Below are 195,706 nucleotides of genomic sequence, written 5' to 3'. Positions count from 1 at the left end.
CTGCGCGTGATGTGGTGGGGCGGGGTACGCATCGAATATCTCGGCGACGCCGCGCCCAGCCCCTCCGCCTACAGACCAGTTGAGGCCACACGAAAGCCGTGGAGCGATCCCTGCTGGTCAAGCGCCGTTCCGGCGATCTTCAACGCTGATGAGCCGCACACCCTTTTCTTCCCCCGCATTTGCAGGGGCTTCGAGGGAAAAGCGTTTGCACTGCAAACGCCCCGAGAAGGAATGAAGGGGGCCTGCGCCCGCGCCGCACGCCCCGACACGTCCTAGCTATTCCCGCAACTTCGAACTCAGCCCAAATCCCCCGGCCAGCCCCCCGCTGCGTCCGGCCCTTCGTGCTGCCTGAAACCAAAGCGCCCGTCCGGCCGCCGCTTTCAGCAGATGTCAGGGATCAAGCCGCACGGCCCCCTGAGCCGCGTTACCCACATGCGCCGCATAGACCTTCAGCGCACGGCTCACCTTGCGGGGGCGGTCTTCCACCGGCTTCCAGGCCTGGGCGCCCTTGGCCTCCATGGCGGCGCGGCGGCGCGCAAACTCTTCGGCGGAAACCTTCGCATGGATCGTGCGGTTGGGGATGTCGATCTCGATGAGGTCGCCTTCCTCGATCAGGCCGATGGCGCCACCTTCGGCTGCTTCCGGGCTGACATGGCCGATGGAGAGGCCGGATGTGCCGCCGGAGAAACGCCCGTCCGTGATCAGAGCGCAGGCTTTGCCCAGCCGCATCGATTTCAGATACGAGGTCGGATACAGCATTTCCTGCATGCCGGGGCCGCCGCGCGGGCCTTCATAGCGCACGATGACAACATCGCCGGCTTTCACCTGCTTGCCGAGAATGCGCTTGCAGGCTTCTTCCTGGCTTTCGCACACGATGGCCGGGCCGGAGAATTTCAGGATACTGTCATCCACGCCGGCCGTTTTCACCACGCAGCCCTGCTCGGCAATATTGCCGAACAGAACGGCGAGCCCGCCATCCTTGGAGAAGGCATGTTCCGCCGAGCGGATGACGCCTTTTTCACGATCCGTATCCAGAGCTTTATAGCGGCGCGACTGGCTGAACGCCTGCGTCGTGCGCACGCCGCCCGGCGCGGCCAGGAACAGCTCCTGCACTTCAGGATCATTGGTGACGGCAATGTCCCATTTGTTCAGCGCTTCGGCCATCGTGGGCGAGTGGATCGTGCGCACGGACGTGTCGAGCTTTCCGGCACGCGCCAGTTCGCCCAGGATGCCAAAGATGCCCCCGGCACGGTGAACGTCTTCCATATGCACATTATGCACCGCCGGGGCGACCTTGCAGAGGCAGGGCGTCACGCGGCTGAGCCGGTCGATATCGTCGAGGGTGAAGTCCACCTCGCCCTCGCGGGCCATGGCCAGCAGGTGGAGGATGGTGTTGGTCGATCCGCCCATCGCAATGTCGAGCGTGATGGCATTCTCGAAGGCCGCCTTGGTGGCGATGCCGCGCGCGGAGACGCCGGTGTCGCCTTGCTCGTAATACATCTTCGTCAGCTCGACGATGCGGCGTCCGGCGCGGCGGAACAGCATCTCGCGGTCGGCATGCGTCGCCAGCGTCGAGCCATTGCCCGGCAAAGCAAGGCCGAGCGCTTCGGCGAGGCAGTTCATCGAGTTCGCCGTGAACATGCCCGAGCAGGAGCCACAGGTGGGGCAGGCGTTCTTTTCGAACTCGTCAACTTCGGCGTCGGAGCGTTCCGGATTGGCCGCCTCGATCATCGCGTCGATCAGGTCCACCGCGCGCAGCTCGCCGTCGATGTTCACCTTGCCGGCCTCCATCGGCCCGCCGGAAACGAACACGACCGGAATATCCAGGCGCAGCGCGGCCATCATCATGCCGGGCGTGATCTTGTCGCAATTGGAGATGCAGACCATCGCATCGGCGCAATGGGCGTTGACCATGTATTCCACGCTGTCGGCGATCACCTCGCGCGAGGGCAGGGAATAGAGCATCCCGTCATGGCCCATGGCGATGCCGTCATCGACGGCGATGGTGTTGAACTCCTTGGCCACGCCGCCCGCCGCGACGATCTCCCCGGCCACCAGCTGGCCCAGATCCTTCAGGTGCACATGCCCCGGCACGAACTGGGTGAACGAGTTTACCACCGCAATGATCGGCTTGCCGAAATCGCTGTCCGTCATGCCCGTTGCGCGCCAGAGGCCGCGGGCACCGGCCATGTTGCGGCCGTGGGTGGAGGTGCGTGAACGGTAGGGGATCATTGGCTCAGGTCTCGATACATACGCAAAATTTTGCCCTCCGGGGCGAAATTGAAGCCGGAAAGCGGTGAATTCACCCGCTCTTTAGCATCTGCGGGAAAGATTGGAATGGGCCAGATGGCGGATTGCCTGCGGTTACACACCGGAAGCGCGAGAGCGTATCCGGAAAGGCTCTGATAGCTGGGCGCTCATTTGTTCCTTCAACTGAGTGGCAATGTGCTCATAGTATTGTCGAGGAAGGGCCACATCGTAGTTCGGTTCAAATGAGGGCTTCCCGAATACAAAGTTCTCGGAGCTGTGCGCGGGGTTGCGAAGACTTGTCCGCTCGGAAAGAATATTGAACGCGGTAACCTTCTCGGGCGGCACGAGTTTGCCACTATGGTATCTGAAGCCATCAACAGGACAGATCGCGAGTTCCGCGGAGAACTCCCCGCCAAAGCGGGAAAAGCTGAAAGACAGCAGATCGATTTGCTCGTTCTGCATTCTCCGAAAGTGAGGATAGCTTCCTTGAAATCCCAAGGTGCGGAGCAACGGGACGACGAGCTGCTTTAATGCTTTGTCCATCTCAATTCTTGGTGAGGTCTTTGCCATTTAAAGCGCTCGTCAGCTCTGAAATTAGTGCGCCGCCGCCCAGTTGCTGGCCGCCTTGGCCTCCACCACCAGCGGCACGGAAAGCTTGAGGGCGGGGCCATCAGCGGCCGCCATCGTCTTCTGCACCAGGGCGATCAGCTTCCCGGCCTCCTTCTCCGGGCATTCGAACACAAGCTCGTCATGCACCTGCAGCAGCATCTTTGCTTTAAGGCCGGCCTCGCCCAGCGCTTCGGGCATCCGGATCATCGCGCGCTTGATGATGTCGGCGGCGGAGCCCTGGATCGGCGCGTTGATGGCCTGCCGTTCGGCGAAGGACCGGGCCGGGCCCTTGGCTTTCATGTCCGGCAGGTTGATCTTACGGCCGAAGGCGGTGCGCACAAAGCCGGTCTCGCGGGCGAACTCCTTGGTTTCGTCCATATACTGACGGATGCCGGGGAAGCGCTCGAAATAGGTCTTGATATACTGGTTCGCCTCGCCCGCAGGAATGCCGAGCTGGCGGCCAAGGCCGAAGCCCGAGATGCCATAGATGATGCCGAAGTTGATCGCCTTGGCCTGCCGGCGCACCATCGGGTCCATGCCTTCGATCGGCACGCCGAACATCTCGCTCGCTGTCATCGCGTGAATGTCCAGCCCCTGCCGGAACGCATCCTTCAGCGCCGGAATGTCCGCCATATGCGCGAGGATGCGCAGCTCGATCTGCGAATAGTCCGCCGAGACCAGCACATTGCCGTCTTCGGCGATGAACGCCTCCCGGATCTTGCGGCCTTCTTCGGTCCGCACAGGGATGTTCTGAAGGTTGGGGTCGGTTGAGGAAAGCCGGCCGGTCTGCGCGCCGGCCATCATGAAGCTGGTATGCACGCGGCCGGTCTTCTTGTTAATCGCCGCCTGCAGGGCTTCGGTATAGGTCGAGCGCAGCTTCGACAGCATCCGCCAGTCCACAATCGTGCGGGGCAGGGCATGGCCCTCTGCGGCGAGCCCTTCGAGCACATCGCCATCGGTGACCCAGGCGCCGGTCTTGGTCTTCTTGCCGCCCGGCAGGTTCATCTCGTCGAACAGGATTTCGCCGAGCTGTTTGGGAGAGCCGATATTGAAGCTGCGGCCGGCCTGCTCATGCGCCTGCGCTTCCAGGCCTGCCATGCGCTGGTTGAAGTCTGCCGACAGGCGCGACAGCATCTGCCGGTCCACCTTGATGCCCGCCCGCTCCATCTCCGCCAGCACCGGTACCAGCGGACGCTCCAGCGTCTCGTATACCGCCGTCATATGCTCCGTACGCAGACGCGGTTTCAGCGCCAGCCAGAGGCGCAGGGTCACATCGGCGTCTTCGGCGGCATATTCCGTGGCCTTGTCGAGGGCGACCTGCGCAAAGGTTTTCTGGCTTTTGCCGCTGCCGGCCACATCCTTGAAGGTGATCGGCGTATGGCCGAGATAGCGCTCGGACAGCTCGTCCATCCCATGCCCGTGAATGCCGGCATTCAGCGCGAAGGAGATCAGCATCGTGTCGTCGATGGGCGCCACGCGAATGCCATGCTGCGCGAACACGCAGAGATCATATTTGATGTTCTGGCCGATCTTCAGCGTGGCCGGGTCTTCCAGCATCGGCTTCAGAGCTTTCAGCGCGTCGGCCATGCGGATCTGGCGCGGCGGGTCGGCGCCAAACATGTCGCCATCGCCTTTGGCTTCGGGGTCCACATGCGCCAGCGGAATGTAGCACGCCTCGCCGGGGCTGAGCGCCAGTGACACGCCGACGAGGCCGCCGGAGACCGAGTCCAGACTGTCCGTCTCCGTATCAACGGCGACGTGGCCCTGCGTCATCGCGCGAGATACCCAGTCTTCCAGGGTCTTCAGATCACGGATGCAGGTATAGGCGGACAGGTCAAAGGGCTGGCCTTCGGGTGTGGGCGCTTCGAGGGCGCCTTCCATCTCCATCTGCTCGCGCACGCGGCGGGTGATGGTGCGGAACTCCATCTCCTCCAGGAAGCCGATCAGCTCTTTGGGGTCGGGGTCCTGAACGGCGAGGTCTTCCAGCGGCACCTTCACCGGCACATTTTCTTCCAGCTGCACCAGCCGTTTGGAAATGCGGATCTGGTCTGCAAAGCCGATGAGCGTTTCCCGGCGCTTGGGCTGTTTGATCTCTTCGGCGCGCGCCAGCAGGGTTTCAAGGTCGCCGAACTCATTGATCAGCTGGGCGGCGGTCTTGATGCCGATGCCAGGAGCGCCGGGCACGTTGTCCACGCTGTCGCCGGCGAGGGACTGCACGTCCACCACGCCTTCGGGGCCAACGCCGAACTTCTCGATCACATCCTCGCGGCCCAGCAGCTTGTTCTTCATCGGGTCCATCATCAGCACCTTGTCGGAAACAAGCTGCATCAGGTCCTTGTCCGACGAGACGATGGTGACGCGGGCGCCCTTGGCTTCGGCCTGTCTGGCATAGGTAGCGATCAGGTCGTCTGCCTCGAACCCGCCCTGTTCGATGGCATGGGCGGCGAAGGCGACCGCGGCGCGGCGGACCAGCGGGAATTGCGGCACGAGCTCCTCCGGCGGGTCGGAGCGGTTGGCCTTGTATTCGGGATAGATCTCGTTCCGGAAGGTGACTTCGGAGGCATCGAAGATGCAAGCAAAATGGGTGGGACGCTGGCCGCCTTTCAGCTCCTCCAGCAGCTTGAACAGCATGTTGCAGAAACCCGCGACGGCGCCGACGGGCAGGCCATCGGAGGAGCGCGTCAGCGGGGGCAGGGCATGAAACGCGCGGAACACATAGGCGCTCGCATCGATGAGGTAGAGGTGGCTGTCCTGGGTGATGGGCGCCGTGGCCATGAGCGATTCCTTTATTTGTTCCCGGTTTAGCCCGCATGATCGGCCACGTCACCCGCTGGCCCGGAAATCAGGCGCATTGCCTGTCGATTCGCCACCTTTCGTCTAAGTAATGCGCCGGGGCCAATTTTGTCTTTTCCGTGGCAGTCGGGGTGTGCTAATTATGCAACATGGACCGTGATCTGGACTTCGAAGAAGCGACGGCCCTTATTCCGGCTGTGCAGAAGCATGTGCCGAAGGCGCCGTGGCATCTCCCCGTTATAGGGGCCATCGCCGTGTTGTGGAGCCTCCTGGGCGTCTTCGACCTTCTGGCGATGATCACCCGCTTTGCGCCCTATATGAACCAGATGCCGGAGCTGACACGAGAGTTCATCTACGAGCTTCCGCCGGCAGTGATCATCCTGCGCGCGGTGGCAGTTTTCGCTACCCTTGCCGGCGCGGTCTACCTTATCCGCAAGCGGCTCACCGCCGTCCGGATCCTCGCCCTCGGCGCCACGGCGACCATTCTGGGCATCGGCTTTACCTTCGCCAATGGCGCGCCCGATGATGGCACCATCCACGCCGTCTCCATGTTCACGATCGTGGTCTCTGTCCTGCTGCTCTATTACGCGCAGACCTGGGCGAAGTTCGGCGTGCTGAAGTAGGCCTCCGGCCGCCCAGATTGCGCTCCCCCGAAATCGTCGTACACTTCCCCTACGTCAGGGAGGGCGCGCATATGACCGAAGATACATCCGTAATCGCACCGAAAGCAGGTTGGCATATCTGGCTCGTGGGCATTCTCGCGCTCTTCTGGAACGCCTTTGGCTGTTTCGATTTCGTGATGACGGCCACGCGCAACGAAGCCTATCTGAAGCCCTATCCGCAGGAGATGCTGGACTACTGGTTTGCCATGCCCTGGTGGGTCTGGGCGGTCTGGGCGCTCGGTGTATTTGGCGGCTTTTTCGGCGCGGCCGCCTTGCTGCTGCGCAGCGTCTGGGCGGTGAGGCTCTTTGCCCTTTCGCTGCTCGGCGCCGTCATCAGCCTCGCCATCGGCATCATGGCCACCGACGCGCCGAAGATGGAGGGCGCAGAGTTCTTCCCCTATGTCATCATCGCGATCGCGCTGGTCCAGCTCGGATATGCCTGGTGGCAGATGAAGCGCGGCGTCTTGCGCTGAACGCAATTCGCTCTAGCCTCCCGGCGAGAAGTTCAGGGAGGAACAACATGGTCAACGAAAAGAACCAGACATGGGTGCTGCGCAATCGTCCTGTGGGCGATCTGAAAGAGGGGGATCTGGAGCTGGTCGAAACGCCGCTCGCCCCGCTCGAAGAAGGACAGGTGCGCGCCAAGACGATCTATCTTTCGCTCGATCCGACCAACCGTATCTGGATGAGCGATATGGACGCTTATCTTCCGCCCGTGCAGATCGGCGACCCGATGCGCGGCGGCGGGCTCAGCGTGATCACCGAAAGCCGGTTTGAGGGCCTCGCGCCCGGCGACATCGTCAACACCGGCCTGGCTGGCTGGGCGATCTACAACACGCTGCCTGGCGCCGCGCTCACCAAGCTGCCCAAGCTGCCGGACGTGCCGCTGACGGCCTTCATGGGGCCCCTCGGCGCCACGGGGATGACGGCCTATTTCGGCCTGATGGACATCGGCAAGCCCAAGGCGGGCGAGACGGTGGTTGTGTCCGCTGCCGCCGGCGCCGTCGGCTCGATGGTCGGTCAGATCGCCAAGATCCAGGGCTGCCGCGTCGTCGGCATCGCGGGCGGGGCCGAGAAGTGCCGCTGGCTCACAGAAGTCGCCGGTTTTGACGCCGCCATCGACTACAAGAATGAAGATGTCGGCGCCGCGCTGGACAAGCATTGCCCGAAGGGCATCGACATCAACTTCGAGAATGTCGGCGGCAAGATCATGGATGAGGTGATCGCGCGCCTGAACGACTTCTCGCGAATGCCGCTCTGCGGGCTGATCTCCACCTACAACGCCACAACGCCGGTGCCCGGCCCCTACAACTTTGCCAACCTGCTGATGCGGCGGACGCTGGTGAAGGGCTTTATCGTCATCGACTATTTCCCCCGCTTCCCGGAAGGCATGCAGCAGATGGCGCAGTGGCTGATGGAGGGGAAGCTCAAATTCGAGACCGATATCGTCGAGGGCTTCGAGAAGGCGCCGGCAAGCCTCTCGCGCCTGTTTGAAGGCAAAAATCTCGGAAAACTCGTAGTTCAGGTCAGTCCGGAGCCGGTTTGAGGCTCAGGTTCAGCTTGCGTTCATGCGCCCCATTACCAGAATGTCATTCATGAAGTCTGGGAGTGGGAAATGGGACGGCATGCGGGACTGGGGACACGGGGATGGATGGCAGCCGCAGCGCTGATCGGCGTTGCTGGCTGCAGCCATTCTGACTGGGAGGCGGTTGCCATGGGCCTCAATATTGCGGCTGACGAAATGGCCGTCACGCTGACCCAGACCCCTCGCTATGGATGCGATTACAATGCTCAGGGGTATGCCGTGTGCGACGACACTGGCGATGGCTTTGCCGACCGCTACGCAGATCCGGCCTGGGATTATGTGCCCGGCTACTATGTCACCCCCGCCACCCGCATCAACGATTATGGCGAAGCCTTCCAGTACAATGCCAGCTGCGACTGCTGGCATCGCGAGCCATCGCTCGACACCTATCCCAAATAGCCGCCGCAATTCCGGGCGCAGGAGCGGAAGGAAACAAAGGCGGCTGCCTGCGCGCTTGCGCTTCGCCCTGTGCGCTGCTCATATGGCCGGAGAACACACTCACCGTGGGGAGAAACGCGGTTGAAGTTGCGCCGTCTGTTTGCTGTGGCTCTGTTCCTGGCTGCGTGCTGGGCGGGGCCTGCTTTTGCCAAACCCGGCGTCGAAGATGCTCCGCTCAAGGACTGGGCCGTCGGTATCCTGGCGGCTGACTGGCGCGACAGTGAAGGCGCCCCCATCGATGCTTTCGAGAATGCGCGGCGCGATCTTGCCCGCGGCTTTGCCGATGTGGGGTTCAACCCGGATAACATCAGCCACATGTCGCTGCGCCCAAGAGAGCTGGGCGGCTTTTCGCTGCGTTCGGAGGAGGTGTTTTCTGCCTTCGGAGAGCTGGCAGCCAAGGCGCCAGCGGGCTGCCTCTTCTATTTCACCTCGCATGGTGTTCCCGAAGGCATGGTGCTGGGCACGGAAGGGCTGATCAGCCCCAGGAAACTCAACGGCCTGATCAGCCAGTGGTGCGGGCAGCGCCCGACGGTGGTGGTCGTCTCGGCCTGCTTCTCCGGCGTCTTCGTGCCGGAACTGGCCGCGCCAAACCGGCTGGTGATGACAGCGGCCCGGCCGGACCGCTCCTCCTTCGGCTGCGGCGCGGGGATGATCTATCCGGTGTTTGACCAGTGCGTTCTGGATTCCCTGCCGGGCGCGGACGATTTCGTCCACCTTTCAAACATGACGCGCCGCTGTGTTGCGATGGAGGAGCGCCAGCAGCGCCTCTGGCCTCCGTCCGAGCCGCAGTCCGATCTGGGCGCCGATGTGGAAGACCTGCTCGTCTTCCTGGATTTTGAACGGTCCGCGCCCTAGGCCGCGTTCAGCGCCGCAAAACCCGCCTCAAGATCTGCCTTGAGATCGCTCACCGCTTCCAGCCCCACATGCACCCGCATCAACTCGCCGGGCTTCTGCCTCGTCCAGCATGTGCCGCTGCGTGTCAGCTGGTCATCGCATGGAATGATCAGGCTCTCGAAACCGCCCCATGAAAAGCCCATGCCGAACAGGCTGAGGGCCTCGAAGAAACGCTTCTTCGCCTCTGCCGGATAGTCCTTCAGCACGAATGCGAAGAGGCCATTGGCGCCCGTGAAATCCCGTTTCCACAGGGCGTGATCGGGGTGGGAGGGCAGGGCCGGATGGATGACGCTGGCCACTTCCGGCCGTGTCTCCAGCCATCTGGCCAGTTCCAGCCCGGCAGCCTCATGGGCTTTCAGGCGCGTCTTCAGGCTGCGAATGCCGCGAATGGCCAGATAGGCATCATCCGGAGCAAGGCCGATGCCCCAGTCTTCCGAACAATTGGCCACCTTGTTGGCAAGGCTGAGCTCATTCGTCATCACCGCGCCGCCAAACGCATCCGAATGGCCCACCACATATTTGGTCAGCGCCTGCACGGAAATATCGGCGCCCAGAGCCAGCGGCTGATAGTGCAGGCCCGCGCCCCAGGTATTGTCGCAGACGATCCGTATGCCGCGCTTCTTCGCCACCTCGGCAATGGCCGGCAGATCGGAAATCTCGAAGGTCAGGGAGCCGGGGGATTCCAGCAGGATCGCCTGCGTGTTCTCCCGGAACAGGCGTTCAATGCCCGCGCCGATGCGCGGATTAAAGCGCTCCGCCTCCACGCCCATCGTTTTCAGGCGCTTTTCGCAGAAGCGCGCCGTCGGCCCATAGGCGCTGTCGGTGAACAGAAGATGCCCACCGGCTTCCACCACGCTGGCAATCCCCAGCGCGCAGGCCTGCAGGCCATTCGAGGCCAGCCGCGTATGCCTGGCGCCCTCAAGAATGCACAGGGCCGCTTCCAGTTCACGGTGAACCGTCAGCCCCATCCGGCCATAGGTCGGCTTGGGCCCATAGAGCGCTGCCTCGGTGCGGAAAAGAACGGTCGACGCCCGCTCGACTGGCGGGTTCACCGTCACGCGGCCAAGGCGCTCGGCGCGCGTATGGATCAGGCGTGTTTCGGGGGCTGCGTCATCGTTTGCGCTCATGGCGCGCCCCGCACGATCGGCCGGGAGGGATCAGACGCCCATTCCGTCCACGAACCATCGTAGACAGCCACATCCCAGTTTCCGAGGCGGGCGAGTGCCAGCGCCGTGATCGCCGCCGTTACGCCGGAGCCACAGGTGGCCACGGTCGGCGCGCCCGGATCGGGCATCAGGCGGCGCAACTCTTCGGCCGATTTCATGCGGCCATCTTCGGAGACGAGCAGGCTGCCCGGCACATTGATGCTGCCGGGGATATGGCCCGAGGGCAGCTCGGCGCGCGGCTCGGGATCTCGCCCGAAGAAGCGTCCATCCGGGCGGGCATCGATGATCTTGACGCGGGCAGAGCCGACGAGCTGCTCCATATCCCGCGCATCCATGATCAGGTCGCTGCGTACGCGCGGGGTGAAGTGGCGCTCGCCCGGCGGGGTGGGCAGGTCGTCCAGCGCGCCGCCTTCGGACACCCAGGCGTGCAGCCCGCCATCGAGCACATACACATCCTTGTGCCCCATCACGCGCAGCATCCACCAGGCGCGGGCGGAGGCAAAGAACCGGTTCTGATCGTACACCACAATGCGGCTGCCATCGCCGAGGCCCAGCTTGCGCGCCCGCGAGGAAAACTTCACGGCATCGGGCATCATATGCGGGTAGGGGGAGGCGGTGTCGGCGATCTCGTCAATGTCGAAATAGACCGCCTTCGGAATATGTCCGCGCTTCCAGGCCTCGCGCCCGGTTTCCACCGGATTGGTCCAGGAGGCAAACCAGGTTGCGTCCACGATGCGCACATCCGGCGCCGTTATGTTGGTCATCAGCCAGTCTGCGCTGACCAGCGGGTCGCCTTGCTCGCTCATCATTTCGTCTCCATCCATGGCGGAACCGGCAGGCCCTTGGAGCGCAGGAATTCCGGATTGTAGAGCTTGGTCTGGTAACGGTTGCCGTAGTCACACAGGATCGTGACGATGGTGTGCCCCGGCCCCAGCTCCCTTGCCAGGCGGGCCGCCCCGGCTACGTTGACGCCGCTTGAGCCGCCAAGGCACAGCCCTTCATATTCCACCAGATCGAACAGATAGCGTAGCGCCTCATCGTCATGGATGCGCCAGGCCTTGTCGACTGGGATGCCCTCGAGGTTTGCCGTGATGCGCCCCTGGCCGATGCCCTCGGTGATGGAGGTGCCCTCGGCTTTCAGTTCGCCGGTGGTGTAATAGGAAAAGAGCGCTGCGCCGCCGGGATCGGCCAGGCCGATGGTGATCTTCGGATTGCGCTCCTTCAGGCCAAGGGCAATGCCGCCCAGCGTCCCGCCGGAACCGACTGCGCAGATGAAGCCGTTCACCTGACCCTGCGTCTGATCCCAGATTTCCCGCGCTGTGGTGTTGTAATGGGCGCGGCGGTTGGCCTGGTTGTCGAACTGGTTGGCCCAGATCGCGCCGTTCGGTTCGCTCGCGGCCAGCTCCTCGGCAAGGCGCCCGGAATAGCGCACATAATTGTTCGGGTTGGCATAGGGCACCGCGTCCACCTCGATCAGCTCGGCGCCGAGCAGGCGGATGGCGTCCTTCTTCTCCTGGCTCTGTGTGCGCGGCATCACGATCACCACCCGGTAACCGAGCGCCTTGCCCACCAGCGCAAGCCCGATGCCGGTATTGCCGGCGGTGCCTTCCACGATCGTCCCGCCAGGCTTCAGCGCGCCGGAAGCTTCCGCTTCCCGGACGATGCCCAGGGCAGGGCGATCCTTCACGGATTGGCCGGGATTGAGGAATTCGCACTTGCCGAGAATTTCACAGCCCGTCTCATCCGATACACGGTTGAGCCGGAGCAGCGGCGTGTTGCCTATGAGGTCGATGACAGACCTGTGGATGGTCATGGGGCGTTACTCGATTCTGACACTGGGTTGCTTGAATGCAGGCTACGCGCCGCCGTCAGCGCGTTCAATCCGCAAGGGCTGCGAAACTGCCGCGGCGTATGCCCGGTTTGCGGGTGAAAAGGGGCTGGTGGTACCCGCCGTCAACTCACATGTCCCTTAAGCGGGCGTGGAACCATCTCGCCGCAGCGGGGTTAATTCCCTGAACGCGGCCGCAGGTTGGCCGCCCCTGCATTTCCGGTCAGACAGCTCAGATTGATCTATTTCGCCTGGCTGGCCGTACAGAGGTCAAACAAGCGAAAGGATAACTCACATGCTCGTCAAGCGACTGGTTTTGTCCGCATCTGTCCTGATTTTTCCGTTCAGCGGCGCGGCGACGGCGGATAACGCCCCCGTTCCGCAGCCCGCAGGCATCACGCAGGCTTGGCAACCCGCGCCGGGTGACGTGATCCGCTTCGATGTTCTGCGCAAGGGCAGCCCGTTCGGGTCCCACCTCGTTACCTTCGATGAGGGCCCCGATGGCGCCCTTGTGGCAAAGACGAAGATCAACCTGAAGGCCGGCCTCGGCCCGATTACGGTGTTCCGTTATGATCACACCGCCAGCGAAGTCTGGCGGGAAGGCCAACTCGTCGAGGTGGCCGGCGAGGTCAATGACGATGGCAAGAGGGCTTCGATGGAAGCTGTCCGGAATGGCAACGCATTGGCCGTGCAAGGCACGCTGTTTTCCGGCGAGGTGCCCACCAATGTGATCCCGGCCAGCCACTGGAATTTTGCCCAGACACAGACGCGGAACCTGCTCTCGACCGAAGATGGCGAAATCTACGACATCAAGGTCACGCCGAAAGGCCGCGAAACGATTACCGCCGCCGGGCGCGAGATCGAGGCCAATCGCTACCTTCTGGAGTCCGATCTGGACGTTGATCTCTGGTATGATGATCAGGGCCGGTGGGTGAAGCTCGCCTTCGAGGCGCGCGGCCAGCAGATCGAGTACGTCCTCAACCAGATGTATTGATGCGCCGGGAGCCTGGGGGTGGGGACATTAAGGCTCGTGCTCGGCGACCAGCTGTCGCCGGACCTCTCGTCCCTGAGGGATGCCGACAAATCATGTGACGTTATCCTCATCGCGGAAGTGAGGGAGGAGGCGACCTATGTGCGCCATCACAAGAAGAAGATTGCCTTCCTTTTCGCGGCAATGCGCCATTTTGCGAAGGAATTGACGGCCTCGGGATACACGGTGCGGTACATCCGCCTGGATGATCCTGACAATCAGGGCTCGCTCAGGGCTGAAGCCGCCCGCGCGCTGGAAGAGGTGCAAGGTCTCGACAGGCTGGTGATCACAAAGCCCGGAGAGTGGCGTCTGCTGCAGGATATGGAGCAATGGGGCACGCTGTTGCCTGTGCCTGTGGAGCTGCGGGACGACACCCGCTTCATCATGCCGCTGACGGAGTTTGAAGCCTGGGCAAAGGGGCGCAAACAGTTGCGGATGGAGTATTTCTACCGCGAGGTTCGCCGCAAGACGGGTCTGCTGATGGAGGGAGACCAACCTGAAGGCGGCCAGTGGAATTACGACGCCGAAAACCGCAAGCGCCTTCCCAAATCCATGGTGACGCCCCCGCGTTTCTTGCCCGAGGCCGATGCGCTGACGCGCGAGGTCATGGCGCTGGTTGCCGAGCGCGTTCCGGACCATTTCGGCGATCTCGAGCCCTGGGTGTTTGCGACGACGCGCGCGGGAGCCGAGGCGGCGCGGGACCATTTCATCGCCGAAATCCTGCCGGGTTTTGGCGACTGGCAGGACGCCATGGCGCGCGGCGAGCCGTGGATGTGGCACTCGCTGCTTTCGGTCTACATCAATTGCGGCCTGCTGGACCCGCTGGATGTCTGCCGCCGCGCAGAAGCGGAATGGAAAGCGGGCAGGGCGCCGCTCAACGCTGTTGAGGGTTTCATCCGGCAGATTATCGGCTGGCGGGAATATGTGCGCGGCATCTACTGGCTCAAGATGCCTGGCTATGCGGAGATGAACGCTCTGGACGCGCATCATCCGCTGCCGGAATTCTATTGGACCGGAAAGACCCCCATGCGCTGCATGGCCGAGGCCATCGGCCAGACCAGGCGCTATGCCTATGCCCATCATATCCAGCGGCTGATGATTACCGGCAATTTCGCCCTGCTTGCCGGGCTGTCGCCGGCGCAGGTTAATGAATGGTATCTGCTGGTCTATGCAGACGCCTATGAATGGGTGGAACTGCCCAACACGCATGGCATGGCGCTGCACGCCGATGGCGGCCTTATGGCGTCCAAGCCCTATGCGGCCAGCGGCAACTATATTTCGAAGATGTCGGACTATTGCGAAGGGTGCTCCTACGATGTGAAGCGCCGGACCGGCGAAAAAGCGTGCCCTTTTAATTTTCTCTATTGGGATTTTGTCGACCGCCATGAAGCGCGCTTCAAAAACAACCCACGGATGGCCGTGATCTGTAAATCCTTAAACAGGATGAGCGTTTCGGAACGCGCTGAGATACGCTCCGAAGCGGCTGGTTTCCTTCGTGAGATCGGCCTGAATTCCCCGTAACAATCGCATTTCCACAGGGAGATAGATCAAATTTCATCGATCCCGGTCGGCAGTGGCTAACCCGCTTGCGGTAACAATGTTCAGTAGAAGGCGGGACACTTAAAGCGTGCGGGAGATGGGGTAATGCCACATGGCCAGGATGGCTCGGCGACGCTTTGGTCGCTGAGGAAACTTTTGCAGGGTGTGGAGGTGCCGGAAAAGCACGTGCCCGCGTTGCGTGCTCAGCAGATGAATTCGATGAGCCGGATCACCAATGTGATCATCCTGTCGAATGTTCTGAACATCATCGCCATTCTTGGCATTTTCCTGAACTATGGCCAGATCCACTTCCTGGCGGCGTGGTCTGTCTGTGGACTGATCATTAACATCGGCGCCTGGTTCAAATATCGCCATTTCCTCCGGATCGATCCGCAACAGCGCAGCAACCGCCGCGCCATCGCTGACTTCACCCGTGTTGCCATTTGCAACGGGGTGCTCTGGGGGCTGGCGCCCATCGTTGTGCTTGGAACGGCTGATGTTCAGGGCCAGATGGTGATGGGCATCATCACGGCCGGCATGATGTTCGCGGGCGGTTTCCTGCTGTCCCGCATCCCCGTTGCAGCGATCTACTATATCGTTCCCACGGGCCTCGGCCTGGCGACGGCGCTGATGCTTCAGACCGGGCCGAAATATGCCATCCTTTCCATTTTGATGGTGTATTATCTGATCGTTCTGCTGGTCGCCGTGGCATGGACCCACCGGCAGTTCGTGGAACAGTTCCTCGGCCGGGCAGCCATTCAGGACCAGTCACAGCTGATTGGCCTTCTCCTGCGCGATTTTGAGGAAAGCACGTCCGATACGCTCTGGCAGACGGATGCGAATGGTGTGCTGCAGGAAATTCCGATTGTCAGCGAGGCAGGCGATGCGGCCTGGAGCAAGAGTGACATGTTGCGCCGCGGCGCGGTGTTTACGGAAGTCTTTCATTCGGGTGACGCCCGCAGGGCGCTGGAAAAGGCAGTCAATGCCCGCCAGCCGTTCCGCGATAGGGTCGTTCCGATCAAAGGTGCGGACGGAGACCTGCGTTGGTGGTCGGTGACCGGCAAGCCTGTCGTCGAACACGGACAATTCATTGGCTATCGCGGCGTTGCGGCAGACGTGACTCAATCCAAGAAGATCGAAGACCGCATTGCGCACATGGCGCATTTCGATGGCCTTACCGGTCTGCCCAATCGCATCACGATGCAGGATCAGCTGGAAAACCTGCTGCGCCGCCCACCTGTCGCGCCGGCCTGCCGGGCACTGATGATGATGGACCTCGACAGCTTCAAATGGGTAAACGACACGCTCGGCCACCCGGCAGGAGACGAGCTGCTGCGCCAGGTTGCCTCGCGTATCCGCGCGCTGTCGGAGCCCGGAGACCTCGTTGCGCGGCTTGGCGGCGATGAATTTGCAATGGTCGTAGAGCGGCCAAGCATTGACGCGCTCCGCAGCTTCCTTGACCAGTTCGCCTCCGAAATGAGCGCGCTTTATGATGTCTGGGGATCAACCGCTAATTCCTCCGCCTCGATTGGTGTACGGTTGTTTGATCCGTCGATCCGCGACAGCCGGGCCATGTTTCGCCAGGCAGACCTTGCGCTCTATCAGGCCAAGCATCTGGGCAAGGCCAAGTGGTGCATGTTCGAGGACGAACTCGAGCAACGGGCTCAGGCCAGGCTGGATATTCAGGAAGAGTTGCAGCGCGCCATGGAGCGCAACGAGCTGCGGATCCACTTCCAGCCCATCGTTGACGCGCAGACGCACGAAACGGTTGCCTGTGAAACGCTTCTCCGTTGGGAGCATCCTGAACGCGGGCTGGTCTATCCCGGCGAGTTCATCGAGCATGCAGAAGAAAACGGCCTGATAACCCGTATGGGAGAATGGGTGATCCGGGCTGCGCTGACTGAGGCCGCCCGCCTGCCGGAGCATGTCCGCATCTGCGTAAACATCTCACCCCTGCAGGTTCACTCCGCCTCGCTCACCACCACAATTGTCAGCGCAATTGCCGCCAGCAAGCTGGACCCCAGCCGGCTGGAACTCGAGATCACCGAGACGGCCCTGATGAGCAATACCGAGTTCACGCTGCGCCGCCTGCACCAGCTTCGCTCGCTGGGTGTACGCATCGCGCTGGACGATTTCGGGACCGGGTTCTCGTCCCTGAGCTATCTGCGGTCGTTCCCGTTTGACCGGATCAAGATTGACCGCACATTCGTCAGGGACATCGAAACCCGCTCCGACAGCCAGGCGATCACCCAGTCCATGGTAAGCCTTGCGCGGTCGCTGGGTATGCAGTGTACCGCAGAAGGGGTGGAGACCACGCTTCAGGCGGAATATCTGCGCGAACTCGGTTGTGAGGAATTGCAGGGCTTCTTCTTCAGCCGTGCCCACCCGCTGGAGCAGCTCGCTCATATCGTGCCGCTGCGACAGGCGGTCGAGGTCACGTCACCGCCGCACGCGCTGGAAGCGGCCGTGCAAAGCCGGGCCAGCTGAGCGCCCTTTTGGGGGCTCAGCCAGCACGCCTTATTCTCCGTTCTCGTCCTGCTTGGGGTCTTCTGCGGGTTTGGGCGCGGCGCGGCGGCCGAAGAGGTTACCGATCGCGTCACGCGCCGCTTTCTCCGCTGCGTCTTCCAGCTGTTGTTCAACGGTAGGAGCAGGGGCCTGGGCCGCAGGTGTTTCGTCATCTGCCTGGCCAGCAGGGGGTGTCGTCTGCGGCGTTCCGGCAGGCTGCTTTCCGCCAATGATATTGCCGATGATCGATCCGGCAACGTCGCCCGCCCGGTCGTTCACTTCCTGTTGCAGGCGCCCGGTCAATTCTGCCTGCAGGGCCGATTGAACGCCTGAGAAGTCCGGCGTTACCTTCAGCGCGTCCCAGCTGCCTGACAGGCGCACGGGCACCGGAATGCCGTTGAGTTGCACTACCGCCCCCTGGCCTTGACCGCTTTTGTCGATGGCCGTTGCCAGGCGCACGTCCAAGGACTGCCCGCCAATGTCGATCTTGCCGCTGCCGTCGATGCCGAGCACCGGGCTCAGCAGTTTAAGGACATCCACAGTGGCGACGCCATTCTGCACACTGAGCACTGTGTTAAATGTGGTGAACTCGGTTTCGGCGGCTGGCGAAAGAACGCCGCGGAAGTCCAGATTGTTCAAGCTGCCGGTAGTGAACGCCTGTTGCAGCGACTGTGCGCTGCGCACGATCTGGGTGACGTTCAGACCCTTGAGCGCGCCTTCATTCAGATTTGTCGAGAGCTCTCCGTTCAGCCCGCGCATGATCTCGTCGATCGAGGTGCCGCGTGCAGAAGCATTGACCTTGAACGCGCCTGTGCCGGTTAGTTTGTCAAACCCTGCCAGGGTTCCCAGCAGGCTGGAAATGGCGACGCTGTTGCCTTCCATTGCAAGGTTCACCGCCGGGATCTGGCCGCCCGCATCTACCACCATCTGACCTTTCCAGTTTCCGCCAAAGGCCTTGAACTGGGAAAGATCGGTTGTCAGCTTGCCGGCGTTCAGATTGGCGGCCAGCGCCGCATCAGTCAGAACGACACTTCCCAGGGTCAGCTTGCTTGTCTTGATGTTCAGATCCGCATCGGCGGCCTGCAATCCGGCAAGGTCAAGCTTGTCCTTGCTCCAGGCTTCCAGCGGCTGTTGTCGCTGCGGCTTCTGGTCGGCGGGCGCGAGGAAGGGGGACAGGTCAAGCGCGCCCATGTCGAGATTGCCGGTCAGGCGGGGGCGTTCGCCCGTGAGGTCGATGCCCGCGGTGCCATTGGCAGTAATGTCATCAAGTTTGAGGTCGAGGCCCGTCAGCGCAATTTTCGTAAATGTTCCGCTGGCCAGTCCCTTGGCGCTGAAGCTGCGAAGGGTAGAGCCTGGCACCATCTCCACCTCGGCGGCTGCCAGCAGGTCTCGCAAGCGCTCGCTTTCCGCCGAAAGCTGGCCCTTCAGGCTGCCATCGCCGCCCAGGCCCACATCCCCCTTATAGGAAGCGGTCAGGATGTCGCTCTGCTGGGTGAGTTCCAGCCCGGTCAGGACAAGCTCGTCCACGGGCCCGCTGATCGCAGAGGACAGCTCCACTTTGCCAAGCGCGGTCGAGGCCGGAAGATCAAACTCCAACTGGCGCGCCAGCTCTCCCGCATTGGAAGAGCGAAGGTCCAGCCTGCCATTCAGCGACGGCACTTCGCCCAGCTGAATGGTGCCGGTATAGTTGGCGTTGATGAGGGCGCCCTTGATGCCCAGCTTCTCGAAGCTGAGATCAGGCTGCAGCAGGGACCCGCTGACATTGCCCTTGATATCGGCCCCGCCCAGCGGGGCGAGGTTGAGAGGCATCTCCACAGCAGCAAACCGGGCAAGCTCCGCCAGGCTTGGCGCGTCGAGGCTCAACTCACCGGAGATGGTCAGCGCTTCGGAGAGATTGAGCTGTCCGGAGAAGCTCGTCTTGGCGAGGTTTGATGTCTGGGTGAGTTTGTCGATATCGACTACCAGGGCGTCGGCAGGGCCTTTCAGGCGGCCTTCCAGATTGATTTTGCCCAGCTTGGAAAGGTCGAAGGGAACCTCTGCCCCGGTGAGCGCGGCAAGGGCCGGAAGCGCGTCCGAAGACGCCCGGAATTGTCCCTCGATGTCCGGTATTGTCCCAAGCTTGACCGATCCTGTGTAATGGACCTTGCCGAACGGCGTCTCCAGGTCGGCCTTGATATCTGCCGGCCTTTCCTTGGTCAGGGCGTCGATGGTATCAATCGTCGAATTGATCTCGAAGGGATGGGCCTGAAAGAACCCCTTCGCTTTCAGCCGGAAGGGCTCGTCCGTCGACGCCATCGAGGCCAGCAGATCAAGGTCGCGCAGCTCATAATATTCGCCGGTGCCCGCGTCCCGGTAAGTCAGTGACGCATTCTGCAGTCGGGCCTGTTCTACCCCGCCATTGAATCCCTTCTGCTCTGCCGGCGGCCGCGTTGGGGCGGGCTGGGGCTGTTCAGCCGGGGTGAAGACCCAGTTGGTCTGTCCATCTGCAAGTTTCTGCAGGGACACCTTCGCGTCTACAAAGGCCAGTTCCTTTACCTCAACCCGGCGGGAGAGTAGCGGCATCAACCGCACCGAGCCGCGAAGTTCACCGGCTTCGACCATGTAGGGGCCATCAAATCCAGGCGGATTGGCCACCGTTACCCCGCCCACGCTGGCGGCAATCGACGGAAATATCGAAATTTTTACATCACCGGTCAGGGAGATCTGGCGTTGCAGCGCCTGTGTGGCCGCGCGTTCGATCTGGGCCCGGTAAACCTCCTTGGGCACAAGGAAGGGCACCGTCACGAGGGCGATCAGGAGCAGGGCGATAACGCCGCCAGCAATCAGGCCGATGCGTTTGATATTCATGGGGCGAATCCCGACTTTTGCGTAATTCTGTATCACATGGGTTCGGAATGTGTCGTGTGAATGGCAAAGCGGGCATAAAAGGGGGGAAAGGCACCTGCGCAGGGGCCCAACACATGCTTGTGAATTGCGTGAAGAAGTGTGCTTGACCCATCCGCCATGCTTGATTAGAGAGGCGCTTCGCTTCCGGAAAGGGGCGCCAGAAAAATGCGCGGGTGTAGCTCAGTCGGTTAGAGTGCCGGCCTGTCACGCCGGAGGTCGCGGGTTCGAGCCCCGTCACTCGCGCCATTTATTCAATGATTACAAGGCGGTATATCCTTACTCGCCTTGCTTTCAAATGGCCCGAACCATCCCGCTCTCTCATTTTTAAGATCCCCCCAGCACGCGGGTCCCTCCGGAGACACAGCGGTAACGAAGTCGCTGAGCGCGAGCCTTTAACAACGGGCATTCGCTATTAAAGGTTCGCATGTTCTCCGTTTTTCGAGACCCGGGTGTTGCAGGTTCTTTGCGCAAGCGTTTCAGTCCAGCTTCAGGAAGTACCGGGTGGATTTAAGTTCCCCCTCGCGGACGAGCGCGCCTTTGGCGACCATGTCGGCAAGGTCGCGGGTTGCGGTTGCTGTCGGGGCGCCTGTGATCGTCATGTAATTCTTCGCGCTTAGCCCGCCCTTGAAGCCGTCAATGCCTTCGGCGAACATACGCAGCAACGCTTTCTCCTGCCGTGGATTCAGCTGCCCTGCGAGCCGGTCGAAGAGGCGGGTCTTGGACAGCATGAATTCTACCTGCCTCAGGCTCCTGCCCTGTGCCTCGAGCGCAATATCCGCAAACCAGTTGAGCCACCTGTCTGCATTCAGGGTTGCGCTCGCGAACTCCAGTTCACAGTAGTAGTCCTTGCGGTGGCGCAGCAGGGCGCCAGCCAGTGAGGTGAAGACCGGCCGCTGCCGACCTTGAGCAAGCGCCTTTTCCGAGATGGCGCGGCCGATGCGGCCATTACCATCTTCATACGGATGGATGCACTCAAACCAGAGATGCGCAAGTCCGGCCCGCTCGATTGGAAGCAGTGGTGCCTCGCCGGTTGGCGCGGTCTGGTTAAACCAGGCAATGAACGCCGCCATATGGCTGGGAACGTCACGTGAAGGCGGCGCTTCATAGTGGACTTTCGGGGCATAGGAAGCGCCCGATATGATCTGCATCGGTTCCTCATGCTCTCGGTAGCCGCCGAGGCTTTTTAGGTCGGTGCGACCGCTCAACATTTTCCTGTGCCAGCGATGAAGCATCGCGTCCGAAAGCGGATCACCTGATGTCTGCAGAAGGTCGACCAACATGTCCGCGATCCCGCTTTCGGCGGGGCGCGCCGATGTCCGGGCGGCCTTCAGACCGAGGGCGCGTTGGATAGAGGACTGCACACTTGCCCGGTCCAGTGTTTCCCCTTCAATCTGAGATGTATCGATCGCTTCCAGGCTCATGACCGATATGCTGAGCTCGATCCTGTCTTCATCAGAAATATGACGCGACGTGCCGATCAGGACGCCGGCCTGCTCCAGAAAACGAGCCTCGCGAGTGGCGAGTTTCTGCCGGTCCCGGATGAAATCCGGCCAGTCGCGAAGTTCCCAGTTCCAAGCCATGATCGAAAAAATCCTGTTATTTCGATCACATTATGCGGAAAAAGTGATTAATAAAAGGGTATTTTATCGATCATGGCGCCTATAGGCCGTCCTCGCATGAACCTCAGTGGTCCCAAAAATTTGATCGGAAGATAGGAAGAACCGACTCTGGTGTGCGCAAAGGTTTGCTTGGGCCGTTTTTGCAGTATCGCACAAATGAGTGGGATACAAACTGGATACCTAGTGGGGATACAATTTGCCAACCAGCAAAGTCTAGTGCGTTGATATATAAAGAATTAATAGAGTGCTCCGAAGCGCGTCACTCGCGCCATTTCTCACGAAATGAACTCCAATAAAATCGATGACTTGGGCCGATCTTTCGGTTCGATTTCCATTGTCCCCCCCAGAACTGCGATACAAACTGGGATACAAAGGCGCTGTCTGACGTCTCGTGGATCACAATCCAAGTGTGTGCCCAAGAACTTCCCGATCAGTAAGAATTCATAGGATTTACATGCGAAATCGGCGTGATCTTCCCGATCGGTAAGATTCAGTGTTGTCTGAGGACTTTGGTCCTAGTATCTTCCCGATCGGGAAGATTTGATATGATCAGCAATGCCAGAGATTTCGGTCAGATGGTCGCCCGGGCCCGCAAGGCGCTGGGCATAACACAGCGCGAACTGGCGCTCGCCATCAATGCCGGAGAGCGCTTCATCGTCGACCTGGAAGCCGGCAAGCCAACGACCCAGCTGGGAAAGGCGCTCGCCGCCGCGCGGGCGGTCGGTGTGCGCCTTGAAGACGCCTCCGGGAACAGCACTGAGACGCCCCGGAAATGAAATTATCCGTTCTTGCAGATGGCGCTCGGGTCGGCGAATTTCTGACTGGTGAAGAGGGGCCTTCCTTCCGGTATGCTGCTGCATGGCAGGATCGAGCGGACGCGTTTCCGGTCTCCCTTGCCATGCCGCTCAGCCATGAGACCGCAGGTCCTGACATCGCCGCGCCCTGGCTCATGAATCTCCTGCCGGAGGGCGAACCGCTGCGGGCGATGACCCGCGCGCTTGGTCTTGGGACGGAAGATATTCCAGGGCTTGTGTCTGCGTCCGGGCGGGATCTGGCTGGTGCGCTGTCCTTCCAGGAGGTGGGACCGGACGCGGGTTACATTCCGATAGAGGATGGCGAAGCCCTTGAGCGGATCATAGAGGAACTGCCCGCCCGGCCTTTTCTGGTTGGGGATGAGGGGGTCGCCATGAGCCTTGCCGGCGCGCAGGACAAGCTGCCGCTGAGATTTGTCGATGGAAGCTTCTTTATTCCGGTCAACGGGGCGGCTTCGACCCATATTCTCAAACCTGACAATCCCCGCCTGCCGGGCAGCGTTCAGAACGAGGCGCTCTGCATGGTTCTGGCCCGCCATTGCGGCTTGCCGACAGCAGAGGTCACGACAGGGCAGGCGGGGGCGCGCAGCTATCTGCTGGTGACCCGCTATGACCGTGTCGTTCGCCGAAATGTCGGGCGACTTCACCAGGAAGACTTCTGCCAGGCTCTGGGGCGCCCGCCTGTGGCCAAGTACCAGCATAATGGAACAGGCCGGCAGGGGGTGACACTGGCCGACATGTTCACGCTGATCCGTGAGCAGATGACAGCGCGCGATACCAACCGGTTTCTAGAGGCCGTGATCTTCAACACCGCCATTGGCAATGTCGATGCACATGCCAAGAATTATTCGATCCTGCTGCGTCCGGAAGGTCCTTCGCTTGCGCCCCTCTATGACCTCATGTCGGGACTGGCCTGGGCGGGCATTACTGAAAATCAGGCCCAGGATATCGGTGGACAGCGGCGGGGGCAGTACATCTTTGGCCGCCATTGGCGGCGTATGGCGCAGGCCGCTGGTATTTCCGAGACAGCCACACTCCGCCGCGTGGAAATGATAACGGCGCAAATTCTGGAAGCGCTTCCTCTGGCGCGCGCCGAAGTGGCTGCGATGCCTGCCGGAGATGGCGTTCTTCTTGCTGAGTTTGAAGCGCAGATAGCTGCGCTTGCCCGTACTGTCGCCCTTAACCTCCGACAGGAGGATGGGCCTGATCCGGCTGATGAGTTGCCAGGTCCTGGAGCACGCTACGACAGATAGACCTGCGATCTGGCAAGCTGCCTGACGTCCTTACGCATTCTTCGGGCGAGCGCCCGGAAAATGCGCCCTTGGCAATTAAGGGTGGAAATTGATATGCAGAATGGATACAAGGAACGATCGCTGAGCTCCCGCGATCCTGACAGGTTTCTCCTAAGACGAGGCAGCCGATGGCAGGGTGAGATCGAACGGGATGTGGCCCTGTTATTGGAGACGCTCGCCCCCGATCCCGGAGGGGGAGCGCGAGATCGCGCATGCTTTGGGGCGGAGGCGATTTGAGTATTTCATTGAGCAGGTTGCCCGGAAGCTGACACGGGGAAATGTCTTGTTCACAAGACTGACGCTGGCGTTCGCAGGCAGCGAAGGGGTTTGAGCATAAGCAATCAGGAAAGCACTTGCTGACCGCACGTTTGCTCACTTCAGGCCAATAGAAACCTTCACCCGCTTTTTATAATCCGCACAAGGAATAACTTCTGATTGCTGGATTAGATTCTGGCGCGACGCTCAAAGGGCGGCTCAATCTGCAGGTCCGGGGATCGCCCGGCCGCCGGCCTGAACCGCAACGCCAGGCTTTAGGGCCCCGCCAGAGAAGCGAATATCTGAACGGCTGCCGGGAGCGCCAGCAGACACAAAATCTTAAGGTAGAATTTCTCTGCTATTTAAGATAACGTGCCTGCATGGTGAGACGGCGGCGGATCGAGGGTGTGAGGCTGCCTTTAAGGCCGCTCGTTGGCTCGCTCGATCGGCGGAGCCTCGGGGCGCTGATTCTGGCAATTCTGTGCATCATTGTGGGCGCTGGCCTGTCAGCTGCCGCGCCGCTGCTGCTGGCGCGCCTGGTCGATCTCCTGCCGGAAGGGGCAACGTCCGCTGCGGTGCTGGTTTGCCTCTATGCCGGCACTCAGGGGCTTGTGCGTATTGCTGCTGAGGGGCGCGCATTCTTCTTTGGCCGGGCAGAGCAGGATATTGTGCGGACGTTCAGCCTTTCGGTCGCCCGTCACACACTGTTGCTGCCGCTGGCTTTTGTACAGGCGCGATCTCCCGGCGCGATGGTGCAGATCCTCGAGAATGGCCTGCAAGGCTACCGTTTGTTGCTGCAGCACGGCGTGTTCACACTGCTACCGGGCATCCTGGAAATCACCCTGATTGGCGTCATTATTGCCACCCAACTGGATCTTGACTTCCTGGCGGTCTTTATGCTTTGCGGGCTCCTCTACGCTGTGGTTTTCGGTGGCGGGGCGGCACGGGTGCTCCTGGCGAGCCGGGAGGTGTCGGCTGCGCGGATCGAGGTGACTGCCCGTCTGGCAGACAGCTTTCTCAACATCGAGACCGTCAAGGCGCTTTCAGGTGAGCGAACGATCCTGGCCCGGATGGATCACGCCCTCGAGGAGGCGCGACAGAGCTGGCGGCACTTCTATTCGGTACGGCTCCGCAACGGAATACTGGTGACCCTGATCTTCTCTGCGGGGATGCTCACAGTCCTCTGGATGGGCATAGACCGGGTCGGGACCGGTGAGATGACGCCCGGCGCTTTCCTGCTCATCAGCGCCTACATGATCCAAATCGTCCGGCCCATCGAGATGCTCGGTTATGCGGCCCGCGATATCGGGCAGGGCGCAGCCTTTATCGAACGTCTCGGAGATATTCTCCGTGAGCTGCCCGAAGAAGGCACGGCGGGTCCCGGCGTCTGCCTGCCCGCAAGCGGGGGCATGGCTGTATCGTTGGTATCTGTCAGCTATCGCCCGGGGACGAGCGACGCCGTCCTGCAGGACATCTCGCTCGACATCCGGCCGGGGATGCGGGTAGGTCTCGTTGGCGCGTCGGGCAGCGGAAAGTCGACGCTGCTGCGGCTCGTACCAGGATTGCTGACACCCTCCGGCGGCGGAGTGCGGATCGATGGAGTGCCGGTCGGAGAGCTTTCTCTGTCGTCCCTGCGTAAGCAGGTTGCCTTTATCCCCCAGCAGGCGGGATTGTTCCAGGAAAGTCTCGCCTTTAATCTCGGTTTTCCGGATACGGATGTTCCAGACGACGTGGCAAGGGAGATGCTGGAGCGGATGCGCCTTGGCACCTTGGTCGCGGGGGCGCCCGCAGCGGGACTTTCTGGAGGCGAACGGCAGAGGTTGGCGATTGGGCGGGCCCTGCTGCGGCCCTGCCGGTTGGTCCTGGCGGATGAGCCGACATCCGCCCTCGATCCAATGACCGAATCTGCCATCCTGGCAGAATTGTTCAGGGGGATCGGCGAGGCGACCCTGATCCTTGCCTCGCACCGGCTGACGGCAGTGAGAGGTATGGATTTGATCGTGGTGCTTGATCGTGGACAGGTGGCGGAGACAGGCACCCATGTAAGCCTGATGGAAAAAAACGGGTTATATGCCGGGATGTGGAAGGCACAGGAGGAGTAAGGATGCAGCGGTTGGAACAGGGTCTGAGGCGCGTTGCAGCTTCAGGAAGGAAGCCTGCAGATTGGTCATTTTCAGATGCAGCTGGACATTTCGAGGTATGACAATCCCTACTAACTTGTCGTCTGGTGCATCTGAGGTTGGGCACGCGAACTGATTGAGGCGCAAAACTTCTCAGTAGCCGTAATGCTTCGCCACGAAGCCAATATTCGGCTCTATGAACAGCTGCGCCTTCGCGAGCGAGTTGCCAGCGAATAGCCCAGTTGGGCTTTCAGCATCTTTCCGGGCGCAAGTTGTCTAACGTCCAATTGACAGGCATAATTGTCGGCTGGGTCGGCGCAGCGATAAGACCCCGGTCAAAACCTGCGCCCCGTTGCTCATGCTTCGCGGTTTTCCGACGGCCCATACCTTTCCTTTCAGGGTTGCGCTTGCGATCAACTTTTGTCAAAATCTCTTCAGCATCTCTCCGGAGGGGCTCGGGGCGTCGGAAATCCCGTCAGAGCATGAAATCAGCCCTACGCGCACTGGTTTTCGCGAATGGCAACGCTATGGCTGATATCTGACGCTGCGGTCCTTTCTTCGGAACAGGATGCGCAGGGCGTCGGAAACCCTGGAGAAGCATGAGATTTTCTGGCGAGCCCCTTTGCGCGCCTTCTCCCTCTGTTTGTCCGCAGGTCCGGCGTTGGAGCAGGCAATGAGGACAGGTCATGGAGTCACCAGGAGCGCTGAAACAGACCGTACCCGGACCGCCGGAGCTATCCGCAGCAGCGAGCCTGGCCGCAGTTCGGTTGGACATATCGATCTCTCCCCTCACACTGCTCTTCCGAAGCCAGTACCGGCAGTTGGTGCGGTTTTGCAGGATCAGGGTGCGTGACCAGGCCGATGCCGAGGACATTGTGCAGGCGGCGTTCCTGAATGCGCGGCGGGCTTATCCGGACAAGGGGATCGAGGAACTGAGGCCCTTGTTGTTTACGCTGGTGCGCAACGGAGCGCTGGATTTCCTGAGGTCAGCGGACCATCGGAGGCGGCAGGCCTCGGTGGAGATCGGAGAGGCGGCTCACCTCATTGCCTGCGACCGGTCTCCCACACCGGAGCAACAGCTCATGGATGCTGACAGGCTGAAGGCCGCGCAGAAGATTATCGATGGCATGGCCCTGCACCGGCGCGACGCCCTGCTGCTCCACCGCATCGAGGGACTGACTTACGCCGAGATTGAAAAGCGCTTGTCTATGTCCCGGACGGGAGTCATTGTCGCGATTGCCGAAGCCGTGGCCGAACTGGCCGAGGGACTCGCGCGCGCAGAAGGCCGGCGCATTCCGCCCGGCCGGTAACCGGCAGGACATAAGAGAAACCGGATGTCCAAGGAGACGCCTCAGAGCCCGCTCCAGCAGGCAGCACGTTGGTATGCCGAGCTCTCCGACGAGTCCGCCGGTCCTGAGCTCTGGCGGCGTTTCCTGGTCTGGGAGCGCCAACCGCAAAACGCCGACGCGTTTCGAGAGGTCGAGCGCGCCATGGAGACGCTGGACCGCTCACGCTTTGAAACGCGGCGACCTTCCCGTTGGTGGGGTGCGGCGGGGATCGCCGCGGCAGTATTGCTGGGCGCGGTTCTAATCTTTCCGCGGTCTGGCGATGTGCCGGGCGTTCCGGCAGCTATAGCGCCGGATGTCCATGCCACGGTCGTGGGCGAGCAGCGGACGGTGGCGCTCGCAGATGGCAGCAAGGTGCGACTCAATACGGCCAGCCGGATTGAAGTACTGTATTCTGAAAGCGTGCGGCAGGTGACCGTGTCTGAAGGGCAGGCTTTGTTTGACGTGGCGCGGGGCCCAAGGCCTTTCGTCGTGTCAGCTGGCGGGTCGGAGACGAAAGCGCTCGGGACATCGTTTGAAGTCTACCTGCCAGGAGAGGGTGTGCGGGTGACCCTGGTGGAGGGGCTGGTGCAGGTCGCCGCTGGCGGAGCCGGGCCCGTATTGTTGTCACCCGGCGAGCAGCTCTCGATGCAGGGCGGTGCTGTGACCGTGGCCCGGGTAGACGCCAGGCAGGTGACCGCCTGGCAGGGCGGCATGATCTCGTTCACCGATGTAACACTCGAAGAGGCGGCTGCCGAAATGAACCGCTACTCCGAAATCAAGTTGCGGATTGATGAACGCCTGGCAGGCGAACGCCTCAGCGGGTCTTTCCGGGCCGGAGATCAGGAAGGCTTCGCTGCGGCGATGGAAGTGTTCCTCCCGGTCAGGGCTGAGCGCGCAGACGCAGAAATCCGGATCGTTCCTGCAGGCGGGTAAGGGTAATCCGTAAGCAGACGGTTCGTCAGGATGCGAGCCTGCGATGTTTTTCCGATGAAGAAAGATAGCGCTCCGTTGTTGATGTGAGGGCAGCGCAGGGGCTGCCCGGGGTCAGCCGCGGTTTCAGCGGCGGTGAACAGCCGGGCGAGGCGGACAAGCTGATGCGGGTCTCGCTCCCGCTCCCTGACGACAAGGTGAGTGCGGACGGTATCAAAGAGGGCGGCAATGCCCCCTGCATGGATGGCCACATATCGCAGCGCGCCTCCGCTGAACCAGGGCTCACGCGCGTAATCGCCGGGCGCGCCAATCCTCGTCAGTGCATGTGCCGGAACGGCAGACCAGCTGACCCTGTGCGTCTGGGAAGCCTGCATACCAACGACCTGCCACCAGTCCCGATCAATATGCGGCGGCGTTTTCTGGAGATCCACGAGCCAGAGCTGGACGCGGGCCGGATCATTCGCGGCCGTCGTCACCAGCGCGTGCGTCAGACTGCCTGCGCCACTGGCAAAGGATTTTCCACCGCGCACGACGCCGCTCTCGATCCGCAGCGGGGCGCCGGGAAGATCAGCATTCCACACGCCACACCAGCTGGCTTTTGCAAGGGTGTCAGCCAGACCCGGCATTCCGGAATATCGCCGGATGATCTGGATAGCATCGACGTGTCCTTCAAGAAGCCGCGCATAGGGAAGATCCTGGCGGCCTGCCGCGTGAAGCTGGCTCAGCAGGCATTTCATCTCCTTCGGCGTCTGAGGATCGGTACAGGATATCCCGTGTTCCGGGAGGCCCGCGGGGACGGAGGATGCGGAGAACTGGACGGTGAGCGGGCTCATGCGGCTTCCGCTTTCGGCAAGAGCGCGGCTTCCAGTTGGGCGAGCCGCTGTTCGGCCCGATCAAGGGAAAGCTCGGGCAGTTTGTAAGTTTCAAAGATGACGGCTTCGACAAAGGCATCAGAGTTCGGGGCGGCCTTTCTGAGTTCTGAAAGCCGGGCAGGGCTGATGGCGAGATTAAATTCTGCTGGCAGCGTGAGCGGGCCCACACCCATAACCTGACGCCTGAGCCAGTTGTGCCACTGGTAGTGAATGACGGCCGCGTCCGGATCGGGGACCAGGATTGCTTCGGCGGTGGCAGGAAAGGCTGCCAGTTCACAGGAAAGGCCGGCTTGGGCCCGGCCGAGCGTCCGGGCGGAAGTGAGAACATGGACGCTCCGGTCATGGCGAACCCGCCAGCCCTGGAGGCGTGCCTCGGCCACAAGTGCCGTATCCTCGCCTGTCGAGATTGCGGGAAATCCGCCCAGGGCCTCGTATGTTTTCCGCCGGAAGGCCAGGCTGGCGCCGCCGAGGGAGGGGTGAGAGGGATAAGGGTCATGTGCGACCGGGTCCAGAAACCTGCGCAGGCCGTGCAGGCGCTCCAGATAGGTTTCCTGGCGGCAACGCAGCGGCAGGTCGGCGGCATTCTCGCGGCAGATCCGTCCTGCCACGACATCGGTCTCTTCCAGCGCTGCCAGATTTCTGCGTATCCAGTCGGGAGACGGGGCCGTGTCAGCGTCGGTGGTCAAAAGAAACTGCGCTTCAGGAACTGATTGGAGCGCGTGCCGGCAGGCCGCGCGGCGAGCCCCTCCGGCATTTGGAGGACCGTCGGGCAGGTGCGCCTGCATCATCCGGAAGCCGCATGTTTCCTGAGCAGCGCTGGCCACGGAGACGCTTTCGTCATGACAGCTATCGAAAAGAAACAGGACTGCAAATACGGACGGGCAGATGTCCTGACCGGCCAGCGCGTCGATCAGGCGGGGAAGCAGTTCTGCTTCGTTTCGGACAGGGATGGAGATGACAACGCCTGGAGCGTGCATGGAAGCTCGTTACCAAATTAGGAAAAAATGAAGGACGGCAACCCGCGGCAGCGGCCAATAATCTGTATAAGGAGATCCATCAGCCCGTCCCGGGTCCGGATCGGGGAAAGGGATCTCCCCCGAATCGATTTCGGGGCTGAGACCAGCCGCCGAGGATAGCGGTCTTTTAAGGGCTGGCCTGTCTACCATGCGCGCGCTCCTGTGAAGTGTGCCGAACGACGTCTGACATTCTCCAAGGTTGCATTAAACTAAGTTAAGCGGGGCGGAAGGCGACGCTGAGACAATCGTAAAAAAGGGAAATCCACCGGGAACTCTGCCCGCGAAGCTGCGTTGGGGCAGCGGGAGGACAGACAGGCATTATGCCGCTCATTTCGCGAGGCCCTTTCATGAATTCGTTTCTATTAAACGCGTCAAGGCCTGTGATCTTGGTGAGCGTTTCTTTCAACCGAGAAGCAGCCTGGAGGACGCGCCGCAGGGATGGCGCATGCGTTGAGGGCAACGCAAAAGTCTTCGAGTAAAGAACGTATACAGATCAAAGAAAGGCTGTCTTTACAATTCCGTTTGACGCCGTTCGTGGCGGTATAAGACGCCTGCCAAAACAAACAGCAAAAAAGGTTTCGTTATGAAAGACAAAGATCAATCCGGCCTCGATGCTGCTGGTGTTCTTCATCAGACAGCAGACGAAAGCGGGGAAAAATTGACGACCCGGCAGGGGGTTCCGGTCTCGGACAATCAGAATCATCTCAAGGCCGGCGCCCGCGGGCCCATGCTCATGGATGACTTCGTGTTCCGTGAGAAATTGTTTCATTTCGATCACGAGCGTATCCCCGAGCGTGTGGTGCACGCGAGGGGTTACGGGGCCCATGGATTCTTCGAGACGCTTGATCCGCTGACGGATGTGACCTCTGCAGAAATATTCCGCAAGGCGGGTGAGAAGACCCCGGTCTTTGTCCGGTTCTCGACGGTGGCCGGGAATAAGGGCTCAATGGATCTCGCGCGGGATGTCCGCGGATTTGCCGTGAAATTTTATACCAAGGAAGGCAACTGGGATCTTGTGGGTAACAATATTCCTGTGTTCTTCATCCAGGACGCCATCAAATTTCCTGATCTGATCCATGCGGCGAAAGCTGAGCCGGACCGCGGGTTCCCTCAGGCGCAGACAGCGCACGACAATTTCTGGGACTTCATTTCCCTGACACCGGAAAGCATGCACATGGTTATGTGGATCATGTCCGACAGAACCATTCCGCGCTCCTACAGGTTCATGGAGGGGTTTGGCGTTCACACATTCAGGTTCGTTAACCGGGCGGGCCAGTCGACCTTTGTCAAGTTTCACTGGAAGCCCGCGGGCGGGCTTCAATCCGTCCTCTGGAATGAAGCCGTCAAGATAAACGGAGCGGATCCCGATTATCACCGCCGCGATCTGTGGGATGCTATCGGCGCTGGAGATTTTCCGGAATGGCATCTGGGCGTACAGTTGTTTGATGAAGCCTTCGCGGATGAATTCGAGTTCGACATTCTTGATGCGACCAAGATTATTCCCGAGGAGCTGGTCCCGGTGCGGATTGTCGGTAGGCTTGTGCTCGACCGCGTCGTCGACAATTTTTTCGCCGAGACCGAACAGGTCGCCTTTCATACCGCAAACATTGTGCCCGGTATCGACTTTACCGATGACCCCTTGTTGCAGGGGCGAAACTTTTCCTATCTCGATACCCAGCTTAAACGCCTCGGTAGTCCCAACTTCACCCATATCCCAATCAATCAGCCGCATTGCCCCGTCAGCCATTTCCATCAGGATGGACATATGGCCATGCGCAACCCCAAAGGGCGGGTCAATTATGAGCCCAATAGCTGGGGGGCGGAGAAGGGCGGGCCGCGAGAGGATCCGGCGCGTGGGTTCCGTTCCTGGCCGGCGGCAGCGTCCGGAGAGCGCGGGCGGGAACGCTCCGAGACTTTTGCCGATCATTACAGTCAGGCTGCCCAATTCTACCGCAGCCAGACACCGATTGAACAGGCTCATATAGCTTCGGCGCTGGTGTTCGAGTTGGGGAAGTGCGAGCGGGAGGAAATCCGTAGCAGGATGGTGTCTCATCTCCTGAACATTGATCAGGATCTTGCCCGGCAGGTGGCCGATGGGCTGAATCTCGGTCTGCCCGAGCCGGCGCCCTGCGCGCGGGAACCGATTACTGACCTGCCGGCTTCACCGGCCTTGAGCATCCTTTCGAACGGGCCGGAGAGTTTTTCCGGCCGCAAGCTGGGCCTGGTGCTTACTGAGGGCGCTGATGCCGGGATGGTTTCAGGCATTCTGGACGCGGTCATGGATGCAGGCGGCGTCCCGGTATTGATCTGCCCGCGGGTGGGCGGGGTGACGGACTCAGATGGCACCCTGCGCCCTGCAGATGAGGCTCTGGAAGGCGCGCCCTCCGTACTGTTCGATGCGGTCGCCATCCTGGCATCCAAGGAAGGAGCGGAAGAACTTGCCGGCAATCCGGCCATGAGAGATTTCCTTGCGGACGCCCATTCGCACAAGAAATTTATCGCGTTTTCGCCAGACGCCTCGGTTCTGTGGCAGGCGGCAGGTTTGCCCGCGGACTTGGATTCAGGTTGCGTTCAACTCAATGGGACGGACGACATTGATCAATTTGTCTCTCAGCTTCCCAAACTTCGATACTGGGAGCGCCCCTGATCGCCGGCACGTCGGCAAGACATCTCGATTACGTGCATGGGCACTCTTCAGGCCGTCGAAGCTGCAGAGCCGTCCTGACCTGAAGAACAGCCTATGTCTGCGGGCAGCTTCTGACCCCTGAGCTGCCCGCAGATTCTTTTCGCCAGATAGGATTTGGACATCCGGGCACGGACAGTATCATCGCCATGGGCCCGGCTAACAGGAATGGGGGGGGTAGGAAACCGGTCTCCGCATGGCACTTTGAAGCGGCTTATGCGTTGGCGGGAAGGGTGTGGAAAGCGGGGTTTGGAGGAAGGAAGTGCGCGCAGATATCAACAATGTGCAAGTCTCTCTGGAGGGGGCGAATCTGGCGGGGAGCCAGATTTTCGTTCTGGCAGGTATCGGAGTGTTTCTGGTTGTGGCAGCCGGCCTGACCGGCCTGATCGCCTTGAGTTATCTGAAAGGCCGGCGATCAGTCGGACGGTACCGGAAGAACCCGCCTCAGCGCTAAGGGCCCCCATCAACCTGTCCGCCCGAGCACCATGCAGAGAAACGCTGCCCGGCTTCCCGGGCGGCGTTCAATTTGCAGCTCTATCAGGTACTAGTTCTGCTTCTGCTTCCGGGACGAGCCGTCATTTTTATTTTCGGCGCTCTGTCGTTCGCTGCTCTGGAAATTTTCATTCCGAGCAACACGAAGATTATTCTGGCAATGACGCACGCCCGAGACGCTTTCGACGCAATCTTCTGCGGCCCGTTTGGATCTTCTGGAATCAACATGTCCAGCCAAGGTCACTTCACCTTTTTCGACACGGACTGTGATGTCCGACGCATCGAGGGCCCCATCGTCCGCAAGCCGGTCGCAGACGTCTTCGCGAATTCGGTCATCCGATCGCTGATAGTCTTTGGGGCCCTTTCCTCTATGGCGCTGGTCCCCGTTGCTGCGTTCGTGCAGATAGGCCGAAGGACCTGTAGGCAGGACAACGCCATCGCTGCCGCGGCCATCCCAGTCACTTCCGCGGCTTTCCTGGTCAAACCTGCCCGGTGCGGGCCGCCCCTGGTAGGTATCGTCATAGGTCATGTCGGGCCGGTCTGCGCGGTCCCGGTTGCGACCGTTCTCGCGGTAGGACCGGGGGCGGTCTCTTCCGGAGCGGTCAAAGTAGTTAGACTGGGCGTCCTCGAAGCGGCCGCTGGCTTCATTTTCTTCCCACAGATCACTGTCTTCGTATCTTTCATTGGTGTCGGGGTTACGGGACTCATGTGCCTGCCTCGACTCATATGAGCCATGGTCCCGGCGCCGTTCCTGATAAGGGGCGTGTCTGCTATGTTTTGACATGAGAAGGTCCTCCTTGACTTCTTGGGTGACGGTCTGTGCCGCCACCACCTTCTTGGAAGGTGGTCCCAAGCAACCAGACGACCGCTGCCTGGTTGCATTAAATAATATTAGGGACGCTATCTTTCCCTGCGCCTTGTCAACTAATAATCTCTATACGGATAAAATCTCAGGCGAGGCGGTTTAGGAAAACGCCGCAGAAAGCCCAAAATGCGTCGGAGACATGGTCGCTGGAACAGGCAGTCAGATGGCCTGCAGTCTGTTTGCCCTTTTGAGACTTCATCGGAATCGCTCGTCCTGGCAGTGTAACCCGATCAGATGGAGCTGGGATTGGCATGACCGAGATCCTTTATTCGAAGGAACAGCCGTTGTTTGAACAGAATATTACTGGATCGTAAGAAACAGTGAATGTAGTTTATGCTAATATTTTTTTTGATATCAGGTCAGTGATCGCGACCGGTAACAGAAAAGAGTCCGGCGATGACAAAATTCCGTCTCCCTCATGAATACGTAATGCGGCTCAATGCTGAGCTGCGGTCACGCAATGCGACCTGGATTGAAGGTGAGCCGCCGGAGAAAATTTCGAGGGCTTTTGTCGCGGCTGCTTCCATGGCGGATCTTTTCGAGATGAGGGTCGCCGAACTGGCGCTTGCGCAGGGCGGAGAGAAGGTTCGGACACTCGCCCGGTCGCTTCTGCAGGAACGCCGCCAGCAGGCCCAGCGCCTGCGGTCTACCCTCAAAATTGCATCGCTGGGGGACGTTGATCATTTCGTACCCTACCAGCTTGATCCACGGCGCGAACATCTTTTTGGGCGGTTGAGAGGAACAAGCGATAAAGATGACTTCGGTGCCTTGTTTATTAATCAGCAGAGAGCGTCGCATGAAGAGGCGGTAAGCATCTTTTGTTATTATGCGGTGTATGGCGAGAACGAGGCGTTGAGGGCTTTTGCCCGTATTACCTTGCCGTTCCTGGAGCGGCGGCTTGATCAGATGGCGCAGCTGGCCTGATCCTCCTGGCAGGCATTTGGCGCCAGATCCCCGTTCTTCTTGCTTCCGCCGGGCGATTGTCCGAGTCCGCCAGCAGGCATGCGCAGCGTGGTTCTTGCGGACCCGAGTTGTGTACGGATGAGTTTGGATGGGAAGAACGTTCTGGTGTCCCGCTATGCAACATCTGAAGTATTTACGTTTATCTAGTGTTCGCTTTGGGGTTGACCTGACAGGCAGATGAGCGCCTCATGCAGGAATGTTAGTCAGCTTTTTATCCGGCTCGCCGGTACTTGCCGTCAGCGCCATCAACAAATCTCTTGCGGAGGCAGTGAAACTCCCGCGCGGCGCGGGTGTGCCGTCGGAAACCCCTGTGGGGATTGATGAAGATGCGCTCGTTATCCGCAAGGGAGCAGAGGGGACCGGGATGGAGTTTATGCGCTGGGGCTTTCCGCCGCGCAGCCTGACCAACCGGAACGGCTGGAATCCTCCGATCTCCCAGGTGCATGATCTCGAGGATCGGTGGTGGCAGGAGTTGAACCGGTCCTATCTGCTTGAGGCGCGTCATCGCTGCCTGGTTCCGGTTTCTGCATTTGCTATCACGCAGGGCAGGCGCCAGAGGTGGTTTTTCCCGGAGGGTGGTCTGGGATTTTTGGCGGGTTTCTGGCGTTCCTGGGAGGGTGACACGCGGCTTGTATCCCTTCCGGGCGAGACAGAACGGCGCCGGGTATACAGTCGGCTGAAGCTGTTCGTTATTCTCGCTGTCCAGCCAGTGGAGGGAGGCCGACTTCGCTCAGATGCCTTACCCTCTGTTCTTACCGATCCTGCCGATATAGCCGACTGGATGGCGGGGGGCGAAGAAAGCCTGTTGAATAATCCGGACAGGGAAAGAAATACCGTTAAGGCAGGTGATTTGGTTTAGGTGTTCGAAACTGCCGAAAATCTAGGCCTCGCGCTCTAACCTGACTTCGGCGCTCTTGTCGTAGTTGAGGATTAATGGGAACCGTCCGCTACCAATGACGAGTTCCCAGTATGGACGGATTGCTTTGCCTGCAAGGTATTGGTCGGATGTGTTTTTGTTTGCAGACGCAAAGTCTTGAGCGCGCCAGCGGCCATGCCCTTGAATTTTGGATCGTCCGCAAGAGGCGCCACGAGAAGTCTTTCAGGATGATGCGCCGCTTTAAGTCTATGATAAAGGCGCGATCGGGAGAGGCCGGTATAATAGATGTAAAGCCCGCCGCCGAGAGCGATGCACTGCTCTGCGAAAGCTGATAAATCGGGATCAGGGTCGAGGAAAACCAGGTGTCGCAGCGCGCCGTGGTCAGGCATTGTGGCCGCGCACGATAAGACCCGTCACAATCGCGAGTACCAGCAGAAACGCCAGGACGACGACCTTTGCCGACCTTTCCCCCAAGTTTTCCCGGATCCAGTTCCGCTGGTTGTAAGCAGGGCTGGCGCCGACCATGTCCATTTCCTTGTTGGTCAGTGCAGGTGTGGTTCCGGCCGCTTCATCATCTGTCCCGAGAGGCGCTGCGGCCAGATCGGGATAGTTGGCCTTTTCTCCAGTGTTTCCGGAGTCGATGGCATGCTTCAAGCGTGTTGCTGCCGATGTCGGGCTGGGAGGGGGCTGCTTGTCTGGCATGCAGTTGCTCCTGTTCAACACGGTGACTTACGCCTGCGGTTCGCCAAGGTTGCATTACACATGCGCAACAAGGATGTTTCGCGCTCGCAGTATGGAACTCTCTGGTCTCATACGCGTCGATGATGGCCTTTGTGCAAAAGGCCTTGTCTCGCCGGACAGGAGGAAGATGCGCGCATGATCTCTGGAAAAAAGCGGCGGCTCTGGCCAATGTCCTGGCCGGTCTTGTTGGCATTGTCCGGAGCCGGTCTGATCGGTTTGTCGACCTTGGTGCCGGAGGCAGATTCCCGCGGGCTTCATGGATGGGCGGAATACGCGGGTCGTGTATTGATGGTGTGCGCCGTTGGATGGGCCGTTGCGCTTCTGACCGACTGGCGGCTTGCAGCTGCAATTGACCGCGCCGATATCAGTGTGGCGGATAATTTATCAGCCAGAAAATTCCGTACACGAATGCTCGTCCTCAGGCGGGTTGCCGGTGTACTCCTGGGCGTTATTACCCTTTCTGTGGCGCTGATGTCGATTCCGGTAGCCCGGGAAGTCGGCTTGTCCCTGTTTGCTTCCGCCGGAGTAGCGGGGATTGTGGTCGGGATTGCGGCTCAGCCGGTCCTCGCAAATCTTATTGCCGGGTTGCAGATTGCCATCACCCAACCCATCCGCATCGATGACGCCGTGGTCGTTGAGGGCGAGTGGGGCTGGATTGAGGAAATCGGGCTGTTCCACGTCATTATCAGGCTATGGGATGAACGCCGCCTCGTCACCCCTCTGACCTATTTCAACCAGAATCCCTTTCAGAACTGGACCAAGCAAAACGCGTCCATCATCGGGTCGATCTTCTGGTCTCTCGATTACAGAGCCCCTCTGGAAGAGATGCGGGCGCACCTGAAGCAGTGCTGCGAGGACCATCCGCTGTGGGACGGCAGAGTTTGTGTGCTGCAGGTCACCGAAGCCCGGCAGGACCGGATTGAGCTGAGGGCTCTGACGAGCGCCCGCTCGTCGCCCGACGCCTGGGATCTGCGCTGTGACCTGCGGGAAAAGATGATTGTATGGTTGCGGGCCCAGGCTCCTTATGCGTTGCCGGTTCAGCGGCTGGAAGGGCGCTTCTACAGGGAAGGGGATGAGGGTGCCAATCGCAGCGATCACGACGAAACCCACGAGAGGACCGATCCCCCGGACACTGACGATGCCGCCCCGCGCTCAGCTACCTGACCTGCTCGCCGCGCACGCTCAGCATCGGTGCCTTCTCCGGGGAAGACGCAAATACGCCGGAGTATACGATGGCTGATGAGTTGGCAGAGCTGTTTGCAACCCGGACCCCGGGCTGGAGCATTCTCCTCCGGCTGGGATGTGCCTGTCTCCTCGGATTTCTCATAGGGATCGACCGCGAAATACGCGGGAGGCCGGCCGGTCTCCGGACCCATATGTTGGTTTCCCTCGCCGCTGCCACCTTCACGCTCACGGCGATAGAGATCACCGCACTGTTCGGGACGCTGGAAGGCGTCCAGATTGATCCGCTGCGGGTTGTGGAGGCCATCACCTCCGGCGTCGCTTTCCTTGCGGCGGGAATGATCATCCAGGCACGCGGGAAGGTGATCGGGCTGACCACCGGGGCCGGTATGTGGCTTGCGGGCGCTATCGGTCTGGCCTGCGGCGCTGGCATGCTCACCCTCGCATTGGCGGCTACCTTCCTGGTACTGCTCATTCTCAGGCCGATGCGCCGCGTTGAACGCATGCTTGATTTGGCAGACAGGCACAAACATGACCACAGAGACCAGAAACCATCCGTCCCTCCAGGCGTTGAAGGAAGACAGGAGGATACGTGATGAAAAAGACTCCCCTCGATCGGCTGGCCATGCCGCGCACTTCTCTCAGTTTTGCGCTCCAGTCACTGGCTTCGGCGCGGCGGCGCTGGCGGCAGATGATCCCTGGCGCTGAGCCAGTCGGGCCTCCCGGAGAAGAAGTCAGTCATTACAGTGGCCGGCCGGAAGATGCGGTTCTCGGCGGCGGCCCGGAGAGCCCAGTCGGAAAGATATCGGACAAATAACCTTCAGAAAGTACAGGCACATTGGGCATCCTGGCGTTAGGGGCAGACGCTCAGTTCAAACGTCAGCTTAAATGATGGGGCCAGCGTGGAACCGGCGAAAAGCTGACGCATTGTGAGGGGACATTAATATAAAGTTTGAAGAGCAATCATGATCCTGCAATATTTCCAGCCGGTATTCCGATGAAGGAGTTTCTCGGATATGCGGCCATGCTGACAGGAACGGTCGCCGCGATCATGGTGTCTGCCAATGTTGGGCGCAGGCTAACGGGTTATGGATTCGTGATCTTCACGATCTCTTCTATAACTTGGATCACGTATGCATTTCAGGATGGCGAAACGCCGTTGATCCTGCAGAATGCAGTGCTGACACTTATTAATGTCGCTGGCATTTACCGGTGGCTGATCGCCAAGAAGAAGCCGTCTCAATAGCCGCCCGGTGGATCGCTCGCCGGAAAGGATTCGTCCATTGCTTCGTCAATTTCATCCCATTCGGCAGGCGGATCTTTCATGGCTTCGGGGCCAGCATCCCGAACAGGCTGCGGCCCTGCTGTTTTGTTCTCTGTACGATTTGTTTGTCTGAATCCAGATAAAGCAGAGTGTAGACGCAAGAGCATGGTCTTATCCTCCAGAGTGAGGTGGTCAGTAGTCTGCATGGCCCGGCAGAATATACCGGAAAAGGACGAAGGCGATGATCAAACCAAAGCCGACCAGAAACACCAGAAGTGTAAGCATCGGTGGTGGGCGGACGGGTTTCCGCTCGGTTGTCTCGGCTGAACCTTCCTGGCGATCAGGCGGCGAGGTGGAAGAAGATGGCCGGTGGGGATCCTCTGGGGGCGGTGTATAGGACATATCATGCTCCTGAGCTGTGTGGCCGGAACGGATGCGCCGCCGTTTTGTTGCGTTAAATATCTGTAGTAGGTGGATGCAGCCCTTTAGCCCAAACCCGTAGGCTGAAGCGCCCGCGTTGGAAAGAATTTGTAGGCCTTGGGGAACAAGGCTCTTGTTTCATCGTTTATCGGGGCGACCAGGTAACTCTTCTGAGGGCGTTCATTTTCGCAGGAAGGGCCATGAGGATGGCGCGGATACTGAAATGGGACAAGACCTATGAGTATCGTGCCTGGCCGGGCCCGGAGGATACTCTGGCGGCAACTATCCGGCGGGATTTCCAGTCTCAGCAAATGGAAGATAGAACGGATGACTATCTATTGCCGGTAGGGCTTTCAGCTTTGACCTTTCTTCCAAAAATCCGGGCGGGGAAGAAATTCGAGATAAAGCAAAGGATCCGAACCGACGCCGCCGTCGAAATCTGGCGGCGGATCTTCAGCGAAAAATTCCCGCTCAACCTGAATGTTCAGCCTGTACTTGAAGCAGTTTATCCGAGTGCCACGCTTACCGAAGGCGCGCTGGACACCCCTGGGCGGCTAGTCCGGATGCTGATGCCGCACGCCTTTTTCTGTAGAGTGCGCAAAACACGCCTGTCTCTCCGGAAGGGCGCCTGCAAGGCCGAGATTACGGAGATCGAAGCCCTTGGAAAAGAAACCATGACGGTCGCTCTGGAGTGTAGAAAGCTTTCGCCGGTGGCGGACTATCTTCTCGCGCAAGGCAGCCCACTACTTCCCAATATCGATTATGGGACCTGGCTAAGGGCGCAGATCAAACGCCGTTCCTCGATAGGGCTTGTGGACGACCGGAGATGGCCGCCTTGAGAGGTGCTGTCCGAGTTGGAGGCCTCGCCTGCGTTGCCCCTTTAGCCAGAGGCTCCGGCGGTCCGGGGCGGGGCTTAAATATTATCGGCTTTCCCTTTTCGATGTCAGAAATACCATCCGGTATCGGATGGTTATTTGCGCGCAGCGTGAGCCTGATCGGAACTGGATTGGAAGTCAGGCATTTAAGAGAAGCGATGGGTAACCGCCTGTATTGAGGGGTCTTATGTCTAGTTCTGAACCTGAACCGCCGCTTTCCCGGCATCAAGTCTCGGCAGAGATGGCTGGTCTGAATGCCTCCGATCTTTCCGCGCCAGGCTGGCGGCGCATTCGATGCGGCAAGGGGTGGCGCTATCTCGGCACTCACGCAAAGCCGCTTCTCGGACGAAGCCGGGAAAGATGCCGGAGCCTGATCATTCCGCCTGCCTGGACAGATGTGTGGATCAACCCCGATCTGCGCGGGCATATTCAGGCGGCTGGAACGGATGCGGCTGGGCGCCGTCAATACCTCTACCACCCGCTTTGGCAGAAAGCGATGGCCACGGCGAAGTTTGAGGACCTGCCGGAGTTTGCACGACGACTGCCAAGGCTCAGGGCAGCATTGCGCAGACAGCTGAGATCGCCCGCTGACGATCGTGAGTTTGCTCTTGCCGTCATTGTCGGTCTTCTGGATTGTGCGGGCCTCAGGATCGGCCACCGGCGTCACCGGCAACGAACAGGGGCTGTCGGCGCGACGACTCTGCAGTCGCGGCATCTCAGGAAAAAGCCCGATGGGTTGTTGCTGACTTTTCCCGGGAAGAGTGGCCAGAAGCAGACGGTAAACGTAGAAGATCCAGAGATTGCAGCCGCCCTGATTGATCTTACCAGGATGCCGGGACCGGATCTGTTCGTTCTGGAAGAGGGACGGATAACCGCCAGCATGGTGAACCAGTTTATCGCTGAACTGATGGGCGCGGGCTTCACGTCCAAGGACTTCCGAACCTGGGGCGGTAGCGTAGCGGCGACCAGAGCTTTGCTCGCCGCTCCGCCTCCTTCCATTCCTGAAGTGGCGCGGGCGGCGGCGGATTGGCTGGGCAACACGCCGGCGGTTGCGCGAAGTGCATATATCCACCCGGCGATCCTTGAGGCGGCTGCGCGGAATATAACCCCAACTGCCAAGGGCGGCCCTGTGCGTCTGCGTGCAGACGAGCGGCTTTGCTACGCTCTGATTTCGGGCTGAGACCGGACAGGCAGGTCCGCAGGTACGTTAGAACTCCGAAAAGACGGTAATCATCGAACTGGTCAACGCCTGTCGATGACCGGCGATATCCTTCCACGGATCTTCTTTAAGCCTCGAGGGCGCCAGTTCAGGTGTGAAAACATCTGACGCCGGCAGAGTGGCCAGTTCCTTCCAGGTTACCGGCGCGGCAATCGCTGCGCTGGTTCGGGCCCGGAGCGAATAGGGCACGATGGCCGTTGCTCCGCGGCGATTGCGCAGCCAGTCGATAAAAATGCGTCCTTTGCGCTTTTCAAGCGAAGCGGTGGCAATGAAGCGTTCCGGCGCCGCTTGAGCGAGGCTGCGCGCAATACCCCTCGATACAGAGCCTACATCGTCCCAGCCATGGCGGCGCATCAGCGGGACCATAACATGTACGCCCTTTCCGCCTGTTACCATCGGAAAAGAGGCGAGCCCCACCTGATCCAGAAGTTGCCGGATATCCTCTGCGGCCCCCTTGACCTGATCGAAGGATACGGATGGGTCGGGATCCAGATCGAAGATCATTCGGTCAGGCCTGTCCAGGCGATCTGCGCGAGCCGCCCAGCCGTGAAGTTCGATCATTCCCATCTGTGCCGCCTGAAGCAGTCCGGCTTTGTCATTGATCAGAAGATAGTCTGCCTTGCTCCCCGATTTTTCGCGGATTGACACCCGGCGGATTTTATCGGGAAGATGGCCGGCATGTTTCTGGAAAAAACACTCCCCTGAAATTCCGTCGGGACAGCGGAACAGGCTGACGGGGCGATTGCTCAGCCAAGGGATAATACGCGGCGCGGCGAGATCGTACCAGCGGGCCACCTCACCCTTTGTAAGTCCGGCATTGGGAAAAACGATGCGAGTGGCATGTGTGACGGAGACACCTTCTATCTCCAGGGTATCCTTTGCCGTGGCGCCGGGAAGAGGGGCCTTCTTGCTTCTGGGCGCAGGCTGACGTCCAACTTCCTTCGCCATCTTGTCTTCTCGCAGCCCCATGAAAGATGAGTGTCGCAACAGGCCAGCAGCGGTCTGCTCCGGATATGTTACCTCGGCGACAAGACGAGGTTCAAGCCACACAGCATCGCGGCGCGCTTCGCTGGGGATGTTGCTGAAGGGAGATTTCGTCCGTCTCAAACCTTCCATTCGCCCGGCGAGCTGTTCCATAGCCGTGTCTGTAAAACCGGTGCCGACCCGTCCGCGATAGATCAGTTGATCGCCCTCGTATTCTCCCAGAAGAAGGGAGGCAAAGGGCCGGCCCTTCTTGTCTGATCGCCGATAGCCCCCAATCACGAATTCGTCGCGGCCAATGCATTTGGACTTCTGCCAGCTGGAATGACGTCCCGGCCGGTAGAGCGCGCCGCGGCGTTTAGAGACAATACCCTCCAGGTCCATGCGGCACGCGGCGCGGGCAATCTGTGCGCCGTCGCCCTGCAGGTCCTCGCTGAAGCGGACGGTGACGCCGTCAGATGGCAGGATGGCGCGAAGTTTTTTCTTTCGGACGTGAAGGGGCTTCTCCCTCAGAGACGCGCCGTCAAACTCTAGTAGATCAAAAACGAAATAGGTCAGGCGTTCTGCGGCGCCGTTCGAGAGCTGCGAGAAATCGCTGCGCCCTGCATCGTTCAAGGCCACCAGTTCGCCATCCAGAACCGCGGAGGGAAGTCCGAGCGCGCTCAGAGCGCGGGCAACCGGTGGGTAGCGCTGGGTCCAGTCGTGGCCATTGCGGGTCATCAACCGAACGGTTTTGCCCTGAATGAGAGCCTGGATCCGGTATCCGTCGTGTTTGATTTCGTGAACCCAGTCTGGACCTTCAGGGGGCGTATCGACGGCCACTGCGAGCTGCGGCGGAATGAACTCCGGTAGCGCATGGGATTTTCCTTTCGCAATTCCTTCAAGGTCGAGGCCGCTGGCAACACTCTCGGACCAGATGGCCACCGGATCTTTGTCGGTGCTGGCTTCAGCGTCTTTTTCCTTGATCAGCAGCCAGTTCTCACGATCAGACCGGCGCTTGGGTTTCATCCGCACCAGAGCCCATCCGCCGCGAAGGCGCTGGCCCTGAATCTGAAACTTCAGCACACCCTTTTTTACCGCTTCATCTACATCGCCATCCGGGATCCAGCTTCCTTCATCCCAGAGCAGGACGGTTCCCGCGCCGTATCCTGACGGAATTACACCTTCAAAAGTGCCATAGGCCACCGGGTGGTCCTCGGTTCGCACCGCAAGGCGTTTGTCCGCAGGATCAAGGCTTGGACCGCGGGTGACGGCCCAACTCAGGAGCACCCCTTCATGCTCCAGCCTGAAATCGAAATGCAGCCTCCGCGCGGCATGCTTTTGCACGACATATCGTCGTCCCGGAGACGCTGGCTGCTCTGCGCCCGCAGGCTCCGGAGTTTCGGAAAAATTCCGTTTACTGATATATTCTTCAAGAGATCGCTGCCCGGCCATGTCAGGCTGCCTTTTTGCTCCGGCGCGGTTTTTTCTTGCCAGATTTCTGTTTTTCGGCGTCAAGACTGCGCCGCAGCGTTTCCATCAGGTCAACAATCTTGGCGTCGGAATCGCGATCATCATCGGATGGTGCGGATATGGTGCCCTTCGATTGCTTTTCCTTGATGAGGTCGAGCAGGGCAGCGCGGTATCCAGACTTGAAATCTTCTGGTCTGAATGGCTCTGACCGCCGCTCTATAAGTTCGCCTGCCAGTGCAGCCATGTCCGGGTCTATCTTGATTTTTTCTATCACATCGAAAACCTCTTCGGAGGCGCGTACTTCGTCGGCATACCGCAGTGTCTCTCCCAAAAGACCCCGGCCACAGGGCCGTATGGCAATGATGTGATCGCGGCCCCGCACGGACAATTGCCCCAGCGCGGTTTTCCCTGTCTTGCGCAGGGCGTCTGCGATAACGGCATACCCCTCCTGAGCAATCTCGTTTCCGGCGGGCACCACATAATAGGGCTTCTCGAAATATCGGGGATCTATCTCTCCCTGATCTACGAACTGGATCAAATTGATCGTGCGCTTGCTCTCTAGCTTTATCTTATCGAGTTCTTCGTCAGAGAGCAGAACATATTCATTGTCTTCTATTTCATACCCCTTCACGATATCATCGGTATCCACTGGCCCCACGCCTTCGGCCACTTTCTGATATCGGATTCGCTTTCCAGAAGGTTGGTGGATCATGTTCAGGCGGATGTGGTGGCCTGATGATGTGGCGGAGTAGAGTTCAACAGCAATGTTGACGAGCGAAAGCTTGAGATAGCCTTTCCAATAAGGTCGTCTGGCTGCCATGAGGTATCTGTCCTTCCATGCTCACAAGCCAGCAGCTGGCAGGAAGTTCCTTGATGACGAAAACTTCACTTCGTAGCGCGCAACCCTCGCGGGCTGCACGCATTGGCACCCTAGTTGGTTTCAACACTGAAGGAGGTCCCGATGGCACTGCAACATGAAAAGATGAAAGAAGGAAAGCTCCCCGGAAATGAACGTTCGCTTGATCCGAAACCGGACTGGGAACCCCGGTATCGTGGATCTGAGCGGCTGCAGAACAAGGTCGCTCTGATAACTGGCGCCGATAGCGGAATTGGGCGGGCGGTGGCCGTGCTCTTCGCGCGGGAAGGTGCAGACGTTGCCGTTGCCTATCTTTGTGAAACAGAAGACGCAGAGAAGACGAAGCAACTGGTTGAAGCGGAAGGGCGCCGCTGCCGGCTTTTTGAGGGGGATCTGGGCGACCCGGAATTCTGCGCAGATATTGTGTCGGAAGTGATTTCCGAGTTCGGGCAGCTAGATATTCTCGTGAACAATGCCGGAGAACAACATCCTGACAGGGATATAACGGATATTTCGGATCACCAGCTGCACCGCACTTTCCAGACAAATATCTATTCCATGTTTTATCTGACCCGCGCGGCGCGACCGCATTTGGGAGAAGGCGCGTGCATCATCAATTGCACGTCCGTTACCGGCTACGCAGGCAGCAGTGATCTTCTGGATTACTCTGCCACGAAAGGTGCCATCACCGCTTTTACCCGGTCATTGTCGGAGAGCCTGGTGGGCGACGGTATTCGCGTCAATGCGGTGGCGCCGGGCCCGATCTGGACCCCGCTTAACCCCTGCGGAGGAGCGTTGCCCGAAAAGCTTGAGGATTTCGGGGAGAGCACGCCCATGGGCCGCCCCGGCCAGCCCAATGAGGTGGCGCCCTGCTTCCTGTTCCTCGCTTGCGCCGATTCCAGCTATATGAGTGGGCAGGTTCTTCACCCCAACGGGGGTATCATCGTCGCATCGTAACAACTGACCAGGAGCCCCGGGGGTGGGGCTCCTGGTCAGTGGCTGTGTCTCTGCTCCAATGTGCGCTCAAAGCTTGCCTGGAAATGCAGTCAGGGGACTGGTCATCGGTCCAAGGCTACCTTGGCCGAGCGAAGCCAGGTTGCTGATCCGGATAACTGCAGATGCCTCCAAAGCGCGGAGATAGCTATCGGCCCACCAGTCTCCATTGCTCTGACGGAGGATGTCATACATCTGTTCATGACGTTGCCTCCGTTCCCCGACAGGCATTCTGGCAGCCTTTCGGATACCGTCTGCCACCGATGCTGGATCGTGAGGATTGATCAACACCGCGCCGCCCTCTAACTGTTCTGCGGCTCCTGCGAACTTCGACAACACGAGCACGCCGGGATCTTCTGGATCCTGAGCAGCGACAAATTCCTTGGCCACCAGGTTCATACCGTCATTGAGCGGAGTAATCAGCGCGATGTCCGCCCGCCGGAGCAAGCCGGATATCGCTGATCGGGCCACCGCCCGGTGTATATATTGAACCGGTACGTATCCAATGTCTGAAAACTCGCCATTTACCTCGCCAGAAAGTTGCTCGAGTTCCCGGCGCACATCCATATAGGCACCGACATCTTCCCGGGTTGGCGGAGCAATCTGAACAAATGCTATCCGATCCTCTTCCGCCGGGTGATCCCGAAGGTAGGTCTGAAACCCCCGCAGGCGGTTAGGTATGCCCTTGGTGTAGTCAAGCCGGTCCACGCCGATCATCAGCCGGTGTGAAGACAGAGGAGGGGTTTGCGTGCGAATGGCATCTTCTGCCATGTCGCGGAATCCATCTGCGTCAATGCCTATTGGAAAGCTTCCGACACGGATGATCTCATCCTGCCATCTTATACAGCGTCCGGAGATCAGCTGCGCGGCGCCCGCGCTGCGGAAAGCGTCCAGGAAGCGGGCCACGTCGCGTGAGGTCTGCAGGCCGACCAGATCATAGGCCGCAAACCACCGGAGAAATGAATCGCTATGGGAAAGAGCCTGAACACTCCCCGCGTCAGGAAAAGGTGTATGGAGAAAAAATCCAATGGGGTTGGTAACCCCAAGTTCGCGGAGAGCCGCAGCGAGGGGTATCAGGTGATAATCGTGAATCCATAGAATGTCAGTATCCCGCAAATGGGGGCGGGCGAGTTTGGCCAGCCTTCTGTTGACAGCTTCATAGGTCGCTCGTTGACCGGAGCTGACATCAAGAAGATCAACCCGGCCATGCAGCATGGGCCAAAGGACGGAGTTTGCGTAACCGAGATAATAGTCCTCATGTTCCGCCCGGCTAAGCGGCATCGTCAATCGATCGAACGTTTCTCCCGGTCTGGGAATTAGAGTATCAGGCGGCTCTTCATCTCCCGGCTCCGTGCCGATCCATAATCCGCCGCGATTGTCCATGGTGGATTGGAGAGCGACGACGAGGCCACCGCTCGGAGGACCATCTGCCGGAACGCGGTTTGAAAATATCACAAGTCTCGACATGAAGTTCTCCGGCGGACCAACTTGTCAGATCCGTTCTTTTTTACGGATGAGCACTGGTGGGGTTGCATGATCGCAGGTTTAATTTTTGGAAAATATTTCAGTGTGCTGAAAAATGAGGCACATTCCGAAGCGAGTGGCCTTTAGCGCGGCGGCAAAACGCGGCGCATTTCTAATCCTGCGCTGTGATTTTCTTTGGGAACCTCTCGGCGCGTGAAACGCTTTATTTCCTTTTAGCAAAGCGCTTATGTGAAACCGGCCCCACGATCCGCTCGCCCCCTTTGCCAGCTGCCTCGCAACTGGTGGAAAGTTGGAAGTAGACTTGCTCAGGAATTGACAGGAACGAATGCACTTTCCACGCTTATCACCTGACATGGCGCTTTTTCTGGATTTCGATGGCACGCTGGCCCCCATCCGTGAGGAGCCAGATTGTGTTTATCTGCCGCCGGAAGGCGCCGAGATCCTTCTGGCGGTTTCTGCTCGGCTGGAGGAGCGGCTTGTCATTCTCAGCGGACGGGATGTGCGCGATCTGACGCGCCGTGTTCCACAGGAACTTTGGAGAGCGGGCGGGCATGGGGCACAGATATGCGCGCCGGGCACAGCCCCCTCCGATGTTCTTACAGCGGCGCCTCCAGAACTGGTGCAGCGGCTTCAGCAGATCGCCAGCCCATACCCCGGCGTGGTTATGGAAAGAAAGGGCGAAGTGCTGGCCCTGCATTATCGAGGCGCGGCCGAAGCCGGCCCGCAACTGAAGGCGCAGATGTCGGCTGCAGTTGCCGGTTTCAGAGGATATTCCCTGCAAACCGGGAAGATGGTCATCGAAGCGCGCCCGGACCATGCCGATAAGGGCAAGTCTGTCGCTGCCTTCATGCGGCGCAGGGAGTTTTCAGGGCGAGTGCCTCTGATGATCGGCGACGACACCACTGATGAAGCGGCGATGCAGGCCTGCCTGCAGGCGGGCGGCGCGGCGATTAAGGTGGGTGCGGGTGCTTCGGTTGCTCCTTTCCGGCTCGATGGTCCGGAGGACGTTTGGAATTGGCTCCGGGAGGGACTGAATTGAACAATCTCGAACTGGGAATTATCGGCAACGGCACAATTGCCGCCCTGATCAATGCCGCTGGCGAAATAGGATGGTTTTGTCTTCCCCGGCTGGATGGCGAGCCCGTTTTCAATACTCTTTTGGGGGGGCGCGGCCGGTTCTCAGTCGATCTGGCGGGAAAAAAGTCATGCCGGCAGATCTACGAGCGAAACACCGCGATTCTCGAAACGATAATCGAGGCTGAAGATGGATCGGTCATCAAGATAACCGATTTTGCGCCGAGATTTACCGACCGGAGCCGCATGTTTCGGCCGGCATCGATCGTGCGCCGAATAGAGCCTTTGCGTGGCCAGCCGCGCATCTGTATAAGGATCGATGCAGAGACGGGGCGCGGCAAGTCTCTGATGCCGACGCGCCGCGGCGTGTCCCACATTTCATTCCTGGACGATGCAGCCGCATTCCGCATTACAACTGATGCGCCGCTTGCCTATGTCGCTCAGCAGACGGAATTTGTACTGGATCGCACAGTAAGCCTCGTGCTCGGGCCCGATGATCCGGTATCTGAGTCGCCGGGAAATCTTGCGCTCGACTGGCTCGCCCGGACGAGGGAACAATGGCAGGACTGGTCCCGCCGTCTTGCCACGCCGCCCAAATGGCAGGCGGCTGTAATCAGAGCGGCCATAACCCTGAAACTTTGCGTATATGAAGAAACCGGGGGCATCGTCGCGGCTCTGACGACGAGCATCCCGGAGCATGCAGGATCATCAAGAAACTGGGATTACCGGTATTGTTGGCTCAGGGACGCCTATTTCACCGTCACCGCGCTCAACCGCCTGTCGGCGATGGGCACGCTGGAGCGCTACCTTGCCTATATAAGAAACATCGTTGCCCGGACGCGCGGAGGGCATATCCAGCCCGTGTATGGCATTGCGCTCGAAGAGGCGCTGACGGAGGAAATTCCCGGCCATCTGCCCGGTTATCGCGGTATGGGTCCCGTGCGATTCGGAAACCAGGCGGCAGAGCATGTTCAGCACGACGTTTATGGACATGTGGTTCTGGGCGCCGCGCAGGCCTTCCTCGACGAGCGCCTCCTGACAAAGGCGGGGCGGATGGAGTTCGAGCATTTTGAAGCCGTTGGGCAGCGCGCCTATGAGGTCTATAACACGCCGGACGCCGGTATCTGGGAGTATAGGGGGCGTGAGGCGGTCCACACTTCATCTGCAATAATGTGCTGGGCAGCCTGTGACAGGCTGGCTCGCATTGCCCGGGCGCTCGGCCTGATGGATCGCAGCGCATTCTGGAAAGCCCGCGCGAAGGAAATACACGCGGCCGTCATGCAGCAGGCCTGGAACGAGCAACGCCAGGCTTTTACCGGAGCTTTTGGAGGAGAGGCGCTGGATGCTTCGGTCCTGCTGATGGCCGAGATCGGATTTTTGCCGCCTATGGATCCGAAGTTCCGGGCCACGGTGGCCCGGATCGATGAGGAACTTCGCGTCGGCACACATGTCTTCCGATACCGGGTTGCCGACGATTTCGGCCTTCCGCAGACGGCGTTCACCGCCTGCACCTTCTGGCATATTGATGCGCTCGCCAGAAGCGGGGAACTTGAAAAGGCGCAGGAAATCTTTGAGGCGGTTCTTGCTCACCGTACGCAGCTGGGGCTCCTGTCAGAGGATGTGGATCCTTCGACAGGTGAGCTGTGGGGGAACTTTCCTCAGACCTATTCCATGGTCGGAATCATCAACGCCGCCGCACGGCTCAGCCCGGAATGGGACGATGTGATCTGAGCGGTTTGTCGCCGCCAACGGGCAGCTGAGACAGCTGGAGACAGAGGAAAGGGGGCGGGGTCTGCAGGTATTTCACCCTGCATTCGGAACCTAAGCGCGCTTGGGCCGTTAAGATCGAAGCACGAGACGCAGGCACCTCCAACCGGGGTGACCTGCTGCGCACGTCTCGGCCAATGCCCGGCGGCAAGAGGGGACTCTGATGAGCTTGGTTCAATCGGTAAAGGCGCGGGCATCAATCGTTGCCGCTTGCCTCTGCAAGAAGCTGATCCTGTCGCGTCCTCAGGAACATGGTCACTGGAATGAGTGAATTCATTCCATATTGCGGCCCGCCGCCGGAGGCGAGCACACTACTGGCCAACTGGAATCTTGATCCGTTCGCGATCAGCCTCGTGCTGATCGTCTTGGCTGGGGGGCTCTATGCCCGCGGGTCCGTCCGCATGACCGGCCACGAGCCAGCTTATGCAGCAACAGCTTCACTGGGTCTGGTGATTGCGTTCATTTCACCTCTTTGCGCGCTAACGGTTGCTCTTTTCTCCGCGCGCAGCCTGCACCATCTGATATTGCTTTGTATGGTTGCCCCAGCGCTCGCAATGGCCTTCCGGCGGGTTCGCCTTCCTGACGGCGCTGGCGCCGCCGCTTTCGCAGCAGTGTCGCTCGTTCTCTGGAGCTGGCATGTCCCGGCGATCTATTCGGCGGCGTGGAACAGCAACTTCATCTACTGGATCATGCAGTTTCTGCTGATCGGTAGTGGCTTTGCATTCTGGGTGTCGATTTTCAGGTCGGAATGTGGCGCCGGCCAGGTCCGCGCAGCGCTTCTGCTTGCCGCCTTGGCGGGTCAGATGGGCCTGATTGGCGCGATCCTGACCTTCTCCGAAAATATTCTTTATACTGAACATATATTGCTGACCGATGCATTTGGCCTCTCCGCCCTCGGGGATCAGCAACTCGCCGGACTGGTTATGTGGGTGCCGGGCATGATCCCGCTGGCATGGATAGCCGCCATGATACTGCGCCGGGGCTGGCGGGAGGTCTCGGCCGTATGATTGCGCTGTTGAAAGCCGGGCATATCGCCTCCTTGTCGGTGTGGTGTGCGGGCCTTCTGGCCTTGCCGGTAATCCTCCAGATCTACGGCCGCCGCCGGGAAATCAGCACCCAGGCCGGGTTCACGGAATTCCGTATCCTGCTTCACGCCGGTTATACCCGCGTGGCAACCCCTGCAGCGGTTCTAACCATCACCTTCGGCGCGGCTCTGATCATTTTGCTGGAGCTGCGAGATGCCTGGATGATGGCAAAGCTCGTTGTCGTGGCGCTCATGGTTTTGCTGCACGTATGGCTTGGACACCTGATCCTCAAAACCGCCGAGGGCAGGGGCAGCTATAAGATGCCATCGCCGGTGCTGGCCGTACCGTTCGGGCTTGCGCTGATCGCGGGCGTTCTGCTGCTTGTGCTTGCCAAGCCCAATCTGACACCCCTGCTTTATCAATTGCCGGAGTTTCTGCAGCAGCCTCAGGACCGCGAACTGCCCCCTGATCTTGTCCCGATATGATAGTCAAAGACGAGCTTGCCGCCATGCCACCCCGTCACCGCTGTCATCCCAGCAGCCAGTATGGACACCAGAAGCCCGACCGGGAGCACTGCGCTTTCGGGCGCGCCAATGCGGATGATCCAGTTCGCGCTGAGAATGGCAAGCAGCATCACTGCCAGAATGAAATGGCTCCAACTCGCGGTGCGATTGCGGATGCCGCGCACCAGCAGCAACTCCGCGGTGCCGGTTATGCCCGCCGCGACACCCATGAAGAACGCGCCGAACGCGGCATATCCTGCGGCGCGGGCCCAGAAATCGTCGCCCGTCCAGAGGAACAGAATGTCGGCCCCAAGAACACACATTGTCAGGGCAATCGGAAAGGCCACCAGCATGGCGTGCAAAGGGTGGCCCGAAACAGCAATGCGCGTTTCCGTCTCGTGCAGTCCGCGATGCTCCTCAATTGGATCGCTGAGCTGTTTTTCAAGATCGTTCATGGCGCGCCCCTGTCGGATAGGATGATGTCGATACTCAAGCGCATAGGGGCGCTATCGGTTCCCCTGTTTGCGGCGCAGGCATGCACAGCGCCTCTCTCGACGCTGGATCCTGCCGGTCCATCCGCAGAGGCGATCTCCTGGTTGTGGTGGGTGTTTCTTGCCGGCGCGGCGGGCCTGACAGTCTTCGTCATGGCGCTGCTGGCGCTATCCTTCGGGCGGCCCCGCGCCGTGTCAGAGCGCCGCTGGACATGGGGTCTCGGCGTCTGGTTCTCCCTTGCCATCCTCAGCGGCATGCTGGTGGCCGGCGTAGCTGTTGGAGAGCGGCTTGTGCCGCGAGACGCGGCTATTGAAGTTCACGCCCACGCTCAGCAATGGAGCTGGACTTTCACGCATCCGGGCCCGGATGGGGCGATGGTGGAGGCTGGGCGTGATCTTCATATCCCTGCGGGCCAACCCGTCGATGTACGGATAACCTCGGCAGACGTTATTCATTCCTTCTGGGTGCCGCGTCTTGCCGGAAAGATGGACGCCATCCCCGGCCGGGAGAATGTCTTGCGCATCCAGGCGGCAAGCCCCGGCATCTATGAAGGCCGGTGTGCGGAGTTCTGTGGGATCGGCTATGCGACACATCGCTTCCGCGTTATCGCGCACGACCCGGCCGAGTGGCCAGCAGACGTGCCTGCGCCGGCGGAGGAGGCTTCGGAATGATCGAAAACCCAACGTCTTCCACAGAGCGTCTGGAAAACCCTCCGCAGCCGGCCCTCCGCCTGCACCGCGAGCTCACCCGCGTCTGGAGCAACGCGCCGGGGATGCGCGGCGTGTTCACAGCCGTGAACCATTCCACCATCGGCCTGCGCTTCATGTGTACGGCACTTGTCTTCTTCGGCATCGGCGGCATTCTCGCCATGCTCATCCGTACACAGCTTGCCACCCGCAAGGGCGCGTTCCTCGACACCGAAATCTATAACCAGATATTCACGATGCATGGCAGCATCATGATGTTCCTGTTCGCCATCCCGATGCTGGAAGGGCTGGCCATGTACCTCCTGCCCAAGATGCTGGGAACCCGGGACATGGCGTTTCCGCGCCTGTCTGCCTTCGGCTACTGGTGTTACCTGTTCGGTGGAATGATCCTTATCGGCGCGCTGCTGGTTGGCGTCGCGCCGCGCGACGGATGGTTCATGTACACCCCACTCTCGGGCAGCACATATTCTCCCGGCATCAATGCCGATGTCTGGCTGCTGGGCGTAACCTTTGTCGAGATTTCGGCGCTCGCGGCTGCGGTTGAAATCACGGTGACCATCCTGCGCATGCGGGCGCCCGGCATGAAGCTCACCCAGATGCCGCTGTTTGCCTGGTACATACTGGGCGCAGCCGTCATGATGCTGGCGGGTTTTCCGCCGCTGATCCTCGGTTCGGTCCTGCTGGAGATAGAGCGGGCGTTCGGCTGGCCATTTTTTGACCCCGAGCGAGGGGGAGATCCCTTGCTCTGGCAGCATCTGTTCTGGCTGTTCGGGCATCCCGAGGTCTACATCATTTTCCTTCCTGCCGCGGGCGTATTGTCCACAGTTATTCCGGTCCTCAGCCGTACACGGATACTCGGATATGGCGCCATCGTCGCCTCCATCCTGGGCCTGGTATTCCTCAGCTTCGGTCTCTGGGTACACCATATGTTTGCCGTCGGAATTCCGCATATGGCGCTCGCCTTCTTCTCGGCCGCCTCATTGTTGGTGGCTGTGCCGACGGCAGTGCAGATCTTTGCCTGGATCGGCACCATGTGGAAAGGCAGGCCTCAGCTCAAGCTGCCGATGCTTTATATTCTGGGCTTCTTCTTCACCTTCGTCATGGGCGGCCTGACGGGGGTGATGCTCGCCATCGTGCCGTTCAACTGGCAGGCTCATGACACGGCATTTGTCACAGCGCATCTCCACTATGTTCTGATCGGCGGATTTGTGTTCCCGATGATGGCGGGGCTTACCTACTGGCTGCCCATGATCACCGGACGCCGCCGCATCAAGGGCCTCGGCGAACTGGCATTCTGGACCATTCTGGTCGGCTTTCATGGCACCTTCTTCATAATGCACCTGACGGGACTGGTCGGTATGCCCCGCCGGATTGATATCTATCCGAACCATCCGGAATGGGAGGTGCTGAACCTTATCTCCTCCGTGTTCGGCTTCATCATGACGTTCGGTTTTGCGCTTTTCGCGCTGGATTGCATTTTTCAGGCATGGCTCGGAAAGCGCTCACGCAGGGATCCCTGGAAGGCGCCGACACTTGACTGGGCAATGGCCTTGCCGCCGCCGGTCTACAATTTCGCTTCCCTTCCGCGCCCGGATATGACGGGTAATGAATATGCGGGCGGTCCGGCGGTTGCCCTGGCGCTCGCGCGGGGGGAAGGCGTGCTGCCGGGTGCCCCGCGCGGACAGCGGGAAGTTCTGGTGACGGGCATAGGCCATGCGACGCCGCAGCATGTCGGCATCCTCCCCACCAATACGGCTTTGCCCATAAAGCTTGCGGCTTCCATTGGCGTTTTTGTGCTGATGATGTTGTTCAGCTTCTACTATGCGGCGGTGGCAGCCTTGCTTCCGGTGCTCTGGTTTGTGTGGCGCTGGGGGCGCGCCCTTGTGCCTGCCGGCAATACTCCGGCAGTGGAAGTAGCGCCGGGTATACATTTGCCAACGCATTACGACAGCCCCTCCACCCTTGCCGCCAGCGGTCTGGCGTGCTTTCTGTTCGCTAACGGAACATTTTTTGCTTCGTTGATCTTCGGTCTCGCTTTCATCACGCTCGTGTCGCCGGGGCCGCCGGCTCCGCCCGTGGAGGGAGAGGTGGCTGTATCCGCGATGTTGATCGCAGGCGGTCTGCTGGCCTCGGCTCTGGCAACCCTTGTTCCCGGGCGCGCTGTGAAAGAGGTCTCGCGGGCGAAAAGCCCATTGCGGCTTATTGCCTTCGGGCTCGCCGCGAATCTGGCCACTTTGGCCGCGCTCTCCTGTCTCGCCATCTGGCAGCTTGGTGATCCCCGGGCTCATGCCCAGCATGCAGTTCGCGCCGCTCTGCTTGGTTACGTGGCGCTCCAGATTTTCATTGCCGCCGTCTTTGCCGCGTTCGCCCTGGATCAGGCGCGGCGGGGAGAACTTGCCGCAGGCCCTCTCGGCGCGCTCCGCAACTGGAACCTCTGGCAAAGCTATACGCTCGCCGTCGCAGCGATCTCCGCAGCCGTGATCTGGGCGCAGGGGCTCAGCCAATGAAGGGAGGAGGGCTTCGCTGGCTTGGTCTCGTGGCGCTCGGCCCCGCAATCTGGGCGGCGACCTTCACCCTTGTATACGCCCTGCATGGCGCCGGGTGCGCCTCAGGCTGGAGCGGCATCCAGGCCGGGCCCGTCAGCCTTCACCGCCTGCTGATGCTGCTGGGCTGGCTGGCCGGTATCGCGGCGGGAGGCTGGCTTCTGTTACGTCTGCCCGCTGGCAAAGACCGTGAAACATGGCTTCCCCGTGCTGGAGCGCTGGTCGGCCTCTTCGCAAGCCTGTTCACTCTCGTGCCAGTCTTGTTCGCCAGCAGCTGCTGATGTGCTCTGGAGGTGCCTCCTTCGGACGGCGCGCGTTGTCCATTTGGGAGCATTGTTTTGACAGGGAATTGTCCGGCTTTTTCCGAAGTTGTCCGGATTTGTCCATCGCCTGACCATGCCGGGAACCAAAAGAAATCCCGCCAGCGGGGGCTGGCGGGATAGGTGTCCGTCCGCATGGGTCTGCCTTCAATTTCAGGAAGGCAGACCCATTTGCGGCTGGTTATTCGGAAAGAACCCGCAGCCTCACGCCCAGCGTGCGCGGCGTTGGGCCGGAACCGGACAGGGGGCCATTGGTGCCCAGAAATGTCGGGCCACGTTCATCCCCAAGGTTGTTTCCAACAATCGCAAATTCATACCGTTCAAACCGCAGACCCAGAGTCATGTTGACGATGTCATAGGGATTTGCGGTCAAACCGTTCGCCTGCAGGCGATCGCCCGAATGGCTGAACCCGATATTGCCAAAGCCGGTAATATCGTTGCCGAGGTCGCGGTTGTAGTTGATGTCGAAGCGGTAGTTCTGATCCAGCGTGTTCACGAGACGCGAACCAGGCCGGAACATCGGCAGGGCTGTCTGCACCACCGGGTCTACCGTATCGTATTTGCTGTCGTTGAAGTTGCCCACAGCACCCAAGCTCAGACCCTCGATCGGCGTATCCCAACGGATTTCCAGGTCCACACCCTTCGTGGTGGCGTCGCCGAAATTGGTGAAGCCGTTCACATCGGCAATTGCGCCGGGCGTGTTGGTCTGGAGGTTGGTATACTCCAGCTGATACAGGTTCAGACCAAAATTGAGACCAAGTTCACGGTGACGCCATTTGAGGCCGAACTCGTAGTTCTTGGATGATTCCGGGTCCAGAGCCACATCCGTCGGGATGCCTGCATCCTCGAGGGATTGTACCTGTACGCGCGATTGCACGATACCCGGACGGAAGCCCGTTGCTGCCGATACGAACATCGTCAGATCGTCAGTAGGAAGATAGGAAATATTGACCCGCCAGGTGGTCACTTCCTCTTCGGTCGGAAGCGATGCGGTGGCGTCTTCAAACGTACGGGTGTCATAGTATTGCCGCAGACCCACCAGAGGCACAACTTTGCCCCCGAACAGTTCATAGCTGACCTCACCGAACACGGCGAAGTTCTCCGTCAGCGTATTGTTGTCCGCATTGATCACAACAACGGGCAGCGTCAGCGTGTTGAACTGCGGGCCTTCGCCATCCTGATAGGCGGCGCCCACCAGCCAGTGGAGGGGGCCGTCACCGTTGGAGTTTGCACGAACTTCCTGCGAGAACAGTTTCGGGCCGAACTGGCTGGAGAATGATCCGGCCGGTGAAAGCGGGATGTTGATCCCGAAATCGCCTTCCAGATGGCTGGTTGCGCTGGTGACAGAGAATTTGTCGAAATCCACCGTGCCGGTAAAGCTCATCAGGGTGAAATCCCCGTTGCTGAAGCCTTTTTGTCCGGCAGTATTCTGGAAGTAGGGAGGGTTCACTGACGCCGTAAAGCCGGTGAAGTCCTGTCTCGGCTGGAAGTTCCAGTATTGTGCGCGAAGCGTGACGTTGTCGGCGGGCTTGTACATCGCAACGATACGATAATCGTCGTTCTTCGCGCCGTTCACGTCTTCTTCGTCCGGGGTGCCATCATACGGGCCGTAATAGGCGTCCGCCCAACCCGGATTGCGTGAATGGCCGCCGCTGACGCGGATGGCGAGCTTGTCCTTGATGATCGGGACGGAGAGCGCGCCGGCGAGGCCATAATTGTAGTCTTCGGCGCCTCTCGTCCGCGAGGTTTCTGCTTCGGCAGAATACTCAACCCTCTCGAGGTTGGGATCGCGGGTGTGGAAAATGAAGACGCCGCCGGAAGAACCCTGGCCGTAAAGCGTGCCCTGCGGGCCACGCAGAACTTCAACGCGTTCCATGTCCAGGAAGCGCACCGGCGGGGCAATACCGAAATTCGGCACCACAAAAGGAACGTCGTCGAGATAATAGCCGATCGGCGAATCGCCGTTGCTGCTCACGGCGCCGCGGAGATTGTAGATTCGGGAACTGACGGACTGACGGAAACCTTCAGATGCACCCGGAACCGTCGATACAAGATCGTCGACCGTGGTGATGTTGCGTACCTTCATCTCCTCCCCGGAGAATGCCTGGATGGCCAAGGGGACGGATTGCAGTTCCTGTGCCCCGGTTTTGGAGGCTGTGACGGTAACTGTGCCCAGTTCGTATTCTTTGTCTGTGGATGTGGACTCGTCCGTTTGTGCGTTGGCAGTGCCGGCGGCCACGGAAAGAGCGAGAATCAGCGAGATCGCTGAAGCGTTGCGGAAACGATGCATTACTTCCTCCCAGAAGTCATTTTCTCAGAACTATACAAACGTTTGCATAGCGCGCTCGTCAAGCTATTCCAAGATGGAACAGCAAATAAACTGACCCGAGTGTTGCATTTGCAACTGTTGTTCGGTGGCGGGCTGTGCTCGCCGGTTTCTGCGTACCCGAGGAATGCCCAAGCCAAGCCTTAGCTGCAGATATAATGGCGCAGCGCAGCATTGAGCGCCTCATCGGGCGCAGAATCAGGGGACGGATCATTCCCGGCAACGGGCCAAAACCGGATTGCGGCACCGTCTCTGACTTGCGTTGTCCGTGTAACGCCCTTACGCGTTTTGCAAACGGTTGTAATAAATCCGCTCAGGGAGGCTCACTTGACCAAAATATCTTCAAGCGTTTTCGCGCTGCGCAGCGCAGTTGCCGCAATATCTATCGTTGCAGGATTCTCGCCACTATCGGCGTCTCTTGCGCAGGAAGCCGTATTGAAAGCGGGTGCGTCCAAGGTCGATATCACGCCATCAGGCGATAAGCTGCCCGGGATATTCACAGGCATTCTGGATCCCATTCATGTCCGGGCAATTGTGCTGGAGAACGGCGCGCAAAGAGCGGCGCTGGTGACAGTGGATGCCGGCGCCATACCGAATGAGATCTGGCAGAGGCTTACCACCAAGGCTGAAGCAGAATTGGGTATTCCGGCAAATCAGGTCATTCTGACGGCGACCCATACACACAGCGTCCCCTTCGGCTGGAGCGTGGGCTATGAGGAGCAGTTGTATCAGGCTGTTGAAGAGGCTGCGGCCGCGCTTCAGCCCGCAAAAATGGCTTCGGGCACGGGTGTCTCCTACATCAACGTAAATAGAAACATCATCGATCCGGCGACCGGCCGTTGGTGGGAAGGGCCAAACTATCAGGGACCGTCTGACAAGACTGTCGCTGTGCTGAGCTTCCAATCCCTCGATGGAGCCCCCATCGCGGTATACTACAATTACGCGGTACATCCGGTGATCACGGGCAACCTTGATCTGATCAGCGGTGATATTCCCGGCGCGGCATCCGGTTACATTGAGGAGTCCCTTGGGGAAGACGCGGTTGCGGTATTTTCCTATGGTGCCGCTGGCGACCAGAACCCGATCTTTTTCCAGCAGACTTATGATCTCAGGGAAATCCGAATTGCCGACTTCGCCGCGCGCGGAGAGGATATCAGCAACGCAATGCCTCCCGGTGGGCAAGGGATGGACAGGTCAAATCCCAAAGTGGCGATGCTGATGGAGCAACAAAAGCAGATGAATGCCACGCTGGGCCAGATGCTCGGTGAAGAGGTGCTTCATGTTCTGCGTTCCGGGTTGGCGCGGCCGGTGACGCAGGCTTCGATTTCCGGGGCGCAGATGACGGTCAGTTGCCCTGGGCGGAACCGGCTTGATAAAGGGCGCGCCGGTTACGCGGGTGTTTACGAGGACGCCGACTCCGTACCGATGAAGCTCAGCCTCCTGAGAATCGGTGACACCGTGATCGGGGGAATCGATGCGGAAATCTTCACAATGATTGCCCAGCGGTTCAAAGCGGAGTCCCCCATCAAGAACTCAATCGTTGCGACATTGACCAATGGCATGTCCCGCTCGGGGTACATTCCCAATGATGCGGCATTCGCTCAGAACACCTTTGAGGTTGTTTCTTCCCGGGTAAAACCAGGCTGTGCTGAAACGGCAATCGTCAATGGATTCCTTGACCTGATCGAAGATACTGGGACGTCGGCCGACTGATCTACATCACTCTGTTCAGGAAGCCGGATAGGGTCACGCCCTGATCCTGTCCGGCGGGCCTGGAAACTGGCAGTATGTGGTAGCTTGCCAGCATTCTGCTTCATATACCGAGTGCGGAGTGAGCCAGCGCAACCGCGCCCAGAGGTCCCGCCAGGCTGCCAAGTCCTGCTTGCCGGACGATTGGAAACAAATCTTCCGTTTGCGGAATGGGAAGATATCCAGCCAGGAGCTCATGGGCGCGTTTCTGTACCAAGGGAAGCAGAAAGGGCCGGGAGGTGCTGACGCCGCCACCAAACAATACGCGCTCTGCTGATGTGGTCAGCAGCAGCAGGGAAACCAGTTCTGCGATGTCGTTGGCGACAAGCATCCAGAGCGGATCTGCGTCGTTCACTTCGCTCATCGGCCGCCCAAAACGCGCTGCCAGGGCAGGGCCGGAAACGAGCCCTTCGATACAATCTCCATGGAAGGGGCAGGCGCCCGCGAACGCGTCATTGGGAGATCGGCGTGTGCGGACATGCCCGACTTCCGGATGCATGAAGCCATGTACTGGTTGCCCATTGATAACCATACCGCCGCCGACGCCAGTGCCAATTGTGATGTAACAAATGCTGGTGCAGCCTTGTCCCGCGCCCCAGCGATACTCGGCAAGTGCCGCACCGTTCACGTCGGTATCGATGGCCCAGGGGCAGTCGAAAGGGCTCGTAAGTTCCCCCGCGACATCGGCATTTGTCCAGAATGGTTTGGGGGTTTTCAGTATGCTGCCGAAGTTCTCCGCTTGTCGTCGAAGCTGGACGGGGCCAAAGGATGCAATCCCAATTGCCGAGAAGGGCTTTTCGGCGTGCCAGCTTTTCAGTTGGTCGCGCAGGTGGGGCAGCGTTTCTTCCGGAGTGGTAGTGGGAACCGATACCTGATCGACCACGGTGTTACCCTCCGCCAAAATCGCGATGGATTTTGTTCCGCCAAGTTCAATTGCGGCCACGCGTGTTTCTGCGACCATGCTGTATCATCCCGTCCAAGGTGGAGAGCTCGTGGTGTATGTCATAGGGTGATGTTTGAGGGGGCCCAGGTCCATAAAGCCGGCGGGATTCTCTCAAACTCGACCCGGCAACTAATTTCCGAGGTGCTCGTCGAAGAAGTCGACCATCACCTTGTAGGCGTCCTGGGATTCGGGAACGTCCGGATTGCTGTAAAAGCCGTGAAACATGCCTTCCCAGACATGCAGATCTGCCTTCACGCCCAGCTTCACCAGCCTGCTGTGGGTGTAGACAGCTGAGCTGAGTTCAAATCCCCGGGTGCCGGTGATGATCTGTGTTGGAGGGAAGGCCGCCAGAATCTCGTCATGGTGAGCGGGCGCAACGAGCGGGTCGTACGGGTCAACCTCTGAAAGATAGGGCATCATTGAACGCTTTGGAGCATCCGAAGCGCTGGCGGTTGGGCGCAGCGGGGCGATGAAGCGTGCCTCGCCAATGGCCGTGGCCGTATAGTTTGCGTCGCCGCCAAAGCCGTTGACCGGCGCGGCCGATCCGGCGCAGTAGATACCGGCCGCGCCGGGCGTCGGCAGGTTATGCTTCTGAAACCAGGCCAGCGACATGCCGGTCAGCATTCCGCCCGCCGAGCAGCCAAAGATACCGATGTTTTCTGCCGGATAGGTTTTCAGGAGTTCTGTGTAGACGGCCGCGACATCTTCGCTGGCGGCAGGGAACTTGTATTCGGGTGCCTGGCGGTAGTTGACCGCGACAACCCTGTAGCCTCCCAGCGCGGAGACAGGCATCGATTCCACCTCGGCGCAGGCGGGCCAGCAAGTTATGAACCCGCCCCCATGCAAATTGATCAGCACACGGTTCTGATTTTCTGGCTTGATGCCCTCTGAGGGCGTGTAATCGTAAACCTGAACACCGCCAATTTCGGTTTCGGACTTCTGGACGGCGAAGAGCTCTCTCTGCCGGTCAATATATCCCTTGAGGAATGCCGGGCCGCCGATGCCCTCAACTTCCTTCAGCAGTTCGGGATTCTTCATCGTGAGCAGGTGATCAATGAGATATGCCTTGCCCTCCGGACTGAGATATTCGGACACCGGAACCAACATGGCCGGGACATGCACCAGCCCGTCTGGATCCACACTTACCTGAGTGCTGGTTTCCGGGGGCGGCGGGAGAGGCTGGTGCGTACACGCTGCGAGCAGGCCAGCGCATGATGCCACAAGTGGGCGCAGAAGGCGCCACGCTGGCATGTGGCGTTCCAGGAACAGGACTTTCATTCGACCCTCCGATGTTATCTTTGAGCGGATGGAAAACAGGCTCAGTTTATATCTCTTGCGGCTGGCCAAATGCCCGGCGCAAAGCGTTTACCTTCGCCTTGGTGAAGCGTTTGGCGATGGTTGTGTCTGCGGCAATTCTGTCAAAGCCATGGAAAGCGCCGGGAACGACGACCAGTTCAACGGGTACACCAGACTCAATCAGCCTGTGCCCATACTCGATGTCTTCGCTGACAAACAGGTCAATCCCGCCTACGCCGATAAAGGCGGGCGGAAGTCCCGTCAGGTTTTCAATGCGGGCTGGAACACCCCCAGCCGGCACACTTCCGCCGCCGGGTGGATGGCCCAGGAACGCCTCCCATCCGAACCGGTTGGAGGGCGCATCCCAGCCGAAGGCGCCAATAAATGGCGGCGGCATGCGTGTACTGCCCGTGCGATCATCCAGCATGGGGTAGACGAGCGCCTGGAAGGCAACAGGAACTTCTCCCCGGTCGCGCGCAGTGATCGCCAGCAGGGCTGAATGGCCTCCTCCAGCGCTTTCGCCAAGCAGAGCGATGCGGGTGGGATCGGCGCCGATTGGCTCCGCATTTTTGTAGAGCCACAGGAGGCCGGCATAGTTGTCCTCGATCGAGCCCTGATAGCGTGTTTCCGGGGCGAGCCTGTATTCGACGCTGACGATCACGCAGTCGAGGTCGCGTGCGAGCGCCTGCAGATGCCCGACCTCCCATGCGGCCTTTCCAAGTATGTACCCGCCGCCATGTGAGTGCAAAATAGCGGGGCGAGCGGCTCCTGGCTTGGCATTGACGACGAAGAGCTTCACATCCGGCTCGCCGCCCGGAAGGGGGGCAAACACTTCCGAGACAGGAATGTCCGGCAGGCGGGGTGGCGCGAATGCTGCTCCGAAATCGCGCGCCGATTTGAGACTTTCAGCCGAGTAGCTTGGCGGCGGCCCATTCTCCATCATGCGCGCAGCAATCCCGCGTAATTCTGGATCCACATGACTGAGAGGATCTCGCGCCAGCAGTGGGGAAGGGACGGCAGGTTTTGGGTCGAGGGCTGCGCAGGACGCTGTCCCCAAAGTGAGGGCACCAGCGGCGCCAATACCTGCGATTCCAAACTGCCTTCTTGTCAAACGTGCGGCCATGTTTCCTCCCTCCCAGCCGGTTTGCCAGCCTATGTTGTTTTGTCTCTGTTTGCCTGCGTCCGGTTGATTGCCACGTGAGGTCTTCCGGGGCGCCCATTCAAATGCTGGTAAAAACTACAATCAGAATTTCATTTGTGCAAACGTTTGTATTGGTGATTTCATAGTGTTCACCCCTGCTTTTTGGGGTCCGCCGGGAGTGTTCTTGAGCCTATCGACCCTTGGCCATTCACTGGGATCGTGTCTAAATTCGAAATGGACTGAGCGGAATATCCTATGCGGACGGCGGGCGTCAGGGTTTAACGCAAATGGCATCAACCGCTTATGCATCTGTTGCGGATGCAGGGAGGTTTGGCACCGTGGCACATGGCAGGTTCATTGCATATCTTGGTTTTCAGGGACCCGAAATGAACAAAAAGATCACAATGATAGAACTCGCGAAGATTGCGCGCGTCGATATTTCGACCGTTTCGCGCGCATTGAGCGACAGTCCGGTGGTCAAGGAAAGCACTCGCAAGCGGATTCAGAGGATTGCCAGCGAAGTCGGGTATGCTGTCAACGCTCCGGCAAGCAGCCTGCGGCGCAAGTCGGCTCGCGCCCTGGGAATGGTTATCCCGCTAAATCCGGAAACGGATCAGACGATGTCCGATCCCTTCTTTCTGGAAATGGTGGGCGGTGTCTCGCAGGCCGCTGCGGAACTCGATTACGATCTGGTGGTGAGTGTTCCGCGCGAAGCGAGCCACGCCGCCGAACAGCGCCTGCTCAATACTGGCCGGGCCGACGGGATTATCGTTATTGGCCAGGCAGCAAGAGCCGCCCACCTCAACGATCTCGCCGCGCGAAATGCCAACTTTGTTGTCTGGGGCGCACGGATGAAGGGCGCCAAGTACACAACGGTCGGCAGTGATAACGCCAAAGGCGGGTATATCGCAGCGGCTCATCTTTTCAGCCGGGGGGCCAGAAACATTCTCTTTCTCGGCGATCCCGGGCTGCCTGAAGTTAAGCTCCGCTATGATGGGTTCAAGAAGGCGCACCAGGAGTCGGGGGTGGCTCATGACCTTTCCTATCTGCTGCGCATGAACTTCGGCGGGCGCACCACCTATGATCAGGTTCTGGAATTTCTGCGTGCGGGTAACCGGATAGACGGCATCTTTGCCAGTTCGGACATTCTCGCAAATTCCGCCATGCATGCTCTGGTGGCTGAGGGGCTCAGCATTCCCGAGGATGTGAAGGTCGTGGGCTATGACAATATCGGGCAGTCATCCATGATGACACCGCCTCTTACGACTGTTTCTCAGAACATTGCCGAGGGCGGGCGTATGTTGGTGGAACTCCTGCTGGCAAAGCTGGAGGGCGGAACCGCCAATTCCTGCTTCACCAAGACAGAACTGATCATTCGTCATTCCACCTGATCGCGCATATCAGTGCGAATCCTGTTCTGAGGATTCCCGAGATGTCTGGCGGGCTTCGCCGATATTGATCGACACCGGAGGGGCAAAGGTCAGCTGCCGGTCCGGTGAAGCATATTCCGTATAGGGTGCAATCAGGGTAATGCTATTGCTGGAACAGGCGCTGGGCAGGAAGCTGGCGCCAAAGAGATGTTCTGTTCCAGGGACGAGAGAGTCTTCACGGCCAAACGCGCTGACCCATGGGCCTCTCATCGAGGTGGACTTGTACAGGCGCAGAACTTTTGTAACTTCTTCTGCGGGCTGGCTCTCATTGATCCGATCGCATGCAGAAATCACCATGAACCAGGTTGAGCTCGTCTGATCGTAATAAAGTTTGGGCACTTCGGCCTGCGTGAAAGAGTCTGCATCGGGCAGGAGGATCGGCGGGTGAAGCTTCTCAATCTGAAAGCCGTTACCTTTCTGTGTCACGGTCGCGTGGGCTACAGTGCCTTGGACTGATGACACTTTTGCAGACCAGAAAACTTCCAGGGTGTCGGCGGGGCCAGCAACAATGAAGGGATCGCGCCAGGCGAGAATGGGGCCGCCCTCTTCGCCATCCTTATGGCCCAACATATCCTTCGTAGGCAGATAATATCCTGCAGACCGGATGCTGTCATAGTCGCGCACCGGGCAGGATAGGGCTGTTGTCGGCGGTGTATCCAGCCGGAACCCGCTATGTGAGTGACCAAGGCATATCGTTTGCAGGAAGGGTCTGTCCTTCCCCGCTTCCCGCAATCCGGTGAAGCCGCACAGCCAATCATCTTCTGCGCGCGCAAGCATTCCACCGCTCCAGACGTTGCGGGCGAATGCGCCATCTCCGATTGTCTGTGGGGATAGATAGGCCCCGTGATCCTGCCAGGTGCGGCCTGCATCAGTGGATGAAAAATGGCGTATATGGAAGGGATAGTCATTGCGGTCTTCGTGAAGAACCGGCCTTCCTTCAATGTCTTTGCGGCTGAGGGCAAGGCAATAAAGATGAGTTATGCCGCCCGTTTCCGCTGTCCACGAGTCCCAGAGCCAGAGGTCTGGATGCGAAATACCATTTTCAAAGAGAAGGGAGGACGGCGGAGGAACCGGAACCGGCTTTTGAAGAGTCATTCTGATACTCAGTAGTCGCTGGAGTCAGCGTTGGCCAATGCGCCGCCAGCTGGATCTGCGATCAAATTGTAGAGCGCCAAGGCAAAGAGAAGCGCCGCGAATACGGTAGCCAGGTGAAAGCCAACCGCCATGTCGCCATTTCCGGCAACGTCACTCACATATCCCATGAGAAGAGGGGCGAAGGCAGCGGAGACGGCGGTGAAGAAAAGGATGAGGCCGGCGGCCGCACCATGCTTGGCTTTAGGCAGGCAGCTGATGCCTTTCGAATTGAAGGTGGGGTAGATCATCGACATGAAAAGCCCCGAGAGCGGCAGAGCGAAAACAGCCACATCTCTTCCGAACAGTGTGCTGAGCAGGAAGCAGATAAAGATGGCGCCGGTGAACGTCGACATGACGACTTTCCAGTCAAAAATCCGAAGAATCCACAGCGCGAGAAAGCGGCCCACAGCCCGTAGGACAAAGAAAATCATGACCGCATAGGCTGCAACTGCCATCGCCAGTGGCGTGCCCGTGTAGCCGGAAAACAATGTTGGTGCCCAGACGAAGATGGCGACCTCGCACGCGACATACAAGGCGATAGCAAGGGAGAAGCCCATGGCGTGGCGGTTACCCATCAATCGAACCGCGCTCAGCATATCCGCCTTTGGGGTTTCCACCTGGCGGACAGGGGCGGGAAAGCGGGTTCGCAGGGAGGCGAGGATCATGACCCCGCACATGGCGGCAGCGAGCAGATAGAGCCAACGCCAGGACAGGCCTGCAGAATCAAGCGTAACGACGGTCAGTGGGCCAACAATCGCGCCGATGGCAAAAAAACCTTCGCACGCATTCATGCGGCGGGTGTGGTCGCTTGTGGAGGTGGATATGTCGCCGATAAGGGCGAGGATGGCTGTTTTGAAGATACCGATCGCCAGGCCACCTGCAAACAGCAGCGCCAAATAGAACGAGAAGGAGCTGGAGCTGAAAAAAACGGCGGACGAAATTCCGTAGATGGCGAGCCCCAGAACAATCGCATTCTTCCGGCCCAGAAAATCTGCGAGAAATCCCAGCAAAATGCCGCTGAGCGCAATGCCCACCATCGTCGCCCAATGAAACAGGCTCGCCTCAGTATTCGACAGGCTTAGTTCCACTTTGGCTATGCTGATGATTTCGCCAACTGCATCGGTTGTCATCGCGAACATGAAGAACATGGCGTAGGTCAGGCCAGTGACCAACCCGTAGCGGCTTGCCGGCCGGTCTATGGCTGCTGCAGAGCTGTTGGAGACAGTCATTCTTGGATCCTCGCCTTCATCTGATGGTAGACGCAGTGCAATCGATTGCAAATTTTTTTCCGGACTTGGCTGTCCATATTCTGCAGCCCCATTCTTCAAAGTTACGCTTTTTCCCGGCGGCGTGGGGAGGGGCTTTGATACCCCTGGGCCCAAGGCTCTAACGAAAGAGATCAAGGTCTATTGCGGCCGCCATGGCTTTGTAGCCTGCATCAGAGGGGTGAATGCGGTCTCCTGCGTCATAGGCCTTCAACAGATAAGCAGGGTTCTCAGGATCGCGCACCGCAGTGTCGAAGTCGATAATGGCGTCAAAAGCGCCGCTATTGCGGATCCATTCATTGATCTCATTACGGATCACATCCTTTTCCTCTGTTGCGTAGCCGGGAAAGGGGGAGCCGAGGTCCGGCGTCAGGGTGGCTCCGATTACCCGAATTCCCCTGGTGTGGGCGCGCTGGATAATCTGCGTGTAAGCCGCGATGATGTCTTTAGCTTCCACCGCAGGAAAGGGCTCGCTCATTCCCGGCAGCGTGAGGCCGCTCAGTCCAAGATCGTTGATGCCTTCCAGAAGAATCAGGTCCGTGACGCCTGGCATCGCCAGAACATCGCGATCAAGTCTTGCAAGGGCGCTCTGGCCGACGCTGTCTTGGAGAAGGCGGTTTCCGCCGATGCCGTGGTTGATGATGGCGACGTTCTTCATACCCTCAGCCCGCGTACGCTCGGCCAGGTAATCCGGCCAGCCGCGCATGAGAGGATCCCGGCTTCCGGTTCCATCGGTGATCGAGTCGCCGAAAGCGACAATGACGCGGTCCACCTCAGGATTATCCACATGGATCGTGGTCAACAGCGGCCGGGCCACCACGCGTCTGCTGTCTGTCAACTCGGCAGCGGCCGTCTGGTCGCCGCCCGGCGCCACTTCAACGATCAATTGCGGGTCCGCCTGAGGAACCTGAATAGGCTCCAGAAGATACAAACTGACCGAGACGACGCCGCCATCCGGAATGGAAAGCGCCACCGGATCGCTCCAGAGTGGCGCGCCTGCGGCGAGGATAAGCCCATCCGGAGCTCCGGAGAAGGTAAGGTGTTGCAGGCTTGCAGTGTCTATCCGGCCTTCTTTGACCAGGGCAATGGTCGCGGCGCCGATGGACACCCGGGAGACACTCGCGCCCCCATCCAGAACGATACGGACACGCTCGCCGCCAGCGCTAACCCTCATTTCTTGGCGAACGGTTCCCTCCAGAAGTACCGGGGTCATCCCGGGCGGTGCAGCTTCAGCAGCGAGAGGAAGCGAGGGACTGCTGGCCCACGTTGCCACCCAGTTTTGCTCTGAGTGCTGGTTCTCGGTGGTCATGTGCGGGTGTGGCGCAGTCTGGCATGCCGCCAGCAAAAGCGCGGCGCCCGCCAGCAGGCCTGACAACCAGTGAGGAGCACTTCCGGGGCGTATAACAAGGGCGGACATTTGCTTCTCCGAGATGGGACGTGAACGGATGGGTAATCGGCTTTCCAGGCGATGGCAGAGTTTACTTCTGCGCTTTGGCAATCGCCTGTAGGGCGGCTTCGTGCATGCGGGCATATCCCTCCCGATGCGGGTGGACCCCATCGTGTGTGAGGTTTTCTGACATTTTCGCGCCATCGTCCGTCAGCAGGCTATGGTAATCCACAAAAACCAGGCCGTTTTGTGCAGAGTACTCTTCAATCCATTGATTCAGAGCTGAAATTCTTTCGGGTGGATTGAGGTCCGGGCGCCAGCCGAAGGATCCTGCGGGCGGAATGCTTGCCAGGATCACGCCAATTCCATGGCTGCGCGCCAGAGTGACCATTGCCTCGATGTTGCCCTTGAAAGCCTCATCGCTGACATATCCGGTGTTCTCTGCCAGATCATTGGTGCCGGCCATGATGTGGACCACTTCAGGCTGCAATCGGATGACATCCTGCCAGAACCGTACCAGCATCTGTGAGGAAGTCTGGCCGCTAATGCCGCGATTGATGAAGCCTTGCTCAAACAGATCCGGATCGCCGATGCTCCAGAATTCGGTAATCGAATCCCCAAGGAAGACGACCTTCGGTGCGGGCCCCGTCATGAGGATCATATTATCATCTCTGTACTGACAGAGATTACCCCAGTCACTCTTCCGGCGGTCCATGTCCAGAGACTGAATCTCCTTCATTTCAGGCTCGCCGAGATAATTAAGGTGGCTGAAATCACTTTCGGGATCGAGCATGTCAAGGATCAGCTCATCCAGGAATGCGCGGGCACCGGAATTCAGCTGTGCACATATCTGCTGACCCTCTGGGGGCTGCGCGTTCGGCGCACTTTCGCAGATGCCAGCCAACCCCGTAAGGGCGGCGAAAGAGGCGAGGAGGGCAAGACTGCGTCCAGCGACCTTTGAGGCGCGTGGGTCAGCATCCAGATTGCGGAACGGCGAAAGGTGTTTTTGTCTGGCAACCAATTCCAGTTCCTCCCGGTATGCGCTGCGTTGCGCAGCTTATTTTATTCAGAGTGCCCGGAAGATGGGGGCGCCGAACCGAGACACCCCAAAAAACCGCCTGACCTCATTATTACGCAAACGTTTGTATTCTGGTCGTGGCGAAGTTTCAATACCTTCATACGCCAACGGTGTGCTTGGCGTAATCAGGCGTGATTCCGGGGCGGGGTGCCGTTGGGGCAGTCTTGGGATGACGTGGAGGTCCTTTGCTCGCGATGACCGCGAACCCGTCAGGGAACCAATGCCCAACGCCCCAGAAATTCGTATCGGGATTGACCGACATGGCTGTGGACAAGCGCGATTTCCGTGACCGGTGTTGTGATGGGATCAATCGCCTGCGAGGGGATAATCTTCCTGTCCCATACCAGCGTAATGTGAGGGCTGATCCTGCTGGCAGCGCGGGGAGGCCCTCCTGAAAGGACGGCAAAAGTTTCAACCATGAGCCTGACAAGACGGTCTATATGCATCGACGGTTGCTGCGCGCATACGACGAACGGTTTCTTTCGTCTCTTGTTCTGATAACTCATGACCCTGTCGAGTTTGAGTTCGAATTGTTCGAAGCGCAGCGCTTCGCCAATCATCGTTGATGACGCGATCACCTCGGGCGGAAGGTGCGGTCCCCTGAAGACAGGGTACAGCGAGATATGCCAGCGGTCAGGCGTGATCGGCGCGCCTTGTATTGCATACCGGTCTCGGAATTGGGCGCTTTTCTCTGCCAGCAACGGATGTACGCATGTGGGCGCCATGACCGCGAAGAAAAGATTATGCTCAGGAACTACGCCATCCGGCGGGGGGTGAAAGTATGAGGCGCCTGACATGCTGCTTTTCCCGTGGACCGGCTGAATTTCAGGCGGCCCTCTCAACATCAATGAAAATCGCGGCTGCGCGGGATTACACGAACATCGCGCGGATGAACGCCTGCTGTTCTTTGGAGCGGCCCTTTGCGTTCCGCGATCGGGCGGACGACTTCATCCGACCGCGCGAGCACACCCTTCAGCGGATCGCGTAAGGTATCTTCCGAGAGGAGATTCAGTTCACCTGTGCAATCGATCAACTGCTCGGCAACAATATGGGTTACATTGTCGGCTGTCTGAACCCGGCCTTTCACATGGATAATCCGTGAGCGCATGACCACTGCGCGAAACCGTTCCATCACCCGTGGCCAGACAACCAGATTGGCAATTCCGGTTTCGTCCTCCAGGGTAACAAACACAACGCCGCTGGCAGTGCCCGGCCGTTGACGCACCAGGACGATACCGGATGTTTCCACCCGGCGCCCGCTGGGAAGAGAAGTCGCGGCCTTTGTGCTAAGGAGGCCCCGCTGCTGATGCAGAGGGCGCAAGAAGTGCATTGGATGATTTTTCAGAGACAACCGGGTGGTCTGATAATCCTGAAGAACATGCACTGAAGATGGCATTCGGGGGAGTTCCGCCGCCACTTCGGGACCTTGTTCGGCAAGATGCGCGGCGGCGAAGAGGGGAAGGCCATGCTGGGAAGGTTCACCCCGCACTTTCCATAAGGCCGCGCGGCGGGAGAGCCCCATTGAGCCAAAAGTATCTGCTGCCGCCAGCCGCTCTGCAACTGATCTGGGCAGGCGGGCGCGCCGCATCAGTTCCTCAGGCGTTGTATAGCCCGCCCCCCGGCCCATCATCAGGCGCTCCATATCAGCCTGGGTGAGCCCGTCCACCTGACGGAAACCGAGGCGCATAGCAAAAACGCCGCTGCAGTCTTCCATGGGCTCAAGGGTGTTGTCCCAATCGGAATAATTCACATCGACAGGGCGTACCTCAACCCCATGTTCCTGCGCGTCTCGAACGATCTGCGCCGGCGCATAGAATCCCATCGGCTGACTATTGAGCAGGGCGGCGCAGAAAACGTCCGGGTGGTGACATTTTATCCAGGAGGAAACATAGACCAGCAAGGCGAATGAGGCCGCATGGCTTTCCGGGAAGCCATATTCCCCAAACCCCTTGATCTGCTCGAAGCATGACTTCGCGAAAACAGGGTCATATCCCCGGTCAATGAGTTTGGAGACCAGCTTTTCCTCATACTGATGTATGGTTCCAACATTCCGGAAAGTTGCCATCGCCCGCCGCAATCCATTGGCTTCATCTGGCGTGAACTTCGCCGCATCAATGGCGATTTGCATCGCCTGCTCCTGGAACAGGGGGACCCCCAGTGTCCGGCTGAGGATCGACTGAAGTTCATCCGCCGGTCCTTTGTCCGGGGCGGGACTTGGATAGGTGACGGTTTCAATTCCCTTGCGGCGGCGCAGATAGGGATGAACCATGTTGCCCTGTATGGGCCCCGGCCGCACGATGGCGACCTCGATTACCAGATCATAGTAGGTGCGCGGTTTCAATCGCGGAAGCATCGCCATCTGAGCGCGGCTTTCCACCTGGAACACGCCTATGCTGTCTCCCTTGCACAGCATGTCATAAGTCGCCTCGTCGCCCTGTTCTATACTGGCGAGCGAGTGCGTGATGCCCTTGTGCGTTTCCAGAAGGCCGAATGCCTTCCGAATACAGGTCAACATGCCGAGGGCGAGCACATCCACCTTCATGATCCCGAGAGCGTCGATATCGTCCTTGTTCCATTCGATGAAGGTACGGTCTTTCATGGCCGCATTGCCAATCGGGACGGTTTCGATCAAAGGGCCGCGTGTCAGAACAAATCCGCCAACATGCTGGGAGAGGTGCCGGGGAAAACCGAGCAGCTGACGCGCCAGTTGAACCGCGCGCCGGATCAGAGGGTTGCCTGGATCCAGTCCGGCCTCGGCAATGCGCTTGTCGGGCAGGGTATCACTCCAACTGCCCCAAACGCCATTTGCAAGGGCCGATGAAATATCATCGCTAAGCCCCAGAGCCTTGCAGACTTCCCGGATGGCGGATCGCGAACGATAGGAAATGACGGTGGCGGTCAGTGCCGCGCGATGACGGCCATATCGTTCGTAGACATACTGAATGACTTCCTCCCTGCGTTCATGCTCGAAGTCCACATCAATGTCCGGTGGTTCCTTCCTTTCGGGAGAAAGAAAGCGCTCGAAGAGAAGCTTGGTCATTGTGGGATCAACACTTGTAATGCCCAGGCAGTAACAGACGGCAGAATTGGCTGCCGAGCCGCGTCCCTGACAGAGGATTCCCTGATTGCGTGCCCAGCGGACGATATCGTTTACGGTCAGGAAATATGGTGCATAGGAAAGTTGGCTGATGGTCTTCAGCTCGCTGTGGATCTGACTCGTAACTTTTTCCGGAACACCCTCTGGATAGCGCACCCTGGCGCCTTCCCAGGTGAGGCGTTCCAAGTGTTCCTGCGGTGAGGAGCCGGACGGAACGGGCTCATCAGGATATTCATAGGAAAGCTCGTCCAGGCTGAACCGGCAGCGCTCAAGAACTTCGATTGAGCGGGCAATTGCATGCTCAAATCCCTTGAACAGACGAACCATCTCCGCCGCGTCCTTGAGATGCCGCTCTCCGTTCGCTTCGAGCAGAAAGCCAGCCGTTTCGACCGTGTGGTGTTCCCGAATACAGGTCAGGACATCCTGCAGGGGGCGTCTCTCCGGCACATGATAAAGCACATCATTTGTGGCGATCATCATTGCGCCGGTCTGGTTTGCAATTTGTGCCAGACGAGAGAGGCGCTCATGATTGCGGCCGGTATAAGTGTAGCGCGCTGCCAGATATGTTCGCCCCGGTGCGGATTTGGCAATTTTTCCCAGCATGAGCAGAAAATCTGCAGAGGGAATATCTGGCGGCATGACAATCAGGATCATCCCTTCGCTGGCCTTCAGGATATCCGCAACCGTGATGTGGCACTCTCCCTTCGGTGCCCGAAATTTACCCTCCGACAGCAGGCGAGAAAGACAGCCATAGGCCGCTCTGTCCATTGGGTAAGCCAGGATTTCCGGGCCATCTTCCGGCACCAGGCGCGCCCCCACCACGATCCGCAGCCCCACTTCCTGCGCCGCCACATGGGCACGAACCACCCCGGCTAAGGTATTCCTGTCGGCCACGCCCACTGCGGCAAGCTTCAGTTCAGCCGCGCGCGCTATCAATTCATGTGCGTGGCTGGCGCCCCGCAGAAAGGAGAAGTTCGTTGTCACGGCCAGTTCGGCATAATCGCTCATGCAAATAGTCCCTGAACGAACCAGTCTGGCGTTTCGCCGCGGCCATCACCATAAAGCCCATTCCGGTAGACCCAGTATCGCCGGCCGTCTTCATCCTCCACACGGTAATAGTCCCGGGTTCGCGGCAGGGCGGAAGCGGTGCCGGCCTGTGCCGGTAAATAGGCCCACCATTCCGGCGCAATACGTTCTGGCCCATCGGCGCGGACAACCCGCCGGACCTTGCGTCGCCAGACAAAGCGAAGAGGGGGCCCATCCGGCACTTCCGCAATCACCTCTACTCGTTCAGGCTGCGCAAACAGGCGTGCCGGGCGCAGGCCGGGCAGGTTATCAGGCGGTAAAGCCCCCTCCATACCCTGTCCCGCAAAGGGCACGGTCTTTTCCGCCATCAGAACGGGATGCCGCGCTTCTGGCAGTGTGATGGTGACAGTCCCTTCGCCAATACGGGCGTTGATGCGATCGGCAAGCGCCGAGAGCGCTTCCTCGTCAAGGTCGGTCCCGGAAAGGTCGCCCGAGAGTGGGCGGCTACCTGCGGTCATTGGGCCTGTTCTGGAAGCTTCCAGAAGCAGAAGATCAATTCCAAATCCAGGATCAATCTGGCAGATTTTTTCGCCGAAAAGCCGCAAAATATGTTCCACCGAGCGAACGGGACGGGCCGCGTTGACCCGTATGGAGCTCATTTCTCCGTCGGAGCGGAATGCCTGAAACAGAAAGGTTTGTGCGCCAAGTCCATCGGCGGACAAGTCGCTGCAAAGCTCTTCGGTGAGCTTTATCAGGCCGGCATCTATCCCCGCAGCATCTGTCAGCGGCTCGGGGCAGGCAAGTCTTGCAAAATGATCCGGCGGCGGACGAAATGGCATGAAAGGTTCTGATCGGAGACCAAGCGCCTGATCCAGACGGAGCGTAACTGCATCTGCCGCCTGCCGCGAATTGAAACGGCGCGTGAGTGCCTTGCGGTCGATATCATAGAGCTGCCCGATGCGTGTCAGACCAAACCGGCGGAGCAGTGTAATCGCAGTTCCGGAAATGCGCAGGGCACTTGTAGGGAGCGGGGCAAGCCCTTCGCGTTCCGCGCCGCTGGAAAGAAGGGCCGGCTGTCCCTCTTCGGCGGCGGCATGTGCCAGGGCCCAAGCCCCGCCGAGGGTCCCGGCGATCCCGATCCGGTGACCATATCCTGTCCGCGCGAGCCGTACGGAAAGCGCGTCCGCCATTTTACTTTCACCTCCGAACAGATGGTCACAACCGGTGATCTCCAGGATCAGCCCGTCTTCCCCCTCAAGCGCGACCAGGGGAGAGAAGCGGACCATCCAGGCGGCTAGCGCGGCGAGAGATTTTCGGTCGCCCTCCCGGTCAACCTCTTCGGCAGCAATATCGGGCAGGGTGGCGCGGGCATCCGTGAAACGCAGGCCAGGATGAATGCCGCTTGCAAGCGCCGCCTGATTGGCTGCGGCCACAACAAGTCCGTGAGGAGATTTCTCATGCAGGATGAATGGCCGCAGCCTAGCCGGCTCTCCGATTTGGGAAGGCGTGATGGGGCGACGCCTCATCCGGCGCAGGCGATCCAGTGACCATTCCGGGAACCATAAGGAGAGATAGCGTCTCATCATTCCATTCCAGATCAAAAGCCTGTCCCACCAAGGCTGGAGCGGCGCGGCAGCGTTCGAGATGGACACGCCAGCGGGCATGCCCGGGTGCGCGGGGGTCGTAGCGGTTGGGGGCTGAGGGTTGAGGGCAGACACGCCAGCGAGTGGCGGCGGCTGTCGCCCCTTCGCAGGTGTGCGGCAGAAGCAGTGTAACCGGTACACCGTGGCGTTCGGATGCAAGGGTCAGGCGCCGGGTTGCGGTGAAGTCTGCGCTGTTCACTTCCGCGATCACATGGCTTACGACTCCAGACACAATCGCCTCCTCGATGGCCCAGAGTGCATCGCTGGTATGGCGGGTCACAATGCCAAGCCGCCGGGCCTTGCCGCCGGTGGCTTCACGCAGGGCCGCTTCGGGAACTCGCCCCATGTCGCGCGCGCTGCTGGCCTGGGTCACCCATAGCAGGATAGTCCTGCCGGAGGGGCGGGGGGCTGCGGCCAGCAGAAAGCCGGTTGTTGCGGCACGGTCCCCATAGGCGGCCTCGGCTATTTCATGCAGCCCGTGTGTGCCCAGCCCAAAAGGAAACTCCACCTCCCGCGCTGGCGGGGCAGTAAGAGGGCCAACCAGGCCTTTGGATATGAGCGTGACAAGATCCATATGTTCTTATTTTGTTCTTTTGGGTGCGAGTCAATATCCTTGCCCGCGAAAAGCTGGAAGGGTTGTCTAAACGATGGTTATGGTCAGGCCCGGCCCAGAAAATCCCGGATCAACGCGGCCACCCGGGCAGACGCAGAGACAGGCCCAGCATTGATGGCGGCGGCAAAGCCTGCCACCTGCTGCGCCAGAAATCCTGGATGCTCAGCCTTTGCTGAGCAGATAAGGCGCAGGGCTTCCTCCGCAGAATTGGCAACCTCGCCAAAAGTCCAGTGGCGATAGAAGGGACTATCTCGCCAGTGGGCGTCATGTGCATTCAAGAAGACGCAAGGCTTCGGCGTTTGCAGAAACTCGTAAACCTGGCTGCTGACATCCCCTACATAAATCTCGGCTGTGCGCGTGTAGTCCATATTGAGGGAATGAATGCTGCCTCCATCAAACCTCAGATTTGGCGCCTGAGATAATTGGGAGAGTTTATCGAACAGGCGCCTGCCTTTGCCGCGCAGCCTCAGATGGGGAGCGACGATGAAATTGAAGTCCGGCATCTTCGCAAAGGCTTCAAGCAAGGAGGGCCCAAAGCTCATCCATGAGCTGAGATCAGCATCGAAATGGGGATTGTAGAGTACGACTGGCCGGTTATCCTCAAAGAAACGCGGTGGGCCAGGTGGCAACACGTCAAACTTGCAATAGCCGATGACATGGCAGGTTTCAGCGGTCGCCAACCCATAGCTCAGGAAAGCGTCATAATCCTTCTGGCCTGCAACAAAAACCAGATCAAAGAGCCGTATACGGTCTTCATATCCTTTTTCCCGGTCGCCCGCGCCATGAAGAATATGGATGAGCTTCGGGCACTGCTTGCCGAGCACTTTCTTCAGCGCCGTCGATGTGCGCTCGGGTGTCAGAATGGCATTGTATCCGGAAATGCGCGCGAGGTTCAGCAGAAGGTTGGGCAGGCGAGGGGGGCACTGATAGAGGGGCCGCCCCTCATAGAACAGGGGTGTTCGCAAGACGCTGCGGGAAAGCTCTGGCGCATGGGCTGCAATCAGCTGCTCGTGCCAATCTGTTGAGACAAGGATATCCGTACTCACCCCGGTGCGAGCAAGTTCTCTGGCGGCGCCGAGAACGTGTAACAGCTGGTGCGCCTCGCCAATCGCCAGCACAAGGATGCGAGGCGAAAAAGAAGGTTGCCCAGGAGAAGGGAGGCGGGGCATGGCCGGGTCAGAATCCGTTTTTCTTCAAGCCCTCGAAATCCGCCACCGTGTCCACTTCAGCCCAACGATGCCCCTTTATCAGAACCGTTTCGACGCCGCCTTCGGTGCTGGCAATGGCGTTGATGGCCTTTAGAAACCAGGCCTGAACGCCATCTTGTGTGCGCATCATCTGTTCCAGCTTGCTCCGGAAAAACATTGGCCCGCTTCCCTTGAAGCGCAGAATTCCAATGGATTCGGCGTCAGTTTCGCTCGGCAAAAGCGTTTTGCCGATGGCCGTGAGGGACGTGCCGGAAAGCGTTACCTTCATGTCGTCCAGATCATAGCTTTCCTTCTGGTCAATCGTCACCAGGATTGGCGCGGCTGGTGCGGCAATCACTTTCTCGATCAGGTCCAGCTTGAATAATGTGTCCCCGTTGATCAGGAGGAAGTCGTCATCCATCCGTTCCCGAACCATCCAGCAACTCGCAAGATTGTCGGCCACCTGGAAAAACGGGTTGAAGAACGGGCTCCCCTTCAAGGGGCCGCTGCGGCCCGCAAGCTCTGCTTCCACCAGATCAGGAAGAAACCCGGTCACCACTGTCACGTCCCGGATGCCGGCCGCCTCAAGGGTATTCAGCTGATACCCCAGCAGCGTGGTTTCCTGCACCGGCAAAAGACATTTCGGGCGGGATTCCGTGAGAGGCAAAAGGCGCGATCCGCGACCAGCACTCAGGAGAATAGCTTTCATTTGGAGGTGCTCACTTCTTCCGAGAGGAAACCGATTTCAGGCAAATTCAGGTCTGCGATTGTCAGGTTCATTTCGCGCGCTGCCTTCCGCAATCCGGAAGACGGATTGACCGCAATTCCATGATCGGAATTCAGAAGCATATCGAGATCGGAAACGTGATCGCTATAGGCAAAGGACACGCGCTCGATTCCGTGTGCCTCGATGCGCTTGAGCTTTTCTGCGCCATAGCAATTGGCGCCCGAGAGCCGCGGAGCTGGGGCCTCGCCCTCCGCCGACCAGTCCAGCCGCGTCGCGATGACCTCATGAAAACCCAGCGCGCGCGCAAGTTCATCGGCGACAAGATCAACCGAAGCTGTTGCTATGATCAGCCGGTCACCCCGCGCAGCGTGCCAGCGGATCGCCTCTACAGCGCCTGGACGGAGCCCGGAGTGGACCTCTCGCACAATGAAGGCCGTGGCTGCGGCTTCCAGTTCCTCTCTGGAGAGATGGGAGAGTGATCTGAGGCTCACCACCTTCACGGAGTCCCGGCTCACCAATCCAAGTTTGTAGCCTGCCGCCTGCACAAGGATGCGGGCAAGATGGAGCAGGAATGCCGGCCGTTTCCGATTCACGAAAATCAGAAAACGGGTCCATGTCGGGGCCCGTGTGATCGTCTTGTCGAGATCAAAGATGGCGATCGTTGGCATGATTTTCAGGCCTCCAGCCAGGATGCGGGTTTCGATTTCTGGGCCATCGCCTGCACCAGCCGTCCCCCGTGGAAGAGCAGGCAGATAAATGTCCAAACACCAATGGCGATGAAGCCCCATCCAGGCTGGCCGAGCATGACCGCTGCCATGAAGATCAGCATGTTGGGATTCCGGCGCGCGGTGATCTCACGCATGAAACTGTCGATGGGTTGCCAGACATGAATGTGAAATCCGAAGCGCCGGATGAACTCCCCTTCCTCCAGCCGGTTGAGAAGATACCCCGCAAGGATCATCGCCAGCGATCCGGCCAACAGCGTCTGCGAAGGCCCATCGTCCGTGCCCTGCAGACCGACGAAGATGGCCCAGTACCAGAAGGGCGGGTGGATCAGGTCGATCCCGTGATCATAAATATTGCCCCAGTTCGAATAGGTCATCGTGGTGCGCGCGAGTTTGCCGTCCACCGTGTCCAGGAATGTCATGATCCAGGCTGCCGCGAGACCGGCCGCCCAAGCGCCATTCCAGAACAGCCAGAAGGCTAGTATGACGAAAGCCAGGCTGGCTGTGGTCACGGTGTTGGGCGAAATACGCAGGAAAGCGCAAAGGCGCGTGATATGAAACGCCGGCACAGGCCACGCATACTTGGTCACCAGATCGGTCACGCCCTTGTAGGAGCCCTTGAACAGTACCCGCTCTATGTCGATGGCTTTCTCGGTGCGCATCGACAGAACGTACGGCACCTCCCGTTTGCGCAGGCTCTTGTTATAAGCATCGGCAAAGTCATGCATGCCGCCCGGAGTGAGGCCAGCTGACTTCAGCGTCTCACGGTCTGCGACCGGGTTTTCGAACAACGCCAGAAATGTGCTGGCGTCAGCCGCTTCGGGCAAGTGGATGGCAACCAACTGCTCGCCCGTGTTATCCACCGCTGGCGCCAGCAGCGCCGCGCCGGGCTGGGCCAGCAGGTTTCTCTGGAGCGACGGCGACAGCACCCATTCAAGGCCTGCCAGCAGACGGCTTTCCGCTTGATCCACGCCTGCGGCTCCCGCCTTCGTCCAGGCGCGGCGCTGCCATTCGCGGAGATCCAGCCCCCAGAGCTTTGACGGCAATTCCCCAAGCAGGCGAACCGAGACGGCGTTTGGTGTCATAGGGCGAATAACTCTAAGATGTTTAGTTGAAGGTGGGCTCAAACCCGAAACCGGCAAAAGGAGAAAGAGCGTCATGCATCGCAATGCAACCTTTGAAACATTTGGTGGCAGCCGCACCTTGATCCGCGATTACACGCACTGGAGCGTTCAGGTGCGTCCAAAACAGGTCACGCTCGGTGCTCTTATCATTCTCTCTCATAGCGATGCCACGGCATTCTCTGCGCTGGCTGCGGAGGCCTTTGCCGAACTCGCTACCGTTGTCAAAGATGCCGAAACAGTGTCCGCGAAAGCGTTCGCCAACACGAAGATCAACTATCTGATGCTGATGATGGTGGATCCCCATGTCCATTTCCATGTTCTTCCGCGCTATGCCGCTCCGGTGATGTTTGAAGGAACCGCCTACACTGATCCGGGCTGGCCGGGACAGCCAGTCCTCACAGTATCGGAGGGGCTACCGGATGCTGAGCGCGTCGCGGGCCAATTGCGGGCAGTTTGGCCCAATCCTCGGGCATGACTGGAGGTTTGCACCTGCATTTTCAGCCCTGCCGCCGGTCCGCTAGAATGCTCCGGACCAGCTCAAGATCGGCTTGGGAGTCGACATCAATTGCGGCTTCAGCAAACGGCATCACAACAACGCCTGCGCGCGCGCCCAGTCTCGCAGAAATCATCTGGAAGGCCCTGTGAACATCCGGCCTGCCGATCAGTAACCGGAGTGCTGTCACCGGCCCAAAGCGCCAGGCTATCTTCCACGGCTTCTTGCGGTCCTGCTCTGCCTGTTGCCAGAACCGGATAATCTTCAGTGCTTCGGATGAGCGGATGAAAAACAGATTGCAGCCAGACATGGGAGCCCCCCCGAATGGGATATAGGTTCGCCGTGTTTGTGGATAGCTCGCCTGTATTGTCTCCTTCGATGCCAACCCTACGGTCAGATCCGCGCCGCCCCGAATGGCCTCTCCAACGAAGTGATCTACCATTTCTGATGTGAGCAGCGCATGATCGCAGGTCGTCACAAGCAGGGGCAGTTGGATCCCGCCCTCTATCGCGCCCAGAAGGCTGGAGGCCGGGCCGCCGGATACCGACTGGGCTCGCTGCGCAGGTATGCCGCCGCTGGCTTCTTCAAGCACTTCCGGTTCAAGCCCTGAAACATAAGGCGCCGTACACAGACGGCCGCTTTGCATCAGGGAGCGGAGTACGCTCGACAGCATCGGCGCGCCGCCAATATTGATCAGCGCTTTGCTTTGAACGCCGTGGGCCATGGCGAGCGCATCCCCGCTCGCCCGCGCGCCAGCCAGCACAAGCGCATATGCCGTGTCACACGCGGAGTGCTGGCTCAAAGGGGTTTTCCGTAGATGCGATAGGTCTTGTATTTCGGCGCGTCGAACAGCGAGATGATGTTGATCAGATTGGTGTTCGTTTCCAGAATCCAGGAGGCTTCGATGTTGCGCACGCCTCGGGCATGCTGCGCCGCCAGTGTCATGCTGCAGGTAGCTGCCATGGTCTGCACGCCGCGGCGCGTCTTGTGAAACTTCCGCCGCATTCCGGCCAGCGGTATCCGGGCGGTTGTGGTGCCCGCGACCTTCAATCGGTGAAGAAACTGTACCCAGCCAAATGGCAGAAGCCGGCCATTCAGCCCTTCGGCGGCCTCGAAAATATCCGGCAGTACGAGAGCAAAACAGGCGGGCTCCTCATCGATCAGTCCTATCCAGAGATGATCGGGGCTTATGAGGGGCTTCAGCTCCTTGGCCATATGCGTAATTTCGGCCTTTCCAAAGGGCACGAAGCCCCAATTGTCCGACCACGCATCATCGAATATGTCGAGGATCTGATTAATCTCGTTCTCATAGTTGCGGCTGTCCAGATTTCGGATCCTCAGCCGCGGATCGCGTTCAAAGCCCTCGATCAGCCTGCTGGCAATACCAGGCGGCTCATATGTCTCGCCCATCCGGATCATGTAGGCGAACATGTCCATGGCCTTGGAATATCCGGCGCGCTCCAGAGAGGGGGCATAATCCGGCCGGCCGTGCAACATCATCATTACGGGCGGCGTATCAAACCCGTCGACCAGAAGGCCGCACTCTTCGTTCACGGAGAAGTTGAATGGCCCTGCAATCCGCCGCATGCCCCTCTGGCGCAGCCACGCTTCGGCAGCCCCCATCAGCGCGGAGATGGTTTCCTCGTCTTCCTGCAGCGTGTCCAGAAATCCGAAATGACCCGTCTGATCATTATGCCGCGCCAGGTGAGCGGGATTTATGAACACGGCAATCCGGCCAACGGCCTGTGTGCCCCGCCAGGCCAGCAACAAATCATGTGGCATCTGCGCAAGCGCCGGATTGCGGCGAGGATCGATTTGCGCCGCGCGCTCAAATCTCAGGGGCGCCCGCCAGGCTGGCAGGTTGCCATAAGCGCGAAAAGGGAGGTCCAGAAACGCGCGCCGGTCGGCCGCGCTTTCCACCCGCCGCACTGTAACAGGCTCATTGCCAAAAGAGAGATTCTGAATTGGCGCATGGATATTCATTTGCGAAGCTCAAGTCGGACCGTTGTTGTCTGATCACCCGCCTTGAAGGCGGCTTCGTCGAACTTGGGCATGCGCAGTTTGAGCTTCTGATTGTTGGAAAGGGCAAAGGGCTCAGCTGGCAGCATGTTCCAGTGCCGGGCGAGTTCCCGGTCACCGTTCACGTCATGATAGGCGGCCACTGCATAGGTTCCCGATGACGGCAGATCAAAACAGACGCGCTGCGACCCGTTCTCGGCGGGCACGCGCACACGTTTCAGGCGAGAAGCTTTTTTCAGGAAGTCCCGTTCACTCGGCTTGTACAGCTCGACCGTCAGAATTCCCTCCGCATAGATGCCAGTTACGAGGACTTCAATCTGCGGTCCCCCGTGGCCACAGATATCACCGGCCTCGTCGGCGCGAATATCCAAGACATTGAGGGTTTGCGCCGCAGCTGTCTGGCAAAAGATCGCCAGCATCAGCATCAGAACCTTGCCAAGGTGCATCAACACAGTCCTATTGTGACACATATGCTTCAGACTGTTAGTAGCGCCAAGCCGGTGCAGGGATCAATGGACTGTCACACGCGATGCTATAACAAAGTCAGCCGAGAGCGATTGGCCGGGGGAGTGGGTAATGATTGCCAGGCTTGATCGCTACCTGATCCGTAGCTTTCTTGGCATGTTTGCAGGCCTTACCGTCCTGGCCATGGCGCTTTTGCTGCTGGAGCGGCTTATCCGTATTACCGAACTGGTTTCGGGCTCTGGAAGTGCACTGCTTTCGGGCTCTCTCCTGATCGCCAACCTGATTCCACATTACCTGAATCTGGCATTGCCGGGCGCGTTTCTGATCTCGATGATCCTGACAATCGACCGGCTTAGCCGCTCGGGGGAAATCGTCGCGCTGATGGCGGCAGGGGTATCACTTTACCGGATTGTCCGGCCCTTCATGCTGGTTGCGCTTGTTCTGGCAGCAGCCTCCCTCCTGATCTCCGGTATCCTTCAGCCTCTGTCGCGCTACTCGTATCGCGAGATCGTTTACAATCTTCAGCACCAGTCGGTGCTGTCCGTGTTTCAGGAGCAGAAGTTCGTCCAGTACAACAACCGGATCATCTGGACAGATAGCGTCCAGGCCTCGAGCCGGCGGCTGGGACAAACCTTCATTCTGGAGACAGAGCCGGACGGTACCCGTACCGTACTCACAGGCCGCACCGGCCTTTTGCAGGAGCCGCGCTCCGGGGAGTGGGAAATCATTCTCCAGGAAGGCGCGGGCGCCGCCTATCGCGATGGCGATCCGCCAGAAGAGTATGACAGGATCGAATTTGCAGAGCTTATCTGGCCGGTGATTCCGGATGCCGGACAGTACCGTGAACGCGGAAATGACGAGCGCGAGTTGTTCCTCTCCGAACTGCTCAGCCCTTCGTCAGCAGCCAGTGGAGAAGGCATTGAGCCTGCCGTTGCCGCTTCAGCGTTTCATGACCGGACCAGCCGCGCAGCCTTATTGCTTGTCATGCCGCTCATCGCTGTCCTTCTGGGCTTGAACCTCGGCCGGATCGCGCGCTCCAGCGGTGTGATTCTGGGTATCCTCATCCTGCTGGGCGTCCAAAAGGTTCTGGAGTTCACTCTGGTTCAGGCCAACGAGGGGATCATCCCCCCCTGGGCGGGTTTCTGGCCTATCGTCCTTCTTGTGGCGCTCGCCGCGCTTGCCTTGTTTCAGCGTCTTTCCGAGGGAAGCCTTCTTGCAGGTCGTCGCAGGATCGCCCGCCAGGGAACAGATTATGCCAGCGCCCTTGCCGGAAAGCAGGCAACATGACCACGCGTCTTACCCGGTATCTTTCCCTGTTATTCCTGCAGCGCTTGGTCGTTGTAGCGCTGGCGCTGGTTGCGCTTCTGGGCGTCCTCGACGCACTCAGCAATGCCGACAAGCTGCCGGCCGGTGCCGGGTTTGAGGGGCAGATGCGATATATGTGGCTGCGCCTGCCAGCCCTGTTCGATAGGATTGTAGTCTTTGCCTTTCTGCTGGCAGCGCTTCTCACCTATGCATCGCTGTTCCGGCGCAATGAACTCGTTTCGATCTCCGCCTCCGGTATTTCCGTATTCGGACAGATGAGGACGCTGGCGCCCGTTGTCTTCGTGGCAGGCGTGGTCTCTGCCTTGGCAATTGATATCGCCGCTCCGCCCTCCACCCGTGCATTGCAGGCCTGGCTCGGCGCCGGCGCGCTTCAGGAAGACGCCCAGACGCCGGAGAAGCTCTGGCTTTCAGATGGTCCGCTGCTGATCGAGTTGAGCAGTATGCAGAAGGATGAGTTAAGCGGCATCACGATTTTCGAACGGAATGCCGAAGGGGCCGTTGTGTCCGTCACCATGGCCGAAACAGCGCGTCCCGCTGATGGTGGCTGGCAGCTCAGCAATACCAGCCAGCGGCGCTTCGATGGCGATGCTCCCCGGGAGATGTCCTTCTGGCCAAGCCCCCAAACTCCCGATAGCCTTCAGCTTCTGCTCGCGTCACCGCGGGATCTGGCCATCTCGAATCTCTTTGCGCTCAGTGAAATGCGCGGATCGGGAAGCCGGCCATCCGGCGCTTATCTGCTCTGGGCGCTGAACCGCATATTGCTGCCGGTCACGGCAATCGGCTTTCTATTTCTGGCCGTGCCAATCATGCAGGTCTATGGCAGGCGGTCGAATGCCGATCTGGCTGTCGCCGCGGGAGTTGCCGCTGGCTTTGTTTATATGGTGGTAGACGGCATCCTGAAAACGCTGGCAGAGAATGGGAGCCTCAGTCCGGTGTTGGCCGTTACGTTTCCAATCCTCGTCCTCTTCTGCGCCAGTCTGTGGTTGGCACTGGACCGTGAGGTCAGGAAATGAGCCGCAAGATCGGCTTTATCGTCAATCCACTCAGCCACACGGTCCAGCGTAAAGGCTCAACGCTCGAACGGGTTGCTGCGCGCGTGGAAGATGCCGTGCTGATCCGCATTGATGACTTTGCCCGTCTGCCGGATCAGCTGCGCCAGCTCACCGCGGAGCATCCGTCTGCCGTCTTTGTCGAAGGCGGCGATGGCACGCTCCAGGCTGTGTTGTCAGGGTGGCCGGGCTTTGCCGAGGGAAGCGCGCAACTTCCGGACATGGGTATCCTGCCAGGAGGCAGCACCAATCTTGCCTTCAAGGTGGCCGGTCTCCGCCGCAGCGCCGGTGACGATATTGAAGCACTCATAAGATCCGGCCGCGCGGATAGCCTCTCCACGCGGACCAGCTTGCCCGCACTCCGGATCGAAAGCTCCAATCTCCCGGCACCTCTGGTCGGTATGCTGCTCTCCACCGGATCGCTCGCCCGCGCGATGCTCTACACCCAGAAGCAGATACATGGGGACGGCCACAGGGGATCGCTCGCTGTCGCCAACGCGGCCGCTCGCTTCGTCGTCTCGCCTGGATCCTATCTGGACACGGATGGAGCGCCATTGCTGCGCCCCTGTGATTACAAGGCAGAGAGCGCGGTCTTCCGCCTGCAGGGCGTCCACGCGCTCAGCCTCATGACGACTCTGCCTTATCTGAGCCTCGGCTTGAAACCTTTCTGGGGGGAGGAGGGCGGGCCCATCGCTCTCACCTACGCCCAGTGGCCGATCTCCGCGTTTCGGGCTGCATTCCTGAAAATTCTCGCGAATGCCACAGGTCCGGAAATGACCCGCCATGGGCTCACAAGCTATCGGACAGACAGGCTCACGCTCAACTGCTCCGGCCCGATTGTGCTGGACGGGGAGCTATTGCAAATCCCGGCATATGATCCCATCCGGATCACGTCCACCCGCCCCATCCGGTTTCTGAGATAACGATGACCGACGCCCGTTTACCGGCCTTACGCGCCCTTATCCTTGAGGATCAGATCAAGCTGGGTGAAGGTGCCCGCGAAGTCGCGGAAGCGATATGCGAACGCCACAAGGGCGCTGTGCGGGGGCTCGTCTTCTACGGATCCGCCATGCGTCAAGGCGAAGTGGCTGACAAGATGTATGATTTCTATGTCATCGTGGATCAGTACAAATCTGTCTACGGATCAGGCCTGAAGCGTTTCGGATCGTGGTTGCTCCCACCCGGCGTGCATTTCATGCAGATCACGGGCGCAAACGGCAAGCGCCTTCGAAGCAAATATTCGATCGTTTCGGAAAAAGCGTTTCACCGGCGCGCGCGGGGCGGCGCCTTTGAGAGCATGCTCTGGGCCCGTTTCGCGCAGCCTTCTGCGGTGCTGTCAGACGATTCTGAAGTGCGTACTCAGCTTCTGGACACGCTGGCCCTTGCCTGCGCGCATTTTGCCGGAGAAATCCGCCCGCTTCTGTCAGGTTCGGTTACGCCGCTCATGCCGTGGGTCAGAGGCCTCAGTGAAAGCTATAAAACGGAATTAAGGCCGGAACGGCCCGATGCGCGTGCCAGCGAAATCGTTGCTCGTTTCGAGGCCCGTTATCAGAGGCTGTCGGAAATACTGTTCGCGGCAGAACTGGAAACACCGCCCAAGCCTGGCCGTGCCCGCGCGTTCCTCTGCCAGGCGAAGTGGATACTGCGCCGGATTATTGGAAAGCCCATGGGCGCGCTGCGCGTCATGAAAGCGGCGACCACATTCAATGCCGGCCTCGACTACATTCTCGAAAAGGTCGAAAGCCATTCCGGCGTGCGCCTTCAGGTCACGGAGGAAGAACGCCGCCGTCCTCTGATCCATGCGCCATCCCTGGCCTGGCGCCTCTATCGGGCGGGTGCCTTTCGCTGACGCCGCTGCGTGCCTCGATCTTTAAGTCAGATCCCGGAAGGCCGAGATAATCGCGTCGATCTCTTCTGCCGAATGCGCTGCAGATACACTGAGCCGCAACAGCGACTTTGCATGAGGTGTCGCCGGCGGAACGGCGAGGTTTACATAGATGCCTGCCGCCAGAAGCTGGTTCCATTCCCGCACAGCTGTCAATTCGTCGGGGCGAGGCAGGGCGATGATCGGCCCCGGAGGAGACGCCGCCGCGAACCCGGCCGCCGCCAACCCGGCGTGAAGCTGGTGCGCCCGCGCCATCAGTTCACGGCTGAGGTCGGGTCCGTGCATCATCTCACCCATGGCTGCGCGCGCCGCCGCCACGTTTGAGGGCGATCCCGAGGCAGTGAAAAGATAAGGCCGGCTTACCAGCCGCATCAGATCAAGGCCGGAATGGCGCGATACGCAGAACCCACCAATCGAGGCAAAGCTTTTCGAGAAGGTACCGGAGAGAAAATCGATCTTGTCGAGCACGCCAAGCGCATCGGCAAGTCCGCGTCCACGGTCGCCATAACAGCCCACCGAATGAGCTTCATCCACGTAGAGATAGGCGCCGTGCTCGTGGGCCACGGCAACGAATTCATCCAGCGGCGCCACATCGCCCAGCATGGAATAAAGCCCTTCCACCACCACAAGGCGCGCGCCTTCATCAGGCAGGCGAGCCAGCCGTTTTGCGAGGTCTTCGGGGCTGTTGTGCCGGAAACGGATGGTTTCCGCGTCGCTCAGCCGGCATCCATCATATATGCAGGCATGGCTGTCGGCATCAATCAGCAGATGGTCACCGCGCCCGGCCAATGTGCTGATCGCGGCGAGGTTTGCCTGGTAGCCGGTGGTGAAGACGACCGCAGACTTCGCCCTGAAAAATGTCTTCAGGTCTTCTTCCAGGTCGATATGCTCGCGGAATGTTCCGTTCGCCAGCCGGCTGCCGGTCGTGGCTGTGCCCTGGCGGGCAATGGCATCTATGGCCGCAGATTTAACGGCCTCGGAGAATGTCAGCCCGAGATAATTGTTCGTGCCGGCGAGGATGATTTCCCGGCCGTCCACAAGCGCCCGGGTCGGCGACAGGATCTTGTCGAATGTCATGCCGAAGGGCAGCTTGCCCAGCGATAACACCGCTTCGGCGCGTTGCCCTACCTTCTCGAACTTCTCGAAAATGTCGGACTTTTTGGCGTCACTATCGAACATTTGCGAGTTGTCCTATCTTTGCAACAAGGTCGTGAACGGTGTCGATATCGGATGCTGCCTCGACCGGCAGGGAAATATTGTAGAGGTCTTCAAGTTCCATCACGATGTCGAATATCTCGACGGAATCGATCTCCAGGTCGGCGCCTATCCGCGTGTCCGGACGGATGGCTGCCTGAGTGTGGCTGCGGGTTGAAAGCACTCTGGCAACGTTTTCAAAGATCGCTTTCTGATCTGTTCCTGAGGGCATATTCACGCTCGTTTCTTCCCAAACCTGTTCATTTTCCTAGCAGACCGCTGAAAGGGGGCAATACACCGCTGCAGCGTCACATCGAGCGGAACGGCCCCTGATACCTGAGTGTCCGCCAGCCAGTCACCAGAGAGCAGTTCCTGCACCTTGCCGCTGGAAAATACCTGCGGTTGCCCGTTCAGCTTCACAGCAAGGTCTGCCGCATGACCAGCCGCTTTCATCAGTAGCGGCGGCATCACGACGCGCCGCACCGGGTGGAGCAGAACGCGTTGCGCGCTTTGCGCAACATCATCCCAACCGAGCTTGAGATGGCCGGCGGGGGCGATGGATCGTATGCCGCTCGCGGCACTCGTGGCACAATCGGCAAGGCATCGCGAGACGTCCGCCACATCAATAACGGAAAAGCGAAAATTTACGGCTGCGCCGCCAGGGCTCGGCAGAAGGCCTCTGGCCAAAGCCGAAAACAGCGCCCGCGTTGCGTCATCATCAGGCCCAAGAACAGCCGGGGCCCGAAGGATAGTGAGTGCCATGTTTCCGGCATTGGCGATGGCCAGTTGCTCGCTGTCCGCCTTGGAACGGGCGTAAGGCGAAACATCGGGCCGCTGCGCGGTGAGGGACGAGACATGTATGAAATGGTCCACGCCTGCAGCCTGTGCGCGTTGCACGAGATCCCCGGTGCGCGCCGCATTCACCTCGTGAAATGTCGCTGCATCCCTCGCTTTCGTCGCGCCCGCCAGATGGATGACCACCCTCGCGCCCCGCACAAGAGAGGAAAGGACCTCTCCGGACGAAAGATCGCCTGCAATCCATTCCACACCTGCGTGGGCCGGCAAGGTTCTCCCCGGCGCGGCGCGCGCCAACGCCCGGACCGGATGGCCACGCCGCGACAGGTCCGCCAGCAGTATCTTGCCAACAAATCCTGTCGCGCCGGTCAGTGCAATGAGCGGCCGACCCGTCATGGTGCAGACAGCGCGCTATCAAGGCAAGGCAGCGGCCCGGGTAGAGGCCTCCGCCTTGTCCTGATTGATCCGGCCGGACAGGTACGCATCGCGGGATGCTGCGCGGCTGAGCTTGCCGGAACTGGTTACCGGAAGTGTCTTTATACTGACGAGTTCAACGCTCACCGGCGCACCTGCAACCGAACGCGCAGCCGCCGCAATGTCGCTTATAAGCGTTTCGCGAAGGTCGGTCTCTTGCGATCGGCATTCGACAAGCAGGATAATCCGTGAGGCATCGGCCGCTTCCCGGATCTCGAATGCAGCAGACCGGGCCACGAGCCGCCCGCCAGTTTTCTGGGCTACCCATTCGATGTCCTGCGGCCAGATGTTGCGGCCATTGGAGAGGATCATGTCTTTTGACCGGCCGGTCACGACGATTTCATCGCCCAGCCAATAGCCAAGATCACCGGTGTCCAGCCACCCGGATTCGTCCGTGAGCGGTTGAAGATCGCGATCTGCGCGGAAGTATCCCGCTGCCAGCGAGGCGCTGCGGATGAGGATCCTTCCAATCTGTCTGAAGCCGAGCTCTGCGCCGTCTTCATCCACGATTTTGAGTTCTGTGGACGGCAGAGGCCGGCCACAGCTAACGAATGACCTGTCAGCTCCATCCCGTGTCAGGTCCGATGCCGGAACGGCGCGCCCGGAAGCTTGCATCCGTGTTACATCAACCTGGTCTGTGTTAAGGCCAGTTTCCAGCGGCGCAAAGCTCACTGCGAGTGTAGATTCGGCCAGACCATAACTGGCGACAAAGGACGTGCGGCGAAATCCCGAGCCCGCAAATGTTTCGCTGAACTGGTCGAGGGCATCGGCCCGTACCATATCGCCGCCGATGCCGGCGGCGCGCCAGCTGGAAAGGTCGAGCACCTCGCCGCGATGACGCCGCACGCAGAGTTCATACCCAAAGCTGGGGCTGTAGGAGAGGGTGCCCTTGTTGGCGCTGATCAGCTTTAGCCAGGTTCCCGGCCGGCGCGCGAAATCTGTCGGCGAGAGAAAGTCGATCGAGAGTTGGGAGTAGAGCGGCGCAATAAGGAAGCCGATGAGCCCCATGTCGTGATACAGCGGCAGCCAGGAAACTGCGCGGTCACCCGCGCGGACCTGCAAGCCTTCCTGGATAATCGCCCGGCAGTTTGCCGAGAGACTGGCCTGAGTGGCGACAATACCTTTTGGCTCGCTGGTGCTGCCAGACGAGAACTGGATATAGGACAGTTCATCCGGGCCGTGAGGAATTGGCTGAGCCGTTTCCGGAGGCAGATTGTCACCGCTGAGGTCGAAGAGGTCAATGGATTGGTTGGCGGTGGCCGACAGCAAAATCTCGTGCAGGGCAGGGGGCGCAAGCAGCGCCGACAGGCCCGCGCTGCGAACCATGTTGCTGATCTGCCATTCATAGGTCTGGCGTCCGCCAAAGGCGGCCGGCAAGCTTAATGGCGCGGGCACCATGCCTGCATACTGGCACGCCATAAAGGCGGTGACGAAGTCGGGAGAGGTTTCTGCCAACACGCCAATTCGCGCGCCTCGGGAAAACCGCGCGGCCATGCGGCCAGCCATATTTAAGGCCCTGTCGCGTAGTTCGCGGTAGGAGAGGCTCCGGGTCAGCAGGCCTTCTGAATTGTAGAAGTTGATGCCGCTCTGGCCTGTGGCCGCGTAATCCAATGCGTCGCAAGTCGACTGAAAGGTGCCGAGACGCGCGGGTACCCCCGCCTCTGTCGCAGTTGGTTCCAATTTGAAAGACCCCTGAACGTCCACTCTGCAGACTGCTGTTCCCGGAAATGGGCACAGGCCGCTCGTATGAATTCACGCTTCCGACATTTATCGTCAAGATGAATAGAGTTCTTTTGTGGGAAACCGACTGCTTCTTTTGTCAAACCTTACGATAGTCTGACGAAGATATGTATTTACGTTCCGGAAACACGGAATATTACCCCTTAAAGCGGAATCATCCGGCTGCGGAGAGACACCAGCTTCCGGTGGCTCAAGGTTACCGCTCACTCCTGCTTTCGAAAGGCGGCGTAAAGCAGAATGAGCAGGAGCAGAGATGCCCCCGCCGTCGCCACGGCAGCGCCCAGGCTGCCATAGACCAGCACGGCGCCGGCAAGTGCGGCGGCAAACATGATCGACACCATACCCCGAACCCAGAGCACGGTGCCCGGCCGTCCCAGCGCCACCAGAGCTGGCTCGATGGCCACACCGCTCAGATCAAACACGGCCGCGACTGAAAGGATGAGCAGCACGGGGAATACGAAGAGATAATCCTCGCCGCCCACCAGCTGCAGAACGCTCTGCCCGGCAAGGAGCACCGCTATGAGCGCGATGACCCCGGCCAGCGCGCCGATCAGGCATGCCCGCAGCACTGTCCTGTTGATGGCGGCCCTGTCGACCACTGCCAGCTTTGCAAATTCGGGATAGATTGCCCGGGCCAGGGCAATCGTCGGCTTGTTCAATGCTCCGACGAGCTGCGTAGCAATCCGGAAGCCACCGGCGGCCACAGCGTCAACGGCCCAGCCCACGGCGAGCACCGGGAATTGCTTCCAGACCAGGTTGAGCGAGGTGTTGAGGTTGGTCGTCCAGGCGAATACCCAGAGGCCTGCATTCTCTTCCACCACACCCCGGACTCGCGGCCCCATCACCGGCTCCCGGAACCGCTTTCGGATCTCCCGCACGCTGGCCCACCACATAGCCCCTGTCGTCACGAGTTCCGCCACCGCCCAGGCTGCCAGATATCCGGCTATGGACGCGCCGCTCATCCAGGCGATCAGGGCACCCGCCATTCGCGTGGCCGGCAGCACCGTTTCAGCATAGGCGGCCACATCAAACCGGTCGAAAAGGCGCAATACGCCCGTCGGGGCGCCGCGCACCCCAAACAGCAGGGACAGGCAGAACAGGGCGGCCAGATCCTGCTCGGGCCGCGACCAGCCGAATTGCCCTCCAAGCAGGTATACCCCGGCCACCGATAGAAGTGTGCCTGCCAACGCGGCGCCAAGATCCAGCAGGAAGGCAAATACGATGATGCGCCTCAACTTGTCCGGCGCGGCGTCTGCCTCATGCATGGCGCCATAGCGTACCACGGTCTGCCAGGACTGGAACTGCGCCAGATTGGTTACTGCCTGACCGTAGGACAGGATCAGCGCGAATATCCCGAACTGTTCGGCGCCGAGGCTTCGGGCGGTAAGCGCGAGGTAGAACAGGCTGAAAAAACCCCCGGCGCCTTTGCCGGCCAGCAGCCAGCCTGCATTCCGGATCGCCCGTTTGACCGGCCCTTCAGACTTCGTTCCTGTAGTGGCCACCCCAAAACCTTCTTTGTCAGACGGAACATCGTTTTATGCCCCGGAGCGGATTCCGATAGCCATGCGAAGAAAAAACGCATCTCTGCACAAGTCAGCGGCCTTTAACCCTGTGGATCGATGGATTTGACGGTTGACGAGACCGTATCCCACGGATAAATCCCCGCCTCTCTACCCCGTGCCCAGATGGCGGAATTGGTAGACGCACTGCTTTCAGGTAGCAGCGCTGCAAGGCGTGGAGGTTCGAGTCCTCTTCTGGGCACCAAACCGCTCTTCGGGGCGGTTTTTTTACGTCCAGATTTCTAAATAACTTCTATTAAAACAATGCTTAGTGAGATCTGGCTGTCCGCCCGCGTCCACTGGCTTCCACCTGCAGCCAGCCCAATTTCTGGTATCATTGCGGGGTTTCTGGTACTGAATAATGCCAGACGCGAAGGGCGATACCAGACGATGCCATTGACCGATATGAAGATCCGGGCGCTGAAGCCGGAGCCGAAGACCCGCAAGTATGCTGATGGCGGGAACATGTACCTGGAGGTGAAGCCGAACGGCTCCAAACTCTGGAAAATGGCTTACAGTTTTGATGGGAAGCAGAAGACCCTTTCCTTCGGCCCTTATCGAGCTTCCAGGATTGGATGCTTTCACGGGAAGGCGCGGGCCTATCATATCTCCCGACCGTGTTCGCGGATGACTATGTTGACGCTTGGGTGCAGCCCACTTGGGGCAAGGGTACCGGGCCATTGTTCTCAACTGGGCGCTTCTTGCACGATCCGCGGCCGGATGTTTCTGAGTTCAACCCGCCTGAGGGGTTCATCGAAGCGCGCCAAAAGCTCGCCGCACGGATTCGCGGATCCGACGACCAGCCTGGCCTTGTGGAATCAGCCCTCCTCGGAAAATGGCTGGACACCGACCCGGACTTTAAGGCGCTCCTGGAAAGATACCTTGCTGCATACCAAGCTTGGATTTCAGCTGAGCCCGGTGTGGCATGCTGGGTCGACGTCAGCCTGATCACATCATTGGAGAGTGATCGGCGCACGATCTCCCGTGTGCCGGATGCGGTTATGTTGTCGCCTATGCACCCGATCCGGCTCGCCTGGCAGGCGCTAGCCCAAGAGGTGCTGCTGAAGGCTGAGGAAGGAAGTAATCCTTGCCCCGCCGTTAGCGTTCTCGATCCTGACTGCGTCCCCGACTTGCTTACGCTTTCGCTGCGTTCGCCCAGCGGTGTCGAGCAAGTCGATTTCCTTTCAGTTGAGAATGGTACCGATTATTGGTCTGTCTTGTGAAACGGGGATCGTTTGGGCAGCCTTCCGACTCGGTCAAGGCTGGCGCCGTTCGGCGACGCTTTCGGGATTTCTGTGGGTGGAATTTCTACCGGCTTCAGCGCAGCGCAAGTCTCGCGGGCCCTTGAAGATGTATCTGGCCTGCTGGCGGCAAAACCCGTTGTGAGCATTCTCGTTGCTAGCGCCGGCGGGACGACAGATTCATGTAATGAAGGCCTCATAAGTTGGTGTTCCGCTCGCTAGCGCGGAGGGGAAGGAAAAACATCGAGCCAGTCGGCTGGATCGCGCTTTGTAGAGATTTATGACGACCGGGAAGGGGACTCTCGGCCAGACGATACTACGATTGCAAACCTCTCTGAAGACACCAGAAATCACGTCAGGTGGTTTGAACGACAGCCGAGAGGCGCCAAGCCTGACCTTGGCATCATAGCTCAACTCGACATGTCGGAGCCGAGTGCCTCAAACGTCATGATCAGGTCGCCACTTGGGTATGGAGGGCTTTTGCGCCACCGAGTAAGGCGCCAACTGCCGGGGGCTTTCTTATCAGAGTCCCGTCAATCCACGCCGGGTATGGCGTCCGGGGATTACCTAGCAGACAAGCTAGCCGCTTGCATCAGTTCTATCGAAAGCTTTGGAGCGGATAGGAAAGGGATGCGTTTTGCACCTAATGTGAACGCCGTCATTTGCGCCAACCCGTTCAGGCAAGGGAGTAGGGCTCGTCATCCCGACGCTCCTCTCCTGGGCCGGAAGCTGCGTCGTGCATGACATTAAGGGAGAGAACTGGCAGCTCACCTCCGGATGGCGGTCTAAGCTCGGCCCCTGCATCCGGTTTGATCCGACAGATAGGATGAGCCCCCGCTACAACCCTCTGCTGGAAGTTCGCAAAGGCGACTTCGAAGTCCGGGATGTGCAAAACATTGCTGACATCCTGGTCGATCCCGAAGGCAGCGCCGAGCGGCGCGATCACTGGGACAAGACAGGATATGCGCTGCTCGTCGCCGTTATCCTGCACGTACTCTATGCCGAAGAGGACAAGTCGCTGGCCGGCTGCGCGCGGCTCCTCGCCCATCCAGAGCGCACCCTGTTTCAGACGATTGAGCGGATGCGCACCACGCATCATCTCGTAGGACCTGACGGCAGCCGAAGGCGTGCGTGTAACGCTGATCGAGGGCTCCGTGAATGTGTTGGCAGCAGGGGAGGACACGCGGCTTGCGTCCGGTGATCAGTTGAGGCTGTCCGGGCAGGGCAGGTCGCTGACGCGTGTAGACCTCGGCCGGGCGCTGTCCTGGCAGTCTGGCATGATCACGTTCACGGATGTCACGCTGGCTGAAGCAGCTGCTGAAATGAACCGGTATTCTGAGGCCAAGATCCAGATTGAGGGACGGGTGGCGGAAGAGCGGTTGATGTTCCTGTTCGACGAAGGTACGATCGGCGGGGTTCTCGGAGCCTTCGCCGAAGAAGCACGCGCGCTGTGGGGCGACGATTGCAGCACGCGCGACGTCTGGGCGGTCGCATCGCGTCACAATCTGCCCGGCAAGAAGGGGGCTTGGCAGCCGAAGAGTCTGGTCGACTACCATCCGGCATATCGCAGCGAAGGTGGTTCTCGCGGTAAGGCTAACCTCCTTTGCCGGCAGCTTCAGAAGGCTGCGGTGCACTATGCCGCGGCGCGCCCACCCGCCGAGGTCAGCGAGATGCTCGCGGTCGGCATTTCCGGTTTGGCACGCGCCCATGGGTGGAGAGCGGCGAATGATCGTCCGATTACCGCGCACAACGTGTGGGCGGCACTATCGCATCACGACCTCGGGTTGCCACGGGCTGTGCGCCGATTGCTGCGGGATCATGTGCTTACCGGCGATGCAGCGTGGGACCAGGCGGCATGGTTGGTGTTCATGGAACAGTTGTTGCCGCTCTTGAGTCCGCATCCTCAGGGCGCTGAAGCGGAAATTGCAGACTTTTGCGGTTTTGTCGCGGAACAAAAGGCCGATCCCGCTGACCCCGAACGCCGCTCCACAAAACAGGTGCAGTTCGACGAGCTCACATTGCGGCTGGGATCGATCCACTCGGTCAAGGGCAAGAGCGTAGATGGTATTCTCGTTGTGGAGAGTGAGGTTTGGAAAGGCAGTCGTGCAGACGAGCGGTGCATCGACCTGACCACGGTACTTCCACGCGCGTTCGGCGTTACCGACGAGATCTTTACCGGAGTGAAGCTCACGGCTGCGACAAACGTCTTCGTTGGCGTAACCAGGCCTCGCGAGTTGTTGGGCCTCGCGCTACGCAAATCCGAAGCGATGAATCTGGTAGGCCCCGCCACACACCAAGGATGGAAAATTGTCGACTTGGTCGAGAACGCTGCACGATTGGCGTAACAAGCGTATTAACCGATCTTGGAGCGAGCCGAGGCTCATCTATTGTGGCGGCAAATAGGCGGGCAATAATTGCTTAGCCGCCTGCGAACCAAGAACGAGACTAACCCAGCCTCCCCTGAATTCCGTCCATGATTTTGCAGACTCTCTCGATGAGAGAGGATGACACATGCGCAAGAGCAGATATTGGCTTCGCCTGCCTGCGGCTCAGACTAGCAGATCATTGCGATGATCCGGGAGCACGAGAGCGGCGTGAAGACGGCAGACATTTGCCGAAAGTACGGGCTTTCGGATGCGACGTTCTACAAGCTGAAGGCCAAGTTTGGCGGGATGACGGTGTCGGACGCCCAGCGGCTGCGGACGCTGGAGACCGAGAACAGCAAGCTGAAGCGCCTTCTGGCCGAGGCGATGCTGGACAATGCAGCGCTGAAGGATCTTGCCTCAAAAAACTTCTGACGCCCGATGTCAAACGCAAGGCCGTGCAGCACCTGATGGAGGTGCACGAGCTGAGCGAACGTCGGGCCTGCAAGCTGGCTGAGCTGGATCGATCAACGTTCCAATATGAGAAACAGGCAGGCGATGACGCGGTCATGCGGGAGCGTCTGCGGGCCCTGGCTGCGACCAGGCGCGGCGAGCCCGGCCCGCTTTGCCTGAGCTACGCAAGAGCTCCGCTTAGCGGGCCTTAGCCACCCACGCCCAACCAGAAAGAAAGGCGAACAGAGTCTCCAAAAAAACGGCCTGGATCAGGGGACTGGTTCAAGTCCGCAAAATCATGGCCGGAATTCAGGGGGCTGGGCCAGCTCCAGAGTGCTTCAAAAGCGGGATACAACGTGGATACAAAATGAGATACAAACTGCAGAATAAAATAAGATAAGTAACTGTATTAATTGAATATTGTCTCTTGTTTCGACGCGCGTCACTTGCGTCGAACTCTATGGCTTAACCTGTTGAAAATCCTGAAATGATTTTTGCGTCTCCACCGTATGGTCTGGTTCGACGCGACATTCGGGGCTCGAGCCTGATCCAGACCCCAGGGGAAGTTCCTGCTTGCACCGGTGAATTGATCACTCGAAAGTAAGCGCCTGACCGGGATCCGCTATTATGCTCCATTCCATTGCTATTTCCAATCATGAGCCGGCGCTTGCGGACGCGCCGATGATCTGCGCCGCTCAGAAGCTGCTGGCGTTCCTGCTTGAGCACGAAACCATCGGGCTGACCCAAGGCAAGGCATTCCAGCGCAAGTTCGTCCACTGGGCCGCGGCAGAGTTCGCCTGGCCGGGCTGGGAAGAGGAAAAGCTCTTCTGTGTTAACAAGGTGCTCAACGAATACGACTTCCCGCCACTTGAGGCGCTGCACTTCGTGTTGTTGAAGCTGAAGCTCATACGGCATGAAAAGCTGACTTGCAGGCTGACGAAAGCGGGCAGGGCGCTGGCGGGCTCGCCCGGCGATCTCTTTAATGAGATCGCGCCCTTCTACCTGTTTCAGGTCGATCATGCCGCATGGTCGCGGCTTTCTGAATCGCGGCTCGATGACTGGAGCCTTTACCTCAACCTGCTGCACGTCCAGGCGGCACGCGGCGTAACCTGCGGCGCTCTGCGGGAAGCCCTCTTTGGCCGCCCCGAGCCGGCAGGATCCTATGACCGGGTTCCTGGCATGATCTGGAACCAGGTGCTGCGCCCGCTCTGCTGGGTGGGCCTCCTGGCGGACATCACGACCAGCGAGCACGCCCATATTGAAGACAGGCGATACATCAAGACGCCGCTCTGGGCGAAGGCTTTTGAGTACTCACCTTCGGTTGCCGAAGTGTCGGTTTTGGCAGCTCACCGGTTCCGGCGGGATCATTCTGCGTAGCAGAACCTTGCGGCGCCGCTTCATAGATGAGTGTCTTGGCAGATCAGTCCAACCGACCGGTTGCGATCAGAAAGCTGGTTGCAAAGTCTCAAGAACCTGCGATTGGGTCGATGCATCGAATCCGGATTCACGACAGGAAAAACGGAGGCAAAAATCATCCTACAGATATTCCTACAAAACTTCCTACATTTTGAAAATTCCGACCCAATAAAGCATTGAAAAATAAGTATTTTAAATTTTTAGCGGAGCGCTTCGCCCTAGTCGGTCTGCCGCTTCGGATTTTCAGAATGTGTTTCATGGGTCGGCAGGTAGGCATTCAGTCTGTCTTTGCGGCTATTTCGCTCTTTGAGTTCCGCTTCGAGGCGTTCAAACAGCGGCCAATACGCATCACCGTAGCGGTGAATAAGTCTCGCTACGGATCGGATGGCTTTTTCGATTTCAGCGTCGCTGACAACCAATTTTCGAACTCCTTCAGCGTAGCGTTCCGTGTTCTTCTAAATGAATATGCCAAAACTTCTTGGCACGGACTACCTGGCGTATGGCGTCGCGGGCGGAAATGCTAAGCGGTTTCAGCCATGCGAGAGTTCTCGTAGTGGCGTGTTTGCGGCGAAAACGAAACGCGACCGCGCGGATAGATCGTTGCCGGCTCCTGGCGAAGCGCGACACGGATGATCTAGAGCGAATAGTTGGTGCTTCGGACGACAGCAGATGTAGTCGGAAAGTTGTGGAATTCGGGACTCGAACCGCCACAAGGGAGCAAAAAGACTGGCTTCCCATCTGGCACCAAAAATCATAAAATCTATAAAAATCAATAATATACAGAGGCCTTAAAAGTTAACGAAAGTGCTCTTCTGCACCAAACTGTTCTTCGGGGCAGTTTTTCTGCGTCCAAAATCTGGGCTTATATCTCATAAAAACGAAGAGTTGCAGCTTTCCAGTGTCTTGGGGCTCTGCTGGCGTCCGCCCGAGGCCGGCCGGTTGTCTGGTTATTATGGCGCTCTCACCCTTCGAAAAAACGCAGGGCGATGCCAAAAATGCCACTCACCGACCTCTCATAATCCGGGCCCTGAAACCCGAGGCGCAATCCCGTACATATGCCGATGGCGGGAAGATGTAGCTGGGTGAAGTGGACTGGCTCCAGGCTCCGGAAAACGGGTCAGATCCGGCTGAGGGACGGGGGGCTTCGGTCACCGCCAAGCCGGGCCTTTCTATAAAGAGCCTTGGTGTAGTTTGCAGATCGCGTATCGCCCATTGCCTTGTAGGTCTGCCATAGCCCGTAGAGCGCCTGGGCGTTGTTGGGAGAGTCAAGCAACGTGCGCCGAAACATCCGCTCTGCCCGGTCCAACTGGCCATCCTGGAGGAGGAGTGCGGCCAGCGTCTGGCGCGCGGGGTAATACCACAGGGGCGGTTCAGAGTAGGGGAGTGTGTCCTGCATGTCCGCAACGGCTTCCATGATTCCAATGGCCTTCTTGAAGTCGCCCGATCTTGCGGCCGCGCGTGCCTCGATTGTTCGGATGCTGATTTCCAGAATTGTCTTTGCGGGAAGGAAGGCAGCTTCAAGGGCCTCGATGTCGGCTTTGCCTTGCAGCAAAGCGATCTTCCGGGCTTCCGCTTCCGCTGACTCAGGTTGGCCTTGCTCCACAAGCGCGACGGCGCGCGCATAATGCCAGGCCGCCTTGCTGACAGAGTCGACGTTCATTGGTTCGGGCAGGTCAAGGATCTGGCTGGCCGGCGAGAACTGAGCGTGGGCATAGTAGGGCGCGGCTTTGATAACCGATACCCAAGGCGCAACGGCAGCCATCTCACCGGGAAGCGCTGCATCGAGCTTCTGCGCATACTCCAGCGCAGTCTTTCGGTCTCCAGCCATCTGCGCGGAGGTCATGACGAAATGAAGATTGTGGGGATAGTAGCCGAAGCGGTAAATCGGGGATGCGTCATTGGCAGCCAGGTAGACTTCATCCGCCTTGGCGGCCTTCAGATTTAGTTCAAGCGATTCTTTCCACTGCCCAGTCAGGTAATGAATGTGGGAGGGCATGTGAACGAGATGGCCTGACCGCGGCGCCAGTTCCGGCAACCGGTCCGCATACGGAATCGCCCTCCAAGGATCGCCGGAGGCTTCAACGGCGTGAATGTAGAGATGAATAGCGTGAACGTGCTTGGGATCTCTTGTGAGGATCGTTTCGAGCAGCGACATGGTTGCTGCTGTCCGGCCCTTCGGTGTCCGGCGGTCGGCTTCCCAATAGTCCCAGGGCTGCGTGTTCATGTTGGCTTCGGCGGCCAGCGAGAGGATGAGGTTGTCGTCCGGATGCTGCTCGGCTACGGCCTGCATCGCGCCGGCGAATGCAGCGGCATCTTCCGTCACTGTGCCATCGGCGGATAAAGGGAAGCGCGCCGCGATGGCCTCGACAAGGGCGCGTTCCCTGGCGCTGGACCCTTCAACACGCGCGAGAGCTGCCTGGGCGGCGTCCCGGCCCGCGCGGAAGGCATCCCCGGCGGGATAGAGGTTGATGTTGCTGCCCCAGGCAAAAGCTTCGCCCCAGTAGCACATCGCGCAGTCAGGATCGGCGGTCTGTGCCGCGCGGAAGGCGGCGATGCCCGCTTCGTGATTGAAGCTGACCACAAGCGACAGTCCGGCATCGAACAGATCCTGAGCTTCCGGATAGGCTGTCGACACGGGGTAGCGCACGACGTAACCGGCCTGACCGGCGGCCGAGGGGGTGCCATCGGAACTCGTCTGCGCATAGGCCTGCGCTGCCCCCAAAAAGCGCGCAAGACCGTTGCGAGTGTCCGGGGCGCTCAGACATCGAGCGTCCGACAGTAAGGCTGGGTCCGGGAAGGGCAAAGAATATTGCGGGCGCGTAAGCCCCGGACCGCTCATCAGGACCAGGACAAGTATCGCTGCCGCGCCGGCTTTCCAGGTGTTCATACCCGCCCCCCAAACTTTAGATACAATCCTACCGCATTTTCTGCGCGGTGTCAGTCACCGCAAAAACGTGTCCACGGAACATCTCCCGTACGCTTCCAGCGGTTGCATGAAACGATCTCCTGTTCGCACATTATTCTTGCGCATTGCCGGTCCTCGGCTTTGTGAACAATTGGATGAAGTGAGGCCTCGCTTTCCGGGATCTTGATCTCCGGCGGGTAAGGTGGGAGTCAAAGCCTGTTAAAGAGGAAGAGAACGTCTCAGACCCGGAAAAAAGGGGGTGGATGGGATACGGTTGCATCTTATACTTCCGGCAGCTTGGTGAGACAGGGGCGTGACATGCGACTGGAAGCGAACATGTGGCGTGCACTGATGTCGAGTGTCTGCGTTATAGCTGTGTCCTGTGCCTCGTCGCTTCCGGAAGGAGGCGCGCCAGCCTCCATCGAGGTGGTGTATGCACCCGATAAGATGGCATATGAGGTCACGCGTTCAGGCGCGGCCTACATATTGGGGGCTGCTCCTGGCCGGGATCAGCATTTCCGGTCGACTGCAGAAGAGTTTGACCAGATTGCAGCGCTGCTTGAACCGCTGAAGGCTGGCGGGCTGACCTGTTCTTCCCCTTCTGAATATATCCGCCCCGGATACATTGTGTGGCGGCTGGCAGGAGAGGAAGTTCATCGGGTTGAGATGCATACGCTCTGCTATGCCGATGGCGACCGTCCGCTCGCGAAGAACGCGGACCGGGCCTGGCGGCTGATGGAGGGGTGGGGGAAGGCGCGGTATGTGGCCCCGGTTATTCCGCCGCCCGGTATGTTGCGGATCGAGCATCGCTATTGGGGAAATATTCTGGCCGCCTGGCAGGTGGGTGCAGACGGGCGGGCCATGCGGCTGGCCGACGGGGCAGAAGAGGCCTTTGTTGTTTCTGCGGAACAGTTCAGCGAGCTGAGGATGTTGTTTGAAGATTATGAGAGCCGGCATTTCGAATGCAACCGGATCATCGCTGATCTGCCTTACGGCGATGTGATCTGGCTGGCGGAAGATGGCAGCGAGCTTCAGAGGACGCGGTTTGATGAGGGGTGTGTTTCAGGGGACGCCTCCGACCTGTTTGACAGGCTGCAGCAGGCGGAGGCGTTTCTTGATCGCTGGTATGAAGAGGCCGGGAAGAGGCCGCCGGGCGCCGCGCCGTGACAGCCGAAATGGTTTCTGTCGGAGGCTGCCGCGGAGCACGAGATTGTGGCCCGCGCGCTGCGTCCTTGTTGGAGGTATTTGCGATATCCGTCTCCTGACCATTCCGAGAATATTGGGCAAGAAGCCCGACGGCTTCTCTACGAGCTTGCCTCTGGAGCTTCAGATAGACAGTACCGAATTGCTCATCACCTGTCTCTGGCAGGACCGGAATGAACGCGCTCGACCGATTAAGTTGCGCTGTTGGGGAATGTCGGCGTAACAGAAGGTCCGGCCCTGGGCTTCGCTCCGCCACACCAACCCTCCGGAAGGCGGGTCTGGAAAGGCGCAGAGCATCAGGGGGCGGTGTGCAACGGAAACCGGTTTGTTCATGAATATTGACTGGCTTGAGGATTATTTGGCCCTGATCGAGGCGGGCGGTTTCGCCCGTGCGGCCGAGCGGCGGGCGATGACCCAGCCAACTTTCAGCCGCCGCATTCGCGCGCTGGAAGACTGGGTTGGTGTGACGCTGATCGACAGGGGTACGCATACCATGCGGCTGACCCCGGCAGGGGAGAGCTTCAAGAGCGTTGCCGAGCAGGCGGCCCGGCGGCTGCAACTGGGCCGCGAGCAGGCGCGCGCGGTCGGCAAGGCGTCCTCTGAGACGCTCCGCTTTGCCGCGACACATGCGCTGTCCCTCACCTTCTTTCCCAACTGGTTGCGCCACCTGGAGAAAGACGAGCCCGCGACGGTGACTGTTGAGCTGACGGCCGATCATATGGTGGCGTGTGAGCGGCTTATGATCGAGGGGCGCGCTCAGTTCCTGCTGTGTCATCATCATGGCGCTGTGCCGACACGGTTTGGCAGGGATTTCCGCTCGGTGGTGCTGGGGGGCGATGTGCTGTTGCCCGTGATATCGCCGCAACTGGCGGCGGAGACTGAGCCGGAAAAGGCGCCTCAACTGGCGCTTTCGCCAGAGTCCGGGATGGGACGGATTCTGATGGCCGCCTGGGCTGTGAGCGGGCGCGCGCCGCCGTCCATGCCGGTGTTCACATCCCATCTGGCCAGTGTGCTGACCGCGATGGCCCGGAACGGACGCGGCGTTGCGTGGACAGCGCTCAGCCTTGTGAAAGAAGATATCGAAACAGGCACCCTTATGCGGGCGGGCGCGCCGGAGCAGGACGTGCCCATCGAGATCCGGCTATGGCGGCCGGCGGCCCGCCAGTCTCCGGCGGCGGAGACGCTCTGGTCCAAAATCCTGAAAAGTCAGAAGTCTGATTCTCCCGCCTGACGTTTCAGGCGGCGGGATCCGGCGCTTCTGCGGTTGGCGCGAGCGCCCTGAGCGCCTCCATGTCCCGCACCGCCCAGGCGCCGTGTGATTTCGAGATCAGGTTGCGGCGCTTCAGAAGCGATATCTCCTTCTGCACGGTCTGGCGCGTGAGGCCGAGGAAACTGGACAGCTCGGCAATGGTTATCGGGATATCAATGGCGCGCTGGTTGCCGATCCGGGGCGTTTCGCTCATCTCGGCCAGATTGTGAAGCACCAGCGCAACCCTTTGGGCGACTGTTGTTTCGGTCTGCTTTTCGCGGAAAGCGAACATCGAGCTGAGACCTGCTGCAAACTTGCGACAAAGGGCTTCAGGAATGGAGGGATAGGTGCGGTAAAGCTCGTCAAAGTCGTCCTGCTTCAGGAAGCCTATGCGGGCAGGGCTGGCGGCGACGGTGGTGTGGTGGTGCGGGCGGCGGGCGACCATCGGCGATTCCCCGAAACTGTTGCCGCGGATGTAGATCATCAGCAGGGATCTTTCCCCATCCGGCCGGTCTGCCAGCAGTTTAACGAAGCCGGACTGGACCTGGTACATGCCGTCTGCGGGCTGACCGCTTTCTTTGATGGTCTCTCCGGTCTCGATATCACGGTAAACGAACCGCTCACGGATGGCTGCCCGCGCCGGGGCGGGGAGTTCATTTATCCAGTTAAGCTGACCTGCAATATGCATAGCGTCCTCCTGAGTACGATCTGACTCGGGGCGGCGGCGATGGCAAACCCCCTTCGGCATATCCGGACAGAACGCTTTTTATCCAAAAATGTAAAATCCTTGCCACGTGAAAGACGGTTCCATGTCCTAAGCCGACCAGGATGGCGGGCAACACGCCGTATGAAACGTATTGGGAGGAGTACCTTATGAAGTCACTTTCGATCCGCCTTGCGGCGGGCGCCTGTTCCCTCGGCGTGCTGGCATTCTGCGCCGCCACGGCCCAGGCGCAGGAGAGCGCAGAACAATCCGGCGTGCAAGCTGCTGCGCCATCTGAAGAGATTCAGGAGAGCGCCAGAACGCTGGGAACGGTGACCGTGACCGCGCAGCGCAGAAGCGAAAGCCTGCAGGACGTTCCGGTCATGATTACCGTTTTCGGCGCCGATGAGGTCGCCGCCGCGCGCATCCAGCAGATTGATGATATCGTCACGCGTACGCCGGGCCTCAGCTTTGATGCGTTTCCCGCCTCCCAGCCGCGCCTTTACATTCGCGGCATCGGCTCTGGCGACCGCGGCGCCTCGGGGGATCCGAGCTCGGCCGTATTCCTGGACGAGGTGTATCTGGGCAGACCATCAGCGGTCGCCTTTGACGCTTTCGATGTCGAGCGGATCGAGGTTCTCAAAGGGCCGCAGGGCACCCTTTATGGGCGAAATGTTGTGGGCGGCGCGATCAATGTGATCTCGAAGAGGCCGGTGACCGACAGCTTCGGCGCAGGAGCAAACGCAACAGTCGGCAATTACGGCCGGCTGGACGGGGCGGGCTTCCTCAACGTACCTCTGGCTGGAAACACCGCCGCCCTGCGGATGAGTGGCTCCTATCGCTCCAATGACGGCTACGTGGAAAACCCTTTCCTGGGCAGGGATGTTGACGATCAGGAGACGATCAGTGGCCGTTTGCAATATTACGCGGAGCCGACCGACAGCCTGCGGCTACATTTCACCCTGGATGGGACACGGGACCGGGCTGCAGGTACCGCGAACCATGTTCTGGAACTCGACGAAACTAATCCGCTGTCGAACTTCTACACACAGAATTTCGATCCGGATGTAACCTATGGGTCTGATCCGGGCTTCCTGGAGCGCGACACCTGGGGCGCGCGTGGGGAAGTTTCCTATGACTTCAGTTTTGCAACGCTGACAGCGCTGGTTTCCTACCGTGATCTTGACTATGGCTTCGGCTACGACTTTGACGGCGGTAATCCGGATCCTTCCTCGCCCGGCTTTAATGCCATCAATATCAGCGGCGGAAACGAGGAAACGGCAGAGCTTTCCAGCCAGGAGCTCCGGTTGTCATCACTTCCCGACAGCCCGGTCACATGGGTTGTGGGCCTGTATCGCTACAATCAGAATGTGCTGCGGACCGATAGCCTGGTTCTGAATGCGGCCATGATTGCGCCAATTGAGCTGTTCGATGCGTTCGTGGCTGATGCCGAACTCAACAGCCATGCCGTGTTTGGCGATGTGTCTGTTCCGGTTACGGACAAGCTGACGGTGTTTGGCGGCCTGCGCTATTCGAAAGACGAGAAGACGCAGCGTGTGTTCAATACAGACAGCAATGTGCCGTTGCGGGCGGATGACCTGTTCGATGCGACAGCGTCAGCCGATTTTGATGATCTGACCTATCGTGCGGGCCTGGAATACCAGCTTACATCGGACCATATGGCGTATGCCAGCGTATCGCGCGGTTTCAAGAGCGGCGGGTTCAACAGCGAGCCGTCAGATGCCGCTGCTGCCGTTACGCCTTTCGATCCGGAAGTGGCGGTACAGTATGAGATTGGGCATAAAAGCCTGTTCCTCGACGGCGCGATGATCTGGAACAATTCGCTGTTCTATGTCGACTATACCGATCTTCAGACGACCCAGACGGACAATGGAGTCCGCATTATCACCAATGCCGGCGAGGCGCATATCCAGGGTTATGAAACCCAGCTCCAGCTTAACCCCTCCTCGAATTTCAATCTGGCCATGGCCTATGCCTATACTGACGCCGTGTTTGACGAGTTTGTGGAAGATGGCGTGGATTATTCGGGAAACCGGATTTCCCGTTCGCCCAAGCACAAGGTGACTGTGTCGCCTTCCTACACCTTGACGCTGGCGAATGGGCCGGATCTGACTTTCGCAGTCGATTATCAGTACACAAGCAAGATTTTCGACGACAACAGCAACCAGCCTCCCGAACTTCGGGACGCGACGAGCTTCGTGGATGCCCGGGTCATGCTCGAAGGGCTCGGCAACGGGATGAGCGTATCGTTCTGGGGTAAAAACCTTACAGACGAGCGGACACGGACGTTCCAGGGCGGTTTTCTCGGGGCCAACTTCGGTGCGTTCAATCCTCCCCGCACCTATGGTGTTACCCTCTCCTGGGACTACTGACCTCCAGCGGGAGGCGCCTGGCGCTCCTCCCGTTTCTTTCCGATGAATTCAGGTTTGATATGAGTGAAGAACTGACACTGCCCATTAAACTGCTTGTGCCCTGCGGGTCTTTGGGCGCTGGAGTGCGTGAAGACGAAGTTGAGTACGGACTGTCCCGGGGCGCGCACGCGATTGCCACCGATGCCGGTTCCACAGACAGTGGTGCAGCCTATCTCGCCACCGGAAAATCAAAAAACAGCCGCGGCGCCGTGAAGCGGGATCTGATGATCCTCATGAAAGCGCATGCGCGCACGGGTATCCCCGTCATCATTGGGACATCCGGCCAGGCAGGCGGCGATCTGAATGTCGATTGGACGCGGGATATCCTGCTTGAAATCGTCGCTGAACTGGGTATTTCGCCCAAGATCGCGCTGCTTTACAGTGAGCAGACACGCGACGATATCAAGACGTTCAACACCGCTGGCCGTATCCGGCCGCTGCCTCCTCTTGGGGTGTTGGAAAACGCGACAGTAGACGCGTGCGACCATATCGTCGCGCTCATGGGCGTGGAGCCTTACATTGCGGCGCTGGAGCAGGGGGCAGATGTCATCCTGGGCGGACGTTCGACCGATCCGGCAGTGCTCGCGAGCTTCCCCATCTGGAAGGGCGCTGGCTGGGGGGCTTCCTGGCATGCGGGGAAAGTGGGCGAGTGCGGCGCGCAGTGTACGGAGAAGCGGGATTCTGCCGGTGTGCTGCTGAGCATCGGCAAGGACAGTTTTGATGTCGAACCTCTGGCGCGCGACAATTACTGCGCACGCGAGGGGGTTTCGGCCCATATGCTGTACGAAAACACAGATCCCTACATCCTCACTGAGCCCGGTGGGCAGCTGGACGTCACACAGGTGACCTATGAGGAGCTTGACGACAGGCGCAGCGTGCGCGTCACCGGGGCTGTATGGAAGCCGCGTCCCTATACGATGAAACTGGAAGGCGCCGGTGGAGGCAAATTCCAGACAATCATGCTCGTGGGTATTCAGGATCCGGACGTTTTGCGGGATGTATCCGGATTTCATGACCGCTTCCTCGACGCGCTGTATCTGCGCGCACGCCAGACACTGCCGCCGGAAGAGCACGACGATTTCCACATTTCAATCCGGATGTATGGCTGGAACGCGGTCGATGGCAGGCCTGTGCCAGCAGGCACGCCGGCGCCGCGGGAACTGGGTGTGTTGTTCATCGCGACAGCGCGCACGCAGGAAATTGCAAATGCCATTACCCATGCCTGCAACCCGTATTTCTTCCATTACCCCGCCGTGATGGACAAGGAATTGCCCAGCTACGGGTTTGCCTTCTCCCCGGCAGATGTGCCGCGCGGACAGGTCTACGAGTTCAAACTGAACCATGTTGTCGAGGTTAGCGATCCCCTCGAACTGGTGCGAACAAAATGGGTGAACTTGTGATCGTATACAGAATAACGTCGTGGAAGGGGAAAGCATAATGGCCAGGCTCGGTGAAGTTTCCCGGCATGTGCGCTCGAAGCAGGCCGGCCCGTTCTGGGTCACGATTGATATCTGGTTCGATGGCCCAGGCAGTTTTGAACGTTATAGCGCGAGCCCGGCACTGTCACCAGAAGTATTTGGCCACCTTTTTGGCACGAACCCGGCGCTCGTGAAGCATATTCCGGTGCCCGACCTCAATCTTGTGAAAATTTCCTATCCCCGGGCAACGCCGCAAGGCGGCATGGTCGAGCGTGATATGCATTCTGGGCAACAATATGTGCGTCTTCTGGATATTGAGCTCGATTAGCCCATCCCGCATAGCTGTTCAGACAAAACCGTCAGACGCCAGACAGAAAGTACTCCAGTATGAATGCGACAGCCCGGCCAACTCAGATGTCCTGCTCAGATGCCGAGTGGAAGGTCCGCTGTGATCTGGCCGCTGCTTATAGGCTTGTCGCAATGTTCGGATGGGATGATCTGGTCTTCACGCACATCTCTGCGCGTGTTCCGGGTCCGGAACACCACTTTCTGATCAATCCATATGGCTGGCTATTTGAAGAAATCACGGCTTCGTCGCTCGTCAAGGTGGATCTGGATGGCCAAAAGATCGGAGAGTCCGATGCCTGGGTTAATCCGGCGGGCTTTACGATTCACTCTGCCGTTCATGAGGCACGCGAGGACGCTCAGTGCGTGCTGCATCTTCACACTGTGGATGGCGTAGCGGTATCCTGTCAGGAAGAGGGGCTGTTGCCCGTCAACCAGACGGCCATGCTGCTGAACGGCCAGCTTGCATACCATGATTATGAAGGTATCGCGCTTAATCATGATGAGCGCCCGCGTCTCACGGCGGACCTTGGCACAAGCAACGTAATGATCCTGCGCAATCATGGCACGTTGTCAGTTGGCCATTCGGTCGCCGCGGCGTTCTCGTTCATGTATTTCCTGGAGCGGGCCTGTTCCATCCAGATCGCAGCTCAGGGGGGCGGGACGCTCCGTATGCCGCAGGAAGACGTTCAGTCTGTTGTTGAGTCGCAGTCGAAGAGTATGTCGCACGCCGCTGACATGCTCGTCTGGCCAGCCTTGCTGCGCCGCCTCAACCGGATCAATTCCGGCTTTGATTCATAAGCGACCTCCTTCCGCTCGGTGGGATAACGATATCCTCAGAATACGCGTTTCAGGATCGGAAGAAGAATGTCTGCCCCCTCCAAGAAAAGTTTCCGACTGCCGTTACATCAGCTGTTGGCCTATTGTAGTCTGACGATCCCGATCACGGCGGTTGGCATGCCGGTGACCACCTACCTCCCGCCCCTCTATGCTGGGCAGGGAGGCTTGGGGCTGGCCACGATCGGCTTTATCTTCATGATTGCCCGGATATGGGACGTCGTCACTGATCCGATCGTGGGCGTCCTGGTGGATCGGTTTCAGTGGCGCCACGGTCGCCGCAAGTTCTGGATCGCGCTCAGCGTGCCTCTGTTGTGCGTAACGGCATTCTTTCTGTTCATGCCTGCAAGGGGAGAGCCTGCCAGCGCCTGGGCGCTGCTATTTCAGCTTCTGGTGCTTTATACAGGGTGGACATTTTTACAGACGACTCATCAGGCTTGGGGTGCTGATCTGACCCCGGATTATGACGAGCGATCGAAACTTTTTGGCTACCGCGAAATGATGAGCGCGGGTGGAACCTTGCTCATCCTCTCCCTGCCGGCGCTACTGGGTAGCTGGTTCTCGTTCGACGAATATGGCGAAGTTGCCTCGATGGGTTGGTTCCTTGCGCTGGTCCTCCCGCTGACGATCCTGGTTGCTTTCGCGCTCGTTCCCGACAAGTCGATCACACCGGTCATCCCCGATCGCCCGAAGATGACGCTCTCGCAGATCCTGTCCGGCATGAAGGAACGGGCGATCTGGCGGATCCTCGCGGTGGAAATCTGTGTGGGAATTGGTGTCGGAATCACGGCGTCGACCTTCCTGTTCGTCGCAAGGGGGGTGATTGGTATGGAGAGCGGGGCGAGCAGTATCCTGCTCATCTTTTTCATCTTCTCCATCATCGGCATTCCGCTCTGGCTATGGGTCAGTAAGCGGCTGGAGAAGCATACAGCGCTGCAGATCGTCTGCCTTTACTCGCTGGTGTGCAACCTTGTTCTGATCCCGGCGCTCATGTGGGGTAATCTCTGGCTGTTCATTGCCTTGGTGGCGCTTCTCGGCCTCAGCTTCGGCGCCCCGCAGGCTTTGCTCCGTGCCATGATCGCCGATCAGGTGGATCGCGAGGAAGTCCGCACCGATCTCAACAAGGCGGGTTTCTATTTTGCCTTCATGGGCACGTCTTATAAGATCGGGCAGGCCACTGCCATCGGGGTCAGCTTCCTGCTGCTCGCGCTGATCGGTTTCAACCCGGAAATGCCTGAAAACCCTGATCACAGAATGGGGCTGATCTTGGTCTTTACGCTTGTGCCCGTGGTAATCTTTGCACTGTGCATTCTGATGTGCCGGAACTACCCTCTTACGCGCGAAGCCCATGCCCAGGACCGGGAAACATTGCGCGCGCGCGCGGCGCTGAAGAACGGCGAAGCAGAGGCGCCCGTCACCGCCGGATGATCTGAAGCCCGGGGTGATCAGCATTCTGCCGGGAAGGTGATCACCTCAAAAGGCACGACGATTATTCCTGCTTGTTCATGCGCAGCCATTCCCGAAGTGGCTGCAGCAGGGCGATTGCGCGCGGGAAGGTTGTTGCGCCAACGCCGTCACGCATTTCCATGAGGAAGGGCCGAATGGCGGCCAGCGCTGTACTGTGGGCCTTCAGACCTTCTTCCGTGATCGATACCAGCCGGCTTCTTCTATCTTCCTTGTTAGGCTCAACGAGCAGGTAGTGCTTCTTCTTGAGCTTCTCGACACTGTCGCCCACGCTGGCCTTGCTGAGCGACAAGTGGTCCGCCAGCTGATTGATGCTTGTGCGCAGTCCTGGTCTTCTGAAGAAGAATTGCAGAATGGCGAACTGAGCAATGCTGAGGTCCAGTGGAACATCTGCGGTGAACCGCGCCGCGACATGGTTCTGGATGACGTTCATGTCCGCCAACAATTTGAAGGCATCCTCAATCTCTAACAAAGTTTCATGAACCATCGTGTTGTCTCCCGTTGCCATTAGTAAGGATCCTTACTAATAATTTGCACTGCAGCAAACGCTGTTTAAGCTCACCCAAAGGAAGTCAACGTGACAGGTTACAAATGCACAATATCCATATTGGCCGTTTCCTTGATCTGGCCTTGCTGGGGCCACCCTCAGGCGGCGGCCGAAGATAGAGTTTCCGGCTTTGTTGTAGGGGGCGCAGCCTCCCGGCCTGATTATGAGGGCTCCTCCGATCCCGAACCAGTGCCGCTCTTTGCGGCCGAGGTGAATTACAAGTTCCTCAGCCTACGGGCATTTGGCGATGATGTTGAGCTGGACATTTCCCCTTATGAATCGCTGGAATTCGGACCGATTGCGTCCTTTCGCAGCGGTCGCGGCGATGACGTTGAAAATGTCACAGTCGGTCGTCTGAGGCAGATTGATGATGCGCTGGAAGCCGGCGTCTTTGGCAAGCTCACATATCAGAGCGTATTTACGCTGAGAGATCAGCTTTCCTTTGGCGCAGAGTTTCTCGCTGATACGTCCGGCACGCATGACGGCTATGTCGCAACATTCGGTGTGGGTTACGATCGGCAAATGACAGACAGGTTCGGGATCGGACTAGATATCAAAAGCCGTTATGCAAGCGAAGATTATATGAACACATATTTCAGTATTGATGCGGACAATGCTCTGCGATCAGGCTTGCCACTCTATCAAGCGGGCAGCGGCATCAAGGATGTCGATTTTCAGATTTCGGCTGAATACATGCTGACTCAGAACTGGGGTATCGTTGGTATAGCGAGCCACAAGCATCTCCTTGGGGACGCAGCCGACAGCCCGGTTGTTGCGATTGAGGGCGATGAAGCCCAGCAACGTTTCGGAGTTGGCTTGCGGTTCAAGTTTTAAATCTGTCGCCGGAGCAAAACGACCAGTTCAAACTGGCCGTTTTGCGCTGCTCTGCCTTATCGCCCATCCGTTACAATGCAGGCGGCCGGAGGGCTTTTCCCGTCAATCACTTCTGCCGCACACAGCGCAGCAATCATGTTGGTGCGCGCCAGCGCTTCATAGGTTGAAGCGCCAGCATGTGGTGCGGCAATCACATCCTGCCGGGCGATCAGGGCGTCGGTCACAGGCTGTTTTGAAGGATCGCTTTCGCTCTCGTAGACATCCAGCCCCGCGCCAAGGATCTGTCCGCTTTCCAGAGCCGCCAGCAGCGCGGAATCGTCGACCAGCCCGCCGCGGGCCGTATTGATGAGTACAGCGGAAGACTTCATCATACTAAATGCTCCGGCATTGAACATATGCCGCGTCTCAGGCGTAAGGGGGGCGTGTACGGAGATATAGTCGGCCTCCTTCAGCAGGGTTTCAAAGTCGACATGGCGCAGGCCGAATGTTTCCACGTCTTCCTGGGCGAGGCGCGGGGCGCAGACCAGGATTTCGGCTTCAAATCCGCTGAGGCGTTTGGCAAGGCTGCGCCCGATGCGGCCGAATCCGACAATACCGACCTTGCGCCTGTAGAGTTCTGTCCCGACAAGGATGTTCCACTTGCCGGCATTCATCGCGCGCTGGGCTTCCTGGAAGCGGCGGCCGATCGAGATCATCATGCCGATCACCTGATCCGCCACCGAGGCATCATTCCCGCCCGCAGCAATGGCCACAACCCGGCCAAGCTCTTTGGCGGCCTGCACATCAACCTTTTCATAGCCCACCCCGCGGCGTGAAATGACGGCCAGATCGGGAAGTGCCTGAAATACTTCGCGAGTGATGCGGGCATGTCCCACAATCCATCCGCCGGCCCCGGCCAGCAGGGTGCGGATGTCCTCCACATCCAGATCGCCTTCGCCCTTGCCGGGGGGCAGGGTTGCGATCACGACCTCAATGTTCCTGTCCTGAAGATAACCGATGGCGGCGTCATCGAAAAATTTCTGGGTGACGACCACCTTCCGGGGCGGGTTGCTCATGCAGCGTGTCCTTGAGTGTCTTCAGGCCAGCCAAGCGCGTTCGCCCAGATAGCGTGATTGGAATGTTTCGATCTCGTTGCGCCACTGAAGCGTCATGCCGATCCCGTCGAGCCCCTTCAGCAGCATGTGTTTGCGCCGTTCGCTGATGTCGAACCGGACCGTGGCGGTTCCCGCTTCCATCGTCTGGGCGTCCAGATCGATGGTGATGTTTTCGCCGGTGGCGGCGTGGTCTGTCAGCAGGCGAACGGTTGAGTCGTCTGACTCAATCGCCAGCAGGCCGTTGCGGGCGCAGTTGTCGAAGAAGATGCCAGCAAAGGAGGGCGCGATGATGGCCCGGATCCCGAATTGCCGCAGCCCCCAGACAGCATGTTCCCGCGATGACCCGCAGCCGAAATTGGCGCCGGCAACCAGAAACGCCGCTTTGGTCCAGGGAGGCTTGTTCAGCACGAAATCGGGACGGGGGCTGCCATCTTCGTCGAAGCGCAGGTCATGGAACACGCCGCGGTTGAGGCCGCTGCGGTCGATGCCCTTCAGAAAGATCTTCGGCATGATCACATCGGTGTCGATATTGGCAGCGGGCAGAGTGGCAATAACACCTGAGGCGCGCCCGAACCGTTCAATCGGCATGGCGGGGCTCCAGTGTGCGCACATCGCAGAGATGACCGCAAACGGCCGCCGCCGCGACCATAGCCGGGCTCATCAGATGAGTGCGGCTTCCTGCACCCTGGCGCCCTTCGAAATTCCGGTTGGTGCTCGACGCACAGCGCTCACCCGGCGCGATGACGTCATCATTCATAGCGAGGCACATCGAGCATCCCGGCTCGCGCCATTCAAAGCCTGCCTGGCGGAAGATCCGGTCGAGCCCTTCGGCCTCGGCCATGCGGCGCACCTCGCGGGAACCGGGTACGACAATCGCGCTGACCCCGGGTGCGGCGTGGCGGCCCTTCAGCACAGCGGCGGCGGCCCGCAGGTCTTCAATCCGCGCGTTGGTGCACGAGCCGATGAAGGCATGGTCTATGCGGATGTCGCTCAAGCGGGTTCCCGGCGATAGGCCCATATAGCCCAGCGCGCGCTCGGCATCCTTGCGCCGGGCAGGGCTGGCCTCACGGGCAGGGTCGGGGATGATGTCCGAAATCGGCGCGGCCTGATCCGGACTCGTACCCCAGGTGACCATCGGCTCGATATCCCCGGCCGCGATCTCCACGCGCGCGTTAAACACCGCGCCCTCATCGGTGCGCAGCGTGCGCCAGTTTTCTAGGGCTGCATCAAGGGCATCCCCCCTGGGCGCGCGGGGCTTATCCCTGAGGTATGCAAAGGTCTTTTCGTCCGGGGCGACCAGCGCGCCGCGGGCGCCGCACTCCACTGCCATATTGCAGATCGTCATCCGCTCTTCGATCGACAGGCTGCGGATCGCTGCGCCTGTAAATTCTACCGCGTGCCCCTGTGCCCCGTCAGCCCCAATCTTGCGGATCACGGCCATGATCAGGTCTTTCGCGGTCACGCCCGGAGGCAGGTCGCCGTTCACGGCGATCTCCATATTCCGCAGCCGCCGGTAAACTAGTGTCTGGGTCGCCAGAAAATGTTCGATGTCGGACGTACCAATGCCAAAGCCCAGAGCTCCGAAGGCGCCATATGTGGTCGTGTGGCTGTCCCCCGCAGCGATTACGAGACCGGGCAGGGCAAGGCCAAGTTCTGGCATCACGACATGCTCAATACCTTGCTGGCGGTGATAAAGGTCAAACAGCTCAATACCGAAGTCTCTGCAGTTACGGACAAAATACGACATCTGCAGGTCATCTGCCTGCGCCTGCGGGGAAGCGATGCGTTCTGGCCGCGTCGAATTCACATGGTCGATCACGGCGAGTGCGGATTCCGGACGGAACACCGGGCGCCCGGCTTCCCGCAGACCAGTGAAAGCCTGCGGACTCGTGTATTCATTAAGCACGGTACGGTCCACGTAGAGCAGCACTTCGTCACTGCCGGTATCCAGCGGGCGGATGGTGTGGCTATCGACCAGCTTGTCGTACAGAGTTCTGTTGTCTGCCATTAGGCCCCGGTTTGGTAGCTTTCTGCCTGGAACGTCTAGCAGGGGGCGGCAGTGTTGTGCGTTGCAAATATCGCATGAATCCATTCGGAACTCGCGACGTCTTTCCGTTCCCGCAATTGTAGCAGTTACAACGCAGCTGGAAGGTGCAGAACTCCGTACTCAGGCAGCAGACCGGGGATCGGAGGCCCCGACGAGCTGATTCTTCTTCCGCCGGATGGCCCCTTAGCTGCAAGCAGCGGGGATGCTGCCAAACTCTATTATAGTTTTTTCCTCTCGACCCGCCCGCATAATGTGATTGGCGGCTGGGATGGCTGCAGCGCTAGACGCTCGGCCCGGGATCATTCTCGGGAGCCAGACGCATGGACATAGCCCTCGCCACGCTCCTCTCACCCATCGTCCTGTTTTTCCTCCTGGGGCTCGGCGCGGCGTTGCTGCGGTCGCAGATGACAATACCGGAAGCCTTCGCCAAAGGCCTGGCTATTTATCTGATGATGTCGATAGGCCTCAAGGGCGGCGTCGAAATCTCCAAGGGCCAACTCGGCTGGGACGCAGGGCTGGTGATGATGTCAGCCGTCGGATTGTCTTTCCTTTTGCCGGTATTAGCTTTTGCGCTGTTGCGCCTGACCACTCGATTGGACCGGATCGACGCCGCCGCCGCTGCCGCGCACTATGGTTCGATCTCGATTGTGACCTTTGTGGCGGCGGGGCAGGCCGTCGCGGCTGCGGGGCTCGAAGCGGCAGGTTATCTCGTGGCAGTGGCAGCCTTGATGGAAGTGCCAGCCATCATCTCGGCGCTCGTGATAGCCAATCGCGGCGGCGCCAGATCGGAGGCGGTGGCAGGGTCTGACAAAGGCGAGTTGGCGCGGGAGGTCCTGCTGAACGCGTCGGTGGTCGTTCTTCTCGGCGCGCTTGTGATCGGGTGGATAACCGGTGAAGCCGGGATGCAAGCTGTTGCCCCGTTCTTCGTGACGCCGTTTCAGGGTGTCCTTTGTCTCTTCCTGCTGGATATGGGTCTCTCTGCCGGGCGCGGCCTGCGGAATGGCTGGCGGCAGCTTGGCCCCGGAACAATTGCGTTCGGCGTATATATGCCGCTGGTTTCAGCGCTTCTCGCCGCCGGGGTGGCAGCGCTCAATGGCATGCCCGCAGGCGATGCTGCCCTGCTGATAACGCTTGCTGCCTCGGCATCCTACATCGCCGTCCCGGCTGCAATGCGTCTTGCGATGCCAAAGGCCAGGCCATCAATATATCTTACATTATCGCTGGGAATAACATTCCCGTTCAATCTCATCCTTGGACTGCCGCTATATATATGGCTGGCGAAAATGGTGTCTGCCGGAGTGGCCTGATCATGCATGTGCGTTATCGCTGTGAACTCATCATTGAACGGATGGCGGCTCCGCGTGCCTGCCGGATCCTCGAAGAGGCGGGCCTAACCGGCTACACGGTCTTGCCGGCCATTTCCGGCCTCGGGCGGCAAACCCGTTGGAACAGGGATGCGGATATTTCTGCCTCCAGCGATATGGTGGTTGTCGTGTCGATCGGCGCACAGGAGCAGATCGAGGCGGCGCTGAAAGAGATTGAAAGCCTGCTGAGTAATCACATCGGTGTACTGAGCATCGGTGAAGTGAACGTGCTTCGCCCAGATCGGTTCTGAGCACAAATGACCGGCGCCACCTCGCAGATGAGGCGGCGCCGGCCACTCTGGCGGTGGCGTTTGCAGCCACTTCGCAAATCAGATCGGGTCAGGTTTCTATTCGGCTCTGACAAGCGCCTTGCGCAGGTCCCGAAGCCGGCGGCGGCGGCGCCAGGCGCGGCGGTCGTGCGCGCTGAAACGTGGCGGCGCAGAAGTATTGCCGGGCGCGGAGGACACAGCGGAACTCAAGGTCCTGTCGTCAGTCAGGGTACCTGAGACAGGGAATGAGGGGAACATTTTTTTCTCCTTTCTAGCAAACCACTCTTGGTCTGCCCGGGAGATGGGATTGAATTTAAATAGCGCCAATCTAACTATTCTCTCGATCCGATAGGAGAAAACTATCAAGTGCGCCCCACACTACGACAGATGCAATATCTCATCGCCATCGCCGACACCGGCAAGTTCGGGGATGCGGCCCGGGCCGTCAATGTCAGCCAGCCAAGCCTTTCGGCGCAGGTAGCCGAAATGGAAGCCGGGCTTGGCGTTGCGCTGGTCGAACGGTCGCGCCGCGGCGCTTTGCTGACCCCGGCGGGAGAAGAACTGGTCCGGCGCGCCAGGGTCATACTCCGCGAGGTCGAAGACCTGAAAGCCGTAGCGAAGCTGGGCCGGACAGAGCTTTCCGGCCGCCTGCGGCTAGGCGTTCTGCCAACAATCGGGCCCTATCTTCTGCCGCAAACCACCGGCGACCTGCGTGCCCGTTTTCCGGCACTGCGTCTGAGCGTCCGGGAGGAACGTACAGTCGATCTGGACGAGCGTCTGCAGGCCGGTCTTTTCGACACCGTCATATCTACGCCGGAAGATCATCCTGATACAGACTATGCGCATCTGTTTGCCGAGAGGCTTTATGCGTGCGGCCCTCCGGATGATGAACTGACGCAAGGCGATGGTCCGCTCCGGCTTGAACATCTCAGGGGACGGCAGCTGCTGACCCTCGGTCAGGGGCACAGGTTGAGCGAGATTACCCAAGACCTGGCCACGGCGGCCGGGGCTACCGTCAGTTCCGAATATGAAGGCACGTCCCTCGATGCGATCCGTCTCATGTCGGAACTGGGCGCGGGTATCGCCATTCTTCCGAGCCTCTATGCGCTTTCCGAGGCGCGGCGGGACCGCGGGCTTCACATCCGCCTCATCGATCACCCAATGGCGCGGAGAGACATAGCGCTCATCTGGCGGGAGACCTCGCCCCTCGCCGCGAGCTTGCTGTCGCTATCCGGTTGCCTGCAGAATGCTGCCAGCAAACTGCTGTAGTTGGGTGCCGGAACAGCGGTAACCGCCAGTCCCGCAAAGGCGCGGGGGTTGCGCTCAGGCAAAGGAAAGCTCTCTCCATCGGGACGCTGGCCTGTCCCATCCCTCCGTGCTGCAACAATAGGGCTTGACTTGTGAGCGGGAAAAGAACATTAAGGGAACATTAACGCAGCGAGTTGGGAAGGTGGCACCGATGATGGATTATCCGGGTATTTCTGAAGAGTTTCGTTCCTGGATCCGGGCCGGCATCACGCGCAATGCCAAATGGCTTCTGGTATTTTCCGACATGGTAGACTTTGTAGACTTCTGCGACTTCTGTGAGGATGACGCGGCGCTCGAACTGGAAATCGCCGCGGACGAAGCGCATGGGGATGAGGTGCGGCTTGTGGGTGTCTACAAGCTCTGCGGCACTGAAGAAGAAATTATCGACCGCGTGCGCGGCAAATGGGCTGTGGCCTGAAATTCTGCGTGGTTTGCCCCTCGGCAGGAAAGGGGCGGCCGCGCGCGGCCTCTCCGGCTTGACTGCCGCTAAGTCATGTCTCTGAACAGCGGCCCAAACTGATTGCAGTCAAACAGGGCCCTTGCATATGAAACCTCCCGCCTGGCGCCAGGACCGCGCCGTCTATCCGTTCTCCTGCGCCATTCAAACCCGCTATATGGATGAAGACAGTCTCGGCCATATCAACAACATTTCTGTCGCTGCTTATTATGATGAGGCGCGGTCGAGATTTTCCCGCCATGTCTTCGCGAAGGTGGATCCGGACGAAATGACCCGCATCGTCACTGCAGACAGCCGCGTCACCTATCTCGCTGAAGTTTTCCACAAGGACGACGTGGAGGTCTGCACAGGCATCCTCCACATCGGGACAGCGTCCTACGAGATCGGCCAGGCGATGTATCAGGATGGCCGCTGCGTCGGTATCTGCACCACCACCTTCGTTCAGGCGACCCCCGCTGGCTCAAGCCCTCTGTCAGCAAGCCTGAAAGCCGTACTGCAGGACATGATCATTCACGCCCCGCCCGTGCTCGCCAGGGGCGCGCCGGTCTAGCTGCGCCGAGGGCCGTTTTTCATCGCGTCTTCGCCAGTGCCTGCAGCACGAGCTTCTGCGTCAGCCGCTCCTTCCAACTGGCCGGCGCCGCCAGCGACAGGCGCTCAAGGTGAGGCCGGAAGGCGGCCTCCGCCGTCTTTTCGGGGCCAGCAAACAACGCGCCCAGAATGAACCTGGCGCGCTTCATCGGCGCCGCCATCTGCGCGCTCAGGTAGGTCAGCGCAGGCGCAAGCTCGCGTTCAACCTCCGTCAGCTCGCTTCCAAACGGATAGGCGGGCAGGTTTGCGGCGTGAGGCGCCAGCGTGCGGCGAACGGTCTCCGGTGTGTTGCCGCGCCAGGCGGCGGGCACGGTGAAATTCGCTGGCAGTTTCTTTGCGGCGATGGCCTCGCGCACAAGGCCGTCGAGGAAGCGCGCATCGGTAATTGCCAGCATGGCGCGCACGCATTCTTCGTCCGTCTTCCCGCGCAAATCGGCCACGCCATATTCGGTGATGATGATGTCGCGCAGATGGCGCGGCACAGTTGTGTGGCCGTAAGACCAGACGATGTTGGACTCCACCTTGCCGCCCGCCTCGCGCACGGCTTTCACAAGGATAATCGACCGGGCACCTTCCAGCTCATGCGCCTGCGCCACGAAATTGTATTGTCCGCCAACACCGCTCACCACCCGCCCGTCTTCCAGCGCGTCGGAGATCACGGCACCGAGGCAGGTCGCCTTCATGGCTATGTTGATGAAGCGCGCATGGACGCGCTCGCGGCGGCGGGCGGCTTCATTGCCATAGAGCGCGTTCACATCCGCCACGCTGGTCATGTTGATCGCGGCGAGCAGGTCCGGCCCCGCCTCGCGCAGGGCCTGATAGAAGCTCTGCGGGCCAAGATAGAACCCGCCATCAATCGTCACCGCGCTGCCCTCGCGCACCCGCCGCGTGAAGATGCCCGCACGCAGCAGCTCCAGCATGCCTTGGGTGAACATTTCCGTGCAGCCATAGAGGCCCTGCTCAAACGCCCCGTCGCCGCCTTCCTCCACCGGCCCGGCCGGGCCGGGCAGGGCGCCGAGAACGGCGTTGAAGGCAGGCGGGTCCAAATGCCGTAGGCGGACGGATTGCGCCGCCCCATCTCCCAGGGATCCGATGCCGATCTGCAGGGTTCCGCCATCCTTCACCAGCCGCGCCGCCCGCAGGCCGATGGCATGGCTCAACAGGTCCACCTGCGCGGCCGGCAGCCCCGCGAGGTCATACCCGCCCCCGTCCAGCAGCATGTCAAACTCGCTGGCGGGCACCTCGGCATCATTGGTCATGAAAGGCAGGCGATCATTGATTTCGCCAACCACCACAAAGCTCTCCCGCCCCGTCTGGCGCTGAAGCTCGGGGATGAGGTCCAGCGTGATGTCGGTATTGCAGGAGAGGCTGTAGCGCCCGTCCTGCGCCGCGATCATCTGGCCGATCACGTTGACCCGCGCCGAAACGATGCGGCGCATCGCATGGGTGTAGTTGACGCTGTTGTAATGGCGCTGGGCATAGGCGTTGTTCAGCAGTGTGCCGGTCGCCAGGAAAAACTCCTCCACCTGCACATTCGGGGGCAGGGCGCCCCGCGCCCGGTCCACAGCGTAGGTCAGATCCGGATAGTCCCCGAACAACCGCTCGACCACCGGCCCCCCAAACTGCGCCGGCAGTCCCGCGCCCAGCTTCGGCCGCACCAGCGTCAGTGCCGTGAAGATCGTCAGCTTCACCGAAGGATCAGCCTTGGCGATGTCATAGAGAGCATTGGTCAGACGGTTCGCCTTGCCGAGGCCAAGGGGCAGGGCCAAGCGCACATCCTTGCCTACCCGTTCGATCACCGCCCGCGCGCAGGCTTCGGCGGAAGTGTGCCGGGCGGGCAGGGTGGTCTCCGAGAAAAAGGGCGTCCCCGTCATGAATAAGTCTCCAATCTGTCCCGGCGGGTGCCGGGTGGGCCAGGGGCGTCGTGCATGTGTCCGAAACTGTCCGAAAGTGTCCGGATTTGTCCATCTGGTGTCCCAGTCTGCCTGCCAAAAGGCCGAAACAGCCCCGGATTGCCGCTGGGTGACGCCTTCCAAACGCCTTCCAGCCTGTGCCATGTCTCATCTGTGAAACCAAGACGCTGCGGCCCTCAACCCGCGCTGCAGCCAGAGACAGGGGAGTGACATGGCAAAACTCAAGACACGTCTGACCGAAATGTTCGGCGTAGAAACACCGATCTGCATGGGCGGCATGACCGGCGTGGGCTACGGCGAACTCGTGGCTGCTGTTGCAAATGCAGGCGCTCTCGGCTTCATCACGGCTCACATGTTCAAGTCCGGCGAAGAACTCCTCGCCGAGATCGAGAAAACCAAGAAGCTCACCAACAAGCCTTTCGGCGTAAACCTCACGCTGCTGCCCTCGATCAACCCGATTCCCTATGACGAATACCGCGAAGCGATCATCCACAGCGGCGTCAAAATCGTCGAAACGGCTGGTCGCGCGCCCACCGACCACCTGCCGCGCTTCAAGGAAAACGGCGTCAAGGTCATCCACAAATGCACCTCGGTTCGCCACGCGGTTTCCGCAGTAAATAAAGGTGTTGATGTCATCTCCATCGACGGTTTCGAGTGCGCTGGCCATCCTGGTGAGGATGATGTCGGCCTGATCGTTCTGCTGCCCGCTACCGTTGATGCGGTGGACGTGCCCGTCATCGCCTCGGGCGGTATGGCAGACGGCCGCGGTCTGGCGGCGGCCATCGTGCTGGGCGCAGACGGCGTCAATATGGGCACCCGCTTCTGCGCCACCGTGGAAGCCAAGATCCATGAAAACGTGAAGAAAAAGATCGTTGAGAACAACGAGCTCGACACGGTTCTCGTTGGCCGCTCGCTGCGGAACACGGCGCGCGTCGCAAAGAACGACATCTCCGTTCAGGTTGCTGAAATCCAGAGGGATCCGACCAAGACCTTCGCGGACGTGAAGGAACTGATGGCCGGTGTCCGGGGCCGCGAAAACGTGCTGCGCGACGGTGACATGGACGGCGGCATCTGGACCACCGGTCAGAGCCAGGCGCTGATCCATGATATTCCGACCTGCCAGGAACTCGTCAGCAACATCATGAAGCAATACGAGCAGGCCCGCGCCCGTATCCTCTGATCGCGGTAGGGCATTGTAATTGGAAAGAAAGCCGGGCGCGCATTTCTGCTGCCCGGCTTTTTTGTGCGTGTGAAAACGGCGTCAGTCGGGCGCCGCCGGCGTTTCCGGCGGATCCTTGAGAATCTTCAGAAGGCCTGCCGGCGACAGCGTTTCAGGCTCGCCCTGGCCAGCCGGGCGGCGCACCACCACGCGCTCAACTGCGGGGGGCGGCCGCATCACAGGCCTCGCCGGATCATGGAACGGGTTGGCATCATACATGCCGTCAAACGCGGGATCCGTCAGATAGCTCGGCAGGCGCGCGAGCACCGGCGCATCGCCTGAAAGCTGCAGCAGCATCTCGTGATCGGCCAGATCCAGCAGCCTTTCGGCAGGACGGAAGCCGACTATCGCGGCCATCGATTCTGCCGCCAGCATGGTGTTGGCCCCGAAACACTGCACGGCCCGGCAATTGTTCACCATCGTCTGCCAGTCATCGGGATAAAGGTTGCGAAGCTGGCTTGGGTCCTGCCAGAAACTCCAGGTCTGCAGGCCATAGCCTCGCATCAGCGTCACCGCCCGGCGCAGCGGCGTGAAAGTTCCCAGCTGCGCGGCCTCGTCCAGGAGGAACAATGTGGATTTTTCCGGTCGCGCATTCCGCCGTGTGATCAGGGTCATCAGCGTATGCACCCACAGGCGCAGCAGCTTTCCGTGGCTGTCGAGCATATGCGGCGGCAATACCAGATAGATCGACAGCGGATCGCCCCTCGTTACCGCGTCCAGTTCGAAGCCGGTCGAAGCTAGGCTCTTCGTGATTGCGTCGCCTCGCGCCACCTCGACAATGGACTGCGCAAAGGAAAGGATCCCGCCCAGCGTAGACACAGCGCCCAGCCGTAGCATCTGCCCGATCCGGACCGCCTCGGAATTGCGCGACCGCTCGAGCGCGCCCAGCACCGTCGTGGCGCTGGAAAGCGTGGAGGCAGGATTTTCCGCCATCTGAGAGTAGATGCCCGCCTCGCCCATCGCCTGCGCCACGAGTTCGCGGACGGTCCCGAGATGCCGGCGGGCTGGCGGCAGATCAGACACAACATGCAGCATCACGCCAAGAACAAAGGTTGCTCCGCGTTCGGACCAATAGTCGCCGTCATTGGTGTTGCGGCCCATCCGGTTGTCGATCATCGTGGCAATGATGGCCATGGCATCGTCCACCAGCGTCGGCCCGGACGGGTCCAGCAGATCCAGCGGGTTGATCGGCGTGGAGGGAAGACCGGTCACGCCGATGGGATCTACGATCGCCACCGTATGGCCAAGCTCCTTCCGGCGCCGGGCGGTAATCAGGGCGTTTTCACCCTTCGGATCGATCACGATCAAGGGCCCGTCAAACCGCAGAAGCGCAGGGACGATGCAGCCGACGCCTTTGCCCGCACCGGTCGGGGCAATGGTCATCAGATGCCCCTCCATCTCCATCAGGATCGGGTCGATATATCCCGTCGCAGGCGTGCATTCCGGATCACCGAAAGAAAAGCCGATCGGCGTTTTCTTGTGCTCAAGTTCCATCGACCAGCCGACGAGCAGTCTGTTGCCCCCAACCTCTGACGGCAATTCGAGTTTTGACTGAACAGGCACCAGATCCAGCATTTTCCCCCCAGGGTCAGTTTCGGCTGACGATCATGGGTCCGATGAGGCCTTCCTCCCGGACCGGTAATTCTGCCAGCAGCACGTCATCATCGATCATTTCCACAATTCCCTGTGGAAAGACTGCCATTACAGCCCGGAACAGGCTGCAACCATAAAGGACTGTGCCGGTATAGTGCGCCAGTGCCTTGGTCTCTTCTTCCGGCTCTATCTCGATAAATGGGCTGAGATCAGCGTGGGCAGCGACCTCTATGCCTTCAGGTAGCAGGCGTGCCTGCAACTCTTCCTGCGCGGCGACCGGCTGAAACCGTCCTTCGCTGGCATGTACCCAGTTCATGAAGAGATGCAGATAGTCCAGCCGCTGATGATGTGTTTCTAGCAGCGGCGGCAGATCCATATTGAGCTCATGAATGACTGCGGACGTGCCGTTGAGCAGGGCCATGCCATCTTCATGCACGATAACATTGATCAGCCCCGGACGCCCGTAACCGGCATGTGCTGCCAGTTCGACCAAAACGGTGTCTTCATAGCAGGCAAGGTTGCGAACTCGCGCCCGGTCAACGCTCCAGTCGATGGCCAGGTTTCTGATATCGCGTTCGTCTTCCAGCCATTCGCAGATGGCCATGATGGTACTTAGGGCCATATCCCCGGAAAGATTGCGCCAGTTGCCAGGAATGATCGGCGGCGCGGTCCAGCCCTCATAGCGGGGCTGTGACAGCGCAAACCGAAGTTGTTCAATCTGAGTTGGCGTCATGTCTGGGCTTTATAGCAACCCGGATAGTTTTGCCTACCGGGAGATGAACGGCGCTGGAACGTGCAGGCGCAGGCAAGCCCAAAGAAGAAACGGAAGGGCCGGTTCGGCCCTCCCGATCTGTTTGCGGCTTATTTTGCGTCGGCGTAGAGGCTGTTCACCTCGTTCCAGTTCACAACATCCCACCAGGACTTCAGATAATCGGCGCGGCGGTTCTGATATTGCAGATAGTAGGCGTGTTCCCACACATCGACCGCCAGCACGGGCGCGCCCTTCACGGCGGCGACATCCATCAACGGATTGTCCTGATTGGGGGTAGAGGTGATCTTCAGCCCCTCATCGGTCACGACGAGCCAGGCCCAGCCTGACCCGAATTGACCCGTCGCTGCCTTGTTGAACTCCGCCTTGAACGCGTCCATCGATCCGAAAGTGGCGTCGATATCGGCAGCAAGCTCGGCAGACGGTGTGCCGCCTTGGCCCGCAGGCGCCATGAGTTTCCAGAAGAGGCTGTGATTGTAATGGCCGCCGCCATTGTTGCGGATCGCAGGGGAAAGCGTCGAGATTTTTGCCAGCAGCGCTTCCAGCGGCTCGGCCGCCAGTGCCGGCTCGGAGGCCAGCGCCGCATTCAGGTTGTTCACATAAGCGGCGTGGTGCTTGCCATGATGGATTTCCATGGTCTTGGCATCAACGGCGCCTTCCAGCGCGTCATAGCCATAAGGCAGATCGGGCAGGGTGTATGTAACGGTCGTTTGCGAAGCGGCGGGCGCCGCAGGCTCGCTCGCGAGAGCCGTGGTGCCCATGCTGGTGCAGGCGACGGCCCCCAGGGCTGCGGTGGCGATGGCGAGTGTTCTCAACATGTGATCTTCTCCCTGATCTGAAAGCAGTTCGTGAAAATAACGCGGCGCAATATATGCACCCCGCCCATATGGGGCACGCAGGCATCGAGGTCACGGTTCAAATTACGAAACGTCAGCCTGTAGTCAGTCAACTGCCTTGGAAAATCGCATCCGGGGCCCGATTGTTCCCACCTCACAGGATTGTGAAGCGGGCGGCCATTCCTCACGCGTCTGCCCACATTCTGATGAGGTTGGCTTCAGTCTTGGCCAGCGTCAGCAATTCTGCAGAACCAGCCGGAAAGGCGCGCGCCAGGCCCACTTTCAGGTTTGCGATGTCAAAGAGGATCGCGCGTTGGGCTGCATCCCGGATGGCGCTCTGAATCCAGCTGACAAATACATATCGCTCTCCGGAGATCACCGGAGCGACGCGATGTAACTCCGTAGACGGATAAATAACCATGCTGCCCGCAGGCAGCTTCACTGACTCTGTCCTGAACACAGTCTCGATTTCAAGTTCGCCGCCCTCATAGGCTTCGGGGGGCGAAAGAAACAAAGTGAAGGAAAGGTCTGTGCGTAACCGCGCGTCGCCTTTGCCCATAACGGGATTGTCGATGTGCAGGCCATAAGTGTCGCCAGCGCCGGTGCGGCTGATCAGGGGCGGCGCAAATTTCAGCGGGCGGGCATAGGCTTCCACCACCGGATGACGCTTTACGGTGTCCAGCAGCATGTCGCGCACTTTGGTGCCCGTCCGGCTGGTGAGGTCTGCCTGCTGGTTCTGCTTCACGCGGCGCGCGGTCGCTCCTGCGGTCTTGCGGCCATCTTCCCATCGCAGCTCGGCGAGCGCTTTTGTAGCCTCCGACAGCACCTCAGGGCTCAGTACGTTTTCAACGACAATCATCTCAGGCCTTCGGCGCCTCTGGTCTTGCGGCGCAGCTCCATTTGCTTTAACTGCAACTCATTCTCAATCACAAACAACATATGCGGAGCGCATGAATGAGCAAGTCGTACAGAGCCTGGACCGGTCTTGGCCTTGGCCTCGCCCTTATTTCTACCGGGCTTGGCGCCTGCGGAAAGGCCACGCCCCCTGCGGCGGATGCGCCCGAAGCGGCTGCGGAACAGTCTGCTGCAACGGCTCCGGCGCCCTCCTTTGAGGAAGCGGTCGAGGCGGTGGCCTCCGGCGGGGAAGGCGAAGGCGGCATTTCGCTTGATCAGGCCGCGACCGACCCGGTCATCTATGGGGCAGCCCTGGGCGTGACGGAAGCTCACGTCATCGCGGCGCGCGACGCCTTCGCGCTGGGCGAAAAAGACGCTGCCGCCGAGATGTTTGCCCACCCGGTCAGCGAAGTGCTGATCGAGCTGGAAGACCTGTTCAAGGCGCGCGGCGTGACGCTGTTCGACAATCTGCTGCTGGAGGCCTCTCAAGCCGTGATGGCGGGCGAAAGCGCTGAGCAGATCAGCGCGCGCACCGATGCGATCATTGCGGCGCTACGCGCAGCGGGCACCAAGGCGCCGGAATCTTCGCGCAGCCCGGTTTCCATCCGCGCTGCCATCGCGGCGGATCAGGCAGACCGCGCCGCCGCCATGTACCGCATCGCCAGAGAAGCTAGCACCTACGAGCCCTATCTGGACGGTTACGGCTTCTACAAGGCGGGCCTTTCCCTCTTCAAAGATCAGGAAACCCAGATCACCGCCGCAAACCCGGCAGGCGCCGCAGCCCTGAACGAGGCTTTTGCCGAGCTCGCCAAGGCATATCCGGATGCGGCCCCTCAGGCTGAACTGAACGCGGATCTCTCGGCAATCACGGTCGCAGCCTCCAGCGCCGTGCTGGCCAACAGCCACTGACCCGGCCCGCCCGGCCTCAGGACATGAATGAACAGGCCGGGCGCGTCCCGGCCTGTTTCATTTGGTCCCGTAATAATCGCAGAGCGTATCGATCAGGGCTTGAGAGATGCCCGGACGGCACCGGTAATAAATCGTCTGGGCGTCGCGGCGGCTTTCCACCAGCCCGGCCGCGCGCAATTTGGCCAGGTGCTGGGAGACTGCAGACTGGGATTGCCCCGTCATCTCCGCGAGTTGGTTGACGGGCAGTTCCCCCTCGCTCAGCGCACACATGATTTTCAGCCGGGTTTCGCTGGCCATTGCCTTCAGGACGCCAGCCGCTTCGTGAACCCTTTCGGTGACCACGGCAACGCTGCTCGCCCTTTTGCGCTTGGCAATTGCCATCAAATGTTCTCCTCGGAAGGACCAGACTGGTGCGTAGACGAGGTGGGGCGCTTCTGCGCACCTGTCCAGCCCGCCAGATGGGAAAACTCAGGCCAGGCCAGCAGTTTGCGCAGCCAGCCACAATCCGATGACGAGGAATAGAAGCGCGGCGATCATCCGCACAACCTTCAGGGGGACACGCCGGATCAGCTCATTCCCCAGGAAGACCGCAGGCACGTTGGCCAGCATCATGCCCAGCGTCGTGCCCATGGTCACCATCAGGAGGTCATTGAACCGGGCACTGAGGGCAACAGTTGCCAGCTGGGTCTTGTCGCCCATTTCCACGAGGAAGAAGGCAATCACTGTCGTCACGAAGGCGCCAAAGCGGGCGGGTTTTTCCTCGATATCGTCGAGTTTGTCGGGGATCAGCGTCCAGGCGCCCATGGCGATGAACGACGCCGCGATCAGATACCGGAACCAGTCGCCTTCCAGAAAGGCAGCAGCCTGCGCCCCGACAAAGGCCGCCAGGAAGTGGTTGGCAAGCGTGGCCACCAGAATACCGAGAATGATGGGGACGGGGCGCTTGAATCGAGTTGCCAGAACAATGGCCAGCAGCTGGGTCTTGTCGCCAATCTCGGCGAGCGCGACCACGGCGGTCGAGGTGAAGAGTGCTTCCACGAGGATAGTCTCCGGGCCGGGCAGTTGTTGATTCCAACGACATCGCATCCTCGCCCGGCAAGGCAGGAGGCAATGTCATTGGTCTCGCCCGAACGGTATGACCGCTCCTTCCGCACCATGGCCTCTCGACCAAGTATGTTGACGCGGAAGCCCACCTTGCGGTGGCTGGCTACTCCCCAGATGACGCGTGCCGATTATCCCGGAAGCGCCGCCCATGCAAGAGCCGCGGGAAAGTCCGTCACGAGGATGAACTGAAAGACTGGCCAGGCGGCCCAAACCGGTAGAATCTGAATACAAGCCCGATGGACAGGCGAATGTTACTTTATTACATTTGTGGTCAATTCAGTATTAGGTGGAATGAGGTGTTGTGTGGTCAGGTCTTTTGCGGCGGCGGTTCTGGTTTTCCTGCTTGCTGCGTGTGGCGGCGGCGCGCCTGACGGTCAGGATGGCGCCCCAAGCGAACCTCCTCCGATGCCAGAAGGCGCCGTCAGTGAAACCTTCGAGCGGCCATCTCCCTCCGCCTACGTCAGCGTGCCGGAGCAGGCAGCCCCCGAATCGGGTGGCGAGAACGGTTATTGGGGCGTCCGGGAAGGAGAGGCGCTTCCCATCATTTGGGAAGACCTGATGCCCCAAGGGGCCGGCGAAGCGCTGGAGCAGGAGTATGCCGAATTCTACAAGGCGCTGGAGGCTCGGTATGCCAGCCAGCCAATGGAGATGATCGAGGAAGGATCGGAGCTTGATTACATGCCGCAACTGGGCGGTTTCGACACCGTTCCCGAACTGGACGGCATGCTGATCCGCATACCCGGCTATGTGGTGCCCTTTGATTTCAACCTGAAGAACAGGCAGGCGGCCTTCCTGCTCGCTCCCTATATGGGGGCTTGCATCCATACTCCTCCGCCGCCTCCCAATCAGATCATCTATGTCGAGGCCGATCCTGCCGTGAAGATCGATGACATATGGACCGCCTATTGGCTGGAAGGGACGCTGACGGCGCAGACGCAGGAAAGTGACCTGGCCGCTGCCGCTTACACGCTGACGCTCACCAAGATCGAGCCTTACGGCGTTCCCTGAACATCTTGGAAAAAATGGTGACCCGAAAACGCCCGTCTCTGCGCCTTAAGTGATGAGGGCAAATGTGCCCTCAGCTCTGCCTTGTGCCCATGCCGGGCAAGGGGCACGTCAGGAGAGACTTGCCATGCTGCGTGCGCTGATCGTTGCCCCGCTTCTGATTATTCCGGTGTGCCTCTACCTTCTTGTCTCGCTGACAGCAGGACAGGGGGGGACGCAAGCAAGACTGGACGGCGCATTGTTCAGTCTACCCATGATGTCCGGTGGCCGGTTTGTGTTCGCTTTGGGCGACCTTGTCCTTCTGATCGGGCTCATCTTCCTGTTTGTCGAAATCCTCAAGGCAGCGCGCACGAAGGGAGACGCCATCGTCAATCATTCCCTTTCGATGGTTTTGCTGTTGTTCAGTGTGATCGGGTTCTTGGCATTTCCGGGCTTTGGAACGTCAGTCTTCTTTCTGCTGATGGTCATGACCTTGCTGGATGTCGTCGCCGGGCCCATCGTCAGCATCGTTGCCGCCCGCCGCGATTTCGGAATCGGGGAAAATGTCGGCGGCTAGGTCTCAGTTCTTGCAGGACAGTGCTCGAAGGGGGGCAATTTTCTCTTCCTCCCATCCCGCGGTCGTATCTTCCAGCACGGCTTTCACGTCGAAATATCCTTCCGCCCGCCTGACCAGCCCGCAAGACCAGGCCCGCGCCGGATCGTCCGCATCAATCTCCGCGCCTTGCGAAAGAACGTTCAGCAGGCGGACCTGGTAGAACTTGTCTTCCGGAAACTGCTGCACCAGCCCTTCCATGAGACGGGCTGCCTCATCCGCGGCCATGTGTGCCGCACTGATATTCCCAGACCTGAACTCAGCGGTCGCGAGCTTCTGCAACATCGCAGACAGCCCTTCCGGGCCGCCGGCATCCTCTGGATCATCGGCCATGATTTCCCGCGCAAGGGCAACGGCCTGCTCGGCGCTCGCGCGGCTCCTTGCCATATCCCCCGCCAGGCGCGAAGCAGTGGCCATCTCGCCATGGGCGACCATCAGCTGCGTTTTGAAATAATAGTTTTCCGGTTTCTCGGCCAGCTGCGCCGCACGCAATGTTATGGCTGTGTCCAGCGGTTCGAGCGCCTCCGCGCCGCGCTCTGCGCCGGTTAGCAGCATCGCTTCCTGCATGGCGAAATAGGCCTGCATCTCCTCTCCGCTGCCGATGCGCGCCACCATCTCCAGCGTCAGCTCCGATCGCCACTGGCGAACCTTGGTCAACGCCTCTTCCGTACGCTTCTCGGCAGTCAGCAACTGAAGTTCATCAGTCCGGATGCTCCAGAAGTGGCGAAGAATAGGGCCTTCCCCTTCGCTGCCGAGCGTAAGGCCGCGTTCGGCGAGATTCCGGGCCCGGTCATTGGCCTGATGCGCCGTCACCAGATCGTTCTTGTGGTAGAGATACTGCATCGTCAGCATACGCTCGACCATCAGAAGTTCGGCAATGGCCGTTTTATCATTGGGGTTCTGCTCCAGCGCGCTGTTCAGAGCCTTCTGCGCATCCAGGAACAGCTGCATGGACACTTCGTTTTCGCCCAGGTTTGCGATGCCGATGCCGCCATAAAGGTCGGCCAGCCGGGACGTAATGATGCCCACCTCGATCAGAACTTGCTCTGGCGCATCCTTATCGAGTTGGAGGCTGTCGATGTAATCCTTCACCACGCCGGCAAGCGCTTTGCGCGCTTCCATTGATCCTGAGATCTTTTCTGTCTGGTCGTACACGTCGAAAACCAGCGTGCGGCTGAGTTCCCGCGCCTGGGTAAAGCGCTTGTTCGCGATGGCGAGCGCGGTTTCAGCGCGGTTGTACTGTACCACGGTCGTGGCCAGCGCCGCGCTAAGCCCGATGATCACCGCCGCAATCGATGCCACAGTGATGCGGTGGCGGGCCACGAATTTCCTGAACCGGTAAACACGGCTCCCGCTGTAAGCCGCCACCGGCTTGCCGGAACGCAGGGCACTGATGTCTTCATTGAGGGCGTCGACGGAAGCATAGCGGTCTACAGGCTCCTGCGCCGTGGCGCGCTTGATAATCGCCGTCAGCTCGGGTGATCGCTCTTCCGGTTTCAACAGGTCCGCCAGCAGTTTGCCCAGCGAATAGATGTCAGACAGCGTATTGGCAGCCGCCCCGCGCGTACGTTCCGGCGCGGCATAGCCCGGCGTATAGCTCATCGCGTCCTTGCTGCCGGGCGGGTTGAACCGGGCAGGGGGCGATCCGTCGGGAGATTTGGAAATTCCAAAGTCGATCAGCTTGACCAGGCCGGCCTTGTTCACCAGCACGTTGGAGGGGGTTATGTCCCTGTGAATGACCAGGTTCTGGTGGGCAAACTGCACAGCGCCGCAAAAGCTCTGAAACAGATCCAGCCGTTCACGGAGGGAAGCGCCGGTTCGCTCTACCCAGACCAGCAGAGGCTCGCCGTCCACATATTCCATGATCATGTAGGGGGAGCCGTCGGCCATCTCCCCGCCATCATAGAGGCGCGCGATGTTGGGATGGTTCAGCGCCGCAAGGATCTGCCGTTCCCGCTCAAACCGCTCAATGAGGGCCTCGGAGAGAACGCCGGGCCGGATGATCTTGATGGCGACGGTATGATCGAAATTGCCGCTCGCCCGCTCGCCCTTGTAAACCGCGCCCATGCCGCCCTGGCCGATCGTCTCGATAATGCGGTAGGCGCCGACCTGTTCGGGCGCTTCCGGCTCAACCGTATCCTGGCGGGCGCCGCCGGTCTTCAGGGCGCCCGGATGGGCGCGCTCGGTCGCCAGCAGGCCCAGCACACGCTTTTCCAGCGCCGCGTCTCCGGCACATTGGCTGCGTACCCAAGCCTCCCGTTGATCGGAGGGCATGTCGAGAGCCTGCGAGAGGAGTTCGAGGGCGCGGCGTTCAGTCGATCCGGTGCTCATCCTGCTTTGCTTCATTGAGGCAATCCAGCAGCCAGGCACGCGCCGCCCGCCAGTTGCGTTTCACCGTGGCTTCAGAAACGCCCTTGATGGCGGCGATATCTTCCAGCGTCATCCCCCCGAAATAGCGCAACTCGACGATTTCGGCCTTCTCTTCGTCGATGACGCTGAGCCGGATAAGGGCCTTCTCCAGCACATCCATCTCGATCCGGTCGGCACTGCCATCGGAGAGGCGGGACACCAGGGTCACTTTCTGATGGTGGCGCTTGTCGGACCTTTTCTTGCGGGCATGGTCGATCAGTACCCGCCGCATGGCCCTGGCCGCCAGCGCCAGGAAGTGAACCTTGTCGGCCCATTCAATCTGGTCCACCCGCATCAGGCGAATGACGGCTTCGTTCACCAGGTCTCCGGTCGAAAGGGACAGGTTGCGTTCAGAGCGGATCAGGCCCGCCGAAATCTGCCGGAGTTCGGAGTAAAGCTCGGTGAACAGCCGGTCGCGCGCGGTCAGGTCGCCCGCCCGCCAGGCATCCAGCAATTGCTTGGCCGATATGTCACCCGGTTGGCTCATCGCCACCTCCCGCTGCGAAACTGTCGCAAATTCCGTGCCGCGACAAGGCGCAGCGCCTGCTCTGGAAATATTTTTCGGAGATTGTGACCGGAAATCCCGTGATCTCGCGCCTTCAACATCAGAAGCGAATTAGCTGAAGGCGCCTCAGATGGAACAGACCCTCCAAGAGACATTGCAACAGATTCCCCCCGAAGCGTGGCCAATCATTGAAATCCTTTTCAATGTCACGATGGCGGCAGCAGGCATCTGGCTTGCCCTGACAGTCTTCGTCATCTGGAGACGGCATGCGTCGAATCTGACGCCCGTCAATGCCACCAGCAAGAACAACAAGGCTCAGCCCGACTTTCTGAAGGTGGACCAGAAAGCCAGGGCCGAGGCGATCAAGCGCGGGGACCTACACGAAAGAGCGCTTGACCGGCGAGACGCGGAAGAAGCCAGGGCAGAGGTCAAAGCCAATTCCGCGCCTCGCCGTGAGCCTTTGACGTTCGCTCAGCGGATCGCCGGCCTCGTAACCTTCGTGATGTCCGTGTTCACCCTGTTTTCGATCGTCACAACCTCGATTTTTACCGTCTCCCGCATGGGAGACATGGTCGGGGAAATGTCGGCGGTAGATCGCATGGTTTCGATCGTCATGGCGCATCCGATCCCGGTGGCGGTCTGCGTGCTGATCATCTTCGCCCGCGTTTACACCCAGTTTTTCATGACCGCTAAGAAGGAGGGCTAATCCATGGCCTCGATGCCTCTTGTCCTGACTGACCCGAACCTTCTTGCCGAATTCGTGCGGGAAGCTGAATTCAAGACCTTCTTCGAGAAGCGCTTTGCCACTCCGCCAGATCTTGCCGCCCTGCTGTTCAAGAATGGCCAGCTTATCGACAGCTTCGTCGGCGCCCACTTCTCCGTCGGTGGCCTGGCGAATGCCATCAAGGGTGTGGTCGGCGGATCAACGCATATCGCCATCCTGCTGGCAGACCTGAAACCCTTCAGCGTCAATATGAGCTTCCAGGGCGTTTCGCGGGACAATGTGGAAGTCGGCGGGCTCTGCACATTCGAGTTGCAACTCAACCCCGACAAGCCGTCCAACATCCTCGGCCTGATGCGCGGCGTCGCGCGCAATGAGCGGGGTTCGGAGAAGGAAAGCGAACTTCCCGGCCGCAAGGCGCTCACCACGCTCGACATTCTGGAGCGTCTCGCGCCCCATGTGTCCGACCGCGTGCTGGAGGCTGTGATCAGCCGGACTGACGCTGGTGACATGCGCGGCAATACCGGATTGCAGGACAAGATTCAGGCCGACATGATGCAGGAAGCTGAGCGCGTGCTGGGCGATCTCGGCGTGCTGGTCCGCGCTGTCTCCGTCGAGTGGGCGCTCAACAGTGTCGAGATGGAAGCCTTCAAGCGCGCCCAGATCGACCGGGATCAGGAAGCGCTGGATTATCAGCTCCAGCTTCTCAAGCGCGAGATGTCCCGCGAGGCTGAAGCCACCCAATTCAAGCTCGAATCCTCCGCAGACCTCGCAAAGATCCAGGCCGCGACGGATGACGAACTCGCCCATATGGTCCTCGACAGTGAGGTGCGCTTCGTCGACGCCCGCGAGGCTGTCACGCGCCGTCACGAGATGGAAGCCCTCGCTCATGAGGTGGAAGTTCTGCGTACTGAACGTGCGGCCAAGGTGGAGATAGAAATCGCCGATGCCGGCCATCTCATAGACCTGACCAGGGAAGCGGCCCGCCTGCGGAAAACCGAAATCGAGATTGAAGAGCTCGATGCCCGCCATGTTCAGAACCTCAAGAAAATGGGGGTAATGACCGATCTCGAGTTGAACGAGCGCCGTCAGCGTATGGAACTGGACATCGCCCGCCTCGCTCAGGAACAGGCGGCGCGAAATCTCGAGACCATGATGAAGCTGGAGGCTGCCGGCGACGACCGGACTGCCCAGCGCGGCATCCTCGTTTCGAAATCCGATACGGAAAATAAGGTCGCCCTTATGAAAGCTGAGGCTGACGCGCGCACCGCGCAGCTGATGGCGGGCTCGAAAATGACGCCGGAACAGATCCTGGCGATCAATGCCGGTCTGTCGCCCCAGGTGGCCGAAGTCCTCAAGGAGCAGGCGCGGGCCCAGGCCGGCAACAGCCAGGAATCCATGGAAATCATGCGGGAACTGATCAAGGGCGCTTCGGAAGAGCGTGCCGTCAGCCGTCAGCATGAGCTGGACATCCTCAAGGCCGGCATGACCGGCGCCACCGGTGTCGCCCATGGCGCCGGAGGCAAAACCGGTACAACGCCCGAAAGCTTTGGCGAGAATGCAGCCAATGTCGATTGCCCGAAATGCGGCAGGTCGCTGCCCGCAAAGGCGAATTTCTGCACCGGCTGTGGCCACAAGATGCGGACTTGATCCCATGTCCATCGTCACCTCCCGCAACACTGGGCCGCAACGGACACAGGCGGAGTGTTGCTACACTTCGGCGCTGGACCGTGACGCGACTTTCTGCGGAGATTGCGGAAAGCCGCTGATGCGATGCATGGCAGCCGAGGAGTGCGCGGGCCTTCTGGATGATCGGGGCCTCTGCACGGTCTGTGTCGCGCCCTATCTGCAAGTGGATGCCGGCGCGCTGACTGTCGCAAAGGTCGGCGGCGCGGTGGCGCTTCCCATGTCCATCGGCAATCTGTCTGGCGTGCAGCGGCCTCTTTTCGTCACAGGCCTCTGGAGCCGTGAGGCCTCCGGTCCGTGGCGGGAGGAAAGTCTCGGCTGGGAGCGGCTGGATGCCGGCGAATCCCGCCCCCTCAGCATCGTTGCAAACCAGATCGAGCGGGCCGGAGCCCACGGCCTTCAATTGCTGGTCGCGATGGCCAGCCGCTGGCGCTGGCGCCAGGAAAACTTTGCCTTCACCGCAAACCTCACCCTGATGGTGGAAGACCCGAACTCTGAAAAGGGGCCGGTCGTCAATATTGGGGGCGAAAGCGCCGGGCATGGAAACCTCGTCTACATATCCGGAAAGAACGATGCTCGGCCGGCCATTCAGCAGACGGATCAGGCTGTCGCGCTGCCTCTGGTAAGAGCGGAGCGGGAAGAGCGCCGCCTGGGCTTGCGTGGTATCGACGCCGATAACTGGGTGCCGAGAAACGCCGAATTTTCTTGGCTCGGCTTTGGCGAGGGCGACGCGCCCTTCAACGGACCGATCATGACACAGGACGGCATGCTCGCCATCGGCCGCAGCCGCACCCGCCGCCAGGGCGGGGACGGCGATGTGCGCCTGCTGGTCTTCGGGGCCTCAGACGAACTGGACGAATCCGCCAGCCTGCTCATCTCGCGCCGCCATTTTGAACTTTATATCGAGTCTGACCGCCTGATCCTGCGCGTAACCGCCGGCAGCGGGCTGCGCGTCAATGCCAATGCTTACGGCGAAGGCAAGATCGTCCGGCTCGCCGACGGCGATGTGATTGCGCCCCTGGTGTCCTCGCCGGAGAGGCTCGGTCTGCGGGTCAGCTTCCGTGTCGAGCATGGCAGCGCCCGGCAGATAATTTTTCAGCGCCTTTCTCAAGTCCGGAAGTAGGGGCACCCCATGACAAAATGCAGAAATTGCGGCGCGCAACTCAATTCCGGTGACCGGTTCTGCCCGGAGTGCGGCGCCGATCAGCAGGGGAGCAGCCTTGAGGCGCTGATGACCATTGGCGGCCTGGAAACGATGGATCCATCCCAGGCGCGCCCCACTGAGCGCGAAGGCATGCGCGATCTTTCTCCCGGTACGGAATTTTCCGGGCGGTACATCATCGAGAGTATCGTCGGGAAGGGCGGAATGGGTGTCGTCTATCGCGCGCATGACAAGTTGGCCGACAAGGCAGTTGCGCTGAAGCTCATCCGGCCTGATCGCCTCGCCGGGCAGGGGGCCATCAAGCGCTTGATCTCGGAAGGCATCACCGCGCGGGATATTCGCCATCACAATATCGTGGCGGTCTACGATGTGGGCGAGACAGAAGGGCAACCCTTTGTATCCATGGAGTTCATCAAAGGGCAGTCCCTGCGCGACTGGCACCGGGACAAGATCCGTCAGCGTCAGGACATACCGCTGCGGGTCGCTGCACGCATCATCGCAGAGGTGCTTGATGGTCTTGCCGCGGCGCATGGCGCAGGTGTGGTGCACCGGGATCTGAAGCCTGAAAACATCATGCTCATTGACGAGCCGGCCGAGGCCGCCTCACCGTTGAAAATTCTGGATTTCGGGATTGCCCGCGCAACATCCGGCGCCATGGACTCGGGCACCGGAACTGGCCTTGGAACCCCGCGCTATATGGCGCCTGAACAAGTCACCGCTGCTGATAGTGCCGGGCCTTCCGCCGACATCTATTCCCTGTCGGTGATCTTCTACGAACTGCTCGTGGATGTTCTGCCCCAGGGACATTGGCAGCCGCCATCGGGCGGGCGGTCAGATGTGCCCAAGACCATCGACGCGCTGATCGAGCGCGGCCTTTCCAACCGCCCGGCAAATCGTCCGCAAACGGCAAAAGAATACCGCAAGCAGCTTGTCGATGCGGTCAATGTGGGCCCGGCCTATGTCCCGGAAACTAAACCCGAACGAACGCCGGTAACGGGCGGAAGCGGCGGTATGTTCAAATGGATCGGTATCAGCAGCGCGGCGGCCTTCGCCCTGTTCCTGCTGATCGCAGTCGCGGGCGCAATTGGAAATGAAAATGGCGGCGGTGGGAATGGCGGCGAAGGCGGCGCCAACTCTCCCTATGCCAGCCTCAGTGGCCGCTGGGACGATGGCGCCGGAAACATCTACAATGTCAGCGTTTCCGGCAACGGTGCCTTCTCCGGAACCGGCCAGAGCAGTTATGGCTACAACCTCCAGATCACTGGCAAGCTGAACGGCACAGCCGGGGACTTCACGCTCAGCGCGCCAGGGGCCGGGTTGAACTATCAAGGGCGGATGCATTGGGATCAGGGCTGCCACATCAGCTACCAGACCTATGACATGTCCGGCTCGTTCGCCGCGCAGGGCCAGATCCACGTAAATCACCCTCCGGGCGCGCCATGCCCCTGATGATCATCGCAACTCTGCACACTGAAAGCCGGGGTTGCCGTCAGCGCTACCCCTTTGCCTAGCCACTCAAATCCTGAACGGAGAAGTCCAATGTCTGGTAACTGGTCTGGTTTCAGCCTCAATGGCTGCCGCTTCGAGCCCAAGCCGTCTGCCGCGCCGACCCTCGCCGCGCCCACCGTCCGCCTGCCGGACCGGGTTGACCTGCGCGTCCATTGCTCGCCGGTCGAAAATCAGCTGCAGACGAACTCCTGCGTTGCCAATGCCGTTATCGGCGCGCTGGAATATCACCATCTCAAAGCCGGCCGTTCACTGACGGATCTTTCCCGCCTGTTCGTCTACTACAATGCCCGGAAGCTGTCGGACTCGACACATCTTGACCAGGGCAGCTTCATTCATCATGGCATGGCCGCCGTGCTGGCTTATGGCGCGTGCGAGGCGGCGCTCTGGCCCTTCAATGAAACGATGGTTACGGCCCTGCCGCCGGAAACCTGCTATCAGAACGCCCGCAACTATGAAGCGGTCCAATATGCCCGCACGCCGCGCGGCGTCCCCGCGCTCACCGCCTTGGCGCATGGTCTGCCCATCGTGTTCGGCATCTTTGTGCCGGGGGAATACTACGATGCTGCCGCAAAAAGTGGCCGTATGCCGCGCCCGGACCAGGTGGTGCCTCAGCGTCCGCCATCAGGCCATGCGATGCTCATCGTCGGCTACGACATGAATGAGCGCGCCTATCTCGTCCGCAATAGCTGGAGCGCTGGTTGGGCAGAGCAGGGCTATTGCTGGATCCCGTTCGAAACGATGGATGCCTGGTCGATGGAAGAAGATTTCTGGACGATCGGTGCTATCGAGGATGCGAAAGGGTTCACCCTGATGGGACCAAGTCTCACCGAGTCCATGAAAGGCGTGGGTGTGTCATCCGAACTGCTCGAAGCCCGGGCCCGCAAACTGGAGAGCCTGCGAACAGGCCTGCGCAGTCAGCTCAACAGCAATCTGGAAACAGCCAAGCGCGACTTCAGGGATCGCTTGCGCGGAAAGTAACCGCGTAAGCAGAAGCCAGCCGCGCTTGTTACAGACGGGCTGATCGGGTCAGCGCGGCTCAGCCGGGCCGGCGGGCAGATCTGTCACCGGGCCCACATCCAGAACGGGGGAGGCGTCAATGTCAGCGGCGTCAAGCAATGAGACAAGCCGCGTCAGCGCCGCGTTGACATAAGCCTGTTCCCAATCGGGCAGCTGCGCAAACCGTGTGCCAAACTCCGCCTGCAGAAGATCCGGCGCCGCCTTCAGAACCAGGCGGCCTTCTGGCGTGATCTGGACTCTTACGGTGCGGCGGTCGGCATCTCCCCGATTGCGCAGAACAAGACCGCGTGCCTGAAGCTTGTCGAGCAGGATGGAGATGGTCGCCTGTTTCAGTCCCGCCGCCCGGGCGAGTTCGCCCGGCTGCGCGCCATCTCGCTGCGCCAGTTCTTTCAGCACAACCAGCTGGGAGGGGGTAAGGCTGGTGTCGCGCGCGAGGGAGCGTGATTGTGCCTCCACAGCCTTGAGAATCCGGCGGAGGGAAATCAGCGCCATTTCGGAGGCGGGATGGGTCGATTCGAGGGAGTCATCTGCGGCGATCATGAGGTTCAATCTAAGTCAATTCCATTGATCAACAAATAATTTGCACATCTAAATATCTGCCAGATACCCTGTCATTTCCAGCGATTATGCTCGTTAACAATGCAACCAATCGCGGGCTTCAGGGTTGACATTCCTGTCAGGATAATAATTTGACGAACAAAATAATAAACCAATGGGAGCCGTCATGCCCGATGAGGCCACCACAATGGATGGAAATGATTCCGTCCCGGACCGAAGTCAGACCGCAGGTGCCGTGATCCAGATCGGATCACCGGTGCCGGAAGATGCGGCTGAAATTCATGCGCTGATTGCCGCCTGTCCGCCACTCGACACCAATTCGCTTTATGCGAACCTGATCCAGTGTACCCACTTTGCTGCATCTTCCGCTGTTGCGCGCCTGAATGGCAAAGTTGTGGGCTGGATTTCCGGCCATCGCCCGCCCGGCAAGGATCACACCTACTTCCTCTGGCAGGTCGCTGTACACGCGGATGCCCGCGGTCAACAGCTGCCCCGCCGGATGCTGGCGGACATTCTCTCCCGCCGCGCGCAGGCGGGCGTCTCGCAGATCGAAACCTCCATCACGCGCGCCAATGAGGCCTCCTGGGGATTGTTCCGCAGCGTCGCGGGCTGGCTGTCGGCGCCGCTGCGAGAAGAGCCCTGGTTCGATCGTAACCGGCACTTCGCTGGCCAGCACGATACCGAATTTCTCGTCACCATTGGCCCATTCCAGGCACCGAAGGCTTCGGGCTGACCGTCAGCCCCCTGTCAAATCAGAGCAAAAAGGAGCCATCAATGGCCTATGAACATGCATCTGCACCCTCGAATATTTTTGAACGCCGCGAGTCCCGCGTGCGCAGCTATTGCCGCTCATTCCCGGCGGTGTTCCGCTCTGCGCGTGGCGCAGAATTGATCGCCGAAGATGACACCCGCTATATCGATTTTCTGGCTGGCTGCTCCACGTTGAACTACGGGCACAACCATCCGGAACTGAAGCGTGCGCTGCTCGATTATATCGAGGCGGATGGCGTGGCCCACGGTCTCGACATGCATACCCGCGCAAAGGCGCGCTTCCTTGAGACTTTCGAGCGCTGCATTCTGAAGCCTCGCGGTATGGACTATCGCGCGCTGTTTCCGGGGCCGACCGGTGCCAACGCCGTTGAGGCGGCGCTGAAGACGGCACGGAAAGTCACGGGGCGGACGAATGTGATCGCCTTCACCAATGGCTTCCATGGTATGACGCTGGGCGCGCTGGCCGCCACCGGTAATTCCGGCAAGCGCGGCGGAGCGGGCGTCCCGCTAACCGGCGTAACGCACGAAGCCTATGACGGCTATTTCGGCCAAGACACCGATACGGCGGAACAGCTGGACCGGCGGCTGTCGGACCCCTCTTCGGGTCTGGACAAGCCAGCAGCCATCATCGTGGAAACGGTGCAGGGCGAAGGTGGGCTGAATGTCGCCTCGGATGCCTGGCTGCGGAAGATCGAGAAGATCGCCCGCAAGCATGGCGCGCTCTTCATCATCGATGACATCCAGGCCGGCATTGGCCGTACGGGCGGCTTCTTCAGTTTCGAGAAGGCGGGCGTCACGCCGGACATCGTGACTCTGGCCAAATCCCTTTCCGGGCTTGGCTTGCCGATGGCGCTGACACTCATCCGTCCCCAGCATGACCAATGGAAGCCGGGCGAACATAACGGCACCTTCCGGGGCAACAACCACGCCTTCGTGACGGCCACCAAAGCGCTGGAGCTCTTCTGGGCCGATGACGCTTTCGAGAAGGAAACGGCCCGCAAGGCAGCGCGTCTGCGCGCAGGGCTGGAAAAAATTGCTGCATCGGCGCCGTTTGCCGGCCATCTCAAGGGCCGGGGCATGATGTCGGGCATCGAGATGGAAAGCGGCGAAGTTGCCGCAGAAATCTGCGCGGCCTGCTTTGCCAATGGCCTCATCATTGAGACCAGCGGCAGCCGGGATGAGGTGGTCAAGGTGCTGGCGCCCCTCACCATCAGTGATGCGCAACTCGATGCCGGCCTCAAAATTCTCGCGGATGCCGTGCGCGCAGTGAATGCGCGTCAGCAGAAATCCGCAGCCTGAAGGAGACAAAAATGATTGTAAGAGACCTCGCAAAGGAAATCCTCACAGAACGCCGCGTCGACAGCGATGGCTGGTCTTCCGTCCGCCTGCTGTTGAAAGATGATGGTATGGGATTTTCCTTCCACATCACCACCATCCATGCCGGTGCCGAGCTCCACATGCACTACAAGAACCATCTTGAGAGCGTGTTCTGCATGGAAGGCACAGGGTCGATCACCGACATTGCAACCGGCGAGACGCACACCATTCGCCCCGGCGTGATGTACGCCCTGAACAAGAACGACAAGCACATCCTGCGGGCTGATGCGGGCGCGCCGATGATGATGGCGTGCGTGTTCAATCCGCCGGTCACAGGCAAGGAAGTGCATGGCGCAGATGGCGCCTATCCTGCCGATGCCGCCCTCGAAAACTCTGCCTGAAGGGAGATATTCCATGATGACGGACACAGAACAGGATCTATATCCTTCCCGCCAGAAACCCCGGCCCGAATGGCTGGAGCGCCGCGACCCCGTGGTGCACGGTCAGCCGGGGCAGGAGCCACCGGTAGACCGTGAGCTGATTGATCAGTTCGTGCGCGATGGCTTTGTCGTGCTGGAAGACGTTTTTTCGCCCGAAGAGGTGAAAGCCCTGACGCGCGAAGCCAACGCCCTGCGCGAGCGTGGGGGCCTGATCCCCGAAAGCCGGATCAGTGAACGCGGAATGGGGGGGGCAGACGCCGTGCGCTCTGTCTTCGCGCCGCATCGCCAGTCAGACGTCTTCGAGCGTCTGGCGGCGGACGAGCGATTGTCAGGTCTTGCCCAGTTTATCCTCGGCGATGATGTCTACATCCATCAATCGCGCATCAATTATAAGCCCGCCTTCCGCGGCAAGGATTTCTACTGGCATTCGGATTTTGAAACCTGGCACACGGAAGACGGTATGCCGCGCATGCGGGCGATCTCGATGTCGGTGATGCTGACGGACAATCACCCCCATTCCGGTCCGACGATGTTCATGCCGGGCAGCCATATGAATTATGTGACCTGCGTGGGCGAAACGCCGAACGAGCATTACCGCGAGTCCCTGAAGAAACAGGAATATGGTGTGCCTGATGGGGATAGTCTCGCCCGTCTGTCAAAGCTCGGCGGTATCGAGGGCCCGGCGCCCAAGGCTGGCTCTGTCGTCGTGTTCGACTGCAATACAATGCACGGCTCCAACAGCAACATCACGCCCTATGAACGCATCAATGCCTTCTTCGTGTTCAATGCTTGGAGTAACCGCCTGCGCGATCCGTTCGGGAATACACAGCCGCGTCCGGAATTCGTGGCCCACCGTCAGGTCAAGGAGCCCATCCGAGCCCTGAAGACCTTGCCGCCATTCCCCGTGGGAGGCCGATAACATGAAACGTACCGTGGAAAAGATCGGCGGCACGTCGATCTCCAATACGCAGGCCGTGCTGGAAAATGTGCTGATCGGTGGCCGCAAGGGCGCAGAGCTTTATAACCGCATCTTCGTCGTCTCGGCCTATTCGGGCATGACAAACCGGCTGCTTGAACACAAAAAATCCGGTGAGGCGGGCGTGTTCAGCCTGTTCTCCGGCGCTGGCAACAAATGGGCGTGGACCGAGGCGCTCGGCGCGGTAGCCGCTGCCATGGAAGAGAAGAACGCCGAAATGTTCGGCGGCGAGCCCGAGCAGGCCGTTGCGGACAATTTCGTGCGGGAACGGATTGAAGACGTCCGTAACTGCCTGATTGATCTGCACCGTCTCTGTTCCTACGGCCAATTCCGGCTGGATGAAAACCTCGCCACCGTGAAGGAAGTGCTCTCCTCACTGGGGGAAGCGCATTCGGCGTTCAACACGGCCCTTCTGCTTCAGAAGCATGGTGTAAATGCAAAGGCTGTAGATCTCACCGCCTGGCGGGACGAGCGCAATCTCACCATGGAAGAGCGGATGCAGGACGCGCTCGACAAGATTGACTTGGAAACAGAACTGCCCATCGTCACTGGCTATGCTAGCTGCCGCGACGGTCTTGTCCGCCAGTTTGGCCGGGGGTATACGGAAGTAACCTTTTCCCGCCTTGCCGCCTTGATCGGCGCGGATGAAGCGATCATCCACAAGGAGTTCCACCTCTCCAGCGCTGATCCAAACCTCGTCGGCAGCGACAAGGTTTGCAAGATCGGCTTGACGAATTTTGACGTGGCCGACCAGCTTTCCAACATGGGTATGGAAGCAGTCCATCCGAAAGCGGCCAAGATCCTGCGTCAGGCGGGCATTCCCCTGCGGGTGAAGAACACCTTCGATCCCAAGGATGGCGGCACGGTCATCTGCGCAGACTATGCGCCGGAGAAGCCGCGGGCGGAAATCGTCACTGGCCTCAAAGGCGTGTTCGCTCTGGAAGTGTTCGATCAGGATATGGTGGGGGAGAAGGGCTATGACGCGGCCGTACTGGAAGCGCTGACCCGTCATTCCATCCGTATCGTGTCGAAATGTTCCAACGCCAACACGATCACCCACTATGTCGAAGGCAGCCGCAAGGCCCTCAAGCGCGCCGCCGCTGACATTGAAGCCCGTCTCACAGGGGCGGCCGTCTCTACCAGCCGCGTGGCGATCGTTTCCGTCATCGGCGCGGACATAAACGTGCCCGGCATCACGGCGCGGGCGCTCACCTCCTTGCATGACGCTGGCGTGCCGCTCATCGGCTTGCAGCAGGTCTCCCGGAAAACGGACATTCAGGCCGTCATCCAGGAGGAGGATTTTGACACCGCCATCTGCGCGCTGCATGAGACGCTTGTGGAGCGGGCGGGCGTTTCTGTCAGGCCGGCCGCGCCGCTGCGCCCGGCGGCGTGATGCAATTCCTCGGCAGGCCGGGGCTGGTCCTGTCGGGACACGGCAGCTTTGCGGCTTACCGGAACATCCTTGTTCTGGTGGCCGCGCTGACGCTGCTTCAGGGCGCCATGGCGGCGCTGGCCATGGTGATGTCGCTGAAACTGCTTGCAGCCGGCGTCGCCGGGGCGGGCATCGGCCTCGTCGCCTCGGCCTATTCCGCCGGGTTTTTGGGGGGAACGCTGATTGCGCCCCACGAAATTCGCCGCATCGGGCATATCCGCACCTTCACCCTCCTGGCGGGCATCTGCGCGCTGGCCGCGTTGATCCTGCCAATTGCGGGGCGTGAAATTGCCGGCTGGGCGCTGCTGCTGGCGCTGGCCGGAGCAGGGGCTGCGGGGATGCTCACGGCGGGCGAAAGCTGGATCGCCAATGCCGCTCCGCCTCAGAAACGCGGCGCCATTCTCGGCTTCTATCATATGGTCTCCAAGACCGGCGCCATCGCGGCGCCTTTTCTTGTTGCTGCCGCGCTCGCGGGTCTTGGCGCCTTCATGGTGGTGGCGGGATTGTTCATCGCCGCGCTGCTGCCCGTCGCGGCGACCAATCGCACGCAGCCCGAACTCGTCGCCGCCAAACCATTCGGGCCCAGACGATTGCTCTCCCTTGCGCCCGCCTCGGTTTTCGCGGCCTTCTGTGCGGGCGCGGTCAATAATTCCGTCGCCCAGCTGTACCCCGTTTTCGCCGCCGCCATCCGGCCTGAAGATGCCGCCGCCTTCTCCGCGCAGCTCAATGGCGCGATCCTTGCCGGCGCCATGATCGGTCTCTGGCCGATCGGTCTGGTCTCCGACAGGTTTGATCGCCGCATCGTCATCGCTGCGGCTGCCGGCATCGGGGCCGTTGCGGCTATCTTCCTCTTCATCACCGCAGCCATCAATATTCCACAGATCACGCTCCTCCTCGCCGCCATCTTCGGCGCCGGCTCGCTCAGCTACTACGCTGTTGCCGTGGCGAATGCGGCAGATCGTGCGGCCCCGGAGGAAATCACGTCGATGATGGCAGGCATCCTTGTCGTCTGGGGTATTGGGTCGGTCATTGGCCCGCTGATTGCCGGTGGCTTTCTCCAGATCATTCCAGGTGGGGGCGGCCTCTTCCTGTTTGCCGGCCTTGCGCTGGCGGGCTTGGCCATCGCTTGCCTCTCCCGCGCCGCCGTTTCGCCGCCTGTGCCCACGCAGGCGCGCGAACCCTTTTCCGTATCCCCGGCCACCAGCCTTGCCATCGCAGAGATCGATCCGCGCGGCGAGCCTGAGCAACCGGATCTGTTTTCCGGGCCCGCCTCCGGCCCACAGGAGGCCGCCCCATGATCACCGCCATCAGCTTCGTCCTTATACTGCTTTCCTTTGTGGCAATCGGTCTGGCCTCTGGCCGAAAGGCAACCGGCAAGCGCAAGGACTACTACCTCGCCAGCAGCAGCGTTGCCCCCTGGCTCGCCGGGCTCTCCGCGGTCGCCACCAACAATTCCGGCTACATGTTCATTGGTGTCATCGGGTTCACCTACCAGACCGGCCTTGCTGCCATCTGGCTGATGTTCGGCTGGATCGTGGGGGATTTCATCGGTTCCAGTTTCATTCACCGCCGCCTGCGCCAGGCCACCGCCCGGACGGGCGAGGCGTCCTTCGCCGCGGTGATCGCCCGCTGGTATGGGGAAAAATTCGGTGTCTGGCAGAAGATTGCTGCTGTCATCATGGTCATCTTCCTGATTGCCTATGCCGCCGCGCAGATTTCGGCGGGCGGCAAGGCGCTCGAAGGCGTGCTCGGCATCAATCCGTGGACGGGCGCGGTGATGGTCGCCACCATGGTCCTGATTTACTCCATCGTCGGCGGCATCCGCGCGTCGATCTGGACTGATGGCGCTCAATCCATCACCATGATGGCCGCCATGACGCTGTTGCTCATTGCTGCCTTCGCGGGCGTGGGCGGGGTCAGCGGCGCAATGGAGCTATGGCGCGCGATCCCCGGCTTTCTTGATCCGTTCCCGGATGATATTCTCTTCCCCGGCGCGCTCGGCATGGCGCTGTTCATTGTCGGCTGGTTGTTTGCCGGCTTCTCCGTGGTGGGTCAGCCGCATGTGATGGTCCGCTTCATGGCGCTCGATGATGACCGGAATATGGGCCGTGCGCGCGCCTGGTATTATGGCTATTTCACGATCTTCTATCTGCTGGCCACGGGCGTCGGGATGCTCTCGCGCCTCTATCTGCCAGACCTCGCTGACATCGACCCGGAACTCGCCCTGCCAATGATGGCAACGGAATTACTGCCTCCGGTCCTCGTCGGGCTGATCCTGGCTGGCATCTTCGCGGCCACAATGTCGACCGCCGACTCCCTCGTTCTTTCCTGCTCGGCCGCCTTCACGCACGATCTGGCGCCCAAGCGGCTGGAGACGGCCTTCATGCTGAAGGCAGCAACGGCGGCCTCCATTCTCATTGCGCTCGGCCTCGCTTTGTCGGGCAATCAGAGTGTCTTCAGCCTGGTCATCCTCGCCTGGTCTACGCTCGCCTCTGCCTTTGCGCCGCTCCTCGCGCTCTATGCCCTGCGCCGCCGGGTGTCGGAGCCGGCGGCGATCTTCATGCTTGTGCTGGGGGTCAGCGTGGCACTCTTCTGGCGCTTCGGCCTCGGCTGGCATGAGAGCATCTATGAAGGGCTGCCGGGCATTCTCGTGCCGCTCGTTTTGGGCTGGTTCCTGTCCCAGCGCCGCGAGCCGGCGAGCGCGCCGTCTCCCGCAGCCGCTGGCGGCGGCCCGGCCGAATAATCCTGCGCCGCCGCTCGAAACGAGCGGTTGCGGCGCATTCAGCCAGCCTCCGGTTTACTGCATCTCCCCTCCAGAGACGGGGCGATGCAGGCATTTATGGCGTGTTCGCCATGAATTCCCGCATTCGTGACAATAAAATCTCAGGTGAAATCGGCTATGGCGCGAACACCAGCGACACAATTGCAGACTTCTGGCAGTTGCGCGCGACGGAATACCGCCGGGCCCGCGTTAAAGCCCAGAGAAATCATTTGAAGCTGAGCCTCCATGTCAAAGACCCATCTGCTGAAAACCCGCTGGACCTGGATCATTATTGCCGCTGTCGCCGTGCTGGCGGCGTGGCTGGCCTGGCAGGCCATCTGGGGCGGTGAGAAAGCCCCCGAATACCAGACCGCCGAGGTCACGCGCGGTGATATTGAGGTGTCGATCTCCTCAGCCGGCAAGGTGGCCCCGAAAGATACCGTCGCCGTCGGCGCGCAGGTTTCCGGCCAGTTGACTGAACTGTTGGTGGAAGCAGGCGACCTTGTGGAGCAGGGACAGCTTCTGGCACGCATCGACGCCACCATCGCCGAAACGAATGTGGAAGGCAGCCAGGCCCAGCTTCTGGAACTGCGGGCCAGCCGCCGGCAGCAGCAAGCTTCCCTGGAGCTTTCAAAGGCAAATGCAGACCGTGCGAAGATGTTGTTCGAAAATGACGCCATCGCCCGTGCCGACTTTGAAAGCGCGCAGGCCGAATACACCATCGCTATCGGCCGGCTCGAGGCAATCGAGGCCCAGATCACCCGCCAGAGTTCCACCCTGCGCGCCCAGCAGGCCACGCTGGAATTCACAAACATCTATGCCCCGATTTCCGGCACAGTCGTGTCTCTGGAAGCGGTGGAGGGTCAGACGCTCAACGCCAACCAGACCGCACCCACCATCCTGACGCTGGCTGACCTCACAATCATGACGGTTGAGACCGATGTGTCCGAAGCTGATGTCCTGCGCGTGAAGCCGGGGCAGGCGGCGTGGTTCTCGACGCTGGGGGATTCTACCCGCCGCTGGGAAAGCTCGGTCCGTCAGATCCTGCCCACGCCGGAAGTGCTGAACGACGTGGTCCTCTACAAGGCGATGCTCGACATCGCCAATCCGGACAATCTGCTGAAGCCGGAGATGACCGCTCAGGTCTTCTTCATCACCGGCTCTGCCAAGGATGCCGTGCTCGTGCCGGTAACGGCGCTGCAGTCCGCCCCCCAGCGCGGCCAGCGCCCGCAGGGGCAAAACCGTGAAGGTGGCCGCGAGCGTGCCGAGGGCGGCGCGCGGGAAGGCCGTACCGGCGGAGGCATGATGCAGGCTGAAGCCAGCGAGCGCGCCGGTGGCCCGCCGCAGGATGACAGCCAGCGCCGCGCCTTCATGGAAGCCCGCAACGCGTATCCGGATGCCGAAGTCGCCACTGTCCTCATCATGGGGGCAGACGGCACGCCGCGTCCGCGCCCTGTGCTTGTTGGTTTGAAAACCCGCACCCAGGCCGAAATTCTTTTCGGGCTTGAGCCGGGGCAGACGGTTGTGACGGGCGAAGTGTCGGCCAGAAACACTGCCGCAACCAGCCAATCGCAGCAGCGCGCGCAACAGGGGCCCATGGGGCCGCCGCCGGGCCGTATGTAGGCCCAACCCGGTAACCCGCAGGCAGCAGGTATCCTGATGACTCCTCCTCTGATCGAACTGAAAGATGTGACCCGCTATTACGGGTCCGGCGATACCGAAGTCCGCGCACTGGACGGCGTCTCGCTGACCATCGAGACGGGCGAGTTCGTCGCCATCGTCGGCCAGTCCGGCTCCGGCAAATCGACGCTGATGAACATGCTCGGCTGTCTCGACCGGCCAACCACCGGCGTATATTCGATCCGTGGACAGAATGTATCTGATCTTGATCCGGACCGGCTCGCGGCCCTGCGCCGCCAGACTTTCGGCTTCATCTTCCAGCGTTACAACCTGCTCGCCAGCGTCACGGCATCGGAGAATGTGGAAATCCCCGCTGTCTATGCGGGCCTCAAGCTCTCTGAGCGGCGGGAGAAGGCCGCAGGCCTCCTCGCCAAGCTTGGCCTGGGCGAGCGGATCCACCACAAACCCGGCCAGCTTTCCGGTGGTCAGCAGCAGCGCGTCGCCGTTGCTCGTGCGCTGGTCAATGATGCTGAAGTCATCCTCGCCGATGAACCCACCGGCGCGCTCGATTCCGGCTCCAGTAACGATCTCCTGAATCTGCTGGAGGAACTCCACGCTTCCGGCCGCACCATCATCCTGATCACCCACGATCAGAAAGTTGCCGCCCGCGCCAAGCGGGTGATCGAGATCCGCGACGGCAAGATCGTCTCCGATACCGGCAATCATCAGGCCGCTGCCGAAGAAGCGCCCCAGTATCGCTACGACAGGAAAGGCCCGTCGCCGCTGGCTCAGGTGGTAGAGTCGGTCAAGATGGCGTTCCGCTCACTGCGGGCCAATCTCTTCCGCACAGCGCTCACGCTGCTCGGTGTGGTGATCGGCGTCTCGGCCGTGGTCGCCATGCTGGCCATCGGGGAGGGCAGCCGCGCAGATGTGATGGCGCGGTTTGAGTCGATGGGGCCAAACCTCCTGTTCGTCCGCCCCGGCGCCCCCGGCACGCGGATGCGCGGCGGGGCGATTGCCACGCTGACACTGGAAGACGCCCAGGCCCTCGGTGAACTCGAAAACATCCTTGCTGCCGTGCCCTCGCGTTCCACCAGCGCCACCCTCCGCAATGGCGGAAAGGACTATTCCAGCTCCATCGAGGGTGTTTCGGAAACCTGGCCCATCGCCCAGAACCGCGACATGCTCCACGGCACCTTCTTTGAGAAGGATGACGTTGACCGCCGCATGGGCGTTGTCGTCCTCGGCACCACCACCGCGGGCAATCTCTTCGACGATATCGAGAGCGCCGTTGGCCAATATGTGTTCCTCGGCGGCGCGCCGTTCGAGGTAGCCGGCATCCTCGAATCCAAAGGCGCTTCCTCCTGGGGCCAGGATCAGGATGATATCGCCCTGATCCCGATCACCACAGGCATGATGCGCCTCTTCGGCCAGAGCTACCTCTCCTCGATCACCATTGCCGTGGATGATACGAAGCGCATCGCCGAAACGGAAGCCGAAGCGCAGGCGCTCTTGCTTGCCCGTCACGGCACGGAAGATTTCCAGATCCGCAACACCGCCTCCATCCTCGCCTCGGTCGAGGAAACGCAGAACTCCTTTTCCATCCTGCTCGGCTCTGTCGCGGCCATCTCGCTGCTGGTCGGGGGCATCGGTGTGATGAACATCATGCTGGTCAGCGTGTCTGAACGCACCCGCGAGATCGGCGTGCGTATGGCCACCGGTGCCCGGCGGTCAGATATCCTCACCCAGTTCATCGTGGAATCCCTCGTCGTCGGCGGCCTCGGCGGCATCGCTGGCGTCGCCATCGGCTTCGGCATTGTCTTCATCTTGGCTCAGTCCGGCATGAGCGTCGCCGTCACCCCGCTTCCCGCCATCCTCGCCTTCAGCTCGGCGCTCGGCACCGGCCTCGTCTTCGGCCTTCTGCCAGCCCGAAAGGCATCGCGCCTCGACCCTGTCGCCGCGCTCGCTTCGGAGTAGTTTTCATGATCCGCACGCTGCTCATCTCCGCTTCCGCGCTCACCCTCGCAGGCTGCGCCAGCATCAACCCCATCCAGCGGGAAACTGCCACGGAGGCCGGCGTCACCATGCCCGATGGCTATGATTATGCCGCCGAAGTTGCCGCCCTCAGCGCGCCGGAACAGGCCTGGTGGGCAGGCTTCAACTCCGCTGATCTCGATGCCCTCATCACCGAGGCGCTCGCGGCCAACAATTCGTTGGCCCAGGGCCTTGCGAATGTCGATGCCTCCCGTGCATCGCTGAAGACGGCCAACGCCGCCTTCCTTCCGCAGGCCAGCGGCAGTCTCTCATCCAGCAGCAACACCGAGGCAGGCCTCGATGATGTGGATGCTAGTGCCCGCCTCTCGGCCAGCTACCAGCTCGACCTGTTCGGCGCCAACGCAGCCAGCCGCAATGCCGCGCTCGCCAACCTTGATGCCGCCGTCTTCTCCCAGCGCGCGCTGGAGCTGACGGTCCAGTCAGATGTCGCCGCTGGCTGGTTTAACCTGCTCTCTGCCCGCGAACAGCTCGCCGTCGCCCGGCGCAACCTCGAAATCTCCGAACGCATCTTCGAAATCGTCCGGGTGCGGTACGAGGCCGGCACGATCTCCGGCTTTGATGTATCCAGCCAGTCGGCCCAGCTGGCCAATGCCCGCGCGCGCATCCCGCAGCTGGAATCTCAGATCACCAGCCAGGAAACCGCCCTAGCTATCCTCCTCGGCCGCGTCCCGCAGGGATATACCGCGCCGCAGTCCGATGTGCTGACCATTGATTTGCCCACGGCCGATCCGGGCCTGCCGTCAGACCTGCTGCTGCGCCGGCCAGACCTGATGCAGGCCGAAGCCAGCCTGCGCGCCGCCAATGCCAACATTGACGCCGCCCGCGCAGCCTTCTTCCCCAGTATCGATCTCGGGGCAGGGCTCTCCACCGCGCTGACCGGCGGCACCAATCTCATCGGTTCGCTGTCGGCCTCCGTCGCGCAGACGATCTTCTCCGGCGGCCGCCTCGATGCCCAGCTTGAAAGCGCGCAGGCCCGCCGCGAAGCTCAACTCGCCGCCTATCGCCAGTCGATCCTCAGCGCGCTGCGCGACGTCGATGTCAGCCTCAAGGCGATAGAGGCGAATGCCGCGCGGGAGGAACAGCTTCTCATCGCCCGGGATGCGGCCCAGGAAGCATTGCGCGCCGCTGAAATCCAGTATCAGGCGGGCACGGGCGACCTCACCAGCCTTCTGAACGCTCAGCAGAACTATTTCGATGCGGCCAACACCTATGTCCTCGGCCGGCTCGACCGTCTGACAGCCGCCATCAACCTCTACGTCGCGGTGGGCGGCGGCTACTGAGCCCTCAGCTCCGCCCCGGAAGGCCCAGCCAGATGCGCGCCTGAGCGGGTAGGGACGAGGGCTGCCCAAATCCTCTGCGACACCCTGCACAAATGCAATTTTGCACATGAGAATGACTTGCAATTGCGGATAAACTCGGGCACTGGCTGTCTCAGATCACCAAGGGTTCGGGCCTTCCGCATTGAAACAGATTATCGCCGCCGCACGCTCTTCCTCCGCCTGGAGCAAGTCACCTCTCCGCCATCTGGAGAAGTGGTCCACCTATGCCTTCTGGAAGCGGCAGGCGCGCACCTGGCACTGGATGTCTGGCGCCATCTGCCTGATCGGCATGCTGCTGTTTGCGCTCACCGGCATCACCCTCAACCATGCCCACCAGATCCCCGCCAAGCCGAAGGTGGAGGAGGTGGAGATGGTCCTCTCCGAAGCTGCCCTCGCTGCGCTTCTGTCTGAGATCGACATCGCGGACGGCGCCACCGTGCCCGTTGAGGCCGCCGCCGAAATCCGGCGCCAGCTCGGCGCCGATCTCTCTGGCAAGAAGGGCGAATGGACCGATGTAGACGTCTATATCAGCCTGCCGCGCCCCGGCGGTGATGCTTGGCTCAGCATCGACCGGGAAACCGGCGACGTGCTTTACGAAGTCACCTCCCGCGGCCCGATCTCCTATCTGAACGACCTGCACAAAGGGCGCAGCGCCGGGGCCATCTGGTCGCTGTTCCTCGATGTGTTTGCCGTTGCCTGTATCGTTTTCTGCATGACGGGCCTGTGGCTTCTCCAGATCCATTCCCAGCGGCGCGGATCCACATGGCCGCTCGTTCTGGGCGGGCTCGCCATTCCCGTCGTCATCCTTCTCTTCTTCCTTCACATATGAGGTGCTCTGTATGCGTACAGTTCTGACAATTGCCGGTCTCTCCCTGCTTACCGGGCAGGCGATGGCGGAGGATGTCTCCATCGAAGTCGGCATTCCCCGCCTTGATGTGGCCGAATATCACCGCCCCTATGTCGCCATCTGGATTGCCAATCCCGATCACTCGGTCGTCTCCAATATCGCCGTCTGGTATCAGGCCGGCGAAACAGGTGAGGGCAAGGGCGAAACCTGGCTGAAGGACATCCGCCAATGGTGGCGCCGCACGGGCCGCGAGCTTTCCATGCCGGTCGACGGCGTGTCCGGCCCCACCAAGGCGCCAGGCACCCACGAAATCGTTCTGCCAACGGACAAAGGCCCCTTCGGAGACCTGAAACCCGGAAACTACCAGCTTGTCGTGGAAGCCGCCCGCGAAGTTGGTGGCCGCGAACTCGTCAGCGTGCCGTTCACCTGGCCGCTGAAAGGCGCTGCCCAGACCGCCGCGGGCGAGCGCGAACTCGGCAAAGTCACCCTCCGCCTTGCGGGCAAATAGTGCCCAGCCGGGCAACACCATCACGGGAGTCACGAAATGAAACCGACCTTTCTCAAAGCCTGCGCCGTCGCCGCCCTGGCGCTCACCATTGCCAGCTCTGCCAGCGCCCACCGCGCCTGGATGCTGCCGTCATCCTTCACGCTTTCCGGCGAAAACCAGTGGGTGACGGTGGATGGCGCCATCTCCAACAACCTCTTCTATCCCAACCACCACGCGATGAACCTCGATACGGTCACCGTCTTCGGCCCGGATGGCAAACCGGTGGAAGCGCAGAACAAGGCGTCTGGCAAATACCGCTCGGTGTTCGATGTGGCGCTGGAAAAGGAAGGCACCTACCGCATCTCCTCCGGCGGCGCCGGCTACATGGCCAGCTGGGAAGAGGGCGGCGAGCGCAAGCGCTGGCGCGGCAATGCCGAGACACTGAAATCCGAAGCCATCGAAGCCAAGCCCGGTGTTCAGGTGTCGGGCAATGTGCGCCGCATCGAAACTTTCGTGACCCTCGGCTCTCCCACCACCACGGTCTTCGCTACTGAAGGCACCGGCCTTGAACTGAAGCCGGTCACCCATCCCAACGACGTGTTCGCCGGCGAAGAAGTGACGTTCCAGCTGCTGATGGATGGCAAGCCGGCTGCGGGCATCGAGGTCGACATCATCCGGGGTAGCGACCGTTACCGCAATTCCGAGGACGGCCTGAAACTCACCACCGACGCCACCGGCACGATCAAATTCACGCCGGAAGAAGCGGGCGCCTACTGGCTCAGCACCGACAGCGAAGGCAAGGGCATGCTGAACGGCAAGGAAATCCAGGTTCGCTCCAGCTACGTCTTCACCTTCGAGGCTCTGCCTCTTTGAGTGAGGTTCGCCTCCTGATCCCAGACGATTTCGGCCGCGGCGAGATTACGCCGCGGCCGGATGCTTTTATGGGCCTGCGCCTTCAGGGGCAGACGATGGGCACAAACTGGTCGGCCAGCTGGTGCTCCGCGCCGGGCCTGCCGGAAGAAACCGTCAGGGCTGCGCTTGAGGCTGGCTTTGCCCGCATGATCGCTTCGATGAGCCCATGGGAGCCGTTCTCTCTCATCTCCCGCTACAATCGCCTCACCCCCGGTGAAAGCCTGTCCATCGATGCTCCGTTTACGGAAGTCATGGCCATTGCGCTGGACGTCGCGCGGGCCAGCGGCGGCGCGCTCGATCCCTGCCTGGGCGGCGAAGTGATGCGCCGGGGCTTTGGGCCCGCCGGCATCGGCGCCGGAGAAGAGGGCAGGGCGCATGGCCCCGTCATCTGGGATCAGCTCTTGCCGGAGCCTGCCCGCCTTTACCAGCCGGGCGGCGTGACGCTCGATCTCAACGCCGTCGCCAAAGGATATGCGGTCGACCAGATGGCCGCCACGCTGGAGCGTTTCGGCATCACCCAATACCTTGTCGAGATCGGCGGTGAGTTTGTGGGCCGGGGCGTCAAGCCGGACCGCTCTCCCTGGTGGGTCGATCTGGAAAACCCGTCACCGGGGGAGGCGCCCTGGCGGCTCGCCCTGGTCAGCCACGGCGTGGCCACGTCTGGCGATTATCGTCAGCAGATTGTCCGGGATTGTCACACGCTGTCCCATATTGTCCCCGCTGTGTCCCGAGCCTGCAGGTTCGGTGACCTCGCCAGCCTCTCCGTGATCGACAAAACCTGCGCTCTGGCGGATGCTTGGGCGACGGCCCTCTTTGCCATGGGCGATGCGGCCGCCCTTGTCTTGGCAGACCGTCTGGGGCTCGCCGTTCTCGCTCAATACCGCGACGCTCCCGCGCGCGCTTCAGCCCGTCTTGCGGATTGGCAAGACTGAAGAGGCGAGGGGCCTTTCAAAGGCCGGAGGCAATTTTGCGGGGCCAGCCTACCTGCGTCAAAATGGTCAAATATCCACTACTATCCAAAAATGAGCATAATGCGTTGAAAAAATAGGACTTAATATTTGAGAATGATAGTCATTTAAACTTGAGTCTTCCAGCCCGCCCCTATAGGGAGATTGAGACTAATTCTCAATTGCAGGGGTCTGCCATGAAATCCTATCTCGCCCGGAAAGCCGTTCTCAGCGGCGCTATCCTCGCTGCCGTTCTCTCTGGCCAGACTGCCATTGCCCAAACAGAAGTTGCGGCCGGCGAAGATGATGCAGGCGCCGAACGCCTGATGCGCCTCAATGAAATCGTTGTTACCGCGACCGGTTTCGAACAGAAGCTCGTCGACGCTCCGGCCAGCATCAGCATCGTCACCGACGAGGAACTCAAAGAACGTCCCTATATGACGCTGATCGACGCGGTCCGCGATCTGGAAGGGGTGGATGTTGGCGAAACCTCCGACAAGACCGGACAGAAAACCATCAGTATGCGGGGTATGGGATCTGACTACACCCTGGTCCTGATTGACGGCAAACGCCAGAACAATCATGGCGATATCTATCCAAACAGCTTTAGCGGTAACCAGTTCAACCATATCCCGCCTCTCGACACGATTGAGCGGATCGAAGTGATCCGCGGTCCGGCGTCCACGCTTTATGGGTCTGATGCCCTCGGCGGGGTGATCAACATCATCACCAAGAAAACGCTCGATCGCTGGAGCGGCTCGGCCACGGTGGGGCGCAGTTTTCAGTCGAACGACGATTTCGGCGATGACACGACGGCCGACCTTTTCGTCTCTGGCCCGCTTGTTCCTGGCAAGCTCAACCTCAGCGGCCGGGGCAGCTGGTATGACCGGGAAGCCTCCAATCCGGAATACGCACCCGTGACCGACCCCGCCGGAGTGGTGCAGACCCGATCCCTCGGTTTCGGCGGCGGCGGCAAGACCGTGGACAACACCAATATCAGCTATGGCTTCACGCTTGATTGGCTGATTGCTGAAAACCAGACCCTCAGCTTCGATTTTGACGGCTCCAAGCAGGACTATGACAACACGCCCACCGTGACTTCTTCGGGCGCTCTCGAATACCCGCTCGGCACTGTGGATGATTACGGCGCCATGCTCCGGATCGGCAGCACCGGCCGGATTGAGCCGCGCGCAGGCTATTCCGAAACGCAGGAGTTTACCCGCGACAGCTGGGCTCTGACGCACAATGGCAGCTGGGGTTTCGGCAAGAGCTTTGTTTCGCTCGCCTATATCGAAACGAACAATAATGGCCGTACACTGCCTTTCAGCGTGGATGAGCGCCAGGCGCTGCAGGGCCTGTGGAACGTGGCCTGCGCCAATGCCGGCGGCACAGTGAATGGCAATGGTTTCTGCCCGACCGCAGGCACGGGCTTTGCCAATGTCAACGCCTGGAACAACCAGTCTGAAGAAGCCAAACTCGCTTTCATGCAGGCTAATCTGACGGCAGATCAATATACGGCGCTTCTCGCCAACCTGCCGCGCTCGAAACGGACGCTGGAAAGCTCGCAGTACACGTTTGATGCCAAGCTCGACATGCCGTTCCAGTATGCCGGGGAGCATATCGTCGTCGTTGGCACCCAGGTGATCCAGGGTGAACTGACAGATGGCGTGTTCGGCCTTGAGGAGGGCCGCTCGGGCGCTGCTCAGGAGCACAATATGTATTCCCTCTTCGTCGAGGACACCTGGACCCCGATTGCTCCCTTCGCGATCACGGGCGGCGTGCGCTATGACGATCATGAGGTGTTCGGCGATCATGTCAGCCCGCGCCTCTACGGCGTTTACACTGTCTCCCCCAGCCTGACGGTGAAGGGCGGTGTGAGCACGGGTTTCAAAACGCCGAAAACGACCCAGCTTTATGCCGGTGTCGTCGGCTTCGGCGGGCAGGGCACTTCACCGATGTTTGGCAACCCGGACCTGAAGCCGGAAACAAGCACCAGCACCGAACTGGCTGTCTACTGGCAGCATTCTGGCGGTCACAATTTCAACGCGACGATCTTCCGCAATGAGTTCGAGGACAAGATCGCTTCCCAGCCCTGCGGTGGCAGCCTTGCGCTCAGCTGTGTCAGCGCGGGCGACTATGCCGATATCGGCTATGCCAACAGCAGCAAGACGGTGAACATCGACAAGGTGGTGATCGAAGGGGCGGAGATCGCCGGCCGGTACATGATCTTCGACAGCCTGAGCCTACGCGGCAACTACACCTATACCGACAGTGAGCAGAAAAGCGGCGCCAATGCCGGCCAACCGCTGACCAACACGGCCAAGCATATGGCCAACGCCACACTGGACTGGAGCGTTACCGACAAGTTCAGTACACAGCTTTCCTCGGAGCTGCGCTCCAAACGGTATCGCGGCGTCAGCAGCGTTACCGGCGAGCATCTCTACTACAAGGATTATGTCGTCTATAATCTGGGCGCGCAGTATCGTCTTAATGATCGGGTCACGGTGAGTGGGCGTGTCAACAATCTGCTGGATGAGGATTTCACCTCGTATCAGTATAGCTTCACCGACAATGGCGATGGCAGCTGGAGCCTTTCGACCGAGGACGACTACAATAACAAGGACAAGGCCCGCAGTTTCTGGGTGAGCGTCAATCTCAGCTTCTGAGGGGGGCGGAAAAGCGCTTCGCTTTCTTCAGCATCATCATTCCGGAATTCCCGGCAGGCACCCGTACATCGCGGGTGCCTGTTGTTTTTCTGGGGAATTCTGCTGATCCGGCGTCATTGCACTGGCAGTTTTGCAGTCTCGTGGATGCCTGTACAATTATTGATGATAACAAATCGGCATGATTTCAGATGCCGCCCTGATTCGAGATTTGAAGACGATTGCTGGTGCCGGGCATGTGCATACCGGCGCTCAGGGAATTCGGCGGTTCGTGACGGGATACCGGCATGGAGAGGGGCGGGCGGTTGCGGTCGTGCTGCCCGGATCATTGGTTGATCTCTGGCGCATAGCGCGGGCCTGCGTAAGGGCAGGCCGGATCATCATCATGCAGGCCGCCAATACAGGGCTGACGGGCGGGTCTACGCCCGACGGCGTGTATGACCGCGGCGTGGTGGTGATCAACACGATGCGGCTGAAGGGCATCCATATGCTCAATGCCGGGGCGCAGGTTGTCTGCCTTCCGGGCGCGACGCTGTTCGAACTGGAGCGGGAACTCAGACCGCTTAACCGGGAGCCACATTCCGAGATCGGATCATCCTGCCTGGGCGCATCGGTGCAGGGCGGAGTTTGCAACAGTTCCGGCGGGGCTTTGGTGCGGCGGGGGCCTGCCTATACCGAGGCAGCAATCTATGCGCGGGTTGACGAGACAGGCGACCTGCGGCTGGTAAACGAACTCGGTATCGAACTGGGCCGGGACCCGGAGAAACAGCTGGAGAATCTGGAGCGCGGAAATTTTGCGCGTGTGCTGAGTGATATGCATGAGCGCGCCTGTTCGGCAAAGGCTTATGTGGACCATGTGCGCGAAGTGGATGCTGCCAGCCCTGCGCGGTACAACGCCGATCCGCGCTTCCTCAAGGGCGTAAGCGGAAGCGCGGGCAGGGTCGTGGTGTTTGCCGTGCGGCTGGATACATTTCCCAAGCCGGTGGACTGCAGGGCATTCCATCTGGCGACGGACGATCCGACGGTGTTGAGCGATATTCGCCGGCGGATGCTGAAGGATGCGGCGCTGGTTCCGATTGCGGCAGAATACATGCACCGCGATGTGTTCCGTATGGCAGAGCGCTATGGGAAGGATACATTCCTGGCGGTGCGGATGCTGGGCGTTGACCGTTTGCCGATGCTTTTCCGGCTGAAGGCAGCGGTGGACGGGCTGGCGGTGCGGATGGGGTTTGGCGGATTGCATGTCAGCGACCGGACGCTGCAATGGCTGAGCCGGCTGGCGCCGCAGCATCTGCCGGACCGGTTTCGCCAGATGGGCGCGCGCTATGAGCATCATCTACTGATCCGGGTGGATGGGGAGCAGGCGGATGCCGTCCGCGAGCTTCTGGCTGCCAGACTACCCGCAGAAAGGGGCGAGGTGAATGAATGCAGCCCGCGCGAGGGGCGGAAGGTTTTCCTGCACCGCTTCGTGGCGGCGGGCGCGGCCATCCGTTATGCCCTGCTGCGTGGAAGCTCCGCTGGCGGACTGGTTGCGCTGGATGTGGCGCTACGCCGGAACGACAAGGTTTGGTGGTATGTATTGCCCGACCACCTTCGGGAGATGGTGGACCGCACCCTCGTTTACGGACATTATTTCTGCCATGTGTTCCATCAGGATTTCATCCTGAAGAAGGACGCAGATGCCGAAGTCTTCAAGCGCGGGATGTTGCGCCATTACACCTCACGCGGGGCCGAATGCCCGGCGGAGCATAATGTGGGGCATCTCTACGAAGCCAAACCCGCGCTGGCAGAGTTTTACCGCGACCTGGATCCCACCAACTCGCTCAATCCCGGCATCGGCAAGACATCCCGGCTCAAGAACTGGCGCTGAGGCCTTCAGCGATGCTCGTGCCAGAGGATGGGCCGTGCGATTTCGCGGGGATATTCCGCGCGCATCGTAGTGAGGTATAGCCTTTCCAGGCTGCGCAAGGTTTTGGCGGCGAGCCCTTCATCGCCCGCTGCGATGGCATCCCGGATGAGGCAGAGGCCATCAAGCGCAGCTTCGCGCTGGGCTTCGTTCGGGCGGATGCCGGCCGTCCAGGTGATGCGGCGCAAAGCGGGCAACAGGAACAGGAACAACGGGTTGCGGGCGGAAAGCGTCATCTGCTCCCAGAACTCCAGATAGAGCCCGTAATAGGCATCATAGTCACCAAGATTGGCTCTGAGCTCATCGAGCAGGGCATTCATCTCTGCGATGTCCTGCGGGGTGGCGCGCTGAGCGGCGAGGGCGGCCATGCCGGGCTCGATGGCGATCCGGGCCTCGATCAACGACTCGATGGTGGCATCGGAAAACTGCAGCAGCAGCGCCATCGTGGAAGCGAGGCTTTCCCAATGAGGAAAGGCGACAAAGTGGCCGCCATTGGGGCCTGTGCGGATTTCCAGAACCCCCTGGATCTGAAGATAACGGAGCGCTTCGCGCAGCGTGCCGCGGGCGACACGGTATTTCTCCAGCGCTTCGGCTTCCGAGAGGTATTTCTGCCCAGCGGCGATACGCTCCTCATGGATATGGCGGACGATTTCGCGGGCAACCTTCAGGGCGCCCTTTTCGCGCGGCTTCCGGACCGCTTGCGGCTGAGTGGCCTGCGGAGTTTCCGCCGGGCCATTTGCTAACTGTTTGGTGTTCATTCCCCGTCCAGACTTTCTAACCCGTGCAGCCTCTTTTGCCGGGCTTTCCGGCAGAGACAGCGCGCCCCTTGGTTCTGGCGGTGTCCTTTCGCTGCGATGGTTAATCCAGTCAACTCCTCTGTGAGTTTAGCCGGAGGTGGCGCAAGGGAAGGTGGAAGGGCGTTGCGGCCAGCAGCTTTGCCCGGAACACGCGAGTGGCGTGGCCGGCAAATGCAACTGACTGCGGATTTGCTGCAGCGGCGTCAGGATGTATCCGCGCGCAGGCCCGAAGACGGAGCGGCGGGCGCGTGGGCAGAAGTGTGATTGAAGAACGCCCAGATTTCGCCATTCGGGATGACGGGCTTGAGGCGGCGCGCGCAGAGGCCGGCCGCCTTCAGAATGGCCGCCATACGGGCGGCATGGGGGTGAGGATCATCCAGCACGGCCTTGAGCGCGGCGAGGCGCGCTTCGAGCAGGGCGGCGGGATCAGCCGGACATAGGGCGGGGCCGGGACGCGGCAGAAGGGGGCGCGCCGCAGGGCGCGCGCGAGCCTGGCGTGCCTTCCAGTCTTCCAGCAGGGGATCGGCCTTGCCGGCCTGCTCAAAGCCCCGGGCGAGGCTCCAGAGGCTGAGCGAAAGCTGTTTTGAGGCGCGGCGCGGACGGCGCGTGCGGCCGCTGGGGGCTAGCGGGCGGCTTACCACAAAGGGGACGGGTTTGGCCGCCGCCGGGCGGGCGCGCAGCACGATCAGCAGGCAGCGGAAGATATGTTCCAGCCAGCGCGTGCGCGCGGCGGCAAAACGCAGGACGCCGTTACGGGTTTTGCCCGGCGCCATCTGCCGCGCCCAGGCCGCCGTTGCCATCAGCATAAGGAGCACCATGCGCGCTGCGACCCACACGGCCTTGCCGGGTGGGCGGGGGCGCCGGGGCGCAGAGGAAGGGCGGCTGGTGATCATGCCGCAAAGTCTGCCCGCTACGGAAGGCAGGCGGATAAGGAGGCCTGATTTGCCGTTCCGATGGAAGCAGGCAGAAGCCCCGTGGACAGGCAGGGCGCCTATCCGCGGAAATTTCTGTCAGCGGTCGATTTCCAGGTCGTTTTCGCCCGCCTCACTCATGGAGAATTCGTTCCAGAGCGCATTGAGGATGCCGAAGGTCAGCGCGAAGCCGAGGCCGAGAATCCAGGTGAAATACCACATTGTTCAAACTCCTCAGTATTTGCCTTCGCTGGTGGCTTCTTCGATGGTCAGCCGTCCCCAGAGCACCTTGAAGACCCAAGCCGTGTAAGCCAGCACGATGGGCAGGAAGATCGCCGTGGCGATCAGCATGATGAACAGCGTGACATGGCTCGAGGAGCTGTCCCAGACGGTGAGGCTGGCGGTGGGATTCACGCTGCTGGGCAGGATGAAAGGGAACATCGAGGCGCCGACAGAGGCAATAATGCCGGTTGCGGCAAGGCCCGAGCCCGCCATCGCCAGCGGCGACTTCCGGCCCAGCGCCCAGAAGGCGAGCAGGCTGCCGCCAAAGCCCGCGAGCGGGGCGAGGATGAGGAAGGGATACCTTCCGTAATTGCCCATCCAAGCGCCTGCCTCAACGAGGACTTCCTTGCGCAGCGGGTTTGCCTGGCCGTGGGGATCGATATCCGACACGATACGGTAGCCCATGCCCGACTGCCACAGCCAGATGCCGGCGAGCGCATAGAAGACAATGACGGCGAGGGCGGCGATGCGGCCATATTTTACCGCGCGGTCCATCACCGGGCCATGCTCGAGCTTCACCACCAGCCAGGACGCGCCGTGCACCACCAGCATGGCGACCGAGGCGAGACCTGCCAGCAGGGCGAAGGGGTTGAGCAGGCCGAAGAGGCCGCCGTCATAAGTGGCGCGCATGGTGCGGTCGATGTCGAACGGGACGCCCTGAAGGACATTTCCGAGCGCAACACCGAAGATCAGTGCCGGGACGAAGCCGCCGATGAAGAGCGCCCAGTCCCAGTTGCGCCGCCATTCCTTGCTGGCGCGTTTGGAGCGGTATTTGAAGCCGACCGGACGCAGGATGAGCGCGGCAAGCACCACAAACATTGCCAGGTAAAAGCCCGAAAAGCTGACCGCATAGACAAAGGGCCAGGCGGCGAAGAGCGCGCCGCCGCCAGTGATCAGCCAGACCTGGTGACCTTCCCACATCGGGCCGATGGAGTTGATCACGAGGCGGCGTTCCGCATCCGTCTTGCCGACGAAGGGCAGCAGGGTGGCGACGCCCAGGTCGTACCCGTCGGTCAGGGCGTAGCCGATCAGGAGGATGCCGACGAGCGCCCACCAGATGACTTTCAAAGTGGCATAGTCGAGTGGGATATCCATTGTTGTTCTCCCTCAGACGTCAAACTGGACAGAGCGCCCGCCGGTGGGGCCTTCGCTGGTCACACCCTCGGGAAGGATCCGCCCGCCAGGCCCGGCCTTGATGGCGCGGAGCATGAGGCTGATCTCGATCACGGCGAGTGTGCCGTAGAGGAGGGTGAAGCCCACCATCGTCATGATGACCTGCGAAGCCGACAGGCTGGAGACCCCCAGGAAGGTGGGCAGCACGCCGTCGATCACCCAGGGCTGGCGGCCAACTTCGGCGAGGACCCAGCCGAGTTCTGCCGCGATCCAAGGCAGTGGGATCGCCAGGATCGCCACCCGCAGGAACCATCTGGGCACCTTGCGTTTCATGCTGACAAAGAAGAAGGCGAGCGAGAAGATGCCGATGAAGAGGAAGCCCAGCCCTGCCATGATACGGAAGGAGAAGAAGGCCATCATCACGTTCGGCACCGTGTCGAAGGAGGCCTTGGTGATGGTTTCCTTGTCTGCCGTCAGCGGATCATCGACATAGCGCAGCAGGAGGAGGGCGTAGCCGAGATCCTGCTTGGTCTGCTCGAAGATTTCACGGGCGGCGGCATCCTCCGGATTGTCGTTGAGGTGCTGCACGGCTTCATAGACGTGGAGACCATTCTCGATGCGGCTTTCGGCGATAGCGACGAGCGGCAGGATGCCTTCGACTTCACCGTCCAGCGAGCGGGTGGAGATCAGGCCGAGGATCCACGGGAACTTCACTTCGAAGTGGGTTTCGTGGGTTCTCTGGTCCGGAATGCCGATCAGCGTCAGGGGCGCGGGCGCTTCCTCCGTGTGCCACATGGCTTCGAGCGCGGCGAGCTTCATCTTCTGGTTATCGGTGAGCGCGTAGCCGCTTTCATCGCCGAGGACGACGACCGAGAAGGCAGAGAGAAGGCCGAAGCTGGCGGCAACCGCCATGGAGCGCTTGGCGAGGCCAAGATGGCGCCCCTTCAGGACATACCAGGCCGAAACGCCGAGCACGAAGACCGAGGCGGTGACATAGCCGGCGCTGACAGTGTGGACGAATTTGGCCTGGGCGACGGGGTTGAAGATCACTTCCATGAAGTTGGTGATTTCCATCCGCATCGTCTCGGGATTGAACTCCGAGCCGACGGGGTTCTGCATCCAGCCATTGGCGACGAGAATCCAGAGCGCCGAGAGGTTCGACCCCAGCGCTACTAGGAAGGTAACGAGCCAGTGAACCGGGCGGGAAAGCTTGTCCCAGCCGAAGAACATGAGGCCGACGAGCGTGGCTTCAAGGAAGAAGGCCATCAGGCCTTCGATGGCGAGGGGCGCGCCGAAAATGTCGCCAACATAATGGGAATAGTAGGACCAGTTCATGCCGAACTGGAACTCCATCGTGATACCGGTGGCGACGCCGAGCACGAAATTGATGCCGAACAGCGTTCCCCAGAATTTGGTGATACGCTTCCAGACTTCCTTGCCGGTCATCACATACGCGCCTTCCATGATCACCAGGATCATCGAGAGGCCGAGCGTGAGCGGCACGAAGAGGAAGTGGTACATTGCGGTGAGAGCGAACTGCCAGCGCGACAGGTCTGCTACGAGGAGATCGGGCATTTCCCAGCTCCGTTGTGAGGCAGCTCCATGCTGCGTATTTCACGAATCTCTAAAGTAATCCGTGGGTGAAGTCACGCCGCGATAAGTCGCATGCGTCACTTGGAGCGTCCACAGTAAAACTACGTACATGGCATCGTCAGGACTGCAGAAAAGGACGCGCTTGAAGCGCTGGAGCGGCGCGGCAAAAGCGGCGTCGGGGCAGGCATTCCTGCTGCAGATGTTCGGGCTTCTGGCCTGGGTGGGGATTGCGTTCGGCATCGGCTACGGGGTGGACAATTTGTCCGATGGGGAGCCAGCTGGGGGGCTGCTGGTTCTGGCCGCAGGGTGCGCCATGGTGCGCGCGCTTGCCGGATGGTTGCATGACGGCGCTGCGGCACGCGCAGGGCTGGTGACCGTGGCAGCAGCGCGCGGCGAGATATTCGAGACACTGAAAGCCCGCGGGGCCGGAATGCTGGAAGGCGCCGGGGCGGGCATGCGCACGTCACAGGTGATAGATCGTACAGGGAAGCTGGCCGGGTACGCCGCACGCTGGGTGCCGGGGCAGCGGATGGCACTTGCCGGGCCGGTGATCGTGCTGGTGGCGGTGGCGACGCAGAGCTGGCTGGCGGCGGCGCTGTTGCTGGTGTCGGTGCTGGTGTTGCCGGCGTTCATCTGGCTGACGCTGAGCGAGGTGACGGCGGTGGCGCGGGCGCAGCAGACATCGCTGGATCAGCTGTCGGGCGCATTCCAGGCGCGGGCGGCGCAGGCGGGCATTATCCGGGCGTTCCGGGCCGTGACGCGGGAAACGGCGGCGCTGGCGGAAGCCTCCTCAGACCTCCGTGGCCGGACGATGAAGGTGTTGCGGGTGGCGTTCCTCTCTACAGCGGTGCTGGAGTTCTTTGCCTCGATCTCTGTAGCGATGGTGGCGGTGTATGTGGGGTTCAAGCTGCTCGGCGTGTTTCCGTTTGCGACCGGCGAGACGCTGACGCTGGCGGAAGGGATGACGATCCTGATCCTGGTGCCGGAATTCTTTGCCCCGATCCGCAAGCTGTCGGCATTGCACCATGACCGGGCAGACGGGACGGCTGCGGCAGGGTTTCTGGATGACTGGCTGGAGGCGGCGGCGGCGCGGCCTCTGCCGGAGCGGTTACCCGCACTCCGGGCGGCGCCGGAGATTGCGTTTCAGGATGTGGCGGTGGCGTTCGGCAATGGCGCGCGGCTGGAGGGCGTGAATTTTACGGCCCGGCCCGGGGAGATGGTGGCGCTGACTGGGCCCTCGGGCGCAGGCAAGACGACGCTGCTGAAACTGCTGGTGGGGCAAGGCGGTGTGACCGGCGGCGCAGTGCGGGTGGATGGCGCAGTGCTGGCGCCGGGGGCGAGCCTGGCCGAAAGCGCGACCTGGATCAGCCAGACGCCTTGGATGATTGAGGGCAGTGTTGCCGACAATCTGCGGCTGGCGGCGCCGGAGGCAGGGGACGCTGACCTGCGCGCGGCGCTGGTGGCGGTGGGCCTGGCGGAAGCCGGAGAGGCAGATGCGCTGCTGCCGCGGCAGCTGGGGCGGGGCGGCAGCGGGCTTTCGGGTGGACAGCGGCAGAGGATCGGGCTGGCGAGAGTGATCCTGCGAGGATCTGGCCTTCTGCTGCTGGATGAGCCGACCGCGCACCTTGATGAGGCGGCAGAAGAGGACTTCATCCGGACACTTCGGGACATTTCCCGGACAAGGACGGTCATTCTGGGGACACATTCGGACAATCTGCGCGCAGCGTGTGACCACGTGGTCGATCTGACCGCCCATCGGCAGGAGGCGGCGCCATGATGAAGCTCTGGTCAGCGCTTGGAGCGCCGGGGCGTCTTCAGTTCGGGCTGGCGATGGGGCTGGCGGCGGTCGCCGCGATCGCCGGCGTGGTGCTGATGGGGCTGTCGGGCTGGTTCCTGGTTGCCGGCGCGCTGGCCGGCGTGGCGGGGGCGGGGCACAGCTTCAACCACCTGTTTCCGAGCGCGGGTGTGCGCGGGGCCGCCTTCACCCGGGTGCTGGGACGATATGGCGAGCAACTGACCGGGCATGACGCGATCCTCAGCCTGTCAGCGCGGCTGCGCCCGCGCGTCTTCGAGGCCGGGGCCCGCAGCCGCAGAGGGCTGTCACCGATGGCATCAGCAGACCTGACGGCGCTGGTGGATGACATGGACGCAGCCGAGGGCGCGTTCCTGAAAGTGGTGCTGCCGGGGATCGGGGTGATTTCCGGCTTCGTGGTCGCGCTGGGCCTGGCGCTGGCGAGCGATGTGGTGCTGTTTGTTCTGGCGGTGCTGGCCGCAGCCCTGGCGGCAGGGGCGTTGCCCTTCCTGGCCGTGCAGGCGGCGCAGCGGCGCGCGGCCGTTCTGAGCCTTCAGGCGGACGCCGCGCGCGGGGACGTGGCGCGCCTGATCGAGAATGCAACGGAGCTGGACGTGTATGGCGCGCTGAGGCGCTATGCCGGGGAGGCTGAAGCGACCCTGGCGCACTGGCAGAAAGAGAGCGAGGCGCTGGAGCGGCCTTTCCGGGGGCTTTCGGCCATTCTCAGCGCCGTGGGCGTGGGGATGGGCGTGCTGGCTCTGTGGCGGGCCGCCGTGACGCAGGGCGACCTGCCTATGGCGGCCGGGGCGGCGCTGGCGCTGATGGCGGCGTTTGAAGCCGCGTCAGCCATGCTGAAGGTGATGGAGGCCGCGCCGAAAACTAAGGCAGCATCTGACCGGCTGGCAGACCGGCTGGAAGGCGGGGCAGCGGCGTGGGACGCGGCGCCCGAGACGGCGCAGGCGATTGACAGCGTGTTTCCACTGGAAGTGCGTGGGCTGACGGTATCCGCCGCGCCGGGCGCGCCGCAGACGCCGGTGGTGAGTTTCCGCATTGAAGCAGGCAGCGTGACCCAGCTGGCCGGGTCGTCGGGCGTGGGAAAGTCTACTCTGGCGGAGGCGCTGATGCGGCTGCATCCGGTGGCACCGGATATGCTGAGCTATGGCGGGGTGGACGCGTGCGGTGTACGGATTGCTTCGGTGCTGGAGCGGATTTCCATGAGCCCGCAGATGCCGGCCTTCCTGCCGGGCACGGTGGCCGATCAGTTGAGGCTGGCAAAGCCGGAGGCGAGCGAGGCGGAGATGCGCGCGGCGCTGGAAGCGGCGTTGGCCGATGAATTTGTATTTGCGCGGGCCGAGGGGCTGGAGAGCCTGATCGGCGAGGGCGGGGCAGGGTTTTCGGGCGGCGAGCTGCGGCGGCTGGGGCTTGCGCGGGCGCTGCTGGCAGGGCCGGAACTGCTGATCCTGGACGAGCCTTTTGCTGGACTGGACAAGGCGCTGGCAGACCGGCTGGCGGCGCGCCTGTCAGACTGGCTGGCAGGCGGGCAGCGGGCAATCCTCATTCTGCAGCACAAAGCCGACGGCCGGGGCTGGCCTCAGAAGACGGCTTTTTCCGTGGTGCTGTAGATGTCGACCATGGCGTCAGCGAAGGCTTCGGCGAGGCGGAAATAGGCGGGTGGGACGAAGCCGGGTTCCTTACTGACCGGCAAGGCGGGCGAGCGGGCGACGCTGATGACGAAGGGCTTGCCCTCGGCCTCGACAAAATCGATGCGGCCATAGTCGAGCCCGAGACGCGCGCGCAGGTCGAGAAGTTCTTGCGGCGGGGTCCATTCTTCGAGGCTTTGCGGAACGGATGTGCGGATGATGGCGGCGCCGGAAGTCTGTAGGCTGAGGAAATGCTGGTCGCCGAGGAAATGATACTGGCGCAGGACGTAGCGACCGGCGTTTTCTTCCGGCAGGAATTTCTGGACGATATATCCGGGGACGAACTTTTCGGCCGGAACATCGTTGATGGAGGGGTAAATGCGATAATTGTCGTTGGCGAAGGCTTCACGCGGGGCAGCGGTGCGGGTGAGGCCGGTGAGGCGGCGCAGGAGGCTGGCGCGCTCGGACGTGGACGGGCCGATATAGCCCTGGTCTGACTTGACGATGACAGCGCCCTTGTAAGCGGCGCCTGCCTGCAGAAGGCCGCTGGAATAACGATGCTTGCGCAGGTCGCCCGCGCCGGCATTGAAGGTGACCGGGTATTGCGCGGCAAAACGGTTGTACTCTTCCGGCACGACCGGCCGGCTGAGATTGAGAAAAAGGAGATCTGCCTCCACGAAGCCGCGCGTGCCCGAAAGCTCGATCACTTCGACACCGCTGGCGCGCCAATGTTCGGCCAGAAGGTCTGTGAGGTGTGTGCGATGGCCGGGCGCATGGCCGGAATTGTTGAGGATCGCGATCCGGTCGAGCGTGTGGCGCAGCGGCCGGGGCGCGGCTCCGCTGAGGCGAGGCACAATCTGATTACGCACGGCGTGTCCTTTCCAGCATTCACATACAGCAGGGCCGGTGGGCGCACCGGCAGGATTTCTGCCCTGGCGTTGCAAGTCCGGCGCCAGAAACGCGAGCCTGGGCAGGCGATCTTCGTGCCATTGGTGAATTTTCCGGGGCCGAAAATTAACGGAAAATCGGCGGCGGGTGGGCGCGGGCAGGCCAATTGACACCACGAGTGTCAATAGATACCGTTTCCGGAATAACAACCGCCCTGGCCGCGTGCCGGTATGGGGCATGCGGCATCGCCGGGGGAGGCCAGAATGTCATTGAAAACGCAGCTGGTCTCGCAGGTGACGCAATATGTGACAGGGGAGGCGCGCCAGTCAAAGCTGCGCGCCGCCGCCGAGCGCAAGAGGCAGAGGGACGGGCGGATGCATCAGGCAGAGTATTTCCATGTCGCGGGTGACCCCTATTCGCATCTGATGCTGCAAGTTCTGCCGCTGCTGGCTGCGCGCTATGAAATCCAGGTGAAGCCGAGGCTGGCGCCGCCGCCGCCCGATTGGGCCGCGCCGGAGCGGACGAAGCTGGAGGACTATTCACGCGAAGATGCCGGGCGGCTGGCAGCAAAGGCGGGCCTGCGCTTTACCGATCCGGGGGCGCAGCCTTCAGCTGCGCGGCTGGCGCAGGCCGAAGCGGCGCTGGCAGGCATCCTCGATGCGCCGGGCTTTGCCGTGCGGGCGCTGGAGATCAGCGAGGCGCTGTGGGCTGGCGCGCCGCTACCTCCCGGTGGCGAGACAGCAGCGGCGGTGCTGGCCGAGGGCGGGGCCCGGCGCGAGGCGCTGGGGCATTATCTGGGCGGGATGCTCCATTATGAGGGTGAATGGTATTGGGGTGTCGACCGGCTGCACTATCTGGAGCGGCGCCTGCGGGAGCTGGGCGCGAAGAAGGCGGGGGCGCCGGAAGCATTTCTGTTTGTTCAGCCTGATAGTCCGCAGGCGGACGCAAATCCTGGCGGGGCGGCCAAAGAGGTTCACTTCTATCTCTCCTTTCGCAGTCCCTACACCTACATTGCGGCCGAGCGCATCCGGGCGCTGGCGGAGGCCTATGGGGCAGAGCTGAAGCTGCGCTTTGTGCTGCCGATGGTGATGCGGGGCCTGCCGGTGCCGCGGATGAAGGGCATGTACATCACCAAGGATGTGGCGCGGGAAGCGCGCCGGATGGGCATTCCGTTCGGCAAGATTGCTGATCCGGTCGGCACGCCTGTGGAGCGGGGCTACGCCATCCTGCCGATGGCGATGGAGGCGGGTGTGGGGTTTGAATATTGCCAATCATTCCTGAAAGGCGTGTGGGCTGAAGGGATTGATGCGGGAAGCGATGCCGGCCTGCGGCAGATTGTTGAACGTGCGGGGCTGGACTGGGGTAAGGCACGCGCCCTGATCGGCGGGGACCATTGGCGCGCGGAGGCAGAGGCCAACCGGGCGGAGATGATGGGCCTGGGCATCTGGGGTGTGCCGAGTTTCCGGGTGGGCGATGTTGCCACCTGGGGGCAGGACCGTATGTGGATCATTGAAGACGCGCTGGCGAAATAAACAGGAAAATCCGTACAGGGAGGAATGAATGCAGGTTACCAATGAAGTGTTTCCGACAGATCCCGCAGTAGTTCAGGAGCTGATGAAGCCGGGGCCGGATGGGCCGATCTTCATGGTCAATCTCCTGAAGTTCAAGGAGAAGGCCGAGTATGAGGATGGGCGCGCGAGCGACCTTTCCGGGCGAGATGCTTACATGATCTATGGGCGGGCGGTGACCGAGATTCTGCCCAAGTTTGGCGGCAAGGCGATCTTCGCCGCAGACGTGACTTTCCTGTCGCTGGGCAAGGCTGAGGAGCTTTGGGATGAGGTGGCCATCGCCATGTATCCCAAACGTGCCGATATGGTACGCATGTCGATGTCGACCGAGTGGCAGGCGGCGGCTGTCCACCGCACCGCTGGCCTCAAAGGGCAGTTGAACATTGAAACGGTGCTTCAGGAGAGCATGAAGGAGGTCATGCTGTCACAAATGGGCATCAAGGCATAGGCAGGCGCGGACTTAACCGCTATTAAAGCGCCAGAAAACTGGCCTAGCAAGGAAGCGGAATGGCAGACCTTCTCGAAAATGAGCCCGAACTCGTGGACGCGGCAACCGAAAGCGAAGACGGCCGCAAACGCCGCTCCGAGCGCAGCCGGGAGCAGATCATCGAAGCGATGTTCGAGCTTGTGGCCCAGGGCGAGCTTGATCCTGGCGCCGCGCGGATCGCAGAGGTGGCAAATGTCAGCCTGCGCACGGTGTTCCGGCACTTCGAAGAAGTCGATGGCCTCTACCAGGAGATGAACCGCCGGGTGAAAGAGGAGGTGATGCCGATCGTCAAGGCGCCGTTCAGCAGCACCAACTGGCGCGACACGGTACTGGAACTTGTCGATCGCCGGTCTGAAGTGTTCGAGCGGATCATGCCCTACCGCGTGTGCGGCAGCATCCGGCGGTTCCGCTCCGCCTATCTGATGCAGGGGCATCAGGATTTCGTGGCGATGGAACGGTCGATCCTCGATTCGGTGCTGCCGGAGGAGATACGCTCGAATGTGGTGCTTGAGGCCGCGTTCGACAGCGTTCTGGGCTTTGATACCTGGCGGCGGCTGCGTCAGGATCGCGGGCTTTCGGTTGAGGAAGCGCGGGCAGCGGTGCGCAAGCTGGTTGAAGCGCTGCTGGCGTCTGTCTGATCTGATCCCATGCGCGCCCGCCTTGCCCTTCTGACGCTGTGCGCGCTGGCAGCTTGTGGGGCTTCACCTTCGGATGATCCGGCTGCGGGAAGCTGCGGGCTTGAAGCTAGTGCGGTGGGACAGTTTGTGACCGTGCCTGGCGGCGTGCTGCAGAAGGGGCGTGACGCGATCTATCCGGAAGAGCGGCCAGAGATGGAACTGCATGTCGACGGCTTCCGCATCCAGATGCATGAAGTGACGAATGATCAGTTTGCGGCTTTTGTGGCGGCGACGGGTTATGTGACCGATGCCGAGCGGGGCTTGATCGAGAACCGGCCGGGGGCAGGCTCGGCGGTATTTCGCAATGCGCGCTGGCATCTGATTTCCGGCGCAAGCTGGAAGGCGCCCGATGGTCCGGGAACAGACATTGAAGGCAAGGGCAACTGGCCGGTGATCCATGTGTCGCTGGCGGATGCGATGGCTTATGCGGCCTGGGCAGGGGGGCGTATCCCCAGCGAAGAGGAATGGGAGCATGCCGCGCGCCTCGGCCTGCCCGACCCGGAGCGGGACACTTCCGGCGCTTTTACCGATGACGGTAAGCCGCGCGCAAATACATGGCAGGGCATTTTTCCGGTCGCCAATACCGGGGATGACGGTTTTGCAGGGGCTGCGCCGGTGGGCTGTTTCCCGGCGGACAGGCTGGGCCTTTACGACATGATCGGGAATGTGTGGGAGTGGACGGATACGCCGTTTGCGCCCGGCAACAACACGATCAAGGGTGGCAGCTATCTTTGCGCCGATAATTTCTGCCGCCGGTATCGACCCGCCGCACGCCACCCGCAGGAGGTGGACTTCTCCTCAAACCATATCGGCTTCCGGATCGTGAAGGATCTGGAAGCCGAATAGGCAGGGTTCAGTTGGGCCAGTAGATGTATTCCTCGCCCTCGACGTAGTCGTCGGCCAGGGTGTGGTCGATCTTGATCGGGCTTTCAATCGTATACGGATAGAGCGGCGGGCGCGCATCTTTCCAGTGCGCATCGATCAGGGCTTGCAGTTCTGCCAGTTTTTTCGGCTCGGAAGCGGCGAGGTTCGTCTGTTCGGTAGGGTCATTGTTCAAATCGAACAGCCAGGACTTGTTCTGGCGGCCATTGACCTGAAGCTTCCAGCCTCCGGCGCGAACCACCTTGTAGTAGCCGCTGGACCAGAAGATGGCGTCGCCTGGGCGAGAGAAGCCATCGGCTCCCATTGCCAGGGGCAAGAGATTTTGCCCGTCGATTTCAACGCCGGCGGGGAGAGGCGCGCCCGCAACCGCGGCGAGCGTCGGCATCATGTCGATATGGGCGACGGGCTCATCGACGACTGTGCCCGGCTGGATGGCGGCAGGCCATTTCATGAAGAGGGGCACGCGAATGCCGCCTTCAAACAGGGTGATCTTCCAGCCCCGATAAGGCTCATTGACCTCCGGAATGCCGATATAGCCGGCGCCGCCATTGTCGCTTGAGAAGACGATGATGGTGTTGTCGGCGAGGCCTTCTTCCTCGAGCTTTTCCATGATGCGGCCGACGCTGCGATCCACGGCGCGCAGCATGGCGGCGTAGACGCGCAGGTGGTGGGGCTCGATATCACCGACGGCTTCATAGTCTTCCTTGGTGGCCTGGAGCGGCGTGTGGACGCCCCAATGGGCAAGGTAGAGGAAGAAGGGCCGGTTGCGGTTGGCTTCAATGACTTTCAGGGATTCGTCGGTCCAGTAATCGGTGAGATAGCCGCCCGGTTCGAACCAGTCGCTGCCATTATAGCTGGCGGCGAAATCCATACGTGCCCAGAGGAATTTGTCGATGGGGTCGAAATCCAGCCTTGCATCCACACCGCGCGGATCACCGGGGGGGAGGAACATGCCGCTCGCCATGTCGAGGCTTTCGTCAAAGCCCTGATCGTTGGGGCGGAAAGGGGCGGCGTTGCCCAGATGCCATTTGCCGATATGGACGGTGTGATAGCCGCGCTGTTTGAGCACTTCGGCGATGGTGATCTCTTCGCTCGGCAGGCCCTGCTCGGCGAAGGGGGGCATGATCTTTTCGTTTTCCTTCACATGCTCCGTGGGCGGCAATCCTGTGCGCATGTCATTGGCGAACATGGGCACGATGCGGGACATGCCGGGCGGAGTCGGTGTGTATTCAAAGCCTGTGCGGGTGGGATAGCGGCCCGTCATCAGCATGGCGCGCGAGGGCGCGCAGGTGCCGGTGCCGGAATAGGCAGTGGAGAAGAGGGCGCCTTCTGCGGCCAGACGGTCTATGTTCGGCGTGGGCACACGCCCGCCGGCGACGCCGCCGCCAAAGGTGGAGATGTCATTGATGCCGAGATCGTCGACGAGGATGAAGACGATGTTGGGCGGGCGGTCAGCAACGGTCGTGTCCGCCGTTTCCGGGCCCTTCATCCACTCGACCGGCCGATTGGGGGCAATCGGCGGGCGCTCGGCGCGGGTGACGAGGTGGAGGATGATTTCCTTGCGATTGAAGAAGGCCAAGGCGCCCAAGCCGGCGATCAGTATGACCAGTGCAATAAGGATCTTGCGGAGCATGGATCAGGCCTCTTTTTTCCGGCTGCGGAGGACTTTGATGATCAGCCAGATGAGGCCGCCAAGGAGCAGCAGGCCGATAATGCCGAAGGTGATGATTTTCGGCATGTTCCGCTTGAGCACGGCGGCGGTCATGTTCTTTTCCACCTGGGCAACGGAATTGTAGCCCGCGGGCACTTCGAGCACGCCCACCCGGTCTGCATAGGCGGCGTAGTCTGCCTGAAGCTGCTCGAAGACTTCCGGATGGTCGGCGCTGAGATCCTGAGTCTCGCCCGGGTCGTTTTCCAGATTGAACAGGCGCCAGTTGCCATCGCCCCAGGGCTGGAGATTGCGGACGATCTTCCAGGGGCCTCTATAAAGAGCTGCGTTGCCGGACACCTCGATGCCAATGGCATCATCTGGCGCGTAGACATGTGTGGCATCGCCAGACAGCAGGGGCAGCAGGCTGCGGCCATCAATAGAGATGCTGCCTTCTGGCGCAGGGCCGGCGTCTGCCATTTCCAGCAGGGTGGGCGCAACGTCAGTGACGATTGCGAAGGCGTCCACCCGTCCGGGAGATATTCCGGGGCCGGACATGATGAGCGGTACGCGAAGGCCGCCCTCGGAAACGTAGAACTTGAAAAGGTAGCTGGGGGAAGATGCTGCGCTGGCAAATTCCGGGCCGATGAAGCCGTAGCTGCCTTTCTCGCCGATGCGCTCAAGGCCGATATGATAGCCATTGGCGGCCAGCCAGGGGCCGAAGCGCGGGTCTTCTGCGGTGGAGGGCTCAGGCCCGTTATCCGAGGTGATGACGAAGACCGTGTTCTCGTAGTCTCCGGTTTCCTTGAGATGCTGGATCAGGCGGCCAACATGATGGTCCATCGCTTCCAGCATGCCGGCATTGACGGCCATGCGCGCGGCGAAGAGGCGCTGCTGATCTTCCGAAAGATCGTCCCATTTGCGAAGGTTCGGGTGGAGGGCGGGTTGGGCGGCACCCGCAGGCACGAGGCCGAGTTCCTGGGCACGTTGCCAGCGGCGCGTCTGCAGCGCTTCCCAGCCGTCGCGGTAGGTTTCGAGATAGTTGGCGGTAAATTCCGGCGGGGCCTGAACCGGGATGTGGAGCGCCTGAAAGCCGAGATAAGCGAGGAAGGGCGCGCTCGTGTCTCCTTCGTCCATATAGTCGATCATCTTGTCGACGATGAAGGTGGAGGAATAGAAATCCTCTGGCAGGGAAGCGGGCTTGCCATCTTCATACCACGGGGCATCCGCGTAGAAGGGCATGTAGGATTTGTCTTCCCAATTGTCCGCCCCCGACGCATCGAGCGCGAAGGACCGGTCAAAGCCATGACCATCGGGAAGGTCTCCCTTGCCGCTGCCAAGGTGCCATTTGCCGGTCATCAGGGTACGGTATCCCAGCGGCTTCAGGCGCGCAGCGAGCGTGGTGACGCCGGGTTCCAGGCGCATCGTATAGCCGGGCTTGCCGACATGTTCTGGGGGCAGGACTTCCGGGATGGTGGAGATGCCGGTGCGGTGGTTATCGACCCCCGTGAGCAGCATGGCGCGCGAGGGTGAACAGAGCGGGGAGGAGCGGTATTGCGTGAACATCGCGCCCGAGGTGGCGAGGGCGTCAATATTGGGTGTGGCCGCTTCCCCGCCATAGATGCCGAGATCCATCAGGGCGGCATCATCGATCACCATCACCACGAAGTTGGGTTTTTGGCTCTGGGCCTGTGCCGATACCGGCACAGCGGCGGCCACAAGGATAGTCAAGGCAGCAAACAGCCTGCGCCTCATGATGAAACCCTCCCTCATCTTATCGTTACATCCATCTGACATTATGACACGCATCGCGTCAATTGATTCCTGCGTCCGGCTTGCCACCGCGCCGGAAGAGTCCAGATTGAACCTTCCGGCGCGCCGGCGCGTTTGACGGTGAGGATGAGTTTGCCAATTGACTGGATAAGGCCCGGCGCGGGCGGGATTGAGGTGGCGGGCGGGGCGGCGTTTGTGGACCCGTCATTGCCGAGGCCGCTGGCAATCGTGACGCATGGCCATGCCGATCATGCGCGGTCGGGGCATGGCCGCGTCATCGCCACGCACGAGACGCTGGCGATCATGGAGGCCCGGTATGGGCCAACGGCGGGCTGGGCGGTGGCCTATGGCGAGACGGTGGAGATCGGGGATGTGCGCGTGACGCTCTATCCGGCGGGCCACGTTCTGGGCTCGGCGCAGGTGTTGTTGGAGCGGGGCGGCGAGCGGGTGATCGTGACGGGCGACTTCAAGCGGGCGGCGGACCCGACCTGCCCGCCCTTCGTGCCCGTTGCTTGTGATGTGCTGATTACCGAGGCGACCTTTGGTCTGCCGGTGTTCCGGCATCCGCCGGCGGCGGGTGAGGTGGCCAAGGTGATGGAGCGTCTGGCTGAAGCACCGGAGCGCAGCGTGCTGATCGGCGCGTATGCGCTGGGCAAGGCGCAGCGCGTGATCTGCCATCTGCGCGAGGCGGGGTATGACCGGCCGGTTTACCTGCACGGCGCGATGGAGAAGCTTTGCGCGCTTTATGAGGCCCATGGCGTGAAGCTGGGAGAGCTGCGCTCGGCGACTGGCGCGGAAGCAGAGGAAATGGCGGGACATGTGGTGGTGGCTCCGCCAAGCGCACTGCGGGATCGATGGACACGGCGCCTGCCAGACCCCGTGCTCGCGATGGCATCCGGCTGGCTGCAAGTGCGCCAGCGGGTGCGGCAAAACAATATCGATCTGCCGCTGGTGATCTCTGATCATGCAGACTGGGCAGAGCTGACGCAGACGATCCGCGAGGTGGCGCCTTCGGAAGTGTGGGTGACGCATGGCAGCGAGGCGGGGCTGCTGCGCTGGTGTGAGCTCAATCAGATCCGCGCGCGGGCGCTGCATATGTTGGGGCGAACGGATGAGGGCGAGGCATGATTGCCGACTTTGCCCGCCTGCTGGACCGGCTGATCATCACGCGCTCTCGCAATGAGAAGCTGAGCCTGATTGCGCGCTATCTGCGGGAGGCTGATCCCGAAGACCGGGGCTGGGCGCTCGCGGCGCTGGGCGGATCGCTGGACCTGCCGCAGCTGACCTCCAGCGTGGTGCGCAAGATGGCGGCAGAGCGGGTGGACGAGGAATTGCTGCGCCTCAGCCGGGAGTTTGTGGGGGATACCGCAGAGACGGTTGCGCTGATCTGGCCCGCCCAGGACAGCGGGGCGGCCGCGCCGCTGACGCTGCGCGGGGTTGTGACGGCGCTCCAGGCGACGCGACGGGGGGAGGCGCCAGGCCTGTTGGCGAGGTGGCTTGATCAGTCCACGGTGGAGGAGCGGTTCGCGCTGCTGAAGCTGGCGCTGGGGAACTTCCGGATCGGTGTTTCCGAACGGCTGGCGAAGACCGCTTTTGCCGAAGCGTTCGGCTTGGCGCTCGCGGATGTGGAGGAATTCTGGCATGCGAGCCCGGCGCCGCATGACGATCTTTTTGCCTGGGCAACCGGCGCCGCGCCTGCGCCGGATGTGAGCGCGGTGGTGCGGTTCCGGCCATTCATGCTGTCTGTACCGGTGGAGGGCGCGCCGCCGGACTTGCGGGACTTTGCCACAGAATGGAAATGGGATGGCATCCGCGTGCAGTTGGCGCGGGCCCGCGGCGAAGCGCGCCTCTACAGCCGGGGCGGGGAGGACATCTCCGAAGCCTTTCCGGAATTTGCCGGAGCGATCCCACATGGCACGGCATTGGACGGCGAGCTTCTGGTAGCGGACGAAAACGTTCCGTATCGGACGGCGTCCTTCTCGGAATTGCAGAAACGTCTCGGGCGCAAAGCGCCGCCGCGCAGTCTACTGGAAGCCTCCCCGGCCTTCATCCGGGTGTATGACCTGCTGGAGCATGAGGATGAAGATCTGCGCCCTCAGAGCTGGGTTGAGCGGCGGCGAATACTGGAGATGTTTGTGCAGCGTTTGCCGCCGGACCGGTTTGATCTTTCGCCGCTGGTGCCGGTGACGGATGCCGTCATGCTGGAGGCAATGCGCCGGGAGCCACCCGCGCCGGCCATCGAGGGCGTAATGCTGAAGCGGCGGGACAGCGCCTATATGGCGGGGCGGATTTCGGGGTTGTGGTATAAGTGGAAGCGAGATCCGTATACGGCGGATTGTGTGTTGATGTACGCGCAGCGCGGATCAGGCAAACGATCATCGTTCTATTCTGATTACACCTTCGGCTGCTGGACAGAGGATGGCCAATTAGTGCCGGTAGGGAAGGCTTACTCCGGCTTTACCGATGAAGAGCTTGTGCGCCTCGATAAGTTTGTGCGCGGAAACATTACCGGGCGCTATGGGCCAGTGCTGGAGGTTCGCAAGGAACTGGTTCTGGAGGTGGCGTTTGATTCCATCGGGGCGAGCAGCCGACACAAATCCGGGCTGGCGATGCGCTTCCCCCGGATCAGCCGTATCCGCTGGGATAAACCGGCAGCCGAAGCCGATACGGTGGCGACGCTCCGGAACCTGATCCTGCAAACGGGGTGAATACCGGACTTGGCAACTCCGCCTTCGGGCGATAGCAGATGTTGCACAAGACGTGTCAAAAGAGATGACACGCATTCCGGGGAGAGACACATGCGCCGTCATCTTGTTGCAGGCTTTGCGGCCCTGCTGGTTCCTGCGCTGGGCGCGATCGCTGAGCCTGGTAAAGCCACTGAGGCAACAATCAACGCCAACAAGGCGTTCGCCGAAGGGCTGCCCTGGGACGATACGTCAGAGGCTGAACTTGCCGCGCGCGGATTCCTGGTAACACGGGAAGATCCGGTGATCCTTGGCGCGGACGGCGAGAAGGTGTTTGATCTCAGCGCCTATGATTTTACCGACGGCCCCACTGCCGAAACGATGAACCCGAGCCTCTGGCGGCATTTGGGGCTGCTCAAGCAACATGGCTTGTTCGAAGTGACTCCCGGGCTCTGGCAGATCCGCGGCTTCGATATTTCGGTGATGAGCATCATCGAAGGCGAGACGGGCTATATCATCGTCGATCCGCTGACAGTGACCGAATCTGCGGCGGCGGCGTTTGAACTTGTGAAGCAGCATCTGGGCGACAAGCCTATCCATGCGGTAATCTATACCCATAGCCATGCCGACCATTTTGGCGGCGTCAAAGGCATTGTGACGGTGGAGGATGTGGCTGCCGGTAAGGTGCAGATCATCGCGCCGGAAGGCTTCATGGAGCATGCCGTCAGCGAGAACTTGATCGCAGGCGGAGCGATGAGCCGACGGGCGAATTTCCAGTTTGGGTCACGCCTCGAACCCGGCCCGGCGGGGCAGGGCGGCGCGGGCATCGGCACGGGCATTCCGCGCGGTTCGATGAGCCTTATCCCGCCGACGCATTCTATCACGGAGACCGGCGAGACGCTGGTTATCGATGGCATCGCGATCGAATTCCAGCTGACGCCCGGCACCGAGGCTCCGGCGGAAATGAACTTCTATATTCCGCATCTCCGCGCGCTCTGTCTGGCAGAGAATGCCAATGCGACGATGCACAACGTGTTGCCGCCGCGCGGCGCGCTGGTGCGCGACTCCAAGGCGTGGGCGGATTATCTGACCGAGTCGATCGCCCTCTATGCCGACAAGACCGACGTGATGTTCGTGTCTCATGGCTGGCCACGCTGGGGGCAGGCGGAGATCACCGAATACATGTCGCATCACCGCGACGCCTACAAATACCTGCACGATCAGACCATCCGTCTGATGAACAAGGGTTATGTGGCCAGCGAGATTGCCGAGGTGATTGCTCTGCCCAATAGCCTTGCAAGCAAATGGTACAATCGCGGCTATTACGGCACGATGTCTCACAATTCCAAGGCGGTCTATCAGCGCTATCTTGGCTGGTATGATGGCAACCCGGCCAACCTAAACCCCTGGCCGCCGGAAGAAGCCGGCAAGCGCTATGTGGCGGCGATGGGCGGGGCAAAAAAGGCGCTGAAGGTGGCGCAGAAGGCCTATGATGGCGGCGACTATCGCTGGGCGACGCAGGTGGCGAGCCATATTGTCTTTTCCGACGACACCAACATGAAGGCTCGCGAACTTTTGGCGAAGGCGTTCGAGCAGATGGGCTATCAGGCGGAAGGGTCACTGTGGCGGAACATGTACCTTACGGGCGCCGCCGAGGCGCGAGAAACCCCGGCCGATCGTCAGATCACGACCGTTTCGCCGGACATGATCGGCGCGATCACAACGCCGCAGGTGTTCGACATGCTGGCCATTCGCGTTGATCCGGCCAAGGCCGAGGGGATTGCAACGTCTGTGGCATTTGTCTTCCCGGACCGGGGCGAGACGCGCCGTGTTTCCATCCGCAATTCCGTGCTGATCCATGAAGACGGTGCGGCAGGCCCCGTGGACGCAACGGTTACCATTCCGCGCCCGGCTTTTCTGGCAATGCTGTTTGCCGGGCAGACCGCCGCCGCGCTGATGGAAGCGGGCATCATGAAGGTGGAGGGCGAGCCGGGCGCCACGGCGGCGTTGATGTCCGTGTTCGATCCGGCCGATACCGGCCCACCTTTCGAAATCGTAACGCCGTAAGCAGAAGGCCGGGTCTTGAGCCCGGCCTTTTTCGTTCTCGCAGTAGTATCGGAAGCCTATTTCGTCGCGCAGCGGCTGTTGAAGGCGGCGACGTCGTCATTGTACTGGCGGACGCTCGCCTGCAGCGCCAGCTCATGGCGTGCAAGTCGCTTCTTGGCCTCGTCATAAACGCCCCTGGCAGCGTCGGCAGCTGCGGCATGGCCAGCAGAGGCGCGGCGGTGAATTTCTGTATCTTCCCAGGCCTCTCCGGTGGATTCCACGGCTTCCGCAGCCGCATCACGCTCTGTCGTCAGCTGCGTGATCTCGGCTTGCTTTGGCGGCAGTGTGGCAGCCATGGCCTTGCAGGCCTGCATGTCCGCCGTGCCATTGGCCTGTGCGGCCGCCACGGGGCAGGCAATCATCAGTGTGGCCAGAAACAGGGGACGAAACAGGATCATTGAGAGCTCCTTGCAATCGGCCTGATTATCCGGGCCAGCGATGAAGCGAGGCTGAACAGGTCTGCCACCTCACCGCCGCATTTCAGCTGTGGTTCTGTTCCACCCGGATGCGGCCAGCGGTGATTACATCGATGATGTTGAAGACGGCGTTGAAGTCTTCCAGAAGCTCGCGCACGCGGTCTGCGCTGTCGAGCGGTTTGAACATGCTGCCGGGTTCGAACAGGTTGCCGCCCTGGACTGTGATCAGTACTTCACCGCCGTCAAAGCAAGCTTTCAGCTTGCCGCCCTTGAACACTTGTTCGAGGTCTACGAGTTTCTGCATCACATCGGGGGTGAGCAGATACCGGCTCTCAACCTGGTCAGTGGTGTAGACTTCGAAGATCTTTTCAAAGGTCGGGTCTTCAAGGCCAGCGCGTTGCATGCCTTTCCCCCCGCCGAAGCGGTTGAAGAAGCCGGCATCGCGGGTCACCAGCGTTCGTCCGTAGAAGGTCTTGTGGAAGTCGAGGCGCAGGCATTGGCCCTTGAACACCGTGACCCAGGTGGTCCGTGTGCGGCCCTTGGAGTCTGTCGTGGTACGCTTTTCCTCAAGATGGGCTTCGAACAGTTCGAAGTTCACCTCGCGGCGCACGCCGGTGATATAGTCCTCATACTTGGAACGGTCCCAGCCAGGAACCACACCGACTTCCTTGTGGCGATAGATCGACTCCACAGGGCCAGGTTCAGAAGTGAAATTCAGGCCGAACTGCTCGGCGATCGGCACGACGATCAGGCCCTTGGCTTCCTTGGCAAGCTGGCTCACCCCATGCTCGCCGCCGGCAAAGAGGATTATGCCGACAAACCCCGCGACGATGGCGATCCAGAGCATCTGAGACAGGAAAGCAATTGCCAGTCCCGCCGCGATCACGCCTCCGGCGATCCAACGCATCAGGATGGCGCGCTTGGTGACCTTTATCCGCTCTTCCTCCCGCGCCAGCAGGGCGGGGCGGATGCGCTCCTCGAAGATCTGGTCGAAGCCCTGAAACTCCTTGGGAAGACCCGCAAGCGCCTGACGGATGGCGAGATTGCCTGCGGAATTGTCCGTGGAAGGGGGGGTATCGGTCATGCCAGCTGTCCCGAACTGTCAATTGGTCCGTCAAGTCTAGGGCGAGTTGGCCGGGGCTGAAAGGCCCCGATTCCGGCATCAGAGGGCGAGACGCAGCAGATATTCGAGATCTTCGTGCCGACCGACGGGAAAAATGAAATCTCCCACCTTTTCCCAGCCATAGCGGGCGTAGAGCCGCTGCGCGCCTTCATTCTCCGAGTAGACGCTGAGATAGACTTCCGGCGCGCTCTGGCCGCGGGCCCAGGAGAGGGCTTCGTCTACAAATCGCGAGCCGAGCCCGCGCCCCTGCAGCGGCGTGTCGACATAGAGGCGTTTGAGTTCCACAGCGCCGGGCTGTGCATTGTCCGCAGGGAGCGAGAGCGGGCTGCACAGAAGGTAGGCCGCCAGCACGCCGGTTTCCGTCTCCGCCACGCGGATCAGGTTGCGCGGATCGGTGAGCCAGGCGGCATAGGCGGCCGTTCCGTGGGAGTCTTCGAGAAAGCTGGCGAGGTCTTCGGGGTGGTAGAGGTGCCCGAATTTGTCGGTGAAGGTTTTCTGGGACAAAGCAACCAGCGCCGAAAGATCGCCCGGAACTGCGTGGCGAACCGTCAGTTGCGAAGCAGCATGGTCAGTCTGCATCGCTCTGGCCGTAGATGGCGGTGCCGGAACCGGTGGCATCGATCCAGCCGCGATACATGCCGGCGGAGTTGAAAACGAAGCCATAGTCGCCATCGCCGCTAATCACGATGACGCCACCATCGCCGCCGAGCGCGGCGACTTCAGCCAGCGCCACGCCAGCTGCCGTCTTCACGTCTTCGCCCGCCAGTTTCACACGGTCGCAGATGGTTTTGGCAACGGCTACACGGATGAAATATTCCCCATGGCCGGTGGCAGAGACGGCGCAGACGCCGTTTTCGGCATAGGTGGCCGCGCCGATCAGCGGGGTATCGCCCACGCGGCCTGCGGCTTTCGCGGTCATGCCGCCGGTGGTGGTGGCAGCGGCGAGGTCACCGTTGGCGTCTATGGCGACCGCGCCGACGGTGCCGTGACGATCGGCGGCCGTGCGGGCCCGTTCCTGCAGAACACGCTCCAGCGCCTCGCGGCGCCGGTCTGTGTCGAAATAGCCGTTCTCGACCATTTCGAGGCCCTGCGCCTGGGCAAATTCATCGGCGCCCGTGGCCGCGAACATGACGTGCTCGGACTTTTCCATGACGGCCCGGGCGGCTTTGATCGGATTTTTCACGCGCATCACGCCCGCAACGGCGCCGGCATTCCGGTCGCGGCCGTCCATGATCGCGGCGTCGAGTTCATGGGTGCCCGCGGCGGTGAACACTGCGCCATGGCCAGCATTGAACAGGGCGTCATCTTCCATCGTCAATACGGCTGCCTCCACCGCGTCGAGCGCGCTGCCGCCTTCGCGCAGCACCTTCGCGCCGGCTTCGAGAGAGACATTCAGCGCGGCGATATAAGCGGCTTCGAGTTCCGGCGTCATGCTGCCCGGTAGGATCACGCCTGCGCCGCCATGGATGACGAGGCGCCACTCAGGCGCTGTCGCTTCCGGGGTAGGGGCAGGTTCGGCGGAGACACTGGCGCAGGCGGTCATGATCAATCCTCCAAAGGCGAGGGCGAGCTGCGTCAGTGTCTTCATTTTCAGATCCCTTCAAGGCTCTTGCGGGCCGCTCTCAGTTTCTCCCGCCGCGCGGTCCAATCACGGATGCGCTCCCGGTTTTCCTCGACAATTTCTTCGGGCGCCTTGGCCACGAAGTCAGCATTGCCGAGTTTCTTTTCGGTGCTGGTGATGTCCTTGTCCAGCGTGGCGATTTCCTTGTCGAGGCGTTTGCGTGCCTCGGCCACATCAATCAGATCTGCGATGACAAGGGCCGCCACCGTTGATCCGACTACGGCGGAAACGGCGCCTGCCGGCATTTCATTTGGCAGCGTCACATCTTCCACGCGCGCCATGCGGCGAAGGATTTCCCCATGCGCCTCGGCGCGCATGATATCGCCATTGCTGGCATTGACGAAAGCAAGCGGCACCTTGGCGCCGGCCGGCACGCCGAGATCGTTCCGCAGGGAACGGATTTCGGTGATGAGGTCGATCAGCCAGGTAATCTCTTCAGCAGCTGCCGCGTCGCGCCAACCGGTGGCTTTCGGCCAGGTCTGCAGCATCAGGAAACCCTGATCGTTTGCCCGCCCAGGGGCGCGGCGCTCCCACAGCTCTTCGGTCACGAAGGGCATGAAGGGATGAAGCAGTTTCAGCGCTTCATCGATAACATAACCGCAGACCATGCGCGTTTCGTATTTTGCGCCGTCATCCATGCCTGCGAGCAAGGGTTTGATCAGTTCCAGATACCAGTCGCACAGCGTGTTCCAGATGAAGCGGTAAAGCGCGCCAGCCGCTTCGTTGAAGCGGTATTCCTCAAGTCCGCGCGTAACGTCTTCCACGCAGGCCGAGAGCTCGCTGAGAATCCAGCGGTTGACCGGGCGTTCGATTGTGGACGGATCAATCTGACCTGGCGCGCCGCACTCGTTCATCTCGGCAAAGCGCACGGCGTTCCAGAGTTTGGTGGAAAAGTTCCGGTTGGTTTCGACCACCTGTTTCGACAGGCGAATGTTGCGGCCTTGTCCCGCCAGACGGCTCATCGAGAAGCGCAGCGCGTCGGCGCCATACTCATTGATGAGGTCCAGCGGGTCCATGACGTTCCCTTTGGACTTCGACATCTTCTGGCCCTTCTCGTCGAGGACGAGGGCATGGATGTAAACGTCCTTGAACGGAGCCTGGCCGGTGAATTCGATGCCCATCATCATCATCCGGGCGACCCAGAAGAAGATGATGTCAAAGGCGGTGACCAGCGTGGCCGTGGGGTAGTAGGTTTTCAGCGCGTCGGTCTCTTCCGGCCAGCCCTGCGTGGAGAAGGGCCACAACGCGGAGGAGAACCAGGTGTCGAGAACGTCTTCATCCTGAACCAGCTTTTTTCCTGGCCCAGCAGCCAGCTGCGCCTCTGCTTCAGAGTTGGCAACAAAGCAATTTCCGTCTTCATCATACCAGGCAGGAATCCGGTGGCCCCACCAGAGCTGGCGGGAGACGCACCAGGGTTGGATGTTGTCCATCCAGTTGTAATAAGTCTTGGTCCAGTTTTCGGGCACAAAGCGCGTAAGCCCGTCTTCAACCGCCTTGCGCGCCGGCTTGGCCAGCGTGCCCGCATCGACATACCACTGATCCGTCAGCCACGGCTCGATGACCACGCCGGAGCGGTCGCCGAAGGGTTGTTCAATCTTCAGCTTTTCGATCCGCTCAAGGAGCTCCAGGACCTCGAAGGTTTCAACTACCTTGTCGCGCGCCTTCAACCGGTCGAGCCCACGGAAATCTTCCGGAATGCCTGCGGCGTCTGCCTCGGCGCCGCTGACAATGGCGGCAACGGATGTGAGAATATTCAACGGCGTATGGCCCGCGCGCTTGCCGACTTCAAAGTCGTTGAAGTCGTGTGCCGGGGTGATCTTCACCGCGCCGGAGCCTTTTTCCGGATTGGCGTATTCATCCGCCACAATCGGCACGCGGCGGCCAACGATAGGCAGCTCGACGAACTTGCCGACAAGGCCCTTATAGCGCTCGTCTTCGGGGTGAACGGCAACGCCGGTATCACCCAGCATCGTTTCGGGACGCGAGGTGGCAACCACGATATAGTTGCGCGTCTCTGTGCTAGCCGGATTGCCGTCTTCATCCTTGATCGGATGTTCGTATGTGACGCCGTCTGCCAGCGGATAACGCAGGTGCCAGTAATGCCCGTCGACTTCCTTCTGCTCGACTTCGAGGTCGGAAATCGCGGTCTGGAAATGCGGGTCCCAGTTCACGAGGCGCTTGTCGCGGTAGAGCAGGCCCTTGCGGTAAAGCTCCACGAACACCTTGGTGACGGCTTTCGAGAGGCCCTCGTCCATGGTGAAGCGCTCGCGGCTCCAGTCACAGGAGGCGCCGAGACGTTTGAGCTGGCCGGTGATGGCGCCGCCCGATTGTTCTTTCCATTTCCAGACGCGCTCAAGGAAGGCTTCGCGGCCCATTGTGCGGCGGTCCTGATTGCCTTCCTGGGCCAGCTGGCGCTCGACCACCATCTGCGTGGCGATACCGGCATGATCTGTACCCGGCTGCCACAGCACATTCTTGCCACGCATCCGCTCAAACCGGATCAGCACATCCTGAAGCGTATTGTTGAGCGCATGGCCCATATGCAGCACGCCGGTAACGTTCGGCGGCGGAATGACGATGGAATAGGCCTGGGCGCTGGTATCGCCCGATGGATGGAAGCAACCCGCTTCCTCCCAGGCTTTATAGAGCCTCGGTTCGGCTTCGGCGGGGTCAAATCTCTGATCAAGCATCGTTTTCGTGTGGGCTTTGCGGGCAGGGCATAAAAGAAAAGCGCGCCGGTAAAGGCGCGCCGTTCCCTATAGCAAGTTTGAGGGATGAGGCTAGCGCGCCATGCGGGCAATCCGCTGTACTTCGGCTTCCACCTTCTCTTCGACGATCCGGGCGAGGTTGGCATCGAGCCATTCCTTGACCATAGGCTTGAGAAGCTCGCGCACCAGGCCTTCCAGCGTGTTGTCGCTGCCAAGATCCATCTTGGAGATCAGCTTGCCGAGCGCGCCGGCAGCTGATTCGGCAGTTTGTGCGTCCGTCAGAGGCTCATTTGCATAACGCGGTGCGGCAGGCATTTTCGGCTCCGGTTGAGGGGCGGGTTGAACAGCGCGGGGCGCGGGGCGGGGCGTAGGCTGGAAAGGCGGGTCGATCTCGGGTTCCGGCTCCGGCATCGGGGCGGGCGTAACGGCTTCCCGTGCCGTCGACGCGCCGAGAATTGCCTCGAAGGAAAATTCCGGGCCCTTGATCTGGGTGGTGAACTCTTCAGCCACTTCTCCGGCGATTTCGTCTGCCAGATCCGACTCGTCGCCCTCGAACATGCCGAGATCGTCAGCATCATTGTCGTACGAGAAGTTGGGACGGCTGCTGGACGGCTCGGCTGTCACTTCGCGCATGACGGGCCGCCCGGCGGTAGGCGCAGGACCGTCATCGGCAATGATCTTCCGGATCGATGCGAGGATTTCCTCCATCGTGGGTTCTTTATGTGCTTCGTTGGCCATCTCAGCCCCTCGCTGGCGGAATCACAATGTCTGAATACCACCGTTAGGCCGCCGGGGTTAACAAGCGTTTGACATTGTTAACGCCTGAGAGGCGAGTGGATCAGCCAATAGTGCCCAGTGCGCCGGTTGCGCGCAGCAGGTTGTGGGCAGCAACATAGGCGTCTCTTTCCGCCGCGACCAGTGCCAAGCGTGCTTCGAACAGCTGTTGCTCCTGATCCAGGGCGTCGAGGGTCGAGCGCACGCCAACGGCGAGTTCTTCCTGAGCACCTTCATAGGCGATTTCCGCCGCTTCGACCTGGCGGCGCGAGGCTTCGATTGAGCGCAGGGCGGCCTCATAGGTAAACCACGCCTGAGTGACCTGGGCGCGCACCTGGGTTTCCAGATTATCGATAAACCGGCGCGCCTGTTCGCGGCGCAGCTTGGCGCCTTCGGTCTGTGCCTTCACCACCCCGCCGGTGAGCAGGGGAATGCGCGCCTGTGCGAGCGCGGAAACGCTGGTGTCCCGCTGATCATTGCTGCCGAATGTTTCCTGAAGGGAGGCAGTGCCCACGAGGTTTACCTGCGGGCGGCCGTCGGCTCTTGCGGAATCGACGGCGGCGTCTGCCGCGCGGAGATCTTCACGCGCCGCAGCGATGCTGGGATTGTCCTTGATCGCCGTCACCAGCGCTGTCTCGAGGCTTTCCGGAAGCGGCGGCACAGGTGGAGGCGGGGCCAGATCGCCGGGGCGCAGCCCGGTCAGGTACTGATAATTGGCCTCACTGGCCTGGAGCGTGGCTTCAGCGCCGGCGAGTGCCGCGCGGGCGCCTTCGAGCCGGGCTTGGGCCTGTGCCACATCCGTCCGGGTGACAACGCCGACATCAAACCGGTCCTGCGCCGCGCGCACCTGTTCGCTGGTGACCTCCACATTGTTCTTGCGGATGGCAACGGCCTCACGATCGCGGACGACATCCATGTATGACGTGACCACCTGGAGAACCAGATCCTGGCGGGCGGCGGCAAAGCCGAGGTCAGCAGAGCTGATGCCCGCTTCAGCCTGCCGGATGCCGGCGGAAATCTTCCCTCCCGTGTAGAGGGGCTGGATGGCTTGCAGCTGGGCGGAAGCGACCGGGCGGTCTCCCACGCCGAAGGCGAACGGGCTGGTCGTGTCGATATATTCATAGCCGCCGCCGGCGGTCAGGTTGACGGTGGGCCGTCCGGCGCCGCGCGCGGCCTCAAGGTTCTGCCGGGCGATATCCGTGCGGTAGCGCTCGATTTCCAGCTGGGGGTTGGTCGCAAACGCAGAGGCAACCGCTTCCGGCAAGGTCTCCGCGAGCGCCGGTGTCGCCAAGAAGAAAGAAAGAAGGCTGGTGCCAATCAGCAGCCGGGGCGTGAGCTTACGCATGATGGAATACCCTGTTGGTCCTGTCAGCAGGGTATATAAGCTTTTCTTTTAATAAGGTGAACGCTGTTCACCAAAACATATGGACGCAGGGCGCCTTCAGAAGGTGAAGGCCGGTTTGCGGTCAAATTCCACAAGGCGTGGCGGGCAGGCATCGAAGCCATCGCGCGAGGAGAGGGTATCTCCGGCCTTGGTGAAGACCTTGCCGCGGCCCAGGCGCCCATCATCGGCGACCACTGCAACGAGGCGCCCCCCTTCGGAAAGCTGCGCGCCCCATGCTTCGGGCAGGGTTTCAACCATGCCGCATACATAGATGACGTCAAACGGCGCCTGTTCGGCAAGGCCGCTGGCCAGCTGGCCTTCTACCGGCGCAATGCGATCAAGGCCGAGCTCGGCAAAGCGGGTACCCATCGCGTCCACGAGGCCCGCCTTGTCTTCCAGCGCGATAACCGTGTCCGCCAGATGGCTGATGAGGGCAGCTTCGTAGCCCGAGCCTGCCGCAATCACCAGCACCACATCTGTTGGTTTGATCTGGGCGAGCTTGATCAGCTTGGCCGTATCGCGCGGCGTCCATAGGGACCGGCCGGGCGCTGTTTCGATTTCCATCTCGGAATAAGCCACAGAGCGGCGCGAGCTGGGCACAAACTCCTCGCGGGGCGTGCGCAGGAAGGCGGCCACAATCGCCGGATCGGTCACATCATTCGGGCGGATCTGGCTGTCCACCATGATTTCGCGCGCAAGGTCGAAGTCCATCTCAAAACGCCGTTTCTGAATCGCTGGATAGGTATGCCCCCTGTATCACGGCGGCTGCGCCGCGCAATGCGCAGGATCGCCGCGACATGCTTCTTCTGTGAAAGGTGATGAAAGGCCGATTGTCTCCGCGCCCAAGCGCTGCTAGAGGGCCTTTCTCCTGAGGCCCTATGGCGGAGTGGTGACGCAGCGGATTGCAAATCCGTGCACCCCGGTTCGATTCCGGGTGGGGCCTCCATTGTTTTTCTTGGGTTTTCTCTATGAAGCCCATTACGCGCACGTCTCCGTTTACAGCGGCGTTTACAGTTTTGTTCATGATGCGGCCCCTCTGGCCTTGGCGAGTTTGATCAAAACCGCGTCGGTCTCATCCGGAGAGACGCGGGCATAGTGCTCGATAACGTTGGCCGCTGTGCGTATCGACCATCCCATATGGTTCGCAATTTCAGCTAGGGTCAGGCCAGCATTCAGTAGGCGAGTTGCAGCTGTGCCCCGGGTGTCCTGGAGGCGAAGCTCACGGGACAACCCGGCTTTGTCTCTCCATTGCCTAAGTCCCTCAGAAGCCCTGTGTTCGGTCAACTGACCGCCTGAAGCATTGGTAAGGATAAGCATTTGATCCGCCGGGGTAGCGGCAATGATTGCGGCCAGTTCGGGCGTGATTGGGATAGAGGCGATGCGTTTCCGCTTGTTGGTGCGAACCCTGAGGCGGTGTCCGTTTGGGATCTTCTCGACATGGCCGCGATTTAGCTTGATCAGATCACCAGGGCGGAGGCCAGTTTCACAGGCAACACACAGCAGACGCTTAATCCAGTCGGGGGCAATGCGGTTGATCGCCTCCAGATCTGCAGCGGTCCAGACGATTTCCGAACGGTCCACTTCATAAAGACGGTGTAGCTTGTGGCAGTGGTGCTCGGATAAAAGTCCTTCTTCCACCGCCCAATTGAGAACGCGCACTGCGTGGGTTCCCGCAGCGTCATGCTGTTTGGGAGAATGTTTCCAGGTCGCACGCCACTTATTAAGTTCGCCGCGCGATCCTTTCTCCTCAAAAATACAGGCCGGTGCGTCGTGAAAATGGTTTGCAAACCGTACCGCCCATTTCTTCACGTCGCGGCGGGAGCGCTCGGCTTTTGGCATGGCAGTGCTGGCCAAGAACTGCTCGACCAGCAACGGGACGATAAGCCGATCCGGCTGCGGTCTCTCAGCTGCCTCTGCATATGCCCGAAAGAAGTCAGGATCGCGTGGCTCTTTCACCCCATCGACCCAGAATTTGGTTCCTCCGCGCCGCGTATAGAAGTGCCATCTCACAGCCCCGCCAACCAGCTTCCTGCGAACTCGGTGAACGCCTTTAGGAAGAGCCACGTTTTGCTCTCCATTTTTCTAGTTCTGACAGCTCGGAGTGCGGCTCATCTTCGCCCATTGCGGCTAGGATGAGGGCGCGGCCATCAGGCGTCGTTTCGATGGAAACCGAGCGAAAGCCTTCAGCGCGAAGTCGCTTAGCAATGCCGGCCACATCTCGCGCACTGGGGAGGGTGGGGCGCTGGGGTCTCTGTCTAGGCATCGTCAGTTTCCGATTTGGTTAAGGGGTGAGGCCGTGCGTCCTTGAAGGATCTCGATATCCGTGGGGGGTCCCAGAACGCTTTTCGTTGTTCGGCCGACCTCGGGGCCGTCAATGTCGCCCCCCGTTAATTCAGAACGCCTGACAGGCGAACTCGAAGTTCTGGCGTGGCTGACCCGGCGGCCTCAACACATACCCCGACAAGGAAATTGCTCTCACTTGTGGTTGTGCACTGGTCAGCGGTCGGGTCCCAGTAAACCCTGCTGCCGAGCGTGAACGCCTGCGAGGTGGATTTGGGAAGATCATAAACGCCTTCGCAATGAAGCACGAGATCCCCACCGGATGCCGCGTCCGTGCCAGCAACGCCAAACAGTCGGTCGATAAGAACACCCTCGCCGGACACAACGTTTCTGGGGGCAGGCACGGTCACGGCATGACCTGGCTGAACAAAATTGCGCATATTACCATCCTTTCGTCATACGGACGGTCACAGACCGCCGTGGTTGGCCGCTCTGGGCCGTTCTGAGTTCTTCGGTGAGATCCTGAATGGCGCGGCGAAGTTCTGCATCTGATCGATACTCGACACTGTTGCCGTCGTATTCGACCTTGCGGACGCCCGAAGCCCGAGCCGCTTTCAGTGCCTCAAGTCTGGCTTCCAACTCCGCCGCGCTAGTCATCAGGGTGTCGCCGCGTGATCAAGCCGCGTCCAGCCGCGCCATTCGACAAAGGCGTGACCGAGATCATGGCGAATTTTGAACTGGAGGGCGTCAACTTCAAAGCCCCAACGGCTCTCCGTCATCGGACCTGGAGCGCTGAAAACGCAGGCGGCCAAGACGGCGTAGCGTTCTGCTCATACGTGTGGCTAGGCTCGTCATTTTGTGCCTGCCGACTTCATTCCAAAGAATGAAGGCTCTAAACCCGTGAAGTTGATGGAGATAATAGTGTCGACATGGGTGAGCGTTAGCGGATTGTACTGCGCAATTCCGTCTGGGGCGATAAAGAAGCCGCCAGCTTGCAACTGACGACTGAGGGCGCCCTTTCCAAGAGTATCGCCCCCGACAATTCGATCGTCAGTCGTGTCGATCGAGACAAAAAACCACAACACGTCGTTTTCCGGCTCAGCGAGAAAATCTGCCGCAAGAGCGGCAAACGGCTGTCGCACAGTACGGAGCGGTCCTGCTGTCTTAGGCTCGACGGAACTGTGGTCAGCGCTGAAAATGTTCACAGGGATCGCGGGCCGATACTGGAGCATTATCCGGCTAGCGATGTTCAAGATTTCGCCTTCCCCAGCAATCCTTGTAAGTCGACCAAACACAAAGGCCATAACCACATGCATTGGTTCGAATAGCTGCGATGCCGTTCGCCCCGGGCCCCGGCGCGGAAGATCGCCAAAAAGTCCTTGTTGAGCCCAACGGCGAATTTGCCGCTCGAAATATGACGTATCGAGCGGCAAAGTGCCCGCAAGCTTTTCAGCTACTTCTGAGACCGTCATGCCTGATTTCATTTTGATGCTCCGTTTACCGCTTTACTTTAGAAGTAGAGCTGTAATGCGTCAAATTGAAATTGGGCGTTGGATAAGTTAGGCTGCCTCGTTTTCCACAGCTTTCGGCTTTGATGGGTGAAGGATCTCTTCAACTTCGGTGAGGCCTGCTATGACTTCATCGAGCATCATTCCCAAAGCGTACACGCCATTTTCGGATTTTCCGCAGATGCTCCAGCCATCAATTGCCATTGTGGCAAGCGCCACTTTGCTGCGCATTTGCATGATCTTTTCTGCAGATCTGCTCTATCCAGTTCTGAACGAGTCATCCTAAATCCTCTCGATTGTAAGTTATTCGCGCGGTACAAACGCACGGTTTTGATACGGAATGAATGAGTCGCTGACAAGCTTGCATATTCGTGCCGGGCGGGCGTTGCTCGATTGGTCAATTCGCGATCTGGCGAAGCATGCAGACGTGCACCCTAACCGGATCAGCAGTTTCGAGAACGGCCACACTGCCGATCCCTACAAGCTGGAGCAAATGAAGGCCGCCTTGGAAGCGGCCGGTGTTGAGTTCCTCTATGGCGCGAAGCCCGGCGTGCGCCTGGTCAATGCCCGCTCATCCAGCGCGAAGTGATGGCTCCGCGCTTTGGATGAGGCGTCAGCGATTCACTGGGAACCGGATCGCCTGGCCCGCGCATAGGTGCGTCCAGTAGTATTCTGGCTTCATCGTTCAGCCTGAGGCCAAGGGACTTCAGCCCTTCCAGCGCCGCCATGGCATACACGCGGCAGTCGAGTGCCTCGTTTCTATCCTGAGCCCGTTTCCGCCATTCCCGGATCTGCCGCCCTTTGTGCCAGCGAGCGTGCAGGCGCTCTGCCGTGAGCTGGGCAAACCATTCAGCATCCCTGCCAGCCGGGAAATGGACGTAACCTTCGCCCGCTGTGTCGATGGACAAGCGCGAATAGAAGACGTCTTTGATACCGTCCACGCCGATCACGAATAGGGGCTGCCCGCCCTTCTTCGCTCTGGAAGGCCTGCGAGGCCATGCGGGGCGTCCGGCGCCAGAAGCGCCCTTAATGGCCCATACACGGCGCGCTGATCTTGCTGCGCAGAATTCCAGCACGGTTGGCGTGTAATGCCCGCCGCTGTCGATACATACGGCCCTGACAGGAAGAGGCGGCGCGTTCCTGGGCGGCGTGTACCTACGGCCTAGAATGCCCTCAAGTGTTGCCCATGTCGCCGCTTCGGCGGGGGAACCGGGGATCACGATGTAATCAAGGCTCCAGCTTTCTTCGCCAGATCCCCAGCCAACCAGCTCAACTTCAAGCCGGTCATCCTGGACGTCGACGCCGGCCGTAATCACGGCCACCCCATCAGGCAACATATCTCCCCAATTCTCAGCCCGCGCGGCGAGGCTCTCAGGCTCAAGCCGTGTCTGGCCATCGTCCCAAGTTTCTGCCAGCGCCGTGTTCGTCCACGGTGCTGATGAAGTTTATACTAGGATGCGCGGTTTTCGAGATCGTGGCCTAATCCAGCCTGAACTCTTCATCGGCCGTGGGCGCACGACCGATTTTAGTGAAGAGGAGGTGGCAACCGCTCTTATTCTATATGCCACTTCGCTAGCTGATCTTGGTGCAAACAGCTTGCGCCTTGTCGCGGGGGCGGTGCGCGCCTTTGCTCCCTCTCGCGGTTCCTTCAGTGGCCGCGGCATTGCTGCGGCATTGAACGGGATTGGCGAGGGCCAATTGTGGGTGATCCGTTTCTCTCTTCGACAGACCACTGAAGGGCAAAAATACACCGCGGCCATAATGGCAAAAGATGAGGCGCAACCCAAATCAGCAACGATTGTAGATGCCTATGCAGGACAAGCTATTTCGACTTCTGATGTTGAGTTGAATCCTATCCTTCTGCCGCTGGTGTCAGATCGCAGCGGGGCGAACTAACATGGTCCGCCGCCCGTCCGCCTTCGACCGTGCCCGCCAAGCCATCGCCCGTGCGATTGCGCCCGAAGCCGTTCGCCGTTTCGACGGGGCGGCCGGTGGAAGGCGTTGGGATCGCGGCGCGCATTTCGGCGCAGTGAGTACCGAAGCATTGGCAGCGGCGGGGCCGATGCGTTCGCGGGCGCGGTATTTCTACAATAACAACGCCCACGCTCGCAGCGGCGTGGAAGCCCTTGTGACGCATCTTGTCGGCACCGGCATTTCCCCCGCCAGCAAGGCGGCGAACACCGATGCTCGCACCGCCTTGGGCGCCGCCTGGGCGACCTGGCAGAACGTGGCCGATGCCGACGGCCGGACCGATCTAGCCGGAGTCGTGGCTTTGGCCGTTCACGGAATGATTGTGGACGGCGACTCGCTGTTGCACCTTATCCAGACGCCGCGCGGCCTTCGCGTTCGCGCCATCCCGGCCGAACAACTGGACGAAGCGAAGACGGCAGACCTTGGTGACGGCCGGTATATTGTGGGCGGTGTTGAATTCGCGGCCGATGGCACGCGCGCGGCCTACTGGATTCTTCCGGTCAAACCGACGCAAACCGCAATCACTTATGCGCCGTCGATCCGCATTCCCGCCTCTGATGTGCTGCACCTTTGCGCGCCGGTGGGCATTGG

The 195,706-nt window shown here is 60.5% G+C and carries 169 protein-coding genes, 3 tRNA genes, 7 pseudogenes and 1 riboswitch; of the genes and pseudogenes, 97 read left to right on the top strand and 82 right to left on the bottom strand.

Features of this window, described 5'->3' with window-relative positions:
• Positions 1-276 (top strand): annotated as a pseudogene (locus HPO_RS20860) (hypothetical protein); the annotation flags it as partial.
• A gap of 114 nt (positions 277-390) precedes the next feature.
• Here HPO_RS20860 and ilvD read toward each other — a convergent pair.
• The 3 genes from ilvD to polA all read right to left on the bottom strand — a co-directional run bounded on the left by ilvD (position 391) and on the right by polA (position 5,634).
• The gene (gene ilvD / locus HPO_RS06215) at positions 391-2,232 is read right to left on the bottom strand and encodes a dihydroxy-acid dehydratase (RefSeq protein ID WP_035595783.1); all 1,842 of its coding nucleotides are present in this window, start codon (positions 2,230-2,232) and stop codon (positions 391-393) included.
• A gap of 132 nt (positions 2,233-2,364) precedes the next feature.
• The gene (locus HPO_RS06210; RefSeq protein ID WP_084324196.1) at positions 2,365-2,820 is read right to left on the bottom strand and encodes a DUF4304 domain-containing protein; all 456 of its coding nucleotides are present in this window, start codon (positions 2,818-2,820) and stop codon (positions 2,365-2,367) included.
• A gap of 24 nt (positions 2,821-2,844) precedes the next feature.
• Entirely contained in the window at positions 2,845-5,634 is a 2,790-nt protein-coding gene (gene polA, locus HPO_RS06205; protein ID WP_035595782.1) for a DNA polymerase I, read from the bottom strand.
• Between the two features lie 167 nt (positions 5,635-5,801).
• Here polA and HPO_RS06200 point away from each other — a divergent pair, with 167 nt between their 5' ends.
• The 5 genes from HPO_RS06200 to HPO_RS06180 all read left to right on the top strand — a co-directional run bounded on the left by HPO_RS06200 (position 5,802) and on the right by HPO_RS06180 (position 9,192).
• The gene (locus tag HPO_RS06200) at positions 5,802-6,275 is read left to right on the top strand and encodes a hypothetical protein (protein WP_035595780.1); all 474 of its coding nucleotides are present in this window, start codon (positions 5,802-5,804) and stop codon (positions 6,273-6,275) included.
• Between the two features lie 71 nt (positions 6,276-6,346).
• Positions 6,347-6,787 (top strand): hypothetical protein, encoded by a 441-nt coding sequence (locus HPO_RS06195; protein WP_051612362.1) that lies wholly within the window; start codon positions 6,347-6,349, stop codon positions 6,785-6,787.
• Positions 6,788-6,834: 47 nt separating this feature from the next.
• On the top strand, positions 6,835-7,860 hold the full coding sequence (locus HPO_RS06190; protein WP_035595777.1) for an NADP-dependent oxidoreductase: 1,026 nt from the start codon (positions 6,835-6,837) through the stop codon (positions 7,858-7,860).
• A 69-nt stretch (positions 7,861-7,929) separates the two neighbouring features.
• Complete coding sequence (locus HPO_RS06185) at positions 7,930-8,298, top strand: hypothetical protein (protein ID WP_157532707.1); 369 nt, start codon at positions 7,930-7,932, stop codon at positions 8,296-8,298.
• Positions 8,299-8,418: 120 nt separating this feature from the next.
• Complete coding sequence (locus HPO_RS06180; protein ID WP_051612361.1) at positions 8,419-9,192, top strand: C13 family peptidase; 774 nt, start codon at positions 8,419-8,421, stop codon at positions 9,190-9,192.
• Here the strand turns inward: HPO_RS06180 and metC are convergent.
• The 3 genes from metC to HPO_RS06165 are packed head-to-tail and all read right to left on the bottom strand — an operon-like array spanning position 9,189 to position 12,210.
• Positions 9,189-10,358: a cystathionine beta-lyase gene (metC, locus tag HPO_RS06175; RefSeq protein ID WP_035595773.1), complete on the bottom strand. Its 1,170-nt coding sequence runs from the start codon at positions 10,356-10,358 to the stop codon at positions 9,189-9,191. The two genes, HPO_RS06180 and metC, sit on opposite strands and share 4 nt — an antisense overlap.
• A complete protein-coding gene (locus tag HPO_RS06170) occupies positions 10,355-11,203 on the bottom strand; it encodes a sulfurtransferase (RefSeq protein ID WP_035595771.1) in 849 nt (282 codons plus the stop codon). The genes metC and HPO_RS06170 overlap by 4 nt, the downstream gene beginning before the upstream one ends.
• Positions 11,203-12,210, bottom strand: coding sequence for a cysteine synthase A (locus HPO_RS06165; RefSeq protein WP_035595770.1), 1,008 nt, complete (start codon positions 12,208-12,210; stop codon positions 11,203-11,205). The genes HPO_RS06170 and HPO_RS06165 overlap by 1 nt, the downstream gene beginning before the upstream one ends.
• Before the next feature lie 310 nt (positions 12,211-12,520).
• Here HPO_RS06165 and HPO_RS06160 point away from each other — a divergent pair, with 310 nt between their 5' ends.
• The 3 genes from HPO_RS06160 (at position 12,521) to HPO_RS19630 (ending at position 17,281) form a co-directional block, all read left to right on the top strand.
• Positions 12,521-13,219, top strand: a complete 699-nt coding sequence (locus HPO_RS06160) for a DUF6134 family protein (protein ID WP_051612360.1) — start codon at positions 12,521-12,523, stop codon at positions 13,217-13,219.
• Positions 13,220-13,237: 18 nt separating this feature from the next.
• Entirely contained in the window at positions 13,238-14,776 is a 1,539-nt protein-coding gene (locus tag HPO_RS06155; RefSeq protein WP_035595768.1) for a cryptochrome/photolyase family protein, read from the top strand.
• A 123-nt stretch (positions 14,777-14,899) separates the two neighbouring features.
• Complete coding sequence (locus tag HPO_RS19630; RefSeq protein WP_051612359.1) at positions 14,900-17,281, top strand: putative bifunctional diguanylate cyclase/phosphodiesterase; 2,382 nt, start codon at positions 14,900-14,902, stop codon at positions 17,279-17,281.
• A gap of 30 nt (positions 17,282-17,311) precedes the next feature.
• On the opposite strand, the gene HPO_RS06145 is transcribed toward HPO_RS19630, so the two are convergent.
• Positions 17,312-20,146, bottom strand: a complete 2,835-nt coding sequence (locus HPO_RS06145; RefSeq protein WP_035595767.1) for an AsmA family protein — start codon at positions 20,144-20,146, stop codon at positions 17,312-17,314.
• 208 nt (positions 20,147-20,354) lie between these two features.
• On the opposite strand from HPO_RS06145, the gene HPO_RS06140 reads away from it, so the two are divergent.
• Positions 20,355-20,431: transfer RNA gene (locus tag HPO_RS06140), tRNA-Asp, on the top strand.
• 230 nt (positions 20,432-20,661) lie between these two features.
• Here the strand turns inward: HPO_RS06140 and HPO_RS06135 are convergent.
• Positions 20,662-21,765 (bottom strand): Fic family protein, encoded by a 1,104-nt coding sequence (locus HPO_RS06135; protein ID WP_035595765.1) that lies wholly within the window; start codon positions 21,763-21,765, stop codon positions 20,662-20,664.
• Between the two features lie 584 nt (positions 21,766-22,349).
• On the opposite strand from HPO_RS06135, the gene HPO_RS06130 reads away from it, so the two are divergent.
• From HPO_RS06130 to HPO_RS06105, 5 genes are all read left to right on the top strand, one after another.
• Positions 22,350-22,580: a helix-turn-helix domain-containing protein gene (locus HPO_RS06130; RefSeq protein ID WP_035595763.1), complete on the top strand. Its 231-nt coding sequence runs from the start codon at positions 22,350-22,352 to the stop codon at positions 22,578-22,580.
• Entirely contained in the window at positions 22,577-23,869 is a 1,293-nt protein-coding gene (locus HPO_RS06125; RefSeq protein WP_051612358.1) for a type II toxin-antitoxin system HipA family toxin, read from the top strand. The genes HPO_RS06130 and HPO_RS06125 overlap by 4 nt, the downstream gene beginning before the upstream one ends.
• Before the next feature lie 674 nt (positions 23,870-24,543).
• Positions 24,544-26,265, top strand: a complete 1,722-nt coding sequence (locus HPO_RS06115) for an ABC transporter ATP-binding protein (RefSeq protein WP_035595759.1) — start codon at positions 24,544-24,546, stop codon at positions 26,263-26,265.
• Between the two features lie 785 nt (positions 26,266-27,050).
• Entirely contained in the window at positions 27,051-27,593 is a 543-nt protein-coding gene (locus tag HPO_RS06110; RefSeq protein WP_162174016.1) for an RNA polymerase sigma factor, read from the top strand.
• Positions 27,594-27,617: 24 nt separating this feature from the next.
• Positions 27,618-28,544, top strand: coding sequence for a FecR family protein (locus HPO_RS06105; RefSeq protein WP_051612357.1), 927 nt, complete (start codon positions 27,618-27,620; stop codon positions 28,542-28,544).
• Here HPO_RS06105 and HPO_RS06100 read toward each other — a convergent pair.
• On the bottom strand, positions 28,451-29,374 hold the full coding sequence (locus HPO_RS06100; protein WP_051612356.1) for a hypothetical protein: 924 nt from the start codon (positions 29,372-29,374) through the stop codon (positions 28,451-28,453). The genes HPO_RS06105 and HPO_RS06100 overlap by 94 nt on opposite strands.
• Positions 29,371-30,390: a glycosyltransferase family 2 protein gene (locus HPO_RS06095; protein ID WP_051612355.1), complete on the bottom strand. Its 1,020-nt coding sequence runs from the start codon at positions 30,388-30,390 to the stop codon at positions 29,371-29,373. Before HPO_RS06095 ends, HPO_RS06100 begins: the two co-directional genes overlap by 4 nt.
• A gap of 622 nt (positions 30,391-31,012) precedes the next feature.
• On the opposite strand from HPO_RS06095, the gene HPO_RS06090 reads away from it, so the two are divergent.
• A complete protein-coding gene (locus tag HPO_RS06090; RefSeq protein ID WP_035595754.1) occupies positions 31,013-33,076 on the top strand; it encodes a catalase in 2,064 nt (687 codons plus the stop codon).
• A gap of 580 nt (positions 33,077-33,656) precedes the next feature.
• Here the strand turns inward: HPO_RS06090 and HPO_RS20210 are convergent.
• Positions 33,657-34,388: a BON domain-containing protein gene (locus HPO_RS20210; protein ID WP_114105439.1), complete on the bottom strand. Its 732-nt coding sequence runs from the start codon at positions 34,386-34,388 to the stop codon at positions 33,657-33,659.
• A 477-nt stretch (positions 34,389-34,865) separates the two neighbouring features.
• On the opposite strand from HPO_RS20210, the gene HPO_RS06075 reads away from it, so the two are divergent.
• Entirely contained in the window at positions 34,866-35,393 is a 528-nt protein-coding gene (locus HPO_RS06075; protein WP_084324195.1) for a DUF4142 domain-containing protein, read from the top strand.
• A 235-nt stretch (positions 35,394-35,628) separates the two neighbouring features.
• Complete coding sequence (locus HPO_RS06070; protein ID WP_035595746.1) at positions 35,629-36,291, top strand: SOS response-associated peptidase family protein; 663 nt, start codon at positions 35,629-35,631, stop codon at positions 36,289-36,291.
• A gap of 71 nt (positions 36,292-36,362) precedes the next feature.
• On the opposite strand, the gene HPO_RS20470 is transcribed toward HPO_RS06070, so the two are convergent.
• A complete protein-coding gene (locus tag HPO_RS20470) occupies positions 36,363-36,698 on the bottom strand; it encodes a hypothetical protein (RefSeq protein ID WP_157532706.1) in 336 nt (111 codons plus the stop codon).
• Positions 36,691-37,011: a hypothetical protein gene (locus HPO_RS06060; protein WP_035595743.1), complete on the bottom strand. Its 321-nt coding sequence runs from the start codon at positions 37,009-37,011 to the stop codon at positions 36,691-36,693. Before HPO_RS06060 ends, HPO_RS20470 begins: the two co-directional genes overlap by 8 nt.
• A gap of 174 nt (positions 37,012-37,185) precedes the next feature.
• On the opposite strand from HPO_RS06060, the gene HPO_RS06055 reads away from it, so the two are divergent.
• The 3 genes from HPO_RS06055 to HPO_RS06040 all read left to right on the top strand — a co-directional run bounded on the left by HPO_RS06055 (position 37,186) and on the right by HPO_RS06040 (position 39,478).
• Positions 37,186-38,214 carry a mechanosensitive ion channel family protein gene (locus HPO_RS06055; protein WP_051612353.1) on the top strand — a complete coding sequence of 343 codons (1,029 nt, stop codon included), beginning with the start codon at positions 37,186-37,188 and terminating at the stop codon, positions 38,212-38,214.
• Positions 38,215-38,282: 68 nt separating this feature from the next.
• Positions 38,283-38,828, top strand: coding sequence for an MgtC/SapB family protein (locus HPO_RS06050; RefSeq protein WP_051612352.1), 546 nt, complete (start codon positions 38,283-38,285; stop codon positions 38,826-38,828).
• Between the two features lie 356 nt (positions 38,829-39,184).
• Positions 39,185-39,478 carry a hypothetical protein gene (locus HPO_RS06040; protein WP_157532704.1) on the top strand — a complete coding sequence of 98 codons (294 nt, stop codon included), beginning with the start codon at positions 39,185-39,187 and terminating at the stop codon, positions 39,476-39,478.
• Here HPO_RS06040 and HPO_RS06035 read toward each other — a convergent pair.
• Both HPO_RS06035 and HPO_RS20465 read right to left on the bottom strand, forming a co-directional pair.
• A complete protein-coding gene (locus HPO_RS06035; protein WP_035595740.1) occupies positions 39,472-39,663 on the bottom strand; it encodes a hypothetical protein in 192 nt (63 codons plus the stop codon). The two genes, HPO_RS06040 and HPO_RS06035, sit on opposite strands and share 7 nt — an antisense overlap.
• 25 nt (positions 39,664-39,688) lie before the next feature.
• Positions 39,689-39,898, bottom strand: a complete 210-nt coding sequence (locus HPO_RS20465) for a hypothetical protein (RefSeq protein WP_157532702.1) — start codon at positions 39,896-39,898, stop codon at positions 39,689-39,691.
• Positions 39,899-40,122: 224 nt separating this feature from the next.
• Here HPO_RS20465 and HPO_RS06030 point away from each other — a divergent pair, with 224 nt between their 5' ends.
• From HPO_RS06030 to HPO_RS06025, 3 genes and pseudogenes are all read left to right on the top strand, one after another.
• Positions 40,123-40,755 carry a hypothetical protein gene (locus HPO_RS06030; protein ID WP_157532700.1) on the top strand — a complete coding sequence of 211 codons (633 nt, stop codon included), beginning with the start codon at positions 40,123-40,125 and terminating at the stop codon, positions 40,753-40,755.
• A gap of 223 nt (positions 40,756-40,978) precedes the next feature.
• A pseudogene (locus tag HPO_RS21200) lies at positions 40,979-41,227 on the top strand (DNA topoisomerase IB); the annotation flags it as partial.
• Positions 41,228-41,287: 60 nt separating this feature from the next.
• Positions 41,288-41,971: a site-specific integrase gene (locus HPO_RS06025; RefSeq protein ID WP_051612350.1), complete on the top strand. Its 684-nt coding sequence runs from the start codon at positions 41,288-41,290 to the stop codon at positions 41,969-41,971.
• Positions 41,972-41,998: 27 nt separating this feature from the next.
• Here the strand turns inward: HPO_RS06025 and ligD are convergent, their stop codons facing one another.
• On the bottom strand, positions 41,999-44,425 hold the full coding sequence (gene ligD / locus HPO_RS06020; RefSeq protein ID WP_035595736.1) for a DNA ligase D: 2,427 nt from the start codon (positions 44,423-44,425) through the stop codon (positions 41,999-42,001).
• 1 nt (position 44,426) lies between these two features.
• The gene (gene ku / locus HPO_RS06015; RefSeq protein ID WP_035595734.1) at positions 44,427-45,263 is read right to left on the bottom strand and encodes a non-homologous end joining protein Ku; all 837 of its coding nucleotides are present in this window, start codon (positions 45,261-45,263) and stop codon (positions 44,427-44,429) included.
• Between the two features lie 141 nt (positions 45,264-45,404).
• On the opposite strand from ku, the gene HPO_RS06010 reads away from it, so the two are divergent.
• Positions 45,405-46,256 carry an SDR family oxidoreductase gene (locus tag HPO_RS06010; RefSeq protein WP_035595732.1) on the top strand — a complete coding sequence of 284 codons (852 nt, stop codon included), beginning with the start codon at positions 45,405-45,407 and terminating at the stop codon, positions 46,254-46,256.
• A 66-nt stretch (positions 46,257-46,322) separates the two neighbouring features.
• Here the strand turns inward: HPO_RS06010 and HPO_RS06005 are convergent, their stop codons facing one another.
• Complete coding sequence (locus HPO_RS06005) at positions 46,323-47,759, bottom strand: alpha,alpha-trehalose-phosphate synthase (UDP-forming) (protein WP_084324193.1); 1,437 nt, start codon at positions 47,757-47,759, stop codon at positions 46,323-46,325.
• A 343-nt stretch (positions 47,760-48,102) separates the two neighbouring features.
• Here HPO_RS06005 and otsB point away from each other — a divergent pair, with 343 nt between their 5' ends.
• From otsB to HPO_RS05985, 4 genes are all read left to right on the top strand, one after another.
• Positions 48,103-48,816, top strand: coding sequence for a trehalose-phosphatase (gene otsB / locus HPO_RS06000; RefSeq protein WP_035595730.1), 714 nt, complete (start codon positions 48,103-48,105; stop codon positions 48,814-48,816).
• Complete coding sequence (locus HPO_RS05995; protein WP_035595728.1) at positions 48,813-50,582, top strand: glycoside hydrolase family 15 protein; 1,770 nt, start codon at positions 48,813-48,815, stop codon at positions 50,580-50,582. Before otsB ends, HPO_RS05995 begins: the two co-directional genes overlap by 4 nt.
• A 299-nt stretch (positions 50,583-50,881) precedes the next feature.
• Positions 50,882-51,625, top strand: coding sequence for a cytochrome c oxidase assembly protein (locus HPO_RS05990; RefSeq protein WP_035595726.1), 744 nt, complete (start codon positions 50,882-50,884; stop codon positions 51,623-51,625).
• Positions 51,622-52,128: a CopD family protein gene (locus tag HPO_RS05985; protein WP_035595724.1), complete on the top strand. Its 507-nt coding sequence runs from the start codon at positions 51,622-51,624 to the stop codon at positions 52,126-52,128. Before HPO_RS05990 ends, HPO_RS05985 begins: the two co-directional genes overlap by 4 nt.
• Here HPO_RS05985 and HPO_RS05980 read toward each other — a convergent pair.
• Positions 52,089-52,601, bottom strand: a complete 513-nt coding sequence (locus HPO_RS05980) for a DUF2231 domain-containing protein (RefSeq protein WP_035595722.1) — start codon at positions 52,599-52,601, stop codon at positions 52,089-52,091. The two genes, HPO_RS05985 and HPO_RS05980, sit on opposite strands and share 40 nt — an antisense overlap.
• A 24-nt stretch (positions 52,602-52,625) precedes the next feature.
• Between HPO_RS05980 and HPO_RS05975 the strand changes: the two genes are divergently transcribed.
• Genes HPO_RS05975 through HPO_RS05965 form a run of 3 tightly spaced genes read left to right on the top strand, consistent with a single transcriptional unit; the run spans position 52,626 to position 56,169 of the window.
• A complete protein-coding gene (locus HPO_RS05975; RefSeq protein ID WP_035595720.1) occupies positions 52,626-53,309 on the top strand; it encodes a cytochrome c oxidase subunit II in 684 nt (227 codons plus the stop codon).
• Positions 53,306-55,852: a cytochrome c oxidase subunit I gene (gene ctaD, locus HPO_RS05970; RefSeq protein WP_051612348.1), complete on the top strand. Its 2,547-nt coding sequence runs from the start codon at positions 53,306-53,308 to the stop codon at positions 55,850-55,852. Before HPO_RS05975 ends, ctaD begins: the two co-directional genes overlap by 4 nt.
• Positions 55,849-56,169, top strand: a complete 321-nt coding sequence (locus HPO_RS05965) for a hypothetical protein (protein WP_035595717.1) — start codon at positions 55,849-55,851, stop codon at positions 56,167-56,169. Before ctaD ends, HPO_RS05965 begins: the two co-directional genes overlap by 4 nt.
• Before the next feature lie 220 nt (positions 56,170-56,389).
• Here HPO_RS05965 and HPO_RS05960 read toward each other — a convergent pair whose 3' ends face one another.
• Positions 56,390-58,498, bottom strand: a complete 2,109-nt coding sequence (locus tag HPO_RS05960) for a TonB-dependent receptor (protein ID WP_035595716.1) — start codon at positions 58,496-58,498, stop codon at positions 56,390-56,392.
• A gap of 363 nt (positions 58,499-58,861) precedes the next feature.
• Between HPO_RS05960 and HPO_RS05955 the strand changes: the two genes are divergently transcribed.
• Positions 58,862-60,247, top strand: coding sequence for a neutral/alkaline non-lysosomal ceramidase N-terminal domain-containing protein (locus tag HPO_RS05955; protein WP_206742133.1), 1,386 nt, complete (start codon positions 58,862-58,864; stop codon positions 60,245-60,247).
• Between the two features lie 100 nt (positions 60,248-60,347).
• Here HPO_RS05955 and HPO_RS05950 read toward each other — a convergent pair whose 3' ends face one another.
• From HPO_RS05950 to HPO_RS05940, 3 genes are all read right to left on the bottom strand, one after another.
• Complete coding sequence (locus HPO_RS05950) at positions 60,348-61,244, bottom strand: ROK family protein (protein ID WP_035595714.1); 897 nt, start codon at positions 61,242-61,244, stop codon at positions 60,348-60,350.
• Positions 61,245-61,355: 111 nt separating this feature from the next.
• The gene (locus HPO_RS05945; protein ID WP_084324192.1) at positions 61,356-62,504 is read right to left on the bottom strand and encodes an alpha/beta hydrolase; all 1,149 of its coding nucleotides are present in this window, start codon (positions 62,502-62,504) and stop codon (positions 61,356-61,358) included.
• Positions 62,505-62,550: 46 nt separating this feature from the next.
• Positions 62,551-63,465 carry an alpha/beta hydrolase gene (locus tag HPO_RS05940; RefSeq protein ID WP_114105455.1) on the bottom strand — a complete coding sequence of 305 codons (915 nt, stop codon included), beginning with the start codon at positions 63,463-63,465 and terminating at the stop codon, positions 62,551-62,553.
• 584 nt (positions 63,466-64,049) lie between these two features.
• On the opposite strand from HPO_RS05940, the gene HPO_RS05935 reads away from it, so the two are divergent.
• The gene (locus HPO_RS05935) at positions 64,050-65,054 is read left to right on the top strand and encodes a LacI family DNA-binding transcriptional regulator (protein ID WP_035595845.1); all 1,005 of its coding nucleotides are present in this window, start codon (positions 64,050-64,052) and stop codon (positions 65,052-65,054) included.
• Between the two features lie 9 nt (positions 65,055-65,063).
• Here HPO_RS05935 and HPO_RS05930 read toward each other — a convergent pair whose 3' ends face one another.
• From HPO_RS05930 to HPO_RS05875, 12 genes are all read right to left on the bottom strand, one after another.
• Positions 65,064-66,188 carry a glycoside hydrolase family protein gene (locus HPO_RS05930; RefSeq protein ID WP_035595711.1) on the bottom strand — a complete coding sequence of 375 codons (1,125 nt, stop codon included), beginning with the start codon at positions 66,186-66,188 and terminating at the stop codon, positions 65,064-65,066.
• A gap of 8 nt (positions 66,189-66,196) precedes the next feature.
• Complete coding sequence (locus HPO_RS05925) at positions 66,197-67,456, bottom strand: MFS transporter (RefSeq protein WP_035595709.1); 1,260 nt, start codon at positions 67,454-67,456, stop codon at positions 66,197-66,199.
• A gap of 157 nt (positions 67,457-67,613) precedes the next feature.
• A complete protein-coding gene (locus HPO_RS05920; RefSeq protein ID WP_162174015.1) occupies positions 67,614-68,909 on the bottom strand; it encodes an SGNH/GDSL hydrolase family protein in 1,296 nt (431 codons plus the stop codon).
• Between the two features lie 61 nt (positions 68,910-68,970).
• Entirely contained in the window at positions 68,971-69,900 is a 930-nt protein-coding gene (locus HPO_RS05915; protein WP_051612346.1) for an SGNH/GDSL hydrolase family protein, read from the bottom strand.
• A gap of 266 nt (positions 69,901-70,166) precedes the next feature.
• Positions 70,167-70,754: a 2'-5' RNA ligase family protein gene (locus tag HPO_RS05910; RefSeq protein WP_035595708.1), complete on the bottom strand. Its 588-nt coding sequence runs from the start codon at positions 70,752-70,754 to the stop codon at positions 70,167-70,169.
• A 47-nt stretch (positions 70,755-70,801) separates the two neighbouring features.
• Entirely contained in the window at positions 70,802-74,062 is a 3,261-nt protein-coding gene (locus HPO_RS05905) for an error-prone DNA polymerase (RefSeq protein ID WP_035595706.1), read from the bottom strand.
• Entirely contained in the window at positions 74,059-75,606 is a 1,548-nt protein-coding gene (locus HPO_RS05900; protein WP_277813432.1) for a Y-family DNA polymerase, read from the bottom strand. Before HPO_RS05900 ends, HPO_RS05905 begins: the two co-directional genes overlap by 4 nt.
• Positions 75,560-76,297, bottom strand: coding sequence for an ImuA family protein (locus HPO_RS05895; protein WP_051612345.1), 738 nt, complete (start codon positions 76,295-76,297; stop codon positions 75,560-75,562). The genes HPO_RS05900 and HPO_RS05895 overlap by 47 nt, the downstream gene beginning before the upstream one ends.
• A gap of 83 nt (positions 76,298-76,380) precedes the next feature.
• Positions 76,381-77,505, bottom strand: a complete 1,125-nt coding sequence (locus HPO_RS05890) for a hypothetical protein (RefSeq protein ID WP_051612344.1) — start codon at positions 77,503-77,505, stop codon at positions 76,381-76,383.
• Positions 77,506-77,512: 7 nt separating this feature from the next.
• Positions 77,513-78,232 carry a phosphocholine cytidylyltransferase family protein gene (locus tag HPO_RS05885; protein ID WP_035595704.1) on the bottom strand — a complete coding sequence of 240 codons (720 nt, stop codon included), beginning with the start codon at positions 78,230-78,232 and terminating at the stop codon, positions 77,513-77,515.
• Complete coding sequence (locus tag HPO_RS05880; protein WP_051612343.1) at positions 78,229-78,918, bottom strand: HAD family hydrolase; 690 nt, start codon at positions 78,916-78,918, stop codon at positions 78,229-78,231. Before HPO_RS05880 ends, HPO_RS05885 begins: the two co-directional genes overlap by 4 nt.
• Before the next feature lie 5 nt (positions 78,919-78,923).
• Complete coding sequence (locus tag HPO_RS05875) at positions 78,924-80,060, bottom strand: CDP-alcohol phosphatidyltransferase family protein (RefSeq protein ID WP_035595703.1); 1,137 nt, start codon at positions 80,058-80,060, stop codon at positions 78,924-78,926.
• 73 nt (positions 80,061-80,133) lie between these two features.
• Between HPO_RS05875 and HPO_RS05870 the strand changes: the two genes are divergently transcribed.
• The gene (locus HPO_RS05870) at positions 80,134-80,574 is read left to right on the top strand and encodes an HIT domain-containing protein (RefSeq protein ID WP_035595701.1); all 441 of its coding nucleotides are present in this window, start codon (positions 80,134-80,136) and stop codon (positions 80,572-80,574) included.
• Between the two features lie 22 nt (positions 80,575-80,596).
• Here the strand turns inward: HPO_RS05870 and HPO_RS05865 are convergent, their stop codons facing one another.
• From HPO_RS05865 to HPO_RS05855, 3 genes are all read right to left on the bottom strand, one after another.
• The gene (locus tag HPO_RS05865; protein ID WP_162174014.1) at positions 80,597-81,355 is read right to left on the bottom strand and encodes an NTP transferase domain-containing protein; all 759 of its coding nucleotides are present in this window, start codon (positions 81,353-81,355) and stop codon (positions 80,597-80,599) included.
• A 35-nt stretch (positions 81,356-81,390) separates the two neighbouring features.
• The gene (locus tag HPO_RS05860) at positions 81,391-82,374 is read right to left on the bottom strand and encodes a hypothetical protein (protein ID WP_233349306.1); all 984 of its coding nucleotides are present in this window, start codon (positions 82,372-82,374) and stop codon (positions 81,391-81,393) included.
• 197 nt (positions 82,375-82,571) lie between these two features.
• Complete coding sequence (locus HPO_RS05855) at positions 82,572-83,036, bottom strand: DUF2141 domain-containing protein (protein ID WP_233349307.1); 465 nt, start codon at positions 83,034-83,036, stop codon at positions 82,572-82,574.
• A 151-nt stretch (positions 83,037-83,187) separates the two neighbouring features.
• Between HPO_RS05855 and HPO_RS05850 the strand changes: the two genes are divergently transcribed.
• The 4 genes from HPO_RS05850 to HPO_RS05835 are packed head-to-tail and all read left to right on the top strand — an operon-like array spanning position 83,188 to position 87,300.
• Positions 83,188-84,363: an LptF/LptG family permease gene (locus tag HPO_RS05850; protein WP_035595695.1), complete on the top strand. Its 1,176-nt coding sequence runs from the start codon at positions 83,188-83,190 to the stop codon at positions 84,361-84,363.
• Positions 84,360-85,415: an LptF/LptG family permease gene (locus tag HPO_RS05845; protein WP_035595693.1), complete on the top strand. Its 1,056-nt coding sequence runs from the start codon at positions 84,360-84,362 to the stop codon at positions 85,413-85,415. The genes HPO_RS05850 and HPO_RS05845 overlap by 4 nt, the downstream gene beginning before the upstream one ends.
• Positions 85,412-86,374, top strand: coding sequence for a diacylglycerol kinase family protein (locus tag HPO_RS05840; protein ID WP_035595691.1), 963 nt, complete (start codon positions 85,412-85,414; stop codon positions 86,372-86,374). Before HPO_RS05845 ends, HPO_RS05840 begins: the two co-directional genes overlap by 4 nt.
• A 2-nt stretch (positions 86,375-86,376) precedes the next feature.
• Entirely contained in the window at positions 86,377-87,300 is a 924-nt protein-coding gene (locus tag HPO_RS05835) for a hypothetical protein (protein ID WP_035595689.1), read from the top strand.
• 21 nt (positions 87,301-87,321) lie between these two features.
• Here HPO_RS05835 and spt read toward each other — a convergent pair whose 3' ends face one another.
• The 5 genes from spt to HPO_RS05810 form a co-directional block, all read right to left on the bottom strand.
• Entirely contained in the window at positions 87,322-88,515 is a 1,194-nt protein-coding gene (gene spt / locus HPO_RS05830; RefSeq protein WP_035595687.1) for a serine palmitoyltransferase, read from the bottom strand.
• Complete coding sequence (locus HPO_RS05825; RefSeq protein WP_035595685.1) at positions 88,505-88,762, bottom strand: acyl carrier protein; 258 nt, start codon at positions 88,760-88,762, stop codon at positions 88,505-88,507. The genes spt and HPO_RS05825 overlap by 11 nt, the downstream gene beginning before the upstream one ends.
• A 2-nt stretch (positions 88,763-88,764) precedes the next feature.
• Complete coding sequence (locus tag HPO_RS19625) at positions 88,765-89,721, bottom strand: SDR family oxidoreductase (protein ID WP_051612340.1); 957 nt, start codon at positions 89,719-89,721, stop codon at positions 88,765-88,767.
• Between the two features lie 18 nt (positions 89,722-89,739).
• Entirely contained in the window at positions 89,740-91,503 is a 1,764-nt protein-coding gene (locus tag HPO_RS05815; protein ID WP_084324188.1) for a fatty acyl-AMP ligase, read from the bottom strand.
• A gap of 239 nt (positions 91,504-91,742) precedes the next feature.
• Positions 91,743-93,041 carry a lipopolysaccharide biosynthesis protein gene (locus tag HPO_RS05810; RefSeq protein WP_051612338.1) on the bottom strand — a complete coding sequence of 433 codons (1,299 nt, stop codon included), beginning with the start codon at positions 93,039-93,041 and terminating at the stop codon, positions 91,743-91,745.
• 177 nt (positions 93,042-93,218) lie between these two features.
• On the opposite strand from HPO_RS05810, the gene HPO_RS05805 reads away from it, so the two are divergent.
• The 7 genes and pseudogenes from HPO_RS05805 to HPO_RS05780 all read left to right on the top strand — a co-directional run bounded on the left by HPO_RS05805 (position 93,219) and on the right by HPO_RS05780 (position 98,532).
• Positions 93,219-93,303, top strand: a tRNA-Leu gene (locus HPO_RS05805).
• Positions 93,304-93,362: 59 nt separating this feature from the next.
• Positions 93,363-93,599, top strand: a pseudogene (locus HPO_RS21165) (Arm DNA-binding domain-containing protein); the annotation flags it as partial.
• A 200-nt stretch (positions 93,600-93,799) separates the two neighbouring features.
• Entirely contained in the window at positions 93,800-94,321 is a 522-nt protein-coding gene (locus HPO_RS05800) for a hypothetical protein (RefSeq protein ID WP_157532694.1), read from the top strand.
• A gap of 676 nt (positions 94,322-94,997) precedes the next feature.
• Positions 94,998-95,441, top strand: a pseudogene (locus HPO_RS20205) (type IV secretory system conjugative DNA transfer family protein); the annotation flags it as partial.
• Between the two features lie 175 nt (positions 95,442-95,616).
• A complete protein-coding gene (locus HPO_RS05790; protein ID WP_157532692.1) occupies positions 95,617-96,684 on the top strand; it encodes a hypothetical protein in 1,068 nt (355 codons plus the stop codon).
• A 225-nt stretch (positions 96,685-96,909) separates the two neighbouring features.
• A pseudogene (locus tag HPO_RS05785) lies at positions 96,910-97,310 on the top strand (transposase); the annotation flags it as partial.
• A 472-nt stretch (positions 97,311-97,782) separates the two neighbouring features.
• A complete protein-coding gene (locus tag HPO_RS05780; RefSeq protein ID WP_051612336.1) occupies positions 97,783-98,532 on the top strand; it encodes a hypothetical protein in 750 nt (249 codons plus the stop codon).
• A gap of 257 nt (positions 98,533-98,789) precedes the next feature.
• Here the strand turns inward: HPO_RS05780 and HPO_RS05775 are convergent, their stop codons facing one another.
• Positions 98,790-98,990: a hypothetical protein gene (locus tag HPO_RS05775; protein WP_035595675.1), complete on the bottom strand. Its 201-nt coding sequence runs from the start codon at positions 98,988-98,990 to the stop codon at positions 98,790-98,792.
• A 698-nt stretch (positions 98,991-99,688) separates the two neighbouring features.
• Entirely contained in the window at positions 99,689-101,458 is a 1,770-nt protein-coding gene (locus HPO_RS05770) for a tetratricopeptide repeat protein (RefSeq protein ID WP_157532691.1), read from the bottom strand.
• 336 nt (positions 101,459-101,794) lie between these two features.
• Between HPO_RS05770 and HPO_RS05765 the strand changes: the two genes are divergently transcribed.
• Positions 101,795-102,643: a hypothetical protein gene (locus HPO_RS05765; RefSeq protein ID WP_157532689.1), complete on the top strand. Its 849-nt coding sequence runs from the start codon at positions 101,795-101,797 to the stop codon at positions 102,641-102,643.
• A gap of 367 nt (positions 102,644-103,010) precedes the next feature.
• Positions 103,011-103,910: a LysR family transcriptional regulator gene (locus HPO_RS05760; RefSeq protein WP_035595670.1), complete on the top strand. Its 900-nt coding sequence runs from the start codon at positions 103,011-103,013 to the stop codon at positions 103,908-103,910.
• A 4-nt stretch (positions 103,911-103,914) separates the two neighbouring features.
• Here HPO_RS05760 and HPO_RS05755 read toward each other — a convergent pair whose 3' ends face one another.
• Positions 103,915-104,616, bottom strand: coding sequence for a Crp/Fnr family transcriptional regulator (locus HPO_RS05755; protein ID WP_035595668.1), 702 nt, complete (start codon positions 104,614-104,616; stop codon positions 103,915-103,917).
• Positions 104,617-104,801: 185 nt separating this feature from the next.
• Between HPO_RS05755 and HPO_RS05750 the strand changes: the two genes are divergently transcribed.
• The 5 genes from HPO_RS05750 (at position 104,802) to HPO_RS05730 (ending at position 111,091) form a co-directional block, all read left to right on the top strand.
• Complete coding sequence (locus HPO_RS05750; protein ID WP_035595666.1) at positions 104,802-107,024, top strand: TonB-dependent receptor; 2,223 nt, start codon at positions 104,802-104,804, stop codon at positions 107,022-107,024.
• Between the two features lie 59 nt (positions 107,025-107,083).
• Positions 107,084-108,463, top strand: a complete 1,380-nt coding sequence (locus tag HPO_RS05745; protein WP_035595663.1) for an acyclic terpene utilization AtuA family protein — start codon at positions 107,084-107,086, stop codon at positions 108,461-108,463.
• 37 nt (positions 108,464-108,500) lie between these two features.
• Complete coding sequence (locus tag HPO_RS05740; protein WP_035595661.1) at positions 108,501-108,809, top strand: DUF4387 domain-containing protein; 309 nt, start codon at positions 108,501-108,503, stop codon at positions 108,807-108,809.
• Positions 108,810-108,868: 59 nt separating this feature from the next.
• Positions 108,869-109,627 (top strand): class II aldolase/adducin family protein, encoded by a 759-nt coding sequence (locus HPO_RS05735; RefSeq protein WP_035595659.1) that lies wholly within the window; start codon positions 108,869-108,871, stop codon positions 109,625-109,627.
• Between the two features lie 66 nt (positions 109,628-109,693).
• Positions 109,694-111,091, top strand: a complete 1,398-nt coding sequence (locus HPO_RS05730) for an MFS transporter (protein ID WP_084324184.1) — start codon at positions 109,694-109,696, stop codon at positions 111,089-111,091.
• A gap of 61 nt (positions 111,092-111,152) precedes the next feature.
• On the opposite strand, the gene HPO_RS05725 is transcribed toward HPO_RS05730, so the two are convergent.
• Complete coding sequence (locus tag HPO_RS05725; RefSeq protein WP_084324183.1) at positions 111,153-111,635, bottom strand: MarR family winged helix-turn-helix transcriptional regulator; 483 nt, start codon at positions 111,633-111,635, stop codon at positions 111,153-111,155.
• A 69-nt stretch (positions 111,636-111,704) separates the two neighbouring features.
• On the opposite strand from HPO_RS05725, the gene HPO_RS05720 reads away from it, so the two are divergent.
• Positions 111,705-112,508 carry a MipA/OmpV family protein gene (locus tag HPO_RS05720; RefSeq protein ID WP_084324182.1) on the top strand — a complete coding sequence of 268 codons (804 nt, stop codon included), beginning with the start codon at positions 111,705-111,707 and terminating at the stop codon, positions 112,506-112,508.
• A 56-nt stretch (positions 112,509-112,564) separates the two neighbouring features.
• On the opposite strand, the gene HPO_RS05715 is transcribed toward HPO_RS05720, so the two are convergent.
• From HPO_RS05715 to leuC, 3 genes are read right to left on the bottom strand one after another with little or no spacing between them, the layout of a single operon-like run.
• Positions 112,565-113,563 (bottom strand): phosphoglycerate dehydrogenase, encoded by a 999-nt coding sequence (locus HPO_RS05715; RefSeq protein WP_035595650.1) that lies wholly within the window; start codon positions 113,561-113,563, stop codon positions 112,565-112,567.
• A gap of 21 nt (positions 113,564-113,584) precedes the next feature.
• Positions 113,585-114,190 (bottom strand): 3-isopropylmalate dehydratase small subunit, encoded by a 606-nt coding sequence (gene leuD, locus HPO_RS05710; protein WP_084324181.1) that lies wholly within the window; start codon positions 114,188-114,190, stop codon positions 113,585-113,587.
• Positions 114,180-115,610, bottom strand: a complete 1,431-nt coding sequence (leuC, locus tag HPO_RS05705) for a 3-isopropylmalate dehydratase large subunit (protein ID WP_035595648.1) — start codon at positions 115,608-115,610, stop codon at positions 114,180-114,182. The genes leuD and leuC overlap by 11 nt, the downstream gene beginning before the upstream one ends.
• 359 nt (positions 115,611-115,969) lie before the next feature.
• Here leuC and HPO_RS05700 point away from each other — a divergent pair, with 359 nt between their 5' ends.
• The 5 genes from HPO_RS05700 to HPO_RS05680 all read left to right on the top strand — a co-directional run bounded on the left by HPO_RS05700 (position 115,970) and on the right by HPO_RS05680 (position 119,597).
• The gene (locus HPO_RS05700) at positions 115,970-116,956 is read left to right on the top strand and encodes a sodium-dependent bicarbonate transport family permease (RefSeq protein WP_035595645.1); all 987 of its coding nucleotides are present in this window, start codon (positions 115,970-115,972) and stop codon (positions 116,954-116,956) included.
• Positions 116,957-116,958: 2 nt separating this feature from the next.
• The gene (locus tag HPO_RS05695) at positions 116,959-117,264 is read left to right on the top strand and encodes a DUF190 domain-containing protein (protein ID WP_035595642.1); all 306 of its coding nucleotides are present in this window, start codon (positions 116,959-116,961) and stop codon (positions 117,262-117,264) included.
• A gap of 384 nt (positions 117,265-117,648) precedes the next feature.
• Positions 117,649-118,551 carry a hydrogen peroxide-inducible genes activator gene (locus tag HPO_RS05690; protein ID WP_051612334.1) on the top strand — a complete coding sequence of 301 codons (903 nt, stop codon included), beginning with the start codon at positions 117,649-117,651 and terminating at the stop codon, positions 118,549-118,551.
• 190 nt (positions 118,552-118,741) lie between these two features.
• Entirely contained in the window at positions 118,742-119,008 is a 267-nt protein-coding gene (locus HPO_RS05685) for a hypothetical protein (protein ID WP_035595637.1), read from the top strand.
• A 127-nt stretch (positions 119,009-119,135) separates the two neighbouring features.
• The gene (locus HPO_RS05680) at positions 119,136-119,597 is read left to right on the top strand and encodes an acyl-CoA thioesterase (RefSeq protein ID WP_051612333.1); all 462 of its coding nucleotides are present in this window, start codon (positions 119,136-119,138) and stop codon (positions 119,595-119,597) included.
• Between the two features lie 19 nt (positions 119,598-119,616).
• On the opposite strand, the gene HPO_RS05675 is transcribed toward HPO_RS05680, so the two are convergent.
• Positions 119,617-121,509 carry an acetyl-CoA hydrolase/transferase C-terminal domain-containing protein gene (locus HPO_RS05675; protein ID WP_051612332.1) on the bottom strand — a complete coding sequence of 631 codons (1,893 nt, stop codon included), beginning with the start codon at positions 121,507-121,509 and terminating at the stop codon, positions 119,617-119,619.
• Between the two features lie 223 nt (positions 121,510-121,732).
• On the opposite strand from HPO_RS05675, the pseudogene HPO_RS05670 reads away from it, so the two are divergent.
• Positions 121,733-122,728, top strand: a pseudogene (locus HPO_RS05670) (NAD(P)H-dependent flavin oxidoreductase); the annotation flags it as partial.
• Positions 122,729-122,809: 81 nt separating this feature from the next.
• Here the strand turns inward: HPO_RS05670 and HPO_RS05665 are convergent.
• From HPO_RS05665 to HPO_RS05650, 4 genes are all read right to left on the bottom strand, one after another.
• On the bottom strand, positions 122,810-124,342 hold the full coding sequence (locus HPO_RS05665; protein WP_035595632.1) for a type IV secretory system conjugative DNA transfer family protein: 1,533 nt from the start codon (positions 124,340-124,342) through the stop codon (positions 122,810-122,812).
• Between the two features lie 13 nt (positions 124,343-124,355).
• Positions 124,356-125,093: a hypothetical protein gene (locus HPO_RS05660; RefSeq protein ID WP_035595630.1), complete on the bottom strand. Its 738-nt coding sequence runs from the start codon at positions 125,091-125,093 to the stop codon at positions 124,356-124,358.
• 128 nt (positions 125,094-125,221) lie between these two features.
• Complete coding sequence (locus tag HPO_RS05655; protein WP_051612366.1) at positions 125,222-125,890, bottom strand: Fe-Mn family superoxide dismutase; 669 nt, start codon at positions 125,888-125,890, stop codon at positions 125,222-125,224.
• Between the two features lie 259 nt (positions 125,891-126,149).
• On the bottom strand, positions 126,150-126,824 hold the full coding sequence (locus HPO_RS05650) for a Fe2+-dependent dioxygenase (RefSeq protein WP_035595626.1): 675 nt from the start codon (positions 126,822-126,824) through the stop codon (positions 126,150-126,152).
• A 95-nt stretch (positions 126,825-126,919) separates the two neighbouring features.
• On the opposite strand from HPO_RS05650, the gene HPO_RS05645 reads away from it, so the two are divergent.
• The gene (locus tag HPO_RS05645) at positions 126,920-127,768 is read left to right on the top strand and encodes a hypothetical protein (protein WP_035595625.1); all 849 of its coding nucleotides are present in this window, start codon (positions 126,920-126,922) and stop codon (positions 127,766-127,768) included.
• A 57-nt stretch (positions 127,769-127,825) separates the two neighbouring features.
• Here the strand turns inward: HPO_RS05645 and HPO_RS05640 are convergent, their stop codons facing one another.
• Together HPO_RS05640 and HPO_RS05635 are read right to left on the bottom strand one after the other, a co-directional pair.
• The gene (locus tag HPO_RS05640; protein WP_051612331.1) at positions 127,826-128,149 is read right to left on the bottom strand and encodes an ArsR/SmtB family transcription factor; all 324 of its coding nucleotides are present in this window, start codon (positions 128,147-128,149) and stop codon (positions 127,826-127,828) included.
• 87 nt (positions 128,150-128,236) lie between these two features.
• Positions 128,237-128,806: a TMEM165/GDT1 family protein gene (locus HPO_RS05635; protein WP_035595623.1), complete on the bottom strand. Its 570-nt coding sequence runs from the start codon at positions 128,804-128,806 to the stop codon at positions 128,237-128,239.
• Between the two features lie 13 nt (positions 128,807-128,819).
• A riboswitch (yybP-ykoY riboswitch) is annotated at positions 128,820-128,997 on the bottom strand.
• A gap of 280 nt (positions 128,998-129,277) precedes the next feature.
• Between HPO_RS05635 and HPO_RS05630 the strand changes: the two genes are divergently transcribed.
• Together HPO_RS05630 and HPO_RS05625 are read left to right on the top strand one after the other, a co-directional pair.
• Positions 129,278-129,880 carry a DUF3299 domain-containing protein gene (locus HPO_RS05630; RefSeq protein WP_162174013.1) on the top strand — a complete coding sequence of 201 codons (603 nt, stop codon included), beginning with the start codon at positions 129,278-129,280 and terminating at the stop codon, positions 129,878-129,880.
• A 124-nt stretch (positions 129,881-130,004) separates the two neighbouring features.
• Positions 130,005-130,433 (top strand): hypothetical protein, encoded by a 429-nt coding sequence (locus HPO_RS05625; protein ID WP_051612329.1) that lies wholly within the window; start codon positions 130,005-130,007, stop codon positions 130,431-130,433.
• Between the two features lie 3 nt (positions 130,434-130,436).
• Here HPO_RS05625 and HPO_RS05620 read toward each other — a convergent pair whose 3' ends face one another.
• Positions 130,437-132,800: a serine/threonine protein kinase gene (locus HPO_RS05620; RefSeq protein WP_035595619.1), complete on the bottom strand. Its 2,364-nt coding sequence runs from the start codon at positions 132,798-132,800 to the stop codon at positions 130,437-130,439.
• Positions 132,781-133,365 carry a sigma-70 family RNA polymerase sigma factor gene (locus tag HPO_RS05615; protein ID WP_035595617.1) on the bottom strand — a complete coding sequence of 195 codons (585 nt, stop codon included), beginning with the start codon at positions 133,363-133,365 and terminating at the stop codon, positions 132,781-132,783. Before HPO_RS05615 ends, HPO_RS05620 begins: the two co-directional genes overlap by 20 nt.
• Positions 133,366-133,513: 148 nt before the next feature.
• On the opposite strand from HPO_RS05615, the gene HPO_RS05610 reads away from it, so the two are divergent.
• The 5 genes from HPO_RS05610 (at position 133,514) to HPO_RS05590 (ending at position 139,439) form a co-directional block, all read left to right on the top strand.
• Positions 133,514-134,089 (top strand): hypothetical protein, encoded by a 576-nt coding sequence (locus HPO_RS05610; RefSeq protein ID WP_035595615.1) that lies wholly within the window; start codon positions 133,514-133,516, stop codon positions 134,087-134,089.
• 3 nt (positions 134,090-134,092) lie between these two features.
• Positions 134,093-135,754: a zinc ribbon domain-containing protein gene (locus HPO_RS05605; protein WP_035595612.1), complete on the top strand. Its 1,662-nt coding sequence runs from the start codon at positions 134,093-134,095 to the stop codon at positions 135,752-135,754.
• Positions 135,755-135,758: 4 nt separating this feature from the next.
• A complete protein-coding gene (locus HPO_RS05600; RefSeq protein WP_162174012.1) occupies positions 135,759-136,913 on the top strand; it encodes an FHA domain-containing protein in 1,155 nt (384 codons plus the stop codon).
• Positions 136,914-136,922: 9 nt separating this feature from the next.
• Positions 136,923-138,401, top strand: coding sequence for a serine/threonine-protein kinase (locus tag HPO_RS05595; protein ID WP_035595608.1), 1,479 nt, complete (start codon positions 136,923-136,925; stop codon positions 138,399-138,401).
• Positions 138,402-138,491: 90 nt separating this feature from the next.
• Entirely contained in the window at positions 138,492-139,439 is a 948-nt protein-coding gene (locus HPO_RS05590; RefSeq protein ID WP_035595604.1) for a C1 family peptidase, read from the top strand.
• A 48-nt stretch (positions 139,440-139,487) separates the two neighbouring features.
• Here HPO_RS05590 and HPO_RS05585 read toward each other — a convergent pair whose 3' ends face one another.
• Positions 139,488-140,018, bottom strand: a complete 531-nt coding sequence (locus HPO_RS05585; protein ID WP_051612328.1) for a MarR family winged helix-turn-helix transcriptional regulator — start codon at positions 140,016-140,018, stop codon at positions 139,488-139,490.
• A 184-nt stretch (positions 140,019-140,202) separates the two neighbouring features.
• On the opposite strand from HPO_RS05585, the gene ectA reads away from it, so the two are divergent.
• The 16 genes from ectA to dld all read left to right on the top strand — a co-directional run bounded on the left by ectA (position 140,203) and on the right by dld (position 160,453).
• Entirely contained in the window at positions 140,203-140,769 is a 567-nt protein-coding gene (gene ectA / locus HPO_RS05580) for a diaminobutyrate acetyltransferase (protein ID WP_084324178.1), read from the top strand.
• 41 nt (positions 140,770-140,810) lie between these two features.
• Positions 140,811-142,106, top strand: a complete 1,296-nt coding sequence (ectB, locus tag HPO_RS05575; RefSeq protein WP_114105489.1) for a diaminobutyrate--2-oxoglutarate transaminase — start codon at positions 140,811-140,813, stop codon at positions 142,104-142,106.
• A gap of 11 nt (positions 142,107-142,117) precedes the next feature.
• Positions 142,118-142,525, top strand: coding sequence for an ectoine synthase (locus tag HPO_RS05570; protein ID WP_035595599.1), 408 nt, complete (start codon positions 142,118-142,120; stop codon positions 142,523-142,525).
• A 16-nt stretch (positions 142,526-142,541) separates the two neighbouring features.
• Entirely contained in the window at positions 142,542-143,483 is a 942-nt protein-coding gene (gene thpD, locus HPO_RS05565) for an ectoine hydroxylase (protein ID WP_035595807.1), read from the top strand.
• Between the two features lies 1 nt (position 143,484).
• Positions 143,485-144,933, top strand: coding sequence for an aspartate kinase (locus HPO_RS05560; RefSeq protein WP_035595597.1), 1,449 nt, complete (start codon positions 143,485-143,487; stop codon positions 144,931-144,933).
• Positions 144,933-146,270, top strand: coding sequence for an MFS transporter (locus HPO_RS05555; protein ID WP_084324177.1), 1,338 nt, complete (start codon positions 144,933-144,935; stop codon positions 146,268-146,270). Before HPO_RS05560 ends, HPO_RS05555 begins: the two co-directional genes overlap by 1 nt.
• Complete coding sequence (locus tag HPO_RS05550; protein WP_035595594.1) at positions 146,267-147,715, top strand: sodium/proline symporter; 1,449 nt, start codon at positions 146,267-146,269, stop codon at positions 147,713-147,715. Before HPO_RS05555 ends, HPO_RS05550 begins: the two co-directional genes overlap by 4 nt.
• A 264-nt stretch (positions 147,716-147,979) precedes the next feature.
• On the top strand, positions 147,980-149,356 hold the full coding sequence (locus HPO_RS05545) for an efflux RND transporter periplasmic adaptor subunit (RefSeq protein WP_035595592.1): 1,377 nt from the start codon (positions 147,980-147,982) through the stop codon (positions 149,354-149,356).
• Between the two features lie 36 nt (positions 149,357-149,392).
• Positions 149,393-151,330: a MacB family efflux pump subunit gene (locus HPO_RS05540; RefSeq protein WP_035595590.1), complete on the top strand. Its 1,938-nt coding sequence runs from the start codon at positions 149,393-149,395 to the stop codon at positions 151,328-151,330.
• A 5-nt stretch (positions 151,331-151,335) separates the two neighbouring features.
• The gene (locus tag HPO_RS05535) at positions 151,336-152,688 is read left to right on the top strand and encodes an efflux transporter outer membrane subunit (RefSeq protein WP_035595588.1); all 1,353 of its coding nucleotides are present in this window, start codon (positions 151,336-151,338) and stop codon (positions 152,686-152,688) included.
• A 301-nt stretch (positions 152,689-152,989) separates the two neighbouring features.
• Positions 152,990-153,556, top strand: a complete 567-nt coding sequence (locus HPO_RS05530; RefSeq protein WP_051612364.1) for a PepSY-associated TM helix domain-containing protein — start codon at positions 152,990-152,992, stop codon at positions 153,554-153,556.
• Between the two features lie 10 nt (positions 153,557-153,566).
• Positions 153,567-154,082 carry a DUF2271 domain-containing protein gene (locus tag HPO_RS05525; protein WP_035595586.1) on the top strand — a complete coding sequence of 172 codons (516 nt, stop codon included), beginning with the start codon at positions 153,567-153,569 and terminating at the stop codon, positions 154,080-154,082.
• A 36-nt stretch (positions 154,083-154,118) separates the two neighbouring features.
• Positions 154,119-154,934: a DUF4198 domain-containing protein gene (locus tag HPO_RS05520; protein WP_035595584.1), complete on the top strand. Its 816-nt coding sequence runs from the start codon at positions 154,119-154,121 to the stop codon at positions 154,932-154,934.
• A 68-nt stretch (positions 154,935-155,002) separates the two neighbouring features.
• Positions 155,003-155,905, top strand: coding sequence for an FAD:protein FMN transferase (locus HPO_RS05515; RefSeq protein ID WP_157532688.1), 903 nt, complete (start codon positions 155,003-155,005; stop codon positions 155,903-155,905).
• Between the two features lie 212 nt (positions 155,906-156,117).
• A complete protein-coding gene (locus HPO_RS05510; RefSeq protein ID WP_035595583.1) occupies positions 156,118-158,586 on the top strand; it encodes a TonB-dependent receptor domain-containing protein in 2,469 nt (822 codons plus the stop codon).
• Between the two features lie 178 nt (positions 158,587-158,764).
• Positions 158,765-160,453, top strand: coding sequence for a D-lactate dehydrogenase (gene dld, locus HPO_RS05505; protein ID WP_035595580.1), 1,689 nt, complete (start codon positions 158,765-158,767; stop codon positions 160,451-160,453).
• A 5-nt stretch (positions 160,454-160,458) separates the two neighbouring features.
• Here dld and HPO_RS19615 read toward each other — a convergent pair whose 3' ends face one another.
• The 5 genes from HPO_RS19615 to HPO_RS05480 form a co-directional block, all read right to left on the bottom strand.
• Positions 160,459-161,247, bottom strand: a complete 789-nt coding sequence (locus HPO_RS19615) for a FadR/GntR family transcriptional regulator (RefSeq protein ID WP_051612326.1) — start codon at positions 161,245-161,247, stop codon at positions 160,459-160,461.
• 242 nt (positions 161,248-161,489) lie between these two features.
• On the bottom strand, positions 161,490-162,179 hold the full coding sequence (locus HPO_RS05495) for a hypothetical protein (RefSeq protein ID WP_035595578.1): 690 nt from the start codon (positions 162,177-162,179) through the stop codon (positions 161,490-161,492).
• Positions 162,180-162,296: 117 nt separating this feature from the next.
• Positions 162,297-162,419, bottom strand: a complete 123-nt coding sequence (cydX, locus tag HPO_RS05490; RefSeq protein ID WP_035595576.1) for a cytochrome bd-I oxidase subunit CydX — start codon at positions 162,417-162,419, stop codon at positions 162,297-162,299.
• Positions 162,420-162,431: 12 nt separating this feature from the next.
• Positions 162,432-163,574 carry a cytochrome d ubiquinol oxidase subunit II gene (gene cydB / locus HPO_RS05485; protein ID WP_035595574.1) on the bottom strand — a complete coding sequence of 381 codons (1,143 nt, stop codon included), beginning with the start codon at positions 163,572-163,574 and terminating at the stop codon, positions 162,432-162,434.
• A gap of 12 nt (positions 163,575-163,586) precedes the next feature.
• The gene (locus tag HPO_RS05480) at positions 163,587-165,167 is read right to left on the bottom strand and encodes a cytochrome ubiquinol oxidase subunit I (protein WP_035595571.1); all 1,581 of its coding nucleotides are present in this window, start codon (positions 165,165-165,167) and stop codon (positions 163,587-163,589) included.
• Positions 165,168-165,327: 160 nt separating this feature from the next.
• On the opposite strand from HPO_RS05480, the gene cydD reads away from it, so the two are divergent.
• Together cydD and HPO_RS05470 are read left to right on the top strand one after the other, a co-directional pair.
• Positions 165,328-166,962: a thiol reductant ABC exporter subunit CydD gene (gene cydD / locus HPO_RS05475; protein ID WP_051612325.1), complete on the top strand. Its 1,635-nt coding sequence runs from the start codon at positions 165,328-165,330 to the stop codon at positions 166,960-166,962.
• Entirely contained in the window at positions 166,959-168,599 is a 1,641-nt protein-coding gene (locus HPO_RS05470; RefSeq protein WP_035595569.1) for an ATP-binding cassette domain-containing protein, read from the top strand. Before cydD ends, HPO_RS05470 begins: the two co-directional genes overlap by 4 nt.
• On the opposite strand, the gene HPO_RS05465 is transcribed toward HPO_RS05470, so the two are convergent.
• Entirely contained in the window at positions 168,569-169,486 is a 918-nt protein-coding gene (locus tag HPO_RS05465) for an ATP-grasp domain-containing protein (RefSeq protein WP_035595566.1), read from the bottom strand. The genes HPO_RS05470 and HPO_RS05465 overlap by 31 nt on opposite strands.
• A gap of 282 nt (positions 169,487-169,768) precedes the next feature.
• Here HPO_RS05465 and HPO_RS05460 point away from each other — a divergent pair, with 282 nt between their 5' ends.
• From HPO_RS05460 to HPO_RS05445, 4 genes are read left to right on the top strand one after another with little or no spacing between them, the layout of a single operon-like run.
• Entirely contained in the window at positions 169,769-171,037 is a 1,269-nt protein-coding gene (locus HPO_RS05460) for a DsbA family protein (RefSeq protein ID WP_035595563.1), read from the top strand.
• A 28-nt stretch (positions 171,038-171,065) separates the two neighbouring features.
• A complete protein-coding gene (locus tag HPO_RS05455; protein WP_035595561.1) occupies positions 171,066-171,521 on the top strand; it encodes a DUF1330 domain-containing protein in 456 nt (151 codons plus the stop codon).
• 59 nt (positions 171,522-171,580) lie between these two features.
• On the top strand, positions 171,581-172,198 hold the full coding sequence (locus HPO_RS05450; RefSeq protein ID WP_035595560.1) for a TetR/AcrR family transcriptional regulator: 618 nt from the start codon (positions 171,581-171,583) through the stop codon (positions 172,196-172,198).
• 9 nt (positions 172,199-172,207) lie between these two features.
• Positions 172,208-173,083 carry an SUMF1/EgtB/PvdO family nonheme iron enzyme gene (locus tag HPO_RS05445; RefSeq protein WP_035595557.1) on the top strand — a complete coding sequence of 292 codons (876 nt, stop codon included), beginning with the start codon at positions 172,208-172,210 and terminating at the stop codon, positions 173,081-173,083.
• A 7-nt stretch (positions 173,084-173,090) separates the two neighbouring features.
• Here HPO_RS05445 and HPO_RS05440 read toward each other — a convergent pair whose 3' ends face one another.
• Both HPO_RS05440 and HPO_RS05435 read right to left on the bottom strand, forming a co-directional pair.
• A complete protein-coding gene (locus HPO_RS05440; protein WP_035595555.1) occupies positions 173,091-174,752 on the bottom strand; it encodes a sulfatase in 1,662 nt (553 codons plus the stop codon).
• Between the two features lie 3 nt (positions 174,753-174,755).
• A complete protein-coding gene (locus HPO_RS05435; protein ID WP_035595554.1) occupies positions 174,756-176,522 on the bottom strand; it encodes an arylsulfatase in 1,767 nt (588 codons plus the stop codon).
• 144 nt (positions 176,523-176,666) lie between these two features.
• Here HPO_RS05435 and HPO_RS05430 point away from each other — a divergent pair, with 144 nt between their 5' ends.
• From HPO_RS05430 to HPO_RS05420, 3 genes are all read left to right on the top strand, one after another.
• On the top strand, positions 176,667-177,668 hold the full coding sequence (locus tag HPO_RS05430; protein WP_035595552.1) for a ligase-associated DNA damage response exonuclease: 1,002 nt from the start codon (positions 176,667-176,669) through the stop codon (positions 177,666-177,668).
• Positions 177,665-179,248 (top strand): cisplatin damage response ATP-dependent DNA ligase, encoded by a 1,584-nt coding sequence (locus HPO_RS05425; protein WP_035595550.1) that lies wholly within the window; start codon positions 177,665-177,667, stop codon positions 179,246-179,248. Before HPO_RS05430 ends, HPO_RS05425 begins: the two co-directional genes overlap by 4 nt.
• 90 nt (positions 179,249-179,338) lie before the next feature.
• The gene (locus HPO_RS05420) at positions 179,339-181,291 is read left to right on the top strand and encodes an alkyl/aryl-sulfatase (protein ID WP_084324174.1); all 1,953 of its coding nucleotides are present in this window, start codon (positions 179,339-179,341) and stop codon (positions 181,289-181,291) included.
• Positions 181,292-181,347: 56 nt separating this feature from the next.
• Here HPO_RS05420 and HPO_RS05415 read toward each other — a convergent pair whose 3' ends face one another.
• The 8 genes from HPO_RS05415 to HPO_RS05380 form a co-directional block, all read right to left on the bottom strand.
• Positions 181,348-181,728: a hypothetical protein gene (locus tag HPO_RS05415; protein ID WP_035595548.1), complete on the bottom strand. Its 381-nt coding sequence runs from the start codon at positions 181,726-181,728 to the stop codon at positions 181,348-181,350.
• A gap of 82 nt (positions 181,729-181,810) precedes the next feature.
• Complete coding sequence (locus HPO_RS05410; protein WP_035595546.1) at positions 181,811-182,830, bottom strand: DUF3137 domain-containing protein; 1,020 nt, start codon at positions 182,828-182,830, stop codon at positions 181,811-181,813.
• Positions 182,831-182,908: 78 nt separating this feature from the next.
• Positions 182,909-183,448, bottom strand: a complete 540-nt coding sequence (locus tag HPO_RS05405) for a GNAT family N-acetyltransferase (RefSeq protein ID WP_035595544.1) — start codon at positions 183,446-183,448, stop codon at positions 182,909-182,911.
• Positions 183,438-184,457 (bottom strand): isoaspartyl peptidase/L-asparaginase family protein, encoded by a 1,020-nt coding sequence (locus tag HPO_RS05400; RefSeq protein ID WP_035595543.1) that lies wholly within the window; start codon positions 184,455-184,457, stop codon positions 183,438-183,440. Before HPO_RS05400 ends, HPO_RS05405 begins: the two co-directional genes overlap by 11 nt.
• A gap of 2 nt (positions 184,458-184,459) precedes the next feature.
• On the bottom strand, positions 184,460-187,180 hold the full coding sequence (locus HPO_RS05395) for a valine--tRNA ligase (RefSeq protein ID WP_035595542.1): 2,721 nt from the start codon (positions 187,178-187,180) through the stop codon (positions 184,460-184,462).
• 90 nt (positions 187,181-187,270) lie between these two features.
• Positions 187,271-187,936 (bottom strand): PopZ family protein, encoded by a 666-nt coding sequence (locus HPO_RS21085; RefSeq protein WP_051612322.1) that lies wholly within the window; start codon positions 187,934-187,936, stop codon positions 187,271-187,273.
• A 100-nt stretch (positions 187,937-188,036) separates the two neighbouring features.
• On the bottom strand, positions 188,037-189,317 hold the full coding sequence (locus HPO_RS05385) for a TolC family outer membrane protein (protein ID WP_051612321.1): 1,281 nt from the start codon (positions 189,315-189,317) through the stop codon (positions 188,037-188,039).
• Positions 189,318-189,413: 96 nt separating this feature from the next.
• A complete protein-coding gene (locus HPO_RS05380) occupies positions 189,414-190,067 on the bottom strand; it encodes a protein-L-isoaspartate O-methyltransferase family protein (RefSeq protein WP_035595541.1) in 654 nt (217 codons plus the stop codon).
• Positions 190,068-190,228: 161 nt separating this feature from the next.
• Between HPO_RS05380 and HPO_RS05375 the strand changes: the two genes are divergently transcribed.
• Positions 190,229-190,302 (top strand) — tRNA-Cys (locus tag HPO_RS05375).
• A gap of 74 nt (positions 190,303-190,376) precedes the next feature.
• Here the strand turns inward: HPO_RS05375 and HPO_RS05370 are convergent.
• From HPO_RS05370 to HPO_RS05350, 5 genes are all read right to left on the bottom strand, one after another.
• On the bottom strand, positions 190,377-191,420 hold the full coding sequence (locus HPO_RS05370; RefSeq protein ID WP_206742131.1) for a tyrosine-type recombinase/integrase: 1,044 nt from the start codon (positions 191,418-191,420) through the stop codon (positions 190,377-190,379).
• A 323-nt stretch (positions 191,421-191,743) separates the two neighbouring features.
• A complete protein-coding gene (locus HPO_RS05365) occupies positions 191,744-192,076 on the bottom strand; it encodes a DUF2190 family protein (RefSeq protein ID WP_035595538.1) in 333 nt (110 codons plus the stop codon).
• A gap of 1 nt (position 192,077) precedes the next feature.
• Positions 192,078-192,293 carry a phage head-tail joining protein gene (locus tag HPO_RS05360; RefSeq protein ID WP_035595535.1) on the bottom strand — a complete coding sequence of 72 codons (216 nt, stop codon included), beginning with the start codon at positions 192,291-192,293 and terminating at the stop codon, positions 192,078-192,080.
• Positions 192,294-192,487: 194 nt separating this feature from the next.
• A complete protein-coding gene (locus HPO_RS05355; RefSeq protein ID WP_157532686.1) occupies positions 192,488-193,120 on the bottom strand; it encodes a helix-turn-helix domain-containing protein in 633 nt (210 codons plus the stop codon).
• Between the two features lie 75 nt (positions 193,121-193,195).
• Positions 193,196-193,375, bottom strand: a complete 180-nt coding sequence (locus HPO_RS05350; RefSeq protein WP_035595531.1) for a hypothetical protein — start codon at positions 193,373-193,375, stop codon at positions 193,196-193,198.
• Positions 193,376-193,484: 109 nt separating this feature from the next.
• Here HPO_RS05350 and HPO_RS05345 point away from each other — a divergent pair, with 109 nt between their 5' ends.
• A complete protein-coding gene (locus HPO_RS05345; RefSeq protein WP_051612320.1) occupies positions 193,485-193,733 on the top strand; it encodes a helix-turn-helix domain-containing protein in 249 nt (82 codons plus the stop codon).
• Here the strand turns inward: HPO_RS05345 and HPO_RS05340 are convergent.
• Positions 193,705-194,565, bottom strand: a pseudogene (locus HPO_RS05340) (terminase gpA endonuclease subunit); the annotation flags it as partial. The gene HPO_RS05345 and the pseudogene HPO_RS05340 overlap by 29 nt on opposite strands.
• Before the next feature lie 34 nt (positions 194,566-194,599).
• Between HPO_RS05340 and HPO_RS05335 the strand changes: the two are divergent.
• Together HPO_RS05335 and HPO_RS05330 are read left to right on the top strand one after the other, a co-directional pair.
• Entirely contained in the window at positions 194,600-195,040 is a 441-nt protein-coding gene (locus HPO_RS05335) for a hypothetical protein (RefSeq protein WP_035595529.1), read from the top strand.
• A 1-nt stretch (position 195,041) separates the two neighbouring features.
• Positions 195,042-195,706, top strand: a 665-nt coding sequence (locus HPO_RS05330; protein WP_157532684.1) for a phage portal protein, incomplete at its 3' end; no start/stop codon positions are given.

Source organism: Hyphomonas polymorpha PS728 (genome assembly GCF_000685315.1).
In the GTDB taxonomy this organism is placed as follows: domain Bacteria; phylum Pseudomonadota; class Alphaproteobacteria; order Caulobacterales; family Hyphomonadaceae; genus Hyphomonas; species Hyphomonas polymorpha.
This window is presented reverse-complemented; position numbering and strand designations above follow the sequence as displayed.

Bases quoted from the DNA above. Each gene is read 5' to 3' on its own strand.
- spt (WP_035595687.1), bottom strand. From the start codon at position 88,515: ATGTTCGATAGTGACGCCAAAAAGTCCGACATTTTCGAGAAGTTCGAG.
- HPO_RS05735 (WP_035595659.1), top strand. From the start codon at position 108,869: ATGAATGCGACAGCCCGGCCAACTCAGATGTCCTGCTCAGATGCCGAG.
- HPO_RS05895 (WP_051612345.1), bottom strand. From the start codon at position 76,297: ATGGATCTTGTCACGCTCATATCCAAAGGCCTGGTTGGCCCTCTTACT.
- HPO_RS05345 (WP_051612320.1), top strand. From the start codon at position 193,485: ATGAATGAGTCGCTGACAAGCTTGCATATTCGTGCCGGGCGGGCGTTG.
- HPO_RS05700 (WP_035595645.1), top strand. From the start codon at position 115,970: ATGGACATAGCCCTCGCCACGCTCCTCTCACCCATCGTCCTGTTTTTC.
- HPO_RS05890 (WP_051612344.1), bottom strand. From the start codon at position 77,505: ATGCCCCGCCTCCCTTCTCCTGGGCAACCTTCTTTTTCGCCTCGCATC.
- HPO_RS05880 (WP_051612343.1), bottom strand. From the start codon at position 78,918: ATGCCAACGATCGCCATCTTTGATCTCGACAAGACGATCACACGGGCC.
- HPO_RS05740 (WP_035595661.1), top strand. From the start codon at position 108,501: ATGGCCAGGCTCGGTGAAGTTTCCCGGCATGTGCGCTCGAAGCAGGCC.
- HPO_RS05645 (WP_035595625.1), top strand. From the start codon at position 126,920: ATGAGCAAGTCGTACAGAGCCTGGACCGGTCTTGGCCTTGGCCTCGCC.
- HPO_RS05665 (WP_035595632.1), bottom strand. From the start codon at position 124,342: ATGCTGGATCTGGTGCCTGTTCAGTCAAAACTCGAATTGCCGTCAGAG.
- HPO_RS05685 (WP_035595637.1), top strand. From the start codon at position 118,742: ATGATGGATTATCCGGGTATTTCTGAAGAGTTTCGTTCCTGGATCCGG.
- HPO_RS05470 (WP_035595569.1), top strand. From the start codon at position 166,959: ATGATGAAGCTCTGGTCAGCGCTTGGAGCGCCGGGGCGTCTTCAGTTC.
- HPO_RS06135 (WP_035595765.1), bottom strand. From the start codon at position 21,765: ATGGCTTGGAACTGGGAACTTCGCGACTGGCCGGATTTCATCCGGGAC.
- HPO_RS05445 (WP_035595557.1), top strand. From the start codon at position 172,208: ATGCGCGCCCGCCTTGCCCTTCTGACGCTGTGCGCGCTGGCAGCTTGT.
- HPO_RS06075 (WP_084324195.1), top strand. From the start codon at position 34,866: ATGACAAAATTCCGTCTCCCTCATGAATACGTAATGCGGCTCAATGCT.
- HPO_RS05415 (WP_035595548.1), bottom strand. From the start codon at position 181,728: ATGATCCTGTTTCGTCCCCTGTTTCTGGCCACACTGATGATTGCCTGC.
- otsB (WP_035595730.1), top strand. From the start codon at position 48,103: ATGCACTTTCCACGCTTATCACCTGACATGGCGCTTTTTCTGGATTTC.
- HPO_RS05840 (WP_035595691.1), top strand. From the start codon at position 85,412: ATGAGCCGCAAGATCGGCTTTATCGTCAATCCACTCAGCCACACGGTC.
- HPO_RS05455 (WP_035595561.1), top strand. From the start codon at position 171,066: ATGCAGGTTACCAATGAAGTGTTTCCGACAGATCCCGCAGTAGTTCAG.
- HPO_RS05675 (WP_051612332.1), bottom strand. From the start codon at position 121,509: ATGACGGGGACGCCCTTTTTCTCGGAGACCACCCTGCCCGCCCGGCAC.
- HPO_RS05760 (WP_035595670.1), top strand. From the start codon at position 103,011: ATGAATATTGACTGGCTTGAGGATTATTTGGCCCTGATCGAGGCGGGC.
- HPO_RS20470 (WP_157532706.1), bottom strand. From the start codon at position 36,698: ATGCCTGACCACGGCGCGCTGCGACACCTGGTTTTCCTCGACCCTGAT.
- HPO_RS05780 (WP_051612336.1), top strand. From the start codon at position 97,783: ATGCTCCATTCCATTGCTATTTCCAATCATGAGCCGGCGCTTGCGGAC.
- HPO_RS06210 (WP_084324196.1), bottom strand. From the start codon at position 2,820: ATGGCAAAGACCTCACCAAGAATTGAGATGGACAAAGCATTAAAGCAG.
- HPO_RS05440 (WP_035595555.1), bottom strand. From the start codon at position 174,752: ATGCTCCGCAAGATCCTTATTGCACTGGTCATACTGATCGCCGGCTTG.
- HPO_RS06025 (WP_051612350.1), top strand. From the start codon at position 41,288: ATGGCCACGGCGAAGTTTGAGGACCTGCCGGAGTTTGCACGACGACTG.
- HPO_RS05620 (WP_035595619.1), bottom strand. From the start codon at position 132,800: ATGAGCACCGGATCGACTGAACGCCGCGCCCTCGAACTCCTCTCGCAG.
- HPO_RS06090 (WP_035595754.1), top strand. From the start codon at position 31,013: ATGAAAGACAAAGATCAATCCGGCCTCGATGCTGCTGGTGTTCTTCAT.
- HPO_RS05385 (WP_051612321.1), bottom strand. From the start codon at position 189,317: ATGCGTAAGCTCACGCCCCGGCTGCTGATTGGCACCAGCCTTCTTTCT.
- HPO_RS05850 (WP_035595695.1), top strand. From the start codon at position 83,188: ATGATTGCCAGGCTTGATCGCTACCTGATCCGTAGCTTTCTTGGCATG.
- HPO_RS05765 (WP_157532689.1), top strand. From the start codon at position 101,795: ATGCGACTGGAAGCGAACATGTGGCGTGCACTGATGTCGAGTGTCTGC.
- HPO_RS05990 (WP_035595726.1), top strand. From the start codon at position 50,882: ATGAGTGAATTCATTCCATATTGCGGCCCGCCGCCGGAGGCGAGCACA.
- thpD (WP_035595807.1), top strand. From the start codon at position 142,542: ATGACGGACACAGAACAGGATCTATATCCTTCCCGCCAGAAACCCCGG.
- HPO_RS05430 (WP_035595552.1), top strand. From the start codon at position 176,667: ATGAGTTTGCCAATTGACTGGATAAGGCCCGGCGCGGGCGGGATTGAG.
- HPO_RS06095 (WP_051612355.1), bottom strand. From the start codon at position 30,390: ATGCACGCTCCAGGCGTTGTCATCTCCATCCCTGTCCGAAACGAAGCA.
- HPO_RS06190 (WP_035595777.1), top strand. From the start codon at position 6,835: ATGGTCAACGAAAAGAACCAGACATGGGTGCTGCGCAATCGTCCTGTG.
- polA (WP_035595782.1), bottom strand. From the start codon at position 5,634: ATGGCCACGGCGCCCATCACCCAGGACAGCCACCTCTACCTCATCGAT.
- HPO_RS06100 (WP_051612356.1), bottom strand. From the start codon at position 29,374: ATGAGCCCGCTCACCGTCCAGTTCTCCGCATCCTCCGTCCCCGCGGGC.
- HPO_RS05655 (WP_051612366.1), bottom strand. From the start codon at position 125,890: ATGGGCACCACGGCTCTCGCGAGCGAGCCTGCGGCGCCCGCCGCTTCG.
- ectB (WP_114105489.1), top strand. From the start codon at position 140,811: ATGGCCTATGAACATGCATCTGCACCCTCGAATATTTTTGAACGCCGC.
- HPO_RS05845 (WP_035595693.1), top strand. From the start codon at position 84,360: ATGACCACGCGTCTTACCCGGTATCTTTCCCTGTTATTCCTGCAGCGC.
- HPO_RS05965 (WP_035595717.1), top strand. From the start codon at position 55,849: ATGAAGGGAGGAGGGCTTCGCTGGCTTGGTCTCGTGGCGCTCGGCCCC.
- HPO_RS05885 (WP_035595704.1), bottom strand. From the start codon at position 78,232: ATGAAAGCTATTCTCCTGAGTGCTGGTCGCGGATCGCGCCTTTTGCCT.
- HPO_RS05480 (WP_035595571.1), bottom strand. From the start codon at position 165,167: ATGCCCGATCTCCTCGTAGCAGACCTGTCGCGCTGGCAGTTCGCTCTC.
- HPO_RS06060 (WP_035595743.1), bottom strand. From the start codon at position 37,011: ATGCCAGACAAGCAGCCCCCTCCCAGCCCGACATCGGCAGCAACACGC.
- HPO_RS05860 (WP_233349306.1), bottom strand. From the start codon at position 82,374: ATGCCACATGATTTGTTGCTGGCCTGGCGGGGCACACAGGCCGTTGGC.
- HPO_RS05980 (WP_035595722.1), bottom strand. From the start codon at position 52,601: ATGAACGATCTTGAAAAACAGCTCAGCGATCCAATTGAGGAGCATCGC.
- ku (WP_035595734.1), bottom strand. From the start codon at position 45,263: ATGGCAGCCAGACGACCTTATTGGAAAGGCTATCTCAAGCTTTCGCTC.
- HPO_RS05625 (WP_051612329.1), top strand. From the start codon at position 130,005: ATGCTGCGTGCGCTGATCGTTGCCCCGCTTCTGATTATTCCGGTGTGC.
- HPO_RS05460 (WP_035595563.1), top strand. From the start codon at position 169,769: ATGTCATTGAAAACGCAGCTGGTCTCGCAGGTGACGCAATATGTGACA.
- HPO_RS05855 (WP_233349307.1), bottom strand. From the start codon at position 83,036: ATGCTGATGCTGGCGATCTTTTGCCAGACAGCTGCGGCGCAAACCCTC.
- HPO_RS05610 (WP_035595615.1), top strand. From the start codon at position 133,514: ATGGAACAGACCCTCCAAGAGACATTGCAACAGATTCCCCCCGAAGCG.
- HPO_RS05870 (WP_035595701.1), top strand. From the start codon at position 80,134: ATGCATCGCAATGCAACCTTTGAAACATTTGGTGGCAGCCGCACCTTG.
- HPO_RS05410 (WP_035595546.1), bottom strand. From the start codon at position 182,830: ATGACCGATACCCCCCCTTCCACGGACAATTCCGCAGGCAATCTCGCC.
- HPO_RS05450 (WP_035595560.1), top strand. From the start codon at position 171,581: ATGGCAGACCTTCTCGAAAATGAGCCCGAACTCGTGGACGCGGCAACC.
- HPO_RS05930 (WP_035595711.1), bottom strand. From the start codon at position 66,188: ATGACTCTTCAAAAGCCGGTTCCGGTTCCTCCGCCGTCCTCCCTTCTC.
- ectA (WP_084324178.1), top strand. From the start codon at position 140,203: ATGCCCGATGAGGCCACCACAATGGATGGAAATGATTCCGTCCCGGAC.
- HPO_RS05380 (WP_035595541.1), bottom strand. From the start codon at position 190,067: ATGGACTTCGACCTTGCGCGCGAAATCATGGTGGACAGCCAGATCCGC.
- HPO_RS05585 (WP_051612328.1), bottom strand. From the start codon at position 140,018: ATGATCGCCGCAGATGACTCCCTCGAATCGACCCATCCCGCCTCCGAA.
- HPO_RS06050 (WP_051612352.1), top strand. From the start codon at position 38,283: ATGGCTGATGAGTTGGCAGAGCTGTTTGCAACCCGGACCCCGGGCTGG.
- HPO_RS05510 (WP_035595583.1), top strand. From the start codon at position 156,118: ATGAAATCCTATCTCGCCCGGAAAGCCGTTCTCAGCGGCGCTATCCTC.
- HPO_RS05360 (WP_035595535.1), bottom strand. From the start codon at position 192,293: ATGACTAGCGCGGCGGAGTTGGAAGCCAGACTTGAGGCACTGAAAGCG.
- HPO_RS05695 (WP_035595642.1), top strand. From the start codon at position 116,959: ATGCATGTGCGTTATCGCTGTGAACTCATCATTGAACGGATGGCGGCT.
- HPO_RS05605 (WP_035595612.1), top strand. From the start codon at position 134,093: ATGGCCTCGATGCCTCTTGTCCTGACTGACCCGAACCTTCTTGCCGAA.
- HPO_RS05590 (WP_035595604.1), top strand. From the start codon at position 138,492: ATGTCTGGTAACTGGTCTGGTTTCAGCCTCAATGGCTGCCGCTTCGAG.
- HPO_RS06035 (WP_035595740.1), bottom strand. From the start codon at position 39,663: ATGCTCTTGCGTCTACACTCTGCTTTATCTGGATTCAGACAAACAAAT.
- HPO_RS06145 (WP_035595767.1), bottom strand. From the start codon at position 20,146: ATGAATATCAAACGCATCGGCCTGATTGCTGGCGGCGTTATCGCCCTG.
- HPO_RS05400 (WP_035595543.1), bottom strand. From the start codon at position 184,457: ATGAAGACACTGACGCAGCTCGCCCTCGCCTTTGGAGGATTGATCATG.
- HPO_RS05540 (WP_035595590.1), top strand. From the start codon at position 149,393: ATGACTCCTCCTCTGATCGAACTGAAAGATGTGACCCGCTATTACGGG.
- HPO_RS05405 (WP_035595544.1), bottom strand. From the start codon at position 183,448: ATGCAGACTGACCATGCTGCTTCGCAACTGACGGTTCGCCACGCAGTT.
- HPO_RS05535 (WP_035595588.1), top strand. From the start codon at position 151,336: ATGATCCGCACGCTGCTCATCTCCGCTTCCGCGCTCACCCTCGCAGGC.
- HPO_RS05555 (WP_084324177.1), top strand. From the start codon at position 144,933: ATGCAATTCCTCGGCAGGCCGGGGCTGGTCCTGTCGGGACACGGCAGC.
- HPO_RS06185 (WP_157532707.1), top strand. From the start codon at position 7,930: ATGGGACGGCATGCGGGACTGGGGACACGGGGATGGATGGCAGCCGCA.
- HPO_RS05615 (WP_035595617.1), bottom strand. From the start codon at position 133,365: ATGAGCCAACCGGGTGACATATCGGCCAAGCAATTGCTGGATGCCTGG.
- HPO_RS19615 (WP_051612326.1), bottom strand. From the start codon at position 161,247: ATGAACACCAAACAGTTAGCAAATGGCCCGGCGGAAACTCCGCAGGCC.
- HPO_RS05365 (WP_035595538.1), bottom strand. From the start codon at position 192,076: ATGCGCAATTTTGTTCAGCCAGGTCATGCCGTGACCGTGCCTGCCCCC.
- HPO_RS06070 (WP_035595746.1), top strand. From the start codon at position 35,629: ATGTTAGTCAGCTTTTTATCCGGCTCGCCGGTACTTGCCGTCAGCGCC.
- HPO_RS05335 (WP_035595529.1), top strand. From the start codon at position 194,600: ATGCGCGGTTTTCGAGATCGTGGCCTAATCCAGCCTGAACTCTTCATC.
- HPO_RS06105 (WP_051612357.1), top strand. From the start codon at position 27,618: ATGTCCAAGGAGACGCCTCAGAGCCCGCTCCAGCAGGCAGCACGTTGG.
- leuC (WP_035595648.1), bottom strand. From the start codon at position 115,610: ATGGCAGACAACAGAACTCTGTACGACAAGCTGGTCGATAGCCACACC.
- HPO_RS05950 (WP_035595714.1), bottom strand. From the start codon at position 61,244: ATGGTCGCAGAAACACGCGTGGCCGCAATTGAACTTGGCGGAACAAAA.
- HPO_RS05640 (WP_051612331.1), bottom strand. From the start codon at position 128,149: ATGGCAATTGCCAAGCGCAAAAGGGCGAGCAGCGTTGCCGTGGTCACC.
- HPO_RS05515 (WP_157532688.1), top strand. From the start codon at position 155,003: ATGGGCCTGCGCCTTCAGGGGCAGACGATGGGCACAAACTGGTCGGCC.
- HPO_RS05945 (WP_084324192.1), bottom strand. From the start codon at position 62,504: ATGAAAGTCCTGTTCCTGGAACGCCACATGCCAGCGTGGCGCCTTCTG.
- HPO_RS05985 (WP_035595724.1), top strand. From the start codon at position 51,622: ATGATTGCGCTGTTGAAAGCCGGGCATATCGCCTCCTTGTCGGTGTGG.
- HPO_RS06130 (WP_035595763.1), top strand. From the start codon at position 22,350: ATGATCAGCAATGCCAGAGATTTCGGTCAGATGGTCGCCCGGGCCCGC.
- HPO_RS05550 (WP_035595594.1), top strand. From the start codon at position 146,267: ATGATCACCGCCATCAGCTTCGTCCTTATACTGCTTTCCTTTGTGGCA.
- HPO_RS05960 (WP_035595716.1), bottom strand. From the start codon at position 58,498: ATGCATCGTTTCCGCAACGCTTCAGCGATCTCGCTGATTCTCGCTCTT.
- HPO_RS05770 (WP_157532691.1), bottom strand. From the start codon at position 101,458: ATGAACACCTGGAAAGCCGGCGCGGCAGCGATACTTGTCCTGGTCCTG.
- HPO_RS06160 (WP_051612360.1), top strand. From the start codon at position 12,521: ATGCTCGTCAAGCGACTGGTTTTGTCCGCATCTGTCCTGATTTTTCCG.
- HPO_RS06125 (WP_051612358.1), top strand. From the start codon at position 22,577: ATGAAATTATCCGTTCTTGCAGATGGCGCTCGGGTCGGCGAATTTCTG.
- HPO_RS05395 (WP_035595542.1), bottom strand. From the start codon at position 187,180: ATGCTTGATCAGAGATTTGACCCCGCCGAAGCCGAACCGAGGCTCTAT.
- HPO_RS05435 (WP_035595554.1), bottom strand. From the start codon at position 176,522: ATGAGGCGCAGGCTGTTTGCTGCCTTGACTATCCTTGTGGCCGCCGCT.
- ligD (WP_035595736.1), bottom strand. From the start codon at position 44,425: ATGGCCGGGCAGCGATCTCTTGAAGAATATATCAGTAAACGGAATTTT.
- HPO_RS05520 (WP_035595584.1), top strand. From the start codon at position 154,119: ATGAAACCGACCTTTCTCAAAGCCTGCGCCGTCGCCGCCCTGGCGCTC.
- HPO_RS05905 (WP_035595706.1), bottom strand. From the start codon at position 74,062: ATGAGCGATTATGCCGAACTGGCCGTGACAACGAACTTCTCCTTTCTG.
- HPO_RS06165 (WP_035595770.1), bottom strand. From the start codon at position 12,210: ATGACCATCCACAGGTCTGTCATCGACCTCATAGGCAACACGCCGCTG.
- cydB (WP_035595574.1), bottom strand. From the start codon at position 163,574: ATGGATATCCCACTCGACTATGCCACTTTGAAAGTCATCTGGTGGGCG.
- HPO_RS05600 (WP_162174012.1), top strand. From the start codon at position 135,759: ATGTCCATCGTCACCTCCCGCAACACTGGGCCGCAACGGACACAGGCG.
- HPO_RS05525 (WP_035595586.1), top strand. From the start codon at position 153,567: ATGCGTACAGTTCTGACAATTGCCGGTCTCTCCCTGCTTACCGGGCAG.
- HPO_RS06195 (WP_051612362.1), top strand. From the start codon at position 6,347: ATGACCGAAGATACATCCGTAATCGCACCGAAAGCAGGTTGGCATATC.
- HPO_RS19625 (WP_051612340.1), bottom strand. From the start codon at position 89,721: ATGACGGGTCGGCCGCTCATTGCACTGACCGGCGCGACAGGATTTGTT.
- HPO_RS06010 (WP_035595732.1), top strand. From the start codon at position 45,405: ATGGCACTGCAACATGAAAAGATGAAAGAAGGAAAGCTCCCCGGAAAT.
- HPO_RS05630 (WP_162174013.1), top strand. From the start codon at position 129,278: ATGCCAGAAGGCGCCGTCAGTGAAACCTTCGAGCGGCCATCTCCCTCC.
- HPO_RS05825 (WP_035595685.1), bottom strand. From the start codon at position 88,762: ATGCCCTCAGGAACAGATCAGAAAGCGATCTTTGAAAACGTTGCCAGA.
- HPO_RS21085 (WP_051612322.1), bottom strand. From the start codon at position 187,936: ATGGCCAACGAAGCACATAAAGAACCCACGATGGAGGAAATCCTCGCA.
- dld (WP_035595580.1), top strand. From the start codon at position 158,765: ATGATTTCAGATGCCGCCCTGATTCGAGATTTGAAGACGATTGCTGGT.
- HPO_RS05835 (WP_035595689.1), top strand. From the start codon at position 86,377: ATGACCGACGCCCGTTTACCGGCCTTACGCGCCCTTATCCTTGAGGAT.
- HPO_RS06200 (WP_035595780.1), top strand. From the start codon at position 5,802: ATGGACCGTGATCTGGACTTCGAAGAAGCGACGGCCCTTATTCCGGCT.
- HPO_RS05920 (WP_162174015.1), bottom strand. From the start codon at position 68,909: ATGTCCGCCCTTGTTATACGCCCCGGAAGTGCTCCTCACTGGTTGTCA.
- ilvD (WP_035595783.1), bottom strand. From the start codon at position 2,232: ATGATCCCCTACCGTTCACGCACCTCCACCCACGGCCGCAACATGGCC.
- HPO_RS06170 (WP_035595771.1), bottom strand. From the start codon at position 11,203: ATGAGCGAGCAAGGCGACCCGCTGGTCAGCGCAGACTGGCTGATGACC.
- HPO_RS05680 (WP_051612333.1), top strand. From the start codon at position 119,136: ATGAAACCTCCCGCCTGGCGCCAGGACCGCGCCGTCTATCCGTTCTCC.
- HPO_RS05900 (WP_277813432.1), bottom strand. From the start codon at position 75,606: ATGAGGCGTCGCCCCATCACGCCTTCCCAAATCGGAGAGCCGGCTAGG.
- HPO_RS05790 (WP_157532692.1), top strand. From the start codon at position 95,617: ATGATCACGTTCACGGATGTCACGCTGGCTGAAGCAGCTGCTGAAATG.
- HPO_RS05910 (WP_035595708.1), bottom strand. From the start codon at position 70,754: ATGTCAGGCGCCTCATACTTTCACCCCCCGCCGGATGGCGTAGTTCCT.
- HPO_RS05545 (WP_035595592.1), top strand. From the start codon at position 147,980: ATGTCAAAGACCCATCTGCTGAAAACCCGCTGGACCTGGATCATTATT.
- HPO_RS05715 (WP_035595650.1), bottom strand. From the start codon at position 113,563: ATGAGCAACCCGCCCCGGAAGGTGGTCGTCACCCAGAAATTTTTCGAT.
- ctaD (WP_051612348.1), top strand. From the start codon at position 53,306: ATGATCGAAAACCCAACGTCTTCCACAGAGCGTCTGGAAAACCCTCCG.
- HPO_RS05425 (WP_035595550.1), top strand. From the start codon at position 177,665: ATGATTGCCGACTTTGCCCGCCTGCTGGACCGGCTGATCATCACGCGC.
- HPO_RS05595 (WP_035595608.1), top strand. From the start codon at position 136,923: ATGACAAAATGCAGAAATTGCGGCGCGCAACTCAATTCCGGTGACCGG.
- HPO_RS05420 (WP_084324174.1), top strand. From the start codon at position 179,339: ATGCGCCGTCATCTTGTTGCAGGCTTTGCGGCCCTGCTGGTTCCTGCG.
- HPO_RS05755 (WP_035595668.1), bottom strand. From the start codon at position 104,616: ATGCATATTGCAGGTCAGCTTAACTGGATAAATGAACTCCCCGCCCCG.
- HPO_RS05355 (WP_157532686.1), bottom strand. From the start codon at position 193,120: ATGAAATCAGGCATGACGGTCTCAGAAGTAGCTGAAAAGCTTGCGGGC.
- HPO_RS05530 (WP_051612364.1), top strand. From the start codon at position 152,990: ATGTCTGGCGCCATCTGCCTGATCGGCATGCTGCTGTTTGCGCTCACC.
- HPO_RS06055 (WP_051612353.1), top strand. From the start codon at position 37,186: ATGATCTCTGGAAAAAAGCGGCGGCTCTGGCCAATGTCCTGGCCGGTC.
- HPO_RS05725 (WP_084324183.1), bottom strand. From the start codon at position 111,635: ATGGCAACGGGAGACAACACGATGGTTCATGAAACTTTGTTAGAGATT.
- HPO_RS20210 (WP_114105439.1), bottom strand. From the start codon at position 34,388: ATGTCAAAACATAGCAGACACGCCCCTTATCAGGAACGGCGCCGGGAC.
- HPO_RS06030 (WP_157532700.1), top strand. From the start codon at position 40,123: ATGGCGCGGATACTGAAATGGGACAAGACCTATGAGTATCGTGCCTGG.
- leuD (WP_084324181.1), bottom strand. From the start codon at position 114,190: ATGCCGATTGAACGGTTCGGGCGCGCCTCAGGTGTTATTGCCACTCTG.
- HPO_RS19630 (WP_051612359.1), top strand. From the start codon at position 14,900: ATGCCACATGGCCAGGATGGCTCGGCGACGCTTTGGTCGCTGAGGAAA.
- metC (WP_035595773.1), bottom strand. From the start codon at position 10,358: ATGAGCGCAAACGATGACGCAGCCCCCGAAACACGCCTGATCCATACG.
- HPO_RS05660 (WP_035595630.1), bottom strand. From the start codon at position 125,093: ATGACGCCAACTCAGATTGAACAACTTCGGTTTGCGCTGTCACAGCCC.
- HPO_RS06115 (WP_035595759.1), top strand. From the start codon at position 24,544: ATGGTGAGACGGCGGCGGATCGAGGGTGTGAGGCTGCCTTTAAGGCCG.
- HPO_RS05730 (WP_084324184.1), top strand. From the start codon at position 109,694: ATGTCTGCCCCCTCCAAGAAAAGTTTCCGACTGCCGTTACATCAGCTG.
- HPO_RS05560 (WP_035595597.1), top strand. From the start codon at position 143,485: ATGAAACGTACCGTGGAAAAGATCGGCGGCACGTCGATCTCCAATACG.
- cydX (WP_035595576.1), bottom strand. From the start codon at position 162,419: ATGTGGTATTTCACCTGGATTCTCGGCCTCGGCTTCGCGCTGACCTTC.
- HPO_RS05940 (WP_114105455.1), bottom strand. From the start codon at position 63,465: ATGATGGAGAATGGGCCGCCGCCAAGCTACTCGGCTGAAAGTCTCAAA.
- HPO_RS05650 (WP_035595626.1), bottom strand. From the start codon at position 126,824: ATGATTGTCGTTGAAAACGTACTGAGCCCTGAGGTGCTGTCGGAGGCT.
- HPO_RS05750 (WP_035595666.1), top strand. From the start codon at position 104,802: ATGAAGTCACTTTCGATCCGCCTTGCGGCGGGCGCCTGTTCCCTCGGC.
- HPO_RS05975 (WP_035595720.1), top strand. From the start codon at position 52,626: ATGTCGATACTCAAGCGCATAGGGGCGCTATCGGTTCCCCTGTTTGCG.
- HPO_RS05935 (WP_035595845.1), top strand. From the start codon at position 64,050: ATGAACAAAAAGATCACAATGATAGAACTCGCGAAGATTGCGCGCGTC.
- HPO_RS05570 (WP_035595599.1), top strand. From the start codon at position 142,118: ATGATTGTAAGAGACCTCGCAAAGGAAATCCTCACAGAACGCCGCGTC.
- HPO_RS05495 (WP_035595578.1), bottom strand. From the start codon at position 162,179: ATGATCACCAGCCGCCCTTCCTCTGCGCCCCGGCGCCCCCGCCCACCC.
- HPO_RS05745 (WP_035595663.1), top strand. From the start codon at position 107,084: ATGAGTGAAGAACTGACACTGCCCATTAAACTGCTTGTGCCCTGCGGG.
- HPO_RS05875 (WP_035595703.1), bottom strand. From the start codon at position 80,060: ATGACACCAAACGCCGTCTCGGTTCGCCTGCTTGGGGAATTGCCGTCA.
- HPO_RS05925 (WP_035595709.1), bottom strand. From the start codon at position 67,456: ATGACTGTCTCCAACAGCTCTGCAGCAGCCATAGACCGGCCGGCAAGC.
- HPO_RS05350 (WP_035595531.1), bottom strand. From the start codon at position 193,375: ATGCGCAGCAAAGTGGCGCTTGCCACAATGGCAATTGATGGCTGGAGC.
- HPO_RS20465 (WP_157532702.1), bottom strand. From the start codon at position 39,898: ATGTCCTATACACCGCCCCCAGAGGATCCCCACCGGCCATCTTCTTCC.
- HPO_RS06005 (WP_084324193.1), bottom strand. From the start codon at position 47,759: ATGTCGAGACTTGTGATATTTTCAAACCGCGTTCCGGCAGATGGTCCT.